This window comes from Microvirga lupini, from assembly GCF_014191055.1.
Lineage (GTDB): Bacteria > Pseudomonadota > Alphaproteobacteria > Rhizobiales > Beijerinckiaceae > Microvirga > Microvirga lupini_A.
In genome coordinates this window covers 113,673-336,053 of record NZ_JACHWB010000003.1, presented here as the reverse complement: position 1 = coordinate 336,053, position 222,381 = coordinate 113,673, and the positions used below count along the sequence as shown (strand labels likewise).

Annotated in this window: 218 protein-coding genes, 7 tRNA genes and 3 pseudogenes (2 of these 228 running past the window's edge); 118 read left to right on the top strand and 110 right to left on the bottom strand. The window is 63.0% G+C overall.

What is annotated here, in order from left to right:
* Nucleotides 1-635: the 3' portion of a universal stress protein gene (locus FHR70_RS13140; RefSeq protein ID WP_183450843.1), read on the top strand. 208 nt of this gene lie to the left of the window's left edge; the window shows 635 of its 843 coding nt (coding positions 209-843); its start codon lies beyond the left edge, outside the window; its stop codon occupies nucleotides 633-635.
* A 379-nt stretch (nucleotides 636-1,014) separates the two neighbouring features.
* Here FHR70_RS13140 and FHR70_RS13135 read toward each other — a convergent pair whose 3' ends face one another.
* The 3 genes from FHR70_RS13135 to FHR70_RS13125 all read right to left on the bottom strand — a co-directional run bounded on the left by FHR70_RS13135 (nucleotide 1,015) and on the right by FHR70_RS13125 (nucleotide 6,568).
* A complete protein-coding gene (locus tag FHR70_RS13135; RefSeq protein ID WP_210277643.1) occupies nucleotides 1,015-2,820 on the bottom strand; it encodes a heavy metal translocating P-type ATPase in 1,806 nt (601 codons plus the stop codon).
* 289 nt (nucleotides 2,821-3,109) lie between these two features.
* A complete protein-coding gene (locus FHR70_RS13130) occupies nucleotides 3,110-5,707 on the bottom strand; it encodes a cation-translocating P-type ATPase (protein WP_183450838.1) in 2,598 nt (865 codons plus the stop codon).
* A 27-nt stretch (nucleotides 5,708-5,734) separates the two neighbouring features.
* Nucleotides 5,735-6,568: a universal stress protein gene (locus tag FHR70_RS13125; protein ID WP_183450836.1), complete on the bottom strand. Its 834-nt coding sequence runs from the start codon at nucleotides 6,566-6,568 to the stop codon at nucleotides 5,735-5,737.
* A 173-nt stretch (nucleotides 6,569-6,741) separates the two neighbouring features.
* Here FHR70_RS13125 and FHR70_RS13120 point away from each other — a divergent pair, with 173 nt between their 5' ends.
* Entirely contained in the window at nucleotides 6,742-8,613 is a 1,872-nt protein-coding gene (locus tag FHR70_RS13120; protein WP_425487863.1) for a PHA/PHB synthase family protein, read from the top strand.
* A 24-nt stretch (nucleotides 8,614-8,637) separates the two neighbouring features.
* On the opposite strand, the gene FHR70_RS13115 is transcribed toward FHR70_RS13120, so the two are convergent.
* The 3 genes from FHR70_RS13115 to FHR70_RS13105 all read right to left on the bottom strand — a co-directional run bounded on the left by FHR70_RS13115 (nucleotide 8,638) and on the right by FHR70_RS13105 (nucleotide 11,473).
* Entirely contained in the window at nucleotides 8,638-9,711 is a 1,074-nt protein-coding gene (locus FHR70_RS13115; RefSeq protein WP_183450834.1) for an NAD(P)-dependent alcohol dehydrogenase, read from the bottom strand.
* A gap of 292 nt (nucleotides 9,712-10,003) precedes the next feature.
* The gene (locus FHR70_RS13110) at nucleotides 10,004-10,585 is read right to left on the bottom strand and encodes an Hsp20/alpha crystallin family protein (protein WP_183450832.1); all 582 of its coding nucleotides are present in this window, start codon (nucleotides 10,583-10,585) and stop codon (nucleotides 10,004-10,006) included.
* A 273-nt stretch (nucleotides 10,586-10,858) separates the two neighbouring features.
* The gene (locus FHR70_RS13105) at nucleotides 10,859-11,473 is read right to left on the bottom strand and encodes a DUF6448 family protein (protein WP_183450830.1); all 615 of its coding nucleotides are present in this window, start codon (nucleotides 11,471-11,473) and stop codon (nucleotides 10,859-10,861) included.
* Nucleotides 11,474-11,671: 198 nt separating this feature from the next.
* On the opposite strand from FHR70_RS13105, the gene FHR70_RS24630 reads away from it, so the two are divergent.
* Nucleotides 11,672-11,926 (top strand): cytochrome C, encoded by a 255-nt coding sequence (locus FHR70_RS24630; protein ID WP_484502673.1) that lies wholly within the window; start codon nucleotides 11,672-11,674, stop codon nucleotides 11,924-11,926.
* Between the two features lie 38 nt (nucleotides 11,927-11,964).
* Entirely contained in the window at nucleotides 11,965-12,591 is a 627-nt protein-coding gene (locus tag FHR70_RS13100; protein ID WP_183450828.1) for a Spy/CpxP family protein refolding chaperone, read from the top strand.
* A gap of 338 nt (nucleotides 12,592-12,929) precedes the next feature.
* Here FHR70_RS13100 and FHR70_RS13095 read toward each other — a convergent pair.
* Nucleotides 12,930-13,003: transfer RNA gene (locus tag FHR70_RS13095), tRNA-Gly, on the bottom strand.
* A gap of 17 nt (nucleotides 13,004-13,020) precedes the next feature.
* Nucleotides 13,021-13,105, bottom strand: a tRNA-Tyr gene (locus FHR70_RS13090).
* 191 nt (nucleotides 13,106-13,296) lie between these two features.
* On the opposite strand from FHR70_RS13090, the gene FHR70_RS13085 reads away from it, so the two are divergent.
* On the top strand, nucleotides 13,297-14,121 hold the full coding sequence (locus FHR70_RS13085; RefSeq protein WP_183450826.1) for a TrmH family RNA methyltransferase: 825 nt from the start codon (nucleotides 13,297-13,299) through the stop codon (nucleotides 14,119-14,121).
* Nucleotides 14,122-14,360: 239 nt separating this feature from the next.
* Complete coding sequence (locus tag FHR70_RS13080; RefSeq protein WP_183450824.1) at nucleotides 14,361-16,079, top strand: MFS transporter; 1,719 nt, start codon at nucleotides 14,361-14,363, stop codon at nucleotides 16,077-16,079.
* Nucleotides 16,080-16,156: 77 nt separating this feature from the next.
* On the opposite strand, the gene FHR70_RS13075 is transcribed toward FHR70_RS13080, so the two are convergent.
* Nucleotides 16,157-16,462, bottom strand: a complete 306-nt coding sequence (locus tag FHR70_RS13075) for a hypothetical protein (protein ID WP_183450822.1) — start codon at nucleotides 16,460-16,462, stop codon at nucleotides 16,157-16,159.
* A gap of 140 nt (nucleotides 16,463-16,602) precedes the next feature.
* On the opposite strand from FHR70_RS13075, the gene FHR70_RS13070 reads away from it, so the two are divergent.
* A tRNA-Thr gene (locus FHR70_RS13070) sits at nucleotides 16,603-16,677 on the top strand.
* Nucleotides 16,678-17,116: 439 nt separating this feature from the next.
* Here FHR70_RS13070 and FHR70_RS13065 read toward each other — a convergent pair.
* On the bottom strand, nucleotides 17,117-17,290 hold the full coding sequence (locus tag FHR70_RS13065) for a hypothetical protein (protein ID WP_210277606.1): 174 nt from the start codon (nucleotides 17,288-17,290) through the stop codon (nucleotides 17,117-17,119).
* A 166-nt stretch (nucleotides 17,291-17,456) separates the two neighbouring features.
* Here FHR70_RS13065 and FHR70_RS13060 point away from each other — a divergent pair, with 166 nt between their 5' ends.
* Together FHR70_RS13060 and FHR70_RS13055 are read left to right on the top strand one after the other, a co-directional pair.
* A complete protein-coding gene (locus FHR70_RS13060) occupies nucleotides 17,457-18,260 on the top strand; it encodes a TrmH family RNA methyltransferase (protein WP_183450818.1) in 804 nt (267 codons plus the stop codon).
* A gap of 91 nt (nucleotides 18,261-18,351) precedes the next feature.
* Nucleotides 18,352-19,338 (top strand): MBL fold metallo-hydrolase, encoded by a 987-nt coding sequence (locus FHR70_RS13055; RefSeq protein ID WP_183450816.1) that lies wholly within the window; start codon nucleotides 18,352-18,354, stop codon nucleotides 19,336-19,338.
* On the opposite strand, the gene cutA is transcribed toward FHR70_RS13055, so the two are convergent.
* Nucleotides 19,335-19,664 carry a divalent-cation tolerance protein CutA gene (gene cutA / locus FHR70_RS13050; protein ID WP_183450813.1) on the bottom strand — a complete coding sequence of 110 codons (330 nt, stop codon included), beginning with the start codon at nucleotides 19,662-19,664 and terminating at the stop codon, nucleotides 19,335-19,337. The two genes, FHR70_RS13055 and cutA, sit on opposite strands and share 4 nt — an antisense overlap.
* A gap of 49 nt (nucleotides 19,665-19,713) precedes the next feature.
* Here cutA and FHR70_RS13045 point away from each other — a divergent pair, with 49 nt between their 5' ends.
* The 4 genes from FHR70_RS13045 (at nucleotide 19,714) to FHR70_RS13030 (ending at nucleotide 24,693) form a co-directional block, all read left to right on the top strand.
* A complete protein-coding gene (locus FHR70_RS13045; RefSeq protein ID WP_183450811.1) occupies nucleotides 19,714-20,487 on the top strand; it encodes an NAD kinase in 774 nt (257 codons plus the stop codon).
* Nucleotides 20,488-20,542: 55 nt separating this feature from the next.
* Complete coding sequence (locus FHR70_RS13040; RefSeq protein ID WP_183450809.1) at nucleotides 20,543-21,022, top strand: MaoC family dehydratase; 480 nt, start codon at nucleotides 20,543-20,545, stop codon at nucleotides 21,020-21,022.
* Nucleotides 21,022-21,894, top strand: coding sequence for an HpcH/HpaI aldolase/citrate lyase family protein (locus FHR70_RS13035; protein ID WP_183450807.1), 873 nt, complete (start codon nucleotides 21,022-21,024; stop codon nucleotides 21,892-21,894). Before FHR70_RS13040 ends, FHR70_RS13035 begins: the two co-directional genes overlap by 1 nt.
* Nucleotides 21,895-22,206: 312 nt before the next feature.
* The gene (locus FHR70_RS13030) at nucleotides 22,207-24,693 is read left to right on the top strand and encodes an Ig-like domain-containing protein (RefSeq protein WP_183450805.1); all 2,487 of its coding nucleotides are present in this window, start codon (nucleotides 22,207-22,209) and stop codon (nucleotides 24,691-24,693) included.
* A gap of 14 nt (nucleotides 24,694-24,707) precedes the next feature.
* On the opposite strand, the gene FHR70_RS13025 is transcribed toward FHR70_RS13030, so the two are convergent.
* A complete protein-coding gene (locus FHR70_RS13025) occupies nucleotides 24,708-25,805 on the bottom strand; it encodes a helix-turn-helix transcriptional regulator (protein ID WP_183450803.1) in 1,098 nt (365 codons plus the stop codon).
* Between the two features lie 391 nt (nucleotides 25,806-26,196).
* On the opposite strand from FHR70_RS13025, the gene FHR70_RS24335 reads away from it, so the two are divergent.
* A complete protein-coding gene (locus tag FHR70_RS24335) occupies nucleotides 26,197-29,013 on the top strand; it encodes an Ig-like domain-containing protein (protein ID WP_183450801.1) in 2,817 nt (938 codons plus the stop codon).
* A 117-nt stretch (nucleotides 29,014-29,130) separates the two neighbouring features.
* Here the strand turns inward: FHR70_RS24335 and FHR70_RS13015 are convergent, their stop codons facing one another.
* Nucleotides 29,131-29,739 carry a flavin reductase family protein gene (locus FHR70_RS13015; protein WP_183450799.1) on the bottom strand — a complete coding sequence of 203 codons (609 nt, stop codon included), beginning with the start codon at nucleotides 29,737-29,739 and terminating at the stop codon, nucleotides 29,131-29,133.
* Nucleotides 29,740-29,743: 4 nt separating this feature from the next.
* Nucleotides 29,744-30,307, bottom strand: coding sequence for a nitroreductase family protein (locus FHR70_RS13010; protein ID WP_183450797.1), 564 nt, complete (start codon nucleotides 30,305-30,307; stop codon nucleotides 29,744-29,746).
* Between the two features lie 291 nt (nucleotides 30,308-30,598).
* Here FHR70_RS13010 and FHR70_RS13005 point away from each other — a divergent pair, with 291 nt between their 5' ends.
* From FHR70_RS13005 to FHR70_RS24035, 3 genes are all read left to right on the top strand, one after another.
* Nucleotides 30,599-33,043 carry a YfhO family protein gene (locus FHR70_RS13005; RefSeq protein WP_183450787.1) on the top strand — a complete coding sequence of 815 codons (2,445 nt, stop codon included), beginning with the start codon at nucleotides 30,599-30,601 and terminating at the stop codon, nucleotides 33,041-33,043.
* A gap of 30 nt (nucleotides 33,044-33,073) precedes the next feature.
* Nucleotides 33,074-33,943 carry a hypothetical protein gene (locus FHR70_RS13000; RefSeq protein WP_343058801.1) on the top strand — a complete coding sequence of 290 codons (870 nt, stop codon included), beginning with the start codon at nucleotides 33,074-33,076 and terminating at the stop codon, nucleotides 33,941-33,943.
* A 107-nt stretch (nucleotides 33,944-34,050) separates the two neighbouring features.
* Complete coding sequence (locus FHR70_RS24035) at nucleotides 34,051-35,424, top strand: CBS domain-containing protein (RefSeq protein WP_246408142.1); 1,374 nt, start codon at nucleotides 34,051-34,053, stop codon at nucleotides 35,422-35,424.
* A 111-nt stretch (nucleotides 35,425-35,535) separates the two neighbouring features.
* Here FHR70_RS24035 and thrS read toward each other — a convergent pair whose 3' ends face one another.
* The 3 genes from thrS to FHR70_RS12975 form a co-directional block, all read right to left on the bottom strand.
* On the bottom strand, nucleotides 35,536-37,581 hold the full coding sequence (thrS, locus tag FHR70_RS12985; RefSeq protein ID WP_183450783.1) for a threonine--tRNA ligase: 2,046 nt from the start codon (nucleotides 37,579-37,581) through the stop codon (nucleotides 35,536-35,538).
* A 78-nt stretch (nucleotides 37,582-37,659) separates the two neighbouring features.
* The gene (gene yidD, locus FHR70_RS12980) at nucleotides 37,660-38,001 is read right to left on the bottom strand and encodes a membrane protein insertion efficiency factor YidD (RefSeq protein WP_183450781.1); all 342 of its coding nucleotides are present in this window, start codon (nucleotides 37,999-38,001) and stop codon (nucleotides 37,660-37,662) included.
* A gap of 1 nt (nucleotide 38,002) precedes the next feature.
* Nucleotides 38,003-38,449 carry an iron-sulfur cluster assembly scaffold protein gene (locus tag FHR70_RS12975; protein WP_183450779.1) on the bottom strand — a complete coding sequence of 149 codons (447 nt, stop codon included), beginning with the start codon at nucleotides 38,447-38,449 and terminating at the stop codon, nucleotides 38,003-38,005.
* Between the two features lie 198 nt (nucleotides 38,450-38,647).
* On the opposite strand from FHR70_RS12975, the gene folE reads away from it, so the two are divergent.
* The 4 genes from folE (at nucleotide 38,648) to FHR70_RS12955 (ending at nucleotide 42,034) form a co-directional block, all read left to right on the top strand.
* Nucleotides 38,648-39,283 (top strand): GTP cyclohydrolase I FolE, encoded by a 636-nt coding sequence (gene folE, locus FHR70_RS12970; RefSeq protein ID WP_183450777.1) that lies wholly within the window; start codon nucleotides 38,648-38,650, stop codon nucleotides 39,281-39,283.
* Between the two features lie 10 nt (nucleotides 39,284-39,293).
* On the top strand, nucleotides 39,294-39,704 hold the full coding sequence (gene hisI, locus FHR70_RS12965) for a phosphoribosyl-AMP cyclohydrolase (protein ID WP_183450775.1): 411 nt from the start codon (nucleotides 39,294-39,296) through the stop codon (nucleotides 39,702-39,704).
* Between the two features lie 78 nt (nucleotides 39,705-39,782).
* Entirely contained in the window at nucleotides 39,783-40,937 is a 1,155-nt protein-coding gene (locus FHR70_RS12960; RefSeq protein ID WP_183450773.1) for an MFS transporter, read from the top strand.
* 86 nt (nucleotides 40,938-41,023) lie between these two features.
* A complete protein-coding gene (locus tag FHR70_RS12955) occupies nucleotides 41,024-42,034 on the top strand; it encodes a patatin-like phospholipase family protein (protein ID WP_183450771.1) in 1,011 nt (336 codons plus the stop codon).
* Between the two features lies 1 nt (nucleotide 42,035).
* On the opposite strand, the gene FHR70_RS12950 is transcribed toward FHR70_RS12955, so the two are convergent.
* Nucleotides 42,036-42,467 (bottom strand): CBS domain-containing protein, encoded by a 432-nt coding sequence (locus FHR70_RS12950; protein WP_183450769.1) that lies wholly within the window; start codon nucleotides 42,465-42,467, stop codon nucleotides 42,036-42,038.
* A gap of 273 nt (nucleotides 42,468-42,740) precedes the next feature.
* Nucleotides 42,741-43,556, bottom strand: coding sequence for a rhomboid family intramembrane serine protease (locus FHR70_RS12945; RefSeq protein ID WP_183450767.1), 816 nt, complete (start codon nucleotides 43,554-43,556; stop codon nucleotides 42,741-42,743).
* Between the two features lie 292 nt (nucleotides 43,557-43,848).
* Between FHR70_RS12945 and FHR70_RS12940 the strand changes: the two genes are divergently transcribed.
* Nucleotides 43,849-44,532 (top strand): transglutaminase-like cysteine peptidase, encoded by a 684-nt coding sequence (locus FHR70_RS12940; RefSeq protein WP_183450765.1) that lies wholly within the window; start codon nucleotides 43,849-43,851, stop codon nucleotides 44,530-44,532.
* A gap of 72 nt (nucleotides 44,533-44,604) precedes the next feature.
* On the opposite strand, the gene FHR70_RS12935 is transcribed toward FHR70_RS12940, so the two are convergent.
* From FHR70_RS12935 to cysE, 3 genes are all read right to left on the bottom strand, one after another.
* Nucleotides 44,605-45,135: a gamma carbonic anhydrase family protein gene (locus FHR70_RS12935; RefSeq protein WP_183450763.1), complete on the bottom strand. Its 531-nt coding sequence runs from the start codon at nucleotides 45,133-45,135 to the stop codon at nucleotides 44,605-44,607.
* A 57-nt stretch (nucleotides 45,136-45,192) separates the two neighbouring features.
* On the bottom strand, nucleotides 45,193-45,405 hold the full coding sequence (locus FHR70_RS12930; RefSeq protein ID WP_027315475.1) for a DUF3126 family protein: 213 nt from the start codon (nucleotides 45,403-45,405) through the stop codon (nucleotides 45,193-45,195).
* Between the two features lie 90 nt (nucleotides 45,406-45,495).
* Complete coding sequence (cysE, locus tag FHR70_RS12925; protein WP_183450761.1) at nucleotides 45,496-46,332, bottom strand: serine O-acetyltransferase; 837 nt, start codon at nucleotides 46,330-46,332, stop codon at nucleotides 45,496-45,498.
* A gap of 124 nt (nucleotides 46,333-46,456) precedes the next feature.
* Here cysE and FHR70_RS12920 point away from each other — a divergent pair, with 124 nt between their 5' ends.
* The gene (locus FHR70_RS12920) at nucleotides 46,457-47,257 is read left to right on the top strand and encodes an enoyl-CoA hydratase (RefSeq protein ID WP_183450759.1); all 801 of its coding nucleotides are present in this window, start codon (nucleotides 46,457-46,459) and stop codon (nucleotides 47,255-47,257) included.
* 2 nt (nucleotides 47,258-47,259) lie between these two features.
* On the opposite strand, the gene FHR70_RS12915 is transcribed toward FHR70_RS12920, so the two are convergent.
* Complete coding sequence (locus tag FHR70_RS12915; RefSeq protein ID WP_183450757.1) at nucleotides 47,260-47,751, bottom strand: class I SAM-dependent methyltransferase; 492 nt, start codon at nucleotides 47,749-47,751, stop codon at nucleotides 47,260-47,262.
* A 57-nt stretch (nucleotides 47,752-47,808) separates the two neighbouring features.
* Nucleotides 47,809-48,573 carry an alpha/beta fold hydrolase gene (locus tag FHR70_RS12910; protein ID WP_183450755.1) on the bottom strand — a complete coding sequence of 255 codons (765 nt, stop codon included), beginning with the start codon at nucleotides 48,571-48,573 and terminating at the stop codon, nucleotides 47,809-47,811.
* 145 nt (nucleotides 48,574-48,718) lie between these two features.
* Here FHR70_RS12910 and FHR70_RS12905 point away from each other — a divergent pair, with 145 nt between their 5' ends.
* The 4 genes from FHR70_RS12905 (at nucleotide 48,719) to FHR70_RS12890 (ending at nucleotide 51,656) form a co-directional block, all read left to right on the top strand.
* Nucleotides 48,719-48,982: a zinc-finger domain-containing protein gene (locus FHR70_RS12905; protein WP_183450753.1), complete on the top strand. Its 264-nt coding sequence runs from the start codon at nucleotides 48,719-48,721 to the stop codon at nucleotides 48,980-48,982.
* A complete protein-coding gene (locus FHR70_RS12900; protein WP_183450751.1) occupies nucleotides 48,983-50,170 on the top strand; it encodes an FAD-dependent monooxygenase in 1,188 nt (395 codons plus the stop codon).
* A 67-nt stretch (nucleotides 50,171-50,237) separates the two neighbouring features.
* Nucleotides 50,238-50,323: transfer RNA gene (locus FHR70_RS12895), tRNA-Leu, on the top strand.
* Between the two features lie 205 nt (nucleotides 50,324-50,528).
* A complete protein-coding gene (locus FHR70_RS12890; protein WP_183450749.1) occupies nucleotides 50,529-51,656 on the top strand; it encodes a calcium-binding protein in 1,128 nt (375 codons plus the stop codon).
* 503 nt (nucleotides 51,657-52,159) lie between these two features.
* Here FHR70_RS12890 and FHR70_RS12885 read toward each other — a convergent pair.
* The 3 genes from FHR70_RS12885 to FHR70_RS12875 form a co-directional block, all read right to left on the bottom strand.
* Nucleotides 52,160-52,327 (bottom strand): hypothetical protein, encoded by a 168-nt coding sequence (locus FHR70_RS12885; protein ID WP_183450746.1) that lies wholly within the window; start codon nucleotides 52,325-52,327, stop codon nucleotides 52,160-52,162.
* Nucleotides 52,328-52,639: 312 nt separating this feature from the next.
* Nucleotides 52,640-53,011 (bottom strand): hypothetical protein, encoded by a 372-nt coding sequence (locus tag FHR70_RS12880; protein ID WP_183450744.1) that lies wholly within the window; start codon nucleotides 53,009-53,011, stop codon nucleotides 52,640-52,642.
* Between the two features lie 101 nt (nucleotides 53,012-53,112).
* On the bottom strand, nucleotides 53,113-53,508 hold the full coding sequence (locus FHR70_RS12875) for a response regulator (RefSeq protein WP_183450742.1): 396 nt from the start codon (nucleotides 53,506-53,508) through the stop codon (nucleotides 53,113-53,115).
* A 428-nt stretch (nucleotides 53,509-53,936) separates the two neighbouring features.
* On the opposite strand from FHR70_RS12875, the gene FHR70_RS12870 reads away from it, so the two are divergent.
* The gene (locus tag FHR70_RS12870) at nucleotides 53,937-54,125 is read left to right on the top strand and encodes a hypothetical protein (protein ID WP_183450740.1); all 189 of its coding nucleotides are present in this window, start codon (nucleotides 53,937-53,939) and stop codon (nucleotides 54,123-54,125) included.
* A 916-nt stretch (nucleotides 54,126-55,041) separates the two neighbouring features.
* Here the strand turns inward: FHR70_RS12870 and FHR70_RS12865 are convergent.
* The 5 genes from FHR70_RS12865 to FHR70_RS12845 all read right to left on the bottom strand — a co-directional run bounded on the left by FHR70_RS12865 (nucleotide 55,042) and on the right by FHR70_RS12845 (nucleotide 59,796).
* Entirely contained in the window at nucleotides 55,042-56,265 is a 1,224-nt protein-coding gene (locus FHR70_RS12865) for a porin (protein ID WP_183450738.1), read from the bottom strand.
* Nucleotides 56,266-56,527: 262 nt separating this feature from the next.
* Complete coding sequence (locus tag FHR70_RS12860; RefSeq protein WP_183450736.1) at nucleotides 56,528-56,821, bottom strand: hypothetical protein; 294 nt, start codon at nucleotides 56,819-56,821, stop codon at nucleotides 56,528-56,530.
* 110 nt (nucleotides 56,822-56,931) lie between these two features.
* Nucleotides 56,932-58,488: an AMP-binding protein gene (locus tag FHR70_RS12855; protein WP_183450734.1), complete on the bottom strand. Its 1,557-nt coding sequence runs from the start codon at nucleotides 58,486-58,488 to the stop codon at nucleotides 56,932-56,934.
* A gap of 18 nt (nucleotides 58,489-58,506) precedes the next feature.
* Nucleotides 58,507-59,013 (bottom strand): xanthine phosphoribosyltransferase, encoded by a 507-nt coding sequence (gpt, locus tag FHR70_RS12850; RefSeq protein WP_183450732.1) that lies wholly within the window; start codon nucleotides 59,011-59,013, stop codon nucleotides 58,507-58,509.
* 36 nt (nucleotides 59,014-59,049) lie between these two features.
* Complete coding sequence (locus tag FHR70_RS12845; RefSeq protein WP_183450730.1) at nucleotides 59,050-59,796, bottom strand: competence/damage-inducible protein A; 747 nt, start codon at nucleotides 59,794-59,796, stop codon at nucleotides 59,050-59,052.
* A gap of 798 nt (nucleotides 59,797-60,594) precedes the next feature.
* Here FHR70_RS12845 and FHR70_RS12840 point away from each other — a divergent pair.
* The 4 genes from FHR70_RS12840 to FHR70_RS12825 all read left to right on the top strand — a co-directional run bounded on the left by FHR70_RS12840 (nucleotide 60,595) and on the right by FHR70_RS12825 (nucleotide 65,313).
* Entirely contained in the window at nucleotides 60,595-62,205 is a 1,611-nt protein-coding gene (locus FHR70_RS12840) for a calcium-binding protein (protein ID WP_183450728.1), read from the top strand.
* A gap of 167 nt (nucleotides 62,206-62,372) precedes the next feature.
* Complete coding sequence (locus FHR70_RS12835; RefSeq protein ID WP_183450726.1) at nucleotides 62,373-63,752, top strand: DUF2235 domain-containing protein; 1,380 nt, start codon at nucleotides 62,373-62,375, stop codon at nucleotides 63,750-63,752.
* 227 nt (nucleotides 63,753-63,979) lie between these two features.
* Nucleotides 63,980-64,855 (top strand): hypothetical protein, encoded by an 876-nt coding sequence (locus FHR70_RS12830; protein ID WP_183450724.1) that lies wholly within the window; start codon nucleotides 63,980-63,982, stop codon nucleotides 64,853-64,855.
* Nucleotides 64,855-65,313: a hypothetical protein gene (locus FHR70_RS12825; RefSeq protein ID WP_183450722.1), complete on the top strand. Its 459-nt coding sequence runs from the start codon at nucleotides 64,855-64,857 to the stop codon at nucleotides 65,311-65,313. Before FHR70_RS12830 ends, FHR70_RS12825 begins: the two co-directional genes overlap by 1 nt.
* A 43-nt stretch (nucleotides 65,314-65,356) precedes the next feature.
* On the opposite strand, the gene FHR70_RS12820 is transcribed toward FHR70_RS12825, so the two are convergent.
* From FHR70_RS12820 to FHR70_RS12790, 7 genes and pseudogenes are all read right to left on the bottom strand, one after another.
* Nucleotides 65,357-65,923, bottom strand: a complete 567-nt coding sequence (locus tag FHR70_RS12820; protein ID WP_183450720.1) for a TIGR00645 family protein — start codon at nucleotides 65,921-65,923, stop codon at nucleotides 65,357-65,359.
* A 328-nt stretch (nucleotides 65,924-66,251) separates the two neighbouring features.
* Nucleotides 66,252-66,677, bottom strand: coding sequence for a DUF1801 domain-containing protein (locus FHR70_RS12815; RefSeq protein WP_183450718.1), 426 nt, complete (start codon nucleotides 66,675-66,677; stop codon nucleotides 66,252-66,254).
* A gap of 108 nt (nucleotides 66,678-66,785) precedes the next feature.
* A pseudogene (locus FHR70_RS12810) lies at nucleotides 66,786-67,631 on the bottom strand (DUF4238 domain-containing protein); the annotation flags it as partial.
* Nucleotides 67,632-67,663: 32 nt separating this feature from the next.
* Entirely contained in the window at nucleotides 67,664-67,864 is a 201-nt protein-coding gene (locus FHR70_RS24520; RefSeq protein WP_183450714.1) for a KTSC domain-containing protein, read from the bottom strand.
* Between the two features lie 28 nt (nucleotides 67,865-67,892).
* Nucleotides 67,893-68,840 carry a toll/interleukin-1 receptor domain-containing protein gene (locus FHR70_RS12800; protein WP_183450713.1) on the bottom strand — a complete coding sequence of 316 codons (948 nt, stop codon included), beginning with the start codon at nucleotides 68,838-68,840 and terminating at the stop codon, nucleotides 67,893-67,895.
* Between the two features lie 427 nt (nucleotides 68,841-69,267).
* Nucleotides 69,268-70,191, bottom strand: a complete 924-nt coding sequence (locus FHR70_RS12795; protein WP_183450711.1) for a recombinase family protein — start codon at nucleotides 70,189-70,191, stop codon at nucleotides 69,268-69,270.
* A gap of 319 nt (nucleotides 70,192-70,510) precedes the next feature.
* The gene (locus tag FHR70_RS12790) at nucleotides 70,511-71,311 is read right to left on the bottom strand and encodes a class I SAM-dependent methyltransferase (RefSeq protein ID WP_183450710.1); all 801 of its coding nucleotides are present in this window, start codon (nucleotides 71,309-71,311) and stop codon (nucleotides 70,511-70,513) included.
* Between the two features lie 89 nt (nucleotides 71,312-71,400).
* Between FHR70_RS12790 and FHR70_RS12785 the strand changes: the two genes are divergently transcribed.
* Nucleotides 71,401-71,955: a DUF2867 domain-containing protein gene (locus FHR70_RS12785; RefSeq protein ID WP_246408140.1), complete on the top strand. Its 555-nt coding sequence runs from the start codon at nucleotides 71,401-71,403 to the stop codon at nucleotides 71,953-71,955.
* A 451-nt stretch (nucleotides 71,956-72,406) separates the two neighbouring features.
* Nucleotides 72,407-73,552 (top strand): RHE_PE00001 family protein, encoded by a 1,146-nt coding sequence (locus FHR70_RS12780; RefSeq protein ID WP_246408138.1) that lies wholly within the window; start codon nucleotides 72,407-72,409, stop codon nucleotides 73,550-73,552.
* A 140-nt stretch (nucleotides 73,553-73,692) separates the two neighbouring features.
* Here FHR70_RS12780 and FHR70_RS12775 read toward each other — a convergent pair whose 3' ends face one another.
* Both FHR70_RS12775 and FHR70_RS24030 read right to left on the bottom strand, forming a co-directional pair.
* Entirely contained in the window at nucleotides 73,693-74,676 is a 984-nt protein-coding gene (locus FHR70_RS12775) for a D-alanine--D-alanine ligase family protein (protein ID WP_183450709.1), read from the bottom strand.
* Between the two features lie 192 nt (nucleotides 74,677-74,868).
* Nucleotides 74,869-75,062, bottom strand: a pseudogene (locus tag FHR70_RS24030) (anhydro-N-acetylmuramic acid kinase); the annotation flags it as partial.
* Nucleotides 75,063-75,125: 63 nt separating this feature from the next.
* Between FHR70_RS24030 and aac(3) the strand changes: the two are divergent.
* The 5 genes from aac(3) to FHR70_RS12745 all read left to right on the top strand — a co-directional run bounded on the left by aac(3) (nucleotide 75,126) and on the right by FHR70_RS12745 (nucleotide 78,905).
* Nucleotides 75,126-75,959 carry an aminoglycoside 3-N-acetyltransferase gene (gene aac(3) / locus FHR70_RS12765; RefSeq protein WP_183450707.1) on the top strand — a complete coding sequence of 278 codons (834 nt, stop codon included), beginning with the start codon at nucleotides 75,126-75,128 and terminating at the stop codon, nucleotides 75,957-75,959.
* Nucleotides 75,960-76,517 (top strand): P-loop nucleotide/nucleoside kinase family protein, encoded by a 558-nt coding sequence (locus FHR70_RS12760; RefSeq protein ID WP_183450706.1) that lies wholly within the window; start codon nucleotides 75,960-75,962, stop codon nucleotides 76,515-76,517.
* Nucleotides 76,518-76,687: 170 nt separating this feature from the next.
* Nucleotides 76,688-76,909, top strand: coding sequence for a hypothetical protein (locus tag FHR70_RS12755; protein ID WP_183450705.1), 222 nt, complete (start codon nucleotides 76,688-76,690; stop codon nucleotides 76,907-76,909).
* Nucleotides 76,910-77,178: 269 nt separating this feature from the next.
* The gene (locus tag FHR70_RS12750) at nucleotides 77,179-77,577 is read left to right on the top strand and encodes a MarR family winged helix-turn-helix transcriptional regulator (RefSeq protein ID WP_183450704.1); all 399 of its coding nucleotides are present in this window, start codon (nucleotides 77,179-77,181) and stop codon (nucleotides 77,575-77,577) included.
* Nucleotides 77,578-77,600: 23 nt separating this feature from the next.
* Nucleotides 77,601-78,905, top strand: coding sequence for an MFS transporter (locus FHR70_RS12745; protein WP_183450702.1), 1,305 nt, complete (start codon nucleotides 77,601-77,603; stop codon nucleotides 78,903-78,905).
* 328 nt (nucleotides 78,906-79,233) lie between these two features.
* Here the strand turns inward: FHR70_RS12745 and FHR70_RS12740 are convergent, their stop codons facing one another.
* Both FHR70_RS12740 and FHR70_RS12735 read right to left on the bottom strand, forming a co-directional pair.
* On the bottom strand, nucleotides 79,234-79,458 hold the full coding sequence (locus FHR70_RS12740; RefSeq protein ID WP_183450700.1) for a hypothetical protein: 225 nt from the start codon (nucleotides 79,456-79,458) through the stop codon (nucleotides 79,234-79,236).
* Nucleotides 79,459-79,751: 293 nt separating this feature from the next.
* Nucleotides 79,752-80,000 carry a DUF6894 family protein gene (locus tag FHR70_RS12735; protein WP_183450698.1) on the bottom strand — a complete coding sequence of 83 codons (249 nt, stop codon included), beginning with the start codon at nucleotides 79,998-80,000 and terminating at the stop codon, nucleotides 79,752-79,754.
* Between the two features lie 365 nt (nucleotides 80,001-80,365).
* On the opposite strand from FHR70_RS12735, the gene FHR70_RS12730 reads away from it, so the two are divergent.
* From FHR70_RS12730 to FHR70_RS12720, 3 genes are all read left to right on the top strand, one after another.
* A complete protein-coding gene (locus tag FHR70_RS12730; protein ID WP_183450696.1) occupies nucleotides 80,366-81,151 on the top strand; it encodes a Crp/Fnr family transcriptional regulator in 786 nt (261 codons plus the stop codon).
* A gap of 316 nt (nucleotides 81,152-81,467) precedes the next feature.
* A complete protein-coding gene (locus FHR70_RS12725) occupies nucleotides 81,468-83,600 on the top strand; it encodes a hybrid sensor histidine kinase/response regulator (RefSeq protein WP_343058798.1) in 2,133 nt (710 codons plus the stop codon).
* 375 nt (nucleotides 83,601-83,975) lie between these two features.
* Nucleotides 83,976-84,173: a hypothetical protein gene (locus FHR70_RS12720; RefSeq protein WP_183450694.1), complete on the top strand. Its 198-nt coding sequence runs from the start codon at nucleotides 83,976-83,978 to the stop codon at nucleotides 84,171-84,173.
* Nucleotides 84,174-84,175: 2 nt separating this feature from the next.
* Here FHR70_RS12720 and FHR70_RS12715 read toward each other — a convergent pair whose 3' ends face one another.
* A complete protein-coding gene (locus tag FHR70_RS12715; RefSeq protein WP_183450691.1) occupies nucleotides 84,176-84,391 on the bottom strand; it encodes a hypothetical protein in 216 nt (71 codons plus the stop codon).
* A 280-nt stretch (nucleotides 84,392-84,671) separates the two neighbouring features.
* Nucleotides 84,672-84,905 (bottom strand): hypothetical protein, encoded by a 234-nt coding sequence (locus FHR70_RS12710; protein WP_183450689.1) that lies wholly within the window; start codon nucleotides 84,903-84,905, stop codon nucleotides 84,672-84,674.
* A 193-nt stretch (nucleotides 84,906-85,098) separates the two neighbouring features.
* On the opposite strand from FHR70_RS12710, the gene FHR70_RS12705 reads away from it, so the two are divergent.
* From FHR70_RS12705 to FHR70_RS12690, 4 genes are read left to right on the top strand one after another with little or no spacing between them, the layout of a single operon-like run.
* Nucleotides 85,099-85,308, top strand: coding sequence for a hypothetical protein (locus tag FHR70_RS12705; RefSeq protein WP_183450687.1), 210 nt, complete (start codon nucleotides 85,099-85,101; stop codon nucleotides 85,306-85,308).
* On the top strand, nucleotides 85,305-85,598 hold the full coding sequence (locus FHR70_RS12700) for a hypothetical protein (RefSeq protein ID WP_183450685.1): 294 nt from the start codon (nucleotides 85,305-85,307) through the stop codon (nucleotides 85,596-85,598). The genes FHR70_RS12705 and FHR70_RS12700 overlap by 4 nt, the downstream gene beginning before the upstream one ends.
* Nucleotides 85,599-85,650: 52 nt before the next feature.
* Nucleotides 85,651-85,953, top strand: coding sequence for a hypothetical protein (locus FHR70_RS12695; protein WP_183450684.1), 303 nt, complete (start codon nucleotides 85,651-85,653; stop codon nucleotides 85,951-85,953).
* Nucleotides 85,954-85,973: 20 nt separating this feature from the next.
* The gene (locus FHR70_RS12690; protein ID WP_183450682.1) at nucleotides 85,974-86,678 is read left to right on the top strand and encodes a spermidine synthase family protein; all 705 of its coding nucleotides are present in this window, start codon (nucleotides 85,974-85,976) and stop codon (nucleotides 86,676-86,678) included.
* Nucleotides 86,679-86,952: 274 nt separating this feature from the next.
* Here the strand turns inward: FHR70_RS12690 and FHR70_RS12685 are convergent, their stop codons facing one another.
* The 9 genes from FHR70_RS12685 to FHR70_RS12645 form a co-directional block, all read right to left on the bottom strand.
* Complete coding sequence (locus tag FHR70_RS12685) at nucleotides 86,953-87,531, bottom strand: CarD family transcriptional regulator (protein WP_183450681.1); 579 nt, start codon at nucleotides 87,529-87,531, stop codon at nucleotides 86,953-86,955.
* A 643-nt stretch (nucleotides 87,532-88,174) separates the two neighbouring features.
* A complete protein-coding gene (locus FHR70_RS12680; RefSeq protein ID WP_183450680.1) occupies nucleotides 88,175-88,552 on the bottom strand; it encodes a DUF6481 family protein in 378 nt (125 codons plus the stop codon).
* On the bottom strand, nucleotides 88,549-88,740 hold the full coding sequence (locus FHR70_RS12675; protein WP_183450679.1) for a hypothetical protein: 192 nt from the start codon (nucleotides 88,738-88,740) through the stop codon (nucleotides 88,549-88,551). The genes FHR70_RS12680 and FHR70_RS12675 overlap by 4 nt, the downstream gene beginning before the upstream one ends.
* Before the next feature lie 119 nt (nucleotides 88,741-88,859).
* Entirely contained in the window at nucleotides 88,860-89,069 is a 210-nt protein-coding gene (locus tag FHR70_RS12670) for a cold-shock protein (RefSeq protein ID WP_183450678.1), read from the bottom strand.
* 399 nt (nucleotides 89,070-89,468) lie between these two features.
* Complete coding sequence (locus tag FHR70_RS12665) at nucleotides 89,469-89,696, bottom strand: hypothetical protein (protein WP_183450677.1); 228 nt, start codon at nucleotides 89,694-89,696, stop codon at nucleotides 89,469-89,471.
* Between the two features lie 114 nt (nucleotides 89,697-89,810).
* Nucleotides 89,811-90,020 carry a cold-shock protein gene (locus tag FHR70_RS12660; RefSeq protein ID WP_183450675.1) on the bottom strand — a complete coding sequence of 70 codons (210 nt, stop codon included), beginning with the start codon at nucleotides 90,018-90,020 and terminating at the stop codon, nucleotides 89,811-89,813.
* A gap of 390 nt (nucleotides 90,021-90,410) precedes the next feature.
* Nucleotides 90,411-90,659, bottom strand: a complete 249-nt coding sequence (locus FHR70_RS12655) for a ParB N-terminal domain-containing protein (RefSeq protein ID WP_183450673.1) — start codon at nucleotides 90,657-90,659, stop codon at nucleotides 90,411-90,413.
* 243 nt (nucleotides 90,660-90,902) lie between these two features.
* Nucleotides 90,903-91,175 (bottom strand): SWIB/MDM2 domain-containing protein, encoded by a 273-nt coding sequence (locus tag FHR70_RS12650; RefSeq protein WP_183450671.1) that lies wholly within the window; start codon nucleotides 91,173-91,175, stop codon nucleotides 90,903-90,905.
* Nucleotides 91,176-91,249: 74 nt separating this feature from the next.
* Complete coding sequence (locus FHR70_RS12645) at nucleotides 91,250-92,659, bottom strand: trehalose-6-phosphate synthase (RefSeq protein ID WP_183450669.1); 1,410 nt, start codon at nucleotides 92,657-92,659, stop codon at nucleotides 91,250-91,252.
* A 721-nt stretch (nucleotides 92,660-93,380) separates the two neighbouring features.
* On the opposite strand from FHR70_RS12645, the gene FHR70_RS12640 reads away from it, so the two are divergent.
* Genes FHR70_RS12640 through FHR70_RS12630 form a run of 3 tightly spaced genes read left to right on the top strand, consistent with a single transcriptional unit; the run spans nucleotide 93,381 to nucleotide 96,308 of the window.
* Nucleotides 93,381-93,779, top strand: a complete 399-nt coding sequence (locus FHR70_RS12640) for a HigA family addiction module antitoxin (RefSeq protein ID WP_183450667.1) — start codon at nucleotides 93,381-93,383, stop codon at nucleotides 93,777-93,779.
* Nucleotides 93,721-95,217, top strand: a complete 1,497-nt coding sequence (locus FHR70_RS12635) for an ATPase domain-containing protein (protein ID WP_183450665.1) — start codon at nucleotides 93,721-93,723, stop codon at nucleotides 95,215-95,217. Before FHR70_RS12640 ends, FHR70_RS12635 begins: the two co-directional genes overlap by 59 nt.
* A 2-nt stretch (nucleotides 95,218-95,219) precedes the next feature.
* Nucleotides 95,220-96,308 carry a sensor histidine kinase gene (locus FHR70_RS12630; protein WP_183450663.1) on the top strand — a complete coding sequence of 363 codons (1,089 nt, stop codon included), beginning with the start codon at nucleotides 95,220-95,222 and terminating at the stop codon, nucleotides 96,306-96,308.
* A 396-nt stretch (nucleotides 96,309-96,704) separates the two neighbouring features.
* Here the strand turns inward: FHR70_RS12630 and FHR70_RS12625 are convergent, their stop codons facing one another.
* The 5 genes and pseudogenes from FHR70_RS12625 to FHR70_RS12605 form a co-directional block, all read right to left on the bottom strand.
* On the bottom strand, nucleotides 96,705-97,004 hold the full coding sequence (locus FHR70_RS12625; protein ID WP_183450661.1) for a hypothetical protein: 300 nt from the start codon (nucleotides 97,002-97,004) through the stop codon (nucleotides 96,705-96,707).
* Nucleotides 97,005-97,108: 104 nt separating this feature from the next.
* Nucleotides 97,109-97,375: a hypothetical protein gene (locus FHR70_RS12620; protein WP_183450659.1), complete on the bottom strand. Its 267-nt coding sequence runs from the start codon at nucleotides 97,373-97,375 to the stop codon at nucleotides 97,109-97,111.
* 73 nt (nucleotides 97,376-97,448) lie between these two features.
* Nucleotides 97,449-97,938 (bottom strand): annotated as a pseudogene (locus FHR70_RS12615) (Hsp20 family protein).
* Nucleotides 97,939-98,244: 306 nt separating this feature from the next.
* Nucleotides 98,245-98,841, bottom strand: a complete 597-nt coding sequence (locus FHR70_RS12610) for a hypothetical protein (RefSeq protein WP_183450657.1) — start codon at nucleotides 98,839-98,841, stop codon at nucleotides 98,245-98,247.
* Nucleotides 98,834-99,508: an SOS response-associated peptidase family protein gene (locus FHR70_RS12605; RefSeq protein WP_183450655.1), complete on the bottom strand. Its 675-nt coding sequence runs from the start codon at nucleotides 99,506-99,508 to the stop codon at nucleotides 98,834-98,836. Before FHR70_RS12605 ends, FHR70_RS12610 begins: the two co-directional genes overlap by 8 nt.
* 385 nt (nucleotides 99,509-99,893) lie before the next feature.
* Between FHR70_RS12605 and FHR70_RS24025 the strand changes: the two genes are divergently transcribed.
* The 3 genes from FHR70_RS24025 to FHR70_RS12595 are packed head-to-tail and all read left to right on the top strand — an operon-like array spanning nucleotide 99,894 to nucleotide 100,864.
* A complete protein-coding gene (locus tag FHR70_RS24025; protein ID WP_246408136.1) occupies nucleotides 99,894-100,091 on the top strand; it encodes a hypothetical protein in 198 nt (65 codons plus the stop codon).
* Nucleotides 100,072-100,470, top strand: a complete 399-nt coding sequence (locus FHR70_RS12600; RefSeq protein WP_246408134.1) for a response regulator — start codon at nucleotides 100,072-100,074, stop codon at nucleotides 100,468-100,470. The genes FHR70_RS24025 and FHR70_RS12600 overlap by 20 nt, the downstream gene beginning before the upstream one ends.
* 1 nt (nucleotide 100,471) lies before the next feature.
* Nucleotides 100,472-100,864, top strand: a complete 393-nt coding sequence (locus FHR70_RS12595; RefSeq protein WP_183450653.1) for a response regulator — start codon at nucleotides 100,472-100,474, stop codon at nucleotides 100,862-100,864.
* A 113-nt stretch (nucleotides 100,865-100,977) separates the two neighbouring features.
* Here FHR70_RS12595 and FHR70_RS12590 read toward each other — a convergent pair whose 3' ends face one another.
* From FHR70_RS12590 to FHR70_RS12575, 4 genes are all read right to left on the bottom strand, one after another.
* A complete protein-coding gene (locus FHR70_RS12590; protein WP_183450651.1) occupies nucleotides 100,978-101,274 on the bottom strand; it encodes a hypothetical protein in 297 nt (98 codons plus the stop codon).
* Between the two features lie 105 nt (nucleotides 101,275-101,379).
* Nucleotides 101,380-101,988: a YidB family protein gene (locus tag FHR70_RS12585; protein WP_183450649.1), complete on the bottom strand. Its 609-nt coding sequence runs from the start codon at nucleotides 101,986-101,988 to the stop codon at nucleotides 101,380-101,382.
* A 104-nt stretch (nucleotides 101,989-102,092) separates the two neighbouring features.
* Nucleotides 102,093-103,136: a YsnF/AvaK domain-containing protein gene (locus tag FHR70_RS12580; RefSeq protein ID WP_246408132.1), complete on the bottom strand. Its 1,044-nt coding sequence runs from the start codon at nucleotides 103,134-103,136 to the stop codon at nucleotides 102,093-102,095.
* 79 nt (nucleotides 103,137-103,215) lie between these two features.
* Nucleotides 103,216-103,554, bottom strand: coding sequence for a PepSY domain-containing protein (locus FHR70_RS12575; RefSeq protein ID WP_183450647.1), 339 nt, complete (start codon nucleotides 103,552-103,554; stop codon nucleotides 103,216-103,218).
* 202 nt (nucleotides 103,555-103,756) lie between these two features.
* Here FHR70_RS12575 and FHR70_RS12570 point away from each other — a divergent pair, with 202 nt between their 5' ends.
* Together FHR70_RS12570 and FHR70_RS12565 are read left to right on the top strand one after the other, a co-directional pair.
* Nucleotides 103,757-104,248 (top strand): YsnF/AvaK domain-containing protein, encoded by a 492-nt coding sequence (locus tag FHR70_RS12570; RefSeq protein WP_183450645.1) that lies wholly within the window; start codon nucleotides 103,757-103,759, stop codon nucleotides 104,246-104,248.
* Entirely contained in the window at nucleotides 104,245-105,189 is a 945-nt protein-coding gene (locus FHR70_RS12565) for a YsnF/AvaK domain-containing protein (RefSeq protein ID WP_246408130.1), read from the top strand. The genes FHR70_RS12570 and FHR70_RS12565 overlap by 4 nt, the downstream gene beginning before the upstream one ends.
* 134 nt (nucleotides 105,190-105,323) lie before the next feature.
* Here FHR70_RS12565 and FHR70_RS12560 read toward each other — a convergent pair whose 3' ends face one another.
* On the bottom strand, nucleotides 105,324-105,533 hold the full coding sequence (locus FHR70_RS12560) for a hypothetical protein (protein WP_183450643.1): 210 nt from the start codon (nucleotides 105,531-105,533) through the stop codon (nucleotides 105,324-105,326).
* Between the two features lie 275 nt (nucleotides 105,534-105,808).
* Between FHR70_RS12560 and FHR70_RS12555 the strand changes: the two genes are divergently transcribed.
* The 4 genes from FHR70_RS12555 (at nucleotide 105,809) to FHR70_RS12540 (ending at nucleotide 110,359) form a co-directional block, all read left to right on the top strand.
* On the top strand, nucleotides 105,809-106,633 hold the full coding sequence (locus FHR70_RS12555; protein WP_183450641.1) for a chromate resistance protein ChrB domain-containing protein: 825 nt from the start codon (nucleotides 105,809-105,811) through the stop codon (nucleotides 106,631-106,633).
* 1 nt (nucleotide 106,634) lies between these two features.
* Entirely contained in the window at nucleotides 106,635-108,044 is a 1,410-nt protein-coding gene (gene chrA / locus FHR70_RS12550) for a chromate efflux transporter (RefSeq protein ID WP_183450639.1), read from the top strand.
* A gap of 99 nt (nucleotides 108,045-108,143) precedes the next feature.
* Nucleotides 108,144-109,064 (top strand): DUF1259 domain-containing protein, encoded by a 921-nt coding sequence (locus FHR70_RS12545; protein ID WP_183450637.1) that lies wholly within the window; start codon nucleotides 108,144-108,146, stop codon nucleotides 109,062-109,064.
* 146 nt (nucleotides 109,065-109,210) lie between these two features.
* Entirely contained in the window at nucleotides 109,211-110,359 is a 1,149-nt protein-coding gene (locus FHR70_RS12540) for an MFS transporter (protein ID WP_246408128.1), read from the top strand.
* Between the two features lie 189 nt (nucleotides 110,360-110,548).
* Here the strand turns inward: FHR70_RS12540 and FHR70_RS12535 are convergent, their stop codons facing one another.
* The gene (locus tag FHR70_RS12535) at nucleotides 110,549-111,013 is read right to left on the bottom strand and encodes a DUF2867 domain-containing protein (protein WP_183450635.1); all 465 of its coding nucleotides are present in this window, start codon (nucleotides 111,011-111,013) and stop codon (nucleotides 110,549-110,551) included.
* 142 nt (nucleotides 111,014-111,155) lie between these two features.
* Here FHR70_RS12535 and FHR70_RS12530 point away from each other — a divergent pair, with 142 nt between their 5' ends.
* Nucleotides 111,156-111,677, top strand: a complete 522-nt coding sequence (locus FHR70_RS12530) for a methyltransferase family protein (protein WP_246408126.1) — start codon at nucleotides 111,156-111,158, stop codon at nucleotides 111,675-111,677.
* A gap of 26 nt (nucleotides 111,678-111,703) precedes the next feature.
* Here the strand turns inward: FHR70_RS12530 and FHR70_RS12525 are convergent, their stop codons facing one another.
* The 3 genes from FHR70_RS12525 to FHR70_RS12515 form a co-directional block, all read right to left on the bottom strand.
* Nucleotides 111,704-111,955, bottom strand: a complete 252-nt coding sequence (locus tag FHR70_RS12525; protein ID WP_183450633.1) for a hypothetical protein — start codon at nucleotides 111,953-111,955, stop codon at nucleotides 111,704-111,706.
* The gene (locus tag FHR70_RS12520) at nucleotides 111,952-113,106 is read right to left on the bottom strand and encodes a HoxN/HupN/NixA family nickel/cobalt transporter (protein ID WP_183450631.1); all 1,155 of its coding nucleotides are present in this window, start codon (nucleotides 113,104-113,106) and stop codon (nucleotides 111,952-111,954) included. Before FHR70_RS12520 ends, FHR70_RS12525 begins: the two co-directional genes overlap by 4 nt.
* 62 nt (nucleotides 113,107-113,168) lie before the next feature.
* Nucleotides 113,169-113,447: a metal/formaldehyde-sensitive transcriptional repressor gene (locus FHR70_RS12515; RefSeq protein ID WP_183450629.1), complete on the bottom strand. Its 279-nt coding sequence runs from the start codon at nucleotides 113,445-113,447 to the stop codon at nucleotides 113,169-113,171.
* Between the two features lie 86 nt (nucleotides 113,448-113,533).
* Here FHR70_RS12515 and FHR70_RS12510 point away from each other — a divergent pair, with 86 nt between their 5' ends.
* The 10 genes from FHR70_RS12510 to FHR70_RS12465 all read left to right on the top strand — a co-directional run bounded on the left by FHR70_RS12510 (nucleotide 113,534) and on the right by FHR70_RS12465 (nucleotide 120,851).
* The gene (locus FHR70_RS12510; RefSeq protein ID WP_183450626.1) at nucleotides 113,534-113,779 is read left to right on the top strand and encodes a DUF1289 domain-containing protein; all 246 of its coding nucleotides are present in this window, start codon (nucleotides 113,534-113,536) and stop codon (nucleotides 113,777-113,779) included.
* A gap of 9 nt (nucleotides 113,780-113,788) precedes the next feature.
* Complete coding sequence (locus FHR70_RS12505; protein WP_183450624.1) at nucleotides 113,789-115,153, top strand: MFS transporter; 1,365 nt, start codon at nucleotides 113,789-113,791, stop codon at nucleotides 115,151-115,153.
* A 111-nt stretch (nucleotides 115,154-115,264) separates the two neighbouring features.
* The gene (locus tag FHR70_RS12500; protein WP_183450622.1) at nucleotides 115,265-115,648 is read left to right on the top strand and encodes a hypothetical protein; all 384 of its coding nucleotides are present in this window, start codon (nucleotides 115,265-115,267) and stop codon (nucleotides 115,646-115,648) included.
* 56 nt (nucleotides 115,649-115,704) lie between these two features.
* Nucleotides 115,705-116,454, top strand: a complete 750-nt coding sequence (locus FHR70_RS12495) for a HupE/UreJ family protein (protein ID WP_183450620.1) — start codon at nucleotides 115,705-115,707, stop codon at nucleotides 116,452-116,454.
* A 25-nt stretch (nucleotides 116,455-116,479) separates the two neighbouring features.
* A complete protein-coding gene (locus FHR70_RS12490) occupies nucleotides 116,480-117,154 on the top strand; it encodes a transmembrane anchor protein (RefSeq protein ID WP_183450618.1) in 675 nt (224 codons plus the stop codon).
* 47 nt (nucleotides 117,155-117,201) lie between these two features.
* Nucleotides 117,202-117,651, top strand: coding sequence for a YqaA family protein (locus FHR70_RS12485; protein ID WP_246408124.1), 450 nt, complete (start codon nucleotides 117,202-117,204; stop codon nucleotides 117,649-117,651).
* 2 nt (nucleotides 117,652-117,653) lie between these two features.
* Nucleotides 117,654-118,361: an ABC transporter permease gene (locus FHR70_RS12480; protein WP_183450616.1), complete on the top strand. Its 708-nt coding sequence runs from the start codon at nucleotides 117,654-117,656 to the stop codon at nucleotides 118,359-118,361.
* Nucleotides 118,362-118,518: 157 nt separating this feature from the next.
* Nucleotides 118,519-118,677 (top strand): hypothetical protein, encoded by a 159-nt coding sequence (locus tag FHR70_RS12475; protein WP_183451710.1) that lies wholly within the window; start codon nucleotides 118,519-118,521, stop codon nucleotides 118,675-118,677.
* Nucleotides 118,678-118,972: 295 nt separating this feature from the next.
* A complete protein-coding gene (locus FHR70_RS12470) occupies nucleotides 118,973-119,635 on the top strand; it encodes a DUF6766 family protein (RefSeq protein ID WP_183450614.1) in 663 nt (220 codons plus the stop codon).
* Between the two features lie 172 nt (nucleotides 119,636-119,807).
* On the top strand, nucleotides 119,808-120,851 hold the full coding sequence (locus tag FHR70_RS12465; protein ID WP_183450611.1) for a DUF6662 family protein: 1,044 nt from the start codon (nucleotides 119,808-119,810) through the stop codon (nucleotides 120,849-120,851).
* An 80-nt stretch (nucleotides 120,852-120,931) separates the two neighbouring features.
* Here FHR70_RS12465 and FHR70_RS12460 read toward each other — a convergent pair whose 3' ends face one another.
* From FHR70_RS12460 to FHR70_RS12445, 4 genes are all read right to left on the bottom strand, one after another.
* Entirely contained in the window at nucleotides 120,932-122,248 is a 1,317-nt protein-coding gene (locus tag FHR70_RS12460; protein ID WP_183450610.1) for a CNNM domain-containing protein, read from the bottom strand.
* Between the two features lie 73 nt (nucleotides 122,249-122,321).
* A complete protein-coding gene (locus FHR70_RS12455; RefSeq protein WP_183450608.1) occupies nucleotides 122,322-122,987 on the bottom strand; it encodes an exopolysaccharide biosynthesis protein in 666 nt (221 codons plus the stop codon).
* Nucleotides 122,988-123,097: 110 nt separating this feature from the next.
* Entirely contained in the window at nucleotides 123,098-123,325 is a 228-nt protein-coding gene (locus tag FHR70_RS12450; protein ID WP_183450606.1) for a hypothetical protein, read from the bottom strand.
* Nucleotides 123,326-123,437: 112 nt separating this feature from the next.
* Entirely contained in the window at nucleotides 123,438-123,680 is a 243-nt protein-coding gene (locus FHR70_RS12445; RefSeq protein WP_246408122.1) for a hypothetical protein, read from the bottom strand.
* Between the two features lie 222 nt (nucleotides 123,681-123,902).
* On the opposite strand from FHR70_RS12445, the gene FHR70_RS12440 reads away from it, so the two are divergent.
* Entirely contained in the window at nucleotides 123,903-124,376 is a 474-nt protein-coding gene (locus FHR70_RS12440; protein ID WP_183450603.1) for a hypothetical protein, read from the top strand.
* Between the two features lie 546 nt (nucleotides 124,377-124,922).
* Here the strand turns inward: FHR70_RS12440 and FHR70_RS12435 are convergent.
* The 4 genes from FHR70_RS12435 to FHR70_RS12420 form a co-directional block, all read right to left on the bottom strand.
* Nucleotides 124,923-125,345 (bottom strand): hypothetical protein, encoded by a 423-nt coding sequence (locus tag FHR70_RS12435; protein ID WP_183450601.1) that lies wholly within the window; start codon nucleotides 125,343-125,345, stop codon nucleotides 124,923-124,925.
* 156 nt (nucleotides 125,346-125,501) lie between these two features.
* Nucleotides 125,502-127,052: a nucleotidyltransferase gene (locus FHR70_RS12430; RefSeq protein WP_183450599.1), complete on the bottom strand. Its 1,551-nt coding sequence runs from the start codon at nucleotides 127,050-127,052 to the stop codon at nucleotides 125,502-125,504.
* A complete protein-coding gene (locus tag FHR70_RS12425; protein ID WP_183450597.1) occupies nucleotides 127,049-128,263 on the bottom strand; it encodes an SAVED domain-containing protein in 1,215 nt (404 codons plus the stop codon). The genes FHR70_RS12430 and FHR70_RS12425 overlap by 4 nt, the downstream gene beginning before the upstream one ends.
* Before the next feature lie 308 nt (nucleotides 128,264-128,571).
* Nucleotides 128,572-132,273 carry a vitamin B12-dependent ribonucleotide reductase gene (locus FHR70_RS12420; protein ID WP_183450595.1) on the bottom strand — a complete coding sequence of 1,234 codons (3,702 nt, stop codon included), beginning with the start codon at nucleotides 132,271-132,273 and terminating at the stop codon, nucleotides 128,572-128,574.
* Nucleotides 132,274-132,953: 680 nt separating this feature from the next.
* Here FHR70_RS12420 and FHR70_RS12415 point away from each other — a divergent pair.
* Nucleotides 132,954-133,367 carry an NADH:ubiquinone oxidoreductase subunit NDUFA12 gene (locus FHR70_RS12415; RefSeq protein ID WP_183450593.1) on the top strand — a complete coding sequence of 138 codons (414 nt, stop codon included), beginning with the start codon at nucleotides 132,954-132,956 and terminating at the stop codon, nucleotides 133,365-133,367.
* A 96-nt stretch (nucleotides 133,368-133,463) separates the two neighbouring features.
* Here FHR70_RS12415 and FHR70_RS12410 read toward each other — a convergent pair whose 3' ends face one another.
* The 5 genes from FHR70_RS12410 to FHR70_RS12390 form a co-directional block, all read right to left on the bottom strand.
* Complete coding sequence (locus FHR70_RS12410; RefSeq protein ID WP_183450591.1) at nucleotides 133,464-134,240, bottom strand: aldo/keto reductase; 777 nt, start codon at nucleotides 134,238-134,240, stop codon at nucleotides 133,464-133,466.
* A gap of 5 nt (nucleotides 134,241-134,245) precedes the next feature.
* Complete coding sequence (locus FHR70_RS12405; protein WP_183450589.1) at nucleotides 134,246-134,869, bottom strand: hypothetical protein; 624 nt, start codon at nucleotides 134,867-134,869, stop codon at nucleotides 134,246-134,248.
* A gap of 108 nt (nucleotides 134,870-134,977) precedes the next feature.
* Nucleotides 134,978-135,682: a DUF899 family protein gene (locus tag FHR70_RS12400; RefSeq protein WP_183450587.1), complete on the bottom strand. Its 705-nt coding sequence runs from the start codon at nucleotides 135,680-135,682 to the stop codon at nucleotides 134,978-134,980.
* 22 nt (nucleotides 135,683-135,704) lie between these two features.
* The gene (locus FHR70_RS12395) at nucleotides 135,705-136,475 is read right to left on the bottom strand and encodes a VOC family protein (RefSeq protein ID WP_183450586.1); all 771 of its coding nucleotides are present in this window, start codon (nucleotides 136,473-136,475) and stop codon (nucleotides 135,705-135,707) included.
* An 11-nt stretch (nucleotides 136,476-136,486) separates the two neighbouring features.
* Nucleotides 136,487-136,840, bottom strand: a complete 354-nt coding sequence (locus FHR70_RS12390) for a DUF1428 domain-containing protein (RefSeq protein ID WP_183450585.1) — start codon at nucleotides 136,838-136,840, stop codon at nucleotides 136,487-136,489.
* A gap of 110 nt (nucleotides 136,841-136,950) precedes the next feature.
* On the opposite strand from FHR70_RS12390, the gene FHR70_RS12385 reads away from it, so the two are divergent.
* Together FHR70_RS12385 and FHR70_RS12380 are read left to right on the top strand one after the other, a co-directional pair.
* On the top strand, nucleotides 136,951-137,406 hold the full coding sequence (locus FHR70_RS12385; protein ID WP_183450584.1) for a MarR family winged helix-turn-helix transcriptional regulator: 456 nt from the start codon (nucleotides 136,951-136,953) through the stop codon (nucleotides 137,404-137,406).
* A gap of 149 nt (nucleotides 137,407-137,555) precedes the next feature.
* Nucleotides 137,556-138,167: a DUF2155 domain-containing protein gene (locus FHR70_RS12380; protein ID WP_183451625.1), complete on the top strand. Its 612-nt coding sequence runs from the start codon at nucleotides 137,556-137,558 to the stop codon at nucleotides 138,165-138,167.
* On the opposite strand, the gene aat is transcribed toward FHR70_RS12380, so the two are convergent.
* From aat to FHR70_RS12350, 6 genes are all read right to left on the bottom strand, one after another.
* On the bottom strand, nucleotides 138,164-138,838 hold the full coding sequence (aat, locus tag FHR70_RS12375; RefSeq protein WP_183450583.1) for a leucyl/phenylalanyl-tRNA--protein transferase: 675 nt from the start codon (nucleotides 138,836-138,838) through the stop codon (nucleotides 138,164-138,166). The genes FHR70_RS12380 and aat overlap by 4 nt on opposite strands.
* Before the next feature lie 59 nt (nucleotides 138,839-138,897).
* Nucleotides 138,898-139,500: a class I SAM-dependent methyltransferase gene (locus FHR70_RS12370; RefSeq protein WP_183450582.1), complete on the bottom strand. Its 603-nt coding sequence runs from the start codon at nucleotides 139,498-139,500 to the stop codon at nucleotides 138,898-138,900.
* Nucleotides 139,501-139,583: 83 nt separating this feature from the next.
* Nucleotides 139,584-140,942 carry an acetyl-CoA carboxylase biotin carboxylase subunit gene (accC, locus tag FHR70_RS12365; RefSeq protein WP_183450581.1) on the bottom strand — a complete coding sequence of 453 codons (1,359 nt, stop codon included), beginning with the start codon at nucleotides 140,940-140,942 and terminating at the stop codon, nucleotides 139,584-139,586.
* An 8-nt stretch (nucleotides 140,943-140,950) separates the two neighbouring features.
* Nucleotides 140,951-141,418: an acetyl-CoA carboxylase biotin carboxyl carrier protein gene (accB, locus tag FHR70_RS12360; RefSeq protein ID WP_183450579.1), complete on the bottom strand. Its 468-nt coding sequence runs from the start codon at nucleotides 141,416-141,418 to the stop codon at nucleotides 140,951-140,953.
* 27 nt (nucleotides 141,419-141,445) lie between these two features.
* Complete coding sequence (aroQ, locus tag FHR70_RS12355) at nucleotides 141,446-141,913, bottom strand: type II 3-dehydroquinate dehydratase (RefSeq protein WP_183450577.1); 468 nt, start codon at nucleotides 141,911-141,913, stop codon at nucleotides 141,446-141,448.
* A gap of 232 nt (nucleotides 141,914-142,145) precedes the next feature.
* Nucleotides 142,146-142,925, bottom strand: coding sequence for a DsbA family protein (locus tag FHR70_RS12350; RefSeq protein WP_183450575.1), 780 nt, complete (start codon nucleotides 142,923-142,925; stop codon nucleotides 142,146-142,148).
* A gap of 300 nt (nucleotides 142,926-143,225) precedes the next feature.
* Between FHR70_RS12350 and FHR70_RS12345 the strand changes: the two genes are divergently transcribed.
* Nucleotides 143,226-144,407, top strand: a complete 1,182-nt coding sequence (locus tag FHR70_RS12345) for a pyridoxal phosphate-dependent aminotransferase (RefSeq protein WP_183450573.1) — start codon at nucleotides 143,226-143,228, stop codon at nucleotides 144,405-144,407.
* A gap of 255 nt (nucleotides 144,408-144,662) precedes the next feature.
* Here FHR70_RS12345 and FHR70_RS12340 read toward each other — a convergent pair whose 3' ends face one another.
* Complete coding sequence (locus FHR70_RS12340; protein WP_183450572.1) at nucleotides 144,663-147,365, bottom strand: Rne/Rng family ribonuclease; 2,703 nt, start codon at nucleotides 147,363-147,365, stop codon at nucleotides 144,663-144,665.
* Between the two features lie 606 nt (nucleotides 147,366-147,971).
* Between FHR70_RS12340 and FHR70_RS12335 the strand changes: the two genes are divergently transcribed.
* The 3 genes from FHR70_RS12335 (at nucleotide 147,972) to prfB (ending at nucleotide 153,082) form a co-directional block, all read left to right on the top strand.
* Nucleotides 147,972-149,216 carry an N-acetylmuramoyl-L-alanine amidase gene (locus tag FHR70_RS12335; protein WP_183450571.1) on the top strand — a complete coding sequence of 415 codons (1,245 nt, stop codon included), beginning with the start codon at nucleotides 147,972-147,974 and terminating at the stop codon, nucleotides 149,214-149,216.
* A gap of 110 nt (nucleotides 149,217-149,326) precedes the next feature.
* A complete protein-coding gene (locus FHR70_RS12330) occupies nucleotides 149,327-151,771 on the top strand; it encodes a penicillin-binding protein 1A (RefSeq protein ID WP_183451623.1) in 2,445 nt (814 codons plus the stop codon).
* Nucleotides 151,772-151,953: 182 nt separating this feature from the next.
* Nucleotides 151,954-153,082, top strand: a protein-coding gene (prfB, locus tag FHR70_RS12325) for a peptide chain release factor 2 (RefSeq protein WP_183450570.1) whose coding sequence is annotated in 2 segments (ribosomal slippage) — nucleotides 151,954-152,022 and nucleotides 152,024-153,082 — 1,128 coding nt in all. Because the reading frame shifts where the segments join, the coding sequence is not laid out codon by codon here.
* Nucleotides 153,083-153,189: 107 nt separating this feature from the next.
* On the opposite strand, the gene FHR70_RS12320 is transcribed toward prfB, so the two are convergent.
* The gene (locus FHR70_RS12320; RefSeq protein WP_183450569.1) at nucleotides 153,190-154,635 is read right to left on the bottom strand and encodes a matrixin family metalloprotease; all 1,446 of its coding nucleotides are present in this window, start codon (nucleotides 154,633-154,635) and stop codon (nucleotides 153,190-153,192) included.
* Nucleotides 154,636-154,715: 80 nt separating this feature from the next.
* Entirely contained in the window at nucleotides 154,716-155,183 is a 468-nt protein-coding gene (locus FHR70_RS12315; protein WP_183450568.1) for a peroxiredoxin, read from the bottom strand.
* Nucleotides 155,184-155,344: 161 nt separating this feature from the next.
* On the opposite strand from FHR70_RS12315, the gene FHR70_RS12310 reads away from it, so the two are divergent.
* On the top strand, nucleotides 155,345-158,809 hold the full coding sequence (locus tag FHR70_RS12310) for a YhdP family protein (RefSeq protein ID WP_183450567.1): 3,465 nt from the start codon (nucleotides 155,345-155,347) through the stop codon (nucleotides 158,807-158,809).
* 4 nt (nucleotides 158,810-158,813) lie between these two features.
* On the opposite strand, the gene tyrS is transcribed toward FHR70_RS12310, so the two are convergent.
* Nucleotides 158,814-160,076: a tyrosine--tRNA ligase gene (tyrS, locus tag FHR70_RS12305; protein ID WP_183450566.1), complete on the bottom strand. Its 1,263-nt coding sequence runs from the start codon at nucleotides 160,074-160,076 to the stop codon at nucleotides 158,814-158,816.
* Between the two features lie 287 nt (nucleotides 160,077-160,363).
* Here tyrS and FHR70_RS12300 point away from each other — a divergent pair, with 287 nt between their 5' ends.
* Entirely contained in the window at nucleotides 160,364-163,303 is a 2,940-nt protein-coding gene (locus FHR70_RS12300; protein ID WP_183450565.1) for a M10 family metallopeptidase, read from the top strand.
* Between the two features lie 94 nt (nucleotides 163,304-163,397).
* On the opposite strand, the gene FHR70_RS12295 is transcribed toward FHR70_RS12300, so the two are convergent.
* Complete coding sequence (locus FHR70_RS12295; RefSeq protein WP_183450564.1) at nucleotides 163,398-164,054, bottom strand: alpha/beta hydrolase; 657 nt, start codon at nucleotides 164,052-164,054, stop codon at nucleotides 163,398-163,400.
* 234 nt (nucleotides 164,055-164,288) lie between these two features.
* On the opposite strand from FHR70_RS12295, the gene FHR70_RS12290 reads away from it, so the two are divergent.
* The 7 genes from FHR70_RS12290 (at nucleotide 164,289) to FHR70_RS12260 (ending at nucleotide 171,221) form a co-directional block, all read left to right on the top strand.
* Nucleotides 164,289-165,461: a cysteine desulfurase family protein gene (locus FHR70_RS12290; RefSeq protein ID WP_183451621.1), complete on the top strand. Its 1,173-nt coding sequence runs from the start codon at nucleotides 164,289-164,291 to the stop codon at nucleotides 165,459-165,461.
* Between the two features lie 71 nt (nucleotides 165,462-165,532).
* A complete protein-coding gene (sufB, locus tag FHR70_RS12285; protein WP_183450563.1) occupies nucleotides 165,533-167,005 on the top strand; it encodes a Fe-S cluster assembly protein SufB in 1,473 nt (490 codons plus the stop codon).
* A complete protein-coding gene (locus FHR70_RS12280) occupies nucleotides 167,005-167,328 on the top strand; it encodes a hypothetical protein (protein WP_183450562.1) in 324 nt (107 codons plus the stop codon). The genes sufB and FHR70_RS12280 overlap by 1 nt, the downstream gene beginning before the upstream one ends.
* 12 nt (nucleotides 167,329-167,340) lie before the next feature.
* Complete coding sequence (gene sufC / locus FHR70_RS12275) at nucleotides 167,341-168,093, top strand: Fe-S cluster assembly ATPase SufC (RefSeq protein ID WP_183450561.1); 753 nt, start codon at nucleotides 167,341-167,343, stop codon at nucleotides 168,091-168,093.
* A 1-nt stretch (nucleotide 168,094) separates the two neighbouring features.
* Nucleotides 168,095-169,408: a Fe-S cluster assembly protein SufD gene (gene sufD / locus FHR70_RS12270; RefSeq protein ID WP_183450560.1), complete on the top strand. Its 1,314-nt coding sequence runs from the start codon at nucleotides 168,095-168,097 to the stop codon at nucleotides 169,406-169,408.
* A gap of 195 nt (nucleotides 169,409-169,603) precedes the next feature.
* Nucleotides 169,604-170,839, top strand: coding sequence for a cysteine desulfurase (locus FHR70_RS12265; protein WP_183450559.1), 1,236 nt, complete (start codon nucleotides 169,604-169,606; stop codon nucleotides 170,837-170,839).
* A gap of 85 nt (nucleotides 170,840-170,924) precedes the next feature.
* A complete protein-coding gene (locus FHR70_RS12260; protein ID WP_246408183.1) occupies nucleotides 170,925-171,221 on the top strand; it encodes an SUF system Fe-S cluster assembly protein in 297 nt (98 codons plus the stop codon).
* A gap of 140 nt (nucleotides 171,222-171,361) precedes the next feature.
* Here FHR70_RS12260 and FHR70_RS12255 read toward each other — a convergent pair whose 3' ends face one another.
* Nucleotides 171,362-172,126, bottom strand: a complete 765-nt coding sequence (locus FHR70_RS12255) for an SDR family oxidoreductase (protein ID WP_183450556.1) — start codon at nucleotides 172,124-172,126, stop codon at nucleotides 171,362-171,364.
* Nucleotides 172,127-172,324: 198 nt separating this feature from the next.
* On the opposite strand from FHR70_RS12255, the gene FHR70_RS12250 reads away from it, so the two are divergent.
* The gene (locus FHR70_RS12250; protein WP_183450554.1) at nucleotides 172,325-173,545 is read left to right on the top strand and encodes an FAD-dependent oxidoreductase; all 1,221 of its coding nucleotides are present in this window, start codon (nucleotides 172,325-172,327) and stop codon (nucleotides 173,543-173,545) included.
* Here the strand turns inward: FHR70_RS12250 and ybaL are convergent.
* Nucleotides 173,444-175,318, bottom strand: a complete 1,875-nt coding sequence (gene ybaL / locus FHR70_RS12245; protein ID WP_183450552.1) for a YbaL family putative K(+) efflux transporter — start codon at nucleotides 175,316-175,318, stop codon at nucleotides 173,444-173,446. The two genes, FHR70_RS12250 and ybaL, sit on opposite strands and share 102 nt — an antisense overlap.
* A 169-nt stretch (nucleotides 175,319-175,487) precedes the next feature.
* Here ybaL and FHR70_RS12240 point away from each other — a divergent pair, with 169 nt between their 5' ends.
* Complete coding sequence (locus FHR70_RS12240) at nucleotides 175,488-175,868, top strand: HesB/IscA family protein (protein WP_183450550.1); 381 nt, start codon at nucleotides 175,488-175,490, stop codon at nucleotides 175,866-175,868.
* Nucleotides 175,869-175,871: 3 nt separating this feature from the next.
* Complete coding sequence (locus FHR70_RS12235; protein ID WP_183450548.1) at nucleotides 175,872-176,258, top strand: TfoX/Sxy family protein; 387 nt, start codon at nucleotides 175,872-175,874, stop codon at nucleotides 176,256-176,258.
* On the opposite strand, the gene FHR70_RS12230 is transcribed toward FHR70_RS12235, so the two are convergent.
* A complete protein-coding gene (locus FHR70_RS12230) occupies nucleotides 176,251-177,729 on the bottom strand; it encodes a DEAD/DEAH box helicase (protein WP_183450546.1) in 1,479 nt (492 codons plus the stop codon). The two genes, FHR70_RS12235 and FHR70_RS12230, sit on opposite strands and share 8 nt — an antisense overlap.
* Nucleotides 177,730-177,914: 185 nt before the next feature.
* Here FHR70_RS12230 and FHR70_RS12225 point away from each other — a divergent pair, with 185 nt between their 5' ends.
* Nucleotides 177,915-178,613: an alpha/beta fold hydrolase gene (locus FHR70_RS12225; protein WP_183450544.1), complete on the top strand. Its 699-nt coding sequence runs from the start codon at nucleotides 177,915-177,917 to the stop codon at nucleotides 178,611-178,613.
* A 308-nt stretch (nucleotides 178,614-178,921) separates the two neighbouring features.
* The gene (locus tag FHR70_RS12220) at nucleotides 178,922-179,518 is read left to right on the top strand and encodes an outer membrane protein (protein WP_183450542.1); all 597 of its coding nucleotides are present in this window, start codon (nucleotides 178,922-178,924) and stop codon (nucleotides 179,516-179,518) included.
* 181 nt (nucleotides 179,519-179,699) lie between these two features.
* On the opposite strand, the gene FHR70_RS12215 is transcribed toward FHR70_RS12220, so the two are convergent.
* The 3 genes from FHR70_RS12215 to FHR70_RS12205 form a co-directional block, all read right to left on the bottom strand.
* Nucleotides 179,700-180,026 (bottom strand): hypothetical protein, encoded by a 327-nt coding sequence (locus FHR70_RS12215; protein WP_246408120.1) that lies wholly within the window; start codon nucleotides 180,024-180,026, stop codon nucleotides 179,700-179,702.
* A 203-nt stretch (nucleotides 180,027-180,229) separates the two neighbouring features.
* Entirely contained in the window at nucleotides 180,230-181,639 is a 1,410-nt protein-coding gene (glnA, locus tag FHR70_RS12210; protein WP_183450540.1) for a type I glutamate--ammonia ligase, read from the bottom strand.
* 69 nt (nucleotides 181,640-181,708) lie between these two features.
* Nucleotides 181,709-182,047, bottom strand: coding sequence for a P-II family nitrogen regulator (locus FHR70_RS12205; RefSeq protein ID WP_036352735.1), 339 nt, complete (start codon nucleotides 182,045-182,047; stop codon nucleotides 181,709-181,711).
* A gap of 180 nt (nucleotides 182,048-182,227) precedes the next feature.
* On the opposite strand from FHR70_RS12205, the gene FHR70_RS12200 reads away from it, so the two are divergent.
* Nucleotides 182,228-183,715: an NAD(P)H-hydrate dehydratase gene (locus FHR70_RS12200; RefSeq protein WP_183450538.1), complete on the top strand. Its 1,488-nt coding sequence runs from the start codon at nucleotides 182,228-182,230 to the stop codon at nucleotides 183,713-183,715.
* Here the strand turns inward: FHR70_RS12200 and FHR70_RS12195 are convergent.
* On the bottom strand, nucleotides 183,708-185,048 hold the full coding sequence (locus FHR70_RS12195) for a multicopper oxidase family protein (protein ID WP_183450536.1): 1,341 nt from the start codon (nucleotides 185,046-185,048) through the stop codon (nucleotides 183,708-183,710). The two genes, FHR70_RS12200 and FHR70_RS12195, sit on opposite strands and share 8 nt — an antisense overlap.
* Before the next feature lie 174 nt (nucleotides 185,049-185,222).
* On the opposite strand from FHR70_RS12195, the gene FHR70_RS12190 reads away from it, so the two are divergent.
* The 7 genes from FHR70_RS12190 to FHR70_RS12160 all read left to right on the top strand — a co-directional run bounded on the left by FHR70_RS12190 (nucleotide 185,223) and on the right by FHR70_RS12160 (nucleotide 192,281).
* Nucleotides 185,223-185,307, top strand: a tRNA-Leu gene (locus FHR70_RS12190).
* 116 nt (nucleotides 185,308-185,423) lie between these two features.
* Nucleotides 185,424-186,791, top strand: coding sequence for a trigger factor (gene tig / locus FHR70_RS12185; protein WP_183451617.1), 1,368 nt, complete (start codon nucleotides 185,424-185,426; stop codon nucleotides 186,789-186,791).
* Between the two features lie 77 nt (nucleotides 186,792-186,868).
* Complete coding sequence (locus tag FHR70_RS12180; RefSeq protein ID WP_183450534.1) at nucleotides 186,869-187,501, top strand: ATP-dependent Clp protease proteolytic subunit; 633 nt, start codon at nucleotides 186,869-186,871, stop codon at nucleotides 187,499-187,501.
* Between the two features lie 225 nt (nucleotides 187,502-187,726).
* Nucleotides 187,727-188,995, top strand: a complete 1,269-nt coding sequence (gene clpX, locus FHR70_RS12175) for an ATP-dependent Clp protease ATP-binding subunit ClpX (protein WP_183450532.1) — start codon at nucleotides 187,727-187,729, stop codon at nucleotides 188,993-188,995.
* Between the two features lie 229 nt (nucleotides 188,996-189,224).
* Complete coding sequence (lon, locus tag FHR70_RS12170) at nucleotides 189,225-191,651, top strand: endopeptidase La (protein WP_183450530.1); 2,427 nt, start codon at nucleotides 189,225-189,227, stop codon at nucleotides 191,649-191,651.
* Nucleotides 191,652-191,845: 194 nt separating this feature from the next.
* Nucleotides 191,846-192,124 carry an HU family DNA-binding protein gene (locus tag FHR70_RS12165; protein ID WP_036352717.1) on the top strand — a complete coding sequence of 93 codons (279 nt, stop codon included), beginning with the start codon at nucleotides 191,846-191,848 and terminating at the stop codon, nucleotides 192,122-192,124.
* Nucleotides 192,125-192,205: 81 nt separating this feature from the next.
* Nucleotides 192,206-192,281 (top strand) — tRNA-Val (locus FHR70_RS12160).
* Between the two features lie 172 nt (nucleotides 192,282-192,453).
* Here the strand turns inward: FHR70_RS12160 and FHR70_RS12155 are convergent.
* The 4 genes from FHR70_RS12155 to FHR70_RS12140 form a co-directional block, all read right to left on the bottom strand.
* The gene (locus FHR70_RS12155) at nucleotides 192,454-193,026 is read right to left on the bottom strand and encodes a DUF1003 domain-containing protein (protein WP_183450528.1); all 573 of its coding nucleotides are present in this window, start codon (nucleotides 193,024-193,026) and stop codon (nucleotides 192,454-192,456) included.
* A gap of 239 nt (nucleotides 193,027-193,265) precedes the next feature.
* Complete coding sequence (locus tag FHR70_RS12150) at nucleotides 193,266-193,892, bottom strand: DUF4142 domain-containing protein (RefSeq protein ID WP_183450526.1); 627 nt, start codon at nucleotides 193,890-193,892, stop codon at nucleotides 193,266-193,268.
* A 249-nt stretch (nucleotides 193,893-194,141) separates the two neighbouring features.
* A tRNA-Pro gene (locus FHR70_RS12145) sits at nucleotides 194,142-194,219 on the bottom strand.
* 100 nt (nucleotides 194,220-194,319) lie between these two features.
* Nucleotides 194,320-194,742: a DUF2141 domain-containing protein gene (locus tag FHR70_RS12140; protein ID WP_183450524.1), complete on the bottom strand. Its 423-nt coding sequence runs from the start codon at nucleotides 194,740-194,742 to the stop codon at nucleotides 194,320-194,322.
* A gap of 186 nt (nucleotides 194,743-194,928) precedes the next feature.
* Between FHR70_RS12140 and FHR70_RS12135 the strand changes: the two genes are divergently transcribed.
* Nucleotides 194,929-195,921, top strand: a complete 993-nt coding sequence (locus FHR70_RS12135; RefSeq protein ID WP_183450522.1) for an ABC transporter ATP-binding protein — start codon at nucleotides 194,929-194,931, stop codon at nucleotides 195,919-195,921.
* Nucleotides 195,918-197,123: an ABC transporter permease gene (locus tag FHR70_RS12130; protein ID WP_183450520.1), complete on the top strand. Its 1,206-nt coding sequence runs from the start codon at nucleotides 195,918-195,920 to the stop codon at nucleotides 197,121-197,123. The genes FHR70_RS12135 and FHR70_RS12130 overlap by 4 nt, the downstream gene beginning before the upstream one ends.
* A gap of 17 nt (nucleotides 197,124-197,140) precedes the next feature.
* On the opposite strand, the gene FHR70_RS12125 is transcribed toward FHR70_RS12130, so the two are convergent.
* Together FHR70_RS12125 and FHR70_RS12120 are read right to left on the bottom strand one after the other, a co-directional pair.
* Nucleotides 197,141-199,594 (bottom strand): AI-2E family transporter, encoded by a 2,454-nt coding sequence (locus tag FHR70_RS12125; protein ID WP_183450518.1) that lies wholly within the window; start codon nucleotides 199,592-199,594, stop codon nucleotides 197,141-197,143.
* An 86-nt stretch (nucleotides 199,595-199,680) separates the two neighbouring features.
* Nucleotides 199,681-200,652, bottom strand: a complete 972-nt coding sequence (locus tag FHR70_RS12120) for a threonine ammonia-lyase (protein ID WP_183450515.1) — start codon at nucleotides 200,650-200,652, stop codon at nucleotides 199,681-199,683.
* A gap of 159 nt (nucleotides 200,653-200,811) precedes the next feature.
* Here FHR70_RS12120 and argE point away from each other — a divergent pair, with 159 nt between their 5' ends.
* The 9 genes from argE (at nucleotide 200,812) to FHR70_RS12075 (ending at nucleotide 210,455) form a co-directional block, all read left to right on the top strand.
* Complete coding sequence (argE, locus tag FHR70_RS12115) at nucleotides 200,812-201,966, top strand: acetylornithine deacetylase (protein ID WP_183450513.1); 1,155 nt, start codon at nucleotides 200,812-200,814, stop codon at nucleotides 201,964-201,966.
* Nucleotides 201,967-202,117: 151 nt separating this feature from the next.
* Nucleotides 202,118-203,716, top strand: a complete 1,599-nt coding sequence (locus FHR70_RS12110) for an ABC transporter substrate-binding protein (protein WP_183450511.1) — start codon at nucleotides 202,118-202,120, stop codon at nucleotides 203,714-203,716.
* A 105-nt stretch (nucleotides 203,717-203,821) separates the two neighbouring features.
* On the top strand, nucleotides 203,822-204,802 hold the full coding sequence (locus FHR70_RS12105) for an ABC transporter permease (protein WP_183450509.1): 981 nt from the start codon (nucleotides 203,822-203,824) through the stop codon (nucleotides 204,800-204,802).
* Between the two features lie 10 nt (nucleotides 204,803-204,812).
* On the top strand, nucleotides 204,813-205,769 hold the full coding sequence (locus FHR70_RS12100) for an ABC transporter permease (protein WP_183450507.1): 957 nt from the start codon (nucleotides 204,813-204,815) through the stop codon (nucleotides 205,767-205,769).
* 14 nt (nucleotides 205,770-205,783) lie between these two features.
* Entirely contained in the window at nucleotides 205,784-206,776 is a 993-nt protein-coding gene (locus tag FHR70_RS12095) for an ABC transporter ATP-binding protein (protein ID WP_183450505.1), read from the top strand.
* Complete coding sequence (locus tag FHR70_RS12090) at nucleotides 206,773-207,777, top strand: oligopeptide/dipeptide ABC transporter ATP-binding protein (protein ID WP_183450503.1); 1,005 nt, start codon at nucleotides 206,773-206,775, stop codon at nucleotides 207,775-207,777. The genes FHR70_RS12095 and FHR70_RS12090 overlap by 4 nt, the downstream gene beginning before the upstream one ends.
* A 69-nt stretch (nucleotides 207,778-207,846) precedes the next feature.
* Complete coding sequence (locus tag FHR70_RS12085) at nucleotides 207,847-208,782, top strand: bifunctional helix-turn-helix transcriptional regulator/GNAT family N-acetyltransferase (RefSeq protein ID WP_183450501.1); 936 nt, start codon at nucleotides 207,847-207,849, stop codon at nucleotides 208,780-208,782.
* Nucleotides 208,779-209,687: an EamA family transporter gene (locus FHR70_RS12080; RefSeq protein WP_183450499.1), complete on the top strand. Its 909-nt coding sequence runs from the start codon at nucleotides 208,779-208,781 to the stop codon at nucleotides 209,685-209,687. Before FHR70_RS12085 ends, FHR70_RS12080 begins: the two co-directional genes overlap by 4 nt.
* Before the next feature lie 330 nt (nucleotides 209,688-210,017).
* Nucleotides 210,018-210,455, top strand: coding sequence for a hypothetical protein (locus FHR70_RS12075; RefSeq protein ID WP_183450497.1), 438 nt, complete (start codon nucleotides 210,018-210,020; stop codon nucleotides 210,453-210,455).
* A gap of 103 nt (nucleotides 210,456-210,558) precedes the next feature.
* On the opposite strand, the gene FHR70_RS12070 is transcribed toward FHR70_RS12075, so the two are convergent.
* Both FHR70_RS12070 and FHR70_RS12065 read right to left on the bottom strand, forming a co-directional pair.
* Nucleotides 210,559-212,835, bottom strand: a complete 2,277-nt coding sequence (locus FHR70_RS12070) for a CDC48 family AAA ATPase (RefSeq protein WP_183450495.1) — start codon at nucleotides 212,833-212,835, stop codon at nucleotides 210,559-210,561.
* 177 nt (nucleotides 212,836-213,012) lie between these two features.
* Nucleotides 213,013-213,540, bottom strand: a complete 528-nt coding sequence (locus FHR70_RS12065) for a hypothetical protein (protein WP_183450493.1) — start codon at nucleotides 213,538-213,540, stop codon at nucleotides 213,013-213,015.
* Nucleotides 213,541-213,674: 134 nt separating this feature from the next.
* On the opposite strand from FHR70_RS12065, the gene FHR70_RS12060 reads away from it, so the two are divergent.
* Together FHR70_RS12060 and FHR70_RS12055 are read left to right on the top strand one after the other, a co-directional pair.
* Nucleotides 213,675-214,424 (top strand): extensin-like domain-containing protein, encoded by a 750-nt coding sequence (locus tag FHR70_RS12060; RefSeq protein ID WP_183450491.1) that lies wholly within the window; start codon nucleotides 213,675-213,677, stop codon nucleotides 214,422-214,424.
* A 62-nt stretch (nucleotides 214,425-214,486) separates the two neighbouring features.
* Nucleotides 214,487-215,476 (top strand): L,D-transpeptidase, encoded by a 990-nt coding sequence (locus FHR70_RS12055; RefSeq protein ID WP_183450489.1) that lies wholly within the window; start codon nucleotides 214,487-214,489, stop codon nucleotides 215,474-215,476.
* A gap of 25 nt (nucleotides 215,477-215,501) precedes the next feature.
* Here FHR70_RS12055 and FHR70_RS12050 read toward each other — a convergent pair whose 3' ends face one another.
* Nucleotides 215,502-215,777: a hypothetical protein gene (locus FHR70_RS12050; RefSeq protein WP_183450487.1), complete on the bottom strand. Its 276-nt coding sequence runs from the start codon at nucleotides 215,775-215,777 to the stop codon at nucleotides 215,502-215,504.
* 191 nt (nucleotides 215,778-215,968) lie between these two features.
* A complete protein-coding gene (locus FHR70_RS12045; protein WP_183450484.1) occupies nucleotides 215,969-216,376 on the bottom strand; it encodes a BA14K family protein in 408 nt (135 codons plus the stop codon).
* Nucleotides 216,377-216,868: 492 nt separating this feature from the next.
* On the opposite strand from FHR70_RS12045, the gene FHR70_RS12040 reads away from it, so the two are divergent.
* The 5 genes from FHR70_RS12040 to FHR70_RS12020 all read left to right on the top strand — a co-directional run bounded on the left by FHR70_RS12040 (nucleotide 216,869) and on the right by FHR70_RS12020 (nucleotide 221,309).
* Entirely contained in the window at nucleotides 216,869-217,276 is a 408-nt protein-coding gene (locus tag FHR70_RS12040; RefSeq protein ID WP_210277600.1) for a putative pterin-binding protein, read from the top strand.
* A 2-nt stretch (nucleotides 217,277-217,278) separates the two neighbouring features.
* Nucleotides 217,279-219,423 (top strand): sensor histidine kinase, encoded by a 2,145-nt coding sequence (locus FHR70_RS12035; protein WP_183450482.1) that lies wholly within the window; start codon nucleotides 217,279-217,281, stop codon nucleotides 219,421-219,423.
* 12 nt (nucleotides 219,424-219,435) lie between these two features.
* On the top strand, nucleotides 219,436-220,479 hold the full coding sequence (locus FHR70_RS12030; RefSeq protein WP_183450480.1) for a response regulator: 1,044 nt from the start codon (nucleotides 219,436-219,438) through the stop codon (nucleotides 220,477-220,479).
* A gap of 165 nt (nucleotides 220,480-220,644) precedes the next feature.
* Nucleotides 220,645-221,010 (top strand): hypothetical protein, encoded by a 366-nt coding sequence (locus tag FHR70_RS12025; RefSeq protein WP_183450478.1) that lies wholly within the window; start codon nucleotides 220,645-220,647, stop codon nucleotides 221,008-221,010.
* Between the two features lie 104 nt (nucleotides 221,011-221,114).
* Nucleotides 221,115-221,309, top strand: coding sequence for a hypothetical protein (locus FHR70_RS12020; RefSeq protein WP_183450476.1), 195 nt, complete (start codon nucleotides 221,115-221,117; stop codon nucleotides 221,307-221,309).
* A gap of 3 nt (nucleotides 221,310-221,312) precedes the next feature.
* On the opposite strand, the gene FHR70_RS12015 is transcribed toward FHR70_RS12020, so the two are convergent.
* Nucleotides 221,313-221,522, bottom strand: coding sequence for a DUF2842 domain-containing protein (locus FHR70_RS12015; RefSeq protein ID WP_183450474.1), 210 nt, complete (start codon nucleotides 221,520-221,522; stop codon nucleotides 221,313-221,315).
* Nucleotides 221,523-221,679: 157 nt separating this feature from the next.
* Between FHR70_RS12015 and FHR70_RS12010 the strand changes: the two genes are divergently transcribed.
* Nucleotides 221,680-222,381, top strand: partial view of a COX15/CtaA family protein gene (locus tag FHR70_RS12010; RefSeq protein ID WP_246408182.1) — the 5' portion only. 339 nt of this gene lie beyond the right edge of the window; only the first 702 of its 1,041 coding nucleotides appear in the window; the start codon lies at nucleotides 221,680-221,682; the stop codon falls past the right edge of the window.

Genomic DNA, 222,381 nt, shown 5'->3' with positions numbered 1-222,381 from the left:
TCGACGCCCTGGCGCATGCTGTCGCTGACTCGTCGCAGCGGGCGGCGGCCGCCTCAGGGATTGCCTGCACCGCACAGGCACCGCACCTGGCCTATCCGGATCTGATCAAGAGCTTCGCAGCCCAGGCCCGGACCCATGACCTGACCATTCTGGACGCCGAGCCGATCTCCCTTGCCGTCGACCGCGGGCTGATCGAGGCGGTGCTCACGGACAGCGGGCGGCCTCTCATCACTGTGCCGCCGGGGCGTGAGACCTTTGCGGGAGACCGGATCCTTGTGGCTTGGGACGGCAGCGCCAAGGCCGCGCGGGCCCTCAACGACGCCCTGCCTTTCCTCCGGGCGGCCTCGCAGGTCGAACTGGTCAGCGTCACCGGCGAGAAGGACCTGGCGCACACCGTCCCCGGAGCCGAGATTGCTCCCCATCTGGCGCGCCATGGCATTCAGGTGAATGTCTTGTCTTTGCCTGCCCAGAATGGCGATGTGGCCGAGGCACTGCGCAATCATGCGCATCTGACGCGAGCCGACATGATCGTGATGGGCGCGTATGTGCATTCGCGCCTGCGCCAGATGATGCTCGGCGGCACGACCCAGTCCCTGCTCAAGGACTGCCCTGTCCCCCTGTTCCTGGCCTATTGAATGGGGGTGGGTCAGGTGTCCGGGAGCTTCGCTCATCCAGAGGAATTCGGATGTACAGAAACATCTTGGATGCGACGAAGGGCCGTCCTGTCTACCCGTGCCGTCGGAGATATGCCTGAGAGCGAATTGGATTTGGCGCGAGACGTGACCGGCGGGCGATTGATAGATAATGGATCTTCTAGCCAAAGGACTTGGGAGATCGTGCTGTGCAGCCGCAAGCCTCGCCAGTTCGCCGTGAGAAGGTTCTCCCGATCATCAACATTGTCTAACGGAATGCCCGTTTGGCTGAGGTCATACAGGAGACTGTCGAGGGGCACCTGAATTGGGGTCGGCGAGAGAACAGGCAACGTGTCCCTACAGCTGATCGGGCGCATCGTGATCACGAAGGCTCAGGTCCCCACAGGGCCCTCAGCGCATTCAGGATCACGGCGACATCGATGGCTTCCTGGATGAGGGCTCCCTGTACCGGCGTCAGATAGCCCAACCCGGCTACCACCATCCCAACGACCGAAAGGCCGATCCCGGCATAGACGCTCTGGAGCGCGATGCGTCTGGATCGCCGCGCCGCCTGAACCGCCACGGGGATCTTGTCCAATCGGTCGACCAGAAGAACGATGTCCGCCGCTTCTGCCGACGCGGCCGCACCCTTCGCGCCCAGGGCGACGCCAAGATCGGCGGCTGCAAGGGCCGGGGCATCGTTGACGCCGTCGCCGACCATCATGACGGGCCCGTGTCGCTTCTCCTCCTGCACGATGGCGATCTTCCTGTCCGGAGTGAGCTCGGCATGGACCGCGTCCAGGTGCAAACCGACTGTCACGGCTTCCGCCACGTCGCGGCGATCGCCGGACGCCAGGGTGATCCGGGCGATTCCCAGTCGGCGAAGGCTGTCGATCACCCGAGCGGCTTCCGAGCGCAGGGGATCCGCCAGGATCAGGAGCCCGGCCGGCTCGCCGTCGACCGCCACGGCCACCACGACAGAACCCACGGGATAGTGGCCGTCGGCGACCGCCCTGGCGGCATTCGGGACACGCTGCGAGAGAAACCGGACCCCGCCGACGACCACGCGCCGGCCATCGACGATCCCTTCCAGGCCCTCGCCTGGGACCTCCGCGACTGCAATTGGCGGCAGGAGATCGAGCGCCATGGCCTGCGCCTCCGAAACGAGAGCCCGGGCGATGACGTGCTTCGATGCCTGTTCAAGCGACGCCGCGAGTTGGAGGAGTCCTTCGGGCGATAGCCCCACCACCGGGCGGATCTCGACGATCCGCGCCTGCCCGTGGGTGAGAGTGCCGGTCTTGTCGATCACCAGCGCCTTCACCCGGGCGAGCGTCTCCATTGCCTTTCCGCCCTTCACCAGCACCCCGGCCTTCGCGGCACGCGATACGCCCGAGACGATGGCCACCGGCACGGCAAGGATAAGGGGACACGGGGTGGCGACGACGAGCACGGCCAGGGCCCGGATCGGATCGCCGCTCCATAGCCAGGCACCACCGGCGAGGACGACGGTCAGCGCCAGGAATGCCATGGCGAAACGGTCGGCAAGCCGTGTCATCGGAGCCTTCGAGGCTTGCGCGGCCTCAATCAGGCGAACGATGCCCGCATAGGTGCTCTCGGCGGCGCTATGCGTGGCCGAGAGGTCGAAGGCATCGCCAACGTTCGTCACGCCGCTCATGACCGGCTCACCGGCTTTTTTCTGGGCAGGAACCGACTCGCCCGTCAGCGCCGACTGATCCAGAACAGCCATTCCAGCGGCAACAAATCCATCGACGGGTACGACATCGCCTTGGCGCACGAGCAGGCGATCCTCTGGTACGACGGCGTCGAGTGGGACTTCCTCAAGACGACCGTCCCGATGACGCAGGGCTGTCCCCGGAACACGGGCGAGAAGCGCCGTCATCTCGCGGTTGGCGCGGCGCTCGGCGAAGCTCTCCAGGTACTGCCCACCGGCGTACATCAGGGCCACGACGACGGCAGCGAGGTGCTCCCCGAACACGAGAGCGCCGGCCATGGAGAGCGCGGCAACGATGTCGAGGCCGACATCCCCGCGTCGCAGGCTGGCAACGATCTCGATCAGCAATGCGCTCAGGACCGGAACGGTCGCTGCGGCCCAGATCGTCCCGGCCCATTGCCCACCTCCGACAATGCCCATTCCGAAGCCTAGGATCAGCCCCATCGCGGGCAACATGACCAGAATAGGGCGGATGAGCTTGTGAAGCTCCTGCAGCGAAGGAATCCTCGGCACGCGGAGAAACCGAGGTCGCGGCGAGGCTGACAGGCTGGCCTTCTCAACACTAGGCATCACCGGATCCGTTCGAGCACAAGGGTTGTCGCCCGTGCAGTGTCTGCATCAACCTTTGCCGATCTGCGCGGTCGGCAATCCGGCAAATCCAAGAGCCCATGCAAGGGTCACCAAGCCCTCTGGCCGAGGGTGCGCAACCGACCGCGCCAGGGAAGTTCGATGATTGCGATGCGCGTCATGCCGGTGTCCGTTGCTCATTGCTCGGCGTCCACGCGGACCGGAGCCGTTTGGCGAATCCAAACCAGCCGCCGGCCAGAACCGCGATGGTCAGGGTTGCTGCCAACCATGAGGGACTCGGCGGTGAAACCTTGAGGATGAAGGCCAGCGGCGGAACATAGATGATGATGGCGATGATGACGGCGGCTCCTGCTCCAATCCCCCAGAAGGCCAACCTTCTCCTGTCAAAGAAAGACGTTCCCGGCTCTGCCGCGTCGGAGAAGGCGAGGACGAGATTGCCGAGCACCAGCGCGGCGAACGCCGATGCCCGCGCCTGCATCTCGGGAACGCCGGCATTCAGCGCCCACACATAGAGGCCGAGGACGGCCCCGAGAACAACGGCCCCCTGGATGAACCCGAGCACGATCTGGGAGGTGCCGAAGAGCGGCTCGGCTGCGGGACGCGGCGGCTTCTCCATCGCATATCGCTCGCTGGGCTCGCCTTCGAAAACCAGGGAGCAGACAGGGTCGATGACGAGTTCCAGCAGGATCACGTGCATCGGATAGAGGATCGGCGGCAGGCTCATGACGATGGGCAGCAACGCCAGCCCGGCAATGGGCACATGGATCGCGGTCACGTAGGTCAGCGCCTTGCGCATGTTCGCGAAGATGCGCCGTCCGAGCCGCACACCTCCGATGATCGAGACGAAGCGGTCGTCGAGGAGCACCAAGTCGGCGGCCTCCCGCGCCACATCGGTACCACGTTGTCCCATGGCGATGCCGATGTGCGCTGCCTCAAGCGCCGGCGCGTCGTTGACACCGTCCCCGGTCATGGCGACGACCGCGCCGTTGGCCTTGAGGGCCTCGACCAAGGCAAGCTTCTGCTCCGGCATGATGCGGGCGAAGACCCGGATCCGTCGAGCCCGCTCCCGCAGGCCCTGGGGATCAAGTTCGGTCATCTCCTTGCCAGTCAGCACGCCGGCACTGGTGTCGATCCCAGCCTGACGGGCAATCTCCAGCGCCGTCACAGGATAATCGCCGGTGATCATCGCAACCGTGATCCCGGCCCGTTTCGCGTCGGCGACAGCCTGTGGGACATCGGCGCGGACCGGATCCGCAAAGCCGATCAGGCCCTCAAAGGTGAAAGCCAGATCCTCGGGAGCGGTTGCAGTGTCATGGGTGTTGCGGGCGGATGCCACGCCCAGCACCCGCAAACCGCGACCCGCCAAGTCGGCAACGACCTTGTCCATCCTCGCGCGTTGATCATCCTCCATGCGGGAGAGCCGGAAAATTGCCTCAGGGGCGCCTTTTGCGGCATACAGCACGCCGCCCGCGGGGTCAGGCCAGACCTGGATGAAGGCCAGCAACTCGGGCCGGAGCCCATAGGTGCGCAGCGGGGTCTCAGCCCAAGTCCCCCTGGGGAGAATACGCATCCCCGCTATGTGCACGGCCCTGTCCATGGGATCGACCGGGCGGATGGCGGACGCGAGCAGCGCCGTCCGCAGCGGCTCGACGGCAGCGGCGGGAGGCCTGTCGCTGCCGCGCAGATCCTGCACCTCCCCGCCTCGCCATATCGCGGCGACTTTCATCCGGTTCTCGGTCAGCGTACCGGTCTTGTCGACGCACAGGAAGGTGGCTGCCCCGAGCGTCTCGATCACTGCGGCACGACGCACCAGCACCTTGTGCCGGGCGAGACGAAAAGCCCCGAGCGCCATGAAGATCGCCAGCACCATCGGGAACTCCTCCGGCAGCAGCGCGATGGCCAGGGTAATGCCGGACAGCGCGCCGCCGACCCAGTCGTCCCGAAGCACGCCGTAGGCGACGGCAACGATGGCGCAGAACCCCAGCGCGAGAACGCCGAGTTTGGCGATCAGGGCGCCGGTTGTCTTCTGCAGCAGCGTCGGCTCGTCCTCAATGGCGGCCAGCGAAGCCCCGATACGCCCCAGTCGGGTCGCGGCACCTGTGCGCACGACGTGGACCATGCCCTGTCCACGCACATTCAGTGTCCCGGCAAACAGGTATGGCGTGTCGTCTCCCCCCGGATCCGGGTCGCTGGTTCCGTCAATCCCGCCGGGTGCAGGACGTTTGGACACCGGGACGGACTCGCCCGTGAGAGCAGACTCGTCGACCGTCAGCGCGTCGCCAGCGACAAGACGACCATCGGCGGGCAGCCGCTCCCCTTCTCCGACCAGGATCAGATCCCCCGGCACGAGATCGCGTGCCGGGATGCGCCGCTCGGTCCCGTCTCGGATCACCCGAGCGTACGGCTCCGCAAGCTCCCGCAGAGCCGCCAGGGCCCGTTCGCTCCTTGCCTCCTGCAGCACGACCAGCCCGATGGTCACGATGGCGCCGGCCATCATGAACAGGCCCTCGCCGATGTCGCCGAGCACCAGGTAAAGTCCCGCCGCGGCAAGGAGGAGCAGGAACATCGGCTCGCGCAGGATCCCGCGAACGATGTCGGTCAGGCCACGGGAGCGCTTCCCCTCGATGGCATTGGGGCCATACTGCGCGAGGCGGCGCTGCGCCTCGCCCTCGTCGAGACCTGTCAGCCTTGCAGGCACGACCGCGGCTTTATGCGCGCCATCACCGCTCGGTGCCGTTCGAACATCCACGGCCATGCCCGCTCCCGGTTGGAAGAATCCGCCTCAATGAGCAACCAGGATCGGACTTTCCGATGCGGTCAACATGTCCCGCGTCGCGCCGCCGAACACCTGCTCTCTCAGACGGGTGTGGCCGTAGGCTCCCATGATCACGAGATCTGCGGAAATGCGGCGCGCCTCGTCGATGATGACGTCGGCAACGTGGCGATCCCGGCTCTCGGAGGTGACGACCTCCGCAACCACGCCATGCCGGGCAAGATGAGCCACCACCTCCGTTACAGTCTCCGTGTCCGACGGAGGATCCACAAACAGGACAACAGTTCTGACAGCCTGCTCGATGAACTCCAGTCCTTCGCGCAGGGCGCGGGCCGACTCGCGGCTGCTGTTCCAGGCGACCAGCACGGTCTGGATCGGCCCCTGCCGGTGGCGCCCAGGTGGCACGAGCAACAGCGCGCGCCCGCTGCCGAAGAGCACCGCCTCCACCAAGTCCGGCCAAACCCCCAGCTTGGTATCACCATAGGGTCGCGTGGTGATGAAGAGGTCGGCGCAGCGGGCCTCGTCGGCCACTCTGCCGTACAAGACGCCGAATGTACCATCGAGACGACGCAGCTCGCCTGCTACCTGAAGGCTGCTCAGTCGCTCCGTCAGCCGCTTGGCCGTGAGATCACCATCCTTCAGAGCTTGGTCCTGAAGCTCCGTCAGAACCTGGATCGCGGCCGCGCCGCCATCCATGGGCATTGCGATGGTGAGATCAGGAAGCTGGTTGGTGAAGAGCCCGATCAGATGAGCCCGCCGAGCCGACGCAAGAGCCTGTCCATGTTCCAATCGGATCTCGTCCTCGGGACTTCCATCGAGATGCACCATGATGTCCTTGATCATCGCTCTCTCCCATTGTCTGTCCGGACACGGCACCGTGCCAAAACGACTATCGATCATCATGTGGTCGAAATCGGGGTGAATTCTTTGATCTGGCGCAATTTGCCCGAGTGCGTCCGGAGATAGTGTCAGATGGCCCACCCTTTTGGCACAGAGGGCAAGTCCCGGAGGCTGCGATGCCGTCCCACCCATCTGCCACTCTTGCCAAGGATCACGCGCCGAAGGCCCCGGCCAGACGGCACCCGACCCAGAAGCCAGATTTGCGTTCCTCCCCCACCATGCCCGCACCTATCCCCCCGGCCGAACAATCGGGTGACGCTCAACTTCACCACTTCCGAGATACTCTTGATCATGCCGCCCACGCGGGCCTGGCGCATCTCACGGGCGGCCTGTCGCCCGCGGCGCTCACGGCCGCCTACATGGATTGGGCCGTCCATCTTGCCATTTCCCCCGGCAAGCAGGTCGAACTCGCCGCGAAGGCAGCCCGCCAGTGGACCCGGTTGGCGCAGTTTGCCTCCCGGTGCGCCATGGATGGAGGAGCTTGCGAGCTCTGCATCGAGCCGGTGCCCCAGGACCGCCGTTTCGCAGGAGACGAATGGCAGCGTCCGCCCTTCAACATCATCCACCAGGCCTTTCTGCTGCAGCAGCAATGGTGGCACGACGCCACGACCGACATCGATGGCGTCACCAAGCAGCATGAAGCCGTCGTCGAGTTCCTGTCGCGCCAGATCCTCGACATGGCATCACCTTCGAACGCCGTGGCGACCAATCCGGTCGTCCAGCGGCGTATTCTGGAAACGGGTGGCCGGAACCTCGTGCAGGGAGTGCGGAACTTCGTTGACGATTGGGAGCGGGTCATCCGCTCAAGGCCCGCCGCGGGCACGGAAGCCTTCCAGGTCGGCCGCGATGTGGCCGTCACGCCCGGCGAGGTGGTCTACCGCAACCGTCTCATCGAGCTGATCCAGTATGCCCCAACGACCGACAAGGTCCGGCCGGAGCCGATCCTGATCGTGCCCGCCTGGATCATGAAGTACTACATCCTCGATCTGTCCCCGGAGAACTCTCTCGTCCGGTACCTGACGGATCAGGGCTTCACCGTGTTCATCATCTCCTGGAAGAACCCGACCGCGGAGGACCGGGATCTCGGGATGGACGAGTACCGAAAGCTTGGGGTGATGGCAGCCCTCGATGCAGTCAACGCCATCGTGCCCGACCGCAGGGTTCACGCGGTCGGCTACTGCCTCGGGGGCACGCTCCTGTCGATTGCCGCAGCCGCCATGGCGCGCGACAGGGACGAACGTCTGCAGACTGTTTCGCTGCTGGCGGCGCAGGCGGACTTCCGGGAGGCCGGGGAGCTCACTCTCTTCATCAATGAGAGCCAAGTCCACTTCCTGGAGGACCTGATGCGCAGCCAGGGTTACCTCGACACCCGGCAGATGGCCGGCGCCTTCCAGCTCCTGCGCTCGAACGACCTGATCTGGTCGCGCCTCGTGCGGCACTACCTGATGGGCGAGAGGACACCGCTGAACGATCTCATGGCCTGGAACGCCGATGCAACCCGCATGCCCTACCGCATGCACGCGGATTACCTGGAACAGCTCTTTCTCGACAATGATCTGGCCGAAGGCCGCTTCCGGGTGGACGGGCGTCCCATCGCCATCAGCGACATCCGGGCTCCGATCTTTTCTGTGGGCACAGAGCGCGATCACGTGGCGCCCTGGCGCTCGGCGTTCAAGATCCATCTCCTGGCCGACACCGACGTGACGTTTCTTCTCACGACCGGAGGCCACAATGCCGGCATCGTGGCCGATCCTGACCGGCCGGGAGGGCGCTTCCAGGTTCTGACGAAACCCGCCACGGGCCACTACCTGGATCCGGACACCTGGACCAGGATCACGCCCTGGCATGAGGGCTCATGGTGGCCGGCATGGGCGCGCTGGCTGGCCGCGCATTCCGGCAAACCGGTGAGCCTCCCCGGGCTGGGGGCGCCGTCCCGTGGCTACCCTGTCCTGTGCGACGGCCCCGGCACCTATGTCCTGCAGGACTGATCCCTGCTGAGCCTGCCGATGTGGTCACGGCGTGATGGCAACCTTGAGCACACCATCACGCTGATGGCCAAACAGATCGTACGCCTCCTCGATCTGATCGAGCTTGAAGCGATGCGTCACAAGGGGACGCGTGTCGACGCGTCCCGACGCGATCACCTCCATCAGGCGCCGCATCCGCTCCTTGCCGCCCGGGCAGAGCGTCGTCCGGATGGTGTGATCGCCGAGCCCGGCCATGAAGCCATCGAGGGGGATCTTGAGGTCGCTCGAATAGACGCCCAGGGACGACAATGTGCCGCCCGGCCGGAGCACGCGCAACGAAGCCTCAAAGGTCTCCTGCCGCCCGAGCGCCTCGATGGAGACGTCGACGCCCCGCCCGTCGGTAAGGCGCCGGATCTCCTCGACAGGATCGGCCTTGGTGAAGTCGACCACATGGTCTGCCCCCATCCGACGCGCCATCTCCATGCGCTTGGGTACGCTTTCGACCGCGATGATGGTCGTTGCCCCTATCAGCCGTGCACCGGCCGTGGCGCACAGGCCAATCGGACCCTGTGCGAACACCGCCACCGTATCGCCGATGCGGATGCGCCCGCTCTCCGCTCCTGAGAAGCCGGTCGACATGATGTCGGGGCACATCAGAACCTGCTCGTCGGTGAGCCCGTCCGGCACCGGAGCCAAGTTTGTCATGGCGTCGGGCACCCGCACGAATTCCGCCTGGCAGCCGTCGATTGTGTTGCCAAAGCGCCAGCCACCCATCGGCTTCCAGCCGTGCCGGGTGCCCGCCCCGTCCTGGGAATGGCAGCCGCACAGGCAGGCCGCGCTGTGCCCGCTCGGGGTGATCGCGCCGGCGATGACCCGCTGGCCCTCGCGATAGCCCTGCACAGCCGAGCCGAGCTTCTCAATCACGCCCACCGGCTCGTGGCCGATGGTGAGCCCACGGGCGACCGGATACTCACCCTTGAGGATGTGAATGTCGGTGCCGCAGATCGTCGTGGTGGTGATGCGGATGAGCGCGTCGAGTGGACCGATGTCCGGGATCGGCTTCTCATCCAAAACGATGCGGCCGGGCTCGACGAAGATGGCGGCTTTCATCCTGGGCATGAGAGTCCTCCCGGTTTGGTTCAGGTCGGGTGTGTTGGCCTCTAGAGCATCGGACCCAGCGGGCCACGCAGTGAAAACTGGATCCACTTTTCACTAACGTGGCCCTTCAGGTCGCTGGCGCAGCCCCCTGCGTCCACGCGATGCGCTAGGGTGTGCGGCATGAATCGTGGCTTGGTTCCCAGAGACCGGCATTGACGCGGATCAAAGCAGGTCGAGGAGCCGCGCCTCGCCGTAACGCAGGGCTGCCTCGTCTTGATGGCAGGCGCCCGCCCACCATCACAAGGGCTGGCCTTCAGCCGGATTTTGTGTCTTCGGATCGGTCCGATGGGCTCATCGACCCGGCTCTCCTTTCGCTGGCTGAGTCTTGGCTGATCGCGCCCCGGCCTTGGACCTGAATGCGGCGAGAGCGCTCCTGGCGTCCGGCCTTCGGCACGGTCACCGTCAGCACGCCGTTCTCGAAGCTTGCCTGGATCTGCTCTGAGTCGACAGCGTAGGGCAGACGCAACGAGCGCTGGAAGGTGCCGTATGAGCGCTCGACGAAGTGGAAGTTCTCCTTGTCGTCCTTCCGCTCGAACTTCTTCTCGCCGCGTAGCGTGAGCACGTCATCATCAAGGCTCACATCGATGTCCTGCTCGCTGACACCAGGCAGTTCCGCCGTGATGCGGATTTCCTTGTCCGTCTCCGACACGTTCATGCTGGCATTGATAAAATTGCTGATATCACCCTGGCCCTGGCTACCGGATGCGGCGGGCACGCTGGCGCCACGGAAAACATCATCGAAGAGGCGGTTCATCTCGCGATGAAGCGACAGGAAGGGATCACCGGGAAACATTCCGCCGCCGGGCCGGAAGGGAGTCACGGGATTGCGGGCCATTGTGCGTTCCTCCTCATCAACCTGCGATGCCGGGCGGGCGACGTCCCGCTCCGGAAGGGCAACACAACTCGGACTGGACAATATCGGATCCGGCATTTTCGCCATGGGAAACCAGAGCGAAAGCGCTCGATCCGATAGACAAATCATAATCCTCCGCAGACCGCCTCGGAAGGGGGATTAAGTTCCATGGCGCTGCGGCTCGGCGTCCGTCGACAGCCATGCGGCAGCGGCCGGCAGCACGGGCCGACAATGAACGGCCAGGCTAGGCGGTCTTCAGTGCCCGCAATCCTTGGAAGCGGTTGCCCCTTCAGCATGACCGCTCCCTTGCACGGCAAGATAGACCCCTTCCACATAGCCGATGAACCCGAGCTCTTGGCGGACATGCTCGCGGGCAACAGGCACGTCCGCCGCATCCATCGGCTCCTTGGGCCTGTCACCAGACGCGTGGGCAAAGCGCTCGCGCACGCCATGTTCAATCTCGCGCGCGAGAAACTCCAGGAGCGGTTCGACCTTGCCAGTGGCGAGCGCCTGCTCAGCCGCAGGAATCGCTGGGCCGAAATCGGTCCCTGCAGGCCTGAGGCCAGTGTAGGGCGCGCCTTCCCCGGCCCGATGTAGCCGCACGGCCGTCTCCATGAAATACCGGTCAGCCAGCCCCTTGGCGTCAGAGCCGCTGGCACGCACCGTCATGGCTTGGGAAAAGGCGGCCGTCAGCTCCGGCTCGGCAGTGGCCGGGACATAGGGCAGAACGGCATTGACGTTGTTGGTGTCCAGCGCCTGCAGCGCCGCTGTCGCGACAGGTCCGCCAATCGCGTCGCAATGGGCTTGGGCCGCGGCGGTGATGGTCAGGCCTGCGCCAAAGACGACCGCAAACAAAAAGGACTTGGGCATGATCGCCTCACTCCGTCCCAACTCTTGGGACAGATTACCCGAGCCCACACCGAATTTCGATGGGTCAAAGATGGGCGATTGCGCCCGTCGGAGGAGCAAACCATGGGCCGGGAGCTAGGCCTGCTCATCCTCGTCCTGCTGGCATCACCCACGCACCTGCACGCTCAGGAAACTGGGAATGTGCAGGCTGGTCGCCGATTGGCCCACGAGGTCTGCGCCCCTTGCCATGCGGTTGAGGCGGGCCAAGATCGTTCTCCCCACCGGCAGGCTCCACCGTTCGAACAAATCGCGCGGGTGCCTGGGATGACGACAACCGCACTGACAGTTGCGTTGCGAACGTCGCACGAGACGATGCCCAACATCATGCTGGAGCCGAAGGAACTCCGGGACGTGACCGCCTACATCACAAGCCTGCGAAACCGTCCTGCTCGGGACCAATCTCGGGTACCCTAAGCGGAGTGCGACTTTCCGCATTATGAGGAGAGCCCATTATGAAGACCTCCAACCTCTCCATCGTCCTGCTGACCATCGCAGCACCCGCTCTGGCCCAGGCACCGGCCGACCTCCAGCATCACCCGGGCGGCATTCCTGCGCCGGCCGCTCAATCCACGATCCCTGCCCAGTCCCAGACGTATTCTCAATCTGGCATGCCGATGCCCATGGGCCAGATGATGCATGGCGGGATGATGGGTGGCGCCGGCCGGGGCATGATGAGCCGGCTCTCCCCCGAGGACATGAGCGCTTTCGCGGACGCCCACATTGCCGCGCTCCATGCCGGGCTCAAGCTATCGACTGACCAAGAGAAGCTGTGGCCGCCTGTCGAGGTCGCGATGCGCGACCTCGCCCGCTTGCACCTCTCGCACATGCAGGCGATGCGCCAGACTCAGGGGATGATGGCGGACAACCCAGTCGGCCAGATCCGCGGCATGGCCGACCACATGAGCCAGGGAGCGGAGGCTATGCGGAAACTCGCGGACGCTGCGGCTCCGCTCTATGCGACATTCGACGAGGCGCAGAAACGACGGCTTCAGGTCCTCGTCCATATGGGTCGTCGTGGACTGATGGGCAGCATGATGCGCGGCCGGTCCGGCATCGATGATGACGGAGACACTCGCTGAACCCCAACCCGCGTGTTGCGCGGTCGGGCACAAAGGGGGGCTACCTGATCGCACGCAGTCGTTGAGGGTAGGTCCTGATGCTGAACCTAAGGGCCTGGAGCAGGCGAACGCCGCCGATGCCGAGCGCGGTCTCCTGTTTCAGGTGGCAGACGTCGTCGCCTTCGTACAGGTGCCCGGTGATCCTGCGATCCTAGACGAAATTCTTCAGGATGAGGAGAAGCTCAAGTCCCGATATACAACGTCCCGAGATGCAACGCGCCGGTGGCATCAACGTTGTGTCAGGCATTCTCGGAGGGCAAACCAGAGGCCCGGGCGGGCTAAATCATTGATTTAAAGGGTGGAGCGGGTGAAGGGAATCGAACCCTCGTATTCAGCTTGGAAGGCTGCTGCTCTACCATTGAGCTACACCCGCATGCCTTTCTGATTGGGTGGTGGGGGAAGTAGGACTCGAACCTACGAAGGCATAGCCAGCGGATTTACAGTCCGCCCCCTTTGCCGCTCGGGACATTCCCCCTTAGAACCCAACCCGAACGCACAACGCCGAGGCTGTTCTGCGGACCGCTTCGCCGAGGGCTCGGCGCTCCGTGGCGTTCTTATGGTGAGGTGGACGGCCGGTGTCAACCTCAAAGCGCACCGAAATCGGATGGTCGTGAATGGCGGTTCCCTGTGCTATGGCCATTAGACAACACGTGAGATCCAAAGACCATGAGCGAGCGCACCTTCCCCTCCCGCAAGCCCCGATTCCAGCGCCCCCATGGGAAGACCGGCCGCAGAGATCCGAAAGCTTGGCGGCCGAATTTCGAGATCGATACGACCATCCTCTATGGCTGGCATCCGGTTTTCGAAGCGTTGCAGAACGGCAAGCGTACGATTCGCCGTCTCCTGGCAACTGAGAACTCCGCACGCCGCCTCAGCGAGGAACTGAACGCCCCCTTGCCGATCGAACCCGAGATCGTCCGGCCGGACGAGATCAACCGCCTCCTTGAGCCGGACGCCGTTCACCAAGGCCTTTATGCGGAGGCGGATCCCCTGCCCTCGCCATCGGTCAACACCTTGAGCGGCAAGCGCGTCGTACTGGCCCTCGACCAGATCACCGATCCTCACAATGTCGGCGCCATCGTCCGCACAGCGGCGGCCTTCGACGTGGAAGCCATCATCACCACGGCCCGGCACAGCCCGGCCGCCACCGGGGTTCTGGCCAAGTCTGCTTCCGGCGGCCTCGAACATGTACCCTTCATGATCGTCCGCAACCTCGGCGATACGCTGAAGGCCCTCGGCGAGCGCGGCTACCAGCGAATCGGGCTCGATTCCTCGGGGGAGGCCAATCTGGACGAAGTGGAGATCCGCCTGCCGGTCGTCCTCGTGCTCGGCTCCGAAGGCAAGGGATTGAGGCAGAGAACACGGGAATGCTGTGACGTGATCGGACGCCTGGACATGCCGGGCGCGATCAAGAGCCTCAACGTCTCGAATGCGGCCGCGATCTCGCTTTTTGCTGTGGTCAAAGGCGCTTTCCGCAACGTCAATAAATGACCCTTTTCAAAGCTCCAAGCGATTGAATTTGCGGTCAAAAATTGGATAGCAAGCAACTTCTTAGACGGAAGTCGCAAATACCAATTGTGAATTGTGGAAAGAAAGGTCGGAGTTAGCCTCCCGTTCGATGGATTCTTGACTGCGCGGAGCAGTCACGATGCCTCGGCTGAAAAGCCCGGTACACGGGCTTGCGGCCCAGAACCCGGATCAGACCGGGCACATGAATGGAAGGGAACCCTATGGCAACAGCAGCAACGACGCCGCATTCGGCCGCCGCACCGCGGCCGATGACGCGGGAGGAGAGAAAGGTCATTCTGGCCTCCTCCCTCGGCACCGTCTTCGAATGGTACGATTTCTATCTTTACGGCTCTCTGGCCACGATCATCGGCGCGCAGTTCTTCTCCGCCTTCGACGTGACGACCCGTAACGTCTTCGCCCTTCTGGCCTTTGCGGCAGGCTTCCTGGTCCGTCCGTTCGGCGCCATCTTCTTCGGCCGCATCGGCGACTTGGTCGGCCGCAAGTACACCTTCCTGGTCACCATCCTGATCATGGGCTTCTCGACCTTCATGGTCGGCCTGCTCCCGAGCTACAATCAGATCGGCTGGGTTGCTCCGGTGGTCCTGATCGCGCTGCGCATGCTCCAGGGCTTGGCTCTCGGCGGTGAGTACGGCGGCGCTGCGGTCTATGTGGCCGAGCACGCGCCGGTGGGACGTCGCGGCTTCTACACCAGCTTCATCCAGATTACGGCGACCGTCGGTCTGCTCCTGTCCCTCGTCGTAATTCTCGTGCTGCGCACCTGGATGGGCGAGCAGGGCTTCCAGACGGGCGAAGGCTGGCCGATCGCCGGCTGGCGCATCCCGTTCCTGCTCTCCGTGGTGCTCCTTGCCATCTCGGTCTGGATTCGCCTCCAGATGCATGAATCGCCGGCCTTCAAGAAGATGAAGGAAGAAGGCACCCAGTCGAAGGCTCCCCTCAAGGAGGCTTTCGGCCAGTGGAGCAACGCTAAGATGGTGCTCATCGCCTTGATCGGTCTCGCGATCGGCCAAGCCGTGGTGTGGTACACGGGCCAGTTCTACGCCCTGTTCTTCATCCAGAGCATCCTCAAGGTAGACCTGCTCACCTCGAACGTGCTGATCGCCTGGTCGCTGATTCTCGGCACCGGCGGCTTCGTGTTCTTCGGTGCGCTGTCCGACAAGATCGGCCGCAAGCCGGTCATTCTCGGCGGCTGCCTGATTGCGGCAATCACCTACTTCCCGCTCTTCGGCGCTCTCACCAACGTCGTCAGCCCGAACCTGACCCAGGCTCTGGAGACGGCGAAGGTTCAGGTCGTTGCCGACCCGGCGACCTGCGGTTCGGTGTTCGATCCCGTCGGCATCCGCACCTTCACGGCTCCGTGCGACGTGGCCCGCGTGGCTCTCGCCCGCTCGGCCGTGAAGTACGAGCTCGTTCCGGCTGCCGCCGGCACCGCCCCGAAGGTCACCTTCAACGGCAAGGAAGTCGCCATCGCCCCGGCCATTCCGGCCAATATCACGGCCTTCACGGCTGCGGCGACGGAAGCGGGCTATCCGAAGGCCGGTGACCCGAGCATCCTGAAGGTGAGCGGCTTCTTCAACGCCCTCAGCAACGCTCAGGCGCTGAAGGCCATCGGCATCCTGACGATCCTCGTGATCTACGTCACGATGGTCTACGGCCCGATCGCGGCGGCCCTGGTGGAGTTCTTCCCCACCCGCATCCGCTACACCGCGATGTCCCTGCCCTACCACATCGCCAACGGCTGGTTCGGCGGTCTGCTGCCTCCCACCGCCTTCGCGATGGTGGCGGCCACCGGCGATATCTACTACGGCCTGTGGTACCCGATCGTGATTGCCCTGGTGACCTTCGTGGTCGGCCTCCTCTTCGTGCCGGAGACCAAGGACCGGGATATCATGACCTTCGAAGGCGTCGGCGCGAAGCGCTAAGCTTCCAGCGAGCCTCTATCAAACAGGAAAGCCCCGCCTTTCGGCGGGGCTTTTCATTGAGGAGAACCCAAACTGTGTCAGTAGCAGGTGGTCACACGGCGGACGATCCAACCCTCACCCTCGACGAACATGCGCTTGCGCGAGATGTCGCAATAGGCATCGCTGCCCGTGGTGGGCTGAACCGACGACGTGGTCTCCACATCCTTGGCAGAGACTGATGTGACCGTCTCCTTGGCGGGCTTTGCGGCCACGCCATGGCTCGCTGGCGCAGCTTCGGCTGCTCCACCTAAGCCTGCGCCCACAAAGATTGAGAGGATGGCGAGAACCTTGAGGACGCCTTGCGGCGAGACCCTCGACTGAACAGAAGCCCCTAAGGCCTTCATGGCACCAACTCCGTGATTGCTGTTTGGCTGACAATTCCAGAATTGGAGGTTGGTTTCGGTGTGCTGGAACACTTAATATTTCCATTTTCATGGAACTTGCGTCCGGCTGCGCGGGCTGCTACCTCAGCCCTGTGAAGTCGGCCGGTGTAGCACAGCGGTAGTGCAGCGGTTTTGTAAACCGAAGGTCGGGAGTTCGATCCTCTCCACCGGCACCACTCCCCTCTTAAATGATAGATGCTTCGAAACGCCCCGGCAGACTGCCGGAGCTTTGGGGTCATCGGTCAAGACGCTGCTTAGGCGTCACGGCCTGATGACCCGCTGCTGCCGCCGAAGCCTGGTCCTTTCGAGCGCCTCGCCGCCCGCCGAGGTAACCCGTCTTCCCATGGGGAACTTTACGGCGCCACGCCTACGCTGCCTCCCGCATTGGCTGGAGGCATTCATGGAGGCAATCCTGCTGAACGTGATGGGCTCGATGGCAGTGGCCTCTGCCGTTATCGCCGGCAAGATTGCCACGCGGCTGTCGCGAGAACTCTCTCGTACATGCGAGGCCTCCCCGGAGCACCCTGGGCCGGAGCGGCGCACAAACGATTAAACAGCATGCCGAAACCGCAGCGCTGCAGTTGAGAGCATCACCGTGAAGGGAAGGCCAAGCTTCTAGTGGATCTGCTCCTTGCCCCAGTTCTTGTGAGCGACCTCATCCGAAACCTTCTGCTCGGTTCGCGTCAATCTGCGGCGTCGGCTGCTGGCAACGGCCATGAAGATGCCGATCAGCAACGGGCCGCCGATGATCACCAATGCCCAGACCCAACCATCGGCTATATCCCACATCATCCTGCTCCTTAGGGAGGGCCGCCTGAGACGGCCCTTACTGTCGTTGCAGGGCTAACCGGAATGCAAACCCGTTGTTCCGCCCGTCAGACACGCATAGGCAAAGCCGGGTTCCGGGATTAGACAGGTGGGCGTTGGTAAACTCCCACCGTGCTGATCGGAATCCATGCTGATTGCCATTACAGATCCTGACGACCTGCAGATCGAAGCCTACAGAGTCGTCCGGGAGCGGGATCTTCTCGGGCGCCAGCACCGCTTCATCGCCGAGGGTGAGGTGGTCCTGAGGGTCCTGCTGCAGCAGCCCCGTTTCGAGGTCGAATCGCTTCTCTTGAGCGAAAGTCGGGTGGAGAGCCTGGGGGACCTCATCGGCCTTCTTTCCCCAGGGACTCCCGTCTACATCGCAAACCGGCAGGTGATGGATGCCATCGTCGGCTTCCCGATCCATCGGGGCATTCTGGCTGTCGCCAAGAGTCCTGTGCTGCCTCCGGTCGATGTCCTCCTGGCCAGTCTGCCGGAGGAAGCCCTGGTGGTCGGGATGATCGGCCTTGCCAACCACGACAATGTGGGCGGAATCTTCCGGAACGCGGCCGCCTTTGGGGTGAATGCGGTCCTGCTCGACCAGGAGACCTGCGATCCACTGTACCGCAAAGCGATCCGCGTCTCCGTCGGTGGCGCCTTGGTGGTGCCCTTTACACGAGCCCCCTCCGTCGATGCCTTGGTGCATGCGCTGACGGAAGCCTCCTTCGAAGTGATCGCCCTCTCCCCGTCCGGTGAGGAAACCCTCTCGAAGGTGCAGCCCTCCCGACGCACGGCCCTGCTCCTGGGAGCGGAGGGTCCCGGCCTACCGCAGGATCTCCTGGCACGAACCCGCACCGTGTCCATTCCGATGAGCGGCGGCTTCGATTCCCTGAATGTCGCCACCTCCAGCGGCATCGCCCTGCACCATCTCACTCAAGGCAATAACGGGTGAAACCTGCCCTGCTCGCTGACTTGTGAAAGGATGCGCCCTTGCATGGAAGCTGGGCCGTTCTAGGCTTTTGCTCTCATGCCCGGAGACGCCCATGACAATCACACGCCGCACTGTTCTTGCTAGCACCGCTCTTGCCGCCGCTCCCGTTGTTGGGCCGGCCCTGGCTCAGACCGCTCCTTCCGCGCCGGCTTCCGCCCAGGGCTCAGGCTCGGGCCAGGCGCCCGGCTTCTACCGCTACAAAGTTGGAGACATCGAAGTCACCGCAATCAATGACGGCTTCGCGCAGCGCCCTCTCGAGGGCTTCGTCCGCAATGCGGAGCTGTCCCAGGTGCAGCAGGCGATGCAGGAGGCTTTCCTGCCCGGCAACGCGCTGCCGATCACCTTCAACACGCTCGTGCTCAACAACGGCGGACGGTTGACCCTGATCGATACCGGCAATGGCGACATGGGAGCGCCGACCTCCGGCCGCTGGATGGCGAACTTCCGCGCCGCCGGCTTCGATCCGGCCCAGGTGAACACGGTGGTGATCAGCCACTTCCACGGCGACCACATCAACGGCCTGCGCCTGAAGGACGGCACCGCCGTCTTCCCGAACGCCGAAGTGATGGTTCCGGCCGCCGAGTGGGCCTTCTGGATGGACGAAGCCCGCATGAACCAGGCGCCGGAGGCCATGAAAGGCGCCTTCCAGGGCGTTCGCCGCGTCTTCGGCCCCATTGCCAATAACGTGAAGCGCTATGAGATGGACAAGGAGGTCGTGCCGGGCCTGACGGCCGTGGCTGCTCCCGGCCACACGCCCGGGCACACGGTGTACATGCTCTCTTCCGGCAGCGGCAAGCTGATGATCATGTCGGACACGACGAACCATCCGGCCCTGTTCGTGCGCAATCCCGACTGGTCGGCCGTGTTCGACATGGACGCGGACCAAGCCCGCGCCACCCGCCGCCGGCTGCTCGATATGGCCGCCTCCGAGCGGGCGCAGGTTGCCTTCTACCACGCTCCGTTCCCGGCCACGGGCCATATCGCCAAGGAGGGCAACGGCTTCCGCTTCGTGCCCGTCCAATGGAGCCCGGCCGTCTAAAGCGGCCCTCCGCCTGTTTCGGCCACAAGCCACTCCAGGGTGGCGGCATCTCCGCCGGTCGGCTCGATGAAGAGAACGACCGGCGTTTCATAGGGATGGCGCTCCTTCAGCGCCCGATGCACCTGATCCTGGAGGCCTTTGCGGGTCTTCAGGATGGCGACAGCTTCCTGTCCCTGCTCGATGGCGCCCTTCCAGGCATAAACGGAGCGCATCCCAGGCAGCACGTTGATGCAGGCGATCAGCCGATCGCGAACCAGCTCCTCCCCGATCGACAGCGCAATGTCCACATCGGGAAAGGTCGTATAGACGAGAAGTGGGCGATCCATGCTATGCCTTTCCTCCGCTTCCTCCTGGACGCCGCGAGGGTACCTGGGCATGGCCCGTCGTTTCAACAACATCGCATTCGTGGGCAGTGCCGCGCCCGATGCGCAGGACGCGCTGAAGGTCCTGCAGGATCGTTACCCGAGCGCCGCTCCCGAGGAGGCCGACGTCATCGTGGCCCTTGGCGGCGACGGCCTGATGCTGCAGAGCCTCCACCGGTTCATGGGCACGGCCAAGCCTATCTACGGCATGAACAAGGGCACCGTCGGCTTTCTGATGAACGACTTCCGGGAGGAAGACCTGTTCGACCGCCTTGAGGCTGCCGAACGGAGCGTGGTTCATCCGCTGCTGATGGTGGCCTGGGACGTGCACGGCGTGGCCCATACGGCGCGGGCCATCAACGAGGTCTCCATGCTGCGCCAGACCTATCAGGCGGGCAAGCTGCGGGTGAGCGTCGACAACCGGGTACGCATCCCCGAGCTCATCGCCGACGGCATCCTTGTGGCAACGCCTGCCGGCTCAACGGCTTACAACCTCTCCGTCGGCGGGCCGATTCTGCCGCTGAACGCCCCGTTGCTCGCTCTCACGCCGATTTCCGCCTTCCGTCCGCGGCGCTGGCGCGGCGCCCTGCTGCCGGACTACGCCAAGATCCAGATCGAGGTTCTTGAGGCCGGGAACCGGCCCGTGAGCGCGGTTGCCGACCACACCGAATTCCGCAACGTCTCCCGGGTGGATGTTTCGATGGATCGCAGCGTCGATCTCGTAATGCTGCACGATCCGGGCCACAGTCTCGACGAGCGCATCCTGCGGGAGCAGTTCGGCTATTGACTGCACCAGAAGGCACGGCCTTCAACGTGCCCAACGAGAATCAGAGGTTACGATCATGAGCGATGACAGCAGGCACCCCAGAGGAGGCCTCTACTTCGAGGATTTCACCGTCGGCACCACCATCCATCACCGCCTGACCCGGACGGTGACCCAGATGGACAACATGCTATTCTCCAACATGACGCTGAACCCGCAGCCACTCCATATCGATGCGCATTTCTGCGCCACAGAAACGGAATGGGGCAAGCCGCTCATGAACTCCCTGTTCACCCTCGGCCTGCTCATCGGCATCTCCGTCAACGATACGACGGTGGGCACCACCATCGCCAATCTCGGCATGACGGATGTGAAGTTCCCGGCTCCGCTGTTCGAAGGCGACACGATCAATGCGACGACGGAGATCGTGGCCAAGCGCGAGTCGAAGTCGCGTCCCGATGCGGGCATCGTGGAGTTCATTCATCGGGCCTACAAGCAGGACGGCACTCTGGTGGCCGAATGCCGTCGGCAGGCCTTCATGCGCAAGAGGAGTGCCTGATGCGCTCCCTGCTCTTCGTGCCGGGCGACAGCACCCGGAAGCTCGAGAAAGGCCTGACATCCGGAGCGGATGTCCTCCTCATCGATCTTGAGGACTCGGTGGCTCTTTCCGCCAAGGAGGAGGCGCGGCGCGTCACGGCGGAGTTTCTCGCTGAGCAAAGCACGGAAGCTGGGCGCCCACGCCTTTTCGTGCGCGTCAACGGATTGACCACAGGCCTCATCGATGCAGATCTCGACGGGGTGATGCAAGCTGGTCCGGACGGGATCGTACTGCCGAAGACGATTGGCGGCGCCGACGTAGCGCATCTCGGCGCCAAGCTCGCCGTGCGTGAGGCGGAGTTCGGCCTGGAGGATGGGGTCACCCGCATCCTAGCCATCGCGACGGAGAACGCAGCCGGCGTCTTTGCGCTCGGCACCTTCGCGGGCGCGAGCCACAGGCTCATGGGTCTCACCTGGGGCGGCGAGGATCTGTCGGCCGATCTCGGCGCCGAAACGAACCGCGATTCCGATGGCGGGTACACCGATCCTTACCGCCTTGCCCGCTCCCTCACGCTGCTGGGCGCCACGGCAGCCGGCGTCGATGCGGTGGACTCCGTCTTCACCAATTTCCGCGACATGACAGGCTTGGAAACGGAATGCCGCGAGGCACGGCGCGATGGCTTCGTGGCCAAAATGGCAATCCATCCGGCACAAGTGCCGGTCATCAACGAAGCCTTCACGCCCTCACAGGAAGCGATCGAACGTGCCCAAGCAGTGATCGAAGCCTTTAAGGCCAATCCCGGAGCCGGAGTTGTCGGCGTTAATGGCGAGATGCTGGATCGACCCCACCTGCTACGGGCAGAACGACTTCTAAGGCGTGCGGGCAAGCAGTAACAGGGCTCACGCGATTTTCCAGATAGTACACAGATTCGGTCTGTAAACTGCAAATAGCTGAAAGTTGATTATCAACTCAAGGCTATATTTCGGCAATTAACGTCGCTCCGCTTGCAGCACTCGAGAGCAAAACCGCTGTCAAACCAGCTGAAACAGCATCAATCCTCTTCATATAGACAGGCGACAACCAGCCCTATTTCCTATCGAAATGACTGGGACCTTGCTCCTCAGCTTCATGGATGACGGCTAGCGAGCGAAATGCTCTTGGCATTTCTAGAAGACGCCATGGGCAGCAGGCATAGGGGTTTCCGAATGTCCGATGCTCTTGTTGAGACCTTCAATGATGCGGCCACGTGGGATGAGATCTTGGCGGCCATCAAGAGCAACGCCGAGGAGCTTCTCGATACCGTTCATCTTGAGAAACTCGAGTACTTAGCGACTGAAGCAGACCGCGAGCAGGCGCTCGGTCTTGGCGTCAACGAGATCAAGACCCTGTTCGGGGATTTCACTTCCCTCCCGGAGATCAAGGCTATCGTCGAGCGGCAGATCGATGTGGAATATGCCAAGTGGGAGTTTGTCCTGGCCTTCGAAACAGCATCCTCCGAGGAGGAGATGCGGACTGGGCTTGAGCGGGTGCAATCCCTCCACGACGACCGTGAGATCGTGATTCATGAATGGTCCTCGAGCGATGATCCCACCGTCAGAGCACGGGCGGCCGAACTCGCAGCCGAGCCCTATACACTTGTTCTAAGGAAAATAGCCGTTCGCCTCGGCGATGGGGCCTACCTCGATGCTCTGGCGGCGGAGATGATGTTAGCTCACCAGGAGCGCGGACCATTCGACGATCTCGACATTCTTATTCAAGCTCTCGATGATGCCACTGATGTGCTCGGGTTCGAGAGCATCGTCATGGCTTTCAATGAAGCGCCAGATTGGGAGGCGATGCTCGCGGCGATTCAGAACAATGCATCGGCCCTGCTCGATTCAGACCGCCTCGCCAAGCTCAGTCAGCTCTTCGATGACGGCAGCTATGAGCAGGCTTTAGGGATTGGGGTGACTGAGATCAGGACGTTGTTCGGAAACTTTACCTCGCCGGGGCAGATCACGTCGGCCTTGGAAAAGCAGATCGACATCAGCCATGGGCAATTTGCAGCGCTCTCGGCGATTAACAGCTCACAGGATGCCAGCGCCATCGCGGAGGCATTGACCATCCACGTTGCACGCATCCATCAACACCGGCAGGAACTGATCGTTGGGTGGATCGCAAGTGGCAATCCGGATGCCGTTGCCCGTGCAAATGAGCTGGAGGGTGCCCCCTACACCACTGTCCTGAGAGAGGTGAGTTCGCATCTCAGCGATGAAGCCTATCTGGCGGAGCTGGCCGTTAGAATGCGGTCAGCACGACAGAATGGTGCATTCATAGACATCGATGCCCTGATCGCGGCGCTCGACCTCGCAGACAGGGCTATCGATGCACCCCACGATGCCGTCATTTCAGGCGTCCACTCTGGCACGGCGAGCGAGGATGACCTGCAGGGCACCGCTGGTCTTCTCACCATTGAGGACGGAGATTGGGGTGAGAATCGGTTCAAAGCTGTCGCAGAAAGCGAGCTTCAGAAGCAATACGGGACATTTACCTTTGACAGCATCACCGGCGAGTGGAGCTTCACGCTCAACAGCGCTGCGCAATTCCTCAAGGAGGACCAGCAGGCTCACCAGACGCTGATTGTCGAGTCTCTGGACGGCACTGCGGCTGCGACCATAACCGTTACCATTGTGGGACAGAATGATGCTCCCGAGGCTGCGGGATCGGGCAATAGCGCATCGGGCGTCGAAGATATTCGGATTACAGGACGGATCCCTCCTGGCACCGACATAGACGGAGATAACCTAACCTACACGCTGGTTCAGCCCGTCCAAGGATTGAAGCTTAATGACGATGGAACGTTCAGCTACCAGCCGGCGGTCAATTTCAACGGCACAGTGACGTTCCAGTATGAAGTGGTCGATCCCGCAGGTGCCAAGAGCCAGCCGAAGACGTTCACGATCACTGTCACTCCAGTCAACGACAGACCACATGACATCGTTCTATCGAACGCCGATGTGGAGGAGAATGCCACGGCCGGAGCGGTGGTCGGCGGGCTTACGGGATCCGATATCGACGATGACGTCCTTACCTTCTCCCTGTTGAACGATGCCGAGGGTCGCTTCGCCATCAGGGATGATCAGCTCGTGGTAAAGGACGGCGTCAGGCTCGACCATGAGCAGGCGACCGCACACGCGATCACTGTGCAGGTGAAGGATGAGGCCGGCGCCGCGTACCAGAAGACCTTTGTCATTCAGGTGAATGACGACACAAGCGAGAGAGCTATCGGTTCGTCCTCACGAGATCTGCTCAAGGGCGGCTCGGGCCGCGACAGGCTTTGGGGCGGGCTTGGCAACGATCAGTTGACCGGCGGGTCAGGTCAGGACATCTTCGTGTTCGACACCAAGCCCAACAGGAAGAACAATCTCGATAAGGTTGCCGATTTCTCTGTGAAGGACGACGCGATTTGGCTCGATAACAAGGTGTTCGCCAAGCTCGGCAAGGCCGGCTCGGAGGCTAAGCCGGCACAGCTGAAAAAGGACTTCTTCGTCATCGGCACCAAGGCCAAGGATAAGAACGACTACCTCATCTACGACCGAAAGAAGGGCGTACTCTCCTACGATGCCGATGGCTCGGGAAAGGTCAAGCAGGTGGAGATCGCCACCCTGTCCAAGAACATGAAAATGACCTACAAGGATTTCTTCGTCATTTAGCGCCTGAAACGCCCTCAGTTGAGCTCTGGCGGATCGGAGAGGCGGGATAGCAAACTGACCAATTGCGCCTGATGACGCGTGCTCGTCTTGGCGAAGATCGATTTGAGATGATACCGGACGGTATCGGCTCCAATCCCGTGCTGGCTCGCGATCTGCTGTGTATCCAAACCTTTTGCAAGTCCAGTGGAGATCCGAAGCTCTGAGGGCGTCAGCTGGAACATCTTCTGAATGGTCTTGGTATCAAGTCCTCGCTCCTCCCCCGGATCGCTGAGCAGCAGGAGGCCAGCAGCGCCTTGGAACACGTCCGATGCTCGACGAACGATCGGATGTGCATGAACAACCAGAGGGAGCTCACTCGATCGATGAAGCAGAGCGGATGTCACCGAATCCCGGTGCCGCTCGATCAGTGGCTGGGTGCAAGCCTCTATGAGATCCTGCAAAACCTTGTTGTTCTCCCGCTGCTGGGATCGAAGGCGCGATGAGATCACCTGAAGATCGCTCCCGATGTAACTCTCGGCCTTCCTGTTCATGCGGATGACGCGGCCCAACCAATCGATCAGGATCGCCCCGCAGGTCATCCGCTCAAGGCTGTCGACCAATCCCTCAGCATAGGACATACGGGCTTTCGAGGCCAGGCGGGCGGCTCTTTTCACGTGCGGCAGGTCCCGCTGGATACGGGACAGATCGCCCGACAGGAACGGGTCCCTGCCGGCTTTGCGATGAATAGAGAGCGTAATCTGAGACGCGCCCATATCGGTCAGCAGAGCGCCCGCGAACCATTGGAAGCCTGTCGCCCCTATAAAGTCATGATAGAACGGAAGCTGGCCCAACTCGTCCGGTGTGAAGAGATCGAGATCGGTAGCGATTTCGTTGCCCTTACGCACGAAGGCGAGACCACGCACGGCCCGGATATCGCGCTTGTACCATCCTTCACTGACAAAGCGCGTGCAAAACTCCTCCATACGATCGGAGTTGAGATATCCGCTCAGGCAATCAGGATATGAGGACACGACGACGCCATCCGCGTTCCAGGCCTCGCCAGCCCGGTTCAGCGCCTCCTTCCACAACTCTGGAACGATGGCAGCCTCATAGAAAGCTTCTGTTACCGGCATTGTGGATAACTCGACACTCAGCAAACCACAGATCAGCGCGAAAAGTCTTTTTTAAATGTCTGCCGCCAAAAGATGCTGCCGCATCCTCTGGGGTTTGAGCCCTTATCACGCTGGATGCCCTTACAAGCCCCCCCCCCAAACAGGTAGGCAACTTCTCCGAGGCACTCTCCATTTACGTAGTTTTTGGAACGTTATCAACTCCCCATCTGGGTAATGAGCGACTCCCCCGCCGTATGCTTTTTAACGTAACGAAACCACACATCGCCCTCTCCCCGCGTGGTTGGAAGCGGCAGGGCAGACACAGAAGTCAAGAAATCGAAGCTGTTCAATAGGATAGCTGACGCACGGCGAGTTGGCTCACCTGATCCGGTGAGCAATTGGGGGAATTTTTATGTCTGAAACCATTATTTCGGCGTTTAACGACGCGACGACTGCAGACGAAATGCTGGCAGCCATCAAGGCGCATTACGTGGCTGTACTGGATGATGCGAGCAAAGATGAATTCGAGTTCATCCCGGACGGCTCCGGCCGCCAGAAGGCCGTTGCCGATGGCGTTCTCGAGATCAAGCAGTTCTTTGGCGCTTTCACGGAAGAGACGCTCGCAGCAGCCCTCGATCATCAGGTCAGCGTCGAGTACAACAAGTACGTTTTGATTCAGGACGTTGATGCAGCTCGGACTGCAGATGACGTTGCTGCCGCCCTGGCGGAACATGTCGCCATTGTTAACCAGCAGCGTCAGGCTCTGATTGCGGAATGGGGTGCCATCACGGGCAATGAAGCTGTCGCAAACCGTGTCGCGGAGCTCAAGGCCGACCAGTATACCATCGTTCTGAAGGTACTGGCTGAACGGCTGGACGATGCTGACGGAGCCGAGTTCCTAGCTGAGCTGGGCACCCAATTCACAACGACTCGCGCCGATGGTCACATCTATGGTGTCTATGGCCTCGTTGATGCTCTGGACAAGGCCGCTGACGCCATCGATCCGGTCTACGCGTTCAATAGTGCCACAACTGCATCCGAGATTCTCGCTGCCATTGCCACGCATGCTGCTTACCTGCTGGATGATAACAGCCAGGCCGAGTATGCCTATATTCCGAGCTCGTCGGGCCGCCAGACGGCTGTTGCCGACGGCATCCTTGAAATCAAGAAGTTCTTCGGCGAATTCGCTTCGGAAACGGACCTCATCAAGGCTGTCGATCATCAAGTCAGCGTTGAGTACAACAAGCAGGTCTTCATCGACGACATCAACGCCGCCCGGGGCGAGAACGCTGCCGCAGACCTCGCAGAGATCCTGCTGGCACAGGTTGACACCCTCACCGGCCAGCGCCAGACGCTGATCGCAGAGTGGGGTGCTGTCCAGGACAACGCACCGCTTGCCGCTCGCGTTGCCGAGCTGAAAGCTGATCCTTACACGATCATCTTGAAGGCGCTTGATGCGCGTCTTGACGATGCGGACGCTGCTGCCTTCATCGCCGAGTTGACTGCCAAGTTCGTCACGGACCGTGGCGATGCCAGCTACTTTGGCGTTTGGACCCTCCTCAACGAGCTGGACAAAGCCGGCGATGCCGTCGATCCGGTCTATGCGTTCAATAGCGCAGCGACCACCGACGATATGGTGACAGCCATCAAGGCGAACTATGTCGCCTTGCTCGATGACGCCAGGGAAGACGAGTTCGAGTTCATTCCGGATGGTTCAGGCCGTCAAAAGGCCGTCGCGAACGGCGTTCTCGAGATCAAAAAGTACTTTGGCGAGTTCGCTTCGGAAGCGGACCTCATTGAGGCTCTCGATCACCAGGTCAGCGTCGAATACAACAAGTATGTTTTCATCCAGGCGATTGACAATGCGGACGACGCGGCCGGCATCGCCGAAGCGCTTGTTGATTACGTCGAGATTCTGAACGAGCAGCGTCAGGCTCTGATCGCCGAATGGGGTGCCGTCACGGGCAATGCTCCTCTTGCAGCCCGTGTCGCGGAGCTCAGGGCCGACACCTACACGAAAGCCCTGAAGGCTGTCGCCGACCGCCTTGCAAACGAGGATTTCGTGGCAGAACTGGCTGAGAGCCTGTTCGAAGCCCGTGGGGACGGCAGGTTCAACAGCGTCGTCACCATTACCAACCTCATGGCTGATGGTGTCGAAGCGATCAATGTCGATCCTACCGCCCCTGGCAGCAAGACCATCACCATCAACGAGGACACCTCGGCGACGGCAGTGGATATTGGAGCCGAAGATCTGGACGGTGATGACCTGACCTACTCGGTCAAGGACAACGCCAAGCCGCAAAAGGGCACTGTGACCTTCGACCAGGCAAACGGCACGTTCACCTATAAGCCGGCTGCCAACGTGAACGGCGCCGATACGTTCACCATCGTCGTCTCCGACGGCCATGGCGGGACTGTCGAGCAGAAGGTTACCGTCAACATCAACCCCGTCAACGACACGCCGTGGAACATCGACCTGTCGGGCAACCAGATCGTCGAGAATTCGAAAGCTGGGACGGAAGTCGGCAAGCTCACGGGCTCGGATTATGACGGTGACGCTCTGACCTTCACTTTGCTCGACAGTGCAGGTGGCCGCTTTGTTATCGATGAGAATGGTTCGCTCCGTGTCGCGAATGACTATGCTCTCGACTTCGAAAAGGCCACATCCCACACCGTCAAGGTTCAGGTGAAGGACACGGCAGGCACCACCTACGAAGAAAGCTTCACTGTTGGCGTGACGGACGACACGAGCGAGAACGTCACTGGCACGGCCACAGCTGACGTGCTCAAGGGCGGCGCTGGCAAAGACGTGTTCAACGGCGGCCTCGGCAACGACAAACTTGCCGGCGGCCTCGGCAATGACACGCTGACAGGCGGCAAAGGCCGAGACATCTTCGTCTTCGACTCGAAGCTTGGTACGTCGACCACGGATCGCAAGGTCAACTTCGACACCATCAAGGACTTCTCGGTCAAGGACGACAGCATCTATCTCGACAATGCCATCTTCAAGAAGTTGGGATCGGGCACAGAGGCCAAGCCGAAGCAGCTAAGCAAGTCCTTCTTCACGATTGGCGACAAGGCCAAGGATAAGAACGACTACGTCATCTACAATAATAAGACAGGCGTTCTGTCCTACGATGCCGATGGTTCCGGTAAGGGCAAGGCGATCGAGATCGCTCAGCTCTCTAAGAAGCTCGCCATGACCTACAAGGACTTCTTCGTCATCTAATGCTGATGACGATCAAAGCCTGAAAAATGAAGCGGCCCGCGATGAGAAATCATCGCGGGCCGCTTTTTTTGGCGCTGGTTCAAATTGCGCGAGGTCTGAAGCCTATGATCTGGCCTCTCAACCTCCAGGCCGCGTGATCGAGAACTTGGTCTCGGGGGTCGCCACGAAGTAGTCGCGGTAGCCGGAGCGGGCGATGGGGCGCATGGCGGCCGTGTCGACGAGACCGTCCACGATGTAGCGGTCATCGATGTGGATCCCCACCACCTGGCCGATGACGAGGTAATAGGACGGGTCGCCGCCGCCCAGGGGATTGAGCGGCACTGTCTGGAGCCACCTGCATTCGAGCGCGGCCGGAGCCTCGGCGACCCGGGGCGGCTTCACCAATCGGGATGGCGCGGCCTTGAGGCCCGCATGCTCCATCTCGCTTTCGCCCCGCGGCAAAACCGCCGAGGTGAGGTTCATCTTCTCCCGCAGGTCGTAGGTGGCCAGGCTGCAGACGAACTCGCCCGTCTCCTCGATGAATGTGAGCGCATCCTTCTTGCCTGCCGAGGAGAAGGCCACCATGGGCGGCCGCTCGGACACGGCGTTGAAGAACGAATAGGGCGAGAGGTTCACCTCCCCTTTGGCGCTCATGGCGCTGATCCAGCCGATAGGCCGGGGCGTGACGATGGCCTTGAACGGATCGTGCGGCAGGCCATGGGCGTTGGTGGCGGTTTCGTAGAACATTGGATTAGAACCGCGTCACAATGTCATCGAAGCTGGGCCGGTCCCGGTCGCCCGGCGTCTCCTTGGCCGTGCCGATATGGATGAATCCGGCGATCCGCTCTTCCGGCGTCAACTTCAGCGCATCGAGCACCCGCCGGTCGAAGGCGGCCCAGCCGGTCAGCCAGGAGGCGCCGTAGCCGAGCAAGGTTGCGCCGGTGAGCAGGTTCATGCAGACGGCGCCTGCCGAGAGAACCTGCTCCCAGTCCGGGATCTTCACGTGCGGCACGACGCGGGATACCACCGCGACCACCAGCGGCGCTTGTGCGAAGCGCTCCCGCTCGGTGACGATCTTGTCCTCCCCGGCCTCGGGGTTGTCCGCCTGGAAGGCGGTCGCCAACACCTCGCCGAGGCGCTGACGGGCCTCGCCCTGGATGAGGATGAAGCGCCAGGGAACCAGCTTGCCATGGTCAGGCACCCGGGAAGCCACCTTCAGGAGGGTCTCGATTTCCAACTCGCTCGGCCCCGGTTCGCCCAGCCAGCGGGTTGGGACGGAGCGGCGCTGCAGAAGGCGGGAAAGGCTATCATTCATGGGCTCTTCATCCAGCTTGGATAATGTGGAACAATGAAGGTGGATGTTCTTGAAGGCTGCGAGCTGACGCAGGCTGAACGCCTGCCATCGTCTCGCCGTCTTGCTGCGCTTGAGGGAGCGCGGGCGTCCCATGGGCGGGCCGCTGCCACAGAAGAAACAGCAGCGGATGTATAGGGGGAGTGCGGTCAGACGCCAAGCAGGTTTCAACCCTGGCGGACCCGGCAGCCTGCAAGAGCAGGCTCAGGGAGCGCTGGAGGACGAGGCGAGCCGGCAGGACGCCGCTTGAAAGCAATGCAGACATCCTTTTTCGGACCTCATCATCCCGCTCCCCCCGCCATCTGGTCAAGGCGTGAGACGCTTATCGCCTTCGGGCTCATCCTGGCTGCCTGGGCGATGGCGGTCTCAATCTGGCCCCTGACTGGGACAGTCGTTCCCTGGGACTCCAAAAACCAGTTCTACCCGACCCTGCGCTATCTGGGCACCGCCTTGGCTCACGGGGAGCTTCCCCTCTGGAACCCCTACCATTTCGGCGGCCACCCCTCGGCGGCGGACCCCCAGTCCCTGCTCTTCACGCCCACCATGCTGTTGTTCGGATGGCTCGTGCCCGAACCCTCCATGCAGCTCTTCGATGTGGTGGTTTTCGCCCATTTCCTCCCCGGCGCCCTCGCCTTCGTGCCGATCTTCCGCCGGCGCGGATGGCACTCGGCCGGCGCCGTGGTGGCCGCACTCGTCTTCATGCTTGGCGGCTCCGCCACCGCGCGTCTCCAGCATACGGGCATGATCTTCAGCTACGGCTTCTTCCCCCTGGCCTTCTGGCTCCTGGAGGAGGCGCTCGACCGCCGCTCCTACCGCTATGGCGTTCTGTTCGCCCTGAGCGCGGTCCTCATGGTCATCGGACGGGACCAGGTGGCTTTCCTGTGTGCCCTGACTCTGATTGCAGTCGCCGTTCACCGCGTCTGGAGCGCCCCCCACTCCCTCACCTATCTCAAGTCCCGCCTGGGGATTCTGATCTCCATGGGTGCGATTGGCGCCGCCCTGATGTCTGTGCCTGTCATCCTGACGATGCAGTTCCTCGCCACCTCGACGCGCCCGTCCTTTGGATTCGGCGTGGCCGCCATGGGGTCTCTGCCGCCGGAAAGCCTGGCCACGGTGCTCTTCGGCAATGTCTTTGGCTCCCTGCGCTGGACCTATGATTATTGGGGCCCTGATTGGCACAGTCTCGCGGAAGGGACCTGGACCGACCGGGCCACGAACTATCTGTTCATCGGCACGATCCCGGCCCTCCTGCTGATCTGGCACGGCATCGCCGGCGGGCGCCTGTTCGCCCGCGAGTTCCGGTTCTTCCTCGTGACCGGCATCGCCGCCCTGCTCTACGCTCTCGGACGCTACACCCCAGGCTTCGAGGTCATCTTCGACCACATGCCGGGCGTGAACCTCTACCGCAGGCCGGCGGATGCCACCTTCCTCATCAACATCGCCCTAGCGTTCGCCGGCGGATATCTCGTGCACCGGTATGTGGTGGAAGGGCTCCCGCGCTGGAACCGGGCCTCCCTTGGCCGCTTCTGGGCCTTCCTTCCGGTGCTCGCGCTAGGGCTTGTGATCGCAGCCATTGCCAGCGCCCTGTCCTTCGCGTTCAAGGGCGGGCATGTCTCCCCGGCTCTCCTCGAGGTCGGCGTGAGCCTCGCGGCAGCGGCTGTTGCGGTTCTGGTTATTGCAAAGGTGGGCGGCGCTCCCCGCTGGCGTGGGGCCATGGCACTCGTGCTGGTCACATTGACAGGCGCGGAGCTGATTGGACGCCATGCGGCCTCGGCCCTCAATGCGGAGCCGGCCGAGCGCTACACCGTCTTCACCAAGCTGCCACCCGAGCAGCTGCAAGGCCTCCAGATCCTCAAGCGCGAACTCGCCGAGCGGAATGCCCGTGGAGAGTATCCCCGAGTCGAGATCCTCGGCCTGAAGGGAGCTTGGCAGAATGCCTCCATGGTGCTTGGGATCGAGGACATCATCGGCTACAACCCGCTGCGCCTCGCCGATTATGAGCGGGCCATCGGACCGGGAGAGAACGCGGAGGATCCGAACCTGCGCCAATTCCCGACCAGCTTCCGCGGCTATGAGTGCGAACTCGCGAGCCTGCTCGGCCTCGACTACATCGTTCTCGACCGTCCGGCCGACAAGCTGCCGCGGCACTTCCCGCGTCTGACCGATGCCGAGGTCGTCTATGGCACCGGGCGGATGTGGATCTACCGTCTGAACGCCTCCGGGCCCCGCGCCTATGTGGCGCACCATGTGAGCCCCGTTGATTCCGAGGCTGTGCTCGGCGAGGAGGAACTGCCGGAGTTCAACCGCGAGACGGAGGCCCTCATCGACTATGAGAGCCTGCCCCTCCTCAAGGCCCGATACTCCCCGGCCGGATCGAAGCCGGAGCAGGCCAAGGGCCAAGCCCGCATCGTCAGCTACCAGCGGAACTCGGTCACGATCGAGGTCGAAAGCAGCGCGAACGGCGTGCTGGTGCTGCACGACATCCACTATCCGGGCTGGGAGGCCTGGGTGGATGGCGAGCGCCGCCCGATCCTGCGGACCAATCTCCTGTTCCGCGGGGTCGAGATCGGTCCCGGGCGGCACCGGGTCGAATTCCATTTCCGCCCCATGTCCCTGGAAAATCTTGTTGCAGCCGCCTCCGATATCGTGAAGAGCGAGGAGGAACCGATTCAAACGGCCATTGCCTCTCCGCTCCGGTAACGGGCGAATTTTTGAACAATGCTCCTTTTCGTGAACTTACGCTCTCCCTTCCTCAGCCTCCTGGCTCTCGCGGCTGCATTCCCGGCTTCGGCCCAGTCTCCGGCCGTGCCGTCCATGTCACAGAACCAGCCTCCGATTTCCATCGGACAGGTGACGGTGAATGCCGGGGCGACCTTTGCCGGAAGCAACGAGCTGATCCGCTCGGGGCTTGTGTGGAGGATCTACGAGGATCGCGGGGACGCCTCGCAGCCAGTGATCGTCGCCCGCTCCACGAGCCCTGCGCCAAGCTTCACGCTCTCGCCCGGCAACTACATCATCAACGTAGCCTATGGCTTTGCCAGCGCCTCGAAGCGCATCAGCGTGCAGCGCGGCAATCTGAACGAACGCCTCGCGATCAATGCCGGCGCCCTTCAGCTCAAAGGCGCGGTCAGTGGGAGCCCCATTCCGGCCAACCGTCTCACCTTCTCGGTCTATGTGCCGGAAGCGCAGAATTCGGAAGGCCGCCTCGTGATCGCCGACGCCAAGGCGAACGACATGATCCGCCTGCCCGAGGGCACTTACCACATCGTCTCCACCTACGGCGATGCCAACGCCATTATGCGCAGCGACCTGAAGGTGGAATCCGGTCGCGTCACCGAGGCAACCCTGAACCACCGCGCCGCCACCGTGACCATGAAGCTGGTCGCATCCGAGGGTGGCGAAGCCTTCGCCGGTACGGCTTTCAGCGTGCTGACCCCCGGCGGCGACGTGATCCGCGAGGCCATCGGGGCGTTCCCGTCCGTGACGCTGGCCGAGGGCGAATATGTCCTGATCGCCCGCCATGAGGGCAAGGTCTACACCCGCGAGTTCAAGATCGAGAGCGGGCTCGACCGCGATATCGAGGTTCTCGCCAAGCCCTGATGCTCCTGAACCTTTCCGGCTTCGCGGCATTGACCGAACACCAATGACAGGTCGCGCCGCGCATGAGCCCGCACTCCCAAGGCGTGACCTTGCAGGAGAGGAAGCTCATGAAAGTCGCAGAGATCATGACCCGCAACGTGCGCGTGGTGAGTCCGGACCGGACCATCCAGGAAGCGGCACGGCTCATGGATGAAATGAATGTCGGCGTCCTGCCCGTCTGCGATGGGCGGCGCCTGCGCGGCATGGTGACGGACCGCGACATCACCGTCCGGGCGACGGCGGCCGGCCTCCCGCCAGACACAACCCGCGTGCGGGACATCATGTCCGATAATGTGTGGTGGTGCTTCGACGACGATGACGTGAACCACATCGTCCAGCTGATGAGCGATCACCAGATCCGCCGCCTGCCGGTCGTCGACCACGATAAGCACTTGGTCGGCATCGTGGCGCTCGGCGACTTGGCGACCGATGTCGAGGGCGAGGCCACCCGCGCCCTGCACCGCATTTCCACGCCGTCCGAGCCCGACCGCTCCGGCACCCCCACGAGCGCCCGCGCCGACCAGACCCGCGGCGGCGGACAGGCTCGCCTGACGGCCGACGAGCGCCGTGAGTTGGAGCGGCGCATGAACGACGCCAGCCGGGATGACGATTTCCGGCACCGTCCCAACGATTATCACGATAACGGCAATCGCGGACACAGTGACAGCACCCGCAGACCGGGACGTGACCGGTTCCGCTTCCGCGAGGAGGACGACGTGCGTGCGGCCTTCGGCAGCTTCGGCTATCCAGGACAGGAAGGCGCTCGCGACTCCCGCATGCGCGGCGGCTTTGGAGGCGATGGTTATCAGAGCTACGGCGACGAATATGCTGGCCGCGGCTCCGCCGGGCGTGGCTACCATCCCAAACGCTATGGCGCCTCCACCATCACGGGCGAGCGCGCCCGCCCGGGCGACGACAGCAGCGAGGAAGATCGCCGCATGCAGGATCGCGAGCGGACCTGGAGCCTCGTGAACGAGCGACGCGATCACAGCAATTACGGCATGGGGCCCGGCAATACCCGCTTCGGCAACGATGCCACAGCGAGCCGCGGTGAGGTCCGCCGAGGCGAGCACCAAGGTCGAGGCCCGAAGGGATATCAGCGCTCAGATGAGCGTATCCGCGAGGATATCAACGAGCGCCTCACCGACGATCCCATGCTCGACGCCTCTGAGATCGAGGTGCAGGTCCAGAACCGCGAGGTCACCCTCACCGGCACGGTGCGCGACCGCAACGAGAGGCGCCGGGCCGAGGATGTCGCGGAATCCGTGTCCGGCGTGAGCCACGTGCAGAACAACCTGCGGGTCGGCCAGCGCCAGGGCATGCACGGCACCGGCACCGAGGCAGGCGATGCGGGCGCGGCGACCGGCAATCCCGGCAGCGGCACGACAGCCGGCACCGCATCAGGCGGGCGCACCACGGGACGGCAGCGGCAGACGAGTTGAAGTCCGTCCACCGTAACCTCTGCGGCCTCCTCAGGCTGAGGTTGAGTTTATAGAAATGAAAAAGGCGGCGCTTCCCTTCGGAAGCGCCGCCTTCATGAGTTCAGACTAGATTTAAGCAACCGTCCGCTCGATCACGTGATGGCCGTCGAGCGTAGCATGGCCTTCCGGCTCGGACACTGCTTTCGCCACTCGCTTGAGGTCTGGCGTGACCGCCTCGGCTGCGAGCGCCTTCAGCGCCTCGTCCAGGGTCATGGTCTTCTGCTCGGGGCTGCCCAGGCGGCGTATGGAAACCGTCCGTTCGGCGGCCTCCTTACGGCCCACCACGAGAAGCACCGGCACCTTCACGAGCGAGTGCTCACGGACCTTGTAGTTGATCTTCTCGTTGCGCAGATCGGCCTCGACGCGAAGACCGGCGGCCTCGGCGGCCCGCACCACATCCATGGCGTATTCATCGCCCTCGGATGTGATGGTGGCAACCACCGCCTGCACCGGCGCGAGCCAGAGTGGGAAGTGACCGGCGAAGTGCTCGATCAGGATGCCGGTGAATCGCTCCATGGAGCCGCAGATCGCGCGATGGACCATGACGGGCGTCTTCTTCTGGCCGTCCGCATCGACATAGAACGCGCCGAACCTCTCCGGCAGGTTGAAGTCCACCTGCGTGGTGCCGCACTGCCAGTCGCGGCCGATGGCGTCGCGCAGCACGTACTCGAACTTCGGCCCGTAGAACGCACCCTCGCCCGGGTTGATCGCGGTCTTGATGCGACCGCCCGACTGATCCTCGATCTGCTTCAGGACGCGGGTCATCACGTCTTCCGCATGATCCCACATCTCGTCCGTTCCGACGCGCTTCTCAGGGCGTGTCGAGAGCTTCACCACGATCTCGTCGAAGCCGAAATCGGCATAGGTCGAGAGGATCAGGTCGTTGATCTTCAGGCACTCGGCGGCGAGCTGATCTTCCGTGCAGAAGATATGCGCGTCGTCCTGTGTGAAGCCACGCACGCGCATGAGACCATGCAGTGCGCCCGACGGCTCGTAGCGGTGCACATTGCCGAACTCGGCGAGGCGCAGCGGCAGATCGCGATAGGACTTCAGGCCGTGCTTGAAGATCTGCACGTGGCCAGGGCAGTTCATGGGCTTGAGCGCAAACAGCCGTTGATCCGCCTCCGGGTCGTTCGGCCGCAGGAAGGCCGAGGCCGACTTCACGGCAAACATGTTGTCCGAGTACCAGCCCCAGTGGCCGGAGGTCTCCCACAGGGCCTTGTCCAGAATCTGCGGTGCGTTGACCTCCTGATAGGTGCCCTTCAGGCGGCGGCGCATGTAGGAGATCAGCTCCTGGAACACGGTCCAGCCCTTCGGGTGCCAGAAGACGACGCCCGGCCCCTCCTCCTGGAAGTGGAACAGGTCCATCTCGCGGCCCAGGCGGCGATGGTCGCGCTTCTCGGCCTCCTCGAGCTGGCGGATGTAGTTGTCGAGCTCTTCCTGTGAGGCCCACGCGGTCGCGTAGATGCGGGTGAGCATCGCGTTGTTCGAGTCGCCACGCCAATAGGCGCCCGCCACCTTCATGAGCTTGAAGGCGTTGCCGATCTTGCCCGTTGAAGACATATGCGGGCCGCGGCAGAGATCGAACCACTCGCCCTGGGAGTAGATCTTGAGATCCTGGCCTTCCGGAATCGCGTCGATGAGCTCGATCTTGTAGGCCTCACCCTTCTCCTTAAAGACCTGCTTGGCCTTCTCGCGGCTCCAGACCTCCTTGGTGAAAGGCTTATCGCGCGCGATGATCTCGCGCATCTTCGCCTCGATGGCCGGGAAATCCTCCGGGGTGAAGGGCTCGTTGCGCGCGAAGTCGTAATAGAAGCCGTTCTCGATCACCGGGCCGATGGTGACCTGCGTCCCGGGAAACAACTCCTGCACGGCTTCTGCGAGCACGTGCGCGGCATCGTGCCGGATCAGCTCCAGCGCGCGCGGGTCTTCGCGGTTCAAAAATTCGATCTTGGCATCCTGGGTGATCGGATCGGCGAGATCGACGACCGTGCCGTCGAGGGCCATGGCGACGGTGCGCTTCGCGAGCGACTTGGCAATGCCTTCCACGATCTCGCGGCCGGTGATGCCGGATTCGTACTGACGCTGGGCGCCATCGGGAAATGTCAGGGTAATCATGTCAAATTGTCTCCTGGCTCACTCCTGCCAACGGAGCAGGTAAGCGGGGGCCGACGGTTTGTGGAACGAAGGGCGAAATCAGCCGCCGTCAGGTTCGACTGTCTCGCAGGTGATCGCAGAAGCGTTGTCCGGCGCGTTCACGCCCCGCCAGCGACCATAGGCCCACGGCTTATACCAGGAGGCAGTCCCGGGCAACGTTTCGGGCACCAAATCGATACCCGAGGTGCCAAAGGGTCCGCAGCGGCAGATCCGCGCGAAGCCCATCCAGCCTCCGGACCAGAACCCGTGCCGCTGGATCGCCTCATCGGTGTATTCGGAGCAGGACGGCAGATGGCGGCACTGGCGGCCGATGAGACCGGACAGGCTCAGCTGGTAGCCGCGAATGGCCCAATGGGCCACCTTCTGGACCGGGCTTGGCATCTTATCCTGCGCTCTGGGCCCGCCGCGCTTCGATCTGGTCGAGGGCATCCACGACGGCATCGAAAGTGAGCAGGATGGAAGCATGGCGGGCTTTGTAGTCCCTCAGGGGCTCCAAAACCTTCAGGTCCTGCCACTTGCCCCCGGGCGCCTCGCCGCCCTCCTTGAGCAGGTGTGTTGCCTTCCGGCGAAGATCGCGGAGCTCCTCGACGGTCGAGCCGATCACATGCCGTCCCATGATCGAGGATGACGCTTGGCCGAGGGCACAGGCCTTCACGTCATGAGCAAAGGCCGTCACCACGCCCTTGTCGAGCTTGACGTCGACCGTCACGGTCGACCCGCAAAGCTTGGACCGGGCGGTCGCAGATGCGTCTGCATCGGACAGGCGACCGAGATGCGGGATATCGGCCGCGAGTTCGAGAATACGGCGGCTGTAAATCTCGTTCAGCATGTGAGCCTGTGACATTACGTTTGGGAATATACCCTTTAACTCTGCATGGGTATCTAATACACAAAATGGGTATCGAACCCATATTGTGGTAGCTGATCTCTGGAACAGGCCTTTGACCGGTGGCGTGCGGAGATAAGGCTGAATGTTTTTGGAAGCTGCGCTGCTTCCTGAGTTGAAGAGTAGTGAAAGGGGCCCTGCGTGAGTGATGTCGTTAAGTCCTTGTCCGTGCGCCTGAATCCAGCCGCCGATAAGCCTATTGCGGCTCCGACCCGGGAAGAGGCCGAGGCGGCCGTTCGCACCTTGCTTCGCTGGGCCGGAGACGATCCGACGCGCGAAGGGCTTCAGGATACGCCCAAGCGCGTGGCTAAGGCTTTCCGGGAATTCTATTCGGGTTACGCAGAGAATCCCTCCGAAATCCTCGACAAGGTCTTCAGCGAGGTCGAGGGCTACGACGACATCGTGCTCGTGCGCGACATTCCCTTCTACTCCCATTGCGAGCACCATATGGTGCCGTTCTTCGGGGTGGCGCATGTGGCCTATTACCCCACAAAAGGCGTGGTCGGCCTCTCCAAGCTCGCCCGCCTCGTGGACGCCTATGCGCGCCGCCTGCAGACGCAAGAGACCATGACGGCCCAGATCGCCTCGGCCATGGTCAAGGCACTCGAGCCGCGCGGCGTGGCGGTGATGATCGAGGCCGAGCACATGTGCATGTCCATGCGCGGCATCCAGAAGGCCGGCGCTCTGACCTTGACGACCCAGTTCACAGGTGTCTTCAAGGAAGACCCCGCCGAGCAGGTGCGCTTCCTCACCCTGGTGCGCAACGGCCGGGGCTGAGGCCCTTCGCATGACCGTAGCCAATCTGTTTCCATCTCCCGGTTCCAAGGCCGAGCTTGAGGAGGGCAGCGTCCTGTCTCCCCGCTTCGGGGCGGACGGGCTGGTCACCTGCATCACCACGGATGCCGCAACGGGCGAAATCCTCATGGTGGCGCACATGAACGCGGAAGCTCTGGCCAAGACCCTTGCCACCGGCGAGGCCTGGTACTGGTCCCGCTCCCGCGGTGAGCTCTGGCACAAGGGTGCGACCAGCGGGCAGATCCAGACGGTCCTGGAAATGCGGGTCGATTGCGATCAGGACGCCCTTCTCCTCAAGGTGAAGGTCGCGGGCGACGGTGGCTGCTGCCACACGGGGCGCCGCTCCTGCTTCTATCGCAAGGTTGAACTCTCCAACGGCGAGCCCCGCCTCGTGATCGACTGAGCAGCCCAGCCGAAATGCAGGGCTGCCGTCTGCCGGGCAGCGGGTGCGCATTCCGTAGAACCGCGCTAGGAAGGCCCCATGACACGACGTGACCTTCTCCTCGCGCGGGTGGCAGCGAGCACCATCTTCTTCGGCAACGGCTTCGGAATCGGCACTTGGGCGGCGCAGCTCCCAAGATTCAAGGTGTCGCTTGGCCTCTCCGACGGAGAGCTAAGCCTTGGGCTCCTGGCCTTCTCCCTCGGGGCCGTCGCGCTGATGCCGGTCATCGGCTGGGCCGTCGCCGTGGTCGGCAGCCGGACCATGTCCCTCATCGCCGCCTTCTCCTTTGCGGCCGCTCTGCTCCTGCCGGGCCTCGCGCCGAGCCTTCCGCTCTTCGTCGCCGCCTCCCTCGTGGCCGGGGCCTGCAACGGCACCATGGACATCGCCATGAATACCAATGCCACCGTGGTCGAGCGGGCCTGGGGCTCGGCGATCATGTCGTCCTTCCATGCCTTCTTCAGCCTCGGCGGGCTGGCCGGCGCCGCTCTGTCCGGCCTCCTCATCGCGGCCGACATCGGAATCGTCCCGACGCTCCTGATCTCCTGCTCCGGGATGGGGCTGCTCTTCCTCGGGACCGGCTTCTGGACCATGAGCGAGACAGAGAGGGCCTCGGAAGGCCACGGCTTCGCCTGGCCGCGCGGCCCAGTCATTCTCCTCGCGGTGCTTGCCATGTTCTGCTTCATCGTCGAGGGCGCCGTCGTCGACTGGTCGGCGATCTATCTTCAGACCGTGGCCGGTGCGAGCCTGGAGGCTGCCGTCTCGGGCTTTGCCGCCTTCTCGCTCACCATGACCATCTGCCGGTTCATGGGCGATTATGTCGTACGGCATCTCGGCCGGGTGCGTACCCTCCAGGTCGGCGGCCTGCTTTCGGCCCTGGGCCTTGCTTTGGCGATGATCCTGCCCTCACCCCTGTCCGCTTCCATCGGGTTCGCCCTGGTGGGCATTGGATTGGCCAATACGGTGCCGGTTCTGTTCAGCACGGCCGGCCAGATGAAGGGCATTCCGCCCAGCATGGGTGTCGCGATGGTGGCAACGCTGGGCTATGGCGGATTGCTGATGGGGCCGCCCCTGATCGGCTTCGGCGGGGAAATGTTCGGCTTGCGTGCGATGCTCGTCCTGCTGATCGCCTTCACGTTCGTCATCATCATTATGTCGCAGCGGGCTCTTCAGCGCTCCACTGTTCAGTTTTCCTGAACCAGTCCTACTTCAAACTTGAGGGCATGTTCACGCGGGCTTCACACGAAGCTGGCATCCTGAACGAAGTGCCTTGGAGTCGATCAATGTTGTGGGACGGGATTGCCCGGCGCAGCGCCGGTTCGGGGGGCGGTGGCGGAGTGACGGAGATCAAGGCGCCTGCCGAACGCGATGTTCGCGGAAAGACCCGGATCGGCCTGGCGCTCGGCGGAGGCGCAGCAAGGGGCTGGTCCCATATCGGCGTCCTGCGGGTTCTCGAGGAAGCCGGCATCGTGCCGGACGTGATCGCCGGGTGCTCGATCGGCGCCGTCGTGGGCGGCTGCTATGCGGCCGGCAAGCTCGACGAACTGGAGGCCTTCGCCCTCTCCCTGACCAAGCGGCGCGTCATGGGCCTCCTCGACTTCCATTTCAGCGGCGCGGGCCTCATCGCCGGTGGGCGCCTGCAAAGTCTTCTCGACCGGGACCTCACGGACCGTCGGGTCGAAACGCTGCCGGTCAAGTTCTGCACCATCGCGACCGAACTGGTGAGCGGCCACGAAATCTGGCTGACGCGCGGCCCTCTCGTTCAAGCCATGCGCGCGTCCTATGCCCTGCCCGGCGTCTTCGACCCGGTGCTGATCGGTGGGCGCTGGCTCATGGACGGAGCCCTGGTCAACCCCATCCCGATTACGGCCGCCCGCGCCCTGGGAGCCGACATTGTCATCTGCGTGAACCTCAACGGCGAGGTGCGCGTGCGCGGCACGGTCATCCAATCCTACGATGCCGGGACGAGCGACGAGCAAGAGATCGAGGAGGTGATCGAGGAAGCGCCACGGCGCTGGGGCATCTTTCCCGGCACCAAGGGAGAGAAGCTGCGCAAGCCCAACGCACCGGGCATGGCCACCGTGATGGTGGACGCCTTCAACATCACCCAGGACCGCATCGCCCGCTCGCGCCTCGCCGGCGACCCGCCGGACATCATGGTTGCACCGAAACTCGCCAAGATGGGTCTGTTTGAGTTCCACCGGGCTCAGGAATGCATCACCCTGGGTCGGCAGGCCACGGAGCGCGCCCTGCCGGATATTCTCGAGTTGCTGCAGGAGTCGCAGCCGCGTTAGCTTAAGCAGTGGCGATATATTCCTTGATCGCCTCAGCCTCGGCCTCAACCTCTTCGAGGCGCTCCTTCACCACGTCTCCGATGGAGACGATGCCCACGAGGCGTCCGCCCTCGACCACGGGAACGTGCCGGAATTTCTGCTGGGTCATCAATTCCATCACGTGGGGGATCGGAGTTTCCCCCGTGCAGGTCAGGACCTTTTCCGTCATGAAACGCGACACGGGCTCGTCCAGAGCCTTGGCGCCATGACTGGCGACCGCCCGCACGATGTCCCGTTCGGAAATAATGCCTGCGACTGGCTTCTGGCCATCCACGATGAGAAGGGCGCCTATCCTGCGCTCGGCAAGAACTCTCGCCGCCTCACTCAAAGTGCGGCTCGGTTCGATGGTCGCGACCTCGCGGCCCTTGAGCGAAAGAATGCGATTGACGATCATTGATTCCCTCCCGTTACGCGAACGGCGAAGGACCGTCAGCCCTCGCATCCGCTAAAGCATCGGACCCAAAAGTGGATTTTGCACTTTTGGGATTGATCCGATGCTTCCTCCATCAATGAGAGCATCGTTCGAGCGGAAAACCGTGTCCACCCTTCGCTAGCGCGGCCTGCTGGGTCCGCACGATGCTCTCGGCTGATGTTGGGTCCGCCACCCACGACTTTGGGTGCGAACCCTACGTCAGCTATCGAATGATCAGCGCAAACGGCATCAGTTTCAAGCCGAGATGCGCTTGGCCCGTGCGGGGAGCGGGTCGATCAGGGGAAACAGGATGAGGCCTGCGAGAAAGCCGCCGAGGTGAGCCTCCCAGGCGATGCTTGCATCCGTCATTCCCAAAGGCTCGACAAAAGCAAACACGTAATTGGCCGCAAACCAGATCCCGAGGAAGATCAAAACCTGCCGGTTGCGGACCATATGCCCGAGGGTCTCACGGGGCCGCTCATGCGGCTGGGTCAGGCGTCCTTCCCAGTGCCACGAGGCCGGGGCGAACATGAACCAGGACGCTGCCGCCATGAGGCCCGAGACGGCGCCCGAGGCCCCGATCATCGGCAGGACCTGGAGAGGGTTCATGACCGCGTAGAGAACCGCTCCGGCGATCGCGGAGGCTCCCGACAGGATGAAGAACCGGCCAGCGCCGCACCGGCGGACGATTGGAGTCCCGAAGGCTGCCAGCCAGACGCTGTTGATCAGCACATGCGCCCAGGACCCATGGAGGAAGGCGTAGGACAATGCCGTCCAGGGCCGCCCCTCCCCGCTCTGAAGAACGTACTGCGCCAAAGCCATCAGCGGCGTCACGGTGTCTTCCGGCACGCCTTCGCGCAGGGACCGCATGACGTCCTCCACCTGGACGCTTCCGAAGGCTGTCGACCAGCGGGCCGGAATGACCGACCAATCGATGATCAGCATGAAATCCGATTCGTCGGGGAGGAGCAGCCGCGCGGCATGAATGCCGATCAAGGCCAAGAGGCAGAGACTGATGACGGCAGGGAGGTTGAGGATCGGCTCACGAGCGCGGGACGGGTGTGGGGGCATCGATAACTTTTGTATGAGGCGGCTGCCGTGGATAGCGGCGAAGCCGGAATGGGAAGCGGGTGAGATCAGACCTCTATCTGGCTTCTCGTTCGAGAAAAACCAACAACTTAGCAGCAGCCAAGCTTAACGGAGAGGAAATCTATTCCAGCTGCCTTATGACCGTTAAGAATTTTTATTAACCATAACGGAACCGGTTGAGCCGCGACGCGTTAACTCACCTTTTACTTTCTGCTTGAGCCCGAAATGCAACCATGTCAGTTTGGTTAAAAGAACGTTAACCGGCTGGTGGGGCATGCGGCAGGATTATTTCAAGAACGGCCTTTTCTGTGGCGTAAATGAGAAGTCGGTGCTTTCCGGCAAATTCATTAAAACAGTTCTTTTCGGATTCGCCCTCCTGTTTTCCGGTGCTGCCGCTCAGGCTCAGACGCTCGCGTCCCTGCCCATCAACAGCGCGCCGATCTCAAGCGTCGGCACGGCTAAACCGCTTCTCGGCTGGTCCCAGTTCTGCGATAAGTTCCGGTCAGAATGCACGGTCGACACGGCGGAGGCCGACAAGATCGAGCTGACTCCGCAGGCATGGAAGACCATTGTGTCGGTCAATCAGCGCGTGAACTCGAGCATCAAGGCCGTGACGGACACCGATCATTTCGGTGTCGTGGACACCTGGGGCTTCCCGGATGATGGCAAGGGTGACTGTGAGGACTTCCAGCTTCTGAAGCGCCGTCTTCTCGTGGAGGCCGGTCTGCCCCGCCGCGCCATGCGCATGACGGTGGTGATCGACGAGATCGGAGAGGGCCACGCGGTGCTGATGGTTCGCACCAACCGGGGCGACTTCGTCCTCGACAACAAGACCTCCTCGGTCCTCCCCTGGCACCGCACCGGCTATGTCTACATCAAGCGCGAAAGCCAGGACACAATTGGCTGGGTTTCCCTCGGCGGCATCGTCTCCTCGCCGACCACCACCGCGAACCGCTAAAAATTCCAAAGCCGGCGTCCTCAAGCACCGGCTTTTGCATTCCACGACCGATGTCAAAAGACTTCAGGCGGATCAGTCGATCCGCCTCATTTTTTGGGCGAAGCGCTGCCAGTTCTCCACGTAGTTCCTCGCGGACCAGCGGAGCCGCTCGATAGCCTCGGCATCGAGCAGCCGGATCGCCTTGGCCGGAGCGCCGACGATCAGGGAATTGTCAGGAAACTCCTTGCCCTCAGTCACGAGCGCGTTGGCACCTACCAGGCAGTTGGCCCCGATACGCACATGGTTGAGTACGGTGGCCCCCATGCCGATCAGGGAGTTCTCGCCAATAGTGCAGCCGTGGAGGATGGCCTTGTGGCCAATGGTGCATCCTGCACCGATGCTCAAGGGCGCTCCCATATCCGTGTGCAGCAGCGCGCCTTCCTGAATGTTCGTGGCCTCGCCGACATCGATGAGCTCATTGTCGCCGCGCAGCACGGCTCCGAACCAGATGCCCACATCCCGCCCCAGCCGAACCTTGCCGATCACATGAGCGTCCGGAGCAATCCAGAAGCGGCCGGGTTCGGGAAGGATCGGGGCCGTATTGTCGAGACTGTAGATCGGCATGGATGGTCCAGAACGAAAGGCAGCAGAGCCTTGGGGAAGGCCTGCTGCGAAAAGCCTCTAGTCCTCAAGATCCGTATCGAGGATTGCCATGGTGAAATTGAAGGAACGGTCCCCATCCTCATCGTCGACGAAGAGAACGCCGACGAATTCCTCACCAATGTAAACTTCCGCCGAATCGGTCTTCTTCGGCCGCCCGACGACGCGGATCGAGTGGTTCGCAAAGGTCTGGCGCAGGTAGCGCTCGACTTTAGCCATCTCGGTTTTGTCCACTACAGGTCCTTTCTTACTGTCACGGTTGCTGCACTTGCCATGCCCGGCAAACGCGAGCAAGCGGCGTTAGGTCCCTGATGGATCCCGTCCTCAGATTCCGTCGGTGTCGGAGAAGCAATGATCCATGGACCGGGCCGGCTCTTCGCAACCGGCCGTGCCGATGACCTTGGCGGGAACACCGGCCACCGTGGCATTATGGGGCACAGGCTTGAGAACGACAGAGCCTGCGGCGATTCTGGCGCAGTGGCCGACCTCGATATTGCCGAGGATCTTGGCGCCGGCGCCGATGAGGACGCCATGGCGGATCTTGGGATGCCGGTCGCCCCGCTCCTTGCCGGTTCCGCCCAGTGTCACATCCTGGAGCATGGAGACATTGTCCTCAATGACCGCGGTGGCGCCGACTACCAGCCCGGTCGCGTGGTCGAGGAAGATGCCACGGCCAATGCGAGCCGCGGGGTGAATGTCGGTCTGGAACGCCTCGGACGAGCGGCTCTGGAGATAGAGGGCGAAATCCTGCCGCCCCCTCTTCCACAGCCAATGGGCCAGCCGGTGAGTCTGTATGGCGTGAAACCCCTTGAAGTAAAGCACGGGCTCGATTGCACGGGACACCACGGGATCGCGGTCAAGCACGGCGCTGATGTCCGCCCGCATGGCTGCCCCGATGCTGCTGTCGTTCTCAATGGCCTCGAGGAAGATCTGCTCGATGATGTCGGACGGCACCGCGGCATGGCCAAGGCGGGATGCGACCCGATGGATCACCGCAGCCTCCAGGCTCGGCTGGTGCAGGATGGAGCTGAGAACGAAGCCTGCGATCGCCGGTTCCGCCTGGACGATGGCCTCGGCCTCGGAGCGCAGACGATCCCAAATCGGATCGACCTTTCCGGCCACCGCATCGGGGGCTCCGGGCTTCAGGCGCGTCTGTGTCATGCTAGTCTCCTGCCGGCTATGCTGGCCCATCCTGCGGAAAACCAGATCTGGTTTTCCGCAGGATGGGCTATTGCTTCAATCATAAATAAGAAGCCGGGGCCCTTACCACAGATCCAAACGAGCCATGATCTACTCTTTTTCGCCTGCGACATCCAAGCTTGCCGTTTCCCTCAGCGGCAGCATTGCAACCGTGGCCATCGACAATGTTGCCAAACACAATGCCGTGGACCTGGAGATGTGGAAGGCTTTCCCGGCACTCATGGAGGCTCTCGACCGGGACCCGGATGTCCGGGTCATCGTCCTGAGAGGTGTGGGGCAAGCCTCCTTTGCCTCCGGAGCGGACATTGCCGAATTCGCGACGGTACGGGCCGATGCGGAGGGCGGGCGGCTTTATGAGGCCGCCAATGAAGCGGCCTTCTGGGCCGTCTCCCATTGCTCCAAGCCCGTCATCGCCATGATTCGCGGCTTCTGCCTCGGCGGCGGCTTCGGCCTTGCCCTCTCCTGCGACCTGCGGGTTGCCTCTGAGAGTGCCATCTTCGGCATTCCGGCAGCGCGTCTCGGGGTCGGCTACCCTCCGGGGGCCATGAAGCTCGTAACCGCTGCCGTCGGCGCCCCTGCGGCGAAAGACCTGTTCTTCACCGCACGGCGGATCGGCGCCCAGGAGGCGCAGCGTCTCGGAGTCGTGCAGAGGCTGGTTCCCGACGGCGAGCTGGAACAGGTCACACAGGCGCTCACGGAGAGCATTGCGGAGAATGCGCCCCTGACGATCAAGGCCGCCAAGGTGGCCATCGATGAAGCGGTTGGCGTTGGGCATCCCGATGCCGACCCGGTCGCCCTCGCAGATCAATGCTTCGACAGCGCCGATGCAGCGGAGGGGCGCGACGCCTTTCTCCAGAAGCGCCCTCCGGCCTTCAGCGGCCGCTAGGCTTAAGCGTTCCGGCGATAGACGAAGTAGCGGCCTTCGGGCACGTTCGCCCGGGACGAAATGTCGGTACAGGACGGCATCTCGAAAGCCCGATCCGCGATCAGGAGCCCTCCGGGCTGAAGCAGGGAATCGAGCAGCGGTGACAGTCGCAGGGCAAGCTGGCGGTTCGCCACCTCGTCGCCCGTGCCGATATCCGTATGGATCAATGCAGCGGAGCCCTGCCCCATCCGCTCGATGAAACTCGGCAGGGTCTCGAAGATGTCGCCGACGATCAGGTAGCCTTCAGGCGGATAGCAATCCGGATGGGCCGCCGGGGAGCGCTCGAAGGCGTAGATCTCCCGGTCGGGCAACCGGGTCCGCAGGTGATCGTAGGTGCGGCCATTGCCGAGGCCGAGTTCGAGGATGAGTCCGGTCGGACCGATCTCCTGAGCGGCCCAATTCAGGAGGTCGCGCTGGGCGGTCAGCCGTCGGATCACAGAATCAAGTCGGGTCATTCGATGCTCCTGACGGCAGAGATATGGGGAAGACTCTTTAAAGCAAAGGCATGCGCGTCACGGGCGTTGCGCCAGGAAGTCGAGCACGCCCTGCTTGTGTACTTTGTCGCCCACGGCGAGATTGTGGTCGCGCCCCGGAATATCGAGCGCCTTCGCGTTCGGGATCAGCCTGGCGAGTTCCGGCCCCGAGCCCGATACGTCGTCCCTGGTGCCGACCGAGACCAGGGTCGGCAGCGTGATGGAGGCGACTTCGTCTTCGGTCAGCACCTGCCGCGACCCACGAATGCAGGCGGCCAGCGCCTTGAGGTCGCTGCCCGTCTGCTCGGCAAAGGCCCGGAACATGCGCTGCATCGGATCGGTGAGATCATCGAGGGAGCGCACCTCCATTGCATCCGCGATGCCGAGCGGCAGTCCAACGCCCTCGACGAGATGGATGCCCAAGCCGCCGAGCAGCATGGAGCGCATCCGCTCCGGGGTGGTGAGCGCCATGTGGGCGGTGATCCGCGCGCCCATCGAATAGCCCATCACGTCAGCGCGTTCGATGCCGAGATGGTCGAGCAGCCGGCAGCCGTCCTCTGCCATGCGATAGGAATTGTAGGCCTCGGGATCGTAGAGCTTCTCGCTCTGCCCGTGGCCACGGTTGTCGAAGGCGACGACCCGGTATCCGGCCCGCGTCAGCGTCTTCACCCAAAGCGTGTTGACCCAGTTGACGGCGTGGTTCGAGGCGAAGCCGTGGATCAGCAGGATCGGATCGCCCTGACCCTCATGGGGCGGCACGTCGATATAGGCGATGCTCACGCCGTTGGAATTGAAATAGCGCATGGAACCGGTGGCGTTGGAGGGAACCAGGGGTAGAGTTCTACCTAACACCTCGGGCGCGGGATGCAATCGGTGGAAATTTGCTCTAGGCGCATGGCCGATCGGCCATTATGGTGCGCGCCAATTTCATCGCTTCAGAGCAACGGCAATGGCTGACAAAGGCACTCCCCACTTCCACAACGATCCGGGCGTTCCCGTCATTCACGTGGGCTCGAAGGAGTTCATGTGCATCGGAGCGACGCCGCCCTTCGATCATCCCCATATCTTCATCGACATGGGCTATGACACCGAGACGGTCTGCTCCTACTGCTCGACCCTGTTCAAGTATGATCCTTCGCTGAAGGTCGATGAGGCCCGCCCGGCTGAATGCGTCTGGGAGCCCGATTTCGCGACCTCCGCCTCCTCGCGGTAAGTGCAAAATCTCTCGATCGCAGTCGTCGGCGCCGGCATCGGCGGCCTGACGGCGACTTTGGCCTTGGCCCGGCAGGGCCATGCGGTAACGCTCATCGAGCGCCGGACCGGGTTCAGCGAGGTCGGGGCCGGCCTCCAGCTCTCGCCCAATGCCAGCCGCGTCCTCATCAAACTTGGTCTCGGGCCGGCGCTACGCCGCGTGGCGACGGAGCCGAAGCGCGTGGTGGTGCGCGCCATCCGTTCGGGCAAGCCCATTGGCGAAGTGGCGCTCGGCGCCTTCATGCGCGAGCGGTTCGAGGCGCCCTACTGGGTCGTGCACCGGGCCGATCTCCAGACGATCCTGCTCGATGCCGTCCGCTCCGAACCGTCGATCCGCCTTGTGATGGGGCGAACGGTGGAGAGCGCCGAGAGCAGCGCCTCGCAAGCCTCCCTCACGTGGGTTTCCGCCAGCGGTGCGCAAGAGACCGTCACGGCCGACATGATCGTCGGCGCCGATGGGGTCTGGTCCAAGGTCAGGCAGCAGCTTGTCGACAGGACACCGCCTACCTACCGCGGCTATGTCGCCTGGCGGGCTACGCTCGAGCGCAGCGCCGCCCCGGTCGAACTCGCAGGTGACGAGACCGGCCTCTGGCTCGGGTCTCAGGGCCATGTGGTGCATTACCCGATTGCGGGCGGCAGATTGGTCAATGTCGTGGCGATCGAGAGAAATCCTGCTCCCGTCGAGGGCTGGGCCGCGCCCGGCCACCGGGAGGACCTCATCGCCCGCTATGCCTCGGCTGCTCCTGCTCTGCGCGATCTTCTCTATCAACCTCAGGAATGGCTGCGCTGGTCGCTCTTCGACCACCCGGTCGAACGCCTCGCCAAGGGCCGGATTGCCCTCCTCGGCGATGCCGCTCACCCGGTCCTGCCGTTCCTGGCCCAGGGAGCCGCGATGGCAATCGAGGAGGCGGCGACCCTTGCCTCCCTGCTGCGCGATACGCCCACCGGCATCCCGCAGATCCTCTCAATCTACGAGAGAGAACGCTTTGGAAGGGCAACCCGGGTCCAGAAGGAGGCGCGCACCAACGGGCGCATCTACCATGCGGGCCCGCTGGTGGCCTTCGGGCGCGACCGGGTCATGCGCCATCTTGGGCCCGAGGGCATGACGAAGCGCTACGACTGGCTCTACGGCTTCCGCACGCCGGATTGAGCAAGGCTCCGCGGCGCATGGTTGGGCTTGCGCTCAAGCCCGCGGCCCGATAACCCTCTTCTCCGAAGCGGACGTGGCGAAACCGGTAGACGCAAGGGACTTAAAATCCCTCGGGCTATGCCCGTGCGGGTTCGACCCCCGCCGTCCGCACCATTCCATAACCTAACATCGCAGACATCACCTGGAGAGGCGCAGCTTCCGGGAGGCAGCCTTGCGGCCTGACCTCTATGAGCCGGCTGCGACAACCAAAACGTTTGATTTCAAAGCTTTCTACGGAACGGCAAAGCCATCGGCAAAGTTGATGATCAAGGAGCCATGAAGGGCCCGGGGCAACCCGGCCCGCTGTAGGAGTCTGCTTATGCCCACCGTGATTGCCATCGAGGCCAAGCCTGTTGAATTTGAAGGGATCGATACCGGGTTTCTTCACCTTTATCTCGTCAAGACCGTCACGGATGAACAGGGTCGTGTGATCTCGGAAAAGGTGATCCGGGGCACGGCAGGATCGAATGGTGATCTTGAGACGCTGGCCGATGCGAACCTGGCGACATCCCCCGACAGGAGAGGCTCGGACACTCCGGAGGAGAGACATCGCGAAGTTCTCGATCTCGGGACGAGGAACGCCAATGATGTCTGGAAGATCATGGTGCAGCATGCCAACAACATCGAGGCCGCGGACCTGGATTACAGTATCGACATTATCCGCGAAGCTCCCGGAGGAGACCTGAACAGCAACTCCGTTGTCGCATCGGTTCTCCACTCGGCCGGTCTCGACCTGACGAAAAGCTTCCCGGACGGCGTGAGCCGGTCCGACGCGCCTCTCTATGGGCAGCTCCAATACATGTACGTGGATGACATCCTCTATGGCACGGGAAACAACGACCGGATTATGGGTGGTATCGGCAATGACAGGCTCTATGGTCGCAATGGAAATGACCGACTCTCCGGTGAGGATGGGAATGACCGCATCAATGCTGGCAACGGCAATGACACTCTTTTTGGTGGTGACAAAAGCGATTACGTCGGGGGGGCGACTGGTCACGACGCTCTGTATGGCGGCACCGGTCATGACCTCCTCTTCGGCAGTTCAGGCAAGGACAGGCTTTCTGGAGGCTCCGGCAATGATCGCCTCTATGGAGGCTCCGAGCAGGACAACCTGATCGGCGGCTCAGGACAGGATGCCTTCGTCTTCTATACTGCCCCTAACGGAACGACGGATGTCGACGTCGTACGTGATTTCTCGGTCGCGGATGACACGATCTGGCTTCAGAACAGTGTGTTCAAGGAAGTCGGATCCGCCGGCCGCCTGAAATCGGCATTGTTCCGCACAGGCGATGAAGCCCGCGATTCGACAGATCGCATCATCTATGATCGGGACGATGGTTTCCTGTACTACGATGCCGATGGCACCGGCGCCATCGAGCAGGTCGCCTTCGCGAAGCTCTCGGTCGGGCTGAGGATCACATCGCTGGACTTTCAGATTATCTGACCAGGATTTCATATGAGCCGGGGCGAATACCGGCGTCACTGTTCCAAACGCTCGGTGTGCATGCAGGCACATCGAGCGATCTTGTTGTTGGATAGTGTCGAGAGCGCCTCTTCAACGTCCATTGGAGATAAACAATGCGCTCCGGTTCCCTCCTGCTTCGCTCAGCCGGCGTAGTGGCTATCCTCATGATCATGTCGGTCGGGACCGATGCTCTGGCTCAGAGCCATCCGCTAACCTTGAGAATGTCGTGCGCTCAGGCACAGAACCTTGTCGCCTCGCAAAGAGCCGTGGTCCTCAATACAGGCCCCCTCACCTACGACCGCTATGTTGGATCGTATGGATTCTGCATGGCCGGAGAAACCCTGGATCCGGCATGGGTTCCAACGGCCGATACAGCTCAATGCCCGATCGGGTACCGCTGCACGCCGCGCTCCACGCCCTCACGGAATTAGACATCCTCACGTCACAGGAATACTTGTGCCTGCCGAGGAAGGCTTGCGATCTTAGCGGCTGTGCCAAGCCCGGAAGGCCAGAAGGGGGGTCAGGATCGGCCAGCCGAACCCGGCGATCAGAATGTGGTCGAGGCCGATCCCCTCTTCGTCATTGATCATGGTCGAGGCTGCAAGGAGCAGGATCACGCCACCCAGATAGATCATCATAACTTCACGCATCTCACAGCCCCCGGCAACCCATGAAGCTGAGCTTTGCCGCAGGATGTGGATCAAGCCAATGCGACCGGCCGTCGCCTGCTCTCCCTAAAGAGCGGCAATAGATGGTCAAAAAGCGCGGGATAGCGACCTCAAACCAAGCGGAAGTCCATCAAGGAATTAAAAGGTCCAATTGCATCTGAAACCTAAGCCGCGGATCAAGGAGCGGATCTCATCAGGCAGTTTATGGGGAGTCTCGAAAGAACAGACCTTCAAAGAAGAGGACCACTGACCCATACCGGCTCAGTGGCCCTCAATGTTGATTGGCCCGGACCTTCAGCGCCTGCGACGGTTGCGTGGATGCGAATGGCCTGTCGAGGCCGCTTCCTTCGGAATGAGGCTGTAGATCAGAAACCCTGCCAGAACGCCCGCTCCAAGCAGAACGAAGGGATAGGATTTGGCGGTCTGAACGACGCCGGAGGCTGTCTCACGCACCACATAGAGCGGCGCCGAGTCATGAATCAGGCGCTCTGCCCGCCTGACATTCTCCTGTCGGGTGTGAATTTCCAGGTCATAGCCCTCATCGTCATCATGGCGGTGAAGCTCTATGCTGTTACGGGCGAACCCAGCCGAGACCAGGCGCTGGACCGCTTGGTTGGCCTCACTGCGGGATGAGAAAGACCCAGTGGCAATAGACGTATTCGGCATCAGTCAATCCTCTTCGAACTGCTGACGCCAATTCCCGGAAAGCGCCTAGGTTCCACGCGGGCACGTCACACGGATGCGGAAAGGCACCGACCCGGACGCTCTTAGTTTCGCCGATAGGACTGAGCTGCTCTCTCCGCCTCCATCAGAACCTCGAGGGCTCTCCAGGGTTTGGGCATGAAGCGTACGTCCCGAGGAACATCATCAGCCTTGTCATCCAAGGGCCTGCCGGAGGTCAGCACCGTGCGGACCCAAGGCCACTTGAGCCGCACGGTTCGCACGAGGTCCAACCCATCCATCAGGCACGGGAGCCGAAGATCGGCAAAGAGGAAAGCGACTTCTTCGGAATGGTGGTTCAAGTAATCCAGCGCCTCTTCCGCGCTGGATGTTTCGACGACCTTGAGATCGGTTTCCTCGAGAAGAGCCGCCGCTAAGCCCCTGACCTCAAAATCGTCCTCGACGATCAAGGCCACGCGATAAGGCGCTATTCTCTGTCCCATAAGTCGTCTCCTCTTGCGGTTTGCATGCTTTGGAGCCTTTCGACCACGGATCAACAATCCTCAGGCTCTCTGCTTGATGGGAAAAATCCGGCTCCGGAAACGCCATGCGGACAGCCGGTGCGATACAGCCGAAACTCAGAATGCGATCAGAAGCAGCAAGGCTCGCGAATGCATCCTCACAGAGTTGCGAACAATAAAACTTTCCCGAGCGCAGGGCGCGATCGGGCGAAGACCCTCATCACAGAACGGTGAACACAGCTCTCCGTTTCAGCTTGGCCTTATAGAAATTTTCTCGTGGGACCTTTTTGCCCTAGAGGAACCGCCCTCTAAGCTGTAGCTTAAGCTTGGACCGACTGTTCTCACGCGAGACCCCCACCGTGTTCAAGGAGACCCAGCTTCACCAGGAATTCTTGGACCTGGAGCATCACATGCGGCTTCTCGACCGCAAGCTGGCCGATGCTCTGCATCGGATCCGCCACGGTTCCTCGTTGGAATCCGTCGAGCAGGCTCGACAGGATGAGAAGCAGCTCCTTTCCGAGCTGGACCGGCTGATGACGAGAATGCGGGCCATCGAGGGGCAGCTCCTCCAGATTCAGAAGGGCGCAACGCGCCACTAGAGGCAACCTAGCAGCCGACTTGTGTGCAACCGCACGTCAGCCTCGTTAAGCCGAGTTCATTCTGCCTGCACTAACGTAAGGTTAGGCGAAGGAGTCGGCGAGGGATGACCTTTAGAAATTCTTCTCTGGAGCCGGATGTGGGAAATGTGGGAAACGGGAGCGCCGAAGCACTGCGAAGGCGATGCATCCCGCTGTTCACGGTCTTGCTCAGCCTCCTGGCCGCCATGAATGTCGCGTCAGTCGTTTTCGTTCTTCTGGAATGAACTGCTGCCTTACCTCACGGTCAGTGGCATCACCGCTCATTACCGCACGCGATGAGAACTGCAGGACAGCGCATGTGATGCGAGGTTCCGTCCTGCAGGTTCACCGCGGGTTTTCAGCGCAATCCGAGGAACGACAGGATTGCGAGGACCACAACGATAGCACCGATAAGCCAGATGATGTTGTTCATGAGGATTCTCTCCCGAAATGGAATTGACCTCATGCCAACGGTCAAGGTGAAGGTTCGTTCCTTGTCGCCATGCACCGGATCAGTAGGAGCGGCAGGTAGTCCGATCAGCCTCCGAGACCCCGCCCGACGCAGCAATCTGCCTTCTGCTCACGCTTGAGCAGGCCTCACGGGTGAGGCCTTGGGCTGAGTCAATCTGAATCCGGCTCTCCTGCGCATTTGAGGTCTCGTAGCCAGGGCCCGATTGGTACCCCCAGGTTGAAATCCCAGCCGAGCCAACGCATCCACCGAGCCCGAGCACATGCATTGCGGCGCTGAAGGCTCTCAAAATCCTCGGCATCGTTCATCCCCTCGGCTCGCGGCCTCGTCCGGTCGGCAGGTGAAAACCTCACCTGGACATTGGTTGTGACCAATAAAGAAAGCCCCGGTGGTGACACCGGGGCTTTCATATAAATCGGAATTGGCCAATTAGAAGTCGCGCTGGATGCGCAGACGGCCTTCCCAAGCATCATCGTCATCCAGGCCAACGATTCCGCGCGGGTTGAGGTTGGAGTAGAGAGCCTCCACACCGATGTCGAGGCCGGAAACCGGCGACCAGATCAGGTTCGAGCCCACGCGCCACTCGGTGAAGTCAGGCACAGGTGCGGCGGTGCTGTACTCCACGCGAGCATAGGAGCCGAACAGGCTCTGACGGATGGTCGGGGTCCAGAAGTGGTTGAGACCACCGGCGAGGGACCAGCCGCGGCCGGTGTCGAGGCTGCCATCGGGACCCACATAGGCGTCTACAGCCGTACCGGAGGCGATACCGACCGAGTTGTCGGGATCGAAGCCGAGATAGCCGAGAGCGCCATCTGCGTAGGTGGCAGCAAACCAAAGGGCATCGCCCTCAGCCAGCATCGGCAGGTTCACGTTGACCATGCCCGACACAGCCCAGCCAAGCTCGCTGTCGACGAAATCGTCGCCAACAAGGGTGTTGGTGCGGAGCTGGTGCAAGGCACCGGAGAGCTGGGCCGAACCCCAGGTGCCGGAATACTTCAGGTTAGCGACGAGGTCAGGAGCCCGCTGCCCAGCGCCGACGCCAGCAAGATTCGTGGCAAGGTTGGTTGCGAAGGCGCCTTCTTCCAGCGACAAGGTGGCCGAGAAGCCGTTGCCGAACGAGAAGGTGTAGGCGAGCAGGTTCACGTCCGGATAGTCGTAGAAGCGCAGCGTGCCCCAGTTCTCGTTCGCGACGTCGCCGTTCGTGAAGAACGATGTCGTGCGACCGGCGGTCAGACCGCCGAACTGGATGTAGGCTTGGGCGATGTTCGGCGAAGTGGCTGGAGACGAGCCTGCGACGCCGCCAGCGTAAACGCCGGTGTTGCGGGACATTTCCATGCGGACGAAGGCACGGAGCAGGCCGTAGGCGGTCGCGGTGCGGGCATCGAGCTGGACGCGGCCGCGAGCGAGGAAGCCGATCGAGTTGCTCGCGCGGGTCGTAGGCTCCAGATAGCTGTATTCGGCGCGGACGCGGCCACCGACCCGAAGGCATGTCTCCGTGCCGGGGATGTAGAAGAAGCCTGCGCCGTGGGTGGAGCAGACGCGAACGTATTCGACGGCTGCGGCCTTGGCGACCGGCAGATCGGCAGCTTGTGCCCCCGCGACAGCCGCAAAACCTGCGACTGTTCCAAGGAAGAGGCTCTTAGCGAGCTTCATGGTTATCTCCAAGAGTGTTGGGCCAATGCCCATTTACAAGCGCGACCATAATCATGCCGATGCGCGATGCAACATGGGCACCTTTCCGATCAGCCCAAGTCACGAGCACCTTGCTGAAAAGATAAGCATTCCAGGAGGGTTGTTTCATTTATTCTCCAGGGTGTTACCCAAATTCAACAGCCTGAACCACCCTGCCGTTGCGGCACTGATCGTCTGGCGCCAAGCTGGCCATGCGCCTCCGGAAAACAACATTTCCAAACCGTCAGTCCCCGAAGAAATCCAGATCATCTTCCCGGCAGACATACCCGACGGGGCACTGGGGCGTGTCCCGTGTCGGCACGAAGGCGGGTTCGATCACCTCGTCGCGCAGGCAGAACCGCCCGTCGCTGACATAACGGTCATAGGTGTAGGTACCCGTTCCGAGGACGATCTGGCCGCGCGAGAAGACGAGGCCGCGAGCCTGGTTGCAGGTCATGTTGGGTGTCATCGGCCTTGGCTGCGCCTGGACACTCGATGCGGCAACCAGGAGAGCCAGAACACACACGATCTTTCGCATCGTCATACCCTTCGTAAGGGACGGCCCAAGGGAACACATCCTAGGAACGACAACGCCTTAAGCGGAGCTTTGTTACCGGAAGCCCTCAGCCCAGAGAGGGTATGAAGCCGCTACAGCATCGGCTGCAGGCGCTTCGCCAAGTCGATTGCGGCACTGTAATCGGTCTTCCCCGAGCCCAGCACCGGAATGCTCGACACGAGGATGGAGCGCGGCACCCAAAGCTCAGGGAAACCATGATCCTTGGCATGGGCCATGAGCACATCGCGATCCGCATCCGGCTTGTCGGTGATCAGGACGATCTGCTCGCCCTTGCGCGGGTCCGGGATCGCCACCACCACATGGCTGTTGTCCGGCCACAGAGACTGGGCCGTCGCCTCGATGGCTGCCAGGGACACCATCTCGCCGGCGATCTTGGCGAAGCGCTTGGCTCGCCCCCGGATCGTCACGAGTCCATCGTCGATGGTGACGATATCGCCGGTGTCGTGCCAGCCGTCGACTGGCGACCGGATACCACCCGGCGCGGCCGGGTCGAGATAGCCCTTCATCACGTTCGGGCCGCGCACATGCAGGCGCCCGCCCTCGTGAATTCCCTCGACAGGCTCCAGCCGCCACTGGATGCCGGGCAGGACATGGCCCACGGTGCCTGGATGATTGTCATCGGGAAGGTTGCAGGCAATGACCGGCGAGCATTCGGTGGCGCCGTACCCTTCCACGATCACGGTGCCGTGCCGGTCCCAGAGGCGACGCGTCTCGTCCTTCACCCGCTCGGCCCCGGCGATGACGAAGCGCACGCTCGCAAGGTCGTTCTCGCCGGCCGCGCGGGCATAGCCCTGGAGAAAGGTATCCGTGGCGAGCATCACCGTGGCGCGCGTCCCCGCCACGAGCTTCGGGATCTGCCGGTAATGCAGCGGGCTTGGATAGAGCACCGACTTCATGCCGTTGAGAACTGCCGTCAGCAGGCCCGCCGTCAAACCAAAGGAATGGAAGATCGGCAGCGGATCGAAGAAGACGTCGTCGTCCTTCAGCACATCGCCCGCCAGGGCCTTTACCTGATAGGCGTTGGCCACGAGGTTGGCGTTCGACAGAACCACACCCTTAGGCACGCCCTCCGACCCGGAGGTGAAGAGCAGCACGGCCGGATCGTCGGGCTGGACTTTCGCGCCGGCATGAACGCGCCGTGCCATCCATGAGTCTACAAGCCCGCGCAGTTTGTCGAGGCTGGTGAGCTCCGCGCGGACATCCTCGAGCCAGAGGATACGGCGCCCCTCTCCCAAAGCCTCGATCAGGTCGTCGAGCTTGCCCTGCTCGATGAAGCGGCGCGAGGTGACGATGGTGTCGATCCCGGCCAGCTCGCAGGCGGCCTTGAGGTTCTTGAGACCTGCGGTGAAGTTCAGGAAGGCCGGGACGCGGCCGAAGGCGTTGAGCCCGAACAGGGTGACGGCGATCGCCTGCACGTTCGGCAGCAGCACGCCGATGGGCTCGCGCTCCTTCGTCAGGCTGGCGAGCTTGCGCCCGAGCACCAGCGAGCCGAGAACGAGGCGCCCGAAGGTGATCGGCTGCCGCTCCAGATCCTCCAGGGCGACCTTGTTGCGGCCGAAGCGATCCCGGGCGTCGAGAAGCGCCTCGAACAGGGTCTTGCGCGTCCGCGCGATGTCGAACTCCGCCACGGGCGCGCTCCCGATGGATCAGCCGGCCGAGCCTTCGCGGATCGGGGCTTGGTAGGCGAGGCCCATATCCCACGGAAAGTAGATCCAGGTGTCCTGGCTGACTTCCGTCACGAAGGTATCGATGAGGGGGCGCCCGGCGGGCTTGGCATAGACCGCGGCGAAATGCGCGTTGGGGAGCATGTCGCGGACGATCTTGGCCGTCTTGCCGGTATCGGTCAGGTCGTCGATCACGAGCACGCCCTGGCCGGTTCCGTCGCCCAGCGCCTTGATGGCGGGCGCGATGTCCTTGAGCACCTGCAGTTCGCCCTGGTTCTTGTAATCATGATAGCTCGCGATGCAGACGCTCTCGATAAGGCGGACATCGAGCTCGCGGGCCACGATGGCGGCCGGCACGAGGCCGCCGCGGGTGATGCAGACGATCGCCTCGAATGGGCCGGCCGCGGCCAGGCGCCAGGCAAGAGCGCGGCAATCGCGGTGAAACTGGTCCCAGGAGACGGGGAAGGCTTTTGGAGAGGTCGGGGACATCGGCTTGCTCTTCTTGAAGGAGTGACGAGAAAACTCTTAAAGGGGCGCTTGGTCGCCTTTCAGGCGAGCGAGGTGGTCGCGGACGGCAGCGGCGGCGTCAGCGACCGCCTCGGGATCCTTGCCACGCACGACGATCTGGTTGCGGAAGCCGCCGGTGGAGAACGACGGATAGGATCCGATGGAGACGCTTGGGGATGACGAGGCGATCAGGCTCAGGCCCTCGGCATAGATGCCCTCGGCCAGCCCCTCCGCCTCGATGGTCTCGATGATCATGCGCGCGCCGGTCTCAAGGCTCGGGGCGATGATGTCGAGCATCGCCTGCATGATCGACGGCACGCCCGCCATGACGAAGACATTGCCGATGCGGAAGCCCGGTGCCTTGGAGATCGGGTTTTCGATCAGGTCGGCGCCATCGGGGATCCGGGCCATGCGCAGGCGAGCCTCGTTTAGCTCCTCCGGCGTGTAGCGCTCCCGCAGCATCGCGACCGCCCGGGGATCGTGGTCGATCCCGACGCCAAAGGCCTTGGCGATGCAGTCGGCCGTGATGTCGTCATGGGTGGGGCCGATGCCGCCGGTGGTGAAGAGATAGGTGTAGCGGCCGCGCAGGGCATTGACCGCCGCGACGATCTCCTCCTCCACATCGGGCACGACGCGAACCTCGCGCAAATCGACCCCGATTCCCGTCAGGTACTCGGCGATATAGCCGATGTTCTTGTCCTTGGTGCGCCCCGTGAGGATCTCATCGCCGATGATGAGAAGGGCGGCAGTGACGGAGATGGCCATGCGCAGCGATCCTTTTGAGGGCCTTTAGCCTTACAAAGGGCAATTCTCAAGCAGCAGCAAGGGTTCGCCCCCAGTGTCTTTCTCAGACACCCGGGATGACACGGGCGGAGAACCTGTCACAGAGCCAGCACCTTGGGGCCCGCAGCGTTGCGCTGCGAGCCTGTGGGTGAGATCGAGGGTGGCGCGTAGGGCAGCCCGGCTCGATGATGGATGGTGGGAAGGAAGAGCCGAGATGCCTCTTCGCGCACGGCTTGTTTCGGCGGACAGGCGAGACCGGCCCGGTGACCGCCTCAGGCGGGGTCCGTCTGCTCGACGGGGGCCTGAGACCGATTCCGACCACCGGCCCACAGCCTGGGCCACCTGTCGGTGCGGCGTGCGAGGCTGCACCACAGGACCGTGCCTGCTCCCACACTGCGACGCCTCGCGAGCGCGCCCCTCGACAGGAGCAGATCTGAGCAACCTTATAGCCCAGGTTAGGAGAATTGTCAAGAACGAAACGAGAACAAGAACCCACCCGCCCCCTTCGACCTCATCCTGAGGAGGTCGCTTAAGCGACCGTCTCGAAGGAGGCTCCAGAGAGCACTGGAACCTCCTTCGAGACGCAGATTTCGTCTGCTCCTTAGGGTGAGGTCTGTGAGACGGAATACGGGGAAGACGTAGATCCCGGCGCAAGGCTTGGGATGACCGGGAGGCTGAACGATCTTGAAGATCGAAAAGAAATGTGAGGCCAGGAAAAAATGCGGGTTTCAGCTGCCTTTTACCGGGTTATAACCTGTCCATTCAAAGGGGGCTGGGTTCATGGCGACTTACATTTCAGATACAAGAGAAGTGACGCAAAGCGTGATTGGCGATCTCGTCGTTGAGCGGAGCGGGACCATCCGAACCGTCGCAACCGCCATCGATGCGGCGGGCTTCTTATCGGTCACGGTCTTCGGTTCGGTCTTCAGTGAATCGAATGCCATTACGGCCGGGATGGGATCGCGCATCGGCATCGGCTCCTCAGGGCTCGTCTATGGTGAGCTTGTCGGCCTCTCCGTCGAGGGCCAGGCGATCGTCAACAATGATGGGTCGATTTTTGCCGATGTCGATGACGGGGTCGGGATCCTCGCTACCGGCCGGATGAACACCATCTCCAACACCGGCACGATCCAGGCCCATTACGGCATCCGTGTCACCAGCGGTACGATGCGGGCCGAAAACATCGTCAACGCGGGCACGATTGTCTCACACCAGGGCATCGGCATCGAGCTGATCGGCAGCGGCACGATCACCAACAACGGCGACATTCTCGCCGGGACCGCAACCGGCATCAAGGTGACGGATGCGGCGGGCGGCCTTGCGAGCGCCGTGATCAATACCGGCTTCATCTGGGCCGGAACGGCTATCCAGGGCTCGGCGAAATCCGACATCGTCACGAATACAGGAACGATCCGCGGCTGGGTCGAGCTCGGAGACGGCAACGACATCTTCCGGGGCGAGAACGGCTGGAGCAACGGCTACATCCTGCTCGGCAACGGCGACGACCAGGCCTGGGGAGGAGCTGCATCGGAAGTCTTCAGCGGCGGCGCCGGCAACGACACCATTGATGCAGGGGCCGGTACCCAGGACGCGATCTATTTCATCGACGATGCCAACATCACGCTCGATCTGCGCATCGCAGGGCCGCAGCAAACCGGCGAAGGGCTCGATACGCTTCTCAACTTCGAGTGGGTTTATTCGGAGACCGGGGCAGATCGGCTCACCGGCAACGATCTTGCCAACCTGCTCGACAGCGGCGACGGGAACGACACGCTCGATGGCGGCCTGGGTGACGACTCGCTCGATGGCGGCGATGGCATCGACACGCTCGTGGTAAGCGGCAGCAGGGCGGCGGCGATCGATCTCGGCGTGGGCCGCGCACCGCAGAACACCGGCCATGGCCTCGACGTGATCCTCGGCATCGAGAACGTCAGCGGCGGCTCCGGGGCGGACAGGCTCACCGGCGATGGCGGGGCGAATGCACTTGCCGGCAATGGCGGCAAGGACCGTCTGTCGGGCGGCGCGGGCGACGACACGCTCACCGGCGGCGCGGCCGACGATATCCTGACCGGTGGTGCTGGCCGGGACGTGTTCGTGTTCGATGCAAGCCGCGTCAAGAACGTCGACACCGTCAAGGATTACGTGGTCGCCGACGACGTGATCCATCTGCAGAACAGCGTCTACACCAAGGTCGGCGCCTCTGGCACCCTGGCGGCCAAAGCCTTCTGGACCGGAAAGAAGGCTCACGATTCCTCCGACCGGATTATCTACGACAAGGGCATGGGCGCCCTCTATTATGACGCCGACGGCACGGGCAAAGCCGCACAGATCAAGATCGGCCAGCTCGCCAAGAACCTGAAGATGAATGCCGCCGAGTTCTTGGTGATCTGATCGCCAGGCAAAGGCAAATCCGGGAATGGTGCTGCCGGCGCCGTTCCCGGCCAGCCTGAAAGCGGAGGGGATAAGCGGAAGGCGGCGCTTGCCTGGATGCTCCCCGCTTGGCTTAATCGGCGCAACCAACAGTGGAGACATGGGCGACAGCGCTGGAGGGTAGGCCGATGGCGGGCAAGAACATTCTCATCTTCTCCGATGGCACCGGCCAGGCCGGCGGGCTGCTCCCGGATGAGCGCCGCAGCAACATCTACAAGCTGTTCCGGGCCACGCGGATCGGGCCCGATTCCTCCATCGATCCAGCCGAGCAGGTGGCCTTCTACGACCCCGGCCTGGGCTCCCAGCCCCTCGGTTACGGCACCGTGCAGCGGATCTGGCGGTGGGTCTACAACACGGTCAGCCAGGCGATGGGCCTGGGGCTCACGGCCAACATCATCGATTGCTATGCGGCCATCCTGACCCTGTGGGAGCCGGGCGACCGCATCTATCTGTTTGGGTTCAGCCGCGGCGCCTACACGGTGCGGTGTCTCGGGGCTGTGCTCGGCCTCTGCGGCGTGCCGACCACCATGAAGGACGGCTCGCCCCTGCGGCGCGATCCGAAGACCACGCGGGCCATTGCCGACGAGGCCGTCAAGGAGGTCTACCAACATGTCAGCTCGCCGAAGGACGAGGCCTATCTCGAGCAGAGGAAGGCTCTCGCCGCGCGTTTCCGGGCGCAGTACGGCTCCGACGCCAACGGCAAGGCCAACGCCATTCCGTATTTCATCGGCGTGTTCGACACGGTGGCGGCCCTGGGCAGCTATGGCCTGATGGCGGGGCTGGCCCTCGCTGCCGTCGCGATCATGGCGGCACTCGCATGGCTCCTGTCGCTGCTGGCGCAGACGTTCTGGTTCTGGTTCTGGCTTCTCGCGATCGCCGCTGTGGTGCTCGGCCTGATCGGCTTTCTCAAGACGTATGTGAAGTACGCCGTCGGCCTCGAGGGCTACACGTTCTGGGAGACGCTGCACGTCACCCATCTCAAGATGAAGTTCTACGACAACCAGCTCAACCCGGATGTGCTTTACGCCAAGCACGCCTTGTCCATCGACGAGAACAGGGCCGATTTCGAGCGCGTGCCCTGGACCAACGAGGGCATGGACGATGCGGGCGGGCGCTTCGAGCAGATCTGGTTTGCGGGCAATCACTCGGATGTGGGCGGCAGCTATCCGGAGAACGAATCCCGCCTTTCCGACGTCGCGCTGCAATGGATGGTCGAGGCCGCGCAGGCCGTCCCGCACGGCATCCGGATCGACGGCGATGTGCTGCAGCTCTACCCGTCCCCCGCCGGGGCCCAGCACGACGAGTGCAAGACCGGCCGGTTCGGCTATCTGTGGGAGAAGGGACGCCGGATCGTACCCGACGACGCGGTGCTGCACCCCTCCGTCAAGGAGCGTTTCGAGCAGCCTCAGGTGCTCCATTACGACGAGATGAAGCCCTATCGCCCGGAGAACCTGCGCCACCACCGGGACGTGGAGCAGTACTACGAGGACGGCTCGGAGATCGGCTGACCTCTTTCCTGATCTGTCTTCCAGGGCTCGCATGCCGGAAGATATCCATCATTCTTAGGGAGTAATGCCAAACATTGCTTTATGCCGGTTGCACAATCATGGCATCGTTCGCGTAGAGATTGTGACCTTCCTTGCGGGGCACTTCCGAGAGCTGGGGTACAACGCCGGACAGGCGATTGGCTTGGTTGACGGAATATCGTCGTGTCCGCTGAAACAGGGGGCAAGTCATGAAATTCGCATATGTGGCGATGTGCGTTTCGCTGCTCATGGGCTGCAGTGCGCTACCGTCCTCACAGAAGGTGGATGCCTTCGGTGGGGCCGCTGCCGCAGGCAGCACACTTTTGCAGAACGCAGCCACGGCGAACCGGACTCTCGCATTGCGCATCGGTGAGGAGGATCAAGCCGCTCGATATGTGCGGGGAGGTGCCTTCACGCTCGCCGACAAGCCAGACGCCATGTTGAATCCGGAAAACTTCAAGCCGCGCCTGGAGGCTCTGCGCGCACTGGAAGCCTACGGCAAGGCTCTCAAGCTCGCAGCCGATCAAGGTCTTATCGATCAGTTGGAACAGGCATCCGTCAATCTCGGCACCGCTGCCGGCAAATTCACAACCGCGGGTTCTCCGGCCGCAGCGCCTGCCGTAAAGCTTGTGTCGCGCAGCGTGGGCTTCCTTCTCGGCAATGCCTATGCGGGTGAAATCCAGGCCGTCATCGTGGCGCGAGATCCGGATGTTCGTGCGCTGGCAGCTGCCCTGAAAAATGATCTGGCAGCGGTTTCGGAGCTGCTCTCGGAGCAGGCAATGGATCTGCGGTATAAGCGCAAGGAAAGTCTGGAGCTGATCCGGAAGGATCCGAAGGTGGATCACCTACGCCTTTACGATGAGTACAAGGCCGCCCGCCAGGAAGTGGCCACACAGGCTGCTCTTGCCGTAGTCGTCGGTCAATATGCCACCGTCCTCGATCAACTTGCTGAAGCTCATGCGGCTCTCGCGTCCGGGGATCCCAACGCAGAGCTGACGATCAAGCGCTTCGTCGCCCTGACGAACGATCTGGTCGATCTCGTCGCTGCGGCGGCAAAGCAGGACGACAAGAAAGGGAGTACGTGATGGCCCTTGAGCAAGACCAAGCCGAATTCGCGGCGGCTCTGCAGGAATTTGAGGCGCTGGAGGCCAACCTGCCCGAACAGGCTCCGTCGCTCTATGAGCGTTTTGCCACGGCCATGACCCTGGCATTCTCGGCGAAGCCGAAGATCAGCCTCGACGACGCCCAGAAAGGCATTATCGCAGCCAAGAACAGCTTGCGGGCCTTGGCCGACATCACGACCGACGAGGGCACGCTCCAGCGCTATGTCAACGCCATGCGCGCCCTCACGACCGAACTGACGGCCGTGGTCAATCAGCAGCTGGCAAGCACCAGCCACATCTATGCGCCCCTGACCCAAGCGTTTCGCGATTCCACGAACTCTCTCAAACAGGCTTACGAGAGGGCCAAGAAGATGGCGAGCGCCATCAACCTGGCGACTGAGGTCCTGAATGCCTTCGCCAAGCTCGTGGCCGTGATTTAGGGCTGGACCTTACCCTGCAGGTGACCCGCCCGCTTACCTGCCGTCAGTGATGATGGCTGGTGGCCTGGGTCATCCGGTCGACATAGGCGATGCCGATGGCCGAGAGGATGAACACCGAGTGGATCACCGTCTGCAGGATGATGCCGGTCTCCGTGTAGGTGCTCCGCGCCGTGCCGACATAGCCCGCCTCGATGAAGGTGCGCAGCAGGTGGATCGACGAGATGCCGATGATCGCCATGGCGAGCTTCACCTTGAGCACGCCTGCATTGACGTGGCTCAGCCATTCCGGCTGATCCGGGTGGCCCTGGAGGTTGAGGCGGGACACGAAGGTCTCGTAGCCGCCCACTATCACCATGACCAGCAGGTTCGAGATCATCACCACGTCGATGAGGCCGAGCACCACCAGCATGATCTGCATCTCGGTGAACTCGGCCGCATGCAGCACCAGATGGACCAGCTCCTTCAGGAACAGGAACACGTAGACGCACTGGGCCACGATCAGGCCGATATAGAGCGGAAGCTGCAGCCAGCGCGAGCTGAAGATGAGGGCGGGAAGGGGGCGGAGCCCGGAGGGCCGCCCGGCATGGGACGTTTCGCGAATCTGGTCCATCGTGTGTGAGGTCGTATGAGGAGGGAAGGCGGGCTGGCGCAAGCGTTGCCGTTGGCGCCGGAGCGGAGATGGGAAGCCGCGCGGCCCGGCACAAGGGGAGGCTGCGATTGCCGTCGCTTGCCTCTCCTCGATGGTCACCTCTCCCCGGATCTCGGGTGTTCCCGAGATCCGCTCCTCTTGCGCCAATCGGGAACACCCGACTTGCGTGGGGAGAGGTCGAGCGGAGCGAGGGTGAGGGGGAGAACGCTGTCCGGAAAGGCCTGTAACCCCTCACGCGGACCTTGGGTCCGACCTCCCCCTCAGGGAGAGGTGAAGCCGCGCCTGCTCTCTATCGCCGACCGCTCTTGGCTTTCGACCCGGATGCCGAGGATGCGTTCCGCGCAGCCGCTTCGCGGATAAGGGTCTTGAAGGCGTCCTCGTCGAGCGCCTCGCCCTCATGGATGTCGATGGCGCGGCGGGTGTTGCCCTCAAGGCTGGCGTTGAAGAGGCGGGACGGGTCGTCCAGCGCAGCGCCCTTGGGAAAGGTCAGCTTCACGACGGCCTTGTAGGTCTCGCCCGTGCAGATGATCCCGGCTTTCTCCCACACCGGAACCCCACGCCACTTCACCGCCTCGACTACATCGGGCAATGCCTGCCGGATGAGCGCCCGAACCCGCGCCAGCGTCTCGCCGCGCCAATCGTTCAGGTGCTGGATTTTCGCGTCGATTTGTTGGGAGGGGGAGGGTGGTTTTTGCAAGGAACTAGAGATCCTCATTTTCGTGGCTGCCACATCTTGCCTATGGCTTAGGCGCTACAGTTCAGCACCTTCAATGCTGATAATCAAATAATTACTGTCTACTTGCTGACAACGTGTGAGTCGTCCTCACTTGCCTTTCCGCGGACCTAAATATTTGCCGAGCCACTTAGAGTCCTGTGCATTCGTGCTGAAAACAAAACGTTCTGCCTGAAGTGCGCTCTGAATATTGAGATTTCGGCAAACTTGAAATCTGCTCATACGTTCAACTTGGTTCAGGGCCTCGCGATTTCTCGAAACCAGAAAAACGATTTTAGGAGCCAGTGGCAGGAGCCAGACTCCATCCTCAGATGTGATTGTTCCATATCGTACGAGAGGGCGATCAGCTAAAAGTAGGGACCCATCTCCTGATCCTAATCGAAGCAACTGCCAATGCGCTTCAATCAAAGGGCCATAGGCTCTCGGGCTATCGGTGAGTCTCTGAACAACGGTTAGTATTTTATCTTCTATCGTAGAGCCATTCATTTGCTCGAAATACGAGGAGGGCCTGTCACTGATCCCTTGATGTTCAAAATGAGTCCGTACCTCAGCATTATCATCAAGCAGGTCGATAAAGGAACGGGCGCCCATTCGCAGCATATCAACATTTGTCGGTCTTCGTGCTTCTAAAGAAATGATCAGTCGAGCAAAGTCTAGTCGCTGTTCCTCATTGATCCCACTCGGCCCTAGTTCAATCAGAGCATTCCGAGCGATCGCCCCTTTTGTGTCGATCTGTCCAAAGAAAATACGTTCTATCGCATCACGCTCTAAATGAAGAGCACTCAGAGAGAGTAGGTTTATCTGACAGCAAAAACCATCTAGACCTCGTCTTTTGCAGGCGAGTTGTTGACGCCTCGTATCCCAATGATATCCCCATAGATTGAATTGACGCGATGGCTCTTCTTTCAGCCAAGGACGCAGAAGCAACTTCGGGACAAAGTGATGATTGCGAGCTTCTTACATGACTTTTATCGGGCTGAGGAGTATCGGTCCTTTATACGATCATTGTAGAATTGACCTTTAGAAGAGGCTCGCAAGAAAGCTTCATAAACAGTGCGTGGTACACCATAGTACGTGTACGTACCGGTTCCATGGAATGTGATGTACAGCTTTAGTGTCACCGGATCATGCTCAATCCTTGAGATCGCACTGGAGGATACGTAAGGCACGTTAGTCTCCGCATTGATCTGAGTGCTATTATCCGCGTTTGCTTTGTAGTGGGCTTATAAGCATCGACCAAAAATATTCGGCCGCTCCTTCATATGTGAGATGGCGCTCTCCTCGTGAACTCCAATCCCACATGCCAAGAGCTTTAAAATAGAGGCCTTGTTCATCTACCTCGACACTTAGGCTTTCATTGTAGCTGCCATCATCAGCTCGATCATTCGAGGAAAACGAAATTCCTGTTTCATATCGCCCACCAAGTTGGATTTTGCATCGCGAGATTGCTTCTCCTCGACGGTAGATAACAGCTGTAAACCTATTCGCGTCGATCTGCCGAAAGGTTGTTTCTATGCCTTTATTTCTGCTCTGAAGTTCTTGAAGGGAACTTTCAAAGAACTTCGACATGAAAGAAAAACCTTCATCTAAGAAGCGATCTTTGTCCGCTTCCGTAAAAGTTTTCGCTAGACGCAGATTGCTGGAACGTGGCGCTTGAGCGACCGATTTCGTGATGAGCTTCTCAGGTGCCGGCGCGTCTGGAGTAGGCTTTGCCTTCGGAAGAGCATCCTTGATCTTCTGCACAACATCAAGAAAAGCCTCATCTAGATCCGGCCACTTTCTGACAGGTAGCGCGTCCTTTGGTGCCGCAAGAAGCTTTCCGAAAGGTGCGGACTTCCAGTCGCAATGGCGCAGAATGATAGGAATTACCCTGGCTTCCCCGGCATCATGACGCTCCATAGCGCGTTTTACTTCAACGTCGTAGCAATAGTCAGATGCTAGAAAGTCAGGAGAAACAAGGAGCAGGATTACGTCTGCCTTCTCTAGTTCAGAGCGTATGCTGTTATCGAGTTCGCTGCCGGCGACGATGCGCCTATCGTGCCAAGCATCGATAAGACCCTGCCGTTTAAGCATTGCGAGGTGGACCTCAAGGCGGTCACGAAGATCCTCATCTTTGTGAGAGTAGGAGAAAAATATGGTCGACAAACTGCTCTCCTAGAATGCGAGGCTGCTTTTTGAGCGGGCTAGCCAATGACGAGCCAGCAAAGTTCTTAATCCTTGTTGAGGTCTGTTCGGTTGCACTTGGGGCAGTGCGCTTGCCCAACGTACTCACCTCTGCGCTGAGCTTCACGAACCTCTTCATTTGTGAGGATCGTGATCTCGAATTTATGGCCGCAGTTCCTGCAAATGTATCGAACACTCTTGGACATCGGATTTCAGCCCCTGTTAGTAGCGCGTAGGTTGCATCGTTCACGCTGCGCAACCTAAGTAAGATATTGATTCATCGTTTGTTCCTAGTCAAAGAAAAACCCAGAGGCCGAGGGCCTCCGGGTTACAGTATTTTACGAGCACCCCGTCGTCGAACCGCAGTAATAATAGGGGGCTCGGCATATTCGTATGTATGTAGAATGATTTAGGTGTCGGCATATGCCGCGTGGGTTATTCCGACAGGGAGCGCGAGCCCATGCTTTTTCGCGAGGTCGAGTTGCTTCTTCACGGATGAGGCCGACCACTGCCGACCGCCGCGCGGAGTACGTTCCCGCATGAGCTCCAATTGAGCCGCGATGTCCCGCAGCGACAGGTTTGGATCCGCCATGGCGATCCCGGCCACCAGGTTCATGAGGCGGTGCTGCGGGCCTTTGCGCGACGCCGGGTGCAGCAGGGCAGGGTCGGCCATGTGCTGCGAGACCATCTTGCCCACCGCGCGCCGCAGTCGGTCGACGGTCCAAGATTGGCCTGCGGCCTCCAGGGAATGGACGACGTCCTCCCACGGATGGTGCGGTCGCATCCGTCGCACCGTCGGCATCCACTTGTCCGAAGTGGCAATCAGGTCGTCGACGTAAACCTTCTCACGGGCGAGGGCCGTCTTGCGGATGGCCTCCGGCCGGCGCTCGCGCAAGCCCGGGTTTCCCGGCTGCTTGCCCCGCGCCTTGGCGGCCCTGACCCCAGCCTTAGTACGCTCCGAGATCAGGGAGCGCTCGAGCTGCGCCACCGCGCCGAGAACCTGCAGGGAGAACATGCCCTGCGGCGTCGAGGTGTCGATCGGATCCCGCAGGGACCGGAAATGTGCCTTCCTGGCTTCCAGCGTCTCGATCACCTCAAGGAGGTGGCTCACCGATCGGGCCAGACGGTCGAGGCGCACCACGATCAAGACCTCGCCGGGCATGATCTCTCGGACGAGCCGCGCCAGCACTGGCCGGGCTCGATTGGCGCCTGAGCCGTGCTCCTGATGGATCACCTCGCAGCCGGCGGCGCGTAGCTCGTCGATCTGGGCGTTATGCGCCTGATCCTCAGTGGACACGCGGGCGTAGCCGATAAGGCGGGGGCGAGAAGGCATCGGAATTTCCGTTTCGTTCTTGAGCTCAATTTCTATGCAGATCGCAACGACAGGCAACGCTCCGCCCGCGGAGGTTCCATGCCCGAATATAAGATGGACAGCCGGTCTGGCCGTACGGCCGTCCTGCCGACCTGGTGCTTCGACGTTGGTCCGCAGCGATCCGCTTTACGTCCTGCTCCGGCAGGGGGGAGCCTTCGTTGATGCGGTCCTGATCGATAGCGTGCGAAAGCGGGAGGAGAAAGCGAGGCGGAGCCGACCCGCCGCCGCGGCCGCGGGTAGACCTGCGTGCTTGGCAGGCGAGCCCGCCGCCTCAAACCGATCAGGGGACCGTTCCCCGGCACGCCCATGCCACCGCTACGAAGGAGCGCGGGCCATCGGGTTGCCCGGCCTCATAGGCGGCTCGGACGGCCTCGTCAGCCTCGGCCCGCCGAGCCGGGTCAAGCCCCGCCACGAACTTTCCAAGCGGCCCCTCGCCGGCAGCGATCGGCTCCCAGTAATCGGCGAAGTTCTCGTACTCCATCCGGATCAGGAGTTCGGTCTCCTCCACGTCCGACAGGCACTGCGCCATGAAGGCCTGCCGCATTTCGCCCGGCCGCATCATTGGCTGGAAGCAGTACAGACTGCGCATCCGTCGCGCCTCCTCGTCCTGCGCGGCGAGCGTGTCCCACATCATGCGCATGCCTGGCATTCCGCCGAGGTGGTCCCACACGGCCGCCGCGACCACGCCACCAGGCCGAACCACGCGGCGCATCTCGGCGACCCCCTTGTCTGCCTCGGGGACGAAATGCAGGACGAGCAGGGCCAAGGCCCGATCAAAGTGACCCTCTGGAAATGAGAGAGCGCAGGCATCGCCCTGCTGGATGATGATGCGCGGATCCGTGTTCCGCCGCTGCGCCTCCTCGACGAAGACGGGCGAGTAGTCGACCGCCACGACCTCGCTCACCTCGGCCGCCTCTGGCAACGCGAAGGTCAGGCTGCCGGTGCCGCAGCCGACGTCGAGGACGCGCTCGCCGTCCGCCACGCCAGCGAACTCAATGAACGGCCGTGCCAGCCTGCGGCTCCAGCGACCCATGAGCTGCTCGTACCCGGCGGCCTGCTGGACTGTGAAGCTTGATGGCATGACACACCTCCCCGTGTTGCGAGGCTCTCTGCGCGAAGTCTCGTACGATCGCTGCCAGTCCACAAGCGACGTTAATCAGGTCAGGGTTCTTGCTCGGGCAAGCTCAGACCAGCCGACGTGCACTGGCCCGGCTAACTGGTGTACAGTGCGCGATAGGGTTCCCTGCGGGATGGAGGAGCATCATCAACCGAAGCGCCGCTCCGCCAACTGCCGGCGATATCCCTCTACCCGACGCCGACTTCACCGACGCCTATTCCGTCCATGTCGCCGAACCCCTCGACGCGCTCGAGGCGGCGCGGCGGATGGTCGAGCGGCGGCCCCGGTGGGTCGACGGCCTCCTCGCGCTGCGCAATCTCGCCGTCACGCCATTTGGGCTCAGGCGCGGCGCACCGGCGGGAGCCAAGCGGATCGGGATCTTCCCCGTCGTGAGCGCCTCGCCGGACCGGGTGGTGATGGGGTTCGACGACGCTCACCTCGATTTCCGGGTGGTGGTCGAGGTCACGCCGGATGACGACGGGCAGCGGGTCATGGCCACGACCTTAGTGCGCACCAGGAACCGCCTCGGGCGGCTCTACCTCGCTGCAGTGAAGCCGTTCCACAGGGTGATCGTCCCGGCGATGCTCGCGCAGGTCGGGCGCAAGTGAGGCGAGGGGCCTCGCTCCCGCGGCGTTTTCGCCGCTGCAGGCCGTCTCAACGGTCGTTTGTACACTTACGCCAGTGATGAGAAAACGGCCGTTTGCAAACCAGGTTGAAACCTTTGGCGCGGTTAGGGCCATAACAGACGCCGGATAGACAAAAGGCTCCGGGCCAGAGCCCAGAGCCTTTGAAATCCCCGCTTTTGCGGGGGAAATCCGCCTGTTCGGCGGCTCGCGCGGGCCGGGAAAACGAAAAAGGCGGCCCGGATTCCGACCGCACGCCCCGCATCCGCAGGGGACGATCGCCTTGCGGCGACGCTTACGATCTGGGTCGACCGAATGCCGGCGTCAAGCCCCGCCCCAAAACGATACCGCAGTGCGTAGCAAGAACTTGCTTCACTTCGGACCTAGGCGGTATGGTGTCGGAAAGTCAGTAACTTAGCCGATCAGGGCAGGGACCATGTTCGAGGGCAGGGGGCGCTATGACGACGAGGACTTCGCGCCGCTTGTGCCGAAGACCTACGACCTGCCGGAACTCCCGTGGACCTTGGCCGGGCGTCTCGAGCGGACCGCGATCGCCGTCATGGACCTCGACGCGCGGCTGGCGGCGGCCGGCTTGGCGGCCGGCTGGCAGTCCCGCTGCGACATGGTCGAGGCCACCCGGGCCCTAATCCTCGACGGCCACTTCGTCGACATCGGCGACGTGGTCCTGCACGACGCTGGCATGGACGTGCGCAGCCCGACCCACGAGCTCACCCGTGCGGCCGCGGCCCTGCGGGCCCGGCGCATGGCGCTCGCCCGCAAAGCGCCCTGGCCGCTGTCGATCGACGGCCTCTCGGCCCTGCGCGGGTTGATGCCCGCCTCCGGACAGAACGAACCTCTGGGGAATGGAGGGGGGACCCAGGCCGATGATGAGCCGGACCATGACGACGAGGATCCCTTGGCAGGTCACTTCGCCGAGATCGACGCCATCCTGGCGCGCACCAGCAAGACGCTGGCCGGCGAGACGCCGATCCCGAAGCGCCGCTCGCACCTGGTCTATGACCCGGAGGTCGACGAGGCGGAGAACGAGGACCTCTGGCTCGATGTAGTCAAGCGTACCGAGAAATGGCCCGCGATCGCGGGCGCCGCCATCGCCTGGGACGCCTGGACGGCGCTCGGTATGTATCCGCGCCAGCCCTGGCTCGGCCTCATCATGGCCGGCTCGATCCTGCGGGCGCGGGGCCTGACTGCGCACCTGCTACCGCTCGTCTCCGGCTACAAGGCCTCGCGGTATCGCCTGCAGGGGAGGGAAGGGGGCGTCGAGAAGGTCGAGGCCTTCGCCCGGATCGTCGACGAGGCGGTGACCCAGGGCGAGAAGGACCTGCAGCGCCTGACCTTGGCGCGCGAGACGATGATGCGGCGGGCGAAGGACTGCCGCAGCAACTCGCGCCTGCCGCAGCTCATCGACCTGTTCCTCTCTCGCCCGCTGGTGTCAGTAGCCATCGCGTCGAAACTGATTGGCGTCACCCCGAAGGCAGTCGACCTCATGTTGGCACAGCTCGGCGGCGCTCTTCCGCGCGAGCTGACAGGGCGTCGGCGTTATCGGGCATGGGGCATCGTCTAAGGAACTGCGAACAACAGACAGTACATCCCACATCAAAGTTAAGGATCGGGCCGGTCCGAAATGTGCTCCTCACCTACAGTCCCAGTTGAAACACTCCAACCTGGAGCTGTTCCCACACAACGGTCCGCTCCGGAAGTCGCCTATCGGCTGCCGAGTTCCGCCAGCTCGATCTGGCCGTGCAGAAACTCATCGAAGGCGATGCCTTGCGCCGCAAGCTCCTTGGGAAAGAGCGAGGCTCTCGTCAGACCAGGCAAAGTGTTGATCTCGGGGAAGATGACCCGATCTCCTGCGACTATGAAGTCGCTCCGCGAATATCCACGGGCACCGATGCCGGAATGAGCCTTCAAGGCCGCGGACTGCAGAGCGGCGCTGACCTGTTCACCAAAGCCTGCTGGACAGATCTCACGGGTGGTGGGAGCGAGATACTTTGCGGCGTAGTCAAAGACACCATCGGCGGGGCGGATCTCGACGGGCGGCAGCGCGATCACCTCTCCATCCCGCTCAAGAACGCCACAGGTCGCCTCGACGCCGGCGATGAATGGCTCGATGAGATAAGCTTCTCTCTGGACCGCATCCCGAAGCGCTCTTAGATCATCAGGTCCTTCGACAAAGATCAGGCCATAACTTGATCCGTCTGCTACCGGTTTTGCCACAAGCCTGCCGTAGGTGGCGAGATCCGTTCCGCCGGATTCCATCGTGAGGGTGGGCGGGGTCACGATGCCAGCTTTTGCCACAGCCGCCTTGGCGGCCATCTTGTCGAAGGCCAGCCGGCTGGCCGCCGATCCGGAACCGGTGAACCGAACGCCACGATCTTCGCACATGACGGGCAGCTGGCCGCTTTCCGCCATGCCGCCGTGGAGACCGAGGACCAGGAGACGTTGTTCCTTGCTTGCACGGTCAAGGGCCACTTCAACCCTGCCGATCGGCTCGCCCGGCGCTGGTAAATCCACCTCGAACGGTCGCGAGTGGCTCATCAGAACACCACGATCGCAAGCCCGTACAATACCGTCGCGACCCCAGAACCAGAGATCGGCCTCCGGCAATGCGTCAGCTATCGCTTGGGCACTGGCGACCGACACGAAGTGCTCGCGGTTTTCGCCGCCAAAGAGGATGGTGATGAGCATGAGCAGGACGTCTCAGTGAAGGAAAAGATCGGCTGCACTATAGGTGGACCTATCCATCGAACAAGGGGCGCTATTCAGCCTGCCCTAGCCGAGCATCTCAAAGGTCAGTACGCATTGCAGTTTGGAGGGCGGCAGCAATCCATCCTGAACCAAGGCTGGTGGGCGCTGCTCAAGTCGCCGCGCGTCGACCATCGCGAGATGCCTGCCGGTCATTGGCCGCCTGACGCCGGTGGTGAACGGAAAGTGGATGGGCAATCCGCGCATGGCCCGAACGGCCAAAAATGCAAAGCACTCGCCACCACGGCATCGCCGCTCCAGCCCACCGCGCGGGTCTGAATGGCCTTGACCAGCATCGGGTTCTTCCGCCCGCTGCCGCACACAGCAAGTGGGACATGGTATGCTGCTCGCAGTCGTCCTATGAAATCACGGGCAAAGTTCTAGGGGTTTCCATGGAGAACAGGACGACGATCGCAGTCGGGCTTCGCAGCCTTGGCGTCCATGGCGGTGACGTGCTGATGGTGCATGGATCGCTCAAGAAAATCGGTCCCGTGGTCGGTGGAACACGTGCTGTCGTCGGCGCACTTTGCGACGCGGTGGCACCAGGCGGCACCCTGATGGGCTATGCCTCCTGGGAGCGCTCTCCCTTTGGCGAGACCCTTAATGGGGCCCAGCTCGATGAAGAGACGCGTCGCACTTGGCCGCCGTTCAGACCCGACATGGCGAAAGCCTATCGTGGCTTTGGCTTGCTCAACCAGTTTCTCGTTGACATGCCGGGTGCGCTGAGAAGCGCCCATCCGGACGCATCCATGGTCGCCCTCGGTCCGCTCGCCCGCGAGCTCGTCGAGCCGCACAGACTCGGCCAGGCCTTTGGCCCCGGTTCGCCGCTCGAGCGGTTCATTAAGCGGAACGGCAAGGTCCTCCTGTTCGGTGCTCCGCTCGATGCCGTCACCGTCCTCCACTACGCCGAAGCCATTGCCGACATTCCCGGGAAGCGGCGCGTCACCTACGAGATGCCGCTCCTCGGTCCGGATGGTGAGACGGTGTGGGAGCGGGCGGAGGACTTCGACTCGAACGGCATCCTCGACTGCTTCGCCATCGAGGGCGAAATGGACGCCGTCGAGACGATCGCGAGGGCTTACGTCGCATCGGGCCGGCATCGGGAGGGCCGGGTGGCCAACGCACATTGCTATTTGTTTGACGCGCAGGACATCGTCTCATTCGGCGTCAGCTATCTTGAGCAGCATTTTGCACGGCGGTCCGGCGTGCCTGCCGAGGAGCCTTGAATGATCGTATGGCTGAACGGCCCGTTCGGGGCAGGAAAGACCACACTTGCTGAGAGGCTCCGCGAGCGGAATCCTGACCTGCTGCTATTCGATCCCGAGGAGATCGGGTTTCTCGTGAGGAAGCTGATCCCTGCGGCGGAGAGCGGGGATTATCAAGACCTGCCGGTGTGGCGGGGTTTGACCGCTACGGCGCTGGCCGAGATCCGGAAGCATTACAGCCAAGACATCATCGTGCCCATGACGCTCGTCCGGCCCGACTACCTCGACGAGCTGATTGGCGGCCTCATACGGCGGGGTGAGGACGTGCTTCATGTCTTCCTGACCATCGACGAGCGTGTCCTTCGCGACCGCATCGAACGGCAGACCATGTCTCCCGACCGGAGACGGAACGAGCAGATCCGGGACTGGCGCTTGGCCCAGGTCGACCGCTGCTTGTCCGCCAGGGACCTCATGCCGGACGGCACCCGTTTCCTGGATACCGGGCTCCACACTGCCGACGTCCTGGCCGACACCATCCTGGAATGGCTCGGAGCCCTGCGGCGTGGGCCTTCGCGGTAAGACGGCGGTCGAGGCTAGCTGCTCCCCACCCTCCCAGGCCGAGATCCCCAGCGGCCCGCGCCTGCGGGCCGTGCGGTTATGGCAAAGCCTTACTATATTGGCCGCATGATGGAAGCGAGCGACCAGACCCCGACGACGCGCCGCCCTCGTCGCTGTCGCCGAAACTCACGGTGAGCGTCAAAGGCTTCGCCGACCCGGAGGTCGCCAAGGCCATGGGCGAGATTGTCGGCGAGCTGGGCCGGTCCATCGACGTGCTCCGGGAATGCGGGCGGGACGTGCAGCCGCTGCCGGACGGGACGGCCCATATCGACGTGCCCTATATGCCCGACACGATGCCGGACGGCGTCTCGCCAGCGGATCTCTTCGCGCTGGCGCTGCGTGGGCGGTTCTGATTACGCATGAGATACCGGCAAGCCGACGCGTAATGTCCCCGTTCGGGTTACAAACCGAACTTCGTTTTATCTGCTCTACGTTACTCTCTGACCCGAAGCTGACCTTGACTATTTCGTGATGAGCGGGGGCAGATCGGTGATCTGCTCGGCAAAAGCCTCCCTATTGAGAGGCTGGACACCGGATCTGGTCGAGATCCTCGCTATCCGTTGGCAGGATTGCGGACACGCAGAGGATTGCAATCCACTATATACGGGTATATACCCGCATTATGATGTCTCAATGCTACTGCACCTCTTTGCGCAACGCGGCCCGGCGCGTGACAGCGCTCTACGATGAGGCGATCGCTCCCGTCGGCGTGAACATTGCCCAATTTGCGCTGCTTCGTTCCATCGCACGCGGCGAGCCGGTTGCGCTGACAGAGCTCGCGAAGCGGACCGATCTGGATCGCTCGACCGTCGGCCGCAACATCCGCGTGCTCGAGCAGATGGGTCTTGTCGCCATGAGCCGGGGCAAGGACCAGCGCGAGGTGTCCGTCTCCTTGTTGGACAGGGGCCGTCGCACCCTCGATGAGGGGGCGCCCCTTTGGGACGCTGTTCAGGCACGGATCGAAGCCCGCATGGGCACCGCAGCCGCGCATGCCCTCCGTGCGGCCTTGCACAATCTCTGATCGAACGCATCAAAGAGAAGACGATGATCAATCCTCACGGCGATCCCCGCGCCCGCCGCTATCACCCTGCGATGCTTGTCATTGGCGTCACCTTCTTTGCTCTGCTGTTCTCGGCGGGGCTGCGGTCGGCACCCGGTGTCATGATGCTGCCGCTGGAGATGAGCCTCGGATGGGACCGAGCTACCATTTCGTTCTCAGCCGCACTCGGCATCTTTCTCTATGGTCTCGTGGGGCCGTTTGCGGCCGCCCTGATGCTGAGCGTCGGGATCAAGCGGACGATGCTAGCTGGTCTTGCGCTCATGGCAGCATCGACCTTCGCCAGCCAGTGGATGACCATGCCATGGCATTATGTTTTGAGCTGGGGCGTTCTGTCGGGGATCGGATCCGGCGCTGTCGCATCCGTCCTCGGCGCAGCCGTCGTCAATCGCTGGTTCGCGACACGGCAGGGCCTTGCCATGGGGCTGTTGAGCGCCAGCACGGCGACCGGAGCTCTCGTCTTCCTCCCGTTCCTGGCTTGGCTTACCGAAGGCGGCGCATGGAAGCCGGTCGCGCTCGCAGTCAGCCTTGGTTGTGCTGCCCTTATTCCGGTCGTCGCAATCCTCGTTCCGGAACACCCGGAGCACCGTGGGGTGCGTCGTTTCGGTGAGGCCGCTGACACCCCCCCACCGCCGCCGTTAAAGCAAGCCGCGACGCCTTGGCTTGCGATTGAGGCCCTGATCCGGGCCGCGCATCAACCCGTGTTCTGGCTGCTGGCCGGTACGTTTTTCGTCTGCGGCCTGACGACCAACGGACTGGTCGGCACGCATATGATAGCCTTCTGCGGCGACCATGGCATCGAACAGGTTGCGGCGGCTGGCCTGCTGTCGCTGATGGGCTTTTTCGATCTGATCGGCACGACAGCCTCGGGCTGGCTGACAGATCGCTACAACCCGCGCCGCCTGCTTGCCGTCTATTACGGCCTGCGCGGGCTCTCGCTGCTGGCGCTGCCCTTTATCGACTTCGGGCCTGTCAGCCTGACAATCTTTGCGGTGTTCTACGGGCTCGACTGGATTGCGACGGTGCCGCCGACCGTCAAGCTCGCCAACCAGTCGTTTGGAGAACGCGACGGGCCGATCGTGTTTGGCTGGGTGCTGGTCGCGCATCAGATGGGTGCGGCCGTTGCCGCCTACGGCGCGGGCGTCATTCGCGAGGAGGTCGGCACTTACACGCCTGCCTTCGTGCTGGCAGGTGTGTTCGCCGTCATCGCATCACTGGTTTTCTTGTTCGGCCTTGGGCGACGTGAACCCTCCCGCAACACGGAATCCACCATGGTGGAAGCCGTAGCCTAGGATCAGGGTAATATCCCTGCACGTTGACTGTGGCGATCGTGTAATGGCGCGTTTGTCATCTCAATATCCGAGATGCCTGCAACAGCGCCAACCTCGCCTTTCTGAAGGCGCACAGTCGAGACAATGTCTGCACATGGCACGGGGCTGACCTTGGCCTTATTTCCGCAATGGGGCTGCGAGGTGACCTTCCCGTGACGTCGATTGAGGGTTCAATTGACCCTGACTCGAGCTGGTCCGAGATCATAGGGCTCATGCATGACCAGGTCATGGCAACCGGGCCGCGAGTGTGTCTCGCTCGCATGCCAGGAGCCGTATGCGCTCGTTTAACCTATGTTAATGTCGAGCAATTGGGCGCATAATCGGCACCATGTCTCACGCCTGGAAAGAACGCGAGGACCTCGCCTAAGCCGACCGGCACATCGCCGAGGGCGAGAGACGCTGGGCCGAGCAGCAGCGCCTGATCGAGCCGATGGCCGAGACGGGTCAGAGTACAGGGAACGCCGAGAGGCTGCTTCGGAACTTCGAGGAGACGCTTGAGCAGTTTCGCGTCCACCGACAGCTCATCCTGGACAAGATCGCGCGCCAGGAAGGGGCTGAACCGTAACACCCACGAGGATGGCCGTCATGCCCCAGATGCGCACTCCCCCAGAACCTCCCATAGCTCCATCTAACGAGCCGTTCATCCAAACCTCCAAGGAGGCGGTGAAGCGGTCGCGCGAGCTGCTGGAAGAGACCAAGGCCATCGTCGAACAACAGCGGCACTGGCCTTCTGTTCGAAGCCCGGGAACGAAGCCGCCCCAGACGGGCTAAAGGAGTTCCACAGGGCTTATCGGAAATTTATGGCTCTCAGTCTTGGGCTCGAGACGGGTATTCCACGACCAGGGAAAGCGCGGCCCGCAGTACAACCTGTCCCGCCTCGGCCCTCACGCTGACAATGAAACTGCGCTGGTCGCCGTCCGGAAGCCCATCCCTTGCCATATCCGACAAGGCCCTTTCGGCCTCGCGTTTAGCCGCCTCGGTGTCTTCCAGCTCCTGCCCCTCCTCATCAGGGAAGAAGCGCTCGCCATCGTAAGTATCGAAGAAATAACGAGGCACAGGCGCTCCAAGGCTCGGGATCGGTAGCCGTCAACGCTCAGCGTCCGGTTTGGGCTCCACGTGGGAGGCTGCGTGCTGAGCCTTGCGCTCTTCTTCCTCTGCCAACACCTCCAGACGCTTGGCATCGTTGAGCGCCGATCCTCGACGAATCGCCGATCCGACGGCAGTTCACGCATCGTTTTACTGAATTAAAAAGAGTAGACTAAGTTTTTTTGCCTAAAAACAAAGTTTTACGGCAAAACTAACATAAATCTATCTTCTGTTTTTATTTATGTGGTACGGTCAAAATATTATCAGCAACCGATCATAGGCGCTGATACCTGAGAGAGACGTGTGCTCCCGCCTGCCAACAGGAGGAGTGTCACATGCATGCTTCTTTCCCCTCCCAAGACAATCCGCTCATCCGAAAGCTGGACAGCGTCTTCACGCTCACCGAGGACGAGCGCCAGGCCCTCGACAAGCTGCCGATGCAGCTTGCCGTCATCAAGGACGATCAGGACATCGTGCGCGAGGGCGACCGGCCCACCCGGTGCTGCCTGATCCTGAGCGGCTTTGCTGCCACCTCCAAGATCACCGCAGACGGCAAGCGCCAGATCACGTCCTTTGGCATCGCCGGTGACATTCCCGACCTTCACAGCCTGCACCTGAGGGTGCTCGACAACAGCGTCAGTACCCTGAGTACCTGCCGGGTCGGCTTCATCACTCATGATGACCTGCGCGATCTTTGCGAACGCCACCCCCGGATCGCCGCCGCCCTCTGGCGCGAGACCCTGATCGATGGGGCCATCTTCCGCGAGTGGATGCTCAACATCGGGCGGCGCGAAGCCTACAACCGGATCGCCCACCTGTTCTGCGAGATGCTGGTGCGCTTGAGCGCGGTCGGCTTGGTCGAGGACTACGCCTATGACTTGCCCATCACCCAGGCCGAGTTAGGGGATGCGCTGGGCATCACCACTGTTCACGTCAACCGCGTCCTCCAGCAGATGCGGGCCGACGGCCTGATCGTGACCCAGGGAACACGGCTGGCCATTCCTGATTGGGACAGGCTGAAGGAAGTCGGCGAGTTCAACCCGAGCTACCTTCAACTGGAGCAGGGCGATCTCGCCGCTCTGGACGCAGCTCAGGGACGGCCCAGCCAGCGCCGCGCCTGATGAGCCTGATCGGAAATTCCATTAGAAGCTGAGAATGCTGGCTTATGAACTTAGCCGTTCTTCCGCTCTGCTGGGATCAGAGGCCACTGTTTAGGCCCATGCATCAGCGAGTTTGAACCTAAGGGACCGTTTTCGACCCTAACCCTGGGCCAGCGTGACCGCGAACCTCTTGGGTGAGGTGCCGACAAACACCGGCGGCAACGAGAGCGTGCTAGGCGATTGGCAGGTTCTCCTGTAGTCGATTGCAAGGGCTCTCGCTGTTGCGCCGGAGCCTTCCCGCCTGACCCTTCACCCCAAAATCTTTCCGGAACCCCTGGTGTCGATCTCCTCTGTCCGTCTGCACCGCCTGCTGCTGGTGGCTTCGCTGCTCGTTCCAGCTCTCGTCTTCGTGGCCGCGGCAGCCTGGAACCGACTTGAGGTCCTGCGCGAGAACGATGAGACCATCACCCGCACGGCGGCGATCCTGCACGAGCACGCTCATAAGGTGTTCGACACGGTCGATCTGGTGATCGGGCGGGTTGAGGACCGCAGCCAGGGAATGTCCTGGGACGAGATCTCAGCCCCTGAGACCAGCGCCTTCCTCCAGAGAATCAAGGCTCCCCTGGAGCAGGTCGTCTCGATCTGGATCACGGATGCAACCGGGCATGTGCGCGCGGGCAGCCAGCCGTGGGATCCTGCCGTGACCATCGACGAACGTGAGTGGTTCCAGGCGCAGCGCGGACAGGATGTCGGCACCTACATCAGCGCTCCGTTCCAGGGCAAAGCCACCCGTGCCGCCTCCTTCGCGGTCAGCCGTCGCCGCTCGACCCAGGACGGGCACTTCGATGGGATCATTCATGTGGCGCTCAGCCCTGAGTACTTCAGCCGCTTCTTCCAGGAGGCTGTGCCGCCAGGGCCAAGTGCCGCCGCTCTGATCCGGGAGGATGGCGCCATCCTGGCTCGTGCTCCCACCCAGGTGACCTATACCCGGTTGGGACCAGACAACATCCTCATGCGCAGTATTGCAGCCCAGCCCGATGGCGGCGTCATGGTCGGGGTCTCCTCGACGGACCAGCGCGAGCGGTACTATGCCTACCGGCACGTGGGAGCCTATCCCATCTATGTCGCTTTCGGTGTCGACGCTGATGTTGTCCTGGGACGCTGGTACCGCAACCTCCAGCTTTATGGCGCCGTGGCCCTCCTGTCGGCTCTGACGCTTCTGCTGGTCTCGTGGCTGGCCCTGCGCAGAGCTAAGGCGGAGCAGGAGGCTCTAACTCAGCTCCAGTACGAGAGTGAGCAGCGCTTGGCGGCCGAGCAGCGCCTGTTGCAGGCGCAGAAGATGGAGAGCATCGGTCAGCTCACCGGTGGCATTGCGCATGACTTCAACAACCTGCTGGCGGTGATCCTCGGCAACCTCGAACTGCTGCGCAAGCGCGTCGGGGATGATGAGCGTGCCAAGCGGCTGCTGGAGGGAGCGTTCCAGGGCGCCCAGCGCGGGGCTGCCCTGACCCAGCGGCTGCTGGCCTTCTCCCGCCGTCAGGATCTCACGCCACAGGCCGTCGACGTGCCGCAGCTCGTATCCAGCATGACCGACCTGCTCGCCCGCGCCCTGGGACCGAGCATCCAGATCGTAACCCAGTTTCCCGCAGACCTGCCGCCGGTCAAGGTTGATCCGAACCAGCTTGAGATGGCGCTACTGAACCTGGCGGTGAATGCCCGCGACGCCATGCCGATCAGCGGCACGATCACCATCTCGGCGCGGACAGAGGAAGTGGCTTCTAAGAACGAGCACGGTCTGAGCCTGGGCTCCTACGTCTGTGTGTCGGTGAGCGATAACGGCATGGGCATGGATGCCGCCACATTGGCCCGAGCCATCGAGCCGTTCTTCACAACCAAAGGCATCGGCAAAGGCACCGGATTGGGCCTGTCGATGATCCATGGCCTGGCGGTTCAGTCCGGTGGCACGCTCACGCTCAAGAGTGAGGTGGGGAAAGGCACGACCGCCGAGATCTGGCTGCCCCAAAGCAATGTGATTGCAGCAGCACCAGCCGGCGATGAGAACGCCCGCCCGGAGCATCGCACCTGCACCGTGCTGCTGGTGGAGGATGATCCTCTGGTGATGGGTGGCACCGCGGCCATGCTGGAGGACCTCGACCACAGAGTGGTGCAAGCCTCCTCAGGCGAAGAGGCTCTTCGGATCCTGCGGGAGAATGCCTCCATTGACCTGGTGGTGACCGATCATGCGATGCCGGGCATGACCGGGTTGGAACTGGCGGAGCGGATCCGAGATGAGTGGCCTGGCATGCCGATGCTGCTGGCCAGTGGCCACGCCGAGCTGCCGGAGCGGGCCGGGCTGGCCGTTCCGCGCCTGACGAAGCCATTCCGGCAGGATGAACTGGCGAGTGCGATTGCGGCACTCGTCACGCCGGCGTGTGAGCCGATCAACGTCGTGCCCTTCCGCAGATCGTAAGTGGTCGTTCAGTGGCAGAGCACGACGGTTGCTTTCGTGATCATCGATCTTCGGCTTGATCCAAACCGAACCGACCGAGACCTCACCGCGGAAGGTCAGGAATTGGCACGAGGCCGACTTTAGCCGTACTTCCGCAGTTCTGGGATTAGCCGACCTTCATTTGGTCCAGGCGATAGCATTACGGCCTGCTGCAAACCTTCAGTAACAGGTGAGCTGAAACCCGTCAGCTCACGGAACATGGTCGTCATCCGGATGAACAGGGACCCGCTTGTCGTCCGCTTTCCGGACCATGAGAGCAGGACGCTGTGGCTCGATAACCTTTCCTTGCGGAGCCTTCCAGCCACTGTACCATCACCGGATGAGCAGGAGACATTCATGCCTGAGCCGCTGATCGATCTCTCCAATCCAGAGGCTTGGCGCCTGCTGAAGCACGCTCGAAAACGCGGCTATCTCACCAGGGACGAGTTTGACCAGATGGTTGGGCCAGAGCTGCCGCCTGACCGCCTGGAGGCCCTCAAGCGAGAGCTCTGGAAGCTGCACATCACGATCCTTGTGACGGGAGATAAGCGCTGACCTCAAGTGCGAGGGGTGAGGAGGAGATCCGTGCCATCGAACCAAGCATGGGTTGCAGCCTCGCGGGCAGTCTGCTCGTCTTCGAAGCCACGATCGGTGGGCTTCTCAAAGCCGCAGACGTGGCACTGAACAGCGGCGGCAAAGCCACCGTCATCCGTGACAAAGCTCAGGACCGATGCTGCATCAGAGGAACACTGTGGACAGAACCTCTGGCTCATGTGGCTCTTCCTTCCCCGGTGATCGCCGGTGATCGTCGAAGTTAACGCATGTGGTGCCGCTTTGGAGCCAGGACAGCTGCGACAGAATTGTGCAACGCACAATGACAGAAGGAATGGGGTCAGGGCAAGGCGGTGCCGACATCACTCGCGCCAGCCGGGTTCCATCGCCTCGCGCACCCTCACGGGGAGCCACCGCAATACGATATCTTCCCCCGTAAGCACACCCCGCTAGGCGACAACGAGGACCCGTGGGATCTGATCTGCTATAACCTACGGCTCGTCAGAAAAGGTTGGTCATCGGATCACGAATCGCTTCTCCTGCCGACATGATCAACCAAGGGGAGAGTGAATGTTCTTCGTTGTGACGGGACAGGGACTGAATGGGCCGATAGCGGTCACCTGCGAGACGGCGGCTGCGGCGGTCGAGAAGGCCCGCTCTTTCATTGCTCACGGAGCGCTCGACGTTATCATCACTGATGCGGACGGGCGGCAGCATCTTCCAGACCACTTCCACGGTCTTCTCCTCGGGACCCAATCCTTATGAAACCGCTCCGAAGCTGGAACAGGCCCCGTGGGAGGCTTACCGTGAGGGTCGAGCTTAGCGATCTGGCGAAAAGGCGGCTCCTTTGCCTCGAAATCGAAGGTTTGTGTCGCCGAACACCCGAAGCGCTCGCCCGCGCGTCACGGCCCAGCTTCAGGAGAAAAGAATGGCTCACAAGTATAAAGTTCATCAGTTGCTTCGCATCACCCATCCGAACTTCTCGGACACGCGTGCCAGTTCAAGCGGCCTCTACGAGGTGACGCGTCTTAGGCCGGACGCTCCGACCGGCGAAGTCTCGTACCGCATCAAATCGTCCGGCTTCGGTGAGCGCGCCGTGCGTGAAAGCGAGATCGCGACTCAGGCGTCACGCATATGACCAATGGGGATGCCTTCTTTCAGGGATCGCAGATTTACGAACCGGTCGCGCTGCTTCGACGGAGCGCTGAGATCCTGTACGTCGCCCGCGTGGGCATGAAGGCTTCACGGCAGTTTATGATCCTGATGCCTACGGGCGAGCCTGCTTGGCCGCATGAGCCGCTCGGAAGCCTCTCAGATATCGCCTGGGCGCTTCGAGCCCATGAATGGCACGACGTGGCGCCTGAACCCGTTGGACAGAACGAGCGCTTTGCCAAGACGCTGGCCCGTCTGCTGATCGAACGTGCTTAGGTGATCGGCTCACCGGCAGATGTGCAGGTAACGGACACGGAGGAACCAGACGATGACTGATCAACCGACCAATCTCGATGCTCACCGCGGCATGGCAGCACAAAAGGCAACCGATCTTCGACGCCTCCGGTCAGAAGTCGAAGCCGACCAGGAAGCGCTGCGCACGAGACAAGCCACCCTCGAAGATTTGCTGGCAGCCGCACCCGCCACCGACTGGCCGGAGGCGATTGAGAAGGCGCGCTATCTGCTGGGCCTCTTCGCGCAGAGCTTGGATGCAAGCGATCTACGCCGCCGCAAGCTGATCGACCACGTGCTGGCCGACTTCGACCACTTGCTCGACAAGCAAAATCAGTAGCGCTTTCTGAAGAGCTGATCATGCTTCCCTGGGTCGTTCTCGACACGGCAAAAATCCCTGGTGATGGGAGCGAGCTGCGCCTCAAGAAGCGTGGGGCTGAGTTCTCCATCATGTTGGGCAGCAACGAGTTGATGAACAGCCGCCTCAGTGGTTCCGAGGAGGCGCTCGCCAGACTGTCATGCCTGAGACTTCGGGGCCGCGAGCGACCACGGATCCTTATCGGTGGGTTGGGAATGGGTTTTACGCTTCGCGCTGCGCTTGCTGAACTCGGGCCCGATGCTCAGGTCACTGTGGCCGAACTGGTACCTGCCGTCGTGGCATGGGCCCGCGGTCCCATGGCCGAAGTATTCGGCGATAGCCTGACAGACCCGCGTGTCAGCATCTTCGAAGGGGATGTCGGTGGCCTGATCAGGTCCAGCCGGTCCGCTTATGATGGGATCCTGTTGGATGTCGACAACGGGCCCGAAGGGCTGACACGCAAGGCCAATGACAGCCTTTACGACATGCCGGGGCTCAGTTCCGCCCGGACAGCACTAGCTCGTGGTGGCGTCCTGGCCGTGTGGTCATCGGCGCCGAATAGAGCCTTCACCCAGCGCCTGCGGAAGGCGGGATTTGGTGTGGAGGAGGTCAACGCTCGCGCCCACGGAACACGTAGGGGGGCAAGACACACGATCTGGATTGCGACCAAACAAGGGGGGTCACCTGCGTCCCAGGCGCAAAGCTAAAGAGACAATGTCACGTGTGCTTCGCTACTTGGCCCGTGTTCGCTTGCGCACTCTGCGGGACGCCCTGCGAAGCCAACATGCTGAGAATATTTCGCAGCCATAGTGAGCATATAGCCCATGCCGGCGAGGATGTTACCACCCCGAGGTCGCGCAGGCCCTCCCGGGAAGCGCGATTCTACTGCGCCTCTCCGGGAGAAAATCTGGACCGCCACGATGTCGACCTTGGTTCAGGCTGCGCACATAGGGGAGTCATCGGAAATGTCTAATCCTATTCTTAAGCCGCTTCATCCTCGTCGTCTTGACCGTCCGTCCCGGCTTCGGATGAGCCATCCTTCAACGCATGCGGCGACTTGGCCAAGCTCTGGCCGATGAGCGTCTGCGCCTCAGTTAGTGAAATGCCATGAACAACGGAGATTTCGCGAGCGAGTGTCTCAAGAGCTGACTCATAGAGCTGACGCTCGCTGTACGAAGGCTCCGTCTGCTCGGGGGAGCGGTAGAGGTCGCGCAAGACTTCTGCCAGCATCATCAGATCACCCGAATTAATCTTTGCCTCGTACTCCTGGCCTCTCCGGGCCCACATGCCACGCTTGGCCCGGGCACGTCCGGTAAGGACCTCGAGCACCTTCTCGATGACAGCCGGTTCCACGATCTTGCGCAGGCCGCTGCTCGCAGCCTTGGCAATGGGAACGCGCACTGTCATCTTGTCCTTCTCGAAGAAGATGACGAATACCTGAAGCTTGAAGCCGGCAACCTCCTGCTCCTCGATAGCCGTAATCCGGCCCACACCATGAGATGCGTACACGACTGTCTCGCCAGCCTTGAATGCGAGATCGGCCCTTTTTATTGTCGCCATAAGGGATTGCTTCCTTTGTCACTAACGTTGGTTAGCCAGGGCATTTCACTCGCACGAGGCATTACGCCCTCGGGAGCAAAACGGGGATTAAACGAAATTTGTAAGGCTTCGCTGCTTCAGCCGATCAACAACAGATTACGAGACCCAAGCTCGACAAGCTTTTGCTGCATAAACCGTTCGGGCACTGGCGGGGATGTCAGCTCGACGCAGGACAGGTAGTTGCCCTTGTCTGCGTTGTTCAAAGTGACGAACTTAAACGCTTGACTGGCCGATGCGCCATCTGGACGGTGATCTTGCGCCTATCGTAATGCCTCAGGGACCAGGCCGGTTACCGTCACACCAGCTTCGCTCCGCGCATCGATCTCTCCCTTGATCTATTGAATGAGAGATCGAAAGAGGCCATAGCCGATCGTTCCTTCTGGGATTGCCACAAGGTCGCGTCGGTCACCAACATCGGCATGCGGTTCCGCCGGACAGATCGACGAACAGACCGCCTTCCTGCCGAACTCCTTCTATTTGGCGTTCAGAGACACCTCGTTCAGCGGCGCCCGCCTAGTTCTCCTGGAACTCGTTTATGGCCAATCTGGTGTGAGGTGGGTGCGATGACAGAACCTTGGGTGTTCAGTCGATATCCCGGCTCAGCTCACTTGCGTGCCTTTCGGGCGGCATAGCGGGCATCCCGGGCTGCCTTTTGCTCTGCTTCCAGAGCAACCTGGCGCTCGGCTCGCTCCGCTCTCTCGACAGCCTCGTTTGCCTCCTGAGCACGGCGCTGCTCATGTTCGGCCGCTTGGCTTGCCTCCCGCTCTGCGGCCACGCGGGCCTGCTCGGCGACCTTGGCGGCCTCGCGTTCGGCCAGCCGCGCCTCACGGGCGGCGCTGATAGCCTGGCGAGCTGCTCTGCGCTCGGCCACAGCCGGATCGTCGGCACCCGGCTTTGCTCGGACACGCTCCAGCATGGCCTTGCGGGCGTTCTGGGCCGTGCTCAGCCGGTCGCCGAAGCCCTTATCCCGGAAGCCGCTCATGCTCTGATCTCGCTCTCTCGGACGGCCCGCTCCGTCATGCCCGACTTGATCCGGTACGAGACTTCACCGGTCTCATCGGCCGGCATGAGCCGTACGACCTCGTAGATGCCGCTGCCGCCAGCACGGCTGTCGGAAATCGGCGCACGCACGAGGTGCACCATCTGTCGGATCTTGTATTTGTGGGTCATGTTGGTTCTCCAGTGTGTGACTGCGCAGGGGCAGCACCACGAGTGCAAACAAAAAGCCGCTCCCATGGGAGCGGCCTTGATGGCTCAGTGCAGGTAAGCCTGCACCGAAGAGGCGGGCCTCATGCGGCTTCGATGTTATTGACGGCGATCTTGCCGGAGCGGCGGTCTTCGGCCGTGTCGAACGAGACCTTCTGGCCTTCGACGAGGTTGCGCATGCCGGCGCGCTCAAGGGCGGTGGCGTGGACGAACACGTCCTTGTCGCCGTTGTCCGGCTGGATGAAGCCGAAGCCCTTCATGTCATTGTAGAATTTCACAGTACCCATGATCATAGGGATAACCTTTCGCAGTTGTTGCAGATGCACGTGAGCCGAGGCGCGCGAAAGCGCGACTTCAACCCGGTTCGTCGATGTTTTGGAGAGAGTCTGAACGTGCGCCTGGCAGAGCCAACAGCGGAACGGCCCGATTGTCCGGCCAAAGTCGATAATAGAGATATAGAGATTTGTCGGATTTTTACAAGAGCACCGGCCGGGATTGCTCGAAGAACAGGGGGCAGAAGGATTTGCTTCCCTGTTTTGCTTTCCCATAACGCCAATGAGATTTCCGACGGCGGGCCCAAAATCTTCCGATCTCACCGGGAATGACTATGATCGCCGGGAGGGATTGGTCTGCGCCAGGCATCAGCTAGGGCAAGGCCAGCTCCGCTCCCGGGCAGCAAAGAGCGGCTCACGCTAGACGGGTGATCGCGTCATCTTCTTGATCGGAACGCGGGGCCTGCCGGCTTTCTCCGCGATGGCGTTGTCCTGCTCCTCAATGGCCTTCCGAGCGGGTTCATCGCCGTCGAGCCCACCTAGAATTGAGCGCGGGACGCGTCGGTTCGAGCTACGGGAGCCATCCTCATAGAGAACGTCGAAGAGGGCATAGCCGCTCTCGACGGGCTTTGACTTGTTGCGGGCCAATGTTCGTGTTCCTTTGCAGAGCTGGACGCACCGAGATGCCTCATGGGCCAAAACGCAGAGGCCGCTCCAAGTCGGAGCGGCCTCTCTTGCGAAGTTAATGACCAGAGAGCTTGATCAGGCCGTCTTTAGGTTCGATGCCGATTCCTTGCCGGTGCGGCGGTCGGATTCGACGTCATAGGAGACCTTCTGACCCTCAGCCAGACCACGCAGGCCAGCGCGCTCAAGTGCGGACGCATGAACGAAGACGTCCTTGCCGCCAGCATCCGGCTGGATGAAGCCATAGCCCTTTGTTTCATTGTACCACTTCACTGTGCCGGTTGCCATGACGAGTTCCTTTCCCTGTTCATGATCAGGTGAGGCCAAGATGCGTCAGCGCCCTGGCTTAATAAGTATCGATGCTTGGGGAGGTCGTCCGTGCGGATGCTCGGTCAGCGCAGCAGCTCAGTCGTCGGCCAATTTCGATGCCGGAACGATAGGGTGGCATGATGGCCGTTACAAGGCTCTGCTTCAGGGACTGATAGGCACGAGGACGGGATCGGATGAGAATGCGTCATCCTCCTACGCGAACCCGGATCCTGTCGTCCCCAGGCTCTACAGGGCCGAGCCCTGAGCTACTCGCAAAGGGCCGTGGCCATGGTTTGGGGGAGATCTGCCCCCGGCCGGCTCCGTCCAAGGCCCGTTACAGAGCTGTTCCGCTCTTGCACCGAACGCCGATCAATGCTTCCGCGCCTGCACCAAGTAAGCCGGGATAGTGGTCTCTCCGAGAGCCTTGCAGGCTTCCAGTCGATGCAGCCCCTCGACCAGGACAAACCGTTGGCCGTCAGGCCGCACGAGAATCGGCACTTCCTGTCCCTTTTCCATCATGCTCTCTGCGACGGCTTCGACTTTCTTGGGATCAAGCGTCTGGCGCCGCTGCACCGGCACATAGATGTCGGGGATCGCAAGTGTCTGCCTCTTCATCATCTCGGCCGCTCCAGCCCTGTCATGATCCCTCGAAGCTTATCCGGCACAAGGGGACTTGCCTAGGAACACGCCCGATCACGATGCGTTCGCGATCGGTGCCAGCTTGGCAACAAGCAGGGATGGCAGCGCTGGACGTGCTCAATCGGAGATACATCCCTGAGCAAACGCACAGCGTCGATTAGGCTTCTTCTCCTGTTTTTAATCTCTGTATGGGCGCAGACCACTCCTCTACAACCATGAGCGTCATTTCAGGTGCTGGGCGAGGTGCTTGTTCATCTCGAACATGCTGACCTTGTTCTTGCCACCGAACACCGCCTGAAGCTTCTCATCGGCCATAATCTCGCGCTTGTTCTGCGGGTTCTGGAGTTTGTGCTTCTTGATGTACTCCCACACCTTGCTCACCACCTCCGGGCGGGGCAAGGGAGCCGCGCCCACAATGGCCGCTAGTTCCGGCGAGGGCTGGAGCGGCTTCATCAGCGCTGCATTCGGCTTCCGAGCTTCTTTGGACTCCGACATTGTGAAACTCCGTTGTTGCGCCCGCTTGGCGTCTGCAAGGGTAGTCGGCACGTCGATGATCTTGGGCCTTAGCCCTAGACCGGCGCCGGGCGCCGGGCCTTGCTGGTTTTCCTCTGGCCCGCAAGTTCCTTGAGAAAGGCATTGGTCCACCAGGCGATGTCGTAGCGCCGGAGCAGATCCATCATCCGCTGCCAGCGGGCGATCCGCTCCGCCTGGTCCATGTGGAGGGCCGCGTTGATGGCCTCAGCGACCTCGAACTTATCGTTGGGGTTGACGATGAGCGCGCCACCGAGCTGCTCGGCCGCCCCAGCGAACTTGGACAGCACCAGCACGCCGGGATCCTCCGGATCCTGAGCGGCTACGTATTCCTTGGCCACAAGGTTCATGCCGTCGCGCATCGGCGTGACGAGGCCGACCCGTGCGATGCGATACAGACCCGCTAGGACGCTGCGGGGGTAGGCGCTCGTCACGTAGTGGATCGGCACCCAGCCGGGTTCGCCGTGCGCCCCGTTGATCCGACCGAGGGTTTCGCTCACGGTCCGGCTGAGCGCGGCATACTCGGGCACCTCGCTGCGGCTTGTCGGAGCGATCTGGAGATAAGTCACGCGGCCACGCTGATCGGGGTTGCTGATGAGAAAGCGCTCGAAGGCTTCCATTCGCTCCGGGATGCCCTTGGAATAATCGAGGCGGTCGACCCCGATGATGAGGCTGCGTGAGCCCAGGCTGGCGACGGTCTGCTTGAGCAGGCGATGGGTGGCGGGGCGGGGGGCCGCCTGCTCGAAGCCGCTCATGTCAATGGCAATGGGAAAGCCCTTCACCCGGGCCTGGCGGCCATCAAGGGCGATCACATCAGCCGTGCGTTGGGCGGCATCGAACTCCTGGAGGATGCCGCGCCGGAGGTTGTCCGCATCCCGTGCGGTCTGCACACCGACGAGATCGTAGTCTGTGATCGCACGCAGCAAGTCTTGGCTCCCGGGCAAGGTGCCGACAACCTCCGGAGCGGGCCAGGGGATGTGGCGGAAGTAGCCGATCCGGTTAGCCAGGCCCAGCGCCCGCAACTCGGCGGCCAGTGGGATCAGATGGTAGTCGTGCACCCAGATGAGATCGTCCGGCCTGATCAGCCGCGCCAGCGCCCCGGCGAAGGTCCGGTTGACCCGCAGGTAACCGGCGTAGTCCGCGCGGGAGAATTCCGACAGACCAATGCGGTAATGCATCACGGGCCAGAGCGCCCGGTTGGCAAACCCGCTGTAATATTCCCGGCGGTCCGTGGCGGTCAGATCCATCAGGGCATAGCGCACATGGCCCTTGTCGATCATCCTGGGCTCGGCCGATGGATGGGCTGAGACTTTACCGCTCCAGCCGAACCATAAACCGTCCTGGCCTTGGAAGGCTTCGCGCAGGGCAACCGCCAGACCGCCGGCGGAACCCTTACCGGTGGGATCGGGGATCGAGACCCGATTGGAAACAACGACAAGGCGGGCCACAAAGCTCTCCGGACTGTTCCGAGACGGGCGCCGCGAAGGTATTCGATCCAAGCTGGTCTTGTCATTCATTTCCGATTCGGGTGTTTCGGAGGGTGCAATCCGGTCGGCCGATCCAGCAGCTTGCGAGATTTTTCGATCACCCGCTTCGTCTCCTCGATCGTCTGCCTGGCCAGCCTGAGAGAGAGAGCTGCACAGAGCGCTTGTGAACGCTATGGCTGCTGGGCTGCGGCTCTCGACCCGTCTTTGGCTTACTCATCCTGATGTTCGAGCCAGTTGGCCGTGAGCGAAAGCATCGCCTGGAATTAGTACTGCCCGCTCTCGTCCCTGACCTTGACGGTAAAAATCCCGCCGGTCGCCATCGGGCAGTTCGTCCCGGGCGATGTCCGGAAGCGGCGTCGCGCATCGCCTTACGGCCCCGGCACAGGTTTCCCACCTTGTCGCGGGTGAAACGTTCGCCGTCGTGAATATCGAAATAGAAGCGGTCCATTGGACGCTCCCCTCTGCTACAGGCGGGAGCGCACGCATCTCTCGGCCGCCGGTGCCTGAAACAACTCGTCCCGGCGATGTGGGACAACACCGGGATGATGGTTCCGTTCGGACGCGCCCTCAGATACCTGAGATATGCATTCCACGACATACCGCTCGGCCGTGTCCGTCATCCTCTTGCTTCCGGCGCGCTGTCACCCATAACGCTACAATCAGCCTCACCGAAAGCAGGATCATGGCTCCGACTCGCGATGCCTGCCCTCGAACACCGCTCCATCCCGGTAGGATGCTGCGGGATCATGTTCTGCCCGGCCTCGACCTTTCCGTGAGCCAGGCCGCCCGCGAGCTGCGCGTCGCCCGCCAGACCCTCCACCGCGTTCTTGCCGGGACGGCGGCGGTCAGCCCAGAGATGGCCGCTCGCCTGGCTCGCCTGTCAGGAACCGCTCCCCAGTTCTGGCTCGATCTCCAGCAGCGCTATGACCTCTGGCATGCCGAGCAGGCGCTTGCCGGGGTCTTGACGCTGATCCCAACCCACTCCCTGCCACCGGCTATTCAGGCCGAGATCGGACTTCCGTATGACCGCTCCATCCAAGTCCCCCCCCAAAGCGCAGATCGGGGTCGAGGGGCTCGATGACATTCTCGCAGGGGGCCTCGCTCCGGGCCACGTTTATCTCCTGGAGGGCAACCCCGGCACCGGCAAGACCACCATCGCGCTCCAGTTCCTGCTGGCAGGCGCCAAGGCGGGCGAGACGGGCCTCTACATCACCATGTCCGAGACCGAGCAGGAATTGCGCGAGGGCGCAGCGTCCCACGGCTGGTCCTTGGATGATGCCATCCATGTGTTCGAGCTTGTGCCGCCCGAGAGCCTGCTCGATGACGAGCACCAGCAGAGCCTGCTCTACTCCTCCGATCTGGAGCTCGGCGAAACCACCAAGGCCGTGTTCGAGGCCATCGAGAGGGCCAAGCCGGTACGGATTGTGCTCGACAGCCTATCGGAGATCCGGCTCCTGGCGCAAAGCTCCCTGCGCTATCGCCGCCAGATCCTCGCGATGAAGCACTACTTCGCCAAGCAGGGCGCGACCGTCCTGATGCTGGATGACCTGACCACCGACACGAACGACAAGACCGTTCACAGTCTCGCCCATGGGGTCATCCGCTTGGAGGAGATGACCCCGACTTACGGGGCCGAACGCCGCCGTCTGCGGGTGATCAAATATCGCGGCCAGAGCTTCCGGGGCGGCTTTCACGACTTCACGATTGTCGAGGGCGGCGTCCAGGTCTTTCCGCGTCTGATCTCCAGCGAGCACAAGACCGGCTTTGCCCGTAACGTGCTCACCAGCGGCATCGGTGAACTCGATGCTCTGCTCGGGGGAGGTGTTGAGCAAGGATCCAGCACCCTGGTGATGGGTCCGGCCGGCACCGGCAAATCGCTTCTCGCGCTGCAATTTGCCGTCTCGGCTGTCCAGCGGGGCGAGAAGGCCGCATTGTTCGTCTTCGACGAGGAGCTCAGCCTCCTGCTCGACCGCACCAGACTGATGGGCATCGACCTGGCGGCGATGTGCGCTGCCGGCAACCTGTTCATAGAGCAGGTCGACGCCGCCGAACTCTCACCGGGCGAGTTCACGCACCAGGTGCGCACCAAGATCGATCATCATGGCGTCAAGACCATCGTGATCGACAGTCTCAACGGCTATCAGGCCGCCATGCCGGAAGAGCAGTTCCTGGTGCTGCACATCCATGAACTGCTGCAATACCTGAACCGGCAGGGCGCCTCGACCTTCCTGCTCGTGGCCCAGCACGGGCTCGTGGGCGACATGCAGGCTCCCGTCGACGTCACCTATCTGGCCGATACGGTGATCCTGCTGCGCTACTTCGAGGCCTTCGGCCAGGTGCGGCGGGCTCTGTCCGTCATCAAGAAGCGGTTCGGCTCGCACGAGAACACCATCCGCGAGATCCGGCTCGACGGCAGCGGGATTGCCATCGGCGAGCCGCTCAAGGGCTTCCAGGGCGTGCTGCGCGGTGTGCCGGTGATGGCAGAGGGGGACCGCGCCTCTCTGCTGGAAGACCGTTGAGCATGGATGCCTTGTCTCAGCCCCACTTGATGCGGGTGCTGATCCTGGCGCCGCACGGGCGGGATGCTGCGGTCGCCGCCGACATTCTGCACGGGGTCGGGATCGCAACTGAGGTCTGCCCGAACCTGCCGGCCCTGGTCCGGGAGCTTGAACGAGGGGCTGGCTTTGCGCTTGTCACCGACGAGGCTTTCCGCACCGCCGACCTGACGGATCTGTCTCGCTGGCTGGCGGACCAGCCAACCTGGTCCGACTTCGCATTCGTGCTGCTGACCCATCGCGGGGGTGGGGTCGAACGCAATCCTGCCCTGGCCCGTCTCACCGAGATCCTCGGCAACGTGATCTTCCTGGAGCGTCCCTTCCATGCCGGAACCCTGGTCAGCGTGGCTCGGAGCGCCCTGCGTGGGCGGGAGCGGCAATACGAGGCTCGGGCCCGCCTGGCCGAAATGCATACGGCGGAGAAGCGCCTGACGGCCGCGCTTGACCAGGCCAGGCGCGCCGCCGAGCACCAGCAGTTGCTCATCGGCGAACTGAATCACCGTGTGAAGAACACCCTGGCCACGGTGCAGTCGATCGTCATGCAAACCTTGCGCACGAATGTCACGCCGGAGGATGCGAGAGAGGCGGTTCAGATGCGGCTGCTCGCCCTGTCACGGGCGCACGATGTGCTCACCCGCGAGAGTTGGGAGGGAGCCGACCTGATCGAAGTCGTCACGCGAGCGCTCGAGCCGTACCAGACCTCGAATGAGAACCGGCTGCACATTGCCGGGCCACATGTCCGGCTCACCCCTCGGATGTCGTTGGCCCTCGCCATGGCTTTGCATGAATTGGCCACCAATGCAGTCAAGTATGGGGCTCTGTCCAACAAGGTCGGTACCGTTGAGGTCTCGTGGACGGTGCAGAACGGAGCAGCACCACCCAGGCTGAGCCTGCGCTGGACGGAAAGTGGCGGTCCGCCTGTGAAGGCGCCGTCTCGCCGCGGCTTCGGCTCGCGTCTGATTGAGCGCAGCCTGGCAAACGATCTCGATGGTCAGGTCGAGATCGCCTTTGTGCCGACGGGAGTTGTTTGCACGGTCGATGCTCCTGTGGCATAGGGCGCAACCCCGGTTCCATGAAGCGTGTTCTCGGAAAGTCGCGCTGTATGCGTCCAGAATATCGCCTTTTGGCCGAGGCGACCTTACGGTAACTGCCGGGTTGGCAGCGTGAGCGGACGTTCAACCGAGCCCAATGTCCGATACCTATTTGGTCGAGGCCATCGGCCCCGGCTAACCGCGCCTTCCGAGCGTCTCCTCGACGATGCGCGGGTTGCGCATGTAGCGGTAGGCGGACGAGACCACCAGCGTCGCGGTGGGATAGATTGGCGCCGACAAGGATTACCACGCCGCCTAGCCAGCGCAATAGCTCAACCCCGAGCAGCGGCTCGTCCATATGCCACCGGTCGTGTACCGGGCACAGCGCTTTCATGGGCGCTCCGACACAAAGCCTTGAGCTCAGGCCGCCAGGTAAGGGTCGTGCTGCTCGAACTGCGGGATTGGCATCGCCGGCGCAGCGGGATCCGGGCTCCATTCGATGTTCAGCAGGCGCAAGGCCGCTTTCACCTCCGGCAGGCGCGGCGGCTCGCCTTCGGGCATGCCATCGGCGAGCGCCAGGTCGAGAAGGTACTCGTCCCAGGCCCAGCGCCACAGGATCTCACGCTTGCAATCAAGAGTGAGACGGGGATGACGCACCACATGGTCGGGTGACGCGAACACGGACGCGGGGGCCACCAGGGCGCGATCCAAATTGGGCACGTCCCAAATTTCGCGTCGACGAGCGTTGGCATGGAGCCAAGGCAGCGTGACAACGGCGCTTGGGGCGGGAGGGACAGAGGGCTCGGTTCTCATCCCACGCCCCGTTAACTGTGGCGGTAGTCCAGCGCCCTGAGGGCATCGAGAATGTCGTCGATCACGACAACGGCGCCCGACCCGGGGATCTGCCGCCATCCAGGTCGGCCTTCGACCGAACAGGCATCCGACGCCCATTGGGCCAGCAAGGCCGGCTTCTCGCCTCTCGACAGGAGGGCATGCCCGAGCACCTGGTGCGGATGCGTGAAAGGGTGACTGGATCTGCGACGGGGAAACGTAAGCTCGCTCGCGATGTCGTCTCTGAAGGTTTGTTGCATGGATCCCTCCTGAGTTCTGCAAACGGTCCAGCCTCGGGCAGGAGGCGCCCGAGGCTATGTGCGGCCGGCCCACTTACGCGGCCTTGGTCTTCTGCGGTTCGTGCTCGATTTGCTTCGCGTTGTCCTGCGCCATCTCAGGCTGAGTGTTTGTGGCAATCTCGATCCGGCGGGGCTTCAAGGCCTCGGGCACCTCGCGCACCAGGTCGACCGTGAGCAGCCCGTTCTCCAGGCTCGCACCCTTCACCTTCACGTGGTCGGCGAGGTTGAAGGTCTGCTTGAAAGCGCGGGTGGCGATGCCGCGATGCAGGTACTGCTTGTCCTCCTCGGAACCCTTGTGCCCCGTCACCAGCAGGGCGGAGCCGTGCTGGGTGAGCTCGATCTCGTCCGAAGAGAAACCAGCCACCGCCATGGTGATCCGGTACTGGTCGTCACCAGCCTTCTCGATGTTGTAAGGCGGCCAGTTGGTCATCGGCTCGACCCCGGGCGGTCTGATCGAGCATGTCAAACAGCCGGTCGAAGCCGACCGTGGAGCGGTACAGAGGGGAGAAGTCGAAAGTTCTCATAGCCACATCCTCTTTGGAGCAACATGGATCCGAGAGCGCCGGACACCGCCGGCGCCCGTGTGCCAAGCTCATCTGAGCCTTGGCGCCCATCAAGTTAGGAATGAGATTTTGGGTCGTCAAGACCTTCGGACCTGCCAACACAACGCGAAAAGCCGTCTTAAAACTTGAGCTCACCCAGACATGCTGCACGGCTCAATCGGTATCTTGCTGGGGCTGGAGCGTCCCAGGTCGGGCGGACCTTTTGGGAGTATTTGGTCAGTGCGCGCATATATCTGGGAAGCGCACTCGAGGAGCATCTGGCGGCGGTCAGGCGCACCGATGCAGCCGCGCGGACAGGAGCCGCCGCATCCTGTCGGTCCTGTCGGGGCTGTTGATCCAGTCCTTCACCTCGAAGTCGCCGATCCGCAGCGTCGGCGCGAAGCCGTAGTCCGGCGCGAGGATGTCCGTCAGGGCGTCCCGGAACGCCCGTTGGCGGTGGCGGCCTCCCTCGCCGGGAAACAACGGCGGCATCGGCCGGCTGAATCCGCCGCCTTCGAGTTTGGCCTTGGCGTCCGACCGCGCGATCCAGAGGTTGGCGTCGAAGGCGAGCGGCACGTCGTCCTTGTAGCGCCGCAGCGTTGCCGCCCGGTGGGCGTTGAAGTGCTGCTTCTCGTCGACCTCGAGGATGCGCGGCGGCGAGCCTGGCACGACCAGGACGGCATCGACCGTCCTGCGCTCGACCTTGCGCATTTCGTCGGGAAGCTCGAGCCCCGTCAGCTCCGAATAGATCGAGTGGACGAGGGGCCAGCGGTCGCCGCACTCGGCCCGACCAGGCCGCACGAGCCAGTCCGGCGTCGATGCCGTGGCGGCTCCGAGGATGTCGGCGACCAGCCCGACGACGGCGTATTCAATCTCCTTAGGCATGCGAACCCGTGGCGGCCCGGCCGTCCTCCGGTTGATCCGACTTCTCGCCTTCGGCGACGATTTGGAGGGCCTCGTCCGGCAGCGGCCGCTGCAACTTGAGCGCCTCCTCGGCCGGCGCGGTGAGCCAAATCTCGTACTCCTCCGGGGTCGTGAGGATCACCGGCATGGCCTTGGGATGGATCGGCCCGACGACGCCGTTCGGCTCGGACGTGAGGAACGAATAGAGCAAGTGCTCGCCCTCGACCGGCTCGGCCTTGGTGCCGCGCACGCCCGTCCACGGCCGCCAGATCCCGGCGAAAGCGGCCAACGGCCGGTCCTTGTTCAGGGCGAACCACACGGGTGTCTTGCGCGGCTTGGTGTCCCGGTATTCGCTGAAACTGGACATCGGAATCAGTGCCCGATACTGCGGCTTCAGCCAAGCGCGCCAGAAGGGCGACGACACGTTGCGCACGTTGGTGACCGGCTGGGTGCCGACCTTGGGCGGCGGCGGGAAGCCCCAGCGCATCCGGATGAGCTCGCGCTCGCCGTCGACCGTGCGCACCACCGGCGCCATCTGGTCCGGGAAGATCGCGGGCAGGGGCGGCACGTTGCCGGCGCTGTCGCGGGCGATCTCGAAGGCCCGGCGCATGGCCTCCTGGGTGGTGTAACTCGAGTAGAGATTGCACACGGGCCTGACCTCCTTATCGGCGTATCCGCTTTATAGCTCCGGTTACGCAGAAGGCCATGTCCCGTCTCTGAGGCGGGTCAGCCGGGATCCATCCAGGGCGATGGAGCCCTTAATGCTGGTTTCCCAGCTGCGGGTTAGTCAATGGCAGGGTGAGAACGTCACAGTCAGATGATTTGGGGGCCTTGGTAGCGAGCGAAGGTTGTGGAGCCTGATGGCCCGTCCGGACGATGCAAGCAGGCGCAGGAACTTCTTGGAGGCGACTATTTCTTACTGTCACGCTGAAACCAGCCACCCGATCGGCGGTTCATCCCCTTAACGTATGTTAGCCCAAGGTGGCCGAGCCACCGCGACGGGCACGCCAGACTAGTACCCAAGGAGAGTGCCGATGTCCCACGACGCTTCAGGCAGCGTGCGCCTGCCCCATGTCAACGATCTTCACCCAGATGTCGCCACCTTCGTGATCGCTCGTGCCTTTGCTGAGACTTACCGGGATGTGCTTGAGGCCCCAATCCCGGACCCGCTCGTTGCCATCCTGCGGCAGATGGAAATCAGGAAAGCCGACCATGACCGCCATGCAGCCTGAACTGCATCTGGCGCTGATCGTCGAGGACGATCCCGACGTTCGGGCGCTTGCCGCCGTCCTCCTGGAGGAGACGCCTCTCGACGTGGTGGAGGTCGAGAGTGCGGAGGCCGCCCTGGACTGCCTCCAGGAGCGTGGGGGCGAGGTGGCGATGATGTTCGCCGATGTTCGCCTGCCGGGCGAGATGGACGGGGTCCAGCTCGCCAAGGCAGCCTGCAAGCTCTGGCCGACGGTCAGGATCGTGCTCACCTCCGGCGATCCCGGCGCAGTGTCCGAGGAACTGCCGGATTGCGTCACCTTCATGCCGAAGCCCTGGCGCGGTCTTGATGTGCTGGTCCAGGCCGAGAAGGCGATCCACGACCCGCAGCCGCCGGTGACGTGACATGGGACAGGATGCAAGCAGCGAGCCACCTGTCGTCCTTCTGGTCGAAGACGAACCGTTGGTTCGCATGACCGCCGCCGACGAGTTGGAAGAAGCAGGTTTCCAGGTTCTGGAGGCGGCGAACGCCGATGTTGCCCTGGCGGTGCTGGAGGCGCGCTCAGACGAAGTTCAGGTGCTGTTCACCGATGTCGACATGCCAGGGTCGATGGACGGCATGGCCCTCGCCGAGCAGGTCTACCGGCGCTGGCCTCACGTGCTGCTGCTGATCTCTTCTGGCTACGCCCGACCGCATCCTGACGAGATCCCGGACCACGGGCAGTTCATCCCGAAGCCCTATGGGGCGGCCACCCTCACCCGGCACATCCATGAGATGATGCACATGCCGCGCCCATGAACGGGCTGGAGACAGGCGCCGGATCAGGGGACATGGCCCTCCTGAAACCAGCGCCCGATCCCACGTCACTCAACCGCAGCAGTTGTCGACGTGAGACGAGTCCAGGGTGGTGTCTACTTGCGCCTGTCGTTGTCGTACACGTTGGTCCGGCCCGTGGTCGTCCCGGAGGTGGCCGAGGCCCCGGTCGTCCCTGCCGTGCTGGCCCGTGACCGCCCGCGCATGAAGTACCAGACGAGGCCGGCGATGAGCGCTAGGCCGATGATGATCCATAGCCAGGAGGCACCGCCGCCATCGGTTGTTGCGGGCGCGGCGGGCGAGCCGGACGTGGCCGGCGGGGTGGCCTGGGCGAGGGCCCCGGTCACTCCAGCCAGCGTCACGATCATTGAAGCGTAGAGCCTGTTGAGCATCATGTTCCTCTCTTGGCGACGGGGGCTACGGATCAACGTTGGCCCCACGCCCGCGTTCCTCTGACCGCAAGGGCTTGGACACTTCAGTCCTTGCGGTGATCGGGCCGCTCAGACCCAGCGGCCGGAGACCTCCTGCTCCGTCGGCAGGCGACCGTCGGGCGTAAACTGGTCGACCGCATCGGGCAGTTCCTCCGACAGTTCGGACAGAAGCTGCTGGCGCGGCAGCCCGGTCTGCTGCTCCAGTTCGTCGAGCGTATCCGGCCCAAGCGCCTGCGAGAGCTCGTCCGGTGCGAGCCGCCGGTTCTGGCCCGTGCCGACCCAAGAGTCGACATGGTCGCCATAGCCGCTCTGGCGGAACTGATCGAGCAGACCACCCAGACCACCCCCGCCGAGACCACCGCCTCCACCGAGCAATCCACCCAGCAGGCCACCCAGTCCGCCCGGAAGGGCACCACTAAGACCACCCGGCATTCCGCCGCCGAGACCTCCGCCCTGTCCACCGAGCATCCCCCCAAGGCCACCTTGGCCACCCAAGATGTCCCCGAGCCCCCCGCCTTGGGCACCACCTTGCGAGCCGGAACGATAGTGCTGGAAGGCCTTTGCCGCCAGCAGCATCATCAGTGCCTTGACGATCGGCGAAGTCGCTCCGCCGCGCCCCTGCATCGAGGCACCTCCGGCTCCCGTCATGTTGCCCAGGATTGAGTCCAGCAGTCCCATCGCAATCTCCTGTTTCGTAGCGTCTCACGGCACACCGTGATGCTCCGGGCCAACAGCCTGGAGCGAGGAAAGAAGCCCGGCTAGGGCCGGGCTCCCGCGGGATGTTAGCGATCTCGATCGCTCGGATTGCCGGTGGTGCCAGTGCGGGAGACAGTGTTGCCGCGTTCATCCTCCACATCGACCTCGGTCTTACGGACAGTGTCGGAGATCGTCTCGGTGCGCTGCTCGGCTTCCTTGCGCACCACTACTTCCTCGACCACGCGCGCTTCCTTCGAGACAACAGCCTCCTCGGCCCGCTCCTCGACCTCGATAGTGCGTTCCTGGAACGGATCGCCAGCAATCGCGCCAGCCTGCGTCGTGCCGGACACCGGGCGGCGCTCCACGGCAACGCGCTCCTCGCGCAGGGTGACCTGCTCCTGCACGGGACGCTCAATCACACGTGAATGCAGGCGCACGCGGCCGCGGTTCACCTCGCGCTTGCCGACATGCAACTCCTCCTCGGCAACGGGGATCACCTCGTCGGCACGACCGGCGGCGGCGGAAGCGCGACCCGTCAGGCCGGTCGCGGTGGTGGCGCTCCCAGCCGCGGCGCTGGCGCCCGTCCAACCCTCGGAGCGCCAGGTGTTCTCACGCTCATCGAAATTCACGGTACCCTCGTCATCGAGGATGTCGAGAATCCGATCCACTTCCGCATCGGAGGCACGGACCGTTACCAAGGCGCCGCCGCGGCGAATGCCCTCGGCGTAGGCATGAGCGTCGTTCTCGTCCACACCCGCATCGACCAGAGCGCCCGCGATGCCGCCTACGGCTGCGCCAGCCCCGGCACCCACCAGAGTGGACACCAGCCATCCGGCCGCGACCACCGGACCGAGCCCCGGAATGGCCAGCATGCCGAGACCGGCAAGAAGGCCTGCGCCGCCGCCCGCTAGCGTGCCGACCGTAGCACCCGTGCCGGCGCCGTCGCTGACGTCGTCATGATGGTTGGTGCCATCGAAGGTGCGGCTGGCATGAGACGAGTAGCGCTCGCCCTCGTTGCTCGCGACAAGGCTGATGTCACCGTGCGGGATCCCTGCGGATTCCAGGCGGCGAACAGCCTCGGAGGCATCCTCGTAATTGTCAAAGAACGCTGTGATCGTCTTGCTGGTCATGTCTGCTCCACTTTCTCGGAAAGGGTGCGGCTGTGCGCTGGCACCCTGATGTTGAATGGAATGGGTGATGGAGATCGGGCTACTGGGTCTGCACGGTGCCCTTGTAGTCGATCCCGACGCTGACGGACTTGCCATCGCGCTGGGCCTTGCCGCGCCAGATGCCCTGATCGTCCTTGCGCAGATCGGTGACGTTGCTGAAGCCCTGTGCCTCGAGGCGGGAGCGCGCCTGCGCTTCGGTGAAGCTGTTGGCGCCCGGCTCGACCGCGCCCGTCGTCTGCGGGCTGTCCGCCGGCTTGTGGGTGACGGCAGGATTCGACGAGCCGCTGTTGTTCGTCGGCTGGGTCCCTGAGGTCTGGGCCATCGCCGCCGTGGTCAAGGCCGACAGGACGGCCAGAGTTGTAAAGCCGAGGCGTATCAAGGTTCTTCTCCCTGTGGTGTAAACGCGTAGCTTCTCAATGTGCGACCACGGTGACGGTTCCGACGGCTAGGCTTGTGGGCAGGAGGCCATTCCTGCGGAGGAGGCGGCGCGGCTGGTTTCGAACGATGGCCCCGATCCCTCTTCGGAGCCGGGAACTCCCTTTCCCAGCGCCCGTTGGTTGTCGCTTACCTTGAGAGGATCGATGGCCGACCCCGTCCCGAACCCGAGCATGCGCCTGGATGATCAGGAGCAGGTGCCTGTCCTTGATGACGCGCTGAGGAGCAATCCTCGAACCGTGGCGGAGGAGATCATCCCGCTCGTCGAGGAGACAGCATCAGTCAGCAAGCGCGAGGTCGTGACCGGGCATGTGCGGGTACAGACGGTCACCGACGCCGTCGAGGAGTTGGCTCGCGCGTCCGTGCAGCGGGAGGACGTTGAGGTCACCCGCGTCCCCATCGACAAGGTGGTCGAGGCCGCGCCCGAGATCAGGACCGACGGCGACGTCACGATCGTGCCGGTGCTTGAGGAGGTGCTCGTGGTCACGAAGCAGCTCGTCCTCAAGGAGGAGCTGCATATCCGCCGCCGCATCGAAACCGAGACCGTCGAGGTGCCGGTCACCCTGCGCAAGCAGCGCGCCCTCGTGGAGCGGCTGGCTCCCGACGCCCCTGACCCAGAGAAGGAGATGCCCCAATGAGTTCCGGAATGACGACAGGCTCCGCAAGCCGGCGGCTGGTGACGGCCTTCTTCGACAGCCGCACCGATGCCGAGCAGGCGATCAGCCGTCTCCATGCTGCCGGCATTGCCCGCGAGGGCATCCGCCTCACCGCCAGCGACCAGGACGGCGGTACGTCGCGTGGCACGGACACGCAGTCCTTCCCCGAGGCCAGCGCCGGCCTGTGGGACTCCTTGCGCGATCTCTTCCTGCCGGACGAGGATCGCCACACCTATGCCGAGGGGCTGCGCCGCGGCGGGTACCTGGTGTCGGTGCACGCCAGCGAGGCCGACTACGAGCGGGTAATCGACATCCTGGATGACGAGGGCACCATTGACATCGACGAGCGCTCCAGCTCGTGGCGCTCCGAGGGCTGGACGGGCACCTCGGATGTCCTGTCCGGCAGCACGGCCAATCTGACCACGGGCGCTTCCGGAGTATCTGGCACCGCTACGAGCACCGGATCCGCATTGGGTGCGGCCTCGACGGACACGGCGTCCGCGCGCACCACGGGCGGCGACGAGGTGATCCCGGTCGCCGAGGAGGAACTGCACGTCGGCAAGCGCGACGTGAGCCACGGCCGGGTCCGCATCCGCTCCTACGTGGTCGAGCGCCCGGTCGAGGAGCAGGTGACCCTGCGCGAAGAGCGCGTAGCCGTGGAGCGTCGCCCTGTCTCGGGCACGACGCAGGCCGGCACGCTCGGCGGCGACGCGTTCCAGGAGCGCACCATCGAGGTGGAGGAGCGCGGCGAGGAGGCCGTGGTCTCCAAGGAGGCGCGCGTGACCGAGGAGGTCGTGGTGCGCAAGCAAGCCGAACAGCGCACCGAGACCATCTCCGACACGGTGCGTCGTACCGAGGTCGACGTCGAGGACGAACGGGGCACCCGCGTCAGCGGCACCGGTACGAACGACGTCAAGCCGTAGCCGTCGTCCCTGCATTCCGGCGCCTTGCTTCCGCGGACCCGTCCTCCTGGAGGCGAGGCGAACATTCTCCGGAGGTTCCTCGGGGGCGAAGGAAAGGTGGGTGACCCTCGCTGCCGGGACTGCTGGACGGCCGTTCAGCCAGTTCCTCGCGATGAGGCCGATGCAGGCACGATGTCGGCTTCGCGCACGACGCGCTGGATCAGCCCTGACGCCGCCTTGATCCGGTAAAGGGGTTCGTCGTCCGGTCCGGAGGGCAGAAGGCGCAGGATCTCGTAGATCCCGGTGTTGTCGAGAAGGCGCTCCCTTGGCCGCACGAGCTGGCCGATCCCGAATCTATGGGTCATGGCGTCCGTTCCTCATCCGTGGGCGCGGCTCTTCGGCGGTGGCCCGCCCGATCCCGAAACAACCGTCGCGCTCGGCCGGGCGTTCCAACGGAGGCCGCAGGGTTCCCGTACCTTGATCCGGCCGCCCGACGGATCCGTCGATCGCAGCCAGGCGCAGCAGGTTGACACGGGAAGGATGCCGCCCTCTATTTCACACGCATGGGGGCTGCGATCCCCTCACGAGGCGCCATGCCCAAGAATCGCGTCCAGCTCTCCTTCAGCAAGGACGCGTCGTCATGCCGTCAATCAATGCCATCTCCATCGACAAGCTCGCCCGCCTGATCGGCACGCCCAAGTGCCCGGTCCTCGTCGACGTCCAGACCGACGAGGACTTTGCCGCCGACCTGCGTCTGATCCCCGGTGCCGTCCGCCGTCCGTGGTTACGGGTTTCCGAGTGGGCCCATGAGTTCACGGGCCGCTCCGTCATCGCCATCTGCCAGAAGGGTCTGAAGATCAGCCAGGGCGTCGCCGCCTGGCTCCGGCACGAGGGCATTCCCGCGGATTCCCTCGACGGCGGTGCGCTGGCGTGGGCGCAGGCGGGTCTGCCGATGGTGCCGGAGGCCGTGCTGCCGCCCCGCGATGCCCAGGGCCGCACCGTGTGGGTGACCCGCGCCCGCCCCAAGGTCGACCGGATCGCCTGTCCCTGGCTCATCCGCCGCTTCGTCGACCCGCAGGCAGTGTTCCTGTTCGTGACCGCTTCGGAGGTTCCGGCCGTCGCGCAGCGCTTTGGGGCTGCCGCGTTCGACATCGAGGGCGAGGACGTGTTCTGGAGCCACCGCGGCGAGAGGTGCACCTTCGACGTCATGGTCGAGGAGTTCGGCCTCGCGACCGAGCCGCTCCTGCGCCTCGCCGCCATCGTGCGCGGCGCCGACACGGCGCGTCCCGATCTCGTCCCGGAAGCCGCCGGCCTGCTGGCCGCCTCGCTCGGCCTCTCGCGGATGTACGCCGATGACCTCGAGCAGCTCGAGGCCGGAATAGCCCTCTACGACGCCTTCTACCGCTGGTGCCGGGATGCCACCGACGAGACCCACAACTGGCCCGTCCGGAAGCCGGGAGCCTGACATGAACGATGCTTCCATCACCATGCCGCCCCAGCGGCAGCGCGAGGCGACCCCGCACGGCGTCCCGTTGCGGGAGGCCCTCGGGGTTTGGACGCGTGTGGCGATGCTCAGCTTCGGCGGGCCGGCCGGCCAGATCGCGGTCATGCACCGCATCCTGGTCGAGGAGAAGCACTGGGTGTCCGAGCACCGCTTCCTGCACGCGCTGAACTACTGCATGCTGCTGCCGGGGCCGGAGGCCCAGCAGCTCGCCACCTATGTCGGCTGGCTTATGCACCGGACGCGCGGCGGCCTCATCGCCGGCGGCCTGTTCATCCTGCCCGGCATCGTGGCGATCATGGCCCTGAGCTGGATCTATGCCCTGTTCGGCAAGGTCGGCATCGTCTCGGCCCTGTTCTTCGGGCTCAAGGCTGCGGTCCTCGCTATCGTCTTCGAGGCGCTGGTGCGGATCGGTAAACGGTCGCTGAAGAACCGCATCCTGCTCGGCCTCGCGGCGGCGGCGTTCGTGGCGATCTTCTTCCTCAGGGTGCCGTTCCCGGTCATCATCCTCGCCGCCGGCCTGATCGGCTATGTCGGCGGCCGGGCGGATCTGGCCCAGTTCCAGGTCGGGGGAGGGCATGGGGCCGCAGGTCAGGGCCTGACCGATGCCGAAAGCGTGCTCGGCGAGGGCGTGCCGGCGCATGCCCGCCCGAGCGTCAGGGGCGTCGTGCAGGCGGCCGCGGTCTGGCTGGCGCTGTGGCTCGGCCCGGTCATAGCGATCCTGCTCGCCCTCGGCCCGGGCGACGTCTTCGGCCAGATCGCGGTGTTCTTCTCCAAGATGGCGATGGTCACCTTCGGCGGTGCCTACGCGGTGCTGGCCTATGTCGCCCAACAGGCGGTGGAGCACTACGGCTGGCTCCGGCCCGGCGAGATGCTCGACGGCCTCGGCATGGCCGAAACCACGCCCGGTCCCCTGATCATGGTGTTGCAGTTCGTGGGCTTCATGGCGGCCTTCCGCGATCCCGGGACGTTGCCGCCGCTGGTGGCCGGCACGCTCGGCGGATTGCTGGCGACCTGGGTGACGTTCACGCCGTGCTTCCTCTGGATCTTCGTCGGAGCGCCGTTCATCGAGGTGCTGCGGGACAACAAGGCCCTGAGCGGCGCCCTGTCGGCGATCACGGCTGCCGTGGTCGGGGTGATCCTCAACTTGGCGATCTGGTTCGCCATCCATACGATCTTCGCGCAGGCGCATCCCGTCGCGTGGGGGCCGATCCGGTTCGATGCTCCCGTCTTCCAGAGCGTCAACGTCTGGGCGCTCCTGCTCTCGGTCGCGGCGGTGATCGCGATGTTCCGGTTCAAGGCCGGCATGGTGCCGACCCTCGCGGCCACCTCCGCCGCGGGAATCGCCCTGTACCTCGCGGGAGCGCTCTCATGAGCGGGCCGGCCGTCCTCGGGAAGGTATAACCGCGGCCAAGGAGTCGAAAGGAATCCTGCCGAGGCGCAGGAGAGTCGGGGGCGACACAGGGAGAGCACGATGCGGATCCTGACTACGGTTGCAGTTCTTGGATTGATTGTCGGCACGCCCGTCATGGCGGCCGAGGAATGGCAGCAGCAGATCGCCAGCGGCCTCGGCAAGCAGGGTACTGAGATGCCCGGCGGCGTCTACCGCGTGGGCCTGCCCCGGACCGACCTCGAGGTCACGCTCGATGGCGTGGCGATCAAGCCCGCCCTGGCCCTCGGCTCCTGGCTCGCGTTCAAGCCGATGGGCAACGAGGTGATGGTCATGGGCGACCTCGTCCTGACGCAGGAGGAGATCAATCCAGTCCTGACCCGCCTGGAGCAGGGCGGGGTGGAGATCACCGCCCTGCACAACCATCTCCTGCGCTCCTCGCCCGCCACGATGTACATGCATGTCCATGGGCAGGGTGAGCCGAGCAAGCTGGCCACGACCCTGCGGGAAGCCCTCAACGCCAGCAAGACGCCGTTCGGGGCCGAGACCGCCGGGATCTCGCCGCAAGCCGCGACACAGGCCTCGACGACCGCATCCACGGGACAGCCGCCCGACCTCGACACGGCCGCCATCGACCAGGCGCTCGGGCGCAAGGGCAAGGTGAACGGCGGCGTGTACCAGGTGAGCGTGCCCCGGGCGGAAGCGGTGAGGGACAGCGGCATGGAGGTGCCGGAGGCCATGGGCTCGGCCATCGCCATCAACTTCCAGCCGACCGGGCCCGGCAAGGCGGCGACCACGGGCGACTTCGTGCTCACGGCCGACGAGGTGAACCCGGTCATCAAGGCCTTGCAGGCGAATGGCATCGAGGTGACGGCCCTCCACAACCACATGCTCGCCGACGACCCACGCCTGTTCTTCATGCACTTCTGGGCCAACGATGATGTCCAGAAGCTGGCCAAGGGCCTGCGGGCCGCGCTCGACCAGGTGAAGGTGGCCAAGGGGTGAGCGACGTCGCGCCGACGACCGGGCTCCGGAATTCCGGGGATGCTGAGCCGGGAACGGGCGGAAGGACCGTTCCCGAAGCAGGCCCCCGAACCCTGCCCCGCAAGGGACTCCCGCCCGACATCAGGCGGGTTCTCGTGGCGCGGTCCTTGCGTGCCTTCGGCGACGGCTACGTGGCGATCCTGCTGCCGGTACACCTGTCCCGGCTGGGCTACGATGCCTTTGGCGTGGGTCTCGTGTCGACCGCGTCCCTGCTGGGTTCCGCCCTGCTGACTCTCGCCCTCGGAATGGTCGCGTACCGGATTCCGCGGCGTCGGGCACTGCTGGCCGCGGGCCTCCTGATGGCGGCGACCGGACTGGGGTTCTCTGGGATCGAGGCGTTCTGGCCGCTGCTCGTGATCGCCTTCGTCGGTACGCTCAATCCCTCCGGCGGCGACGTCAGCGTCTTCCTGCCCCTTGAGCACACCGTCCTGTCCCATGTCGTGGCGGACGAGGAGCGGACGGCGGTGTTCGCCCGCTACAGCTTCGTCGGCGCTTTCTTCGGCGCCCTCGGGGCACTCTCGGTGGGTGTGGTCGACTGGCTCGCCCCGGTCATCGCACCGGGGACGACGTCGGCTGTTCTCTTCGGTCTCTACGGCCTGCTGGGGCTGCTCACGTTCGTGCTCTATCGCCACCTCTCACCCCAGGTCGAGGCCGGCACCGACAACCCACCCGCACCGCTCGGCCCCTCCCGCGGGATCGTCTACCGGCTGGCGGCCCTGTTCTCGGTCGATGCCTTCGGTGGAGGGCTCGTCATCAATGCGTTGCTGACACTCTGGCTCAGTGAGCGGTTCGGCATCGGCGTGGCCACCATCGGGGCGATCTTCTTCGTCACCAGCCTGTGCTCGGCGGTGTCGTACTTCGCGGCAGTGCCGCTGGCCAAGCGGTTCGGGCTGATCAACACCATGGTGTTCACCCACCTGCCGTCGAGCATCTTCCTGATCCTGACCGCCTTCGCGCCGACGATCTGGGTCGCGTTCGGGCTGCTGATCCTGCGCAGCCTGCTGTCCCAGATGGACGTGCCGACCCGCTCCTCCTACGTCATGGCGGTGGTCCGGCCGGAGGAGCGCCCCGCTGCCGCGAGCGTGACGGCGGTGCCCCGGAGCCTCGCGTCGGCCGTCGCCCCGCTGCTGTCGGGCTGGTTGCTGACGATGTCGCCGTTCGGCTGGCCGCTCGTTCTCGCCGGTACCCTCAAGGCTCTCTATGATCTGACGCTGCTGCGGCAGTTCTCGGCGATCAAGCCGCCGGAGGAACGCTGATGCGGTTCGTGGCTGGCGTTCCTTGCCATCCTGCGGGGAGGTCGATGCACATCCCGACGAAGCGATTGTTGTGGTTGGCGGCATTGGCGGCGGCGTTCATCACCGCAGCCTGGCTGCTCGGCATGGCCTACGTTCTCACCGATTGATCCCAGGATGGCTTCCACCGCGGCAGGAGCGAGACTCCTTGCCTCAGCTCCTGCCGACCTGCGCGAGCATCGCGGGGACGATCGCGCGGTGGAACGGCCTCACCGCGGCGAGGTAGAGCCGCCCGAGGCGGTTCCTCGTGCGCACGAAGGTCGTGGCCGTGACCCGCCGCCCATTCCCCTCCGGCGCGACATCGACCACGACCCGGAAATCGAGGTGGGCGTCGTCGAACCCCATCACCACCCGCTCCGGAGAAGCGCTCACGACAGGGAAGATGCCGATCCGCTCCGCGCCTATCGGCGCACCGCGCTTGAGTCCGAACGGCGTGACGGCGAGGTTGCGCAGCATGAGGAGACCGTCCACCCACCGGGGCCGCCGCTCCACCATCCGCCGCGCCGCCTGAAGCGCATCCAGGGGTTCGGCGACCTTGACGGAGTAGGCGTCGCTAAAGTCCGCGTCGGGGAGTGGGACATCGCCGGCAACCGCCGGGGCGCCGCTTCGACTGGTCATGATCGTCCGCCCCGCAGGAGAACCTGGAGTGCACTCTACCCGACGTAGCCTGCCGATGCACGTCGACCGTCGTCCATCACCGGCAGTGGCTTTCGCTACCGGATGCTGGTCCACGGTTGCGGGTCTGCTTTGGCAGCGGTTGATGGTAATCTGCACGCGACCCGGACAAGGACATCGGGATCGCAGTCCCGCCATGGTAGACACGGCAGATACCGCTCATGTCATCATTCGGCCGCCGCTCGCGTGGGCGCTCGCCATCGTGGCCGGGTCCGCGCTGGACTGGCTCGTGCCCCTGCGGTTCTTGCCGGACGGCCTGCCGGTGGGCTTCCTCGGCGCGATGGTGTTCGTCCTCGCGCTGGCGCTGGCCGCCTGGGCCATCATGACGATGACCAGGGCCGGCTCGAACGTCCCTACCAACCGGCCGACCACCGCCATCGTCGAAAGCGGACCGTACCGCTTCACGCGCAACCCCATCTACCTCGGCATGTTCCTCGGTCTGGTCGGCTTGGCCATCGCGCTCGACACGCTCTGGCTGCTGCTGATGCTGGTACCCTTCGGGCTCGTCATCCGCTACGGCGTCGTGGCCCGCGAGGAAGCCTATCTCGAGCGCAAGTTCGGCGAAGTCTACCGCAGCTACCGCTTGCGCGTCCGACGCTGGCTGTAGCGGCCCACCCTGATGGGTTCGGATCCTCAGCGAATGGGACGGCCATGTCCCGGAGGCGCGGGGATCATCGGCGGGTCGAAGACGAAGGCCCTGGCCCGTTCCTCGTCGGTGGGAACGAGGCCGATCAGCCGCCCGAATCCGGTCTTATCGATCTCGTACTCGGCCGGGAGGACAAGCAGGATCAGGATCACGGCGGCGGAAGCCGCGGCAAGGGCGACCGAGCCTGCTAGCTTGCGTGAGGAGGGCAGAGGTTGGCGGCGATTGGCGGGATCGATCATGACAAGGCCGTCGCCGGTGCCGCGAGGTCAACGAAGCCCTGCACGAGCATGACGATTCCGAGCGTGGCCACGAGTCCCGCCGAGGCCAGAGGCAGGCGCCGGAGCAGGCGGTCCGACAGGTTGATCCGCTTCGAGGCGTGATGCACGCCCCAAGCGGCGGCAACGCCGATGGACACCATGGTGATCGCCAGCCCCAGGCTGAAGGCGGCCACCGTCGCGGCTCCCAGCGTGAACTGGCCGAGCTGGAGGCAGATCAGCAGCACTGTGATCGAGGCCGGGCAGGGGATCAGGCCGCCGGTGATGCCGAACAGCGCAATCTCGCCCGTGGTGACCTGGCCCCCGTTCGCCGCGAGCTGGCGCGCGATCTGCTCGGCGTGCTCGCGCTCATGAGCGTCCTCGTCATGGTGGGCATGATCATGATGATGATGTCCGTGATCGTGCTCGGCGAAGGTCACGTTGTAGGTATGGGCATGATCCCCGTGCACCAGCCGCACCCTGGCCGCGAACTCGTGCGGCTCCGGGATCTCGCCCGCGGATTCGAGGTAGCCGTCCCGCGCGACGAAATGAAAGCGCTCGCCCGAGCCGCTGCCGCGATCGGTCTCGACCAGCACGTCCTCGGCCTTCCACGCGTTGCCGCTGACCGTGAGCAGGCGCCAGCGGGGCCGCACGCCGTCCTCGAAGATCGAGAGCTCCACAACACCATGCCCCGTGTCGATGGTCCGGACCTCGTCCTGATGATGGTGATCGTCGTGATCATGGTGCCCATGGCCATGGTGATGGTGCCCATGATGATGCCGCCGGAACCAGCCGAGGCTCTGGCCCGTGCGCCAGAACATCCAAGTGGCGATGCCCAGGATGATCACGCCGGAGGCGATCAGCAGGCAGGCCTCGAAATGCGAGTTCAGGATTTCCTTGCCGAGCGACAGGCCGAGCATGGCCACGACCCAGACGACGAGCGAGTGGGAGAGGGCGGCACACACGCCGAGCAGGACGGCTTGGCCGATGGTGCCGCGGATCGCCACGATGTAGGCGGCCATCATCGTCTTGGAGTGGCCAGGCTCCAGCCCGTGCAGGGCGCCGAGCAGGACCGCAAAGGGAAGGTACAGCCAGCCGTTGCCACCGGACTGAAGAAGTTGAGCAATATCGGGCATTGTTCTTGGTTTTCCAGCAATGTCTTGCGACGGCAATCGTCATTCAGCCGCCGGGAAAAGGTTCATTTCAGGTAGGTGCGGACCACCTCGATGAGCTCGGCCGCACCCTTGGCCCGTTCCGGATCCGGCTCATGCGCCGGGTCAACGACGTGGTTGCGGATATGGTCCTCCATCAGCTCCGCCGTCAGGCCGTTCACGGCCCCGCGAACCGAGGCGACCAGCATGAGCACGTCGGCGCAGCCGAGCTCGGCCTCAAGCGCCCGCTCGATGGCTTCCACCTGGCCCTTGATCCGGCGGACCCGGCCGAGAAGCTTCGTCTTTTCCTTGATCGTGTGGGACATGCCGCCTCCTCGCTCATTACTTGCATCATATAGGGGGCTACCCTATCTGTGTCGAGCGCAATGTTTGCCGCAGGCGAGGAAGAACCGTGAAGAAAGACAACCCCTGCATTTCCGTGTGCGAGTTCGATGGCCGGACCGGCTGGTGCCTCGGCTGCGGACGGACGATCCCGGAGATCCGGGAATGGCGGAAGCTGACGCCGTATCGGCGCACGGCCCTGCTGCGGGAGCTTCCGCGGCGTGTGAAGCAGGTCCGGACAGACGGCCGACCGAATCCGAAAGCTGGGAAGCGGCGGAACTTTCTCCCCGAACCATCATCATCCCCGACAGTCTGAGGTGCCACCATGCTCGATGTTCTCGCCAACCGCACCTATCGTCACCTGTTCGCAGCCCAGGTCATCGCACTCGCCGGCACCGGCCTGCTGACGGTCGCGCTCGGCCTGCTGGCCTTCGAACTCGCCGGGGCGGACGCAGGCGTGGTTCTCGGCACCGCGCTGGCCATCAAGATGGTCGCCTATGTCGGCGTGGCGCCCGTCGTTGGCGCCTTCGCCAACCAGCTTCCCCGCCGCGCCTTTCTGGTGGCGATGGACCTCGTGCGGGCAGGGGTCGCCCTGCTGCTGCCGTTCATCACCGAGGTCTGGCAGATCTACGTCCTGATTTTCCTGCTGCAATCGGCCTCGGCGGCGTTCACGCCCACGTTCCAGGCCACCATTCCCGACGTGTTGTCGGACGAAAAGGACTATACCCGGGCGCTCTCCCTTTCCCGTTTGGCCTATGACATGGAGAGCCTTCTCAGCCCGGCGCTGGCGGCCGCCCTCCTGACGGTCATCAGCTTCCATTGGCTGTTCGGCGGCACGGTCGTCGGCTTCCTGTGCTCCGCCGCCCTCGTCCTGTCCGTGCGGCTGCCGCAGCCAGTTGCCTCCGAGCGGAAAGGCGGGATCTACGACAAGACCACACGCGGCCTGCGGATCTATCTCAAGACGCCGCGTCTGCGGGGCCTCCTGGCCCTCAACCTCTCGGTCGCCGCGGCGGGAGCGATGGTCATCGTCAACACGGTGGTGATCGTCCGCGGTGTGCTGGGCCTGCCGGAGGACGATGTTGCGGTGGCACTGGCCTGCTTCGGCGGCGGCTCGATGGCGGCGGCGCTCCTCCTGCCGCGCGTCCTCGACAAATTGCCCGACAGGGCCGTGATGCTGCCGGCCGCGACCCTGCTGGGCGTGGTGCTCCTGGCGTTTGCCGTAGCCACATGGAGCGGGACCATTGGATGGCCGGCACTGCTGATCGCCTGGACGCTGCTGGGGATTGGCTATTCAGCCGTCCAGACCCCGACGGGACGCCTGTTGCGGCGCTCGGCCCAGGCCGAGGATCGTCCGGCTCTCTTTGCGGCACAGTTCGCCCTCTCGCATGCCTGCTGGCTCCTGACCTATCCGTTGGCCGGCTGGCTTGGGCGTGAGGTTGGCGTTTCCGTGACCTTGGCCGTCCTGGGACTGGTCACCCTGATCGGCTTCGGTCTGGCGGCGTGGCTATGGCCGACTCACGATCCCGAGGAGATCGCGCATGCCCACCCGGACCTGCCGCCGGACCATCCGCACCTGCGGGAGCACCGGGATCACGGCCACGCCCATGCGTTCGCGATCGACGACCTGCACCGGCATTGGCCCGCCCGGCCGACGGGACGGGATTCGTCGCCGGCCTCAGGAAGGACATGATCCTCTCCCATTCCCTGCCGCCTTGCAGTGGACGGGTTCCACCCTACCTCCTGGTGTCCGCCCCCGTGCCCGTTAACCGCCGATCAACCCCGCGATCCCTAAATCCCCCTCATGACGAGAGCGTCCCTCCTGAATGGCCTCCGCCTCATCATCGCCCTCGCGGTGATGCTGAGCGCGTTGCCGTTCCTGCGCGGGGCGCCGTCCATGCACGAGGTCGCATCGGCCCAGGTCATGGACGGCGTCGCGTCCGCTGGTCTGGTGGACCAGCTCGGTCACGGGCACAGCGATGACGACGATGACGCCGATCCGGATCACCGGCCCGGCCACGGTCCCGAGCACAAGGATCACTCCCACGTCACGATGGGGCTCGCGGCCCCGCCAGCGTCCCTGAAGGCCCCGGACGGCAAGTTCCTGCGCCTATGGGAGCAGGGCCGTTCGCCGTCCCACCTGACGTTCCGTCTCGACCGGCCACCGTGTCCTTCGTTCGTCGCCTGATCCCGCAGGTCGCCTGACCGCGGCCTTTCTCCACGAACGAACAACGGACCATCCCTATGCACAGACCTCTTCCCGGAGGCTGGTCGTGGCCGCCTGCCGTGCGCCCGCCGACCGCCTTCCTCGCGCTCGCCGCAGCCCTCCTGGTGCTCCCGCTCTCCGGCCAGGAGGCCCTCGCCCATGCCGTCGCCGAGGGCGACAAGGGCTACATCCAGGAGATCACCGGGGTTCACCTGATCCCCTTCGTCTATCTCGGTGCCAAGCACATGGTGACCGGCTACGACCACATCCTGTTCCTGCTCGGGGTGATCTTCTTCCTCTACCGGGCCAAGGACATCGGGCTCTACGTCAGCCTGTTCGCCCTCGGCCACTCCGTGACGATGATCTTCGGTGTGCTCTACGGGGTCAGCGTCAGCGCCTACCTGATCGACGCCATCATCGGCTTCTCGGTCGTCTACAAGGCCCTCGACAACCTCGGTGCCTTCCAGCGCTGGTTCGGCTTCCAGCCCAACACCAAGCTGGCCACCCTGGTCTTCGGCCTGTTTCACGGCTTCGGCCTCGCGGCGAAGATCCAGGAATACGACGTCGCCCCTGACGGGCTGCTGCCGAACCTGCTCGCCTTCAATGTCGGGGTGGAGATCGGCCAGCTTCTGGCGCTGTCCGCGATCCTGATCCTGATGGGCTACTGGCGCCGCACCGACGGTTTCTTCCGCCACGCCTACACCGCCAACGTCGCCATGATGAGCGCCGGCTTCGTGCTGATCGGCATGCAGCTCACGGGCTACTTCGTCGCGACTCCCGCCACCTGAACCCTCGAACTCAAGGAACACACCGATGTACAACACCGACATGCCGTCCCGCGCCGAACTCCCGTCCTCGGCCCAGCTCTTGCGCTCCACCGCCATCGCTGCCGGGGTCGCCGCGGCGCTCCTCGTCACGGTGGTCCTGCCGGCCGAGTACGGCATCGACCCGACGGGCGTCGGGCGCGCCCTCGGGCTCGCCGAGATGGGCGAGATCAAGACCCAGCTTCACGACGAAGCCGAGGCCGACCGGGCCAAGGACCAGGCGGGCCAGACGCCGGCGGCTCCCGTGGTACCAGCCACGCCCGCTCCGGAGCAGCGCTCCAGCCTGCTCGGCCCCATCTTCGCCCAGCTCGTCATCGGCTCGGCACACGCCCAGACCTCGGCGGCCGCCAAGGCGCAGGAGATCTCGGTCACCCTGAAGCCCGGCGAGGGCACCGAGGTCAAGGCCGACATGAGGAAGGGTGCCAAGCTGACCTATTCCTGGAAGGTCGAGGGCGGCACGGTCAACCACGACACCCATGGCGACGGCCCTGGCGGCAACGAGACCTCGTACTCCAAGGGGCGCGGCGTTCCCGGCGACGAGGGCGAACTCACGGCTGCCTTAGACGGCAACCATGGCTGGTTCTGGCGCAACCGCGGCTCCGCTCCGGTCACGGTGAAGCTGACCGCGAGCGGCGACTTCGGCAGCCTCAAGCATGTGAAGTAGCCGGGCTTCCCTGCGGGCTCCCTCCCCGGAGCCCGCAGGGACCCGTCATGGTTTCCCCCATGGAACACTGGCTTGAATACCTCGGGTTGGCGGGAACGGCCTTCCTGTCGGCGACGATCTTCCCGTTCCAGTCGGAGGTGGTCCTGTTCGGCATGCTGATCGCCGAGCACTACCAGGTCTGGCTGCTGGTGCTGGTCGCAAGCCTCGGCAATATCCTGGGTTCATGCGTGAACTGGTTCCTCGGGCGCTTCATCGCGCACTTCGAAGGTCGGCGCTGGTTCCCGGTCACCAGGGAGCAGGTCGCCAAGGCCGAGGGCTGGTATCACCGCTACGGGCGCTGGACGCTGCTCCTGTCGTGGGTGCCGATCATCGGCGACCCGCTCACCATCGTCGCAGGCGTCCTGCGTGAGCCTTTCCCGGTGTTCCTCGCCCTGGTAGTGGTGGCCAAGACCGCCCGCTACCTCGCAGTCACCGGGCTCACGCTGGGTTGGATGTAGCCATGGAGTTCCTGATCGCGGTCCAGGGATGGATCCGACAGTCGATCACGGCAGATCTCAACGCCTTCGCGGCGACCCGCGACTGGGCGACCCTGGTCCTCATCCTGCCGCTCGGGATCGCGTTCGGCGCCGTTCATGCGCTCACGCCGGGCCATGGCAAGACGGTCCTCGCCTCGTACCTGGTCGGCTCGCGCCTGGCGGTCCTCCGTGGCGTCGGCGTCGCCGGGGCGCTTGCCCTGACGCACGTCGGCTCGGCCGTGATCATAGCGCTCACCGCCGCCCCGCTGATCACGCGCACCCTTGGCGGCGCCGGGCAAGCCCCGCTGCTGGAGGCCTTGAGCCGGGGCCTGCTGGGGCTGATCGGCCTGTGGTTCCTCGTTCGGGCCTTCCGGGGCCAATCCCATCAGCATCGCGAAGGCCTGATGGTCGGCGTCATCGCCGGGCTCATTCCGTGCCCGCTTACCCTGTTTGGCATGTTCCTTGCCATGGCCCGCGGAGTGCCCGAAGCCGGGCTCACGTTCGCCTTGTCCATGATGACGGGGGTTGGTCTGACCCTTGCCGCAGTCGCGGCGCTCGTCATCCTGGGGCGTGACTGGTTCGTCGGCATTGTGGCCGGCCACGGCGCTGCCATGCAACGCACGGCACGGATCCTCGAGGGCATCACCGGCGCGATGCTCATCATGATCGGCCTCAACGAGTTCTGGCGCTAGATGTGGCGCTCCGGAAGGCGGGGCCTCTTGGGCACGATGAGCCCCGACAGGGCGCGGCAGGCTGCTCCAGCCTTCGAGGTCCAGGCCCTGATCTGCTGGAAACCGGTCTCCGGTTCGTTCGTTGCTTATGGTGCGTGATGCTTGGCTTGGAGGGTTCATGATGGCCCCTGGGGATTGGTTTGCGCGTTACGGCTGCATCGCTCTCGTCGTGGTCTCCTTCGCCTTCATCGGCGCCATTGTTGCCGGGCCTCTGCTGCGCCCGCTATGGTCGCCCCGGGTCACCATTGCCCAGCTTTCTCCGGGAGGCTCGAGATAGGGAATGCGGCCGACGCGGAGCCGGATGGTCCGTCCCCAAGCAAGCTTTGGAGGACTTCGCCCGCCAAGAGGGGATCCTCGCGTCCGAACTGGCATCGCTCGCCGCCGAGCTGGAGCGGCAGGGCCAGCCCGGGGTCGCCGCCATGCTTCGACAGGCAAGCCACCGCTACCGGATCTCTAGCGCACGGAACCGCACCCTTGCGATGACCCTGGATCAGGGGGCATGGCCCTCGTGAAACCAACATTCCTGTCCCGCGTTTCCCAACCGTAGCAGTTAAGGGCGTGAGGTCAGGCGAATGCGGCAGTTCCTGCGTAACAATGGGTTGTCGCTCACGTTGTTCGCGCTCTTCCTGATCTCCTTCATCGGCCAGGCCCTGACGGGCTGGAAGGCCAACGCGGAGGAACTCCGCCTGCATGGGCTGCCTGAGACCGGGTTTCTCACCTACCTGACCAGCGGCCATTTCATCTCGGCGACGTTCGAGAACTGGGAGAGCGAATTCCTCCAGATGGCGACATACGTGCTGCTCACCATCTTCCTCTTCCAGAAGGGCGCATCGGAGTCCAAGAAGCCGGACGAGGCCAATCCCGAGGACGAGTCGCCATCGGCGCATCGCGGCGATCCAGACGCGCCGTGGCCTGTCCACCGGGGTGGCTTGCTGCTGAAGCTCTACTCGCATTCCCTCAGCATCGCGCTGGTCACGCTGTTTCTTGCCTCCTTCTGGCTGCATCTGGCGGGGAGCACGCGCCGAATCAACGAGGAGGCGCTCCAGCACCATCAGCCCTCGCAATCCATGATCGAGACCCTCGGGGATCCGCAGTTCTGGTACGAGAGCTTCCAGAACTGGCAGAGCGAGTTCCTGTCGATTGCCGTGCTGCTCGTGCTCGGCATCTACCTGCGCGAGCGTGGATCTCCCGAGTCCAAACCCGTAGCGGCCCCGCACGCCGCAACCGGGCACTGACCCAGCGGCTCAGGACAGCGGAGCCGGCCTCTGCCAAGTCACTGCGTCGCATCGACTTGGCAGCCACAGGGCCTTGCGCGCACAACCTTTGCCGGCCTTCCGCTCCAGGAAGCGACAGGATAGGGTTCGCCTGAACCGCCGTCCCCTTGCATCGAGCCCTGCCGGAGCGGTCATGTTGCTTAGCCCTGTCCTTCGTGTCGCTCCAGCCTTGGCCCTCATGGCCTGGATCCATCCCGTTTGTGCCGAAGGGCTCCCGCGTCGGCCGCCACCGCGTCCGGCACAGCCTCAGCGCGTGCAGGGCCAACAGAAGCAGCAGAACCAAGAGGACAAGCAGTCTCAGGAGGGCAAGCAGTCCGAATCCGAGATCGACACTGAGGACCTGTTCGGGTTCACCGAGGGCAGCGACGTCGGTGATCCGGGCGAGCTGGAAGCCTCCATCGACAGCACGGGGCGCTTCGGCCACAGAGGCGGGCGCTACCGGGTGTTCAGCCGCACGCTCGAGGTCGAATATACGCCGGCTGAGCGGCTCAGCTTCGCCTTCGACGCCACCTTCGACCGCTACTGGATCCGCAACGTCCCCGATCTCGAGAACCGGAACACGGGCGGGTTGAGCCAGCTTTCCACGCAAATGCGCTACCAGTTCATCAAGCGCGACCCGTCTCCCGTCGGGCTGACGCTCAGCCTTGAACCCCAACTCGGCTTCTTCGATCAGGACACGGGTGAGCGCGCCCGCCGCACGGCCCTTGAGGCGGTGCTGAGCCTTGACACGGCCTTGGTGCCCGAGCGGCTGTTCGCAGCAGTCAACCTCACCTACGAAGCCGAGCGCGTGCGGCCACGGTCGTTCATCGGCCTTGATCGTGACCTGGAGGAAGTGGATCCCTTCGATCCGACGGCTGTGGCTGTCGTCCCTTCACCGGCTGAGCGTGAGTCAACCATCGGGATTTCCGGGGCCGTGGCGTACCAGGCGGTGCCGAACCTGTTTGTCGGAGCCGAGGCCCACTATCTGCGCCGGTATGATGGGCTCGACTTCAAGACGTTTGAGGGGCATGCGCTGTTCATCGGCCCAACCCTATACGTGAAGGTCTCCGACCAAGTGTCCTTGTCTGCGGCATGGGACGTCCAAGTGGCGGGGAAGGCCAGTAGCGAACCCGGTCACCTCGACCTCGAGAACTTCGAGCATCATCAGGCCAAGCTCAAGCTGATCGCGCAATTCTGATGGCAGGGCTTCCGGCCACGGGCCTTCCAGGCAGCTTGCGGAAGGATCACGGAATCTCGCGAAACAAGGTTTTCACCGTGCTACCGGGGTGTGGCCGTCTCCGGCGGGCGATCCGCCTCCTCGGTGACCGGCTGGGCCAGCACCTTGTCGATCCGGCGGCCATCCATGTCGACCACCTCGAAGCGCCATCCCAACGTCTCGACGGCTTCGCCCGCGTTCGGGAGGTGCTGGAGCTCACCGATCACGAGGCCTGCCACCGTCTCGTAGTTGCGCCGCTCCGGCAGCGCGATCCCGAGCTGCTCGGCCATCTCGTCGGCCGGCATCCAGCCGGCCAGCAGCCAGGAGCCATCCTCCCGCTGCACCGCCTCGGGCTCGGCTTCGCCCTCGTCCGAGCGGAAGGCACCCGCAATGGCGTCGAGGATGTCGGCCGGCGTGACCACGCCGTCGAAGTGCCCGTACTCGTCGTGCACCAGCGCCATTGGGACCTCGGCCTGCCGCAGCACCTCAAGCGCGTCCAGCGCATCGAGGGTGTCGGGGATGATCGGCGCCTTGCGGATATGAGCACGGATGTCGAGGGGTTCGTTCCTCAGCGAAGCCGCCAGGAGTTCCCGGGCCTGGACCACCCCGAGCATGTTGTCGGGATGCCCCTCGGCCACCGGGAGCCGCGAATGCGGGGAGTTGATCAGGGTCTCGCGGATGGCGAACTCGTCATCGTCGAGGTCGATCCAGTCGACGTCCGTGCGGGGCGTCATGACCCCGCGCACCGCCCGGTCGCCCAGGCGTAGCACGCCCGAGATCATCTTGCGCTCGTCGGTCTCGATCACCCCGGCGGTCTCGGCCTCCGCCACGATGGTGCGGATTTCCTCTTCGGTCACCGCGCTGTCGGAGCCGGTGCTGCGCCCGAGCAGGCGGAAGACCAACCGGGTCGAGGCATCGAGCAGCCAGACCACGGGAGCGGCCACCCTGGACACCAGCGCCATGAGCGGGGCCACGGCGCAGGCGATGCCTTCCGTGTTGCCGAGGGCCAGGTTCTTGGGCACCAGCTCGCCGATGACCACGGACAGGTAGGTGATGATGGCCACGACCAAGCCGTAGCCGAGCGGTTCGGCCACGCCTTCCGAGAGGCCATAGCCAATCAGGATCTCGGCCAGGCGGTCGCCGAGGGCCGCGCCCGAATACGCGCCGGCCAGGATGCCGACCAACGTGATGCCGATCTGGACCGTGGACAGGAAACGGCCCGGGTCGTCGGCCAGGGCCAGGGCGGTCCTGGCGCCGGACCGACCCGCTTCCGCCATGGTCTTCAGGCGCGCCTTGCGGGAGGACACGATGGCAAGCTCGGACAGGGAAAACAGCCCGTTCAGGACGATCAGGAAGGCGACGATGGCCAGTTCAAGCACGGGATGTTCCGGTGCACGGGGCACCGCTCCAGGATTGTTGGAAGGTAAGTGACGGGACTCCGATTGGGATCCGTCAGCCGATCGGAACCCATGGCTGGTCGATGAAGGCACGGATGCCGGCGACGAGCGCCGAGGACACCGCCGCCAGGATCAGGACGCTGCCGATGGTCCCGAACCACCCGACCAGGGTGGCGAGGCCGTCCCGCTCCAGGATGCCGAGCGCGAAGGCCGCGATGGCCCAGGCGGGCGGAATGTTGCCGAGGGGGATTGGCAGGAGGAGGATGACGGCGAGCAGCAGGCAGGCCGCACCGACGATCCGCTCGTTGGTTGGATGGACCAGCAGGGCCAGCCGGGGCCGCAGGATGCGCTCCGTCCACCGCAGGACGGGGCCGAGCTTCGTCGTCAGGCGCAGGAAGAGGTCGCGGGGCATCGACTGCCGGCGAATGAAGCGGGGCATCCACAGGGCAGGCCGCCCCAGCATCAACTGGGCGGTCACGAACAGGAGCGGCGCTCCCAGGACCACCGACAGGCCGGGCGGCAGCGGCAGCATGTTGGGGGCGGCGAACAGGAGCATCAGGGCGCCGAAGGCCCGGTCTCCGAAGGCATCCAGCACGTCGCCGAGGCTGATGGCCGCGGCGGGGCGGCTCGCGAGCTCGTTCAGGATTCCGGAGAATCGTCGGGGTTCAGCGTCCGCGTCGGGGGAGGCGACGGGCGCGAGGGTACTCGAAGGGTCGGGCATGATCCGGTCTGGGTGAGCTGCCGGATATGGGGACGAGGGGGCGTCCTGTCAAACACGTGAGCCGCAGCGGGCGCCCGCTGCGTGCGGCATGGGCCGCTGTCCTCCGATGCCTATTCGCCACCGCGTCCGGTGTCGAGCGTGGGTACGGAGTGGACCTTCTGATGGTAGTGGGTGACATCGCCGATCAAGATCTCGGCAAGTGCATCGATTTCCTGCACCACGCGATCGATCTGACGGTACTCCGGACCGCCGATCGGGATGTCGGCCAACGTCCGCGTGAGGAGATGGCGGGTCGGCCGCAGCGACTCCAGGAGCCTGTCTGCAACCTCCAGGGTCATGAGGCGCCGGAACCTTCTCGGATGACCGTGTCGCATGGGATCAAGCCCTCGAAATTCCGCGTTCGCCCCGGTCGATGAGGCATGGATGACGACGCGGGACTGGCGGGAACCATCATGATCGGGTGGGTTCACCGTGGCTGGAGCCAACCCGGACCGGCGTCACGCCGATCCTCCCGCGCACGTAGCCGAACGACAGTGCCGCGGCCAGGCGTTCGATCCGTTGCTCCTGGATGTGCTGCTCGACGAGGAGTGCCTTGATGGCCGTTCGCGGATCGCCTCCGCAGGCCTCGATCACGGCCGTGACATCCGCCTCCATCCAGTCCGTGTCGCACGTGGGCTGAACCTGATCGGTCATCGTCACCTCCCCTGAGAGCCGCGAGGTTACTGATTCGACGCCCCGGTCTCCAGCGGAATGTTCTGCTTTCGTTCCGAGCCTGTGGAATGCGGGGAAACACTGACGATCCTCGATCCGGCAGGAGACGGCCTGACGTGATCCACTGCCACGACACGGAGTCAGCTTGGCACGCACGGGCAGTTCCGTAATATCGCCTCCTGCCGCGAGCCGGGGGGCAAGAACATGGCATGGATCGTCGGGACTGGGGTCGCCCTGTTCCTTTTCTTCTCGTTTCCGAGGCAGATGTTCGCGCTGCTCGGCATCCTGGTCGTCGGTGGCGGCGCGCTGTTCTTCTTCATGGACCAGGCGGGCCGACGCCGGGCGGAGGCCCGGGAAAGGGAACTGGCCCAGGTCGTCCTGCGGGCCAGCGGCAACAGGACGGCCTGCGCCGATCCCCGCTATCCGGTGATGGTGGAGGTCACGAACAGGTCGCCCGACAGGACGCTCTCGTCGGTGAGCTTCAGCCTCTCGGCCTACAAGCCGGGCTACAGCAGTTCTGTCATGAACGCGTATTCGCTCACCAGCGATCGAATCCTGGGACCGGGCGAGACCCACGTGGGCTGCTGGTCCATCTCCGAGTACCAGGGCCCTCCCGAGGGCTACACCTACGAATCCCTTAAGTGGGAGGTCAGCAAGAATTACGTGAACTGGCGCTGAGGTCCGGTCCCCGACGCTCGGGACCGCGGACCCCGGTGCTTCGATGCCGCAGACCCGCAGGACTCGTGCGCCAGGTGCTGGACGGGTGGCACGAAACCAGCCGAAGGACTCGATGCAGGGAAGCCGCAGCCGGGGCCGTCCGGACGGAAAAAGGCCCGCCTCCTTCAGGGAAGACGGGCCTTTTCCAATCCTTTGCGGCAACGCCCAGACCCGTCGGCTCGCGCACAACCCACGGCTGCAAGGACCGAGAGTCAGGCTTTTCGCCCATTCGGGTCAGGATACCCCGGGGTTTGAGTCAGACTTCAAGACCCGGGGACAACAGACACGATATGCAGCGCTACGCACATTGCCGAGACGCCCTGTTCCTGGACTAAGTCGTCGCAAGCTCCCACGATATTACCCGTCATCGGCGGCTGTGTGCGGGCCTTTCAAGGACTACCGCGCGTAGGGCGGTATCCGTCGCGAGGACCAGGCGTTCCGTCGACCATCCCGTGATGACAGGGCAAGGATCGCCCAAGCCGCTCGAGGACCAGATCGTCTCCGCGCCTAGAACCCGATCCCCATCGTCACGACAGGCTCGCCCTCGTCGGGCATGCTCACGCCGGTGATCCGTGCGTCCAGCTCGTTGCCCATGTACGGCGACCTCCGCCGGACGTACACGAGCGGCTCCCCGTGCTCGCTGACGCCCCGGCCGACGACCCGGGACTCGATGTCCTTCACCACGGCGCGAATTCTTCCGTGCACGTACTCAGGGGCGAGCATCCGGGAGGAGACCTCGGGATCGGGGCGCAGCGAGGTCTTGTGCAGGACCATGACGTCGATGCGGCGCTCCACGGACGCGATGACGTCCCGGACCGTCCAGCCCTCCTCGTGCTCGAGCAGGTCGTACACGACGTCGTCGATCTCGGCCAGGAGGGAGGCCGGGGAGAGCGGCTGGCCGGGCCGCGGCCACGGAATGTCGTCGTTCATCGGAAGACCTCCTCGAGAGCAGGGACGGCTGCGGGAACCGCTCTCGGGAGGGTTGGAGGCGTGGGTGCAATCGACAACGCCTGCCGATGATGTGATCAACGAGACGATGGAAAGTTGGACCCGGCGGCCACCGCCAGCTCCAGCTTTCCCGTTCCGTCAACGGATGGTGACAACGAATGCCCCGCTTCGGGCGGCCAGTCTGCCGTTCTTCACGATGAAGCACTCGATGGAATGAGGGCCGCCAAACTTGGTCGACTCCTTCTTGGTGAGACCGCCCTTCTCGAAGTATTCGAAGCTGCCTCGCAGCCCGTTGGCACGCTCGGCGTCCGTCCCGGTGTTCACGATCTGCCAGTAAACCCTGTAGGGTGCCGGCACTGTCGTGTGAGCGACGAACCGGAGGTCGCCACCTTTTTCGAGTATCCGCCCTTCGCTCTGGAGACGCTCCGGCCGGAAGCCGTCACGGGTGAATGTGGCCTCTTCGATGCGGGCCTGGCCGGCAGGTGCGTTTGGCCAACGGGGAGCGCGCCGATGGTTCGCGCGCATGACGAGATCCCGACCGAAATCGCGGATCCTGACCGGCAGGTTGTCGGCGACCGTGATCGGGTGCTTCTGGAGAATGCGGTCGACCGGGATCGTTCCCATTGCGCGGGACATCACCCAGGCAATCTGCTTGCGGTCACGGGAGCGGGAAACCGACTGGAAGTCGGTGCGTGCCCGTTCCAACCACTCATCGAAGGCGTTCCGGAGCTCCGGCTTCTCCTGCCACTTGTCGGCGAAGTTCTCCTCGGGGTCCGTGGGGTTCGGAATGCGGTGGACGCCGTCCCTGCCGACGAGGATGTAGTCTCGCATGTCCGTGAGCACCCGGGTGAGAGCGTCCGCCGTCGTCTCCTCGCCTCTGTAGGCGTGCGCCGAAAGGGTGGTGATGATGATCGAGATCGGCGCCTCATCGGGACTGCCCGAGAACATGATGTCCCGGTGGCGCTTGAGGAGCTTGATGGCTGACTGTAGAGGGGTCCTGACTTTGTAATCGGGGATCCTCTCCACCTCGGCGCGGGTTGCAGCCATCGCCGCCTTCCGCCGCGCAAGAACCGCGCTCATGCGTGACTTGAACCACTCGCAGTAACCTTTCGGATTGCTCCTCGGCCAGTCGCTCGAGATCCGACGGTAGTTGGCGTGCTCCCGGTCGGTGATGGCGATGGCCGCTCCGGTCAGCTCCGGCGGAACGCCGATCATCCTGAGCAACCGTCGGCCATCGTCCCCCTGAGGCACTGCCGGGGTGACGTCGAGGTGGAACTGGCTCCCGTCCGCGTAGTGCAGCGTCCAGCACCTCCGCCGCTCGCTCGCGGGCTTGTTCATCCCCCTCTCTTCGACGTAGGTGGCAAGCTCGTTGCCCAGCATGTCCTTGAGCTGCGACTGGCTGTAGTGCTCCTTCGCCATGCGGCGCATCTCGCAGATCGCGTCGACGTCGTACTCGTCCTTCTCGCTGAGTGGCTTGATGGCCGTGCCGAGCCGGAAGGATCCCTGCACGTAGACCTGCGGTTCAAAGCGCTGGAGCTTGGACTCCGGGCGGTTGAGCCAGTCTCCTACGGAATGGTAGCTGCGCTCCGCCGCCTCGTAGCGGCTCGGCGGGATCTCAAGTTCGGCCTCAAGGGCCTCCAGGAAGTCCTCGAACTCGCGCGAGGCACGGGGCGTGAAATGGAATGTCATGCTGCGCTCCGCTGCTCGTGGGTGAGTTCGTGCGCGGGGATGAAGCCGCCGAGCGCGTTGTTCTGGTCGTAGATGCGAATCGGGGGATGCGCTTTCGGTTGCCACGCCCGGCCGACTTCCACGGCTGCGGAGACGGGCATGGCCGGGAAGAGGTGCACGGTTACGTCCTCGCCATGCGCCCGCTTGATGGCATCGAGGGTTCCCCGGAAGGCCTTCGCGAAATCGGCCAAGTCATCGCGGCGCCGCATGATGTCGTTGTGAGCGCCCGAGGCCGAGATCGACCAGATTGGGGCATTGGTACCGAGGATTTGGGCGATCCTGTCATTGGCGATCCCTGCGCTGATCTCGAGCTTGAGGGCCACCGTCCTGCCCGCCGTTGCGGCCGGGGAGACGGTGAGGGACATCGGGGCCTCCGAGTCCTGCCACCGCCAGCCCTTCGGGTTACGGAGAAGCTGTCGGACCTCTGCGGTGGGAACATCCGAGAGCAGGCGCCCGAGTTCCACGAGCAGCGGCATGGGGGCCACGCCGAACACGGCGAGACGCTTGATCTCCCGTCGCTCCAGACGCCCTCGCACCTTCTGGGAGAACGCCTCTCGCAGATTGCGGAGGTGGGTCCTCCAGTAGTCCGGGTCATGGTCGGGCAGGCTCAGGCCGACCACGTCGAGGTCGATCCAGCCGCCCTCCGCCGGGTACAAGTCAGGCAGCATGGCTGACCTCACGTGCTCGGCAGCGACATGGGACTCATTCGCGGCGATGCCTGCCGTGTATCGGATCACGTGGCATGCGCGATCCTCATCGATGCCCGTCACGATCTCGATGCGCCGCTCATGACGGGCCTTCATCTCGCGCAGGCGTTCCACTGTGTAGTCCTGCCGCGTCCCCGGTCCATCGATGAGGCGGTGGTGGGGATCGCACATCAGCATCAGGTTGGCGGGGTCGTGGGTGAGCTTTGGGGAAAGGTCCGCATCACCGCGGGGACCGTCCGCGCTGTCGGCGACGATGTGGGCGATGTAGGCCTTGTTCAAGTGCGTCTTCCCGGAGATGAGGTCGCCGATCAGTCGCTCGTTGCACCCGGTGAACTGGCACCGCCCGGCGGCCTGGCCCCAGACGATTGCCTTAATGTGTGCCGGAACTGCCTTGCGGGAGATCTTGGGCGGTTTGGCGGAGTCCTTTGCGGACGTGCGTGAGGCCTTCTGGCCACGGGTAGCCATGCACGAGTCCTTCCATCGTGTTGGTTGGTCCCCTTTTGTTCCGAACGGGAGGCTTCGGGCAGCACACGGCCGCCCGATCCCTGAGGCTCAAGGAGTTTGGGGAAAGAGCCCGCTGATCGATGCGGCGGGCAGTTGACTTGATCAGGTCGGGCCGTCGGGTTGGATTAACCCGAACAGGGATGCGGTATCGGTGCAACCCCTAGGTGCGGCCTTCCCTCGGTCCGTCACGACGCTCTTATGCGATGCGCCGTGACGGCCATTAACGGTAGATGTCGCCCATTTGGGGGCGACATCAACGGTCGGCATAATCAAGAGCACCCGGTCGTGCTTCCACAAGTATCGCACTTCAAGCACGTCCCGTTGCGCACCAGCGTGAAGTTCGCACACTCGGGGCAGGCTTCGCCGACATAGCCCTTCATCTTGGCCTCGGCGCGCCGGTCGGCGACGGACGGGGCCGTGAAGGCGAGCTTGGACATTTCGGCTTCGCCGACCGGCTTCTCCTGCGCGGCGGGCTGAGCGAGTTCAGCCTTGAGCGCGTTCGCGCCGACCGTCACGCCGGTCGTCCGCTGAGTAATGCCTCCGGCGCTGCCGGTGCCACCGCCGGGGATGAGCATGAGGCGGTCGGAGTTGCCGCGCACGAAGCCGCGGGACACGATGGCCGTGGCGGGAGCGGGCTCCGGCGCCTTCGACTGGTCCTCGCCCTTGCCGATGGTGGTGGGGCCTGCCTCCGACGGGTCCACGTGGGCGAGGTCGTTGCGGCCAAGATAGGACACGGCGAGCTCGCGGAACACGTAGTCGAGGATCGAGGTGGCGGACTTGATGCGCTCGTTACCCTGGACGAAGCCGGCGGGCTCGAAGCGCGTGAAGGTGAAGGCCTCCACGTATTCCTCCAGCGGCACGCCGTATTGCAGGCCGAGGGAGATCGCGATGGCGAAGTTGTTCATCATGGCCCGGAAGGCGGCGCCTTCCTTGTGCATGTCGATGAAGATCTCGCCGAGGCGTCCGTCGTCGTATTCGCCGGTGCGGAGATACACCTTGTGGCCGCCGACGACGGCCTTCTGGGTGTAGCCCTTGCGGCGGTCGGGCATCTTCTCGCGGTCGCGCAGGGCCACCACGCGCTCGACGATCTTTTCGACGATCTTCTCCGACACATGCGCGGCCTTGGCGGCAGCCGGCATGGCGGCCAGCGTCTCCACCGCGTCGTCCGCATCCTCGTCCTCATCGGCGATGAGGGCGGAGTTCAGCGGCTGCGAGAGCTTGGAGCCGTCGCGGTAGAGGGCGTTGGCCTTCAGCGCCAGCTTCCAGGACAGCATGTAGGCGTTCTTGCAATCCTCGACGGTGGCGTCGTTGGGCATGTTGATGGTCTTGGAGATCGCACCGGAGATGAAGGGCTGCGACGCCGCCATCATGCGGATGTGGCTCTCCACCGAGAGGTAGCGCTTGCCGATCTTGCCGCACGGATTGGCGCAATCGAAGACCGGGTAGTGCTCCACTTTGAGGAAGGGCGCTCCCTCGAGAGTCATCGCTCCGCAGATGTGGATGTTCGCGGCCTCGATGTCGGCCTTCGAGAAGCCGAGGAACGACAGCAGGTCGAAGGACGGATCGTTGAGCTTTTCCGCCGGGACCTTCAGCGTGCCGGTGAGGAAGTCCTCGCCCAGAGTCCAGCGGTTGAACACGAACTTGATGTCGAAGGCCGATTTCAGGCCCTTCTCCACCGCGTCGATCTTGTCGTCCGTGAAGCCCTTGGCGCGCAGCGAGCCGGGGTTGATGGCGGGTGCCTGCTTCATGGAGCCGTGGCCGACCGCATAGGCCTCGATCTCGGCGATCTCGTGCTCGCGGTAGCCGAGCGCGCGGAGCGCATCGGGCACGGCCCGGTTGATGATCTTGAAGTAGCCGCCGCCGGCGAGCTTCTTGAACTTCACCAGGGCGAAGTCGGGCTCGATGCCGGTGGTGTCGCAATCCATCACGAGGCCGATCGTGCCCGTGGGGGCGATCACGGTGGATTGCGCGTTGCGGTAGCCGTTCTTCTCGCCGAGCTGGAGAGCCTTGTCCCAGGCGGACTTGGCATGGGCGACGAGGTCCTGGTCAGGGCAGGAGGCGTGATCGAGCGGCACCGGGTTGACAGCCAGGCCCTCATAGCCTTGAGCCTCGCCATGCGCCGCGCGGCGATGGTTGCGGATCACGCGCAGCATGTGCTTCGCGTTGGCCTTGTAGTTCGGGAACGGCCCGAGTTCACCGGCCATCTCGGCCGAGGTGGCATAGGACACGCCGGTCATGATCGCCGTGATGGCGCCGCCGAGCGCACGGCCGGCGTCGGAGTCGTAGGGCAGGCCCATGGTCATGAGCAGGCCACCGATATTGGCGAAGCCGAGGCCCAGCGTGCGGTACTCATAGGAGAGCTGCGCGATCTCCTTGGACGGGAACTGCGCCATCATCACGGAGATTTCGAGCACCACCGTCCAGAGGCGGCAGGCATGCTCGAAGGATTCCGCGTCGAACTTGTGGTTCTGGCGGTCGAAGAACTGCAGCAGGTTGGCGGAGGCGAGATTGCACGCCGTGTCATCCAGGAACATGTATTCCGAGCAGGGGTTCGACGCCCGGATGCGGCCACCGGCGGGGCTGGTGTGCCAGTCGTTCATGGTGGTGTTGAAGTGCAGGCCGGGATCGGCGGACGCCCAGGCGGCGTGGCCGATCTGCTCCCACAGGTCGCGGGCCTTGAGGGTCTTCACCGGCTTGCCGTCCTTGCGGGCGGTGAGGTGCCAATCGGCATCGTTCTCGACAGCGCGCAGGAAGTCGTCCGTCAGCGAGACGGAGTTGTTGGAGTTCTGGCCGGAGACGGTGAGGTACGCTTCCGAATCCCAATCGGTGTCGTAGACGGGGAAGTCGATATCCGTGTAGCCCTGCTTGGCGAACTGGATGACGCGCTTGATGTAGTTGTCCGGGATCTGCACCCGGCGGGCCAGCTTGATCTCCTTCTTCAGAGCCGGGTTCTTCTCCGGATCGAAGCAGGCATCGCCCTCGGCCTCGCAGTTGATGCAGGCCTTCATGATGGCCTTGAGGTGCTTGGCGGCGAGCTTGGAGCCGGTGACGAGGGCCGCGACCTTCTGCTCCTCCTTCACCTTCCAGTCGATGTAGCTCTCGATGTCCGGGTGATCGACATCGACCACCACCATCTTGGCGGCGCGGCGCGTGGTGCCGCCCGACTTGATCGCGCCGGCAGCCCGGTCGCCGATCTTGAGGAAGCTCATGAGGCCGGACGAGCGGCCGCCGCCGGAGAGTTTTTCACCCTCGCCGCGCAGCTTGGAGAAGTTGGAGCCGGTGCCGGAGCCGTACTTGAACAGGCGCGCCTCGCGGACCCACAGGTCCATGATGCCGCCCTCGTTCACCAGATCGTCCTCGACGCCCTGGATGAAGCAGGCATGCGGCTGCGGGTGCTCGTAGGACGACTTGGACTTGGTCAGCTTGCCGGTCTTGTAGTCCACGTAATAATGGCCCTGGCCGGGGCCGTCGATGCCGTAGGCCCAGTGCAGGCCGGTGTTGAACCATTGCGGGGAGTTCGGCGCCACCATCTGGTTGGCGAGCATGAAGCGCAGCTCGTCATAGAAAGCCTGGGCGTCTTCCTCGGACGAGAAATAGCCGCCCTTCCAACCCCAATAGGTCCAGCAGCCGGCGAGACGGTCGAAGACCTGCTTGGAGGAAATCTCGGAGCCGAGGCGCTGATCCTCGGGCAGGGAGGAGAGGGCGGCCTCGTCGGGCACGGAGCGCCACAGCCAGGACGGGACGTCGTTCTCCTCCACCTTCTTCAGGCGGGCCGGAACGCCGGCCTTGCGGAAGTACTTCTGGGCCAGCACGTCGGAGGCCACTTGGCTCCAGGTCTCCGGCACCTCGATGTTCTCAAGTTTGAAGACCACCGAGCCATCCGGATTGCGGATCTCGCTCGTGGCGAGCCGGAAGGCGAGGGAGGAATAAGGCGATTGGCCAGACTTCGTATAACGCCGCTCGATCCGCATAGGTCACATTCCTAGAGTTCTGGAGACAAAACGTCCCCATGGCCGCGATTTGCCCCGCAGCTCATCAGCCCACAATTATTGTTCGACGCCCCAACGATCCGCTCTTTCGGATCGCCCACGCAACACGCCTGAGTTTCGGCCCCTTTGGGCGTCACAGGTGGCGCGGCAACGGCGTTGCCGCGGGCTCTGACGCCTGCTCTGGGGAGTGTTCAACCGGCCTTTTCAGGTCGGCCGCCGGTCTCTGGTCGGTACCCCGGCAAGCTAGTCGTGTTGCGAGCCTCACGTCAAGAACTAGTGTCGCGGCTCACGGTTCCGAACTATATGTTGTGTGTAGCTGTGAGAATTGTGGATAACAATTGCCCTTCCGGCTAAGCCTCGGAGACTCCTCTGAGAATCCGTTCCCGATTTTCGCAATGGCCAAGCTTCGCCGGCTTAAGACCACAGCTCGGGTTATGCTTAACGAGGGGTATATGTTGTGCCGGCGCATCAATTCCGGGGAGGGGCTCTCATGACCCGACGGGCGGCCGAAATGGCCTGATTGCGGGAAATTCGGCGCCCGCCGCTGGGGAAGGGGTGAGTCGGAGAATCAGCGCCGGTTTTCACACCCCGAAAGGCTGGACTTCGCTGCCCCTTGCGGCCATATTCCGCGCAACTTCACGAACCCCTCCGGCGGCAGCAGCATGAAAGAGTTTTTCACCCAGTTCTTCACCTGGTGGAACGGACAGACCCTCGGCACCCGATTCTTCACCTGGCGCAAGGGCGTGTTCGTCGGCACGGACGAGTTCGGCAACACCTATTACCGCTATGTCCAGCCGCAGGCGATCGACTCCAATGTGGGCGCCGAGCGCCGCTGGGTGATCTACAACGGCGATGCCGATGCCTCCAAGGTGCCTCCCGGATGGCGCGCCTGGCTGTGCCACAACGGCGACGTGCCCCCGAGCGAGGAGGCCTACCGGCCCCATTCCTGGGAAAAGCCCTATGTGCCGAACATGACCGGCACGGCCCAGGCCTACCGGCCGCAAGGGTCGCAACTCGGAGCCGGACAGCGCCCCGCCGCCACGGGCGATTACGTGCCGTGGACTCCCGGCGAGTGAGTTCGCCAGCGGCCTCCTGACCTGTGATGCTGAAGAGAACCCAGGCCCGCACCGGCATCGAGTGCGGGCTTCTTTATGGCTGCCCAAGGGCGGGACCTAAGCCGACCTGTTCTGAAAAGCCTCCAGGTTCTGCGCGAGATGCGCGACGTTTCCGGTGCCAGTGAGAATCACCGCTCTGGGCAATCGTTTCTCGATGTAGCGGAACGCCGCTTTTGCGGCTTCTTCGAAAGGCTGCTCCGCCAGCAATCCGCCCATGGCGAAGGGGCGGTTGACGATCGCAGCGCGGCCGCTCGATTCCAGTTCCGGCAGCAATGGAGCCATGGTCTGGCTCAACATGTTCAGAGGAAACTGCAGCGCGTCGTACATTCCGCTTTCCAGCGCGAGCCGCCCGGCCTCCACATCGCTGACGCTGGCGCCGAAGGCGGTGACCCCGCAGCGCCGCGCATGCTCCATCGCGGCGATGACATCGGGATCGGTCACGACATCGCTCGTCGCCTTGTGGATCTGCAGCACATCGATGGTTCCGAGGAGCGAGAGGGAGCGGTCGATGCTTCGGACCAGCGCATCGCGGCTGTGATCGACGAAGCTGGAACCCCGTTCGAAATCCCAGTGCTCTCCGGCTTTCGTCATGATGGTCAGCCGTCGTCGGGCGGACGGCTCAAGAGCGGTGAGGAAGCGGCCTAGCCGGGCTTCGCTCTGGGCATAGGCCGGGGCGGTATCGAAGATCGTAATGCCCAGTTCCAATGCTTTGGCCAGCAGAGCTTGCGCCTCGCTCTCACTCGGCGGCGCACTTGGGGCGACACCCCATGCGCGGCCAATCGAGAGCAGGCCGAGGCCGAGCTTAAGCCCGGGACCATCGAGATGATGCGCCATGCGGCTTACCTCCCCGACTTGGGATGGAAATGGGATTGCCGCCTGAGAATCCCTTCCGAGAACAGACCGAAAGCCTGGATGACGGAGCCGGTCGGCACCTCGGTCTGGCGGGCGACCCCAGAGCCTTTGAGAACGCCGCCGCGCTCGTCCGGCTCAGGATCCCGATAGGTCGCGCCATCCCCTAAGGTGCAGTTCTGGCAGCGGATCGGTCCGAGGATCTGCGCACCGCGCCCGATCCGGTTCGACAGCGTGAGCGATCCTCCACCGAGAAGACGTGCCCCGTCGCCGACCTCGATCACATCGCCCGTCCCGGCCTTCAGGGTGAACCCGCCTTCGTCGCCGATCTCGGCCCGTGCTCCAACCTTGATCGATCCTCCTGAGGCAACAAGTCGGCTTCCAGAGAAAAGCTGAGTGTGGTTGCCGATGACCAGGGTTCCGCCATCTTGGACCTGGAGAATGATCCCGGGCCAGAGCACCACTCCCTCTTCAAGCCGAACACCGGGCGATACCAATACGGAGCCCGGATCCGGGATCAGGACGCCGTCGCGGGCGAGGGCGGCTGTTTCCGCAGCAGGCAAGAACCCGAGCCGCTGTCGGGCATCATCACTTGAAGCCTGGTTTTCCATCATGAGCGCGTCTTCGCTCCCGGGTCACGTCCATGCCCAGGAGCTTAGCCGATCATTGTCGCTCTCGAATAGCCTAGCGAAATAGTAGAGCGTTCATCCAATCCCGGGAGACTACCCAGGGTAATCCAGCTTCGGATACCAATCCGTGCCGCGGCCCTCGGGCGTCATATCGAGTACGTTCCAGAGCGGAGCGAGGTCAGGTGCGCCGCGCGGATCCTGGCCGGGATCGGCGGCATCGCCGGTGATCTCGCCGCTCCAGAAATGACGGATCGTACCGTCGCGCCGGCTGAAGACGTTGAAGCCCGGAATCTCCTCGCCGTTTTCCAGCACGCCATAATAATCGCGGGAGTAGTTGCCGTTGAGGTCTGTATAGAGCTTCAGGTTCTTCCAGCCACGTTCCTTTTTCCAGGCGATCAGGCGCTCGATCGGGGAGCTCGCGACGACGGCGAGCGCCATGCGCTGCTGGATGTCGGCGCCGTTGCCATCGAGCGCGCCGAGCAGGTTGGTGCACATGGGGCAGGGCCGCTTGCGCTGCGGGCCGAACATGTAGCTGTAGACGGCCAGTGACGGCTTGTCGCCGAAGAGGTCGGCGAAGCTCACCGGGCCGTTCTCTCCCTCGAAGCGGTAGTCGCCGGTCACCGCGCCACCGGGCGGCAGAGCTCGGCGCTGGGCGGCGACGCGCTCCAAGTGGCGCCTCAGCTCGATCTCTTCCGCCAGCAGGGCCGTGCGGGCAGCGCGGTACTCGGCGCTCTCGTTCGGAAAGCGCACCGGCGAGCGGCGCGCAAGTTCTTCGGCGGGGACGAGGGTGTCGGTCATGAGATGCTCCTCGGAGGGCAGGTTACGATCTGCGTGGGCCGACGAGGCCGAACAGCGCTCCCTGCGGATCGTTGGCGACGATGATGAAGACGCCGCCCGGCACTTCGGCGGGGCCGTAGTGGATCGTGCCGCCATGGCCGGAGACAGCCTGGGCCGCGATATCTATATCCTCGACGCCGAAATAGAACGTCCATCTGGGGGGCGGACCCTCGGGCATCGCACGCATCACGGCCCCGATGGTCCGGCCGCCATGGTCGATGAACTGGTAGTCGCCCATCTCGCCCATGGGCATGGCATCGCCTTTCTCCCAGCCGAAACGGGCCCGGTAGAAGGTAAGGGCCGCCTGCGGGTCGCTGGTGGCGAGCTCGTTCCAATTGCAATGCCCAATGCCGTTCGGCGAGAAGGATGTGCTCGTTTCCTCCGACGCGCCGCGTATCACGTAGAACGGGACGCCTTGCGGATCCGCGAGCAGGGCAAAACGGCCGACACCCGGAATATCGGTCGGCAGCATATGCTGCGCGCCGCCGGCCTGGACGATGTCGGCTGCTGCTTCATCGACGTTGTCGACGCCAACATAGCCGAGCCACCCCGGACGCATGCCCTCGGCCTCCGCAGGAATCGGCATGAAGCCGGCAATCTCGGTGCTCCCCGTCGCGAAGAGCCTGTACCCGTTCTCGGCTCCCTCCATCTCCCGGTTCTGCCAGCCGATCACCGCGCCATAGAAGCGGGCGGCTGAGTCGGCGTCGTTCGTCAGGAGTTCATACCAGATGAAATCGCCGTGCTGATTGGCCATCGCGGAATTCCTCAGACGTCGAGAATCGGCATGAAGCCGCCGAAGATCATGCGCTTGCCGTCGAAGGGCATCTGCTGGCCCATCGCCTCCATGCGCGGGTCGGTCATGATCTTCTGGTTGGCGGCGTCGCGCACTTCCTTGGACGGGTACTCGATCCAGCTGAAGACAACGACCTCGTCGTCCTTGGCCTGTACGGAGCGGCGGAAATCGGTGAGCTTGCCGTCCGGAACATCGTCGCCCCAGCACTCCACCATGCGGGTGGCGCCGAACTCCTTGAACAGGGGCGCTGCTTCGGCCGCATGCTTGCGGTAAGTTTCCTTCTTGTCGGCCGGAACGGCCAGCACGAAGCCATCGACATATTTCATCGCGTTTCTCCCTCGGTTCTCTCTGAGCTATTGGTCAGCGAAGCGTTGCTAGGTGACGCCTCGATGCATGTTCTTCTTGACAAATAAGTTGATATCAACATAAATGGGGCATGTCAAACGAGCAGGCGATTTCCTTCGAGACAACCCATCTGGTGCGCGACACCTGCCTGTGCCTGCATGCGCAGCGGGCAGCGCGGACCCTTGCGCGCCGCTTCGACGAGGCACTGCGACCGGCCGGGATCACCTCCGGCCAGTTCTCGCTGCTCAACGCCCTCAACCGGCCCACGCCGCCGGCGATCGGCCCTGTCGCCCAGCTACTGGCGATGGACCGGACGACGCTGACCGCTGCCCTGAAGCCTCTTGAGAGGGATGGGCTCGTCGTTGTCACCCGCGACCCGGAAGACCGCCGGAGCCGGTTGGTTGGCCTCACCGACACGGGGCGGGAGGTGCTGGCCACAGCCTTTCCGATCTGGCGCGAACTTCATGCCGCTATCGAGGCGGGCCTGCCGGAGCTGGAGCCGGAGGCTCTTCGTGGTGGGCTCAGGTCACTCTCGCGGGCTGGGTGAGCAAGGGCAGGGCGGGTCGCCGGCCTAACTTCCTGCCTTGCCCTTTTTCCATCATGGTTCACGTGCTATCGCGTTGCCGAATTGACAGCGGGTGCGGCCAGGTTTGGCCGGACAGGAAACGCCAGATCGGATTTGGCTTGGACAGCATGATGAAACTCGGATGCACGCGGGCGGCCCTGGTGCTCGCATCGCTACTCGGCGGCCTCGGCGCGGCGCAGGCGGACAGGATCAAGAATCCCACGGCCGTTTTCTCCGGTCTGGACAAGATCACCGGGCGAATCGTGTCGTTCGAAGTGGCCGTCGATGAAACCGTCCAGTTCGGCGCGCTCCAGGTGACGCCGCGGGTCTGCTTTACCAAGCCACCGACAGAGACGCCGAACACCACGTCCTTCATCGAGGTGGACGAGCCTGGATCCGAGGGTAAGGCCAAGCGGGTCTTCTCGGGCTGGCTCTTTGCCGCAAGCCCGGGCCTGCATGGCCTCGAGCATCCGGTCTACGACATCTGGCTTGTGGACTGCAAAGGCGGCACCGAGGTGATCGCCGAGCCCAAGGAGACCCCTGAGGAGCTGCCGCCGATCCAGGATGCAGCCCGCGGCCCGAACGATCCGGCGCGGCCCGGTGACATCATGGCTCCGGCCGGTGGGACGGCCCCACGCCCGCCCGCCGTCGAGACGGCGCCGCTGCGCCAGCAGGCTCCGCAGCGCCAGCAGCCGGCCCGGCGTCCGGCTGCGCCGATCATCAATTCGGATCGCCCTAACTAACCATCGGCGATGGCGGCGAGCGCTTCCTCGCCGCTCACAATCCTGTCTTTCGGCCAGACATTCCAGTCGGCCGAATGCTCCATGGCATTGCGCAGCATCTGCTTGTAAGCCCGCCGCGGGACCTCGGTGGCGCCGAACTGCGCCAGGTGCGAGGTCACGAATTGCGTGTCCAGGAGCGAGAAGCCGCCTCGGCGTAAGCGCGCCACGAGATGCACGAGCGCCACCTTCGAGGCGTCGCGCTCCGTGTGGAACATGCTCTCGCCGAAGAAGGCGCCATTCAGCCTGACGCCATAAAGGCCCCCGACGAGACGACCCTCCTGATACACCTCCACCGTGTGGCAATAGCCGGCATCGAACAGCTCGCCGTAGAGCTCGCGGATCCGCCGGCTGATCCAGGTCTTCTCCCGGTCAGTCGCAGGAGCCGCGCAGCCGGCGATCACGGCGCCGAAATCCCGATCGACATGAACCTCGAAGAAGTCCGAGCGGACGGTGCGAGCGAGGCGTTTGGCGATGTGAAAGCCGTCGAGGGGAATAATCCCCCGCTCGCGCGGCTCAACCCAGAACAGGGACGGATCGTCCGCATCCTCCGCCATGGGAAAAATTCCGGCTGCATAGGCTTTCAGCAGGATATCCGGGGTGATCTCGATTGCGTGGTCGGGAGATTGGGTCATTCACCAACAAATCTGATCAATCAGGCCGTCCTTCAAAATAGGATAGCCCAAACGCGAAGTCAGACCGGGGTCAAATAGATTTTGCCCAGCTCTTGGATTTTTTCATCCGACATCTGAGCTTTTGTTGCGAGGGCCCATAGATCATATCGCTTCGGGCGACGAAGACCGAAGAATTTGGAGAACCCGGACCCGACGCAGGCCTTGCCGAGCGACTTGATCGTGAAGCCCGTATGATGAGCCATGTAAAGGTTGCCGCGCTTCATCGAAGGTCTGAAGCCATACATCATGTCGATGGGAGAGATCGGGCCGCTGCTGCTCGTATAGAGCGGCGTCTCGATGTCGCCTGAGGCCAACCTCTCCCCAATCGTTTGAAGGTCCGGGCAGGTGAGGATCACAAACCCATCGGGTTTGAGGACGCGGTGCATGGCTTTTAGCGCCAGCGGAACTTCGTGAGGATAAAGGTGCTCGATGTTGTGAGCCGAATAGACGGCGTCGAAACTGTTCGACTCGACCTGTGACAGTTCGGGCAACTTGTCGACCAGGTTCGGCTTCACGCTCTTGTCGATATCGAGCGTCACTTCCTCCCATTCGGAGGATGCGAATGCCTTGACGGTCTGATCCTTGCGCTTTGGGCCGCAGCCGACATGAAGAAAGCGAGGCATGGTCTTCCACAGCCTCGCCTTCAGTGACGTGGCCCTCTGTTCCACTGCAGCCAGAATAGCGGGGCCGATATTTCATAACAATATTATTCAGTTTCCCCCAGACCGCCCGTCTTCAGGAAATTCTCGAGCCAGTGAATGTCGTACTGGCCGTTCTGAATCTCAGGGTTGCGCACGAGGGTGCGGAAGAGCGGCAGCGTGGTGTCGATACCATCGACCACGAACTCGTCGAGAGCCCGGCGCAGGCGCATGAGGCACTCGTTGCGGGTTCGGCCATGGACGATGAGCTTGCCCACGAGGGAATCGTAGTGCGGCGGGATGCGGTAGCCCTGATAGGCTGCCGAGTCGACGCGCACGCCGAGGCCGCCCGGCGGGTGGAAATAGCTGATCGTGCCGGGCGAGGGGCGGAAGGTCGAGGGATGCTCGGCATTCACGCGGCATTCGATGGCGTGGCCTTCGATCTTGATATCTTCCTGCTTCACCGAGAGCGGGTGTCCGGCCGCCACGCGGATCTGCTCGTTCACCAGGTCGATGCCGGTGATCATCTCGGTGACGGGGTGCTCCACCTGGATGCGGGTGTTCATCTCGATGAAGTAGAACTCGCCGTCCTCGTAGAGGAACTCGATGGTGCCCGCGCCCGCATATTGCAGCTCCTGCATGGCCTTGGCCACGACGCCACCGATACGCTCGCGCATCTCGGTGTTGAGGGCGGGCGAGGGACCTTCCTCCCAGACCTTCTGGTGGCGGCGCTGCAGCGAGCAGTCACGCTCGCCCAGGTGAATGGCGTTGCCCTTGCCGTCGCCCAGCACCTGAATCTCGATGTGGCGCGGCTTCTCGAGGTACTTCTCGATATAGACCGCATCGTCGCCGAAGGCAGCCTTGGCCTCGGTCTTGGCCGTCTGGAGCGCGTGGACGAGGTCCTCCTCCGTGCGCGCTACCTTCATGCCGCGCCCACCGCCACCGGCGGCCGCCTTAATGATCACCGGGTAGCCGATCTCCTTGGCGACGCGCTTGGCCTCGTCCTCGTCGGTGATGCCGCCCTCGGAGCCGGGCACGCAGGGGATGCCGAGGCGCTTGGCCGTGCGTTTGGCCTCGATCTTGTCGCCCATGATGCGGATATGCTCCGCCTTGGGGCCGATGAATGCGATGCGGTGATGCTCCAGCACCTCCGCGAAGCGGGCATTCTCGGACAGGAAGCCGTAGCCGGGATGGATCGCGTCGGCGCCGGTGATCTCGCATGCGGCGATGAGGGCCGGGATGTTGAGATAGCTGTCGCGAGCGGCCGGCGGGCCGATGCAGACGCTCTCGTCGGCAAGGCGCACATGCATGGCGTCCGCGTCAGCAGTGGAATGCACCGCCACGGTGGCGATGCCGAGCTCCTTCGCGGCGCGCAGGATGCGCAGGGCGATCTCGCCTCGATTGGCAATGAGGATCTTATCGAACATATCGCGCCTTACTCGATGACGAGGAGGGGTTCGCCGTATTCAACAGGAGTTCCGTCTTCGACAAAGATGGCGGTCACGGTGCCGGCACGGGGCGCCACGATCTCGTTGAAGGTCTTCATAGCCTCGACGAGCAGGACCTTGTCGCCGGCCTGCACCTTGGAGCCGATCTCCACGAAGGCCTTCGCGTCAGGCGACGGCTTGCGGTAGGCGGTGCCGACCATCGGGGAGAGCACGGCGCCCGGATGGGGAGCGCCCGGCTTGGCGGTCTCAGGGGCGGCGGCAGCCGGAGGTGGGGCGATGACGGGTGCGGGGGCTGCGGGAGCCGCCATCGGAACCGAGACAGCGGCCGTGACCGTGCGCGCCACACGGATACGAAGGTCGCCCTTCTCCACTTCGATCTCGCTGAGATCCGTGTCGGCGATCAAATTCGCCAGCTCGCGGACGAGATCAGGATCGAAAGGGTTTTCCTTGGCCATGGGGCTTACCTCTGCTTTTTTGAGGATCTAGTGCTGGGAGGGTTTCGCCTGGCGGCCCCGCTCGGCCATCACCCGGTGAACCGCTTCCAGGCCGAGCAGGTAGCTCATGGACCCGAAACCACAGATCACCCCGACGGAGACGGGCGCTATGAGCGAGCGATGGCGAAAGCCCTCGCGAGCATGAACATTCGACAAATGGATCTCGACCGTCGGAGCGCCGCTGCCGGAGATGGCATCGCGGAGCGCGATCGAGGTGTGGGTGTAGGCGCCGGCATTGATGACGATGCCCGCGCCCTGCGCTCCCGCTTCATGGATCCAGTCGACCAGATGTCCTTCATGGTTCGACTGGCGGAAGGTGACCGCCGTCCCTAGGGTCTCAGCCTTCTCGCGCACGAGCTTCTCGATATCGGCCAGCGTGGTGCTGCCATAGATCTGAGGCTCTCTGCGGCCGAGCAGGTTGAGGTTGGGTCCGTTGAGGACGAAGACGGTGGTCATCGGATAAGGAGCGTTCCTTGAAGCTCCGTCAGGCGGAGCCGAAACGCCCTCTTAGCCAAAAGGCGAGCAGGGGGAAAGGGGAAAACCGGGGCTTTCCCAAGCTTGGCGGCGGTTCCGAAAGGGCAGAGGGCCGTTTTTCACCCTTCGTGGCCGGGCTGGTCCCGGCTATCCACGTCTTTTGAGAGGTTAAGACGTGGATCCTCGGAACAAGTCAGAGGACGACGCCGAGAAACTACCCGCAATTCGCCTTGCCGCACTGGCGGACATTATCCACGAGCTGCTTCAGGGGCTCCAGGCCGACGGCGCCGGGGATGACCGTCTCGCCGACGATGAAAGCAGGGGTTCCGGAGAGGCTCAGCTTGTCGCCCAGGGCCATGTTCTCCTGGAGGGCATTGCGGATCTCGGCGCTCTCCAGGTCCTTCTGCAGGCGGCCGATATCGACGCCCATGTCCTTGGCCACGGTCATGGCCCGCTCGCCGTTGACCCGGCCGCGGGTGTCCATGACCTTCACGTGGTAGTCGAAGAGCTTCTGTCCCTGGAGCTGGTTCTTGACCGCGAGAGCCACACGGCTCGCCTCGACGGAATCAGGCCCGAGGACCGGGAAGTCCTTCAGGACCACGCGGAGCTTGGGATCGCTCTTCATGAGTGTCTGAACGTCGGCCAGCGCCTTCTTGCAGTAGCCGCAATTGTAGTCGAAGAACTCCACAAGCGTGACGTCCCCGGATGGGTTTCCGACCACATAGGAATGCGAGGCGTTCAGGAGCGACTGCCTAGTTTCCTTCACGGCGCCCGCCTGCGCCACCTGCTGAGCTTCCGCCTGCCGCTTTTCCAGCTCGGAGATCACCTCGGTCAGGACCTCCGGATTCTTCAGGAGATATTCTTTCACGACCTCGCCGATGGCCTGCTTCTGCTGCTCGGTGAAGACCGGGCTCTGTGCCATAGCGGCGGGAGCCATGGCCAATGTGCCGAGCAGGGCCACAGCCTGGCCGATTTTGAGAAGCGAAGAGCGCATATTGGGTCCTTTGCGGAGAATTCCTTGAAACAAGTCCGCTCCTTAACCACGGTTCAAGGCGGAGTTGAGACTCGTCTATCCTATCGCGAGTTAGCGGCTTGAGGAGGGCGGCGTCAAATCACGGGTTTGTTTCGCGCCTATCTATAACGGCTGGTTGTCATCCCCCGGCGGCCGGGGGGCGGGACGGGGATCCTCTCATGGGATCAATACCATGGATTTCCTTCCCCTCCGCTGCGCTCCGGCCGGGAAAGACACGGAACCGTCTTGAGGCCTCTCCCGCAACGGGATACGACCCTGCCCATGACCAAATCATCCGCCGATCTCCGTTCGCCTCTCATCGCGCGCCGCATGGACCGCGTCGCTTCGTTCCTCGCCATGGACGTGCTGAGCGCGGCCGCCGCCAAGGAGCGGCGAGGGGACAGCGTGATCCACATGGAGGTGGGCCAGCCGTCGGCGCCCGCGCCCCGGGCCGCCCGCGAGGCCGCGAAGGCAGCTTTGGATCTTGGCCGTATCGGCTATACGGAGGCGCTGGGCATGTCCGCCCTGCGCGAGCGGATTGCCCGGCATTACCGCGACACCTATGGGGTGAGCATCGCGCCGGAGCGGGTGGTGGTCACCACCGGTTCCTCGGCAGGGTTCGTGCTGGCATTCTTAAGCCTCTTCGATCAGGGCCAGCGTGTGGCGATCACGGCGCCGGGCTATCCGGCCTACCGCAACATCCTGGAGGCGCTCGGCATCGAGCCGGTGACGATCCCGCTCGCCAAGGCGGACGGCTGGATCATGACCGCCGAGGCCATCGAAAAGGCCCATGCGGAGAAGCCCCTGCACGGCATTCTGGCCATGAGCCCGGCGAACCCCTCCGGCACCATGATCGGCCGCAAGGCGCTGGCCGGGCTAGGCGAGACCTGCCGCCGACTCGGCCTGTGGTTCGTCTCCGACGAGATCTATCACGGCCTGACCTACGGCGAGCCGGCCTCGACCGCACTCACCTCGGACGACGATGCGGTGGTGATCAATTCGTTCTCGAAATACTATTGCATGACCGGCTGGCGCATCGGCTGGATCGTGGTGCCCGAGCGGCTGGTGCGGCCTATCGAGCGTCTGGCGCAAAACCTCTACATCTCGCCGCCCTATCTCTCGCAGGTGGCGGCACTCGCAGCGTTTGACGCCATGGAGGAACTTGAGGCCGTCAAGGCAGGCTATGCCCGCAACCGCGCCTATCTGCTGGAGGAGTTGCCCAAGGTCGGCATCACCGAGATGCACCCGGTGGACGGAGCCTTCTACATCTATGCCGACATCGCCCGCTTCACGAACGATTCCATCGGCTTCTCGAAGCGCATGCTTGAGGAGGCGGGAGTGGCCGCGACGCCAGGCCTGGATTTCGACCCGATCGAGGGTTCACACTATCTGCGCCTGTCCTTCGCCGGTTCCGAGAACGATTGCCACGAGACCGTGGCGCGGCTGAAGGGGTGGTTGAAGTAGCACAGCTCCCGTCATGATCGGCCTTTTGCCGGTGATCCATGCTTTCTTCGCTTTAACCCACCAACCTCATCCTGAGGGGCAGCCGCGAGGCTGCGTCTCGAAGGAGATTCCAGAGAGCGCTGGATCCTCCTTCGAGACGGTTGCTGACCCGACCTTCTCAGGATGAGGATAGTGTTTGCTAGAAAGCGGATGGCTGCAGCAGTGTAGAGTTCAAACGGAAATGCCCGGCACTGAGCCGGGCATTTCTGTTTGTTCTTACGATCCGCTCAGGACCGACTTGGCCTTGGACCACCAGCCGGCGCGCTTGGGGCGCTCCGGGTCAGGCGGGGTCAGCACCACGGCGACCGGCTCGGGCTCCGGGATGACCGGGGCGGGAGCGGCGGGCTCCTCGGCCACGGGCTGCTGCGGAGCCACGATGCGCTCTTCCTCGGCGACCGGCTTGGGAGCCTCGGTCACGGACTGGGCCACAGCGGGAGCGACCTCGTCGGAAGCGGGTGCCGCCTCCGTCTGATCGGGGGTGACGAAGCCTTCCTCCTGGGCGAACTCGACGGTCTCGTCACGGCCGCGCCCACGACCGCCGCGGCGGCCGCGACGGCGGCGGCGTCCGCCGCGCTCCTCATCGGATTCGCCGGCCTCGGCCGATGCAGCCTCGGCTTCGGAGGTTTGGGCCTCTGCCTCTTCGTCGCCGGACTCGCCTTCAGATTCGTCGCCCTCGGCGCTCTCGTCGCCTTGGTCGGCTCCGGCGAAGGCCTCGCGGTCGCGGCCCCGACGGCGACGACGGCGGCGGCGGCGGCGGCGGTCGCCTTCGCTCTCGCCCTGCTCACTGCGCTCTTCGCCAGCGGCCTGAATGTCCTCGGCGGTCTCCTCTTCGGTCTCGACCTCATCCTCCTCGACAGGCTCGTCGATCGGCACGATGGCGTCGATCTGGATGCCGGTCGCGGCCGACTTGTGCTCCAGCTTCAGGGCCGGGTCACCACGGTCGATGGCGTAGGTGGTGTGGCCCTGCAGGGTGTCGTCGGCCACGATGGAGATCGCCACGCCGAAACGGCTCTCCAGCTCGCGCAGATGAATGCGCTTCTGGTTCAGGATGTAGAAGGCCGCCTCCATCCTGGTGCGGACCACGAGGTTGTAGCCCGAATTCTTGATGAGAGTTTCCTCGATCGAGCGCAGTACCTGGAGGGCGACCGACGGAGTCGAGCGCACGAAGCCGGTGCCGGCGCAGTGCGGGCAGGGGATCGAGGAGGATTCGAGCACGCCGGTGCGGATGCGCTGGCGCGACATCTCGAGCAGGCCGAACGGGGAGATGCGGCCCACCTGGATGCGGGCACGGTCGTTCTTCAGGCACTCGTTCAGCTTCTTCTCGACCGCGCGGTTGTTCCGCTTCTCCTCCATGTCGATGAAGTCGATGACGATGAGGCCGGCGAGATCGCGAAGGCGCAGCTGGCGGGCGATTTCCTCCGCGGCTTCGAGGTTCGTGCGAAGGGCCGTGTCCTCGATATTGTGCTCGCGGGTGGAGCGGCCGGAGTTCACGTCGATGGAGACGAGCGCTTCCGTCGGATTGATGACCAGATAGCCGCCTGATTTCAGCGTCACCACATTCGAGAACATGGCGTCGAGCTGAGCCTCGACGCCGAACTTGGCAAAGAGCGGCTGCGGGTCGCGGTAAGGCTGGACCAGCTTGGCATGGCTCGGCATGAGCATGCGCATGAAGTCCTTGGCCTCGCGATAGCCGTCCTCACCGGCGACCATCACGTCGTCGATGTCCTTGTTGTAGAGGTCGCGGATGGCGCGCTTGATGAGGGAACCTTCCTCGTACACGAGAGCCGGGGCAGCGGACTTCAGGGTCAGCTCGCGCACGCTCTCCCACAGGCGCATCAGGTATTCATAGTCCCGCTTGATCTCGGGCTTGGTGCGCGAGGCACCGGCCGTGCGCAGGATGATGCCCATTCCATCCGGCACCTCCAGCTCCTGGGCGATCTCCTTCAGGCGCTTGCGGTCGGCCGCATTGGTGATTTTACGCGAGATGCCGCCGCCCCGGCCCGTGTTAGGCATGAGCACCGAATAGCGGCCGGCGAGCGACAGGTAGGTGGTGAGAGCCGCGCCCTTGTTGCCGCGCTCCTCCTTGACGACCTGGACCAGCAGGATCTGGCGGCGCTTGATGACTTCCTGGATCTTGTACTGCTTGCGCGGGGTGCGCCGGCGCGGGGGCAGATCCTCGATGGCGTCGTCGCCGCCGAGCTGCTCGACGATCTCGTGCTCCTCGACGTCGTCCTCGTCCTCGTCGGACTCATCCTCGTCGTCAGCGTCCGTATCGTCTTCGGTCGTGCGAGCCTCGGTGTCTTCCGGCTCCTGGTCAGCCTGCGGCGCTTCGATATGGGCCGATCCCTCGACCGCCTCGAGTGCGTCTTCTCCAGCGCCCTCTTCGGGAATGGCGCCCTCGGTCGGGGCCGCAGCTTCAGATGCCTCTGTAGGACCGGTCTCACCGAGGGATTCGGTGCCTTCGGCGGCGCCGGACGACAGGCCTTCGGGAGCGGCCTCGACGCCTTCCTCGGTGCCCGCCTCGGCTTCGGTCGAGACGACGGTCTCATCATTCTGGGCGCGGCGTTGCGAGGACCGGCGGCGGCGGCCACGGTTGCTGCGCCTCTCCTCTTCGTGCTCCTCCTCGGCTTGAGCTTCCGCCTCGGCTTCGAGCAGCGCCTGCCGGTCAGCGACCGGGATCTGGTAGTAATCGGGATGGATTTCGCTGAAAGCGAGGAACCCGTGGCGGTTTCCGCCGTATTCCACAAAGGCCGCCTGGAGAGACGGTTCGACCCGGGTGACCTTGGCGAGATAGATATTCCCGCGCAACTGCTTCCGGTTAGCGGATTCGAAGTCGAATTCTTCGACCTTCTGACCGCGTACCACCACGACCCGGGTTTCTTCCGGGTGGGAGGCATCGATGAGCATCTTGTTTGCCATGTTGAACTCTCGACATGGCGATCGAGGGCAGGACCTGAGGCAGGGGCCGCATTGTGGGCGGTAAGGCACGCCGCGGATAAAGGCGGCGGGCTGAAATTGCGTTCGGAGTGCTGTCGATCGCCATCCTGCGCCGCGTTGGGGCGCATTCTGGGTTGAATTGGGCCGGCACGGAGCCGGAAAGGGTGGTGCTGGGGCGTGCGCGAAGGGATGCGCGCGATTCGAACGATGCAGAAACGAAGGTCATAGCTGACTTCGTGTGTGCAACCATTCGAGACGGCCCTTTCGTAGATATCGATGGGCCGGCTGAGCCGGCCATCGGCGAGTGGCGACAGGCGTCGCCCTGTGATCCTGTCCGTGAGCCTGTCGATGGTGAGGCGGTCCCTGAAGGATCGGTCAACACAACCGTCTCCCTTGGAGCCGCCGTCAGATTCGGCCATGCCGGACGGGATCAAGATCATTACAGATCGAATGGGGCATTTGGCAAGATGCTGTCTCACTGTGCCATGAATGCAACAGAGTCTCAGCAAAGTGCCTCCCGGCGTGAGGTTCCGTTAACCAAGCGGCGCCTAAGAGTATAGGAAGGACGCTCAAAACCAGCGATCAGCGATGCCTCTTTCCCTCCTCATACGCTTTGTCGGCGCGTGCCTCGTGGCGATCATCCTCGCTGCCGGGGCGGGGCGTGCCTGGGCTGCAGGAGATGGCGCGAAGCCCGCAACCCCGGTCATCGCGGCAGCCGCTACTGTTGAGACGGACGGCGGGAAGACCCGGTTCAAGGTGACCCTCTCGAAGCCGGTCACGGCGCAGGTCTCACTCATGGAACGCCCGGATCGGCTGATCATCGACCTGCCGGAGGTGGCCTTCCATCTTCCGGCCGAGGCCGGACGCGGCAAGGAAGGGCTCATCGCCTCCTACCGCTACGGACTTTTCGCGCCGGGACGCTCGCGGGTGGTGATGGAGTTGGCGCAGCCTGCGGTCGTGTCCGGCCTGACGACCGCTCCGGACGCGACGGGCGCCGCCACGATCCTGACCATCGAGCTCTCCCGCGTCGATCGGGAGGAGTTCCGCAAGGCGGCCTTGGAGAGCGCCGCTCCGGCCAAGGATAGCCCTGCGCCGGTCGTGCAGGCTGCCAAGGATGCTCGCCCGGTGATCATGATCGATCCAGGCCACGGCGGCATCGATCCGGGTGCGGCAGCTTCTTCGGGCAGCGTGGCCGAGAAGGATCTGGTGCTCTCCTTTGCCCAGCGGCTGAGGAAGAAGCTTGAGGACGGCGGGCGCTACAAGGTGCTCATGACCCGCGACCATGACGTGTTCGTCTCCCTCGGCGACCGGGTGCGGGCCGCTCGCTCTGCCCAGGCCGATCTCTTCATCTCCATCCACGCGGACTCGATCTCAGGCGGGCAGGATGTGCGGGGCCTGACGGTCTATACCGGGTCCGAGCGGGCGTCGGACGCGGATTCCGCACGGCTGGCCGATCGCGAGAACAAGGCCGACGCGGTGGCGGGCGTCGAGTCGGGCGACATGCCGGACGACGTGTCCGACATCCTGATGGACCTGACGCTTCGTGAAACCCGCGGCTTCTCCCACGGCTTCGCTTCCCGTCTTGTGGGCGAGTTCGATTCTGTCGCACGCCTCAACAAGAACCCGCACCGGCAGGCGCGCTTCCAGGTTCTGCGGGCCCACGACGTTCCGTCCGTTCTTGTCGAACTTGGCTATCTGTCGAGCCAAAAAGACTTAGATTTGTTGATGTCCGAGGAATGGCGGGCCAAGATGGTCTCGGCCATGTCGAATGCCGTCGATCGTTTCTTCGCTACCCGGTTCGCCCGGAGGGGCGCTGCCGCAGTTTTACCATAGAATGAGTGTGGATACCCGTAGCGGGGGCGCGATTCATCGGATAACGAGGGTCCGCGTTTCAAGATCGATATAAACGGGCGCCTGAAGGCGCCGTCATGGAATACCTTCGGATGCGGTTTGTCCTACGATTTTTCGGCTTCCTCTTCAGCGTTGGAGCGATCTTCTTCCTGATCGGCGCTGTCGGGCTCGCTTATGGATTCTGGTTCTATTCGAAGGATCTGCCGGATCACGCCCAGCTCGCGAATTACGAGCCGCCGGTGATGACGCGGATCCACGCGTCGGACGGCAGCCTGATCGCCGAATATGCCCGCGAGCGCCGGCTCTATGTGCCGATCGATTCCGTGCCCAAGCTCGTGATCGGGGCCTTCCTGTCGGCCGAGGACAAGAACTTCTACAAGCACCCGGGCATCGACCCGGAAGGGCTGATGCGCGCCATCGTGATCAACCTGCGCTCGGGCGGGGCGCGGGAGCAGGGCGCTTCCACCATCACCCAGCAGGTGGCCAAGAACTTCCTCGTCGGCAACGAGCGCAGCTATGAGCGTAAGATTCGTGAGGCGCTGATCGCGCTACGCATGGAATCGACCTTCTCGAAGGACAAGATTCTTGAACTCTACCTCAACGAGATCTTCCTCGGGACCCTAACCCCGGGACGTAATCTTCATGGCATTGCGGCGGCCGCCCTCGACTATTTCGGCAAGTCGATCCACGAACTGAGCATTGCGGAAGCCGCCTATATCGCGGCGCTCCCGAAGGGCCCCAACAACTACCACCCGTTCCGCCAGCGCAAGGCCGCGATCGAGCGCCGGAACTGGGTGATCGAGCGCATGGCCGTCAACGGCTATATCTCCAAGGAGGCGGCGGACGAGGCCCAGAAGGAGCCGCTCAACGTCAAGCCGCGGAATGTCTCCCCGAACAGCATCGCGTCCGGCTATTTCGCCGAGGGCGTGCGCCGCGACATCGCCGAGCGCTACGGCGAGGAGACCCTCTATGAGGGCGGCCTGCTGATCCGCTCGACCCTCGATCCCAAGATGCAGGCCATGGCCCGCAAGTCGCTGGTGGACGGCCTCGTGCGCTTCGACGAGGCGCGGGGCTGGCGTGGCGCCCAGCAGAAGATCGATCTGGCCGGCCGCGAATGGGGCCTCGCCCTGTCCGAGGTGCCGGTTCTCGGCGACGTTCAGCCCTGGCGCCTCGCCGTGGTGCTGGAAGTCGCGCGCGGGCAGGCCAAGATCGGCCTTCAGCCCAGACGCGAAGCCTCCGGCCAAGTCGTGAAGGATCGGGAGACCGGCGCCATCACGGCCGATGGCGTGAAATGGACCCGCCGACCCGTCGAGCGTGCCGTTTCGGTCGGCGACGTGGTCTATGTGGAGCCTCTGGCGGATAAGGACGGCCAGTTCCGCCTGCGCCAGATGCCGGAGATCTCGGGCGCCATCGTGGCCATGGATCCGAATACGGGCCGTGTTCACGCCATGGTGGGCGGCTTCTCCTATGACCAGAGCGAGTTCAACCGGGCCATCCAGGCGATGCGCCAGCCAGGCTCGTCGTTCAAGCCGATCGTCTATGCCACCGCCCTCGACAACGGCTACACCCCGTCATCGCAGGTTCTCGACGGCCCGTTCGTTCTCGACATGGGGCCTGGGCAGGAAGCTTGGGCGCCGAAGAACTACGACGGCAAGTCGACCGGTGTGCGCACGCTCCGCTACGGGATCGAGCATTCCAAGAACCTGATGACCGTGCGCCTGGCCAACGAGGTCGGCATGCCGGTCATCTCGGAATACTCACGCCGTTTCGGCGTCTATGACGACATGCTGCCGCTGCTCTCCATGTCGCTGGGCGCCGGCGAGACCACGGTCATGCGCATGACGGCGGCCTATTCCATGTTCGTCAATGGCGGGCGCCGCATCAAGCCCACCCTGATCGACCAGATCCAGGACCGCAACGGCCGGACGATCTACCGTCATGACGACCGCAAATGCGCGAACTGCAACGCGGAAAAATGGGATGGCGGCGCCGCGCCCAAGCTCACCGAGAACCGGGAGCAGGTGATCGATCCGCTCACCGCCTACCAGATCACCTCGATCCTGGAAGGCGTGGTTCAGCGCGGCACTGCCCAGACGGTCAAGGCCGTCGGCAAGCCGCTCGCGGGCAAGACGGGGACCACCAACGATGCCAAGGACGTGTGGTTCGTCGGCTTCTCGCCGGATCTCGCCGTGGGCGTGTTCCTCGGCTACGACCAGCCGAAATCGCTCGGCAATGCGGCCACGGCCGGTCAGTATGCCGCGCCGGTCTTCCGCGACTTCATGCAGATGGCGCTCAAGGACAAGCCTGCGACGCCGTTCCGCGTGCCGGCCGGTATCAAGCTCATCCGCGTCAACGCCTCGACCGGCACTCGCGCGGGCGGCGAGGGCGGCGGCACGATTCTCGAGGCTTTCAAGCCCGGACAGTCCCCGCCGGAATTCGTGCCGCCGGAGCCTGAGGAGATCCCGCAGGCGGAGTACCAGGGTAATCCAGCAGCGCCCCGACAGGCCGGAGGCGTGGGACCCGGCGGATTGTACTGACGGGCTCTCATCGCCATATCGACGCCTATCCACATCAAGAGAAGCGGAAGCCCTTCAGCCTTACCGGGCTGAAGGGCTCCTCCGATCGACTCAGGGCACTCTGCGCCTCGAAGTACATTCCCCTTTGAGGCCCGATGCTCTAAGACGCCGTCACCACAGGCACGGACAGAACGAACGGAACCATGCGCGCCGAAATTCAACACCTCGTAGAAGAGACCAAGCAGTCAGTCGGGCTGCTGAGGAGGCATCTTTGACTGGGATACCGCCCAGCGCCGCCTTGCGGAACTGAACGCTCAGGCCGAAGACCCTAACCTCTGGAACGACGCCGATGCCGCGCAGAAGATCATGCGTGAGCGCACCTCACTCGAGGACCAGATCTCGGCCGTGAAACGCCTCCAGCAGGAGCTTGAGGACGCCATCACCCTGATCGAACTCGGCGAAGCCGAGGAGGATGAGGATACGATCCGTGAGGGTGAGGAGGCGATCCGCAATCTCCAGGCCGAGGCCGCCCGCCGTCAGGTTGAGACCCTTCTCTCGGGCGAAGCCGACGCAAACGACACCTATGTGGAAGTGCATTCGGGTGCCGGCGGCACCGAAAGCCAGGATTGGGCCAACATGCTCCAGCGCATGTATGCCCGTTGGGCCGAGCGCCGGAAGTACAAGGTCGAGCTTCTGGAGATCACCGACGGCGAAGAGGCCGGCATCAAGAGCGCTACGCTCCTGATCAAGGGGCACAACGCCTATGGCTGGCTGAAGACCGAGTCGGGCGTGCACCGGCTCGTGCGCATCTCGCCCTATGACTCGAACGCCCGCCGCCATACGAGCTTCGCGTCGGTGTGGGTCTACCCGGTGGTGGATGATCGCATCAACATCGAGATCAAGGAATCCGACTGCCGCATCGACACGTTCCGCTCCTCGGGCGCGGGCGGCCAGCACGTGAACACCACGGACTCGGCCGTGCGCATCACGCACATTCCGAGCGGCATCGTGGTGGCCTGCCAGCAGGAGCGCTCCCAGCACAAGAACCGGGCAACCGCCTGGAACATGCTGCGCGCCCGGCTCTACGAGGCCGAGCTGAAGAAGCGCGAGGAGAAGGCCAATGCCGAGGCGGCCGCCAAGACCGATATCGGCTGGGGCCACCAGATCCGCTCCTACGTGCTGCAGCCCTACCAGATGGTGAAGGACCTACGCACGGGCGCCCAGTCCACGAGTCCGCAGGACGTTCTCGACGGCGACCTCGACCCCTTTATGGAAGCCTCACTCGCCCAGCGCGTCTATGGCGGAGAGGCTGAGGTGGAAGATATCGATTGAAACGCCTCTTTCTGCAGTCGCAGTTCTGTTGCTGCGATGCAGGATAAGATCAACATTAGTAAAAGAGCCCACTCAAGTGAGTGGGCTCTCGCGATCAGTCGTCAGGTCTATACGACAATAAAGTCGTAGGAGTAGATCGATACAGGTTCCTGGAACCTTGCGAAGCGCAGAGCAGCTGCGGGCCCGGAACCGTCTGGATCATATGAAAGGGATTGCTCGGCATCGTTGAAGAGGATTCTGTCATCCGCATCCTTCGCGGTTATGCCGTCCACAAAGGCCGAATAGCTCAGAAATCCTGGGGCCAAAGTGGTGAAGACCGTCGAAGATAGAACGATCGTATCGTAGTCGAAGTCCACGATCAGGTCGATGTCGTCGACACCATTGAACCAAGTATCGAAAACAAAATGATCGGTGCCTTCGCCGCCTTTCAGGATGTCGCTGCCTGCACCTCCATGCAGGGTGTCGTTGCCGTCCTCACCGCTTAAAACATCGCTGTCGGTGTCTCCATGGAGAGTGTCATCGTCATCGCCACCATCCAAGTTGTCGCCCCCCGCACCTCCGTGCAGGATGTCCTCGCCATCGTCGCCCTTCAGGACATCATTGCCGGCGTCACCATACAAGCTGTCATCGCCATAACCGCCGCCGAGATTGTCATTGCCGGTGTCGCCTCGCAGGAGGTCGTCGCCGATGCCGCCTCTCAGGACATCGTTGCCAAAATGCCCGTACAGCTCGTCGTCGTCCTCTCCGCCGCTTAGGAGGTCGTTACCAAGTCCGCCGTGCAGACTGTCATCTCCTGCAAAGCCGTAGAGCTTGTCGCTGCCGCTGGCTCCCTTGATGACGTCCTTGGCATTGACGCCATAGATCGTATCCGCCTTGCTCTTGCCGGTCTGGGACAGCGTTGCCTTGGTCTTGTTCCAGCTCCACGTCGCCACATGGCGCCCATCCTGAGAAGGATTGCCGTAGAGGGCGCGAATGGCCTCGATGTCCAAGGCTCCAAGTTGGACGGGCCCCATTTTGAGGTCGGCCCCCGTGTAGCTCATGACGGTATGCTTGACGTTGTCGAGGTCCGAGCCCAGCAGCTTCTTGTTGTGAGGCATCTTGTGGAAGGGATGCTTGAGGCCCAGCGCGTGACCGATCTCGTGAAGCAGGACGTAAAGCTTGAAATTGTAGCTCTGCGAGAGTTCCGTCCGGTACCGGCTGTTCAGATAAATGTTGCCGCCGCTTTCATCCCTTTCCTGGTCCGTCCAACCTTCGAAGCTGTCTCGGGTCAGTTCCGGAAACTCTGCCCAACCGCTGGCGTCCTGCCAAGTCCAACCCCACTGGAACTTCAGCTCGGCATCACCCTTTTTAACCTCGAGAAACTGGATGCCGCAGGCATCGCCCCACATCTTCAGGGCTTTTTGTGCCATGGCCCTGTCAGCGCTGCCGAACTTCGACGAGTCCCAGGACAAGGCGTTGAAGCTGTAGGTGAGAAAAACGGGTCTCTTGGCGGTCTTCAAAGAGGAAGAAGCATTCCAGCTTTGGCCGGAGAGGATGGCTGTGTGGTTAGACATCAGAGGATTGCTACTCAGGAAGGTCGGATAATGTGACGATGGAATATTGTCATAATTGGCCGCAATGAGCCATCCTGTCGCTAACCGAGAGCCTGGGCTGCCTTCAGCACCTCCTCCGCATGGCCCGGCACTTTCACCTTGCTCCAAACCTGGGCGATGACACCGTTCCGGTCGAGCAGCACGGTGGTGCGCTCGACGCCCATGTATTTGCGGCCATACATGCTCTTCTCGACCCAGACGCCATAGGCCTGGAGCATGGCCGTGGCCTCGTCCGAGGCCAGGGTGAAATCCAGCCCGTATTTGGCTCGGAACTGATCATGGCTCTTCAGCCCGTCGGGCGATACGCCCACGATCTCTGTATCGGCGACCGCAAACGCGGCTCTCAGAGCCTGGAAGTTCTGGGCCTCCAGGGTGCAGCCGCTGGTGTCGTCCTTCGGGTAGAAGTACAATACGACTTTGCGGCCTTTCAGCCCGTCGAGGCTGATCTCCCGACCATCTGTCGCAGGCAGGGAGAAGTCCGGAGCCCTGGCTCCAATGCTAAGGGACATGAAACGCCTTCCTTTTGGCGGAATGTACTGTTTGGAAACCTCTGGTGTGCACGACTGACGGGGAAGCAGTCGCGGGACGCCCCCGAGGCGGCTAAGGTCATATTTCTTGATTCCCCGAATGGCGCTCATGCGCAAGAACCGGATTGCTTGACGTCACAAGAATGAAGCTGCCCCTGCGTAACACGTTGTCCCGGCGAGACCCGGCCAAGCGAAGCCTCCTCCGGCGCCTGTTGCGTGGCACTCTCTATGTGAAGCTTGGCCTGCTGGTTTTCGTGGCTGCGGCCTTCGGATTGCTCTACCTGCGCCTGGCGGCGGCTCCCATGAGCTTCGGGCGTCTGCCCGAGCGGGTCGCGGAGGCGCTGGCATCCCGCATCGGGCCCGGCTGGAACGTCACGCTGCGCAATACGGCCATCGAGTTGCATGACGGCTCGCCAGCGCTGCGGGCCAATGGCCTCGACATCCGTGCTCCCGGCGGAGATCTCGTGCTCAGGGCACCTTATGCGATCCTGAGCGTGGATCTGACCTCGCTGCTGACGGCCAATCTTCAGCCCAAAGCCGTCGAGGTGCGCGACCTTCAACTGCGGGTTCGGGTGAACCGGGACGGCTCGCTTTCCTTCTCGCCCGTCCAGGAAGTTGAGGGGGAGGGTGCCCAGCCCACCCCGGCCGTACAGGAGCCCTCCAAAGAAGCCGCTGCATCGATGGCCCGCGACGTTGACGGGCCTTCCCCAGTGTCCGGCACAGTCGGGTCGCTGCTTGAGCTGATCGTCGGCCCCGGAAGCGTTCTGAACTCTCTCAATCAGGCGCAGCTGACCAATGCGCGTCTCGTCTTCATCGATGCGGATGGCCGCGAAAGGGCGAGGTTCCAGCGCGTCGACGCAGCTTTCGACTGGACGGAGAACGGGGGGCGCCAGTTCGCCGCCACGGTCGAGGGACCACAGGGATCCTGGCAGCTGAATGGCGATGCGACTGTGGACGGCAAGGACACGTACCGGGCCAGCATCGTGGCCGACAGGGCGCCGATCACGGACATTCTCCTGCTCTCCGGAGCCTCCGAGGTGCCGGCCAGCACCGATCTCGAATTTTCGGGCCGATTCGACCTTGCCTTTGCGGAAGGACGGGTCACGGAGCTGAAGACTCGGCTCGAGAGCAGTCCCGGGACGGTCCAGATCCAGGACGAGGATACATCTGCATTCCCGGTCGAGAAGGCTGTCATAGAGGCCAACTGGAATGAGAGCGCGAAGGCTCTCGAATTACCGCGCATTGAGGCGAAAGGCGGGGAAACGAACCTGCGCCTGCAGGGTCGTCTCCTGGCGGCCAACGGCAATGAGCCCTGGCGCCTGAGCCTCGGGGGGCGGGACATCACCTGGTCAGGCGCTGCGGCAGGAGACCGGCCCTTGCAGGTCAGCGAGTTCGCGGCGGACCTCTCCGGACACGATGGTGTCAGGATCAACGGCATCACGCTCAAAGGCCCCGAGCTTTCCGCCCGCATCAGCGGCCTCCTCGCTGCCACCGCCGACCCGAAGGGGCTGAGGCTCGATGTGCGCGCCGAGAAAACCGACATCCGTTCGGCCTTGCGAATTTGGCCGGAAGCCGTGGCTCCCCCAGTCCGGCGGTATCTGGTGTCCCATCTGAAGGCCGGCCTGCTTGAGTCCATCGATCTCAAGGTGGCGATGACCGGGGCCGACATCGAGAAGGCACTGAATGGCGGCCCGACACCCGACGAATCCCTGAAGATCGCCTTTGCCGTCTCCAACGGCACCCTGCAGGTCGATGAGGGCATCCCGCCGATCTCAGGCCTGAACGCGACCGGCCAGGTGACCGGACAGAAGGTGCTCGTCCGGGCTCCGGTGGGCCTCGTCCAGATGGCGAACAATCGCTCCCTGTCGGCTTCCGAGGGGGCCTTCGTCCTGGACAATTACTGGGACGACAACGGGGTGGCGCGGATAGACTTCCGCCTGACGGGAGGGGCCGACGGCCTCGGTGCGCTCCTCCTGGAGCCACGGATCAAGGAGATCGCAGGCTTCAACATCGATCCCGCCACCATGAAAGGCAGAACGGATCTGCGGGTCGGCATCGGTCTGCCGGTCCATGACATTCCCGCGTTCAAGGACCTGCCGTTGAAGGTCGGTGGAACGGTCAGTGATTTCGGTGTCGATGGTTTCTTCGGCAAGGATCGCCTGGAGGGCGCCGACCTCACGATCGCCTATGACCGGGGCGATCTCGCTGTCAAAGGCAATGGCAAGCTCGCCGGTAGCACGGCCGTCATCGATCTCCAGAAGAACCGGCAGGGCGGACAGGCCAGCGTGGCCTTCTCTCTCGACGAGGCTGCACGGAGCCGACGAGGGCTGTCCTTCGGCTCTCAGCTCACCGGCACCGTCGGCCTCAAGGCCAGCTTGCCGTTGGGCGAGAATGCGCCATCGGTCATCAATGTCGAGGCGGATCTGGCCAAGGCCGGAATCGACCAGCTCGTGCCGGGCTGGGTGAAGCCGGCCGGCCGGCCGGGCAAGCTCACCTTTACCATGGTAGAGGGGCCGACGAGCGAGATCCGGGACCTTCAGCTCGACAGCGGCAATGTCCAGCTGCGGGGCCATGCCACGCTGACCAACGAGGGCGGCCTGGACAAGGCGGAGCTTTCGACCTTAAAGCTCTCGCCGGGCGACGACATGCGCGCCCAGATCGAGCGTTCTAGCGGGATCTACAAGGTCACGATCCGGGGCAATGTGGGCGATGCGCGCCCCTTCGTGAAAGGCGGCGGAACGGCTCCCGCGGGCGGGCGCAACGGATCGGCGAGCAAGGACAGCAAGGATTTCGACCTCGATCTGAACCTGAATATCCTGACCGGCTTCAACGAGGAGGCGATCACCAATGCCTCCGTCAAGGCGGCCATGCGCAAGGACAGCCTGCGCCAGCTCGACCTGAAGGGGCGCCTCGGCGCGACCGACATCATCGGCCGCACCATTCCCCAGGCTGGAGGCAGCCCGGTGGTCATCCTCCAAGCGGAGGATGCGGGCGCGCTCCTGCGGTTCACCGACATCTACAAGCGCATGTCGCGCGGCAATCTCATTTTGCAGCTCTCCACCGGCGACGAGCCGCAGGCCGGACATGTGATCATGCACTCCTTCGCGCTGGTCAACGAACCGGCTCTGCGCCGCATCATCCCGACCCAGACCCAGATCGTCGCGGGACGCGATCAGGCCGGGAGACCACAGATGGTCCGGGTCGATGTGAACGAGGTCCAGTTCACCAAGGCAAGGCTGGAGTTCTCCCGCAGCGCCGGACGCCTCGATTTCAAGGATGCGGCCATCTGGGGCAACCAGATCGGATTCACCCTGGGCGGGTTCATAGACTATGCCCGCGACCGCCTTGATGTCTCGGGAACCTTCGTCCCGGCCTACGGGCTCAACAACGTCTTCGCCCAGGTGCCGCTGTTTGGGCCGCTGCTGGGCGGCGGGCAGAATGAGGGACTGTTTGCCGTCAATTTCCGCCTGAACGGGCAGGCGAGCGCACCGTCCTTGTCAGTCAACCCGCTCTCGGCGGTGGCGCCGGGATTCCTGCGCAAGCTCTTCGGCGTGGGAGCCGAGAGCGCGCCGCAGACCGGTTCGCTACCGACGCCTCCCGACCGGTAAGACCTTATACAGCGCGCAGGAGCACGTGCTTCTTCTTGCCGAAGGACAGCTTGATCACGCCCTCGACTGTCACATCCGACAGGCTCAGGGTCCCGCGCTCATCCGATACGGCCTGATCATTGACCCTGAGGCCGCCGCTCTTGATCTGCCGGCGCGCCTCGCTTGATGACGGGACCAGCTTGGCGTAGTCCGGCCCGAAGGCTGCCAGCACCCCAAGCCCGCCTTCGAGCACATTTGACGGGACTTCGATGGTGGGAAGGCTCTCCGCCAGCGCCCCCTGCTCGAAGGTCTTGCGGGCGGTTTCGGAAGCCAGTTCCGCCGCCTCGCGGCCATGGAGGAGGGCGGTCGCTTCCGTTGCGAGAACCTTCTTGGCCTCGTTGATGTCGGCGCCCTGGAGCGCTTCCAGTTTGGCGATTTCGTCCATGGGCAGAATGGTGAAGAGCTTCAGGAAGCGGGCGACATCCGCGTCCTCGGTGTTGCGCCAGAACTGCCAGTAATCGTAGGGGCTCAGCATATCGGCGTTGAGCCAGACCGCCCCTGAGGCCGTCTTGCCCATCTTGGCGCCGGAGGCTGTCGTCAGGAGGGGACAGGTGACGGCATAGAGCTGCGGCGTGCCGAGGCGACGGCCGAGATCGATGCCGTTGACGATGTTGCCCCACTGGTCCGAGCCGCCCATCTGCAGCACGCAGCCATAGCGCTTGTTGAGCTCCACGAAGTCATAGGCCTGGAGGATCATGTAGTTGAATTCCAGGAACGACAGCTCGTGCTCCCGGTCGAGGCGCAGCTTCACGCTGTCGAAGGACAGCATGCGGTTGACGGAAAAATGCCGGCCCACGTCGCGCAGGAACTCGATGTAATTGAGCTTGGTCAGCCACTCGGCGTTATCGACCATCATGGCATCGGACGTGCCGTCTCCGAAGGAGATGAAGCGCGAGAAGACGGTCCTGATGCTGTCCTTGTTGGCTTCGATCTGCTCGACGGTCAGGAGCTTGCGGCTCTCATCCTTGCCGGAAGGATCGCCCACCCGGGTCGTGCCGCCTCCCATGAGGGTTATCGGCTTCCCGGCCCCGGTTTTCTGCAGCCAGTGCAGCATCATGATGGAGAGCAAGTGTCCCACGTGGAGAGACGGGCCGGTGCAGTCATAGCCCACATAGGTGGTGAGCCGATTTTCCAGGGCCGCCGTATCCACACCTTCGAAGTCGGAGGTTTGGTGAATGAAGCCCCGCTCGGTGAGCACCTTCAGAAAATCGGATTTCGGCGCGTTCATCGCGTCTCTCTCATCGGGTTTGGTCAAGAAGTGGGACCTCTAGCAGCTTCGGCAGTGAAATTCACGCGGTTTTGCCACCGGTTAAGCTGTAAGTCTTGTATGCAGCGGAAATGGTCAGGCAATACGAGATGCCTAAATCCGACTATCCCAGCTACCTGTGGAATTATGGTTGGAGCCATGCAGGAAGATTCATTTATAGGATAAATATCCTATATAGAGGACGGAACATTGACAAAGCTGAGCCATACTTTATGTTAATGTAACATTATTAAATTAGGGTGTGTCCGATGTCTTGGATTTCAGATGCTTTCAGATCCGCAGGGCGGTGGGTAGCCGATCGTGTCGAAGACATAGGAAATGAGCTTGAGGATCTCGCCAATTCTGCTTGGAACTGGGTCAACGATAGTGTCTCAGCCTTCCCTCTAAAATTTTTCTCTTATATGGCGACCGTATTTCCGTCTTGGTCATTTTGGGGGGTGCAGTACTTTAAGCCTGATCATGCCGATAGCGATGTAAATGCTTTGATGACAGGAACTAAGTGGAGTGGATCGACGATAACATATTCATTGCCCGATTCTAAATCCGATTACGGTTTGATAGACCCGAGCGCATCCGGATTTTATAGACTCTCAAGTTCCGGTGAAGACGCGGTTCATCGTGTTATGGGCACAGTAGCCGGGTACGTGAATACCGGTGTTTCATATGTTGGCCGCGATAGTGCCGATATTAAAGTTGCTGGTTTTGAGCCAGGATCTGTCATCAGTCGCAGTCATGGGTACTATCCTGGCGTGCCATTGTATGGTGGCGATACATGGATAAATCTTAAGGGGTATAACAATTTCAGTAAGGGCACTTACGCTTACTTCCTGACTATGCATGAACTCGGCCACTCCTTAGGGCTCAAGCATTCGCACGATCATGTTGACGGTCTTCCGAGGATGTCTGCTGCCCACGATAGCACTGAATACACGGTGATGTCGTATAATGACACGCTAGAGCGCCCGCAGTCTTTCATGCAATACGATATTGCTGCCTTGCAGGCGATGTACGGAGCGGATTTCACGACAAACAACAACAATACCCGATATAATTGGAATTCCGCCACAGGTGAGATGTATGTCAACGGAGTCAGTCAGGGTGCAACCGAAAGCGCCCGTATTTTCCTGACGATTTGGGATGGTGGCGGTATCGATACTTACGATCTGTCCAACTATTCCGAAGGCGCTGTAATCGATCTCACGCCTGGTGGCTTCTCTCGGTTCTCTACCACGCAGCTTGCTAAGAAGACCGTGTCGACCACGGTCAACGGTAACGTTTACAATGCTTTCCAGTATAACGACGATGGTCGCTCGTTGATCGAAAACGCAATTGGCGGCAACGACAAGGACCAGATACTGGGCAACAGAGCCAACAATTCTCTTCAGGGCCTTGGAGGGGATGATGTGCTAACCGGGCAAGCTGGAAACGATACGCTTGAAGGTGGTTCTGGTGACGACATCCTCAACGGTGGAACTGGCGCGGACCGGCTGATCGGCGGCGCCGGGCTTGGCGACATGGCAGCCTATAATGGTGTCGGCGGTCAGGGAGTCACAGTTAATCTGGCTAATCCGCAATTCAACACCGGCGAGGCTGCGGGCGATACCTATGACGGCATCGAGAACGTGGCCGGCACCGCCTATGCCGATGTCCTGACGGGCGATGCCAAGAGCAATATTCTCTATGGTCTCGGATCCGATGATATCCTTCGGGGTGGCCTGGGTGCCGACGTGCTGGTGGGCGGAGAGGGCTTCAACTGGGCCTCATACATGGAGGCAGCCTCAGGCGTCGTGGCCGATCTTTCGAACACGGGCCTGAACACAGGCGAGGCTGCGGGCGATACTTACATCGAGATCCGCGGATTGCAGGGCTCGAACCATGCGGACCATCTTTCAGGAGATTCCAGCTCCCGGGGCAATGCCTTGGCCGGACTCGGCGGAAACGACATTCTGACCGGTCGTGCCGGTAACGACACCCTTGAAGGTGGCGAGGGTGACGACATTCTCAACGGTGGCGCCGGTGCCGACCGTCTGATCGGCGGCGCCGGTCTCGGCGATATGGCGGCTTACAATGGCGTCAACGGGCAGGGAGTATCGGTCAATCTGGCCAAGCCGCAGTTCAACACCGGGGAGGCTGCCGGCGACAGCTATGACGGCATCGAGAACGTGGCCGGTACCGCGTATACCGACATTCTGACGGGGGATGCCAAGAACAACATTCTCTATGGTCTGGGTTCCGACGACATTCTGCGCGGTGGGCTCGGCGCCGACGTCCTGGTGGGTGGCGAGGGCTTCGATTGGGCGTCCTATGCCGACGCGGTCTCAGGCGTACGGGTGGACCTCGTCAACCGCAGCGTCAATACGGGGGAAGCCGCGGGCGACAGCTTCATCGAGATCGAAGCCCTGCAGGGTTCGAATTTCGGCGACTCCCTTGCGGGCGATGGCAACGGCAATGCGCTTTCTGGTCTCGAAGGCAACGACGTGCTGCATGGCCGCGACGGGGGCGATCATCTCGATGGCGGCGCCGGCGACGATATCCTCAACGGCGGTGCAGGCGGCGATATCCTGATCGGCGGCGGCGGCTTCGACTGGGCGTCCTACATGGATGCCACCTCAGGCGTGACCGCGGATCTTGCCAACCGTGCCACCAATACGGGTGAAGCGGCAGGCGACGTCTATAACGCCATCCAGGGTCTGCAGGGCTCGACATTCGGTGACGTTCTGAATGGCGATGAAGGCGGAAACGCGCTTTCGGGTCTTGAGGGTAGCGATCTCCTGCAGGGACGGGGCGGCAACGATCATCTTCACGGTGGGGAAGGCAGCGATACGCTCTCCGGTGGTGCGGGTTCCGACCATCTGGTCGGCGCTGCAGGTGCTGATCGGTTCCGGTTCGACGCAGCGTTAGGTACGAGCAATGTCGATATCATAGCAGATTTCAGCGTCTCGGAAGACAAGATTGAGTTGGATGGCCGAGTGTTTACAGGCCTCTACGCATACAACTCAGGCGGCCTCGTAGAGTGGAACTTCAGCATCGGGACACGGGCAACCACGCAGTATAGCCAGATCATTTACAACAACACGACTGGCGAGCTGTTCTACGACGCTGATGGCGCGGGAGCTACGGCTCAAGTCAAGTTTGCCGATATCTCGAAAGGCCTGGCTCTAACACATTCCAACTTCCTGCTTGTGTAGTTGGGCAGTACGATCTCGACGTGACTTAAACGGGAAGGGCGCCGGCTGATCGATCAGCCGGCGCCCTTTTTGTCTTATAGAAAGATGGAGGCTTTTAAGCTGCCTCTTCCGTCGTGCCGAGGCGCTTGTCGAGGTACTCGTCGACGGACACCATGAGTTCGTCGACCCGACCGTCAAAGAAGTGGTTGGCGCCGTCGATCACCGCGTGTTCGAGCTTCACGCCCTTCTGGGTCTTCACCTTCTCGATGACGCTGATCACGTCCTTGACCGGAGCCACCCGATCTTCCGAGCCATGGACGAACAGGCCGGAGGACGGGCAGGGAGCAAGGAACGAGAAGTCGTAGCGGTTCGCCATGGCGGCAATCGAGATGAAGCCTTCGATTTCCGGGCGGCGCATGAGAAGCTGCATGCCGATCCAGGCGCCAAAGGACACGCCGGCGATCCAGCAGGCGCGGGCATCCGGGTTCATGGCCTGTGCCCAGTCGAGGGCGGCGGCCGCATCGGAGAGTTCGCCTTGGCCGTGATCGAAAGCGCCCTGGCTGCGGCCGACGCCGCGGAAGTTGAACCGCAGGACCGAGAAGCCGCGCTTCGCGAAGTCATAGTAGAGGTTGTAGACGATCTGGTTGTTCATCGTCCCGCCGAATTGCGGGTGCGGGTGCAGGATGATGGCGATGGGAGCGCCCTTTTCCTTGGCAGGCTGATAGCGCCCTTCGATGCGACCGGCAGGACCCGTAAAGATGACTTCAGGCATAGACGCGAACCTCTTGCTCACCCCTCCATCGGGAGAGGGAAAACCCGTGACGACCTTGACTCCAGGCCGCGGATCCTCATAAAAGAACCCTTAGAACTGTTCTAAAATGTTCCAATGTTTCGATTCATCCGAGCGGCTTTGTTCAGCGGATGAGACATCGGACAGATGTGGTTGTGGTGCTTTAGCACGGCAACCTAGGTCGATTGCAAGAATTTCGTGAGGCTCACGGCGGCTATGGCGGCAGGCCAGCGTACATATCTCGACCATAATGCGACCTCGCCGCTGCGGCCGGAGGTTGCCGAGGTCATGCTGCGTGCTCTTCAGCTTCCCGGGAATGCCTCCTCGGTTCATACGGAAGGTCGCGCCGCGCGAGCGGAAATGGAAACTGCCCGCGAGAGAGTGGCACGCCTCATCGGGGCACGGACCAAGAACGTCATCTTCACGAGCGGCGGCACCGAGGCGGCCAATCTGGTTCTGACGCCGGGCTTCCGCCGACTGGGGCAGGCGGGGGCGACCCGGCTCCTCCTCGGAGCTGCCGAACACCCTTGTGTGCTCAACGGGCATCGTTTCCGGTCAGACGCTGTCGAGATCATTCCCGTCAATGGCAACGGAATCGTTGATCTGGCCTGGCTTGAGGCCCATCTCCAGCGTACCGGCGACGAACGTGTTCTGGTTTCCATTCAACTGGCCAACAACGAGACCGGCGTGCTTCAGCCCGTGGCCGAGGCGGCCCGCCTCGTTCATGAGCATGGCGGGTTGATCCACACCGATGCAGTTCAGGCCGCCGGAAAGATTCCCGTCGACATGGCGGCGCTCGGGGTCGATGTGCTCACCCTTTCGGCGCACAAGATCGGCGGGCCGAAGGGAATCGGTGCGGTGGTTCTCGCCTCCGACCAGTTCGAGATCGCAGACCGGCTGATCCGGGGCGGTGGGCAGGAAAAGGGATTCAGGGCCGGCACCGAGAACGTGGCGGCTATCGCGGGTTTCGGCGCTGCGGCCGAGATCGCTCTGGTCAACTTGGAGCAGGAGGCCGGAAGGCTTCGGGCTCTGCGGGCTGAGGCCGAGGTCGAACTTCGCCGAATTGCGCCTGACACGGTTGTTGTGGGTGCGCAAGCTGAGCGGTTGCCTAATACCTTCGCCTTTGCCATACCCGGCCTCAAGGCCGAAACGGCATTGATCGCCTTCGATCTGGCAGGGGTTGCCCTGTCCTCCGGTTCGGCCTGCTCGTCCGGAAAGGTCAAGCGATCGCATGTGCTCGACGCCATGGGCGTGGAGCCAGCCGTCGCCGAGGGTGTTTTGCGTGTGAGTTTGGGGTGGTCGACCACGAAAGAGGACGTGATCCGGTTTGCGGAGGCGTGCGAAAGGGTGGTCGGCACCTTATATAAGCGGAAGGCGAGCGCAGCCTAAGTCAAGGCTCCGCTTCGATTTCCAGGTCATCAACCCGCGGTCCTTGAAACCGTGAGCGGTGGGAGAGACAGATGCCTGCAGTGCAGGAAACGATCGATCAGGTTCGTCTGATCGACGTCGATCAGTACAAGTACGGCTTCGAGACCGAGGTCGAAATGGAGAAGGCCCCAAAGGGTCTTTCCGAGGACGTGATCCGCTTCATCTCGGCCAAGAAGGGCGAGCCCGAGTGGATGCTCCAGTGGCGCCTCGACGCCTACAAGCGCTGGCTCACCATGAAGGAGCCGAACTGGGCGCGCGTGTCGTACGACAAGATCGACTATAACGACATCTATTACTACGCCGCGCCGAAGAAGAATCCTGCGCCGAAGTCGCTCGACGAGGTCGATCCCGAGATCCTCAAGACCTACGAGAAGCTCGGCATCCCCTTGCGCGAGCAGGAGATCCTGGCCGGCGTCGAGCCGCAACGCCGGGTCGCCGTGGACGCGGTGTTCGATTCCGTCTCGGTCGCCACGACCTTCAAGGAGGAGCTCGCAAAGGCCGGCGTGATCTTCATGCCGATCTCCGAGGCGATCCGGGAATACCCCGACCTCGTGAAGCAGTATCTCGGCTCGGTCGTGCCGGTGACGGACAACTTCTTCGCGACCCTGAACTCGGCGGTCTTCACCGACGGGTCGTTCGTTTATGTCCCGCCGGGCGTGCGCTGCCCGATGGAGCTGTCCACCTACTTCCGCATCAACGAGAAGAACACGGGCCAGTTCGAGCGCACCCTGATCATCGCCGACAAGGGCTCATACGTGTCGTATCTCGAGGGCTGCACGGCTCCGAAGCGTGATGAGAACCAGCTCCACGCGGCTGTGGTCGAGCTCGTGGCCCTCGACGACGCCGAGATCAAGTATTCCACGGTCCAGAACTGGTACCCGGGCGATGCTCAGGGCAAGGGCGGCATCTACAACTTCGTGACCAAGCGCGGCGATTGCCGGGGCAAGAACTCCGTCATCACCTGGACCCAGGTGGAGACGGGCTCCGCCATCACCTGGAAGTATCCGTCCTGCATCCTGCGCGGCGACAATTCCCGCGGCGAGTTCTATTCGATCGCGGTGTCGAACGGCATGCAGCAGGTCGATTCCGGCACCAAGATGATCCATCTGGGCAAGAACACCACGAGCCGGATCATCTCGAAGGGCATCGCGGCTGGCCGCTCCGAGAACACCTATCGTGGTCTGGTCTCGGCCCACCGCAAGGCGACCGGCGCGCGCAACTTCACCAACTGCGACTCCCTGCTCATCGGCAACCAGTGCGGCGCCCATACGGTGCCCTACATCGAGTCGAAGAACGCCACCGCGGTATTCGAGCACGAGGCGACCACATCGAAGATCTCCGAAGATCAGATGTTCTATTGCCAGCAGCGCGGCCTCTCGGAAGAGGAGGCGACGGCGCTTATCGTGAACGGCTTTGTGAAGGACGTGCTGCAGCAGCTCCCCATGGAGTTCGCAGTCGAGGCACAGAAGCTGATCTCGATCTCGCTGGAAGGCTCGGTGGGGTAATGAGTGAATCGGAATTAGGAACTGCATTAGCGATCCTTCAACATGTCGCAAATGCAGCTTCTGCACGAGAAGCTGAATACAACAGCCTCGGGCTAAAGCTAGACGTCGATCTTGAGAATAACATGGTAGGCGTCGGCTACGCCCCAATGCACAACTACGTTGAAGGAGTTGGTGAGGCAGTTGGCTTTGCAGATGGAGTTTATCTCGTTCTTGAGGATACTGGCGAGTTAACCCTTCTTAATAAGAAGCTTTCGCCGAAACTATCTGCTCAAGAGATCGAAAAGAAATTCTTTGAGACAGTTGAAAAGAAACTGTCTGCTTAAGCGAGAAATATCATGCTCGAAATCAAGAACCTGGTTGTCCAGATCGAGGACAAGCGCATTCTCAACGGCCTCAACCTTACCGTGAACAAGGGCGAGGTTGCCGCCATCATGGGGCCGAACGGCTCCGGCAAGTCGACCCTGTCCTATGTGATCGCCGGCAAGGAGGACTACGAGGTCCTCGACGGCGAGATCCTTCTCAATGGTGAGAACCTGCTGGAGATGGAGCCGGACCAGCGCGCTGCCGCCGGCGTGTTCCTCGCCTTCCAGTATCCGCTGGAGATCCCCGGCGTCGCCTCGATGACCTTCCTGAAGGCTACCCTCAACGCCCAGCGCAAGGCGCGCGGCGAGGACGAGCTGACCACGCCGGACTTCATCAAGCGCGTAAACGCCGCCGCCACCCAGCTTGAGATCCCCAAGGACATGCTCAAGCGCGCCCTGAACGTCGGCTTCTCAGGCGGTGAGAAGAAGCGCATGGAAATCCTGCAGATGGCGCTGCTCCAGCCGTCCTTCTGCATTCTGGACGAAACCGATTCCGGCCTCGACATCGACGCTCTGCGCATCGTGTCCGAGGGCGTGAATGCCCTGCGCTCGCCCGATCGCGCCTTCCTGGTCATCACCCACTACCAGCGCCTGCTCAACCACATCGTGCCCGACACGGTGCACGTGATGCATGCAGGCCGCATCGTGAAGACCGGCGGCAAGGAGCTGGCGCTCGAGCTCGAGGCCAACGGTTATGCCGATTATCGGGAAACTGAGGCTGCTTGATATGGCTGACGTCACCCTCATGAAGACGCCGGCGGAAACCGCGCTGGCGCAGGCTTTCGAAAGCGCCAAGACCACGTTGCCCGGCGACGTGGAATCGCGCTCTCAGGCCTTTGAGCAATTCAACTCGCGCGGTCTCCCGCATCGCCGGGTGGAGGAGTTCAAGTACACGGATCTGCGCGCGATGATGCGCGAGATCGCGCCGTTCGCCGGCGTTCCCGCCGCGGACGAGGCGAAGGCTGCTCTGGCGAGCGCAAAGGCGCTTGCCGGCGTCGAGGCGCTGCAGGTGCCGTTTGTGAACGGCCATTTCATGCGCGACGCGGTGGACTTCCACAATCTGCCCGAGAATGTCGAGATCGTGCCGCTGGCCGAGGCTCTGGCGAGTGGTCATGATTGGCTGGCAAAGCTCAGTCCCGTGAAATGGGCGAGCGACAACCCGGTCTATCAGCTCAACACGTCGTTCATGGCCGATGGGGTGATGATCCGGATCGCAGGGCCTGTCGAGACGCCGGTCCATCTGCGCTTCGTTACCGCTGCGGCTTCGGCTGTTGCCACCGCTACACGCATCCTCGTGGTCGTGGAGGAGGGCGCCTCGGTGACCCTGTTTGAGACCCACGAGAGCACGGACGGCGCTAACCACCAGCCGAACGACGTGATCGAGATGATCGCAGGCGATCGCACCAACGTGCAGCATGTCCGCGTCAATGCCGAGGGCGACAAGGCGCTCGCTCTCTCCACACTTGCCGCCAAGATCGGCGGGGAAGCGTTGTTCAACAGCATCAACGTGGTGGCCGGTTCCTCCACCTCGCGGCACCAGGTCTTCGCGCTGCTCGACGGCGAGAACACGAACCTGCGCGTCAACGGCGCGACCATGCTGAAGGGAACGCAGCACGCCGACTCGACCCTGGTGGTCGAGCATGGGGCTCCCCATTGCGAGAGCCGCGAGCTGTTCAAGACGGTCATCGACAATGAGGCGACCGGCGTCTTCCAGGGCAAGATCATCGTCCCGCATCACGCCCAGAAGACCGACGGCCGCATGATGTCGGCGGCGCTCCTCCTGGAGGAGGGCGGCTCCATGAACAACAAGCCGGAGCTTGAGATCTTCGCCGACGACGTGCAGTGCGCTCACGGCGCCACCTGCGGCCAGCTCGACGAGGACCTCCTGTTCTACCTCATGGCTCGCGGCCTGCCGAAGAAGGAGGCCGAGAGCCTCCTGGTCCAGGCCTTCCTGGGCGAGGCGCTGGAATTCGTCGAGAACGAGACCGTCCGCGAGGCGCTTGTCGGCGCGGTCGAGGGCTGGCTGAAGGCGCGCTCGTGAAAGACTGCGTCATGGCCGGGTTTGTCTTGGCCATGACGACATGCTTCCCATAGCTCTCATTCTGAGGAGGTGCTTTGCACCGTCTCGAAGGACGAGGGCGTCTCCAGAGACCACTGGAGCCTCCTTCGAGACGCCGCTTTCAGCGGCTCCTCAGGATGAGGTTGAGGGTATGATGGCCGAAGAAGGCATGAAGCAATGAACGCTCCTGTGAAGCCATACGACATCGAAGCCGTCCGGGCGGAGTTTCCGATCCTGGCCCAGCAGGTCTATGGCAAACCGCTCGTCTATCTCGACAGCGCCGCTTCGGCCCAGAAGCCGCGTGCGGTGATCGACGCCATGGTGAACACCATGGAGACCGGCTATGCGAATGTTCATCGCGGTCTGCACCACATGGCGAACGTGGCGACAGAAGGCTTCGAGCGCGCCCGCGAGACCGTGCGGGAATTCCTCAACGCCGGATCGACCGACGAGATCGTCTTCACCAAGTCGGCCACGGAAGCCTACAACCTCGTGGCGGATTCCTTCGGGCGCATGAACATCGGGGAGGGCGACGAGATCATCCTCTCCATCATGGAACACCACTCGAACATCGTGCCCTGGCACTTCCTGCGCGAGCGCAAGGGCGCGGTGATCAAGTGGGCGCCGGTGGACGACGAGGGCAATTTCCTGGTCGAGGAGTTCGAGAAGCTCTTCTCTCCCCGCACCAAGATCGTGGCCATCACCCACATGTCCAACGTGCTCGGCACCGTGACGCCGATCAAGGAGATCATCCGAATTGCCCATGCCCACGGCGTGCCTGTGCTGGTGGACGGGGCTCAGGGCGCTGTTCATCTCCAGGTGGACGTGCGCGATCTCGATGCGGATTTCTATGTCTTCACCGGCCACAAGGTCTATGGCCCGACGGGCATAGGGGTGCTTTACGGCAAGCGCGAGTGGCTTGAGAAGATGCCGCCCTATTCCGGCGGTGGTGAAATGATCCGCGAGGTGCGCGAGGACGCGATCACCTACAACGACCCGCCGCACCGCTTCGAGGCGGGAACCCCGCCGATCATCGAAGCCATCGGCCTCGATGCCGCCCTGCGCTTTATGATGAACCTCGGCCGGGAGAACATCCAGGCCCATGAGGCAGCGCTCTCGGCCTATGCGCATGAGCGCCTGAGAGCCATGAACTCGGTGCGCATCATCGGTCAGGCCAAGGGCAAAGGTGCGATCGTCGCCTTCGAGATGAAGGGGGCCCATGCCCATGACGTCGCCACGGTCATCGACCGGCAGGGCGTGGCGGTCAGGGCCGGCACCCATTGCGCCATGCCGCTACTGAACCGGTTCGGCGCGACCTCCACATGCCGGGCCTCGTTTGGCCTCTACAATACCATGCAAGAAGTCGATAAGTTGGCGGACGCCCTACAGAAGGCGGAAGCCCTGTTTGCTTGAGGATGACCCTGTGAACGACCAATCCCTGTCCAACGCGCTGCAGGTGTCCCCTGGCTCCGCGATTCCGCCGGAAGAGCTCGACCGCATGACGGACGACATCATCGCGGCCCTGAAGACCGTCTATGACCCCGAGATCCCGTCCGACATCTACGAACTCGGCCTGATCTACCGCGTCGACATCGACGATGACCGCAACGTCACCATCGACATGACCCTGACGGCGCCCGGCTGCCCCGTAGCCGGCGAGATGCCGGGTTGGGTGGAGAACGCCGTCTCCACCGTCCAGGGCGTCCAGAGCGTCAAGGTCAACATGGTCTTCGACCCGCCGTGGGACCAGAGCCGCATGTCCGACGAGGCGCGGGTCGCGCTCGATATGTGGTGATCCATAGATCGCCTCTCGACTTCACTTTCCGTCATGGCCGGGCTTGTCCCGGCCATCCACATTTTAGAGGCCAAGACGTGGATCCCCGGAACAAGTCCGGGGATGACGGGAGCGTGTCCGTCTTGCCCGATACAGATGCGTTACGTCCGGTTGATGGACACGCCTCCGTCGACGAGCAGTGCCGTGCCCGTCGTGAAGCTCGACGCGTCGGAGGCAAGGTAAAGCGCCGACCGGGCGATCTCCTCGGGCCGGGCCCGCCGTTTCAGGGCGTGGAGGCCTTCGACGAATGCCAGGGCTTCCGGCGTGCTGACCCAGGCTTCGGCCAAAGGCGTATCCGTGCCGCCTGGCAGCAACGCATTGACGCGGACGCCTCTCGGGCTGAACTCGCTTGCGAGTGACTGGGTGAGCCCGATCAGGCCCGACTTGCTCGCAGCGTAGGCCGCCACTCCGGGCATTCCTGCCGTGTAGCCGACGAAGGTCGAGGTAAAGATCACGGACCCGCCTCCACGTTCGAGCATGGCCGGGATCTGGTGCTTGGCGCCCAGGAAGGCAGCCGTGAGATTGACCGCGAGAGTGTCGTTCCATCCCGCAAGCGATATGCCGGGCGTCGGCCCCATCTCGCCATTCATCCCCGCATTGTTGAAGGCGATGTCGAGTCCACCGAAGTGACGGATTGCCGTGTCGACCAGCGTGTGAGCCAGGGCTTCTTCCCTGATGTCTCCAGCGACCGCAACAGCGCGCCCGCCTTCCGCCTCGATCTCTGACACTAAGCTGTTGAGAGCATCTGTACGTCGTGCCGTGACGATGACGTTTGCACCCTCTCGTGCAAAGAGCCGAGCCGTCGCGTAGCCAATGCCTGAGCTGGCACCCGTCACAATGGCCGCTTTGTTTTTAAGTGTTGTCATAAATGAGACCTTTCCTCATGGAGCCCGTGGCTCCGGATTGGGATCTCAAATTCGTTCTCGGCTTCCGACCCGCTTTCTGCGCCCGATTCCTGTGATGGAGCAGGTTTCGATTCATCCGTCCGACTGACTTTGGTTTGGGAAGAAATGGCAGTAGGCTCGGCCCGCATCCTCACAGTTGTGGGTTTCCCGAGGGAGCCGATGGACACGCCTCATAGCTCTGAAACCCTTCACGTTCGCTGCTGCATCGCCGGTGGTGGGCCGGCCGGGATGATGCTCGGGCTCCTATTGGCCCGGCAGGGCGTCGAGGTGCTGGTCCTCGAAAAGCATGCCGATTTCCTACGCGATTTCCGCGGCGATACCATTCATCCTTCGACCCTCGAGGTGATGCATGAACTCGGGCTGCTCGACGAGTTCCTCACCCGGCCGCATCAGCGGACGCAGACGGTCAGCCTTGTCGTCGGCGGTGAGACCCTGACGCTCGGCGACTTCTCGCATCTGCCGACCCGCTGCAAGTTCATCGTCTTCATGCCGCAATGGGAGTTCCTCGACTTCCTGGCCGATCGCGCCCGCGAGTATCCTCACTTCCATTTGCGCATGCTGGCGGAGGTGACGGGCCTCATCGAGGAGCAGGGCAGGGTGGCGGGGGTTCGAGTTTCGACTCCGCAGGGTCATCTTGAGGTGAGGGCTGATCTCGTGGTGGCAGCCGATGGCCGGCGCTCCGTCGTGCGCGAAAGGGCGGGGCTCGAAATCCTGGATCTTGGCGCCCCCATGGACGTGCTCTGGATGCGGGTGTCGAGGCATCCCGGCGATCCGGGCCAGCTCCTCGGGCGCATCGAAGCTGGTCAGATGCTGGTCATGATCGATCGAGGCGACTACTGGCAATGCGCCTATCTTATCCCGAAGGGTTCGCTGGATCGACTCAAGCGGGAGGGGTTACCTGCCTTCCGCGCGAAGCTCACTCGGGTTGCTCCCTTTCTGGCGGATCGCCTTGAGGAACTTAAGTTTTGGGACGACATCAAGCTTCTGACGGTTGCGGTTGATCGGCTGAAGCAGTGGTCCAGGCCGGGGCTGCTCTGCATCGGGGATGCGGCCCATGCCATGTCGCCCGCCGGCGGTGTCGGTATCAATCTCGCGATTCAGGATGCGGTGGCAACGGCCAACATCCTGGGACCGGCGCTCCAGCGCGGGCCGGTCGAGCCTGAACAGCTCGCCCGTGTTCAGAAAAGGCGCGAGTGGCCGACCAGGATGACCCAGCGACTTCAGGTGCTGCTGCAGAACCGGCTGATCGCGCCGGTCCTCAACAGCACTCAACCCGTCTCACCGCCCTGGCTCATCCGGTGGCTGGCGCAGCGGCCCCTGTTCCGGCGCATTCCCGCCCGCCTTGTCGGCATCGGCTTCCGGCCGGAGCATGTCCGCTAGAGGCTCCATCTCGTCTTCATGCTCCTCCACGAGATCATCCGCCTCCTCGACAGAAGAGAGTACCGGCTCTCGGGGAGCATCGGGCACGGCGGCGAACATGGCGCGGGCGATTTCCTGCTCGCCCATCACGATTCGGGTCGCGCCATACTTCATGACGTGCTCCTCCTGGGCGAAGGAATGGGCGCGCACGATGATCGGGAGGTCGGGATTGATCCTGCGGGCCTGCTCGACGACCTGACCGCTCTCGAAGGCATCGGGGATCGCCACCAAGAGGCAGCGCGCTTCTCTGATGTTGGCGGCTGCCGCCACTTCGGGATCGGCCGCATTGCCGATGATGACCTCACGGCCGTCCGCTTGCAGACCGGCAACCTGCTCCTTGTTGGTTTCGATGACGAGAAAGGGAAGGCCCATCGAGGCCAGCTTCTCGCTGATGTACTTACCGACGCGCCCGTGTCCCACGAGGACGACGTGGATCGAGAGGGACGTGACGGGAAGCGGCTCGCGTGAAGCTGCAGCTGCGGCCGCCTCGGCGGCCATCGCTTCCTGTGCGGCCGCGGCGGCTTCCGCATTCGCCTGGACCCGAACGGCTTCCCGCTTGGCAAACCAGCGGTCCAGAAGGGTGAACAGAAAAGGGTTCATCATGATCGACAGGATCGCGCCTGCGAGAATCAGATCGCGACCTTCCGCAGGCAGAATCTGAAGCTCGACGCCCAACCCCGCGAGAATGAAGGAGAATTCGCCAATCTGCGCGAGGCTTGCGGCGATGGTCAACGCGGTCGTGTCCGGGTGGCCGAACAGTCGGACAATGCCGTAGGCAGCAGCCGACTTGCCGATGACGATGATGAGGAAGGTTGCGAGAACCGGGCCGAAATCCTCGATCAGGATCATCGGGTCGAACAGCATGCCGACGGAAACGAAGAAGAGAACCGCGAAGGCATCACGCAGGGGCAGGGTCTCGGATGCAGCCTGATGGCTGAGTTCCGACTCGCTCAGCACCATGCCGGCAAAGAACGCGCCGAGGGCGAACGATACCCCGAACAATTCCGCAGCGCCGAAGGCGGTGCCCAGAGCAATCGCCAGGACCGATAGGCGGAACAGCTCCCGCGAGCCGGTATGGGCCACATAGTGAAGGATCCAGGGTATCACTCGGCGACCGACGATGAGCATGACGGCTACAAAGGCGATGACCTTGCCGAGGGTGATGCCCAGCGAGATCACGATGGATTCGAGATCAGCCGAGGGGCCGGAGGTTGCGCTCGCGATGGCCGGGAGCAGCACGAGCGTCAGCACCATCGCCAGATCTTCTACGATCAGCCAGCCGACAGCGATGTGGCCGCGTTCTGTTTCGACGAGGCGGCGCTCCTGCAAGGCCCGCAGCAGCACGACCGTACTGGCGACCGAGAGCGCCAAACCGAAGACGAGACCGCCGCCCATGCTCCAGCCCATCATCCAGGCGAGACCCATACCCAGAAGAGTCGCACTCGCGATCTGTACGACAGCGCCGGGAATGGCGATGGCGCGGACGGAGAGAAGGTCCTTTAGGGAGAAATGAAGCCCGACGCCGAACATCAGCAGGATCACGCCGATCTCCGCCAACTGGTTGGCAAGCCCCTGATCCGCGACATAGCCGGGTGTAAACGGTCCGGCGAGCACACCGGCTAGCAGATAGCCGACGAGAGGGGAGATCCGGAACCGGTGTGCAAGTGCGCCGAGGGCAAATGCCATCACGAGGCCGATGACGATGGTGGATATCAGCGGCATGTGATGCGGCATCGGCTCTCCTGAAAACGGCGGGGCTTGTCGGGTTATCCTCCCGATATGGTTGAACTAGGCCGTTCGAGCAACCCTGAACGGGCTCGACGTTTGCCCTTTCAGCTCTTATCTATAGGCCAACGAACTCGTCTGCCCGGGCCTTGAACCCGGCTGTCAGGAGAGAAGGCTTATGGCTCTACCCGGCTTCAAGGTCGTCACCTTGACCGACGCGGCGGCAAACCGCGTCAAGGACATCATCAGCAAGGCGGACCGTCCCATCGTCGGCGTGCGCGTCGGGGTGAAGAACGGCGGCTGCGCTGGGATGTCCTACACGATGGAATACGCGGAAAGCGTCAACCCGCTCGACGAGGTGGTCGAGGACAAGGGCGTGACCGTCCTTATTGATCCCAAGGCGGTGCTGTTCCTGCTCGGCACCGAGATGGACTTCCAGACGACCAAGATGTCGTCCCAGTTCGTCTTCAACAACCCGAACCAGACCTCGGCCTGCGGCTGCGGCGAATCCGTCGCCATTACGCCGGCAACCCCGAATGCGCTTCAATCAGCGGAGTGAGCGATGGATGCCGAAGCAATTCGCGACGTCTTTCGCAGCTTCGGCCCCGTTCAGATTCGCAGGATGTTCGGTGGAAAGGGGATCTACCAGGACGACCTGATGTTCGCTTTGGAGGCCGGTGGCGAGCTGTACCTCAAGGCGGACGAGGATAGCGTCGGAGTCTTGCAGGAGGCGGGGTCGCGGCCCTTCACCTTCGAGACGCGGGACGGCCGCACGACCCTGACGAGCTACTGGCTCATGCCGGAATCGGCCCTGGACGATCCTGACGAGGCACGGGACTTTGCCACCATGGCCCTCGGCGCAGCCCTACGTGCCAGAGCCCGCAAAGGCATCAAGGGGGCTTCGATCAAGAGGAAGCCCCGGAAACGAGCTTCCGAGCCCGCTACTTGACCTTCTTGACTGGCACAGGCCGCATGAGGAAGGCCGGAACGTGATCGCCAAGGCCAATGACGCGCTCGTCGTCATCATCGCGCCGGGAGCGCCCTTGATACCCGCGATCTGAGGAACGGTCACGCTCGGGCCGATCCCTGTCACGCCGAGGATTGCGATTGGACTGCTCCTCGCGCGGAACCGGGGCCGGGCGTGTGGCCGGAGCTTCTTCTCTTGCAGGTTCAGCAGGCTCCTGCGAGCGTCCCGAAGAGCGGACCTTGACCTTGCGGCCTCGGGACCGTTCTCCGTCTCGCTCACCACGCCCGCCGCGGCGGCGCGATGAACCCTCGGATTGCGGACGCTCCGCAAGCGTCGGGCCCTGCCATTCGATCGGCTGCCCAATCAGCTTTTCGATGGCCGCGAGAGATTTCTCATCGCTGGGGCCCACCAGGGTAAAGGACTGGCCGGCGCGCCCGGCGCGACCCGTTCGACCGATCCGGTGCACGTAATCCTCGGCATGATGCGGGATGTCGTAGTTGAATACGTGGCTTACGGCAGGAATGTCCAGGCCGCGGGCCGCCACGTCGCTGGCGACAAGGATCGGCATCTCGCCGGTCCGGAAGCTGTCAAGGGCGGCCATACGCGCATGCTGGTCCATGTCGCCATGCAGCGCCGCAGCCGCAAATCCATGCTTCTGAAGGGAACGGTGGAGGACAGCCACGTCGCGCTTGCGATTGCAGAAGACGATGGCGTTCTGCAGGTCCGTCGCGTCGCGGATCAGCTCGCGCAAGGTCTCGCGCTTTTCGTAATCCTCACGGCCCGTCGCTACGAGGCGCTGGGTGATCGTCGAAGCCGTGGAGGCGGCACGGGCCACCTCCACCTTCACTGGATTATGGAGGAAGGCGTCGGCCAGGCGCTGGATCTCCGGCGGCATCGTCGCGGAAAAGAACAGGGTCTGGCGGGTAAAGGGCACGAGCTTCACGATGCGCTCGATATCCGGGATGAATCCCATGTCGAGCATGCGGTCGGCCTCGTCGATGACGAGGAGCTCGACGCCCGTGAGCAGAAGCTTGCCGCGCTCGAAATGGTCCAGCAGCCGGCCCGGGGTCGCGATCAGCACATCGACCCCACGGGTAATCTTGGCGTCCTGGTCCCCGAAGGACACGCCGCCGATGAGCAACGCGACGGAAAGCTTGTGATTGATCCCGTACTTGTCGAAGTTGTCCTCGACCTGGGCGGCGAGTTCGCGGGTCGGCTCGAGGATGAGCGTGCGCGGCATGCGGGCCCGGGCGCGGCCTGTCTCCAGCAGGGTCAGCATCGGCAGGGTGAAGGCCGCCGTTTTGCCGGTGCCAGTCTGGGCGATGCCGAGCACGTCCTTGCGGGCGAGCACATGGGGAATGGCCTGAGCCTGGATCGGTGTCGGCTCCGTATAGCCGGCACTGGATACGGCCTGTTGAACTTTCTCGCTAAGTCCGAGTTCGGCGAAGGACATGAATTCTCATTACCGTTGGGCTGGGCGCGCTCTTGAAGTGCCGGCCGCGCTCTACGGCAACAAACAGGCGCGAAACTGGTTTCACCTGAGACTCTTGCTCAAGTTAAGGAGTGGCGGGACCATAAGAGAAGCTATGCGCTTGTCAATCCAGGCGAACTTGCCGAGGGACCCCTGAGGAACATTTGATGGCCGAAACACTCGTTTTGATTCCCGGTCTGGCCTGCACCTCCCGACTTTTCGAGCCGCAAATAGCTGCTCTGGGCGGAGAGCGCACGATTCTGGTCGCAGATCACACCCGCGATGATTCGATTTCGGCCATCGCCACCCGCCTCCTGCGTGAAACGCCCGGGCGTTTCGCCGTCGCTGGGCTCTCGATGGGAGGATACATCGCCTTGGAGGTCATGCGGCAGGCGCCGGAGCGGGTGGCGCGGCTGGCTCTGCTCGACACGAGCGCTCGCCCGGATTCGGTGGAGGCAAGCCAGGACCGCGAGCGGCTCATCGCTCTGGCACAAGCCGGGCGCTTTGACGATATCCATTCCAGGCTCTGGCCGCGCCTGGTTCATCCCGACCATCAGTCGGATCAGAGCCTTCAGCACACTGTGGTTGGCATGATGCGGGAGACAGGAGCCGACGCCTACATACGTCAGCAACGGGCCATCATGGCGCGCGTCGACTCGCGTCCAAACCTTCCGGGCATTGAGGTTCCGACCCTTGTGCTCGTCGGGGAGGGGGACGCGATCACCCCGCCGGACATCGCGCGAGAAATGGCCGAGATGATCGAATGGGCATCGTTGGTCGTCGTGCCCGGGTCGGGGCATCTGTCGACTCTGGAGCAGCCCGAGCGCGTCACGCAGGCTCTCAGATTGTGGCTGAACAAGGATTAACCATAATCTTGTCCGCCCCTTGCGGGGCTCTTCGCATTCATGGCTAATGAATGGTTACTGCGGGTTTGGCGGCGGAAAATCGGAGCGGCGCTCAGATTAAACCTCTGAAAATATTATTCTTTATTTTATCGACATGCTGGGTGAGGAGAGGCTCTGTCCCGCCGGATGAGGGAAGATGGATACGCTGATCAGCCGAAATGACGGCGAGGTCGCTGTTGTGCTTTGGACTGTGGCAGGAAAGTGACAGACGGAGCGTCAGCTGTGAGTTACAAGCTGGGCCACATCCTTCCAACAGACGGACCAAACCAATGAAAAAGATTCTCCTCTCTTCGGTCGCCCTTCTCGGCCTCGCCACCGGCGCTGTGGCTGCTGACCTTCCGTCCCGCCGCGCTCCGGCTCCGATCATCGCTGCCGTTCCGGTCTTCACCTGGACCGGCTTCTACGTCGGTGTGAACGCCGGCATCGGTTGGGCCACGGACGACACCGTCACGATCGGCGGCGTCGACTACGCTGTCGATGACGATGCAGCCTTCGTCGGCGGCGCCCAGGTCGGCTACAACTACCAGATCGGCTCCTTCGTGCTCGGTCTCGAAGCCGACATCAACTACGCCGATTTCGGCGGCGATGACGACTTCGACAGCGAAGACTGGTTCGGCACGGTGCGTGCTCGCGCCGGTGTGGCTTTCGACCGCGCCCTGGTTTACGCCACCGGCGGTTTCGCCTTCGCTGACGACGCCAACGGCTGGACCGTCGGTGGTGGTCTCGAGTACGCCTTCACCAACAACCTGTCGGCCAAGATCGAAGGCCTCTACGTCAGCGTCGAGCAGGACACCCCCTTCGGCGACTACGATGCCGACTTCGGTGTGGTCCGCGCTGGTCTGAACTTCCGCTTCGGCACCTACTAAGATCTTTCGCTTCGGCGATAGGGAAAGGCCCGGTGGCAACACCGGGCCTTTTTGCTTTGGGGCCCGAGCATTCCGCATCCTGAATCAATCGCGATATGCGAGGGCGATTGCTCGATAGAGCTCTCCGAAGTGAGGAGGACGGTACACCCTCATGGAGGCAAGCCATGCCGTCGAAATCATCTCATCCAGCGATCGGGTGAGGGATCGCGACGGCAGCGACGAGCAAGTCGGACGCCATGGCGATGCTCTCCAGGCGGGTCCACCCGTTGTTGCGCACATGCTGCAGACCAGCGAGTCCGGCGGATACGGCTCCGACGATGGCGGCCGGCGGTAGCCAATCAGTCCGGTAGACCGAGAGAAGCGCGATCAGAGCTATCGCGACATCGCCGAAGCCGAGTTCCACGACCACGGCCCAGAACACGAACCATTTTCCGACCAGGACGACGAGATCGGCGGCAGGCACGAGCGCGTACTCGATCCCTAGCGAAGCTAAGGGAAGGATGACCATCGTCAGGGCTATCATGCCGAAATATATCTGCGCCTCCGTGCGAACGTGCTCCGGGCGCTATTCCAGTCGGATTTACAGCCTGATCCTACGCGAAAGGCCAAGCCTCGTGATTTCCATCCGAGCGTAAGCAATAAAAAAAGCCGGAGCCAAAAGGCTCCGGCGAAGGAAGGCTGCGGACCCGCAGCCGGGAGGATAAGCGTCCGTTAGACGGAGTAGTACATCTGGAACTCGACCGGGTGCGGAGTCATCTCGAAGCGGGCAACCTCGGCCATCTTCAGCTCTATGAAGCTGTCGATGAAGTCGTCGCTGAAGACGCCGCCGGCCTTCAGGAAGGCGCGGTCCTTGTCGAGGCTGGCCAGCGCCTCGCGAAGCGAGCCGCACACGGTCGGGATCTTCTTCAGCTCGCGCGGGGGCAGATCGTAGAGATCCTTGTCCATGGCCTGGCCGGGATCGATCTTGTTCAGGATGCCGTCGAGACCAGCCATCAGCAGCGCCGCGAAGGCGAGATACGGGTTGGCGGTCGGATCGGGGAAGCGAACCTCGACGCGCTTGGCCTTCGGCGAGGTCGTCCACGGAATACGGCAGGACGCCGAGCGGTTACGGGCCGAGTAGGCCAGCAGCACCGGAGCCTCGTAGCCGGGGACGAGACGCTTGTAGGAATTTGTCGACGGGTTGGTGAAGGCGTTCAGCGCCTTGGCGTGCTTGATGATGCCGCCGATGTACCAGAGGCATTCCTGGCTGAGGTCGGCATACTTGTTACCGGCGAACAGGGGCTTGCCGCCCTTCCAGAGCGACTGGTGCACGTGCATGCCCGAGCCGTTATCGCCATAGACCGGCTTCGGCATGAAGGTGGCCGTCTTGCCGTAGGACTGGGCGACGTTGTGGATGCAGTACTTGTAGATCTGCATCTCGTCGGCGGTGCGCACGAGGGTGTTGAACTTCGTGCCAAGCTCGTGCTGGGCGGAAGCCACCTCGTGGTGATGCTTCTCGACGGTGACGCCCATGGCCTTCATGGCAGCCAACATTTCGCCGCGCATGTCCTGAGCCGAATCCAGCGGGGGAACCGGGAAGTAGCCGCCCTTGGTCGGGATGCGGTGGCCGAGGTTGCCACCCTCGTAAGGAGTGTCGCCGTTGGTCGGCAGCTCGGCCGCATCGAGCTTGAAGCCGGTGTTGTAGGGGTCGGCCATGAACTTCACGTCGTCGAAGATGAAGAACTCGGCCTCGGGACCGACATAGACCGTATCGGCGATGCCCGTGGACTTCAGGAAGGCCTCGGCCTTCTTGGCGATGCCGCGCGGGTCGCGGTTGTAGGGCTCGCCGGTGGCGGGCTCAAGGATGTCGCAGTTGATCGACAGGGTGGAGGCCGCGAAGAACGGGTCCATCTGGGCCGTCGTCGGATCGGGCATGAGGGTCATGTCAGACTCGTTGATCGCCTTCCAGCCGGCGATGGACGAGCCGTCGAACATGATGCCGTCGGCGAACAGGTCCTCATCGACCATGTCGACGTCGAAAGTGACGTGCTGCCACTTGCCGCGCGGGTCGGTGAAACGGAAGTCGACATACTTGACGTCGTTATCCTTGATCGCCTTGAGCACATCCTTGGCGGTCTGCATGGTCGTCTGGTCCTCTTCTGCCCTTGAGAGTAGTCCTTGGCCTTCAGGCCTTGGCTTGGAAAAGCGAGCTTAGATCGCGTCGGATCCGGTCTCGCCCGTGCGGATACGAACGGCCTCTTCGACCGTCGAAACGAAAATCTTGCCGTCGCCGATGCGGCCCGTCTGGGCTGCCTTGCGGATGGCCTCGATGGCGGCGTCGGCCATGTCGTCGTTCAGAACGATCTCGAGCTTCACCTTCGGCAGGAAGTCCACGACGTATTCCGCGCCACGGTAGAGCTCGGTGTGGCCCTTCTGACGGCCGAAACCCTTGGCCTCGATGACGGTGATACCCTGCAGGCCAACTTCCTGGAGAGCTTCTTTGACTTCATCGAGCTTGAAGGGCTTGATGATGGCTTCGATCTTCTTCATCCCGTTCAACCGTTCTCGTTCGAGGTTTTGCTGCTTTTAGCACCAGCAGGGAGGAGCCTTCCATGGCCTCATCGAGTCAAAGTCGTCCATTCTGCTGCCTTCCTGAGCATCTTCTGCTCAAACTTTGGGCAGTTGCGAAAAACCTCGCCAAATCCTCCAAAACGGCTCCATTTTGCTCCCATGACAGTCCCTGAACTCGTTCTGACACCCCATGAAATGAAGCAAGCCGACCGGGAGGCCATCGAAAGCGGGATTCCGGGGCTCGAACTGATGAGACGCGCCGGGCGTGCCGTAGCCGATCTTGCCGAAAAATTAGCCTCAGCGGGGGGCAAGATCGTTGTCGCGGCAGGGCCGGGGCAGAATGGCGGCGACGGCTTCGTTGCGGCGGCTCTATTGGCCGAGCGCAGCTATCAGGTGAGCCTCGGCCTCCTAGGTTCTTCCGACCGGCTGACCGGCGATGCGGCCGAAGCTGCCAAAGGCTGGATAGGTGAGGTCGGTCGAGCCGAAGATCTTCGGTTTTACGAGGCTGATATCGTCATTGACGCCCTCTTCGGTACTGGGCTGACGCGTGATCTTGAGGCGCGCGCGCGCATTGCCGTCGAGCGGATGAACGCATCCGGTCGGCCAATTCTTGCAGTGGATCTGCCCTCCGGCATCGACGGCGAAACCGGGGAGGTTCGCGGCGTGGCGGTGAAAGCCGCCCGAACCGTGACGTTCGCTGCCCGCAAGCCCTGCCATCTGCTGATGCCAGGACGGGCTTATTGCGGCCCGGTCGAGGTGGCGGATATCGGGATCAGCCGCAAGACACTGGAGGCTAGGGGCGGCGCTCTGTTCGCCAATGGCTCGGCACTCTGGACTCATGTGCTGCCAAGGCCCGGGCTCTCTTCCCACAAATATGAGCGCGGCCACACGCTGGTGGCGTCGGGTGGCGCGACACGGACGGGCGCTGCCCGGCTGGCGGCGCGGGCGGCGCTTCGGATCGGCTCCGGGCTGGTGACGGTGGCCTCGCCTCCCGAAGCGCTCGGGGTCAATGCAGCTCATCTCACGGCCATCATGCTGCGGGGCTGCGACGGACCGGAGGGTCTCAACACGATTCTGCAGGACCCGCGTTTCAATGCCCTGGTGCTGGGGCCGGCACTCGGCATCCATGCGGGGACCCGCGCGATGGTGGCCGTGGCGGTCCATGCCCGGCGCAGCCTCGTGCTGGATGCCGATGCGCTGACCTCTTTCGAGGGGCTCGCCTCCGAGCTGCATGGAGCGTTCCGCCATGCGCCGACGGTGCTCACGCCTCATGACGGCGAGTTCAGCCGACTGTTCAAAGGTCACCCGGATCTCCTTGATCCTGCATCGAAACTTGAGCGAGCGCGCCGTGCTGCCGCTTTTACGGGCGCGGTGCTCGTGATCAAGGGAGCCGATACAGTCGTCGCGGCTCCCGACGGTCGCGCGGGGATCAACGAGAACGGCACGCCTTATCTGGCCACAGCTGGTTCAGGCGACACCCTCTGCGGCCTCATTGCAGGCCTGATGGCCCAGGGCGTGCCGGCTTTCGAGGCGGCCTGCGCCGGGGTCTGGATTCACGCGGAGGCGGGGGCGAGTTTCGGGCCGGGCCTGATCGCCGAAGATCTGGCGGAGGCGGTGCCGGGGGTGCTCCGGGAACTGCTCAGGTAACTTCGATCCAGGTCCACAGGCCCGCATCGAACCGCTCCAGCACGGTCGAGGCGAGGAGCCACTTTCCGGGGTTGCCCGCCACGAATGCGATGCGGACCGTCTTGTTCTCCGCCACCTGGACCGTATCCAGCCAATAGGGCTCCCATCCGTCGTCGAGGGCATGAAGGAGCCGGAAGCTGTGCCCGTGCAGGTGCAGGGGCTGCATGAAGGCAGTCTGGTTGGTCAGCGTCAGCACCACGGGGCTGCCACGCTTCACCTTTACGAGTGGGGCGCCGTTCGGCCTTCCCGGGGCTTCGTTGATGGTCCATGGAGCGTTCGGTGCTTTGGGATCGCCTTTGATCACCACATCCTTGCGGGTGGCGTTCTGAAGCTTGATCGTGTCCGGCAGCTTCGTGTTCGCCGGCAGCGGAGCAATGGCAGGCAGGGCCGGTCGCTTCTCGCCGGCGGTGACGATGTCGAGAAGGGGCAGGCCGTCGCCGATCAGCGCCATCACGGCGCCGGTTGCTCCAGCCTCGGGGGCAAGGTCCACGAGAAGGTCGTAGCGGCTGCCAGGCGCGAAGGGCAGGGAGGCCCTCAGCGGCTCGAAGGTGCTGGTCGGCTGCCCGTCGATGGCGATCACGTAGGCCTTCAGGCCATCGAACCGCAGGCGTATGGCCCGGGCATTGCAGGCATTGGCCAGCCGCAGCCGCAAGCGCCCGCCGGAAGGGGCTTCGATCTTCTGTGGCGTCGGCTGGCCGTTCAGGCTGAGCCAGCTTCCGAGGCGGCCGGCGGGGGCAGCGCCCGACAGTTCTTCGAAAGGCGCAAGCGAGCCGTCGTCGTTCAGGCTCCAGTCGTCGACGAGCAGGGCGAGATCCTGGTCGACCTGCGGAGGGCTGGCCTCCTCCACGATCAGGAGGCCTGAGAGGCCACGCTCCTGGGGCTCGGCGCTGCCGCCGAGCACGCAGGGCCGGATCAGGAAGGTGCCGGCGTCTGGCGGGGTGAAGCGGTAGTCATAGGATTGACCCGGCGCCACCGGCTCCTGAGTCAGGCCGCCGACTCCATCCATGGCGTTTGGGCTGCGAACTCCATGGAAGTGGAGGGACAAGGGCAGGACGGTGTCGTTCCTGAGCCTCAGGCGCAACTCGGCGCCTGGCCGGATCCTCACGACGGGAGCGAGGGAGTCGTTGAAGGTCCAAGCCTCGACCTCACCCCCAGCATCCGGGCGGAGCCGCAGCTTGCTTGGCGCTGCCGTGAACTCCTGGACGGAGAGGCCTGCCTCCTGAGCCCAGCCCGCGCGGGAAAGGCCGATCAGGGAAGTGGCGAGACCGGCGGTGGCGGCGCGGCGGGTGATCATGCGGAGGAGCTTTCTCTCGGCTCGGAGGCTGGTCGAAGAGGTACAGCGTTGAACGTGAACGGCCAAGTTTGGTTGCCAATTGGCCGCACACGAACTTTTTTGATGCACGCTTTCTCAACCATGCTATAGAGCCGCGTCCCGGAAGAGGGGCGCGTTCGCGCGCGCTGCTCCCGCGCGGGCGTGGCGGAATTGGTAGACGCACTGGATTTAGGTTCCAGCGACGCAAGTTGTGGGGGTTCGAGTCCCTCCGCCCGCACCAATCCCGTCAGGGTTGGATCCGGAGGCTCCGAGCAGCCTGGTTGACGGCGTGACCGCCGCATCGGCCGGAGCCGGGATTTGAGATTCATATTCGAGTGGATGAAGGCGAATAATACCATGCAGGTGACGGAAACACTGTCCCAAGGCTTGAAGCGAGAGTTCAAGGTCGTGCTCCCGGCCACCGAGTTGGAAGAGCGCCTGAACAGCGAATTGTCGACCCTGAAGGACCGGGTTCGGCTAAACGGTTTCCGTCCCGGCAAGGTGCCGGTGGGTCACCTCCGCAAGGTCTATGGCCGTTCCGTCATGGCCGACGTCCTGCAGAACGCCGTCAACGAGGCGAACCGCAAGATCGTCGAGGACAACAGCCTGAAGCTCGCCAATGAGCCCCAGGTCCAGTTCCCCGAGAGCCAGGAAGAGGTCGAGAAGGCCATGGACGCCAAGGGCGATCTGGCCTTCACGGTCGCCCTCGAGGTGCTGCCGGAGTTCGAGCTGGCCGACCTGTCGGACGTGGCCGTCACCAAGCCGGTCGCTGAGGTCTCCGACGCCGAGATCAACGAATCGCTCGAGCGCATGGCCAAGCAGAACCGCTCCTTCGCGACGAAGGACGGTGAGGCCGTCTCCGGCGACCGCGTGGTCGTGGACTTCGTGGGCCGCATGGACGGCACCGAGTTCGAGGGCGGCAACGGCCAGGACATCCGGGTCGAGCTCGGCTCCAACACCTTCATCCCGGGCTTCGAGGACCAGCTTCTCGGCCTCAAGGCCGGCGACACCAAGCTCGTCAAGGTCACCTTCCCGGTGAACTACATGGCCGCTCACCTGGCCGGCAAGGATGCCGAGTTCGACGTGACCGTGAAGGAAGTCGAGGCTCCCGGCGAGCTGACGATCGACGACGAGATGGCCAAGGGCTTCGGCATGGAGTCCCTGGACAAGCTCAAGGACGCGATCCGCGACGCTATCCGCAAGGATTTCGACAGCCAGTCCCGCCGCAAGGTCAAGAAGGACCTTCTCGACGCCCTGGACGCCAAGTACAGCTTCGAACTGCCGCCGACCCTGGTCGAGCAGGAGTTCGCCGCCGTGTGGTCGCAGGTCATGGGCGACATGAAGTCGAACAACCGCACCTTTGAGGATGAGGAAACCACCGAGGACGAGGCCAAGGCCGAGTACCGCAAGATCGCCGAGCGCCGCGTGCGTCTCGGGTTGGTCCTTGCACAGATCGGTGAGAAGTCCGATATCAAGATCTCCGACGATGAGGTGACTCAGGCCCTCATCGAGCGGGTCCGCCAGTACCCCGGCCAGGAGCGCCAGGTTTGGGAGTTCTACCAAAAGAACCCGCAGGCCCTAGCTGAAATCCGGGCTCCTCTGTTCGAAGAGAAAGTCGTCGACCAGATCCTGTCCCAGGTGAAGGTGAACGAAGAGACCGTCTCCAAGGACACGCTCTTCAGCGACGAGGAAGAGGGCGGAGAGAAATCCGGCAAGGGCGAGTAACGCTCCCTTAAGCGTCTCGTTGCTTGCATGACATGCACGGCCGCGGATTCGCGCGGCCGAACTGGAGCAGTGAGACAATGAGAGATCCGGTCGCCCTCTTTAACAATACGCTCGTCCCGATGGTGGTTGAGCAGTCGAACCGCGGCGAGCGTGCGTTCGACATCTATTCGCGCCTCCTGCGCGAACGGATTATCTTCCTCACGGGTCCTGTCGAAGACTACTCGGCCTCGCTTATCGTGGCGCAGCTTCTGTTCCTCGAGGCCGAGAACCCGAAGAAGGAAATCTCCTTCTACATCAATTCGCCCGGTGGCGTGGTGACCTCGGGCCTGTCGATCTACGACACGATGCAGTTCATCCGCTGCCCGGTTTCGACCCTGTGCGTCGGCCAGGCGGCCTCCATGGGCTCCCTCCTGCTGACCGCCGGCGAGAAGGGAATGCGTTTCGCCCTCCCGAACGCCCGCATCATGGTTCACCAGCCCTCCGGCGGCTATCAGGGCCAAGTCACCGACATCATGATCCATGCCCGCGAGAGCGAGGCCCTCAAGCGTCGCCTGAACGAGATCTATGTCGGCCATACCGGCCGGAACTACGAAGAGATCGAGCGGGCCCTGGAGCGCGACAACTTCATGACCGCTGAGGCTGCCCGGGAGTTCGGCCTGATCGACCAGGTGATCGAGAAGCGTCCTGAGCCGGCTGCCACTCCGGCCTAACCCTTAAAACCTGGGGACAAATTCCTCCGGGGTGCGTCTTTTTGGCGGGCAATTCCGTTTCTATTGATCCCGTGCTCTGCGCGTGATTGCATGTGGATTCGGAATACGAGGCGATTTGATCGTTCAATTCTTAGCGACGGAACCTTTCGTTAGGCCCGTCGCTCATAAACTTAGAAGAAGTGCCGGGCCGGACAGGCCGTCCCGGTGCGGATTGGAGATGTGATAATGACCAAGGCTGGCGGCAACGACTCCAAGAGCACGCTGTACTGCTCCTTTTGCGGCAAGAGCCAGCACGAGGTTCGCAAGCTGATCGCTGGCCCGACGGTTTTCATCTGCGATGAATGCGTCGAGCTCTGCATGGACATCATCCGCGAGGAGTCGAAATCGTCCCTCGTGAAGTCCCGCGATGGGGTTCCGACCCCGAAGGAAATCAGCCGCGTTCTGGATGACTACGTGATCGGCCAGGAGCACGCCAAGAAGGTGCTCTCGGTGGCGGTCCACAACCATTACAAGCGCCTGGCCCACGCGACGAAGCACAACGACGTCGAACTGGCCAAGTCGAACATCCTGCTGATCGGTCCCACCGGCTCGGGCAAGACCCTGCTGGCCCAGACCCTGGCCCGGATCCTGGACGTGCCGTTCACCATGGCGGACGCCACGACCCTGACCGAGGCCGGTTATGTCGGCGAGGACGTGGAAAACATCATCCTGAAGCTGCTCCAGGCCTCCGACTACAATGTCGAGCGGGCGCAGCGCGGAATCGTCTATATCGACGAGATCGACAAGATCTCCCGCAAGTCGGACAATCCCTCGATCACCCGCGACGTCTCGGGCGAGGGCGTGCAGCAGGCGCTCCTGAAGATCATGGAGGGCACCGTCGCCTCCGTGCCTCCCCAGGGCGGCCGCAAGCATCCGCAGCAGGAGTTCCTGCAGGTCGACACCACGAACATCCTGTTCATCTGCGGCGGCGCTTTCGCAGGCCTCGAGCGGATCATCGCAGGCCGTGGCAAGGGCACCTCCATCGGCTTCGGCGCCTCCGTCAGCTCGCCTGACGACCGCCGGACGGGCGAGATCTTCCGCGAGGTCGAGCCCGAGGATCTGCTGAAGTTCGGCCTGATTCCCGAGTTCGTCGGCCGTCTGCCGGTTCTGGCGACCTTGGAAGATCTCGACGTCGACGCCCTGAAGACCATTCTGCAGGAGCCGAAGAACGCCCTGGTCAAGCAGTACCAGCGCCTCTTCGAGATGGAGAATGTTCAGCTGACGTTCCAGGACGAGGCCCTGACCCTCATCGCCAAGAAGGCAATCGAGCGGAAGACAGGCGCCCGCGGCCTGCGTTCCATCATGGAAGGCATCCTGCTGGAGACCATGTACGACCTGCCGGGCCTCGATTCCGTCGAGCAGGTGGTGATCGGGCCCGAGGTGGTGGAGGGCAAGGCCAAGCCGCTCTTCATCCACGGCGAGCGCAACGATCAGGCCGCCAGCGCCAGCGCCTAAAGTCGGCACGGGGGCTCCCCATGAACCGATCCGTTGCGGGCGATCTTCTTGAAAGGGAGCGTCCGCAACGCCACATTATCTCTTGCGCCGGAGCTGTCCGCTCATCACCCGAGGGAGGGACCGGCGTACCGGATGCAGCCCATAATAAGAGCCTGAGCATTCCGGTTATCCGTCTGAGGTCCAGCTCATGTGAGGGGATCCCCGGACGCAGTGAAAAGGAAGTCATCTCATGACACAATCGAAGCCACGTCAGCCTGTTGTTCCAGGCTCGACCGGAACCTATGCGGTTCTGCCTCTGCGCGACATTGTTGTCTTTCCGCACATGATCGTGCCGCTCTTTGTCGGCCGCGAAAAGTCGATCCGCGCGCTTGAGGAGGTGGTCAAGGGGGACCGTCATATCCTTCTGGCAACCCAGATCGATGCGACGGATGATGATCCGGCAACGGATGCGATCTACAAGGTTGGTACCCTGGCCAACGTGCTTCAGCTCCTGAAGCTGCCCGACGGCACCGTGAAGGTCCTGGTTGAGGGCGCGAGCCGGGCCCAGGTGAAGGCCTATACCCGTACCGACGAATATTACGAGGCTGAGGCCGAGGCCCTGCCGGACTCGCTCGGCGACCAAGTGGAGGCCGAGGCGCTCGCCCGCTCCGTGGTGTCCGAGTTCGAGAACTACGTGAAGCTCAACAAGAAGGTGTCGCCCGAGGTCGTAACCGCGGTGACCCAGATCGACGAGCCGGCCAAGCTCGCCGACACAATCGCTTCGCACCTGGCCATTAAGATCGCCGACAAGCAGGCGATTCTTGAGACCCCGACCGTCGCCCAGCGCCTGGAGAAGGTGCTCGGCATGATGGAGAGCGAGATTTCGGTTCTCCAGGTCGAGAAGCGGATCCGCACCCGCGTGAAGCGTCAGATGGAGAAGACGCAGCGCGAGTATTACCTCAACGAGCAGATGAAGGCGATCCAGAAGGAGCTCGGCGACGACGAAGGTCGCGACGAGCTGGCCGAGCTCGAAGAGAAGATCGAGAAGACCAAGTTCACGAAGGAAGCCCGCGAGAAGGCGATGGGCGAGCTCAAGAAGCTCCGCCAGATGTCGCCCATGTCGGCGGAGGCGACCGTGGTGCGCAACTATCTCGACTGGCTGCTCGGGATCCCGTGGAACCGCCGCTCGAAGATGAAGAAGGACCTGAAGGCCGCGCAGGATCTGCTCGATGCGGATCACTACGGTCTCGAGAAGGTCAAGGAGCGCATCGTCGAGTACTTGGCCGTGCAGCAGCGCGCCAACAAGCTCACGGGCCCGATCCTCTGCCTCGTCGGCCCTCCCGGCGTGGGCAAGACCTCGCTCGGCAAGTCGATCGCCAAGGCCACTGGCCGCGAGTTCGTCCGCATGTCGCTCGGTGGCGTCCGTGACGAGTCGGAGATCCGCGGTCACCGCCGGACCTATATCGGCTCGATGCCAGGCAAGATCATCCAGTCGATGCGCAAGGCCAAGACGTCCAACCCGCTCATCCTGCTCGACGAGATCGACAAGATGGGCATGGATTTCCGCGGCGATCCGTCGGCGGCCCTGCTCGAGGTTCTCGACCCTGAGCAGAACTCGACCTTCAACGACCATTACCTGGAGGTCGATTACGACCTGTCCAACGTGATGTTCGTGACGACGGCCAATACGCTCAACATTCCCGGCCCGCTTCTCGACCGTATGGAAGTGATCCGCATCGCGGGTTACACCGAGGAAGAGAAGGCCGAGATCGCCCGCACGCACCTGATCCCGTCCTCCATGCAGAAGCATGGCCTGGCGGAGAAGGAGTGGAAGATCGGCGATGAGGCTCTCCTCATGCTGATCCGCCGCTACACCCGCGAGGCGGGCGTGCGTAACCTCGAGCGCGAGCTGGCCAACCTCATCCGCAAGGCCGTAAAGGAGATCCTGATCTCCAAGGTCAAGGCGGTGGAGGTCACGACCGCCAACCTGCCGGAGTTCCTTGGACCCCCGCGCTATCGCTACGGCGAGGCCGAGACGGAGGACATGGTCGGCGCGGTCACGGGTCTGGCCTGGACCGAGGTGGGCGGCGAGCTGCTGACCATCGAAGGCATCATGATGCCGGGCAAGGGCAAGATGACCGTCACGGGCAACCTGCGTGACGTCATGAAGGAATCGATCTCGGCTGCGGCGTCCTATGTCCGCTCCCGGGCCGTCGATTTCGGCGTCGAGCCGCCCATGTTCGACCGCCGCGACATCCACGTGCACGTGCCGGAAGGCGCAACGCCCAAGGACGGTCCGTCGGCCGGCATCGCCATGGCGACCGCCATCGTGTCCGTCATCACCGGCATCCCGGTTCGCCGCGATATCGCCATGACGGGTGAGGTGACGCTGCGGGGCAGGGTGCTGCCCATCGGCGGCCTCAAGGAGAAGCTCCTGGCGGCTCTTCGCGGCGGCATCAAGAAGGTCTTGATTCCCGAGGAGAATGCCAAGGACTTGGCCGACATCCCGGCGAGCGTGAAGAACGGCCTGGAAATCGTGCCGGTCTCCATGATGGACCAGGTTCTCCAGCATGCCCTCGTGCGCGTGCCCGAGCCGATCGAGTGGGACGAGGCTTCCGTTCTGAAGGGCCCGAAGCCTGCCGTCGAGGACGACTCGACCGGGGTCGTGGCTCACTGAAGCCCTGCCTGACGTAACGACAGAGGCCTCCGGACGCGAGTTCGGGGGCCTCTTTTTTGATGAAAAGTGCTAAAAACCGGCTGATTTCAGCCACTTCAGGGTTGCTTAAGGACAAGCTTTGCGCCAAACGGATGATCCCTGAAACGGTGGACCATTTCCTTTTGCGGCTGCCGTGATCACTGGAGGATAAGACTATGAATAAAGGCGAGCTCGTTGCGGCCGTCGCCGACAAGGTGGGCCTTTCGCGTGGCCAGGCTGGTGATGCGATCGACGCCGCCATCGAGGCGATCACCGGCGCTCTGAAGCAGGGCGACGAGGTGAAGATCGTCGGTTTCGGCACGTTCGTGGTGACCAACCGCGCAGCCGGCGAGGCGCGTAACCCGCGTACCGGCGAAAAGGTCAAGGTTCCCGCTTCCAAGACCCCCAAGTTCCGTGCAGGCGCAGGCCTGAAGGATGCTGTCAACGCGAAGTAATCGCTTTTTGACAGCGTTTGGTTGCAATGAGGGCCAACGGCGCTTGCGTTGTTGGCCTTCTGTTTTTATGTCAGGCCTGTCGGGCGGTTAGCTCAGCTGGTAGAGCATCGGTTTTACACACCGCAGGTCGGGGGTTCGATCCCCTCACCGCCCACCATTTCTCCACGACAGCCTGATCTTCTTGAGGCAGCTCCGCTCGATCACCGGGCCAAAAGTGGACTTGCACTTTTGGGACCGTACGATGCTGCAATTCTTAGCTGGCGCATTGTTGAGCGCGGACTCGAAGGGCTGCGTTAGCGAAAACGGGATCCACTCTTCCGCACGATGCACTAGGGCTGGCCCTCGTCTTCAGTCAGTCGATCCAGCACCTTCTCCGGCGCAACGTGCCGCTCCAGCTCCTCAAGAGTCGGGTCGTTTGCTTCCCGCACATCCAAACGCTCGGCGATAGCCCGGGTGAGGGTCAGCAGCCGCGTAATCTCGTGCTCCGAAAGCAGATTGGTCTGGAGATCGAGTTCTGCTCTCCGATCTGCTTCCGCTGACGCCCGGTTCTGGCTGATCAGCACGAAGGTCGACAGGAAGATAGCCTCTACAGAGGCAAAGGTTGCAAGGATCACGAAAGTCGGGTCGAAGGCCGGGACACCTGGAATTACCCCCAGATTAACGGCAACCCAGCCTCCCACGAGAACGAGGTGGACGTAGACGAAGACCATGCTCCCGGTGAATCGGGTCATGCCCTGGGCGATGCGGTCCTGGAAGCTGGCCTTTTTCTCCTCCTCCTGCCGCTTGCGCCGGAGGGCGTCGATGTTCCGCTCAAGAACCGACGTGAAGCCGGGCGGATGGGGTGCAGGTGTGCTCGGACTGGTTTTGGCCGCTCCTTCTCGCTGATTCAGGATGCTCTGCATGCCATCACGTCCTTATGTTACGCCGCGGCGAACAGCATGGAGAACGGCTTGTACTCTGAAGAAGTTCACGGGCGACGGAGCCGGGCGGCTCTGTCAGGTGATGAGGTGGAACGCCGCACCCGGCTCATGAAACAATCGGGTTTCATCGTGGTTTGGACAGGATCCCTCCAAGGATTGCTCCTGAGACTCAAACCCGCTCCAGCCTTCACTGGAGCGGGCTTTTTCTGCTGTCCGGCGCTTTAGCGCATGGTCTTCTGCATGCCTTCGAGCATGGCAATGTGCTCGCGGATGTGGCCACGGGCCATCTTGGCGACGTTCATATGTTCGCGGTTCTGCGGATTCGACTGCAGGTAACGCTCCTGGACCTGCAGGAGGTCACGATGACCCTGGAGCTGGGCTTCCAGATACATCTTGTCGAATTCGGCGCCAGCCTGCTGGTTCTGCATCTTCTGCATCATGTCCTGAGCCTTGGCGTCCATCTGCATGGCCGGCATGCTCATGCTTGAGGACTGGCTGCCGCTGGCAGTGGAGCCTGTCGACGCAGTGGCGGCCGGCTCCATCATGGAGCGCAGAACCTCCGAAAGCGTGGTCTGCTCCTGCACCTCGAAATTGGCGAACCGCTTGAGGTCGTCGTTGCGGACCTTGTTCATCGCCATGCGGCTCGATTCCAATGCCACCATGCCGAGCTGCATCGTCTGCTGCATATGCTGCAGATCCGTTTGGCTCATCTGTCCGCCCATGCGGTTTATGGGCATACTGCCCGATGAGCCTGATTGCATGGTGGAAGACGAGCCGCTCGTCTGGGCGAGGGCAGGGACAATGACAAGCGCGGCAGCCAAGCCGCCGAGGAGGGCGCGACGATCCATAAGGTATCTCCAGCTGATACATCCCGGCTCGGCCGCGACACGCTCGGGAAGCGCTCGACTCTGGGCCGCCGTTGCGATGCGAACGCCACGGGAGAAGCTTTGTTTCAGCTCGGCTGAAGAGGAATCAATGGCTTGTGAAGTGCGGCAGGAGGATCAAACGAAAGCCGAATGCAAGAGAGACCGGCGCCAGGTGCAGCGGCATCCCTTGAGCTGCTCGTGGGGCTCTGTTCCAACGATCTTTGAAGAAAATGGTCGGAGCGAGAGGATTTGAACCTCCGACCCCTAGTCCCCCAGACTAGTGCGCTAACCGGGCTGCGCTACGCTCCGACGCCTTGAACGGCCTGTTTCAATTAGCTCCGGCGCTGGCGCTGTGCAACCCCTGAAATTCACTTTGGTGAGGCCCTGACGAACCGCGACGAGGAAATCCCTATCGCGCCAGTGGCGAGCGGGCGATCCGGACCCGCGTGAGGGTGGGGCCCGAGACCGCGATACGTGCAGCCTCGAACGAAGGCGGGGCGGTTCGGCCCGTGCCGTTGCTGAATCCGTAGGGCTCTAGGGGAAGGCCTCTCTGGTCGCGGTCGAGGTTGCTGTTGCCGTTCGTATCCTGAAAGACGGCGACGGCGTAGGATCCGTCCGGGACATCCGGGAACAGAACCTGGAATTCTGCCGCCGGAGGCTGCACATTCTGGCTGTACCGGCAGGAGCCGAAATCCAGGGAGCCGGAGCAGATGCCGACCAGAACTGGTCCCTGGCCCGGAGCGGCACCCTCTACCCGGACGGTCAGCGGAGCTGCCTCCAGGCTGCTTGCGAGCATGAGAAGAGCGGTGATTCCGATTGTGAATCGAAGCATGGACGGTGCCCCTCGTTGAGTCGTGGCGGCGGAAATGGTTGGCCAGGACAAACTTGGCGCTTTGCTTCGGTAATGCGAGAGCCTCCGGGACGTCCGGCGATCACATGAATGCGTGCTCTTCCCGAAATCGGAATCGGAGCTAAATTCCTGACGTGAGGCAGCCTGCCCACATTCACTGCCCTTGTCATGGAGGCATCCATCCCGGCGCGTCAGACCCTGTCGACCATCCAAGCGCCGACACCCGCGATAGAAGGGACGCCGATCGCGGACTTGGACGGGGTTCATGTTCGCTTAGGCACGCGCGAGGTTCTAAGGGGCTTGAACCTCTCCCTGCACCAGGGTGAGATCTTCGCCCTGCTCGGACGCAACGGGACCGGCAAAACGACGCTCATGCGTCTCCTGACAGGCCAGCTCCGGCCCACATCCGGCAATGTGCGGGTGTTCGGGGGCGACCCAGGTCGCGATGCTGCGACTCGGCGGATGATGAGCCTGGTTCCGCAGGACATCGCCCTTTATCCGCGCCTGACTGTCCGGGAGAACCTCGAAATCATGGCCGGCATGGCGGGGCTGTCGAAACGCGAAACACCCCTGCGCGTCGAGGAAGTCCTGGCGCTGGTGCAGGTGGAGGACCGTCAGGGGGATCTGATCGATCATCTGTCCGGGGGGTACAAGCGCCGGGCCAACATTGCCGCCGCCCTTCTGACGCGCCCTAAGCTCCTGCTGCTGGATGAACCCACCGTGGGAGTCGATGTCGAAGCCCGGCTGTCGCTGCTCCGGACGCTCCGGCGCCTGCGGGATGGCGGCACCTCGATCCTGCTCACAACCCACGATCTCGACGAAGCCAGGTCCCAGGCCGACCGCGTCGGCATTCTGGCATTTGGCCAGATGGTCGAGGAGGGGCCTGTCGCGGATATTCTCCGCCGCATGTTCGGAGACAGCCGCGAGGTCGTGGTGACCTTGACCCGGGAGCCGGGAGACAGCGTGAAGAGCTCCCTTGGCCGTTTGGGTCTCGCGCCGACGGCCAACCCGCTCGAATGGACCTCCTGGTCGACAGGCGTTGAGGGTTTCGCGTCGCTGCCGGCTTCGCTCCGGCGGCATGGCATCGACCTGCACGAGATTCGTGTGCGCGAGCCGGGGCTCGAGCATGTGCTGGCTCATGTGGAGGGAGGGCAGCCATGATCTTCCCGGCCGCCCGCGTCATGTTCCTGACCCTGCTCAGGGATCGAGGTGCGCTGGCCATGGCATTCGTGCTGCCGCCGCTCATCTTCGTCATCTTCGCGGCGATCTTCTCATCCGCCGGGGGCGATCAGCTCCGGCTCCACGTTGGCATCGCCGATCTGGCGCGAACTGCCACGACCACGCGGCTCGTCCAGGTTCTTCGGCAGGAACCCACGTTACGGGTCACTTATAGCGACGATGCATCGGCCGAGGATGTGCGTGGCCTGGTCAAGGATGGTGCAGTCGACCTGGGGCTCATCCTTCGAAGCGATCTGAATGAACGCAGTGCCGGCGCTCCGGTGCTCCTCGTCACCCACGAGGCGAGGGCAATTGCCGGTGCCATCATGGCAGGGCATCTGCAGCGGCTTCTTGCGGTCCACATGCCGGACGTCGCCTTCGCCCAGGTGCTGGCCGACCTGGAGGCCATTGGCGGGATTACGTCCGAGCAGAGGATCTGGATCGACGAGACGTTCAAGGAGAAGGCGCACGAGACCCGCGATGATCCGCGCATGCGGGATGCCGGACTGGTGGCCAGCGAATCCGCCCTGCCGCAGACCGCCGGGTGGGCGGTGTCCTACTATGCCGGCGCGGTCGCGGTGATGTTCCTGTTGCTGGCGGCCGTTCAGGGTGCCGTCGGGCTCATCGAGGAGCGGCGTCTCGGCGTCTATGACCGCCTGCTGGCAGGCCCGCATGCCATCGCGATGATCATCTTGGGCAAGTTCCTGTTCCTCGTGGCCCAGGGGAGCGTGCAGGCGGCACTCGTCTTTGCCGCGGCCTATCTTCTTTATGGGGTGGATTTCATCGCGTCCTTCGGGCCGTGGATCACCACGACCCTCGCTGTCGCGGCGGCAGCATCCGGCCTTGCGCTGAGTCTGTGCGTGGTCTGCTCCTCCCGTCAGCAGGCCCAGGTTCTGTCCACCTTTGTGGTCCTCATCCTGTCGGCTGCCGGCGGCAGCATGGTCCCGCGCTTCTTCCTGCCGCCCTGGCTGCAAGAGGCCGGATGGTGGACCCCGAACGCCTGGTCGATCCAGGCCTATTCCTCGGCACTGACACCTGGATCGTCCGTCACGTCGCTATGGATGGCCTGGGCGATCCTGATTGCCATGGCGGCTGGAGCACTGCTTTTCAGCTTACTGATCTCGCTTCGCCGACGCTCGATCTGACCGTTCAGATCCTCAGCTCAGGAGGTCACATCCTGCTTCTGTCTCGGACCTGACAGGAGGGTTGGATCGCTCTCGGCCTCATGCTTTTCGGAGTTGCGTTCGAGTTCAGCCATCAGATCGTCGGCCATGCTCTGAAGCCTGACACGCTCTTCTTTGGAAAATTCGCGCGGTTCCATGTCGATCACGCACAAGGAACCCAGAACCAGGCCAGCGGATGTGCGCAGAGGCGCACCAGCGTAGAAGCGAATGCCCTTTTCGAGCACAAGTGGGTTGTCGGTGAACCGTGGATCCTTGGTCACGTCCTCGGACACGACCACCTCGTCGGAGGCCACCACGTGGCCGCAGACCGACTCCTCGCGTGGGATTTGGCGGCTTGTATTGAGATCCGGCGCCAGACCCTGCGCTCCCGGCATGAGCTGCTGCTCGTCCGTGATCATCGACACGAGTGCGATGGGAGCGCCGAACGCTTCGGCAACCCGTTTGGCGACGTTATCGAAAGAGCGATGATGCCCGCCGGAAAGTCCCAAGTGCTGCATGGCGGCGATCCGCTCTTGCTCGTTGTCGATGATTGCAGGCGTTTGGCTTCCACGTGCATCTGAAGCGGCATCCTGGTGTGCAAGCCACGCGTTGATCTGGTTCATGCAGACATCAAGCGAAAGTGTGGCTGCATCGGCGGACATTTGCCGGGCCATATCCTCCGTGTGGGTTCCCTGCGGCGGAGCATTCCAGCAGCAGACCATGAGCTTCACATGGGGCGCCCGACGGCGAAGGCGACGGCAGATATAGCGGGCGAAGACCTGCGGCTGCGAGTGAAGATAGGACAGGCAAACCACCTCGACCCCGGTGAGATCGAGCTGCGCCAGAGCACCCTCGCTGATCGCAATCGGAGGCAGGACCCTTGCGCCCGTTCCGTTCTCCTCAAGCACCTGAGCGAGCATTTCGGCCGCGGCCCGATCAAGTTCCGTCCGTCCTGCAATGCACAGAACGGGCTTCTCCGATGTGGGAGTGGCGGCTTTCTGCTCTCCGGAAGCGTTCTTGTTCTCCGATGAGGACGCTTTCTCCCGGACGTGGTCTTCAATCTCCCTCACCACGCAGATGGCGGTGTTCGCGACAAGGCGCCTGTAGTTGGTGTCGGTGGTGCTGCGCTGACGGTCGTTCTCGGCCAGACGAAGGGCGGGAACTCCTACATGGTCGTAGAATTCGCGGGAGGAGTTCTCATCCACATAATCCTCGGCAATCTCGACGGCTTCCTCCAGGTTTCCAGCGAGAAGGCGCTGGTACAGACGTTCCTCGGGAGCAAGAACCGGGTCGCTGCCGAGGAGGACGCCGAGGAACTCCAGTTGCGGCACATAGCGGCCGATCACCACGAGACAGACTGTCAGGGGTGTGGCGAGGAAAAGCCCTACCGGTCCCCATAGGGTGGTCCAGAAGATTGCCGCCATGATGATGGCAAGCGACGACAGGCCCGTGCTGGAGCCATAGAGCCAGGGCTCGATCACGTTGTTGCTGATGAGCTCTGCGAGGAGAAACAGCCCTACGACCCAAAGCAGCATCGACCAGCCGGGATCGACCGCGAAGGCGAGGGCGATCGGAAAACTGGCGGCCAGGAACGGGCCGAGATAGGGGACGAAGCGAAGCACCGCCGCCAGCAATCCCCAGAGCACGGCATTGGGAACGCCGATGAAGTAGAGCGCAATGCCGATGGGGATTCCGTAAGTCAGGTTGACCACGAGCTGCATCAGCAGGTATCGGCTGACCCGGGCGGCCGCATCGTTGAGAGCCTGCGTGGTCTTCTGAAGATCGCCGGCGCCGGCAAGCTTGATGAAGCGGTCGCGCAGATCCTCCTGCTCGAGCAGGATGAAAATAACGAAGATGACGATAAGACCGGCCGTAGCCAGCGGGGCGAGGAGCGGCCCGGCGATGGTCTGGATGATCTCCAGCGGCTGGGATTGAGGGCGCTCGAGTCGTACGGTGACGGGCTCCTGCCGGGTAGGGGAAGTCCCAAGCGAAGTGCCAGCCTGCTCGGCGGCTTTCTCGGTGGGCTTATCCGGCCCCGAGATTTCCTTGCTCAGATCCTGAATGGTCGTCGTGACCTTGTCCACGACACCCCCGCCCGGAGCGGAGGTTTGCAAAGCGCGGATCTTCTCCGTGATGGTCGTCTGGTAGCTCGGGAGGTTGTTGGCGAGTTGCACAAGCTGGCGGCCGACCACATAGGTGAGGCCTCCGATCAGGATGAAGGCCAGCGTCACGGCGATCAGCGCGGCAGCTACCCTCGGGAGCTTCAACCGCCGGAGCCAGTTGACAAGGGGAGTCAGGGCGAAGCTGAGGAGAATACCGACCGCGAACGGAATGAAGATGTCACGGCCGAAATAAAGCCCGCCGATCGCCAGAACGATGCCGCCTGCCGTAAAGAGCGACGAGCCTGCGGGCGGTGGAGCCGGCTGAGGGGCAGGGAGAGCCGGATCAACCATGCGCGGGTACTTTCCAGTTGAGCTGTCCTGCTGACAACTCGGCAGCACCTCGTTGGATCCGGCTTTCTCAGGCTGTCTTGGAGAGGTCAGGCTCCCTTCGACGCCTGACGCCACGCGTCAAGATCGTCCAAAGACAGGTTCGAGCCGCAGAGGACGAGGCCGATCACGCTGTCGTCCGGCAGCGACGGAGCGATGGTTTCAGCCGCCGTCAGCACGCAGGCGGCGGCCGGTTCGCAGAGGAGCTTTTCCTTCTGCAGGAGCCAGCTCACATCGGCGATCACCGGCTCGTCCTCTACGAGGAGGATTTCCTTCAGGAAGAGCTTGGCGCCCGCAACCGTCCTGTGGGTCGCAAACGGCGCGCCGAGGGTTCTGGCGATGGAAGTCGGGCGGATCGTGACCGGCTCACCGGCTTTGAGCGCTTCCGTCATGGTCGGTGCGCCGACTGTCTCGACGCCGTAGACCGTCAGGCCGGGGCGCCTCGCCTTGAGGGCCGCCGCGACGCCGGACATGAACCCCCCACCGCCAATGGAAACGAAGACATGGGTGAGGTCGGGGATATCCTCCAGGAACTCGAGTCCGAGGGTGCCGTGGCCTGCAATGATCGCCGGATCGTCGTAGGGGTGAACGAAAAGCCGGCCTTGGCGCTGGTATTCCTCCGCCTTGGCAAAGGCCTCGGAAGCATCGTCGCAGAGCTCGATGCGGGCACCGTATTTCGTCGCGAGGTCGACGTTGAAGCGGGAGGTGACCTTCGGCATCAGTACGAGGGCGTCGAGGCCGAGGGTCCCGGCGACACGTGCGACCGCGATGGCGTGGTTGCCGCCCGACACCGTCACCAGTCCGCGACGGCGCTCCTCCTCGCTCAAGGTCAGCACCTTGTTGAAGACGCCGCGCACCTTGAACGAGCCTGCAAGCTGCAGTGCTTCCATCTTCAGTGCCGCGCGCCGACCGAGCCGCGACGAAACCTCGGGGCTGACGAAAGCCGGGGTGCGCCGGACGCGCCCCGCGATGCGGCTGCGGGCGGCTTCGATATCGGCAAGCGTGACGTCAAAGGTGGTCATCGTGTCTCCGTCGAGGCGGAATGGGAGGAGGGGCGGATCATGGTGGGGCGGGGCCTGCCGCGTCAACAGGCAAGCGGCCGGTTGATGGATGATAATTCCTGCTTGACCGGCTGCGTCATGGGATCGGATGCTCACGCCTTTCCTTGGGAGAAGCACGACATGTCCTTATCGCCCCGCGAGATGCTTGCGCGTCTGGTTACCTTTCCGAGCGTTTCGACGAGCAGCAATCTCGACATCATCAACTTCTGCCGGGACTGGCTGAACAGCCATGGGGTGGAGAGCACACTCGTGATGAGCCCGGAGGGCGACAAGGCCAATCTGTATGCCAGCATCGGCCCGAAGGTGGAGGGCGGGATCGTATTCTCAGGCCATACGGATGTGGTGCCGGTGGAGGGGCAGAACTGGACCACCGATCCCTGGACGCTGACCGAAAAGAACGGCCGCCTCTATGGACGCGGCTCCGCCGACATGAAGGGCTTCGATGCCCTCGTTCTGGCTCTGGTGCCCGAGATGGCGAAGATGCCCCTGAACCGGCCGGTCCACATCGCTCTGTCTTATGACGAGGAGATCGCCTGCCGGGGAGCGCCTTCAATGGTGGAGGCCATGGCGCGGTCGCTTCCGAAGCCTGCCGCCGTGATTGTGGGCGAGCCGACCCGCCATGCGGTGGTGACAGGCCACAAGGCCTCCGTGCAGCTCCGCACCCAGGTGACGGGCTATGCGGTCCATTCCAGCCGGATCGACCAGGGGGTGAGTGCGGTCATGAACGCGGCCCGCCTGATTGCCTGGCACGAGGACGTGATGGAGGAGAATCGGCGCCGTGCCGATCCGGCCAACCCGTTCGAGCCGCCTTACACCACGCTGCATTGCGGCATGGTGGCAGGCGGCAACGCGGCCAATGTAGTGTCCTCCTCCGCGTGGTTCTTCAGCGATATCCGGGCGATCCCAACGGAGAGCCCACGCGATTATCTCGATCGCTATGAAGCCTATATCCGGGAAGTCGTCGAGCCGCGGATGAAAGCGATCAGGCCGGAAACCGGCGTCGCCGTCGAACTGATTGCCGAGGTGCCGGGGCTCAGGCCGGAGATAGACGGGGAGGCCGAGCGCCTCATGCGTCGCCTCACCGGCGATAACGGCACCCATGTGGTCTCGTATGGCACGGAGGCCGGCATTTTCCAGAAGGTAGGCTGGTCGACAGTGGTCTGTGGACCCGGCGACATCGCCCAGGCTCACCAGCCGGACGAATATATCGAGATCAGCGAACTGGAGGCAGGCGAGCGTTTGTTGCGGCGCATCATCGGCGAGCTCTGTGCCTAAATGGTAAGCAAGGTGGTCCAAGTCAGGGCTAGACCACCGGCCACTTTCCTGCCTAACTTCATGTCCGACGGAAGGAACACGGCAGAAGCCGAGCTTCCGACAAGAAGAACACCGCGCAAAGACGCGGGGCTTCCAGAGGAGAAAGAGACCGATGACCAGACGTTCGAAATTCCTTGCCGCCACGGTTGCCGTGCTGATGACCGGCGCTGCCCTGCCGGCCATGGCCGTAACCCTGCGCTATGCCAACCAGGGCGATCTGAAGTCGCTCGACCCCTATACCCTCAACGAGACCACCACGATTGCGCATCACGGGCATGTCTATGAAGGCCTGACCAAGCGCGACAAGGATCTGTCCATCATCCCGGGCCTTGCCGAGCGCTGGGAGATCAGCGAGGACGGCCTGACCTGGCGCCTGTTCCTTCGCAAGAACGTGAAGTTTCATAACGGCAACCCGTTCAATGCCGATGACGTGATCTTCTCGGCCAACCGCGTGCGCGCCCAGGGCTCGAACTTTCAGACCCGTGTGCCTAGCGGTTCCGAGTGGGTGAAGGTGGACGACTACACGGTCGACGTGAAGCTGAAGTCGCCGAACCCGATCATGAATGCCCAGTGGGACACTTGGTACATCATGGACAAGGAATGGTCGGAGGCGAACAACAGCACCGCGCCGACCCCTGCTGCCGCTACGACACCGAGCTACGCTTCGCTGAATGCCAACGGCACCGGTCCGTTCAAGATCGAAAGCCACCAGCCGGGCGTGAAGACCGTCTTCAAGCCCAACAAGGATTGGTGGGGCAAGGCCGAGCACAACCTGGACGAGATCGTCTTCACTCCCATCGCGTCGGACGCGACCCGCGTGGCCGCTCTGCTCTCCGGCGAGGTGGACGTGATCGAGCCGGTTCCGCTGCAGGACGTTCAGCGTGTCAACAGCAGCGCCAACGCGAAGGTGCAGGCAGGCCCCGAGCTGCGCACCATCTTCCTCGGTTTCGACCAGACCCGTGACGAGCTTCTGTTCTCGAACGTGAAGGGCAAGAACCCCTTCAAGGACAAGCGCGTCCGTGAGGCCTTCTACAAGGCGATCGACATCGAGACCATCAAGTCCCGCGTCATGCGCGGCATGTCCACCCCGACCGCGCTGATGATCGCGCCGCAGCTCTTCAGCCTCTCCAAGGATTTCGAGCGCCCGAAAGCCGATGTTGAGGCTGCCAAGAAGCTCCTGGCCGATGCGGGCTATCCGAACGGCTTCGAGGTCGGAATGGACTGCCCGAACGATCGCTACGTCAATGACGAGGCGATCTGCCAGGCCGTCGTCGGCATGCTCGCGCGCGCGGGCGTCAAGGTGAACCTGATGGCCCAGCCCAAGGCGCAGTACTTCGCCAAGGTGCTGAAGTCGGGCAACTACAACACCTCGTTCTACCTGTTGGGCTGGACGCCGGGCACCTTCGACAGCCACAACGTGCTGTTCGACATCGAGGGCTGCCGCAACGATCCGAACTCATCACGCGGCGAGTCGAACCTCGGCAACTTCTGCAACAAGCAGCATGACGAGCTGACCGATAAGATTCTGGTCGAGAGCAACAAGGATAAGCGCGACCAGATGATCAAGCAGGCCTTCCAGATCACCTTCGACGAGTACGGCTATATCCCGCTGCACCAGCAGGCTCTGGCCTGGGGTGTCTCGAACAAGGTCAATCTGACCCAGCGCGCCGACAACCAGGTGCTGCTCTACTGGGCCCAGAAGAAGGAATAGTTTGCGGCTGATCGCGTGTCCCGGGCAGTCCGCTGCCCGGGACAATTTATTCGAAGGCCCCGGACGGTCAGGCTCGCCCGAGGCGTAGCGATCAAGAGATTGTACATGTTTGCTTTTGTCATCCGACGCGCCCTCCAGGCCATTGGCGTTCTTCTGGCCGTCGGCATCATTTCGTTTGCGATGTTCCGCTTCGCCGGCGATCCGGTGAACCAGATCGTCTCCCTCGATACCCCCGCAGCGGAACGGGAGCAGGTCCGCCGCTCTCTCGGTCTTGATGACCCCGTTCCGGTGCAGTTCGCGCGGTATCTCTCAAGCGCCGTCCGGGGCGAGTTCGGCGTGTCCTACCAGTTCCGGCAGCCCGTCTCCGATCTCCTGGCCGAGCGCATGCCGGCGACCTTGGAGCTGGCCTTCTGCGCAACGCTCTTTGCGATCGGGTTCGGCGTGCTGATGGGAGTCTATTCAGGCCTCAAGCGGGACAGCTTTCTCGCCAAGGTGTTTCAGACGATCTCGTTGATCGGCATCTCGCTCCCGACCTTTCTGATCGGCATTCTGCTGATCTATCTTTTTTCCGTCATTCTTGGCTGGCTGCCGTCCTTCGGGCGCGGTGATACAGTGCGCCTCGGCTGGTGGTCGACAGGACTCCTTACCACCTCGGGCCTGAAGGCTCTCATCATGCCGTCAATCACGCTCGGCCTGTTCCAGATGACCCTGATCATGCGCATCGTCCGGGCCGAGATGCTGGAAGTGCTGCGCACCGACTACATCAAGTTCGCGCGGGCGAGGGGGCTGACCACCAGGGCCATTCATTTCGGGCATGCGCTCAAGAACACGCTGGTGCCGGTCATTACCATCGTAGGGCTGCAGTTCGGCTCCGTGATCGCCTTCGCAATCATCACGGAAACGGTTTTCCAGTGGCCTGGCATGGGTCTCCTGTTCGTGCAGGCGGTACAGAACGTCGATATCCCGATCATGGCGGCGTACCTGATGCTGGTGGCCCTGATCTTCGTGCTGATCAACCTCGCCGTCGACATCCTCTACACGATCGTCGATCCCCGCCTGAGAACGTCCATCCGGCAGCCGGCCTGAGGAGGGTAGAATGGCAGATGCAATCCAGGCGGCGCCCGCGTCGCATTCCCCGCCCACCACCTGGGCCGGCCGCTTCTTCGATAGTGACATCTGGGCCAGCTTCAAGCGCTCCAAGCTCACCATGGCGGCCGCCGTCCTGACAGCTCTCTTCATGGCTTCGGCCATCCTGGCAGGATTGCTGTCGCCGCAGGATCCGTTCGATCCCGCGCAGCTGGAGCTCATGAACAGCCGGTTGCCGCCGATCTGGGATGCGGAAGGGCAGATGCCTTTCGTGCTCGGAACGGACGAGCAGGGCAGGGACATCTTTTCGGCCATCCTCTACGGTCTAAGGATTTCGCTTGCCGTGGGCATCCTCGGCGTGGCCCTTTCGGCCACGCTCGGAATCACTCTGGGCCTGATCGCCGGCTATGTGGGCGGCACGACCGACGCCATCATCATGCGCATCGCCGACGTGCAGCTGACCTTTCCGGCCATTCTGATCGCTCTTCTGGTGGACGGCGTCGTGAAGGCCGTGCTGGGCGGTCAGCTCAGCGAAATGACGACCCTTTCAGTACTGGTGTTCTCCATCGGCCTGAGCTTCTGGGTACAGTACGCCCGCACCGTGCGCGGATCGGTGATGGTGGAGAAGAACAAGGACTACATCGCCGCCGCTCGGCTTATCGGCCTGCCGACCCCGGTGATCATGTTCCGGCACGTCCTGCCCAACGTTCTGGGGCCGGTTCTGGTGATCGCCACCATCAACCTGGCGCTCGCAGTCATCACCGAGGCGACCCTATCGTTCCTTGGCACCGGCATGCCCGAGACCATGCCGTCCCTCGGCACGCTCATCCGCATCGGCAACAACTATCTGTTCTCCGGCGAGTGGTGGATCGTAGCCTTCCCGGGCATCGCACTGGCCGTCCTCGTGCTCGCCATCAACCTGTTAGGCGATTGGCTGCGCGATGCGCTCAATCCGAAGCTGCGATGAGAGAGGCGACACTCATGGCTCAACCCGTCCTCTCCGTCCGTGATCTGCGCGTCGAGTTCGTCACGCGGCGCGGCATCCTCAAGGCTATCGATGGCATCTCGTTCGACATCGCGAAAGGCGAAGTGCTTGGCGTCGTCGGCGAATCCGGTGCAGGCAAGTCAGTGACGGGCTCCGCCGTCATCGGCCTCATCGATCCGCCGGGCCGCATCGCCGGCGGCGAGGTACTGCTGTCTGGCATGCGCATCGACAATCTGCCGCCCGAGGAGATGCGCCGGGTGCGCGGCAAGCGCATTGGCATGATCTTCCAGGATCCGCTGACTAGCCTGAACCCGCTCTACCGGGTTAGCGAGCAGCTCGTCGAGACCATCCGCACCCACACGAACCTCTCCGCTTCAGCGGCGAGAAAACGCGCTATCGATCTCCTGGCCGAAGTCGGCATTCCGGCGCCGGAGAGGCGGATCGACAGCTATCCGCACGAGTTCTCCGGTGGTATGCGCCAGCGCGTCGTGATCGCACTCGCTTTGTGCGCCGAGCCGGAGCTCATTATCGCCGACGAGCCGACCACAGCCCTCGACGTGTCCGTTCAGGCGCAGATCATTTCGCTCCTGAAGCGGCTCGGGCGCGAGCACGGCACGGCTATCATGCTGGTCACCCACGACATGGGTGTGATCGCCGAGACAGCTGACCGTGTCGCCGTGATGTATGCGGGCCGCATCGCCGAGATCGGCCCTGTGAGGGACGTGGTGCAGAACCCGCTACATCCTTACGCCAAGGGACTCATGGGGGCGATCCCGTCGCTGGAGAGCGACACGGATCGCCTCGTGCAGATCCCCGGCTCGATGCCGCGCCTGTCGGCCATTCCGCCCGGCTGCCCATTCAATCCGCGCTGCCCCTATGTCTTCGACCGCTGCCGGGTCGAGCGGCCGGAGCCGATTCAGCATAGCGAGCACCGGGTCGCCTGCCATCTCTACGATGAATCTTCCGCCCGATCGGAGGCCGTTGCGTGACCGAGCGTTCCTATGTCGAAGTCAAAGACCTGCGCCGCGTGTTCGACGTCTCAAAGCCCTGGCTCAACCGGGTGCTTGAGGGCGGTGAGAAGCAGTACCTGAAAGCCGTCGACGGCGTCTCGTTCAATATCGCCAAGGGAGAGACCTTCGCGCTCGTGGGCGAGTCCGGATCGGGCAAGTCGACGGTTGCGCGTATGGTGGTGGGATTGCTGCCGCCTTCGAACGGCGAGGTGGTGATCGACGGCGTCTCCATGACGAGCCGGGCGGCATCTGCCGAGCGCCAGCGTCTGCGGCGGCGTATCCAGATGATCTTCCAGGATCCCTATGCCAGCCTCAATCCCCGCTGGCAGGTGGACCGTATCGTCGCCGAGCCGATCCGAGCTTTCCGCCTGATCGAGCGGGAGAAGGAGATCGAAGCGCGGGTCGGCGAGTTGCTGTCCCTGGTCGGCCTCCATCCGGCAGACGGCAAGAAGTATCCGCACGAGTTCTCGGGCGGTCAGCGCCAGCGCGTCGCGATTGCCCGAGCGCTTGCCTCAAATGCGGAGTTCATCGTCTGTGACGAGCCGACTTCGGCGCTCGATGTGTCAGTTCAGGCCCAGATCCTGAACCTCATGCGCGACCTGCAGGATCGCCTCGGCCTGACCTACCTGCTCATCAGCCACAACCTCGCCGTGGTGCGCCATATGGCGAGCCGGATCGGCGTGATGTATCTCGGCCGCATCGTCGAGATCTCCAACGGGCGCGAACTCTTCGCGCACCCGAAGCATCCCTATACCCGCATGCTCCTGGACGCGGTGCCGGATGTGGGGATGACCGGGCGCCAGCGCATTCCCGTGAGCGGCGAGATTCCGAACCCGATCAGCCCGCCCTCCGGCTGTACGTTCAACCCGCGCTGCCCCTTTGCCAATGAACGCTGCCGGGCCGAAATCCCGCCGCTCCTTGGCGGGGTGGCCTGCCACGCCATCCATGAAGGGCGCTTGGCGGTCGATGCCGCCGCTTGAGCAAGGAATGTTTTCGATAGTTGACTCCGTCAACTATCTGGCCGAGGGTGATGGGCAGAGGAGGCGGTTATGTCTCGGCTGTCCAGACTGCCTGCGGATGATCGGGTTGCAAAGATCCGAAGCTTCAATCGTTTCTATACGCGTCATATCGGGCTTCTGAACGAGGGACTGCTCGACAGCGAGTATTCCCTCACCGAAGTCCGCATTCTCTATGAACTCGCTAATCACGGCCCGATGACTGCGGCGACGCTCGGCCAAGAGCTGGGCCTCGATCCGGGCTATCTCAGCCGGATTCTCAAGAGGTTCGACAGCCGCAATCTACTTCAGCGCTCGCGCTCGGAGGATGACCGACGCCAGATCTTCCTCTCCCTCACCGATGCCGGACGTGCAACCTTCGAGCCCCTCAACCGGGCCTCGGTCGATCAGATCGGCGCTATGCTGTCCAAGCTCTCGGTCAGTGAGCAGGAGAGACTGGTGCAAGCGATGAATGTCGTGGAGCGCGTTGTCGGCAACTCGGCTCAGGAGATCCCTTGCACCTTGCGTCCACACCGGATTGGAGACATCGGTTGGATCGCGCGTCGGCAGGGGCTGCTCTATGCCCAGGAATATGGCTGGGACGAAACCTTCGAGGCTTTGGTTGCCGAGATCGCCGCTTCATTCGTCAGAAACTTCGATCCCGAGCGGGAGCGCTGCTGGATTGCCGAACGGGATGGCGAGATTCTCGGCAGTGTCTTTCTGGTCTATCATTCTGACGAGGTGGCCAAACTCCGGCTGCTCTATGTAGAGCCCTCGGCCAGAGGCCTTGGCCTTGGGCGCCGGCTTGTCGACGAGTGCATCGCCTTTGCCAGAGCAAAAGGCTACCGAACGCTGACCCTCTGGACGAATGACGTGCTGATGGCAGCCCGTGGAATCTACCAGGCGAGGGGGTTCCAGTTGGTGAAGGAAGAGGCGCATCATTCGTTCGGCAAGGATCTCGTCGGGCAGACCTGGAATCTCGACCTGTGAAGCGGCATGAAACCCTCGCCTTGGCGGCCGCCGCGGCAACAGGTGTTCAGGTCGGGGCCGCCCTTGTCGCGAGCCGCCTCGTCATCCACGACATTGGCCCGGCATCCCTGGCTTTCCTGCGCTATGCCATCGCGGTGCTGTGCTTAGTTCCGTTCGTGGCTGCGGGTGGGCGAGTGCGGTTCGCGACTCGCGATCTTCTTGCTGTGATGGGCCTCGGCGTCATTCAATTCGGGATTCTCATCGCTCTTCTGAATCTCGGCCTTCAGTTCATATCCTCCACCCGTGCGGCGCTTCTGTTTTCCACCTTTCCATTGATGACCATGATTATCGCGGCTCTTCTGGGACGTGAACGTCTCACAGGTGCCAAGTCGGCCGGTGTGACGCTGACCATTGTCGGTGTTGCGGCCGCCCTCGGCGAGAGGCTGATGACCAACGCCGGCTCAAGCGACATCATCGGAGCAATCCTCGTGCTCGCCGCTGCGCTGTGTGGTGCCGTGAGTTCTGTTTTGTATCGCCCTTATCTCTCACGCTATCCGACCCTTCCTATCGGCGCCTGGGCCATGATTGCCTCGGTGGTATTCCTGGCAGGCCCGGCAGGAATGGAGGGGCTTTTCACCGTAGGAACGCGCCTTGATCAACGCGGCTGGATCGTCGTGATCCTGATCGGAATCTCCAGCGGCATCGGCTATGTTCTATGGCTCTGGGCGCTCAAGCAGACGACACCGACCCGGGTGACGGTTTTTCTCTCCCTGAGCCCCATTACGGCATCCCTGCTCGGCGCACTCATCCTCGACGAGCCCTTTACCCTTGGCGTCCTGATAGGCCTTGCAGGCGTGGTATGCGGATTGTGGCTGGCAACACGAGTCCGATCGGTTGAGCCACAGGAGAGGACGCTAGGCGCATAGGTCATCCGCATGCTTTGTCGCCGATGGTTTTGTATCTTGGTCCTTGGGAATGAAGCACTGTGCTTCTAATCCTGGCATAGGTTAGAGTTTGCACAATTTTTAGATCATAAATAATCGATTTGCATACTGTGCGGGTGCGCACACGGTCACATGCCTTTTTACCTTATTATAGCGTCTCCAGGCTTGGCAATTCGCAAGCTTAGGCTTTTGAAGTGCGTCAATCACAACTCCGTGGCTTGAAAGTATGCTTGGAAACCATTCGACCCCTATGCGTTAAGCCTGTGTTCTTATGGCGAGAAGCCATGCCTAAACCAGGCACAGGAGACTTCTATGAAGAGGATCGCACTTATTGCTGGCGCTGGCCTCATGGCCCTTTCCGGGATTGGTGCTGCCGTTGCGCAGCCGGTTTCTGGAACGCCGGATTCCCCATTCCCGTATGCGGCTCCGCATGAGATCCGCTGGATCAACGGCGTGCCGTGCCGGACGGTTTACGATTATAGCTCAAAGACCCGGATTCCGGTGGCTTGCGCTGGGCCGATGGCCGGCGTTTCGCGTGCTCCGATGGCAGTAGGCGGTGATGTGGTCTCGACCGGCAGCATCGCTCCCGCGCCTGTCGGTCCGATGATGGGCGCTCCTGTGTCCGGAACGCCGAACTCCCCATTCCCGTATGCGGCTCCGCACGAGATCCGTTGGATCAACGGTGTGCCGTGCCAGACCGTATACGACCACAACTCGAGCACTCGAATTCCCGTCGCTTGTGCGCGGTAATCTCCGCGCTCCCGGATAAAGAGCGTGGACTTTAAGGGTCCGCGCTCTTTTCTTTTAGGTTGCGATAAGAAGGTTCATTGGGTCTTCTGCTCAGGAAATCGGCCTATTCAGCAGCCTGCCTGAGGGGCAGGAAGCCGATGGCTTGGCGCTGAGGTCCTGTTTGCTTGAGGGTGCCGACCAGTTCCTCGTATTCCCGCTCCATCTCAGGCGTCACGGAAGGGCGGGTCTCGCGCAGGGACTGTTCGAAATGAGCCATGGTCACCTGCTGCGCCTGGAGCGACTCCCGCAGGGCGAGAAGGCCAGCCCGGCGGGTCAGGTCTTCCAGATCGGCGCCCGTATACCGATCGGTCCGTTCGGCGATGGTGTCCAGGTCGACATCGGGTCCAAGCGGCATGGCCTTGGTGTGGATGCTGAGAATATGTCGGCGGCCCTTGGCATCTGGAACCGGCACATAGATCAGCTCGTCCAGGCGGCCTGGCCGCAGCAGAGCAGGGTCTATGAGGTTGGGCCTGTTCGTTGCCGCCATCACGACGACGCCCTGCAGCTCCTCGAGTCCATCCATCTCGGCCAGGATCGTGTTGACTACCCTTTCCGTCACGGCGGGTTCACCGAGCCCGCCGCCCCGGACGGGGGCAAGGGAATCGATCTCGTCGATGAAGATGACCGTCGGGGCGACCTGGCGGGCGCGGGCGAAAAGCCGGGAGACTTGCTGCTCCGACTCGCCATACCATTTGGACAGGAGATCCGAGGATTTCGTCGCGATGAAATTGGCCTGGGCCTCTCTGGCGACCGCCTTCGCCAGCAGGGTCTTGCCAGTTCCAGGCGGGCCGAAGAGCAGGAAGCCTTTCGCGGGCCTGATCCCGAGGCGGCGAAAGGATTCCGGGCTCTTGAGGGGAAGCTCGACGCCCTCGCGCAGGCGTGTGCGCGCCTCCTCGACACCTCCGATGTCGTCCCAGGTGACGTTGGGCACCTGGATCATGATCTCGCGCAGGGCGGACGGTTGGACCCTCTTCATCGCGTTCATGAAATCCTGTCGGTTCACCTGCAGGCTCTCGAGCACATTCGACGGGATGCCGTCCCGCAGGTTGATCCCAGGCAGGATGCGCCTCAACGAGTCCATGGCGGCTTCACGGGAGAGCGCCGCAAGATCGGCGCCGACGAAACCGAAAGTGGTGCGGGCGACCTCATCGAGATCCACATCCTCGGCAAGGGGCATGCCTCGTGTGTGAATGCCCAGGATTTCCCGGCGACCCGGTTCGTCCGGTACCCCGATGACGATTTCGCGATCAAAGCGGCCTGGTCGGCGCAGAGCCTCGTCGATGGCTTCGCGCCGGTTCGTCGCGCCGATCACCACGATGTTCTGGCGTGGCTCCAAGCCGTCCATGAGGGTGAGCAACTGCGCCACGATGCGCCGCTCGACCTCGCCGGTCACCTCTTCGCGCTTGGGCGCGATGCTGTCGATCTCGTCTATGAAGATGATCGCCGGCGCATTCTGCTGCGCTTCCTGGAACACCTGACGCAGACGCTGTTCAGACTCGCCATAGTGGCGGCCCATGATTTCAGGGCCGGCGATGTGGTAGAACTGCGCCTCCGTCTCGTTGGCGACCGCGCGCGCCAAGCGTGTTTTACCGGTGCCGGGCGGTCCGTAGAGTAGCACACCCTTCGGCGGGTCGATGCCCAGACGCTGGAACAGTTCGGGATGGCGAAGCGGCAGTTCCACCATCTCGCGGAGCTGGTCGACCGTGCTGCCAAGCCCGCCGATATCATCATAGGTGACATCCGCGCGGCGGGCTTCCCGCGGCTCCTCGAATTGCGGGCGCAGTTCGATCTCGGTCTCCGCCGTCACATGAACGATGCCGCGCGGCTGCGTCGTGACGACGACAAGGCGGATCTCCTGCAGGCCATAGGCCGGAATGTTGAGCAATCCGCGCAGCTCTTCCGGCAGGCGCTGATCGGTCGAGCGTTGCGAGTATATGGAGGTCGAGATCACGTCGCCGGCCGTGAGAGGGCGCTGATAGAAGGTGCGCTTGAGCGCATCACCGGAGCCCTGAAGTCTGAGCCCCTTCTGGGCCGGCGCCAGCACGACACGGGTTGCGGGGCGGACATCGGCTCGCTTGACCTCCACATGATCGCCGCTGCCGACACCGGCGTTCACGCGCTGCAGACCGTCGAGGCGAACGATGTTGAGGCCTTCATCCTCCGCGTAGGGAGTGACGGCAATGGCGGTGGTATGGCGCTTTCCGATGATCTCGACAGCTTGGCCTTCCTGAACGCCAATTTCGGTCAGGGCCTGTCGGCTCATGCGCGCGATGCCTCGTCCGGAATCATCCGGCCGGGCATTCGCGACTTGGAGCCGTACGTTCTGCCCATCCTCTGCCATGGCTGTCTTCCCATCATTCGAGTGGTCGCTCATGCGATGGCAGGTGCAGGGAAGAGGCCGGGGCTCCAGCCTTCCGTGTGCCATGCGTCGGGGCTTCGCTGGCACGTCGGGCAGCGATACCGGGGGGCAAACGCGAGATGAGTGGAATTGTTGCAGGTTCTTCGCCAGGACCCTCGACTACGAAGAGGCATCCCTGGTTAGCGCCCAAAGCCTCCGAAGCGACACTTCGATGTCGTCTTCATCATGTGCCGGGCTGTGCAGGGGGCTTCCGGCAGGCATGAAGGGAGCAATGGTTGGAAGACTCAGGGATCCGTCCGCATCACCCTGCGCCGCCAATTCCTTCGGCGGAGGGTCAATCAGTTCCCAACTGTCGAACAGATCCATGGTGGAATGGCCCGGCAGGTCAGGGCCTAGATAGGGGACGATCTCGATCCAAGCACGTCCCTGGGGTCGTGAGGAGACCTTCGTGACGCGGCCGAAAAAATTGGTCAGAGGACAACGGACGAAATCGCCGGGCGCCGGCAGGCGCGTCTTCTCATACTCAAGTTCGGCTTCGGCCTGCTGAAGCTCCGCTCGCAGCCGGGCGACACGCGCCTCGAGTTCCGCGACACGCTTCGTGCCGAAGTTTTCATGCGCCTGGTTCAATCCTGAGACAAGTGCCAGGCTCTTGTCCGAACCGGTATCCATCCCTGGGGATGCCCTCATGGTGGGCCCTCCGTTCCACCATAGAATTTTGGTGCGTCCCGCTTTGGGAACAAGACGCGCATAAGGCTGAGCGGGAACTCAAGCTCGGCGCATGAGGGTTATAGAACTGGAGGGGCTGACGAATTGGAGTTTCTATGAACCTTCTGGGCCTCAAGGCTGGGGGAATGATCAGCATCATGGTTCTGACGCTGATGCTGGCATCGGGCGCCTGGGCGCAGGCCCCGACCGCGCCGCTGCCGCCACCGCGCCCTGACAGACCGGCGAGGCCTGAGCCTGATGCCGAGCCTCGTGCTGAAAGTCCGCCCCCAACGGAAACGCCTGCTGAGAAGTTGGCCTCCGAGGACGACGGCACCCATGGCGCCTGTCTCGACAGGCTCTCCAAGCTGGGATTGCGGTTCGAAAAGCGGCCTCCCGTCCAGGAGGGGCGGTGCAGCATCGAAAACCCCGTGCTCCTGTCGTCCCTGTCCAATGGCGTCGAGATCGCTCCCGCGTCGCTCATGGCCTGCCCGGTGGCCGAGAGCCTTGCGCGCTGGATGAGCGAGGTGGTTGCGCCCGAGGCTGAGCGTCAGTTCCAGACCGCTCCGACCAAGCTTCTGATCGGAACATCCTATCAATGCCGGGACCAGCGCAATGGCGCCAAGCTCAGCGAACACGCACTCGGCAATGGGGTCGACGTTATGGGCTTCGAGTTTGCCAAGCGCTCTCCGCTGGCGATTGCTTCGCAGACAGAGAACTCGCCGGAGGCGAATTTCCAATCGGCAATCCAGAAGGCCGCCTGTCCGATCTTCAACACGGTGCTGGGCCCAGGTTCGGACGCGGACCATGGCGATCACCTTCATCTCGACCTGCGCCAACGCAAGGGCGACTACCGGATCTGCCAATAGATTACGGGAACAGGGAGGACATCTGGGCTTTGTCGTTCATGACATTGCCGGTGGAGTTTCCCATGAAGTTGACCGCTTATGCTGCTCTTGGATTTTTGAGTCTCCTTGGACCCGCTATGGCCGCCCCGCAGGGGCTCGATCTGCAAGCGGTGAACGGCGCCGAATGGAGTCCCAAGAGCAGCAAGGGAAAAGAGATCAATCCGGCTCTGATTAAGGCCCAGGTCCTGCTCGACCGAGCGCGCTTCTCGCCCGGCGTCATCGATGGGCATGACGGCGAGAACCTTCAGAACGCGCTCAAGATCTTCGAGAAAATCAATGAGCTCAAGTCCGACGGCGCGCTCGACGAAGAGGTCTGGAAAAAGCTCGCTGGGACATCGGCCGACCCCGTGCTGATCGAATACACGATCACGGACGAGGACGTAAAAGGCCCCTTTGTCGAAATCCCCGACACGATGGAGGACCAGGCGAAACTCGACCGGCTCGGTTATTCCAGCCCAGAGGAGCTTCTGGCCGAGACGTTTCATATGGACGTGGATCTGCTCAAGGCCCTGAATCCCGACAAGCCTTTCGACAAGGCGGGCACGGCGATCGTCGTGGCCAATGTGGATGCCAAGGCCGATCCCGGAAAGCCCAAGGAGAAGGCGGCCAAAATCGAAATCGTCAAAAGCGAGAAGGTTCTGCGGGCTTTGGCCAAGGACGGTACCCTGATGGCGACTTATCCGGCCTCCATCGGCAGCGAGGAAAAGCCGGCGCCCAAAGGATCCCATACGGTTCGGGCCGTCGCACCGAACCCGAACTACACCTACAACCCGGATTATGCCTTCAAAGGCGTGAAGGCGAAGGAGAAGTTCGAGATCAAGCCGGGCCCTAACAACCCTGTCGGGAGCACCTGGATTGATCTGTCTGTCGAGTCCTTCGGCATCCACGGCACGCCAGAACCTGAGAAGGTCGGCAAAGCCTATTCCCACGGTTGTGTGCGGCTGACGAACTGGGATGTGCAAGAACTGGCCGGGATGGTCGAGAAGGGCACCCCGGTGGATTTCATCGACTAGCTTGGCGCCTTGAGGCGCAGGACCATCAGTCGTCGTTGGCGGAGTTCAGCTGGTCAGGCTTCATGCCTTCATCCACCTCGGCGTCGTGAGCCTGGACAAGCCATTCCAGCTGTTCCTGGACGAAATTTGGGTCGCTGTGAAAGCGCATCGCGCAGGCTACGAGGAAGATCGCAATCTCAGGCAGATCGCTGTCGCCCAGATCCGGAAGGATCAGCTCGAGATCCGTCATGTTGCCGGAGGTCAGGATGGCGGCCTCGGTGGGGGGAATGACGGTGCCGCCGTTGTCAGAATCTTGAGCCATCGAGCTTTTCCCGAGCCTTCCGTTTGTTCGATTGATGTTTTGGAATCTGCCGAGCAGACCCTGCGTGTTGATTTAACGCGTGCCGATATGAGGTAAAGTCTCTCCCGGCACAGGAACCCGATCTCTTCAAGCAAAAGCCCTGCGGCAGATGTGCTGCCGCAGGGCCTGAGAGGAGGATTGCCCGCAACGATTTACGGATAGGTGCAGACGTACCGCATCCCGTTCGTCGCGAGGAATGTTCCGGTTCCAGGGTCATAGGAACGATACTTGCGTGCGCAGTAAGCTGCGACCTGGGGGTCGACAACTCCGGGAGGTTGAGGAGCAGCTGGCTGAGCTTGGCTTGCGATCGCGCCGGCGATCAGGGCGCCGGCAGCAAGGCCGGCAACGCCTGCTGCAACAGCCGCGCCATTGTCGCGGCGATAGTAATGCCGCTCACGGTAGTAAGGGCGATAGCCACGGCGGTAGTATTGGGCGTAGCTTTCGTTCGGGTACGCCTTCTCCACCTGGGGGAGGGGGCGGAACTGGATGGGGGTTGCGCTGGCCGGGATGGCGGACGCCAACAGGGCCGCGCCTACGATAGCCGTCATGAACTTGCGCATAGTCATCTCCTCGAGGCGGGTATGCCGACAGGGATTCTGGATTGATCGTGGCGTAATATAACCTCAGCGGCCAAGCTTGCAACATCAGCAGGATGAACTTAAGGCAAGCTCATTGACAAAGATTGCTTTAAAGAAAATATTTTCATAATCATAAATAAGCAAAAGAATATATCCGCGTTTTATAAAAATTACTTTTGGTAGGTATTTTGGTAAAGAGATGTATATGATTTCTATTTCACGACAATAGGATAACAATCATCTGATTTGTTTGCGATGATAAGCTTCTCATTTACGTCATTGTCGAAATCTTTTCTCCTCCGGCATGCTGGATTTTTTGAGAGAAATCGGAGAAGATGTAATCGTTCTATTATAATCTGTCGCAGAACCGGAAACATGCGTCCTCTGATCGGGAGTATATTCTTTGCAGCCGCTGCGGGCGTGAGCGGCCTCTGCTATGCAGCAGAGCCCTTGCCGTTGCCTAAGGGGCCTGTTGTGCTGACTGTCTCTGGGAACATTGAGCAGACCAACAGCGGCGGTGCAGCGCTGTTCGACATGGAAATGCTGCAGGCTCTTGGGAAGGCTTCTTTCTCGACGAAATGGGAGCTGTCCGAGGTGCCTCAGCTCTTCGAAGGATTTCCTCTTCGTGCGCTGCTGGAAAGGGTGGGTGCCCAGGGCAAGAGCCTGAGAGCGTCGGCTCTGAATGATTATGTCGCCGTGGTTCCCATCGAGGACCTCAAGTTCGAGCCGATGATTGCCACGAGGGTGGATGGGCGGACGCTGACGATCCGCGACAAGGGTCCCTTGTGGATTGCCTATCCGAGAGACTTCCACAAAGTCTTGCAAGATTCCCGGTATGATGCCCGCTGGGTTTGGCAGCTCAACAAGCTTCACGTTGATTGACCATGCGGTTCAGCCTGCACCATTACAAGACTGCTCTGATTACGCTTGCTGCGACTGCAAGTCTCTTTGTGTGCCTTGGCTTTACGGTCGCTCGACTGTTCGAGATGGAGTACGAGTTCCGAAATGATGGAACTGTTTCGACCGTCTGGTATGTGAGCCAAGCTCAATTCGAGGCCGCCGTTCTTGCCGAGACCTTGGCCCGTGTTGCCGCAAATGAGAGCATCAGCACGCCGGAGGAGCAGCCGGGCTTTCGTGCGAACATCCTGATCAGCCGACTGTCGATCTTGCTTGAAGGACGCCAAGGCAAGCTGATGGAGAGCTTTGGTGTAACAGGCGATCTCAAGCAGGCTTACCTCCAGCTCACAATGGCAGAGCCGCTTCTGCAGAGCGGGATCGATCCTCAAGCTGCGGTACTGCTTCGCGAACAGATCAGGCAACTCGCATACAGACTGAGGGATGCCTCTAATCAGATCGTCTGGCTCAGCCACGATCAAGCTGCCGTGAAGCGCTCAGCCTATTTGCAAGTCGTCTTTGAGGGCTTTGCTTTTCTGATGGGGATTGTGCTGAGTGCCGGATTTCTTCTGGTGCGCCTTTTCAAGGGTGTTCAGGAGGCGAGCCAAGCCAAGCAATTGCTCAAGCAGGAGCAGGAGTTGTCTGATCTGGTGATCAGCAACATCAGCAATCAGGGCATCATCATGTTCGATAGCCAGCTCCGTTGCCTACTGTGGAATCCAGGCATGGAGGATCTGCTGAATATCAAGACGGATCAGGCGATCGGGCATCGGGTGGAGAATCTGGATCGCCTGTTCAGTAAGCCTGAGATCATCGATGCCTTGACCCAGGCGACCGAAGGAATGAGCTCGATCCTGGAGCATGAGGCTGTAACTTCGGAAGGTCACGAGCGCTGCCTGGAAATCAACAGCTTCCCCGTCTACATGGCCGGGCGCAAGCTGGGAATTGCTTTCATTCGCGACATCACGGAGCAGTGGCTCGCTCGCAAGCAGGCGGAACGGCAGAATTTCGATCTTGAAATTAAGGTTCTCCAAAGGACTGCGGCCCTGCGTCAGGCGGAGCGTCGCCTGATCGCAGCCATCAACTCTGCCTCGGAAGGCTTTGCGGCTTTCGACTGGACGGGAAAGCTCTTGTTCGCCAACGAGCAGATTTGGGCATCGACTCCCGTGTCTCTGTGGTGCAACGAGGATATGAGCCTACCCGTGTTCCTGCGGTGCTTTGCCATGTGCGAAGGCGGCGATCTGCGCCTTCTGAACGCTCAGGTGCCTTTCGAGGAGCTCGAATACGACCTCATGGTGAAGAAGGACATCTGGCTCCGGCTTTCGCTCACGAAGGCCGATGGCGCCACGATCTTCGTCCGTCTGACCGATATCAGCGGCTACAAGCAGGTCGCGAAGGCGCTCGAATCTGCGCTTGAACGGGAGCGCGAGACGACGAATGCCTATCGCAGCTTCGTTTCGATGGTTTCCCACCAGTTCCGGACGCCGCTCGCCATCCTGGACTCCAGCGCGCAGCGCATCCTGCGCCGCGGCTCGGCTCTCACTCAGGACGAGCTTGTGACCCGGGTCCAGAAGATCCGCAATGCGGGAACCAGGCTGACCCGCCTGGTGGACAGCGTTCTGAACGCTGCCAAACTCGATGCCGGGACGATCGAGTTGAATCCGGCATCCTACAACTTGGTCGATCTGGTCATGGATATCTGCGAGCGGCAGCGCGAGGTCAGCGCACAAGCCGACATCCGCTTCGATGTGCCGGATATACCTGTGCGCGTTTATTGCGACGGCATGCTCATCGAGCAAGTCGTGGTGAATCTTCTTTCCAATGCCATCAAGTATTCAGGCGCTTCCCCGGTTGTCGAAATCAAGATCTGGATGGACGGGTCGCGTGCCTATTGTTCGGTTCGCGACTGGGGTATTGGAATTCCGGCGGAAGAGCTGCCAAAGATTTTCGAACGATTCTATCGCGCCAGTACAGCGTCCGGGATCGCCGGTACCGGAATCGGATTGAATTTCGCCCAGAGGATCATGCACCTCCATGGCGGTGAGATCCAGGTTGAGAGCTACGAAGCGGCAGGTTCCCTGTTCACCTTCGACCTACCCATAGCCAATGCGGATCAAACGCAGCAGGCTGCATAAGTGACCACGATCATGACAACACAAAAAACAATTCTCTGCGTTGAAGACGAGGACGATCTCCGGAGCGATATCGCCGAGGAACTGGAAGCGGCAAACTATCGTGTGCTTCAGGCAGCCAATGGCAGCGAGGCGCTGGCGCTTCTCGAAAAGAACCGTCCGGATCTGGTTCTCTGCGACATCACCATGCCGGGCCTTGGCGGCTACGACGTTCTTAAAGCTCTGCGAGAGCAGGGGAGCATGGTGGACGTTCCCTTCATCTTCCTCACGGCTCTTGCCGAGCGCAACGACGTTCTGACCGGAAAGCAGGCCGGGGCAGACGATTACCTGGTCAAGCCCATTGATTACGAGATTCTGCTCGCGACGATTTCCGCTCGGCTCGATCAGGTCGCCCGGGTGCAGACGAGTGCTGTCCACAGGGCTGAGGAGTCCTGGCAGGAAATCCTCAAGGCGTCCCAGGGACGCACCGTGGAAGCCCTTTACAAGGCCACTTTCGCTTTCGACCGCTTCCTTGTGGGCGTCGTGATCGTCGATGAGGCCGGAGCCGTTCGAGTGATGAACAAGGAGGCGCAGCGCATTCTCGCCGAGGAGGATGGCCTGGGTGCGTCCCAGGGCATCCTGAAAGGCTCCGTGGCCAAGCAGAACAACAAGCTCTATTCGGCGATCGAGAAGGCCTTCGAGGAGGAAACCCTCGACGAAATCATCTCGTTCCCGCGTCTCTCGGGCGGACGGCCCTATCTTGTCCTGATTCCCGGCCAGCGCTTCTCGCCTGAGGAACGCCCTGAGGCCGTGGTGCTGCTCGTCATCGACACGGAACAGCGCGCCAAGGTTTCTGGCGACACATTGGTTCGCCTCTACAACCTGACTCCGTCCGAGACACGTGTCGCGCTCATGCTGATCGACGGCAAGCGCCTGGATCAGATCGCCGAGGAACTCGAGGTGGCTCAAACCACCGTCGTCTTCCATCTCAAGAACCTGTTCCGCAAGACGGACACCAACCGGCAGGCTGATCTTGTGCGCGTGCTTCTCTCGGTGCCTTTGCGAACCGCTGCTGACTGAACAACGTGCAAAAGCTGCGTTAAGAGATTGCTCACCATTCCGGCAAGATCGGTCAAAGCCCAAGCTTTGCCACAATCTGTTCAGCTTTCGGAGAGGTTTCGAACAGTATATCTCGTGACATGAAGAGGGAGACATAGAACCTCCCTTCTGTCGGGGGTGTTGATCATGAGGATCTTCCGTCTTGTTTCCGGCACGGCCGCCGCTCTGGCGCTGGTCTCCGGCCTGGCTGTCGCCGAACCGGCTGCAGCGCGTGATCGCCTGTCGCCCGGAGCCGCTGTGGCTCTCGGCGCTCTTGGAGGTCTTGCTGTGGGTGCCGCCGTTGGCGCCGCTGTGGCCCAGCCCCAGCCGCCGGTCGTCTACCGGGCTCCGCCTCCGCCACCACCGGTTTATGTGGAGGAGCGTCGGGTGCCGGTCTATTACGAGCGTCCGGTTCGCGAGCGGGTCTATGTGGAACAGTGCACCACTGAGCGCTACCGGGAGTGGGTTCCCGGCTGGGGCTGGGAGCACCGCAGCCGCAGGGTATGCCATTGATGCACTCGATCAGGCCCGCGTCCAAGCGGGCCTTTTCTTTGAAACGGCAGAGAACCGGGGTTTTTCTGCTGCGTTGATCGCATGAGAACCATGCGAGATTTGCCATGACCAGCACGCCGAAAGATCAGGCCGGTTCCGATCATACGAAGCTGAATCCGGGCGATCAGGCTGAGCCGGGCACCCCCGGGGCCGGCGAGAATGTGTGCCCGGAATGCAAGGGCAGCGGTCGGATCGGTGCGGCGGCGTGCCAGACCTGCGGTGGCACAGGCACCATCATCGAAGGGATCGGCGGCGCCTGAGCTTCAGGACTTGTCCGGCTTCGCCATCCAGCGGATGAGCGGCATGAGCGGAACGATCCAGATCAGGCCAAGGACAATGTAGGCCACCGTCTGGATGAGCTTTGGCGCCTGTGAAATTCTGCCCTCAGCGACCGCCATGGCAAAAAGCGCATAGAAGAGGATGAAGGCCAGCATCACCACTGTCCCGATCAGCTTTCGTGTGCGCGAGCCCATGGCGAAATCCTCAACGTGTCGAAATCTCATCACGACGGTGCGTCACCGGCATGAATTGCCTCCAGGAGGCGCAGCCTCTATGTGACGTTCGTATCCTGGGTTCAAGCCCTAATCGATGATGAGAGTGAGCATGGCTGTCGCAGCCTCCACAGAGAGCATGCCGCTGGCGCGCGTGCCTCAAACCCGATCCCTGTCCCCAGTCCGTGCCTGGATCTACAGCCTTGCCGCGCTGGTGGTGCTGATGGTCGCCGTCGGTGGCGCCACACGGCTGACCGGTTCAGGCCTTTCGATCACCGAATGGCGGCCGGTCACGGGTGCCATCCCGCCGCTCAGCGAGCAGGCCTGGCTGGTCGAGTTCGAGAAATATCGGCAGATTTCGCAATACGAGCTCGTGAACAAGGGCATGACCCTGTCCGAGTTCAAGTTCATCTATGGCTGGGAATGGGGACACCGGCAGCTCGGGCGCCTCATCGGTCTCGTGTTCTTCCTGCCGCTGGTCTGGTTCTGGGCCAGGGGCGTGATCAAGGGCAGGCTTGCCCTGACCCTCCTCGGCATCGGAGCCCTCGGGGGACTGCAGGGTGCCATCGGCTGGATCATGGTGGCCTCGGGGCTCGAGCCCGGCATGACCGCTGTCGCTCCCATCAAGCTTGCCCTTCACCTGACCGTTGCCAGCATCATCCTGGCCTGCCTCGTCTGGGTGGCAGCCGGTCTGAAGGATCGCTCCGATGAAGCGCCGGAGGTCTCGACGGGCCTTGCGCCTCGCATTCTTATGGGGCTGATCCTGTTCCAGATTGCTCTCGGCGGTCTGGTGGCAGGCTCGAAGGCGGGACTGACCTACAACACCTGGCCCCTGATGGAT

Excerpts from the sequence above, each read along its gene's own strand:
- FHR70_RS12670 (WP_183450678.1), bottom strand. The coding sequence starts at position 89,069 with ATGATCATGGGTACTGTGAAATTCTACAATGACATGAAGGGCTTCGGC.
- FHR70_RS12425 (WP_183450597.1), bottom strand. The coding sequence starts at position 128,263 with ATGGCTACCCGTGGCCAGAAGGCCTCACGCACGTCCGCAAAGGACTCC.
- FHR70_RS12815 (WP_183450718.1), bottom strand. The coding sequence starts at position 66,677 with ATGAGGATCTCTAGTTCCTTGCAAAAACCACCCTCCCCCTCCCAACAA.
- FHR70_RS13110 (WP_183450832.1), bottom strand. The coding sequence starts at position 10,585 with ATGGCCCGCAATCCCGTGACTCCCTTCCGGCCCGGCGGCGGAATGTTT.
- FHR70_RS12760 (WP_183450706.1), top strand. The coding sequence starts at position 75,960 with ATGATCGTATGGCTGAACGGCCCGTTCGGGGCAGGAAAGACCACACTT.
- FHR70_RS12320 (WP_183450569.1), bottom strand. The coding sequence starts at position 154,635 with ATGTCTAACCACACAGCCATCCTCTCCGGCCAAAGCTGGAATGCTTCT.
- FHR70_RS12110 (WP_183450511.1), top strand. The coding sequence starts at position 202,118 with ATGACCAGACGTTCGAAATTCCTTGCCGCCACGGTTGCCGTGCTGATG.
- cutA (WP_183450813.1), bottom strand. The coding sequence starts at position 19,664 with ATGGATCGCCCACTTCTCGTCTATACGACCTTTCCCGATGTGGACATT.
- FHR70_RS12415 (WP_183450593.1), top strand. The coding sequence starts at position 132,954 with ATGAAAGAGTTTTTCACCCAGTTCTTCACCTGGTGGAACGGACAGACC.
- FHR70_RS12125 (WP_183450518.1), bottom strand. The coding sequence starts at position 199,594 with ATGGTTGATCCGGCTCTCCCTGCCCCTCAGCCGGCTCCACCGCCCGCA.
- FHR70_RS12015 (WP_183450474.1), bottom strand. The coding sequence starts at position 221,522 with ATGGGCTCGCGCACACGAAAGCTGATCGGGACAGTGGTGATGCTGGCC.
- FHR70_RS12405 (WP_183450589.1), bottom strand. The coding sequence starts at position 134,869 with ATGATGGAAAACCAGGCTTCAAGTGATGATGCCCGACAGCGGCTCGGG.
- FHR70_RS12395 (WP_183450586.1), bottom strand. The coding sequence starts at position 136,475 with ATGGCCAATCAGCACGGCGATTTCATCTGGTATGAACTCCTGACGAAC.
- FHR70_RS12705 (WP_183450687.1), top strand. The coding sequence starts at position 85,099 with ATGGCTCACAAGTATAAAGTTCATCAGTTGCTTCGCATCACCCATCCG.
- FHR70_RS12585 (WP_183450649.1), bottom strand. The coding sequence starts at position 101,988 with ATGGGACTGCTGGACTCAATCCTGGGCAACATGACGGGAGCCGGAGGT.
- FHR70_RS13030 (WP_183450805.1), top strand. The coding sequence starts at position 22,207 with ATGTCCGATGCTCTTGTTGAGACCTTCAATGATGCGGCCACGTGGGAT.
- FHR70_RS12230 (WP_183450546.1), bottom strand. The coding sequence starts at position 177,729 with ATGTCCTTCGCCGAACTCGGACTTAGCGAGAAAGTTCAACAGGCCGTA.
- FHR70_RS12620 (WP_183450659.1), bottom strand. The coding sequence starts at position 97,375 with ATGCAACAAACCTTCAGAGACGACATCGCGAGCGAGCTTACGTTTCCC.
- FHR70_RS12630 (WP_183450663.1), top strand. The coding sequence starts at position 95,220 with ATGGATGCCTTGTCTCAGCCCCACTTGATGCGGGTGCTGATCCTGGCG.
- FHR70_RS12890 (WP_183450749.1), top strand. The coding sequence starts at position 50,529 with ATGCCCACCGTGATTGCCATCGAGGCCAAGCCTGTTGAATTTGAAGGG.
- FHR70_RS12420 (WP_183450595.1), bottom strand. The coding sequence starts at position 132,273 with ATGCGGATCGAGCGGCGTTATACGAAGTCTGGCCAATCGCCTTATTCC.
- FHR70_RS12330 (WP_183451623.1), top strand. The coding sequence starts at position 149,327 with ATGCGGTTTGTCCTACGATTTTTCGGCTTCCTCTTCAGCGTTGGAGCG.
- FHR70_RS13060 (WP_183450818.1), top strand. The coding sequence starts at position 17,457 with ATGCTGATTGCCATTACAGATCCTGACGACCTGCAGATCGAAGCCTAC.
- FHR70_RS12915 (WP_183450757.1), bottom strand. The coding sequence starts at position 47,751 with ATGACCCGACTTGATTCTGTGATCCGACGGCTGACCGCCCAGCGCGAC.
- FHR70_RS12060 (WP_183450491.1), top strand. The coding sequence starts at position 213,675 with ATGAACCTTCTGGGCCTCAAGGCTGGGGGAATGATCAGCATCATGGTT.
- FHR70_RS12055 (WP_183450489.1), top strand. The coding sequence starts at position 214,487 with ATGAAGTTGACCGCTTATGCTGCTCTTGGATTTTTGAGTCTCCTTGGA.
- FHR70_RS12520 (WP_183450631.1), bottom strand. The coding sequence starts at position 113,106 with ATGCCCGATATTGCTCAACTTCTTCAGTCCGGTGGCAACGGCTGGCTG.
- FHR70_RS13045 (WP_183450811.1), top strand. The coding sequence starts at position 19,714 with ATGGCCCGTCGTTTCAACAACATCGCATTCGTGGGCAGTGCCGCGCCC.
- FHR70_RS13135 (WP_210277643.1), bottom strand. The coding sequence starts at position 2,820 with ATGTTGCCCGCGATGGGGCTGATCCTAGGCTTCGGAATGGGCATTGTC.
- FHR70_RS12475 (WP_183451710.1), top strand. The coding sequence starts at position 118,519 with ATGATGGCCCCTGGGGATTGGTTTGCGCGTTACGGCTGCATCGCTCTC.
- FHR70_RS12430 (WP_183450599.1), bottom strand. The coding sequence starts at position 127,052 with ATGACATTCCATTTCACGCCCCGTGCCTCGCGCGAGTTCGAGGACTTC.
- FHR70_RS13035 (WP_183450807.1), top strand. The coding sequence starts at position 21,022 with ATGCGCTCCCTGCTCTTCGTGCCGGGCGACAGCACCCGGAAGCTCGAG.
- FHR70_RS12560 (WP_183450643.1), bottom strand. The coding sequence starts at position 105,533 with ATGACCCATAGATTCGGGATCGGCCAGCTCGTGCGGCCAAGGGAGCGC.
- tyrS (WP_183450566.1), bottom strand. The coding sequence starts at position 160,076 with ATGAACGCGCCGAAATCCGATTTTCTGAAGGTGCTCACCGAGCGGGGC.
- FHR70_RS12065 (WP_183450493.1), bottom strand. The coding sequence starts at position 213,540 with ATGAGGGCATCCCCAGGGATGGATACCGGTTCGGACAAGAGCCTGGCA.
- FHR70_RS12565 (WP_246408130.1), top strand. The coding sequence starts at position 104,245 with ATGAGTTCCGGAATGACGACAGGCTCCGCAAGCCGGCGGCTGGTGACG.
- FHR70_RS12085 (WP_183450501.1), top strand. The coding sequence starts at position 207,847 with ATGTCTCGGCTGTCCAGACTGCCTGCGGATGATCGGGTTGCAAAGATC.
- FHR70_RS12545 (WP_183450637.1), top strand. The coding sequence starts at position 108,144 with ATGCGGATCCTGACTACGGTTGCAGTTCTTGGATTGATTGTCGGCACG.
- FHR70_RS12205 (WP_036352735.1), bottom strand. The coding sequence starts at position 182,047 with ATGAAGAAGATCGAAGCCATCATCAAGCCCTTCAAGCTCGATGAAGTC.
- FHR70_RS12635 (WP_183450665.1), top strand. The coding sequence starts at position 93,721 with ATGACCGCTCCATCCAAGTCCCCCCCCAAAGCGCAGATCGGGGTCGAG.
- FHR70_RS12100 (WP_183450507.1), top strand. The coding sequence starts at position 204,813 with ATGGCAGATGCAATCCAGGCGGCGCCCGCGTCGCATTCCCCGCCCACC.
- FHR70_RS12045 (WP_183450484.1), bottom strand. The coding sequence starts at position 216,376 with ATGCGCAAGTTCATGACGGCTATCGTAGGCGCGGCCCTGTTGGCGTCC.
- FHR70_RS12265 (WP_183450559.1), top strand. The coding sequence starts at position 169,604 with ATGAACGCTCCTGTGAAGCCATACGACATCGAAGCCGTCCGGGCGGAG.
- aat (WP_183450583.1), bottom strand. The coding sequence starts at position 138,838 with ATGACCCAATCTCCCGACCACGCAATCGAGATCACCCCGGATATCCTG.
- FHR70_RS12790 (WP_183450710.1), bottom strand. The coding sequence starts at position 71,311 with ATGCCATCAAGCTTCACAGTCCAGCAGGCCGCCGGGTACGAGCAGCTC.
- FHR70_RS12775 (WP_183450709.1), bottom strand. The coding sequence starts at position 74,676 with ATGCTCATCACCATCCTCTTTGGCGGCGAAAACCGCGAGCACTTCGTG.
- FHR70_RS12195 (WP_183450536.1), bottom strand. The coding sequence starts at position 185,048 with ATGATCACCCGCCGCGCCGCCACCGCCGGTCTCGCCACTTCCCTGATC.
- FHR70_RS13080 (WP_183450824.1), top strand. The coding sequence starts at position 14,361 with ATGGCAACAGCAGCAACGACGCCGCATTCGGCCGCCGCACCGCGGCCG.
- FHR70_RS12235 (WP_183450548.1), top strand. The coding sequence starts at position 175,872 with ATGGATGCCGAAGCAATTCGCGACGTCTTTCGCAGCTTCGGCCCCGTT.
- FHR70_RS13105 (WP_183450830.1), bottom strand. The coding sequence starts at position 11,473 with ATGCCCAAGTCCTTTTTGTTTGCGGTCGTCTTTGGCGCAGGCCTGACC.
- FHR70_RS12920 (WP_183450759.1), top strand. The coding sequence starts at position 46,457 with ATGATCTACTCTTTTTCGCCTGCGACATCCAAGCTTGCCGTTTCCCTC.
- gpt (WP_183450732.1), bottom strand. The coding sequence starts at position 59,013 with ATGTCCCCGACCTCTCCAAAAGCCTTCCCCGTCTCCTGGGACCAGTTT.
- cysE (WP_183450761.1), bottom strand. The coding sequence starts at position 46,332 with ATGACACAGACGCGCCTGAAGCCCGGAGCCCCCGATGCGGTGGCCGGA.
- FHR70_RS12215 (WP_246408120.1), bottom strand. The coding sequence starts at position 180,026 with ATGGTCATCCTTCCCTTAGCTTCGCTAGGGATCGAGTACGCGCTCGTG.
- FHR70_RS12660 (WP_183450675.1), bottom strand. The coding sequence starts at position 90,020 with ATGGCAACCGGCACAGTGAAGTGGTACAATGAAACAAAGGGCTATGGC.
- FHR70_RS12880 (WP_183450744.1), bottom strand. The coding sequence starts at position 53,011 with ATGCCGAATACGTCTATTGCCACTGGGTCTTTCTCATCCCGCAGTGAG.
- FHR70_RS12655 (WP_183450673.1), bottom strand. The coding sequence starts at position 90,659 with ATGATGAAGAGGCAGACACTTGCGATCCCCGACATCTATGTGCCGGTG.
- FHR70_RS12905 (WP_183450753.1), top strand. The coding sequence starts at position 48,719 with ATGGCTGACAAAGGCACTCCCCACTTCCACAACGATCCGGGCGTTCCC.
- FHR70_RS12200 (WP_183450538.1), top strand. The coding sequence starts at position 182,228 with ATGACAGTCCCTGAACTCGTTCTGACACCCCATGAAATGAAGCAAGCC.
- FHR70_RS12130 (WP_183450520.1), top strand. The coding sequence starts at position 195,918 with ATGATCTTCCCGGCCGCCCGCGTCATGTTCCTGACCCTGCTCAGGGAT.
- FHR70_RS12495 (WP_183450620.1), top strand. The coding sequence starts at position 115,705 with ATGCACAGACCTCTTCCCGGAGGCTGGTCGTGGCCGCCTGCCGTGCGC.
- FHR70_RS12155 (WP_183450528.1), bottom strand. The coding sequence starts at position 193,026 with ATGCAGAGCATCCTGAATCAGCGAGAAGGAGCGGCCAAAACCAGTCCG.
- FHR70_RS12150 (WP_183450526.1), bottom strand. The coding sequence starts at position 193,892 with ATGGATCGTCGCGCCCTCCTCGGCGGCTTGGCTGCCGCGCTTGTCATT.
- FHR70_RS12960 (WP_183450773.1), top strand. The coding sequence starts at position 39,783 with ATGACACGACGTGACCTTCTCCTCGCGCGGGTGGCAGCGAGCACCATC.
- FHR70_RS12340 (WP_183450572.1), bottom strand. The coding sequence starts at position 147,365 with ATGGCAAACAAGATGCTCATCGATGCCTCCCACCCGGAAGAAACCCGG.
- FHR70_RS12400 (WP_183450587.1), bottom strand. The coding sequence starts at position 135,682 with ATGACCGACACCCTCGTCCCCGCCGAAGAACTTGCGCGCCGCTCGCCG.
- FHR70_RS12445 (WP_246408122.1), bottom strand. The coding sequence starts at position 123,680 with ATGACCGATCAGGTTCAGCCCACGTGCGACACGGACTGGATGGAGGCG.
- FHR70_RS12315 (WP_183450568.1), bottom strand. The coding sequence starts at position 155,183 with ATGTCCCTTAGCATTGGAGCCAGGGCTCCGGACTTCTCCCTGCCTGCG.
- FHR70_RS12700 (WP_183450685.1), top strand. The coding sequence starts at position 85,305 with ATGACCAATGGGGATGCCTTCTTTCAGGGATCGCAGATTTACGAACCG.
- FHR70_RS12610 (WP_183450657.1), bottom strand. The coding sequence starts at position 98,841 with ATGCCTAAGGAGATTGAATACGCCGTCGTCGGGCTGGTCGCCGACATC.
- FHR70_RS13010 (WP_183450797.1), bottom strand. The coding sequence starts at position 30,307 with ATGAATGATAGCCTTTCCCGCCTTCTGCAGCGCCGCTCCGTCCCAACC.
- FHR70_RS12310 (WP_183450567.1), top strand. The coding sequence starts at position 155,345 with ATGAAGCTGCCCCTGCGTAACACGTTGTCCCGGCGAGACCCGGCCAAG.
- FHR70_RS12180 (WP_183450534.1), top strand. The coding sequence starts at position 186,869 with ATGAGAGATCCGGTCGCCCTCTTTAACAATACGCTCGTCCCGATGGTG.
- FHR70_RS12450 (WP_183450606.1), bottom strand. The coding sequence starts at position 123,325 with ATGACCCTGGAGGTTGCAGACAGGCTCCTGGAGTCGCTGCGGCCGACC.
- FHR70_RS12940 (WP_183450765.1), top strand. The coding sequence starts at position 43,849 with ATGCGGCAGGATTATTTCAAGAACGGCCTTTTCTGTGGCGTAAATGAG.
- FHR70_RS12600 (WP_246408134.1), top strand. The coding sequence starts at position 100,072 with ATGACCGCCATGCAGCCTGAACTGCATCTGGCGCTGATCGTCGAGGAC.
- FHR70_RS12860 (WP_183450736.1), bottom strand. The coding sequence starts at position 56,821 with ATGCGAAAGATCGTGTGTGTTCTGGCTCTCCTGGTTGCCGCATCGAGT.
- FHR70_RS24335 (WP_183450801.1), top strand. The coding sequence starts at position 26,197 with ATGTCTGAAACCATTATTTCGGCGTTTAACGACGCGACGACTGCAGAC.
- sufB (WP_183450563.1), top strand. The coding sequence starts at position 165,533 with ATGCCTGCAGTGCAGGAAACGATCGATCAGGTTCGTCTGATCGACGTC.
- FHR70_RS13055 (WP_183450816.1), top strand. The coding sequence starts at position 18,352 with ATGACAATCACACGCCGCACTGTTCTTGCTAGCACCGCTCTTGCCGCC.
- hisI (WP_183450775.1), top strand. The coding sequence starts at position 39,294 with ATGACCGTAGCCAATCTGTTTCCATCTCCCGGTTCCAAGGCCGAGCTT.
- FHR70_RS12535 (WP_183450635.1), bottom strand. The coding sequence starts at position 111,013 with ATGACCAGTCGAAGCGGCGCCCCGGCGGTTGCCGGCGATGTCCCACTC.
- FHR70_RS12505 (WP_183450624.1), top strand. The coding sequence starts at position 113,789 with ATGCTCGATGTTCTCGCCAACCGCACCTATCGTCACCTGTTCGCAGCC.
- FHR70_RS12250 (WP_183450554.1), top strand. The coding sequence starts at position 172,325 with ATGGACACGCCTCATAGCTCTGAAACCCTTCACGTTCGCTGCTGCATC.
- FHR70_RS12650 (WP_183450671.1), bottom strand. The coding sequence starts at position 91,175 with ATGTCGGAGTCCAAAGAAGCTCGGAAGCCGAATGCAGCGCTGATGAAG.
- FHR70_RS12830 (WP_183450724.1), top strand. The coding sequence starts at position 63,980 with ATGAAATTCGCATATGTGGCGATGTGCGTTTCGCTGCTCATGGGCTGC.
- FHR70_RS12490 (WP_183450618.1), top strand. The coding sequence starts at position 116,480 with ATGTACAACACCGACATGCCGTCCCGCGCCGAACTCCCGTCCTCGGCC.
- FHR70_RS12675 (WP_183450679.1), bottom strand. The coding sequence starts at position 88,740 with ATGACCCACAAATACAAGATCCGACAGATGGTGCACCTCGTGCGTGCG.
- FHR70_RS13100 (WP_183450828.1), top strand. The coding sequence starts at position 11,965 with ATGAAGACCTCCAACCTCTCCATCGTCCTGCTGACCATCGCAGCACCC.
- argE (WP_183450513.1), top strand. The coding sequence starts at position 200,812 with ATGTCCTTATCGCCCCGCGAGATGCTTGCGCGTCTGGTTACCTTTCCG.
- FHR70_RS12410 (WP_183450591.1), bottom strand. The coding sequence starts at position 134,240 with ATGGCGCATCATCTCGATGGTCCCGGGCTTAAGCTCGGCCTCGGCCTG.
- FHR70_RS12865 (WP_183450738.1), bottom strand. The coding sequence starts at position 56,265 with ATGAAGCTCGCTAAGAGCCTCTTCCTTGGAACAGTCGCAGGTTTTGCG.
- clpX (WP_183450532.1), top strand. The coding sequence starts at position 187,727 with ATGACCAAGGCTGGCGGCAACGACTCCAAGAGCACGCTGTACTGCTCC.
- FHR70_RS12120 (WP_183450515.1), bottom strand. The coding sequence starts at position 200,652 with ATGACCACCTTTGACGTCACGCTTGCCGATATCGAAGCCGCCCGCAGC.
- FHR70_RS12105 (WP_183450509.1), top strand. The coding sequence starts at position 203,822 with ATGTTTGCTTTTGTCATCCGACGCGCCCTCCAGGCCATTGGCGTTCTT.
- FHR70_RS13065 (WP_210277606.1), bottom strand. The coding sequence starts at position 17,290 with ATGTGGGATATAGCCGATGGTTGGGTCTGGGCATTGGTGATCATCGGC.
- chrA (WP_183450639.1), top strand. The coding sequence starts at position 106,635 with ATGAACGATGCTTCCATCACCATGCCGCCCCAGCGGCAGCGCGAGGCG.
- FHR70_RS12135 (WP_183450522.1), top strand. The coding sequence starts at position 194,929 with ATGGAGGCATCCATCCCGGCGCGTCAGACCCTGTCGACCATCCAAGCG.
- FHR70_RS12835 (WP_183450726.1), top strand. The coding sequence starts at position 62,373 with ATGGCGGGCAAGAACATTCTCATCTTCTCCGATGGCACCGGCCAGGCC.
- FHR70_RS12570 (WP_183450645.1), top strand. The coding sequence starts at position 103,757 with ATGGCCGACCCCGTCCCGAACCCGAGCATGCGCCTGGATGATCAGGAG.
- FHR70_RS12030 (WP_183450480.1), top strand. The coding sequence starts at position 219,436 with ATGACAACACAAAAAACAATTCTCTGCGTTGAAGACGAGGACGATCTC.
- FHR70_RS12530 (WP_246408126.1), top strand. The coding sequence starts at position 111,156 with ATGGTAATCTGCACGCGACCCGGACAAGGACATCGGGATCGCAGTCCC.
- FHR70_RS12290 (WP_183451621.1), top strand. The coding sequence starts at position 164,289 with ATGGCGGCAGGCCAGCGTACATATCTCGACCATAATGCGACCTCGCCG.
- FHR70_RS12590 (WP_183450651.1), bottom strand. The coding sequence starts at position 101,274 with ATGATGCTCAACAGGCTCTACGCTTCAATGATCGTGACGCTGGCTGGA.
- FHR70_RS12500 (WP_183450622.1), top strand. The coding sequence starts at position 115,265 with ATGACGAGAGCGTCCCTCCTGAATGGCCTCCGCCTCATCATCGCCCTC.
- FHR70_RS12070 (WP_183450495.1), bottom strand. The coding sequence starts at position 212,835 with ATGGCAGAGGATGGGCAGAACGTACGGCTCCAAGTCGCGAATGCCCGG.
- FHR70_RS12555 (WP_183450641.1), top strand. The coding sequence starts at position 105,809 with ATGCCGTCAATCAATGCCATCTCCATCGACAAGCTCGCCCGCCTGATC.
- FHR70_RS13130 (WP_183450838.1), bottom strand. The coding sequence starts at position 5,707 with ATGGCCGTGGATGTTCGAACGGCACCGAGCGGTGATGGCGCGCATAAA.
- FHR70_RS12345 (WP_183450573.1), top strand. The coding sequence starts at position 143,226 with ATGACCAAATCATCCGCCGATCTCCGTTCGCCTCTCATCGCGCGCCGC.
- FHR70_RS12050 (WP_183450487.1), bottom strand. The coding sequence starts at position 215,777 with ATGGCTCAAGATTCTGACAACGGCGGCACCGTCATTCCCCCCACCGAG.
- sufD (WP_183450560.1), top strand. The coding sequence starts at position 168,095 with ATGGCTGACGTCACCCTCATGAAGACGCCGGCGGAAACCGCGCTGGCG.
- FHR70_RS12095 (WP_183450505.1), top strand. The coding sequence starts at position 205,784 with ATGGCTCAACCCGTCCTCTCCGTCCGTGATCTGCGCGTCGAGTTCGTC.
- FHR70_RS12165 (WP_036352717.1), top strand. The coding sequence starts at position 191,846 with ATGAATAAAGGCGAGCTCGTTGCGGCCGTCGCCGACAAGGTGGGCCTT.
- FHR70_RS12485 (WP_246408124.1), top strand. The coding sequence starts at position 117,202 with ATGGTTTCCCCCATGGAACACTGGCTTGAATACCTCGGGTTGGCGGGA.
- FHR70_RS12845 (WP_183450730.1), bottom strand. The coding sequence starts at position 59,796 with ATGGCCATCTCCGTCACTGCCGCCCTTCTCATCATCGGCGATGAGATC.
- FHR70_RS12440 (WP_183450603.1), top strand. The coding sequence starts at position 123,903 with ATGGCATGGATCGTCGGGACTGGGGTCGCCCTGTTCCTTTTCTTCTCG.
- FHR70_RS12295 (WP_183450564.1), bottom strand. The coding sequence starts at position 164,054 with ATGCCTGAAGTCATCTTTACGGGTCCTGCCGGTCGCATCGAAGGGCGC.
- FHR70_RS12820 (WP_183450720.1), bottom strand. The coding sequence starts at position 65,923 with ATGGACCAGATTCGCGAAACGTCCCATGCCGGGCGGCCCTCCGGGCTC.
- lon (WP_183450530.1), top strand. The coding sequence starts at position 189,225 with ATGACACAATCGAAGCCACGTCAGCCTGTTGTTCCAGGCTCGACCGGA.
- FHR70_RS12680 (WP_183450680.1), bottom strand. The coding sequence starts at position 88,552 with ATGAGCGGCTTCCGGGATAAGGGCTTCGGCGACCGGCTGAGCACGGCC.
- FHR70_RS12875 (WP_183450742.1), bottom strand. The coding sequence starts at position 53,508 with ATGGGACAGAGAATAGCGCCTTATCGCGTGGCCTTGATCGTCGAGGAC.
- FHR70_RS12300 (WP_183450565.1), top strand. The coding sequence starts at position 160,364 with ATGTCTTGGATTTCAGATGCTTTCAGATCCGCAGGGCGGTGGGTAGCC.
- FHR70_RS12390 (WP_183450585.1), bottom strand. The coding sequence starts at position 136,840 with ATGAAATATGTCGATGGCTTCGTGCTGGCCGTTCCGGCCGACAAGAAG.
- FHR70_RS12840 (WP_183450728.1), top strand. The coding sequence starts at position 60,595 with ATGGCGACTTACATTTCAGATACAAGAGAAGTGACGCAAAGCGTGATT.
- FHR70_RS13005 (WP_183450787.1), top strand. The coding sequence starts at position 30,599 with ATGCAGACATCCTTTTTCGGACCTCATCATCCCGCTCCCCCCGCCATC.
- FHR70_RS12220 (WP_183450542.1), top strand. The coding sequence starts at position 178,922 with ATGAAAAAGATTCTCCTCTCTTCGGTCGCCCTTCTCGGCCTCGCCACC.
- FHR70_RS12690 (WP_183450682.1), top strand. The coding sequence starts at position 85,974 with ATGCTTCCCTGGGTCGTTCTCGACACGGCAAAAATCCCTGGTGATGGG.
- FHR70_RS12580 (WP_246408132.1), bottom strand. The coding sequence starts at position 103,136 with ATGACCAGCAAGACGATCACAGCGTTCTTTGACAATTACGAGGATGCC.
- FHR70_RS12525 (WP_183450633.1), bottom strand. The coding sequence starts at position 111,955 with ATGATCGATCCCGCCAATCGCCGCCAACCTCTGCCCTCCTCACGCAAG.
- FHR70_RS12730 (WP_183450696.1), top strand. The coding sequence starts at position 80,366 with ATGCATGCTTCTTTCCCCTCCCAAGACAATCCGCTCATCCGAAAGCTG.
- FHR70_RS13025 (WP_183450803.1), bottom strand. The coding sequence starts at position 25,805 with ATGCCGGTAACAGAAGCTTTCTATGAGGCTGCCATCGTTCCAGAGTTG.
- FHR70_RS12370 (WP_183450582.1), bottom strand. The coding sequence starts at position 139,500 with ATGCCTCGCTTTCTTCATGTCGGCTGCGGCCCAAAGCGCAAGGATCAG.
- FHR70_RS12465 (WP_183450611.1), top strand. The coding sequence starts at position 119,808 with ATGTTGCTTAGCCCTGTCCTTCGTGTCGCTCCAGCCTTGGCCCTCATG.
- FHR70_RS12020 (WP_183450476.1), top strand. The coding sequence starts at position 221,115 with ATGACCAGCACGCCGAAAGATCAGGCCGGTTCCGATCATACGAAGCTG.
- FHR70_RS12935 (WP_183450763.1), bottom strand. The coding sequence starts at position 45,135 with ATGCCGATCTACAGTCTCGACAATACGGCCCCGATCCTTCCCGAACCC.
- FHR70_RS12640 (WP_183450667.1), top strand. The coding sequence starts at position 93,381 with ATGGCTCCGACTCGCGATGCCTGCCCTCGAACACCGCTCCATCCCGGT.
- FHR70_RS12035 (WP_183450482.1), top strand. The coding sequence starts at position 217,279 with ATGCGGTTCAGCCTGCACCATTACAAGACTGCTCTGATTACGCTTGCT.
- FHR70_RS12470 (WP_183450614.1), top strand. The coding sequence starts at position 118,973 with ATGCGGCAGTTCCTGCGTAACAATGGGTTGTCGCTCACGTTGTTCGCG.
- sufC (WP_183450561.1), top strand. The coding sequence starts at position 167,341 with ATGCTCGAAATCAAGAACCTGGTTGTCCAGATCGAGGACAAGCGCATT.
- FHR70_RS24025 (WP_246408136.1), top strand. The coding sequence starts at position 99,894 with ATGTCCCACGACGCTTCAGGCAGCGTGCGCCTGCCCCATGTCAACGAT.
- thrS (WP_183450783.1), bottom strand. The coding sequence starts at position 37,581 with ATGATTACCCTGACATTTCCCGATGGCGCCCAGCGTCAGTACGAATCC.
- FHR70_RS12715 (WP_183450691.1), bottom strand. The coding sequence starts at position 84,391 with ATGAGCCAGAGGTTCTGTCCACAGTGTTCCTCTGATGCAGCATCGGTC.
- FHR70_RS12695 (WP_183450684.1), top strand. The coding sequence starts at position 85,651 with ATGACTGATCAACCGACCAATCTCGATGCTCACCGCGGCATGGCAGCA.
- FHR70_RS12075 (WP_183450497.1), top strand. The coding sequence starts at position 210,018 with ATGAAGAGGATCGCACTTATTGCTGGCGCTGGCCTCATGGCCCTTTCC.
- FHR70_RS12685 (WP_183450681.1), bottom strand. The coding sequence starts at position 87,531 with ATGGCGACAATAAAAAGGGCCGATCTCGCATTCAAGGCTGGCGAGACA.
- FHR70_RS12385 (WP_183450584.1), top strand. The coding sequence starts at position 136,951 with ATGTCAAACGAGCAGGCGATTTCCTTCGAGACAACCCATCTGGTGCGC.
- yidD (WP_183450781.1), bottom strand. The coding sequence starts at position 38,001 with ATGCCAAGCCCGGTCCAGAAGGTGGCCCATTGGGCCATTCGCGGCTAC.
- FHR70_RS12950 (WP_183450769.1), bottom strand. The coding sequence starts at position 42,467 with ATGATCGTCAATCGCATTCTTTCGCTCAAGGGCCGCGAGGTCGCGACC.
- FHR70_RS12455 (WP_183450608.1), bottom strand. The coding sequence starts at position 122,987 with ATGCCCGACCCTTCGAGTACCCTCGCGCCCGTCGCCTCCCCCGACGCG.
- ybaL (WP_183450552.1), bottom strand. The coding sequence starts at position 175,318 with ATGCCGCATCACATGCCGCTGATATCCACCATCGTCATCGGCCTCGTG.
- FHR70_RS12955 (WP_183450771.1), top strand. The coding sequence starts at position 41,024 with ATGTTGTGGGACGGGATTGCCCGGCGCAGCGCCGGTTCGGGGGGCGGT.
- FHR70_RS13115 (WP_183450834.1), bottom strand. The coding sequence starts at position 9,711 with ATGCCCAGGATGAAAGCCGCCATCTTCGTCGAGCCCGGCCGCATCGTT.
- FHR70_RS12780 (WP_246408138.1), top strand. The coding sequence starts at position 72,407 with ATGTTCGAGGGCAGGGGGCGCTATGACGACGAGGACTTCGCGCCGCTT.
- FHR70_RS13040 (WP_183450809.1), top strand. The coding sequence starts at position 20,543 with ATGAGCGATGACAGCAGGCACCCCAGAGGAGGCCTCTACTTCGAGGAT.
- FHR70_RS13125 (WP_183450836.1), bottom strand. The coding sequence starts at position 6,568 with ATGATCAAGGACATCATGGTGCATCTCGATGGAAGTCCCGAGGACGAG.
- FHR70_RS13015 (WP_183450799.1), bottom strand. The coding sequence starts at position 29,739 with ATGTTCTACGAAACCGCCACCAACGCCCATGGCCTGCCGCACGATCCG.
- FHR70_RS12260 (WP_246408183.1), top strand. The coding sequence starts at position 170,925 with ATGACGGACGACATCATCGCGGCCCTGAAGACCGTCTATGACCCCGAG.
- FHR70_RS12255 (WP_183450556.1), bottom strand. The coding sequence starts at position 172,126 with ATGACAACACTTAAAAACAAAGCGGCCATTGTGACGGGTGCCAGCTCA.
- FHR70_RS12140 (WP_183450524.1), bottom strand. The coding sequence starts at position 194,742 with ATGCTTCGATTCACAATCGGAATCACCGCTCTTCTCATGCTCGCAAGC.
- FHR70_RS12720 (WP_183450694.1), top strand. The coding sequence starts at position 83,976 with ATGCCTGAGCCGCTGATCGATCTCTCCAATCCAGAGGCTTGGCGCCTG.
- FHR70_RS12225 (WP_183450544.1), top strand. The coding sequence starts at position 177,915 with ATGGCCGAAACACTCGTTTTGATTCCCGGTCTGGCCTGCACCTCCCGA.
- FHR70_RS12350 (WP_183450575.1), bottom strand. The coding sequence starts at position 142,925 with ATGCGCTCTTCGCTTCTCAAAATCGGCCAGGCTGTGGCCCTGCTCGGC.
- FHR70_RS12380 (WP_183451625.1), top strand. The coding sequence starts at position 137,556 with ATGAAACTCGGATGCACGCGGGCGGCCCTGGTGCTCGCATCGCTACTC.
- FHR70_RS12335 (WP_183450571.1), top strand. The coding sequence starts at position 147,972 with ATGCCTCTTTCCCTCCTCATACGCTTTGTCGGCGCGTGCCTCGTGGCG.
- FHR70_RS12750 (WP_183450704.1), top strand. The coding sequence starts at position 77,179 with ATGATGTCTCAATGCTACTGCACCTCTTTGCGCAACGCGGCCCGGCGC.
- FHR70_RS13075 (WP_183450822.1), bottom strand. The coding sequence starts at position 16,462 with ATGAAGGCCTTAGGGGCTTCTGTTCAGTCGAGGGTCTCGCCGCAAGGC.
- FHR70_RS12280 (WP_183450562.1), top strand. The coding sequence starts at position 167,005 with ATGAGTGAATCGGAATTAGGAACTGCATTAGCGATCCTTCAACATGTC.
- FHR70_RS24035 (WP_246408142.1), top strand. The coding sequence starts at position 34,051 with ATGAAAGTCGCAGAGATCATGACCCGCAACGTGCGCGTGGTGAGTCCG.
- FHR70_RS12435 (WP_183450601.1), bottom strand. The coding sequence starts at position 125,345 with ATGAACGACGACATTCCGTGGCCGCGGCCCGGCCAGCCGCTCTCCCCG.
- FHR70_RS12745 (WP_183450702.1), top strand. The coding sequence starts at position 77,601 with ATGATCAATCCTCACGGCGATCCCCGCGCCCGCCGCTATCACCCTGCG.
- FHR70_RS12480 (WP_183450616.1), top strand. The coding sequence starts at position 117,654 with ATGGAGTTCCTGATCGCGGTCCAGGGATGGATCCGACAGTCGATCACG.
- accC (WP_183450581.1), bottom strand. The coding sequence starts at position 140,942 with ATGTTCGATAAGATCCTCATTGCCAATCGAGGCGAGATCGCCCTGCGC.
- FHR70_RS12515 (WP_183450629.1), bottom strand. The coding sequence starts at position 113,447 with ATGTCCCACACGATCAAGGAAAAGACGAAGCTTCTCGGCCGGGTCCGC.
- aroQ (WP_183450577.1), bottom strand. The coding sequence starts at position 141,913 with ATGACCACCGTCTTCGTCCTCAACGGACCCAACCTCAACCTGCTCGGC.
- FHR70_RS12240 (WP_183450550.1), top strand. The coding sequence starts at position 175,488 with ATGGCTCTACCCGGCTTCAAGGTCGTCACCTTGACCGACGCGGCGGCA.
- FHR70_RS12885 (WP_183450746.1), bottom strand. The coding sequence starts at position 52,327 with ATGCGTGAAGTTATGATGATCTATCTGGGTGGCGTGATCCTGCTCCTT.
- FHR70_RS12795 (WP_183450711.1), bottom strand. The coding sequence starts at position 70,191 with ATGCCTTCTCGCCCCCGCCTTATCGGCTACGCCCGCGTGTCCACTGAG.
- FHR70_RS12870 (WP_183450740.1), top strand. The coding sequence starts at position 53,937 with ATGCGGCTTCTCGACCGCAAGCTGGCCGATGCTCTGCATCGGATCCGC.
- FHR70_RS12975 (WP_183450779.1), bottom strand. The coding sequence starts at position 38,449 with ATGCTGAACGAGATTTACAGCCGCCGTATTCTCGAACTCGCGGCCGAT.
- FHR70_RS12025 (WP_183450478.1), top strand. The coding sequence starts at position 220,645 with ATGAGGATCTTCCGTCTTGTTTCCGGCACGGCCGCCGCTCTGGCGCTG.
- FHR70_RS13120 (WP_425487863.1), top strand. The coding sequence starts at position 6,742 with ATGCCGTCCCACCCATCTGCCACTCTTGCCAAGGATCACGCGCCGAAG.
- FHR70_RS12595 (WP_183450653.1), top strand. The coding sequence starts at position 100,472 with ATGGGACAGGATGCAAGCAGCGAGCCACCTGTCGTCCTTCTGGTCGAA.
- FHR70_RS13085 (WP_183450826.1), top strand. The coding sequence starts at position 13,297 with ATGAGCGAGCGCACCTTCCCCTCCCGCAAGCCCCGATTCCAGCGCCCC.
- FHR70_RS12825 (WP_183450722.1), top strand. The coding sequence starts at position 64,855 with ATGGCCCTTGAGCAAGACCAAGCCGAATTCGCGGCGGCTCTGCAGGAA.
- tig (WP_183451617.1), top strand. The coding sequence starts at position 185,424 with ATGCAGGTGACGGAAACACTGTCCCAAGGCTTGAAGCGAGAGTTCAAG.
- glnA (WP_183450540.1), bottom strand. The coding sequence starts at position 181,639 with ATGCAGACCGCCAAGGATGTGCTCAAGGCGATCAAGGATAACGACGTC.
- accB (WP_183450579.1), bottom strand. The coding sequence starts at position 141,418 with ATGGCCAAGGAAAACCCTTTCGATCCTGATCTCGTCCGCGAGCTGGCG.
- FHR70_RS12910 (WP_183450755.1), bottom strand. The coding sequence starts at position 48,573 with ATGCGCTATTTCAATTCCAACGGCGTGAGCATCGCCTATATCGACGTG.
- FHR70_RS12945 (WP_183450767.1), bottom strand. The coding sequence starts at position 43,556 with ATGCCCCCACACCCGTCCCGCGCTCGTGAGCCGATCCTCAACCTCCCT.